The sequence below is a fragment of the Serratia sp. BNK-12 genome (genome assembly GCF_047456085.1).
Lineage (GTDB): Bacteria > Pseudomonadota > Gammaproteobacteria > Enterobacterales > Enterobacteriaceae > Serratia > Serratia liquefaciens.
The window spans coordinates 3,726,077-3,954,259 of sequence record NZ_CP179896.1 but is presented as its reverse complement, the minus strand read 5'-3'; the positions used below and the strand labels follow the sequence as shown (position 1 = coordinate 3,954,259).

Here is a 228,183-nt window from a genome sequence, read left to right as displayed (position 1 = left end):
ACGTAACGCTGCACCGGCAGGTGATGACGGCTTGGCTGCAAATACTGGCCCAAGGTCAACATGGTGACGCCATGGCGACGCAGATCGCGCATGACCTCAACGATTTCCGCATTGGTTTCCCCCAGGCCGACCATCAGGCCAGACTTGGTTGGGATATGCGGATGCGCTTCCTTGAACCGCTCCAGCAGCTTCAGTGACCACTCGTAGTTAGCGCCCGGACGCACCTGGCGATAAACACGCGGCACGTTTTCCAGATTGTGGTTAAACACATCCGGCGGCGTTTCGGTCAGAATTTCCAGTGCGCGATCCATACGGCCGCGGAAGTCAGGCACCAGGGTTTCAATCTTGATGGTCGGGTTTTTCGCGCGGATGGCAGCGATGCAGTCGGCAAAGTGCTGGGCACCGCCGTCACGCAGGTCGTCGCGGTCAACCGAGGTGATCACCACATAGCGCAGGCCCATATCGGCGATGGTCTGAGCCAGTTTCTCCGGCTCGTTGGCATCCGGGGCTACCGGACGACCGTGGGCTACGTCGCAGAACGGGCAACGACGGGTACAGATTGCGCCCAGGATCATAAAGGTCGCGGTACCGTGGTTGAAACACTCAGACAGGTTCGGGCAGGAAGCTTCTTCGCACACCGAATGCAGACCGTTTTTACGCATTGCGGCTTTAATGCCCTGAATGCGCGTAGAGTCGGCAGGGAGTTTGATTTTCATCCACTCGGGTTTACGCAACAGCTCCTGCCGTTCGGTGACCACCGTTTTAATCGGGATCAACGCCATTTTGTCTGCATCGCGGTATTTGACGCCGCGTTCCATCTGAATTGGTTTACTCATAATCGTGCAGGTTCCAGTTACGAAGCTCGACCTTCGGGTAGCCGAGTAAATGAACAAATTCCTGTACCAGGACGGGGTGTACGTCTTCTATGCCGACGCCGGGCGCCAGCGCGCTGACCTGCGCCATCTGCATGCCGGCGTAACCGCAAGGGTTGATACGCTGGAAAGGGGTGAGATCCATGGCCACATTCAGGGCCAGGCCGTGGAATGAACTGCCTTTGCGGATCCGCAAACCCAACGAACAGATCTTTTGCTCCCCCACGTAAACACCGGGCGCATCCGGACGGGCACGCGATTCAATGTGAAAGTGGGCGAGGGTATTAATAACGGTATCTTCGATAGCCGTGACCAGTTGGCGAACGCCAACCTTGCTGCGTTTCAGATCGACCATCACGTACATCACCTGTTGCCCCGGCCCGTGGTAGGTTACCTGGCCACCGCGATCGCTCTGGATCACCGGAATGTCACCCGGCATTAACAGATGCTCCGCTTTACCGGCCTGGCCCTGAGTAAATACGGGCTGATGCTGAACCAACCACAGCTCATCGGGTGTGGCTTCGGTTCGGCGATCGGTGAAGTTGTGCATGGCTTGGGATACAGGCTCGTAGGGCTGCAACCCCAGCTGACGCAAAATGATCTTGTCTGGTTGCAAAAGAGTCATCGTCAGGTTACAGAAGTGGTAAAGCCATTATACCGGGCGCTCTGGCCCGCGACCAGCATTTATACCCTTCATGCTTGAAGCTGTCTCTGTGTTGGCCACGCTTTCTCACCCGAATCACTTACTTAAGTAAGCTCAGCGGGATTCGGCCGCTTGCCGCCTTGATGCATCTCCAATCCTTTTGGGATAGCTGACTCAAAATGCGCAACCCGGGCAGAGGATGCTCTGGCCCGGGTTGAAAAGCAGAGGATTGTGCTGGAATTACAGCACCATGCGGACAATTTCAAGGTTGCCCAACTCATCATATAAGGTTTCCACCTGGTCAATATGGGTGGCATTGATGGTGATGGACACGGAGTGGTAATTGCCTTTGCTGCTAGGTTTAACCTGCGGGTTATAGTCCCCAGGAGCGTGGCGCTGCACCACTTCAACCACCTGGTCTACCAGCTCGGGTTGTGCCAGGCCCATTACCTTGTAGGTAAATGAGCAAGGGAATTCGAGCAGTTCGTTCAGTTTAGTTTTCATGTGCGCTCCAGAGTGCGGCTATCGATATAGCGAGTCTATAAATTATAACTCCCGCCGGAGCGGGAGTTAATGTTAATCAGTATATGGGGGCAATTTTGCCCATTTCAACTGTTAACCGAACCAGTGGTGGAACATCAGTTTGATGTAATCGACGATACGGCTGAAGAAACCGCCTTCTTTCACTTCGTTCATCACTACCAGCGGACGCTGGTCGATGGTTTTACCGTCCAATTGGAAGTTGATGCTGCCGACAACCTGGTTTTTAGCCAGTGGCGCATGAATTTCCGGGGTGTTCAGCACGTAGCTGGCTTTAAGATCTTTCATGCGGCCGCGTGGGATGGTCAGGTAAACGTCTTTGTCTACGCCCAACTCAACGCGATCTGCATCGCCGAACCAGACTGGCTCAGACGCAAACTCTTTGCCTACTTTCAGTGGCGCAACGGTTTCGAAGAAGCGGAAGCCCCAGGTCAGCAGTTTCTTGCTCTCGGTTTCGCGGCCCTTGTAAGTACGACCGCCCAGCACTGCGGAGATCAGACGCATCTGGCCTTCGGTCGCAGAAGCCACCAGGTTATAGCCCGCGGCGTCGGTATGGCCGGTTTTGATGCCGTCCACGTTCAGGCTGGTATCCCACAGCAGACCGTTACGGTTCATCTGGCGGATATTGTTGAAGGTGAACTCTTTTTCTTTATAAATCGCGTATTCGTCCGGCACGTCGCGGATCAGCGCCTGGCCGATCAACGCCATATCGCGTGCGGAGCTGTACTGACCCTGTGCGTCCAGGCCGTGTACCGTTTGGAAGTGGGTGTTCTGCAGGCCCAGCTTGCTGACGTAGGTGTTCATCAGGTTAACGAATGCGTCCTGGCTGCCGGCCACGTAGTCGGCCATGGCCACGCAGGCGTCGTTACCTGACTGCAGGTTGATGCCGCGGGTCAGCTTGGAGACCGGTACGCGGTCGCCAGGCTTGAGGAACATCAGGGAAGACCCTTTGAATACCGGGTTGCCGGTTGCCCAGGCGTCTTGACCTACGGTCACCAGATCTTCCTGGCCGATTTTTCCTGCTTTCAGCGCTTGACCGATGACGTAGCTGGTCATCATTTTTGTCAGGCTGGCAGGGTCACGGCGCGCATCGGCGTTCATTTCCGCCAAAACTTTACCGGAATTGTAATCAATCAGGACGTAGGATTCCGCATCGATCTGCGGCACGCCTGGGATCATGGTCTTGATATTAACGTCATCGGCATGCGCAACGGTGGTTGCACTCATCGCGATAACGGTGCCGAGCGCTATGCTCTTGATTAAGCGAAAAGAAGTTACTTGTTTCATGATCGAGACTACAACATCCATGAGGGTAAAGTTAAAAAACGAGCCACACTATAACAGATGAGATCCTGGCAGGCATTAGTCAATCCTCTGACTTATCACGCTTTACAAGCTTTTGCTGAAAGAAAATGTTTCAGCTAAAAATCAGCTTATCGGTCGCGATTGCCCGCCGGTCTATGTTTAGGGTGCGGCAGTGACAAAAGATTGTTGCTGCGCTTCAGTGGCCAGGCGCTGCTGCAGCTGAGCCGCTTGCTGACGGTCGCTGAACGGGCCGAGCTGTACGCGGTAGACGCTGCCGTTGGCGGCAACCTTACCCGGTACGCCGAATTTTTGGCTCAGGCTTTGCTGCCAGCTTTGCGCGCGCTCGGCACTGCTCAGCGCGCCGACCTGCACCACATAGCCGCCTGTTGAAGAGGCGCTGCTTGCTGCAACGGCGGCGGTCGCGGCGACCGGTGCGGCAATGGCGACGGGTTCAGGCTCTGAGCCTTCCAACACGCCGGCCGGTACGGCGCTTGGCGCGCCGAGGAAGCCGCTGCGGCTATTGCCGGCGCTGCTTGCCGGAGCCGCGTCGCCGGTGTTCAGGCTGCTGTTGTCAATCGGGCGCACGGCGGCACCGCTGGCTACTGGGACGTCCTGTTGAATGGGAGTTCCCATGCTGCTGGAGCCCAGATCCGGGCGAGCGGGCAGGGCATAGCTTTGTTTGGCGACGGTAGTGCCGATGGTGCCAGGGCCACTGAGGGTGCCATCCGGGGCAACGTTGATGAAATCAACCTTGACCTTGGTGTTGTTGGACAGGTTCAGACGATCGGCGACGGCTCGCGACAAATCGATGATGCGACCTTTGGTGTAAGGCCCGCGATCGTTAACGCGCACTACCAGCTGGCGACCGTTGGCCAGGTTGGTCACGCGTACGTAGCTTGGGATCGGCAGCGTCGGGTGTGCGGCGGTCAGGCCGTTAGGATCAAACTGTTCCCCCAGCGCGGTGGTATTCCCCCTGGCTTCTTCGCCATAGGAACTGGCCAGACCGGTCTGCGAGAAGTTCTGAGGATCTTTTACAATGCGGTAAGTGTCGCCATTAACCTTATAATCCTGCAGGTTATTAGGGTTATAGGGTTCATATTGAGGCTCAACGCCACCGATTTCCACCACCGGTCCGTTATACGGCTGCTGCGGCGGCGCTTGCTGTTCCGTGGTCGGGGCGGTACAGGCGGAAAGCAATACCGCGACTACGCCGACCCAAAGCCATTCCTTACGCATTACTCACCTCTTATAAACTTTTAGACATCATTTTCCGATGCGTGTGGATCGACATGATAATGCCGAACCCAGCCATAAGCACAATCAGCGCCGAACCCCCGTAACTGACCAGAGGCAAAGGTACGCCAACTACCGGTAAAATACCACTGACCATACCAATGTTAACAAACACATAAACGAACAAAATCAGCATCAGCCCGCCGACCATCACTCGGCCGAAGGTGGTTTGCGCCTTGGCGGCGATCATCAAACCGCGGATTATCACCAGCAGGTATAGCGCCAGCAGCACCAGTACCCCGACCAGCCCCAGCTCCTCGGCCAGCACCGCAAAGATAAAGTCGGTGTGGCGTTCCGGCAGAAATTCCAGCTGTGACTGAGTACCATGCAGCCAGCCTTTACCGGACAGACCGCCTGAGCCGATGGCAATTTTCGACTGAATAATGTGGTAGCCGGCGCCAAGGGGGTCGGTTTCCGGATCGAGCAGCATCATAACGCGGTCGCGCTGATAGCCGTGCATCAGGAAGAACCACAGCACCGGGATAAAGGCCGCCAGCAGCACGGCGGCTACGGCGATCAGCTTCCAGCTCATGCCGGACAGGAATAGCACGAACAGGCCGGAGGCGGCGATCAGAATCGAGGTACCCAAATCCGGCTGTGCGGCAACCAGCAGCGTAGGCAGGAAAATCAGTACCAGCGCAATCGCCGTATTCTTCAGCGAAGGGGGGCAGACGTCGCGGTTCATAAAGCGCGCTACCATCAGCGGTACCGCGATTTTGGCGATCTCTGACGGCTGGAAGCGCACGAAGCCGAGATCCAGCCAGCGTTGGGCGCCTTTACTGATCTGGCCGAAAGCGTCCACCAAAATCAGCAGTATCACGCAGAAAATATACAGATACGGTGCCCAGCTTTCATAGACCCGCGGCGGGATTTGCGCCATGACGGCCATGACGATCAACCCCATGACAATCTGGCCGATCTTGCGCTCCATCATGCCGATGTCCTGGCCGCTGGCGCTCCACATCACGAAAGCGCTGTAGACCAGCAGGGCCAGAATTAACAGCAGGAATGTGGGGTCGATATGGATTTTTGTCCAGATCGACGCTTTTTGTTGGCTTTCAGTCATGTTCTACCTTAATCACCTTCTACACCAGGCGGCAGCGGAGCCGCGTCCGGTAATTGCGTATTGTTGTCGCCCAGCAAGATATGGTCGAGGATCTGACGAGTGATCGTCCCGACCGCTGGACCGGCACCGCCGTTTTCCAGAATGATGGCGACCGAAACCGTCGGATTATCGAAGGGAGCGAAGGCCGTCATCAGTTTGTGGTCACGCAGGTGCTCTGCGAGTTTGTGGGCGTTATAGGTTTCGTAACCGAATACCTGCGCGGTCCCCGATTTCGCCGCGGCTTTGTATGGCGTACCTGCAAAGTACTTGCGTGCCGTCCCATTTGGGCGGTTGGCCACGCCATACATGCCGTCTTTGGCAATTTCCCAGAAGCCGGAATGAATATCGCCGATCTGCGTGCTCTCTTCCTGCTGGAAAGGCACCAACACGCCATTGATACGGGTGCTCTGCAGCAGGTGCGGCGTTTTGACGTTGCCGTCGTTAATCAGGGTGGTCAGCGCCTTGGCCATCTGGATCGGCGTCGCCGTCCAATAACCCTGGCCGATACCTACCGGAATGGTGTCCCCCTGATACCAGGGTTTTTTATAGCGTTTGAATTTCCAGTCACGAGTCGGCATCAGGCCGGAACGCTCTTCTGACAGATCGATGCCGGTATATTCGCCGTAGCCGAACTTGGTCAGCCAGGTTGAAAGGCGATCGATGCCCATGTCGTAAGCGACCTGATAGAAGAAGGTATCCGCGGACTCTTCCAACGCCTTGGTGACGTTCAGGCGGCCGTGGCCCCATTTTTTCCAGTCGCGGAAGCGTTTTTCCGAGCCGGGCAATTGCCACCAGCCGGGATCGAAGACGATGGTGTTCTTGGTGATCACCCCGGCGCTGAGCGCCGAAACGGAAATATACGGCTTCACCGTGGAGGCGGGTGGGTAGAGCCCTTGCGTGGCACGGTTGATCAGCGGCCGGTTCGGATCGTTGAGCAGCCCCTGGTAATCCTTGCTGGAGATGCCGTCGACGAACAGGTTCGGGTCATAGCTGGGGTTGGACACCATAGCCAGAATGCCGCCGGTGCGCGGATCGCTCACCACCACTGCCGCACGGCTGCCCACCAGCAACTGCTCGATATAGCGCTGCAGGTTGAGATCCAGCGTCAGATAGACGTCTTTGCCGGCGGAAGGCGGTTGCTCATGCAATTGGCGGATCACCCGACCACGGTTGTTGACTTCAACCTCTTCGTAGCCGGTTTTGCCATGCAGGGTTTCTTCGTAATAGCGTTCGATGCCCAGCTTGCCGATGTCGTGCGTTGCAGCGTAGTTGGCCAGCTTGCCGTCTTTATCCAGGCGTTCGACGTCACGGTCGTTGATCTTCGACACGTAGCCGATCACATGGGTCAGGGCGGAACCATAAGGGTAATAGCGACGCTGGTAGCCTTTGACCTCTACGCCGGGGAAGCGGAACTGGTTAACCGCAAAACGCGCCACCTGCACTTCACTCAGGGCGGTTTTCACCGGGATAGAGACGAAACGGCGCGAGCGCTTGCGCTCTTTTTCGAAGTTGGTGATGTCATCATCGGTCAAATCGACCACTGAACGCAGCGCCTGTAGCGTGGCTTTCAGGTCATCGACCTTTTCCGGCATCAACTCCAGTTGGTAGATGGTGCGGTTGAGCGCCAGCGGAGTGCCGTTGCGATCGTAAATAATGCCGCGGCTGGGCGCGATCGGCACCAGTTTGATGCGGTTTTCGTTGGAGCGGGTGCGGTAATCCTCAAAGCGGACGATTTGCAGGTTATACAGATTGGCGATGAGGGTGCCGGTCAGCACCAGGATGACCAAGAACGCCACCAGGGCGCGGCGTACAAACAGGGCGGATTCGGCCGTATAGTCGCGAAAAGGGTTACGTTCTATTTTCATCCCGCTGCTTTATTTCACTCTGTCACTATTACCACCGGTTATTCCCGGTGGTAAGGATGATTTGTTGTAATGCTCCAGGCGCGATAGAGGCTTTCAGCCACCAGCACGCGCACTAAAGGATGCGGTAATGTCAACGGTGAGAGCGACCAACTCTGTTCGGCGGCGGCCTTACACGCCGGGGCCAGCCCTTCCGGGCCACCAATCAGCAGGCTGACGTTGCGGCCGTCCTGCTTCCAGCGTTCGAGTTGTTGCGCCAACTGCGGCGTTTCCCACGGCGTACCGGGAATATCCAGCGTGACAATGCGATTGCCTTTGCCTACCGCAGCCAGCATCTGCTCGCCTTCCTTTTCCAGAATGCGTTTGATATCGGCATTCTTGCCGCGCTTGCCCGCCGGGATTTCGGTCAGCTCAAACGGCATGTCTTTCGGAAAGCGGTGCAGATAATCCATAAAGCCGGTCTGCACCCAGTCTGGCATTTTAGTGCCGACGGCTACCAGTTGCAGTTTCACCGCTTAGCTCCAGAGTTTTTCCAGCTCGTACAACTGACGGCTCTCTTCCTGCATCACGTGAACGATCACGTCACCCAGGTCGACAACGATCCAGTCGGAGGCTTCCTGGCCTTTCATGCCGAACAGTTCCATACCGGCGGCGCGGGCTTCCTGCACCAGGTGGTTGGCGATCGACATCACGTGACGGGTAGAGGTCCCGGTGCAGATGATCATGCAATCGGTGATGCTGGATTTGTCTTGTACATCCAGAGCGATAATGTCTTGGCCTTTCAGGTCATCAATTTTATCGATGACGAAATCTTGGAGTGCTTTACCTTGCAAAGGTTCCCCCTCGGGTGTGTTCTGTTCATTCGACTGCGGCGGGCAACTTGCCCGTTTTGCGGCCTGAATCAATGATAAGTCGGCAGGATGCCGCTGAAAGCCAGCTGGTGACTGCCCGGCCAGCTAAGGATTCCGGGGTTTTCAGCGAATACCTGAAAAATAGCGGCGCAGTATATCACGCGGCTGTTGCTAGCGATATAAACCCTGTAACTCGATATAGCGCTGTACTGAACGTGGCAACAGGTCGTCACAGTTGAGTCCCTGATGGCGGCGCTGACGAATTTCCGTGGCCGAAATCTCCAGCTGTGGCGTATCGGCCAGATAAATAAATCCGTGAGGATGCCGGCTGAGCTGGGCGGGATCGCTCACCTGATGTTGCTCCAGCCACTGCTGTAACTCAGGTGTATCCATGCGATCGTTGTAACCAGGGCGAGCGAGCACCAGCAGATGACAGGTATCCAGCAGCGACTGCCAGCGGTGCCATTTGTGCAGCGTCAACAGCGAGTCCTGGCCAATGATAAACGCCAGAGGCAAGGCGGCGCCACGTTCTTTACGAATGGCTTCCAGCGTCTCGATGGTATAGGAAGGGGTGGTGCGATGCAGTTCACGATCGTCAACCGCAAACAGCGGGTTACCGGCAATGGCCAATTCCACCATTTTCAACCGTTGCTGAGCGTTCGCTTCGGGCTGAGGGCGGTGCGGCGGAACATGGTTCGGCAGCAGCGTGACCCGGTTCAGACCAACCTCTGCGGCCAGCGCTTCCACCGGCCGCAGATGGCCGTAATGGATAGGGTCGAAGGTGCCGCCAAACAGGGCGTGCAGAACGGGAGTGCCTTGCGGATTAGTGGACATCTGAAAAACTCGTGGCCAGAGGTTTGCCGCACAGCAGCATCGACAGGGTTTCCAATTCAGACCAGACCGACTGGCCGTAATCCTGCTTAAGGGTGATTTCTATCTGCGCGAGCAGATGAACCGCTTGCCGCAGCTGGGTGCCGGACAGCCGTTGCAGTGCCTGGGTTACCAGGTTACGGCGGTTTTGCCAAACCTTGTATTGATCGAACAGCGTACGCAAAGGCACTGTCGCCATGCGGCGTTGCAGGTTGAGCAACTGCAGCAGTTCCCGTTGCAGGGTTCGCAGCAGGATCACTGGCTCGACATCTTCCTGCTGCATCTGCTGCAGGATATGCCAGGCGCGTTTGCTTTTTCCGGCCAACAGGGCGTCCAGCCAGTGGAATGGCGTGAAGTGGGCTGCATCATTTACCGCCAGTTCAACGCGCGGCAGCGTGAGTTTGCCATCCGGGTGCAGCAACGACAGCCGCTCCAGCGCCTGCGACAGCGCCAGCAGGTTGCCTTCGTAGCAGTAACACAGCAGTTGGTTTGCCGCGTCGTCCAGTTCCAGCTTCAGGGTTTTGGCACGTTGGGCGACCCAGCGGGGGAGCTGCGCCTGTTCCGGCGTCTGGCAACTGACGTAAGCGCCGTGCGGGCTGAGCGCCTTGAACCAGGCACTGTTTTCTTGCGCTTTGGTCAGGCGTGGCCCACGCAGCATCAGCAAAATGTCGTCATGCAGCAGTGCGGCCAGTTTGATCAACTGTTCGCCGATCGGTGCCGTCGGCCCGTTCTCAGGGAAGATCAGCAGCAGCGTCTGACGGCTGGCGAACAGGCTCATGGCCTGGCAGATGCTGAAGATGGCATCCCAATCGGTATGGGCGTCGAGCGAAATGCTGTAATGCTCGGTGAACTGCTGCTCTTGGGCCGCGTGGCGGATCAGATCCTGGCTTTCCTGCAGTAACAGCGGCTCGTTGCCGGTCAATAAATAACAAGCGCGCAGCCCCTCTCGGAGCTGCGCGGCAAGTTGTTCAGGGTAAATACGAATCATTGATCTACGCGACTTGCCGCTTTTTCACCGGCGGCAGCGGCTTTCTGTTGGGTTTCTTCTTCCGCAGCGTGCACCGTCAGCAGCTTACGTACCAGCTGTTGGGCGGCCTGCTCGCGCATTTCCTGGCGAATAATGTCCTGTTCGGAATCTTTTGCCAATGCGGTCAACGGGTTATCGAAGAACGAACGGAAAACTTTAACGTTTAGCGGATACAGATCGTGACCCGGGATCAGCACCTGTGCCTGAACGGTCAGTACCATTTGGTACTCAGCGGTTTTACCGTCCTGGAAGATAGAGGCGGTATCCTGGCTCTCCGTGGCGCCAATGATGCGCAGGGAAGGGAGATCCTTACGCTTGGCATCCTTGACGATGGTCACGTCGCTGAGACGTAACTGCTCACGCACCGCGCGGGTCAGCGGACCATAAGGGTCCGAGCTGTCCAGCAGCAGCGTCTTCATTTCCGAAGGGACCTGCGTGGTACCACGCAGGTGAAAACCGCAGCCGGCGGTGACCAGCACCGCCAACCCCAGCAACAACGTCAGAATACGATGTCGCACAACGCCTCCTTGTGTTAACCCACAACCAGGTTAAGCAATTTGCCCGGAACATAGATCACTTTACGAACCGTGACCCCGTCCAGATATTTAGCGACCAGATGCTCCTCAGCGGCACGCGCACGTACCTGCTCTTCGGTTGCATCGGCAGCCACGGTGATTTTAGCGCGAACCTTACCGTTGACCTGCACCACCACCAGCTTGGAGTCTTCGACCATAGCCTGCTCGTCGGCTTGCGGCCAGGCTGCGGTATCCACATCGCCTTCACCGCCCAGCGCCTGCCACAGTGAGAAGCACACGTGCGGAGTGAACGGATACAGCATGCGAACGACTGCCAACAGCGCTTCCTGCAGCAGGGCGCGATCTTGCTCGCTCTCTTGCGGTGCACGGGCCAGCTTGTTCATCAGTTCCATCACGGCGGCAATCGCGGTGTTGAAGGTCTGACGACGGCCGATATCGTCGGTCACTTTGGCAATGGTTTTGTGCAGATCGCGGCGCAGCGCTTTCTGATCTTCGCTCAGCGTTGCCACGTTCAGCGGCTGAACGGCGCCTTTTTCCAGGTGTTCGTAGGCCAGTTTCCACACGCGTTTCAGGAAGCGGTTTGCCCCTTCTACGCCGGATTCCTGCCATTCCAGCGTCATTTCTGCCGGTGAAGCAAACATCATGAATAGACGGACGGTATCTGCGCCGTATTTCTCAACCATCACCTGCGGGTCGATGCCGTTGTTTTTCGACTTCGACATTTTGCTCATGCCAGCATAGACCAGTTCACGACCTTGTGGATCGGTGGCTTTGATAATGCGGCCTTTGTCATCACGTTCAACGTTGGCGTCGACCGGGGAAACCCAGACGCGTTCGCCGCTGTTGCCGGTGTAATAGAAGGCGTCTGCTAGCACCATGCCCTGGCACAGCAGGCGTTTTGCCGGCTCGTCGGAGTCGACCAGGCCAGCGTCACGCAGCAGCTTGTGGAAGAAGCGGAAATACATCAGGTGCATGATGGCGTGTTCGATGCCGCCGACATACTGATCGACCGGCAGCCAGTAGTTGGCAGCGGCTGGATCCAGCATCCCCTGGTCGTACTGCGGGCAGGTATAGCGCGCGTAGTACCAGGACGACTCCATAAAGGTGTCGAAGGTGTCGGTTTCGCGCAGCGCCGGTTGGCCGTTAACGGTGGTTTTCGCCCACTCAGGATCGGCTTTGATCGGGCTGGTAATGCCGTCCATCACCACATCTTCCGGCAGGATCACCGGCAGTTGGTCTTCTGGCGTTGGCATCACGGTACCGTCTTCCAGCGTGACCATCGGGATTGGTGCGCCCCAATAACGTTGGCGGGAAACGCCCCAGTCGCGCAGACGGTAGTTAACCTTGCGCTGACCAACGCCTTTGGCGACCAGTTTGTCGGCAATGGCGTTGAAACCGTCTTGGTGATCCAGACCGTCAAACTCGCCGGAGTTGAACAGCGTGCCTTTCTCGGTCATCGCTTCGGCTTGTACATCCGGTTGGCTGCCGTCGAGGGCCAGAACGACCGGTTTGATTGGCAGGCCGTATTTGGTGGCGAATTCCCAGTCGCGCTGATCGTGAGCCGGAACCGCCATCACCGCGCCGGTGCCGTATTCCATCAGCACAAAGTTGGCGACCCAAATTGGCACTTGCTCGCCGGACAGCGGATGGATGGCGAACAGGCCGGTCGGCATGCCCTTTTTCTCCATCGTCGCCATTTCGGCTTCGGCCACTTTGGTGTTACGGCACTCTTCGATAAATTCAGCCAGCGCCGGGTTGTTCACCGCGCCTTGCTGCGCCAATGGGTGACCTGCGGCTACGGCCACGTAGGTCGCGCCCATAAAGGTGTCAGGACGGGTGGTGTAAACCGTCAGCTTTTCGTCGCTGCCCGCTACGTCAAAGGTGATATCCACCCCTTCGGAACGGCCAATCCAGTTGCGCTGCATGGTTTTCACCTGTTCTGGCCAGCTTTCCAGCGTGTCCAGATCGTTGAGCAGCTGATCGGCGTAGTCGGTGATTTTGATAAACCACTGTGGGATCTCTTTACGCTCAACCTTGGTGTCGCAGCGCCAGCAGCAGCCGTCGATCACCTGTTCGTTGGCCAGCACGGTCAGATCGTGCGGGCACCAGTTCACCGCGGAAGTCTTCTTGTAGACCAGGCCTTTTTCGTACAGCTTGGTGAAGAACCACTGTTCCCAACGGTAGTAGTCCGGATCGCAGGTGGCGATCTCGCGATCCCAGTCATAGCCGAAGCCCAGCAGTTTCAGCTGGTTCTTCATGTATTCGATATTGTCGTAGGTCCACGGAGCCGGTGCGGTGTTGTTTTTAACCGCAGCGCCTTCCGCCGGCAGGCCGAACGCATCCCAGCCAATAGGCTGTAGCACGTTTTTACCTAGCATGCGCTGGTAGCGCGAGATCACGTCGCCGATAGTGTAGTTACGAACGTGCCCCATGTGCAGACGGCCTGATGGGTACGGCAGCATGGATAGGCAGTAATACTTTTCCTTGCTCGCATCTTCGGTAACTTTGAAAGTTTGCTTCTCTTCCCAGTGAAGCTGTACGTTCGATTCTATGTCTTCTGGACGGTATTGCTCTTGCATGGCGGCTGGTGGTCCTGTAGGTGTAAAACAGCTCCCCCTTCATCTTTCAAGCCACAGCGTTGTTGGCTGCGTACACTCAACCCAGTCACTTACCTTTGTAAGCTCTTGGGTTTCACGTACTGGCCGCCTGGCCGTGACTCGAAACCTATCGGGGGGATTTCTGTAGCATTCTGTTGAGTACTTATAGATCCGCATAGCATAGCTGATAAGACCTCCCGGCAACAACACCAAGCGCCCGACTCGACGTATTTAAAAAATACCGGCCATGATAAGACTCACATCTTGAGGAAACCATGTCTTGCCAAGTGACATCAGCAATTTACGGCTAAAATGATAAGGGATAGTTTAGGAGGTAGGCCCAGTCACGTAAGTTCATCGAGGAGAGATTATGAACAAGGTTGCTCAGTACTACCGCGAATTGGTGGCATCTCTGACAGAACGCCTGAAAAATGGCGAGCGTGATATTGACTCGCTGGTCGCGAGCGCAGAAAAACGGCTAAGCGAAGCGGGTGAACTGACGCGCGACGAAGTTGAGCAGGTTACACAGGCGGTACGGCGCGATCTGGAAGAGTTCGCTCGCAGTTATCAGGAGAGCCGGGACGAGTTTACCGACAGCGTTTTCATGCGGGTCATCAAGGAGAGCCTGTGGCAGGAGCTGGCGGATATTACCGACAAAACTCAGTTGGAATGGCGCGAGGTGTTCAAGGACGTCAGCCACCATGGCGTTTACCACAGCGGTGAGGTTGTCGGGCTGGGTAATCTGGTGTGCGAAAAATGCCACCATCATTTGGCGTTTTACACGCCGGAAGTGCTGCCGCTGTGCCCGAAATGCGGTCATGACCAGTTCCAGCGTCGGCCTTTCGAACCTTAAGCTTGCTGCGCGCCCTGGCCTCTCCGCTGGAAAAGGTCAGGGCAGGCGCTGCTCTTAGCCAAACAGTTTTTTCATCAGGTTGCCAAGAAAGCTTCCGCCAGCCGAGGCCGTAGCCACTTCAGCCTGCGGGGCGGTGTCGATTTTGGCCGGCACTTTCTGTGCCACCGCAACCCGGCTTTCCTGAGCGGCTTTTTCTGCTGCTTCAGGGCCGTAAGCAAAGCCTTCCGCCAGCACGAACTCGACGTCGGTAATGCCGATAAACGCCAGGAACAGCTTCAGGTACGGCGTGATCAGATCGGTTGGCGTATCCGCGTGGATACCGCCGCGGCTGGAGATCACAATCGCTTTCTTGCCGGTGACCAGACCTTCAGAGCCTTCAGAGGTGTAGCGGAAGGTTTGGCCGGCGCGCGCCACCAGATCGAAATAGATTTTCAACTGCGTCGGGATGTTGAAGTTGTACATCGGCGCGCTGATGATAATGGTGTCGTGCGATTTCAGCTCGGCGATCAGCTCATCGGAAAGTGCCAGCGTCTTTTGCTGATGCGGTGTTAAAGGTTTGTCACCGGCGCTAAACCCGCCAATCACTTCACCATCCAGCTCCGGCAGTGTCGGGTTGGCTAAGTCGCGAACCGTAAAGCTGTCATTGGGGTGTGCTTCACGCCACTGTTGAACAAAAAAATCGACTAATTTTCCAGACTGGGAGTAATCACCCAGGATACTTGATTTCAGGACCAGTATACGACTCATTGGGCTATCTCCAGGCTTGGTCTAAGGTGTCAGCGATGCTGTGTGTTTAACAGCATCTTAGAGGCAAGCCTGGGCCAGTGATAGCGTAAAAATTCGCTGAGTTAAATCAAAAATATTGAATATCAGGGCGGTTTCCCGCCCGGTGGTCAATAGCGGGCTACGCGCTCGGCCAACAGATCGATAAAGCCTTCGCGATCGATATCGGTCAGCACTTCAACGTTGGCCGGCTTGCCGTTCTGGCCGAAGGTATCCACCACGGTCATGCCGAGGGTATATTCCCCTTTGGTTTCCACGCCGACCCAGCGTTCGATACTGTCAAACAGCTGTGGTGCCAGCAGCCAGGCGATGGTGCAGGGGTCGTGCATCGCGGCACCGGGCAGCCCACGGGGATGGCTAAGGTACAGCGGCAGGTAGAAGTCGAGCATTTCGGCCACCGCCTGCGCCACCGGGTTGTTTATCTGACGGATGCGTTCGATATCCTGTGGCAGCACCAGCGCCTGGTGAGTCACGTTCAACCCGGCCATGGTCAGCGGCACGCCGGATTTCAACACCATTTCGGCGGCTTCGGGATCGACATAGATGTTGAACTCTGCCACCGGGGTGGTGTTGCCGGCATTCATACCTCCCCCCATAAACACGATGCGTTCAATGTTACCTTTCAGCTCTGGGTGTTGGGCCAGCAGCAGCGCGATATTGGTCATGGGGCCGGTGACCACCAGCGTGATCGGCTGCGGACTGCTGCGTAGCAGGCTGGCGATCAGCTCTACGGCAGTTTGCGCCACCGGCTGGATGGCGGGCGTTGGCAGATGGGTATTGCCCATGCCGGTTTTGCCGTGTACGTAGTCGGCAATCACCAGGTCTCGCATCAACGGCGCGGCAGCACCGGCAGCGACGGGAATGTCTTCACGCTTCATCAACGTCAACAGACCCAGCGCATTGTGCAGGGTTTTTTCCGGCGTCTGGTTACCGGCGGAGGTGGTAATGGCCTTTACGTCCAATTCTGGTGAACTCAGCGCCATGGCAAGGGCGATGGCATCGTCCAGACCGGGGTCGCAATCGATAATGATAGGGCGGGGCATGTTTATCTCCTTATTTGTTATCCAGTGAGCATCGGATCAAAATCGGAGAGAAACAAGTGCTTTTAGTGCCGGAAAGAGGGAATGAAACTGCGCCCCGGGCGGGGCGCAGGCGAGGCATCAGTGCAGGATTTTCGCCAGGAAGTCCTTCGCCCGTTCGGACTCCGGATTGTTGAAGAAGTCGTCTTTATTACGGTCTTCGACGATTTTGCCTTCATCCATAAAGATCACCCGGTTCGCCACTTTACGGGCAAAGCCCATCTCGTGGGTTACCACCATCATGGTCATGCCTTCATTGGCCAGTTCGACCATAACGTCCAGCACTTCGTTGATCATTTCCGGATCGAGCGCCGAAGTGGGCTCATCGAACAGCATGGCGATAGGATCCATGCACAGCGCTCGGGCGATAGCCACGCGTTGCTGCTGGCCGCCGGAAAGCTGGCCGGGGAACTTGTTGGCGTGTGCGGTCAGGCCGACGCGCTCCAGCAGTTTCAGGCCTTTCTCGCGCGAGGCGTCTTTGTCGCGTTTGAGCACTTTCACCTGCGCCAGCGTCAGGTTATCGATGATCGACAGGTGCGGGAAAAGCTCGAAGTGCTGGAATACCATACCGACCTTGGAACGCAGCTGCGCCAGATTGGTTTTCTTGTCGTTGACCGGAGTACCGTTCACCAGGATATTGCCCTGCTGGATCGGCTCCAGACCGTTGACGGTTTTGATCAGGGTAGACTTGCCCGAGCCTGAAGGACCGCAGACCACCACCACCTCGCCTTTTTTTACTTCGGTGGTGCAATCGGTCAGAACCTGAAAGTGACCGTACCACTTAGAAACATTTTTCAGGGATATCATCAAACAGTCCTTTTCTTCAAATAGCTTACCAGCGCCGAGGCGGCGAGACTGATAACAAAGTAGACAAAGCCGGCAAACAGGATCATTTCAACCTGGGTGCCGTCGCGCTCGCCAATGGTCGAGGCGGTACGGAAGAAGTCAGCCAGGCTCAGTACGTACACCAGGGAGGTATCCTGGAACAGTACGATGCCCTGGGTCAGCAGCAGCGGCACCATGGCGCGGAACGCCTGCGGCAGGATCACCAGCTTCATTGACTGCCATTGGGTCATGCCCAGTGCCAGCGCGGCGGAGGACTGGCCGCGTGAGATGCTGATGATACCGGCGCGGATAATTTCCGAGTAATAAGCCGCTTCAAACAGGGAAAAGGCTACCATAGCCGAGATCAGGCGAATATCGGTTTTCGGCGACAGCCCTAGAACCTGTTGTAATAAGCTTGGAACCACCAGATAGAACCACAGCAGCACCATCACCAGCGGGACGGAGCGGAACAGGTTGACGTAAACGGCAGCGAACCAGCTGATCGGTTTGATGGGCGACAAGCGCATTACCGCCAGAACGGTTCCCCACAGAATACCGACGACGATGGCGGTCACGGTGATCTTCAGCGTGATCAACAGGCCCTGCAGCAGATAAGGGAAACTTGGGACAATCGATGCCCAGTCAAATTCGTACATTATTTACTCCCCAAGTTGCCGGGCAACTGCACTTTTCTCTCTACCAACCGCATAAACAGCATGATCACGGCGTTGATGGCGATATAGGCCAGCGTAATCGCGGTAAAGGATTCATAGGCATGCGCAGAGTAGTCCAGCAGTTTGCCGGCCTGGGCAGCCATGTCGACCAACCCGATAGTGGAAGCGATGGCAGAGTTTTTGACCAGGTTGAGCATTTCCGAGGTCATCGGCGGCACAATCACCCGGTAGGCATTCGGCAACAGCACGTAGCGGTAGGTTTGCGGCAGCGTCAGACCCATCGCCAACCCGGCCGCTCTTTGACCGCGCGGCAGTGACTGAATGGCAGCACGTACCTGCTCGCAGACGCGAGCGGCAGTAAACAGCCCGAGGCACAGCATCGAGGAAACAAAGAATTGCACGTTAGGATCGAGTTCGGTTTTGAACCACATGCCGATATTCGCCGGCAGCAGTTCCGGGATCACCAGATACCAGGTAAAGAATTGGACGATCAGCGGCACATTACGGAACAGTTCGACGTAACAGGTACCGAGAGTGGAAAGAAAGCGGTTGGGCACGGTACGCAAAATACCGAATAGCGAACCGACAAAGAAAGCGATAATCCATGCACAGACGGAGAGGGCTACCGTGACCTGAAAGCCGGACCAAATCCAGCCGAGGTAGGTGGTATTCCCAAACGGGGCCTGCTGCAGGAAGATACCCCAGTTCCAATCTATTGACATAACAAACTCCGTTAAGCGGGCGCAGAGCGCCTAAAGATTGATGACTATTCAACGCCGAGGGCGCCGCGGCCAGTCGGGCTGACTTATGTGTGCGGGCATCGGTAATGCGTTATGGGAAAAATACGGGAGGGGAACGGCCTCCCGTATTCCTGTCTGTCCCAGCCATCAACAGGGCTGGTTTGGCCTGGCGGCCGCCCCAGCTCTTGTTCTATTAGTTCAATGCTTTATCGTTAGGCTCTTTGAACAGTTGCTTCATGTCGTCGGACAGTTCGAAGTTCATGTTGAGGTTCTTCGGTGGAATAGGCTGTTTGAACCACTTATCAAACCATTTTGTTGCTTCGCCTGAAGTTTGAGCCTGAGCGATGGTGTCATCGACCAGTTTCTTGAACTCAGGATCGTCTTTACGCAGCATACAGCCGTAGGCTTCTTTCGACTGCGGTGTGCCCAGAATTTCCCATTGGTCCGGCTTCTTCGCTTTCGCGCGTTCACCCGCCAGCAGGGCGTCATCCATCATAAAGGCTACTGCACGACCGCTTTCCAGGGTACGGAAGGAGTCGCCGTGGTCTTTGGCGCTGATGATGCGCATGTTCATCTTGCCGCTGTCGTTCAGTTTATTGAGCAGCACTTCAGAGGTGGTGCCTGAGGTCACCACGACAGGTTTGCCCGCCAGATCCTTGAAGTCTTTGACGTCAGAGCCTTTTTTCACCAGCAGACGGGTACCGACCACGAAGATGGTATCAGAGAAGGCCGCCTGTTTTTGGCGTTCGAGGTTGTTGGTGGTCGAGCCGCATTCGAAGTCAAAGGTGCCGTTTTGCAGCAGCGGGATACGGTTCTGTGAGGTGATCGGCAGCATTTTGACCTGCAGATCAGGAGCGTTCAGTTTTTTCTTAACCGCTTCAACGATTTGGTTGGAGTAGTCCTGGGAGTAACCCACAACTTTTTGCTGGTTGTCGTAGTAGGAGAACGGCACTGACGATTCGCGGTGGCCGACAACGATCACGCCGTTGTCTTTGATTTTCTTCAGCGTACCGGTCAGTTCTTCCGCATGGGCTACGTTACCTGCCATACCGATCAGCAGTAACGATAACGCCAATTTACGCATTTGCATGGTCCAACTCCTTTGCTGTTGTGGTGGCTCAAATTCAAAGAGCATCAGATTCTAAATGGAGATTTATTGCTCAAGTATAAAGATAGTCTTAGAACACATAACCGTTAGAAAATAGCCGATTGTGAATGGATTGAAACTAAAATGTTTCTTTTTTTGAGACGCCACGCGCACCAAATTAATGCAACAAAACCCCAATGCACCTTTGTGGTGCCGGTCATGCTCTTGAGTTGTGCACAGGTGCGACAAAACGTCAGTAAAAGTAAATCGGCTCTCTATAACAGAGTAATTAAAGCAAGGAGTGTGCCAGAAGCATTGATTTGGCGACGCTTTATGCTAGTCGCGTGGGAGAGTGCGGCGTGGAAAGCTGCAAGGTGGATGAGGGAAACGGGGCGCTGACGGGCAGCGCCCCGGGGGGTTATTTACGGCGCAGGCCGAGGATCAACGCCAGGCCGCCAAGCAGCAGGGTGATTATCCACAATGGCGTGGCGCCAAAACGTGCATAAGGCGTTATGCCGGTGGTTGGTGTGACTTTCACCTCAAGTACCTTGCGGGTGAACTGAGGGATCTCTGCGATCACCTCACCGTTGGCGTCTACCGCGGCGGTGACGCCGTTATTGGTGCTGCGCAACAGAGGGCGACCCAGCTCCAGAGCACGCATGCGCGCCATCTGGAAGTGCTGCCATGGGCCGATGGAATGGCCGAACCAGGCGTCGTTGGAGATGGTCAGCAGGAAGTTGGTGTCCGGCCGGAAGTTGTCGCGTACCTGCTGGCCGAGAACAATCTCATAACAGATTGCCGCCGTCAGGTTATAGCCTTTCACGCTGAGTTGTGGCTGGACGTAGTCGCCACGACTGAATGAAGACATCGGTAAATCGAAGAACGGTGCCAGCGGGCGCAGCAGCGTTTCCAGCGGCACAAACTCGCCAAACGGCACCAGATGGTGCTTGTTATAGCGGTCCTTGGCCGGATAAACGTACGGCGTCGGCTCGCCCAGCACGATGGCGCTGTTGTAGATTTGCTGGCCCTGCGGCGTAGCACGCACATCAACAATACCGGTGATCAGGCTGCTGTTTTTGGCGCGCATCAGGTCATCCATCATGGTCAGGAAGCCGTTCTGGCTGGCTTCGTAATCCGGAATGGCAGACTCCGGCCAGATGATGATCGGCGCTTTGCCCATATAAGGACGCGTTTCGTCCAAATAGGTTTGCAAGGTGCTGACCAACGCTTTCGGATCCCACTTCATCGACTGAGCGATATTGCCCTGCACCATCGCGACGTTGACCGCCTTGTCCGGTTGCGGGGTAAACCAGTGCAGCTGGCGCAACGGCCACGGCAGCAACAGCAGTGCGACGGCAACTCCTGCCGCGGCGATCCGGCGTTGATTGACGGCGTACACCAACAGCCCGGCGATCGCCATCAGCATAAAGGTGATGGTATCTACCCCGAGCAACGGCGCCACGCCTTTCAGCGGGCCGTTAATCTGGCTGTAGCCAAATTGAAGCCAGGGGAAACCGGTCAGCACCCAGCCACGTAAAAACTCGGTGACTTGCCACAACACGGGGGCGGCAATCGCTAAACGGTACCAACTGGTGGTCGGCCACAGACGTGCCAGCAACCCGGCGAACAGCCCGGTATACAGCGACAGGTAAGCCGCCAGCAGCACGACCAGGAAAATGTTGATGGAGAAAGGCATGCCGCCGAAGTCGGCAATGCTGACGTAAACCCAGTTGATTCCCGTCCCGAACAGACCGAAACCCCAGCAAAAACCGAGCAAGGCAGACTGTTTGGTGGTGCGGTTCAGGGTTACGGCCAACAGGCCGAACAGAGAGACAAGGGCCGCCGGCCAGATATCGTAAGGGGAAAACGCCAGCGTGCCGCTGGCGCCGGTCAACAGCGCCAGCAGGGCGCGAACCCACTGGCGTTCAAGGAAAGAGGCTTTAGCCATGTTTGATTTATTCTTCCAGTTTCGGTTGCGGAGAATCGTCCGGAATTTTTACATGAACCTGGATGATACGTCGACTGTCCGCCATCGCAACTTTAAATAGGTAACCTTCGATTTCAATGGTTTCCCCGCGTGCAGGCAGGTGACCGAAGGCTTGCATCACCAGGCCGCCGATGGTGTCGACCTCGTCGTCGCTGAAGTGGGTGCCGAAGGCTTCGTTGAAGTCTTCAATCGGCGCCAGCGCTCGCACGGTATACATATGGCGGCTGAGCTGGCGGATATCCAGATCGTCTTCGTCGTCATATTCGTCTTCGATTTCGCCGACAATCAGTTCCAGAATATCTTCGATGGTGACCAGGCCGGACACGCCGCCGAACTCGTCAATGACAATCGCCATGTGATAACGCTGGGAGCGGAACTCCTTCAGCATCCGGTCTACTCGCTTGCTTTCAGGCACCACCACGGCGGTGCGCAGCACCTTGTCGATGCTGAATTCCTCGGATTCCGCGCGCATAAACGGCAGCAGATCCTTGGCCATCAGAATGCCTTCGATGTGATCTTTATCTTCGCTGATCACCGGGAAGCGCGAGTGGGCGGATTCAATGATCACGTCCAGGCACTCTTCCAGCGTTTGGTTACGCTTGAGCGTCACCATCTGGGAGCGCGGGATCATGATATCGCGCACGCGCTGCTCGGCGATATCCATCACGCCTTCCAGCATGTCTCGGGTATCGGGATCGATCAGGTCGTTTTGCTCGGAATCACGGATCAGCTCTACCAGATCGCCACGGTTTTTGGGTTCGCCGTGGAACAGCTGGTTAAGGATAAGAGTAAAGAACCCCTTCTTGGGACTGGGGCTGTCATTGCTTTGTGAATGGTCGTCGCTCATGGCGTTTTAGTTAATATCACTCATGTCAGAGTTAGGGGAGTCAGCGGCAGCCCCATACGGAGGCTGCGGGGAAATCAGCTGACGTCAGAGGGGGTCTTTTTCCGCCAGGTACGGGTCCGGGTAACCCAGTCCGTGCATGATTTCGGTTTCCAAAGACTCCATTTCTTCGGCTTCATCGTCTTCGATGTGGTCATACCCTAGCAGATGAAGGCTGCCATGGACAACCATATGCGCCCAGTGGGCCTCCAGCGCCTTCTCTTGCTCGATGGCTTCCTGTTCAACCACCTGACGGCAGATGATCAGATCGCCCAGCAGCGGCAGCTCGATACCCGGGGGAGCTTCGAACGGGAAAGACAGCACGTTGGTCGGTTTGTCTTTGCCGCGATAGGTCAGGTTCAACTCGTTACTTTCCGCTTCATCCACCAGGCGAATGGTGACCTCGGCCTCCTCCTGAAACTGCGGCAGCACGCCTTCCAGCCAGCGCTGGAAGGTGGCTTCATCCGGCAGGCCGTTGCTGTCTGCACAGGCAATCTGCAGATCCAAAATCACCTGACTCATGGTGTCTCCTGCTCGGAGGCGATGGTTGCCTCGCGTTTACGTTGTTCGGCAATCGCATCTTTGCGTTTTTGTTCGGCGGCTTCCCAGGCTTCATAAGCGATGACCACGCGGGCCACCACCGGATGGCGTACCACGTCTTCGCTATGGAAGAAATTGAAGCTCAGTTCTTCGACGTCAGAAAGCACTTCCACCGCGTGGCGCAGGCCGGATTTTTGGTTGCGCGGCAGGTCTATCTGCGTCACGTCACCGGTGATGACCGCCTTGGAGTTGAAGCCAATACGCGTCAGGAACATCTTCATCTGTTCGATGGTGGTGTTCTGGCTCTCGTCGAGGATGATAAACGCGTCGTTCAACGTACGGCCGCGCATATAGGCCAGCGGAGCGACTTCTATCACGTTACGTTCGATCAGCTTCTCCACGCGCTCAAAGCCCAGCATTTCGAACAGGGCGTCATACAGCGGGCGCAGGTAAGGATCGACCTTCTGGCTCAGATCCCCCGGCAGGAAGCCCAGTTTTTCACCGGCTTCAACCGCTGGACGGGTCAGCAGAATGCGGCGGATCTCCTGGCGTTCCAATGCGTCCACCGCAGCGGCAACCGCCAGATAGGTCTTGCCGGTACCGGCCGGGCCGATGCCGAAGGTGATGTCGTGATCGAGAATATTGGCAATGTATTGCGCCTGATTCGGCGTGCGCGGTTTCACCATGCCGCGTTTGGTTTTGATGGTCACCGCCTTGCCGTAATCCGGCACGCTGTCGGCAACCTGTTCCAGCACCCGGCTTTCTTTGATCGCTAAATGGATCTGCTCCGGGTCGATATCCGGGATCACGCCGCGAATGGGGGCGGTGTCCACATACAGATGGCGCAAGATATCGGCGGCGGCAACCACGCACGGGTTCTTGCCGACCAGCTTGAAACGGTTGTCACGGCGGTTGATCTCAATGCCCAACCGGCGTTCGAGTTGTTTGATATTGTCATCAAACGGGCCGCACAGGCTGAGCAATCGCTTATTGTCTGCCGGCTCTAACAAAATTTCTTGTGTTGCGACGTTCAAACTATTCCTCAAGGCTCATATCGGGCCTGGTTGGTTTTCGGTACGCGCGTCCAGGGCCAAGCCTGAACTCTCTACCTTGAATTATTCATGGTGCGCCGCACTGGCGCAAGTTTACCCATGATCTATCTGTGCGTCGGCGGCAAAATTCAAGGGTCGAAGGAGGAAAAACGCGGCCAAAACAGCCGCGTAATGCTTGGGAGATTCAGGGCTGGCGATCAGTTCTTTTTCACGAATTCGGATTTCAGCTTCATCGGGCCAAAGCCATCGATCTTGCAGTCGATGTTGTGGTCACCTTCCACCAGGCGGATGTTCTTCACTTTAGTGCCGATTTTCAGCATGGAAGAGCTGCCTTTGACCTTGAGGTCTTTCACTACGGTCACGGCGTCGCCGTCGGCCAGCAGGTTGCCGTTGGCGTCTTTGACAATCAGCGTATCGCTGTCGTCCGTCGGCGCGCTGTCGCTCCACTCGTGGGCGCACTCAGGGCAGATAAACAGGTTGTTATCCTGGTAGGTGTATTCGGAGTTGCATTTCGGGCAGTGTGGGAGTTGCATGTTATGTCGCCTCTTAATCAAAAAAATAAAAAAAAGAAAATGGCCGGGCATCGAGACCCGGCTGATAAGTCATAAGGATAATCGCTGACGTGGCGTCGGGCGCCACGGCTTACTGCACTGCGGAGAGGGCGTCAGGGCTGATAAATGCCGACGCCCAGCGCGTTCTCTTTTCGGGTTCTGGCGATGACTGACTGCGGGGATTCATGCACGCGCAGGTCCATCTGCTGTTCGGTACGCACCACTGCGCCACGCAGTGTGTTGGTCAAAACCTCGGTGATTTCCACATCAACGAACTGACCGATCATATCCGGCGTGCCTTCAAAGTTCACCACGCGGTTGCAGGCTGTCCGGCCCGCCAGTTCCATCACGCTTTTGCGGGAAGTGCCTTCCACCAAAATACGCTGTACGGTTCCGAGCATTCGGCGGCTGAACTGCAGCACCTGCTGGTTGATGCGATCCTGCAGGATGTACAGACGCTGTTTCTTTTCCTCTTCGATGACGTCATCGACCATATCGGCCGCCGGTGTGCCAGGGCGGGACGAGTAGATAAAGCTGAAGCTGGTATCAAAGTTGATCTCGGCAATCAGATTCATGGTCTGTTCGAAATCGGCCTGGGTTTCACCCGGGAAGCCGATAATAAAATCGGAGCTGAGCTGGATGTCCGGCCGCGCCTTGCGCAGCTTGCGAATGATCGCTTTGTATTCCAACGCGGTATGCGCGCGCTTCATCATGGTCAGTATACGGTCTGAGCCGCTTTGTACCGGCAGATGCAGGAAGCTCACCAGCTCCGGCGTGTCTTCATAAACCGCGATGATATCGTCGGTGAATTCGATCGGATGGCTGGTGGTGAAACGGATGCGGTCGATACCGTCGATGGCCGCCACCAGGCGCAGCAGTTCGGCAAACGAGCAAATTTCGCCGTCGTAAGTCGCGCCGCGATAGGCGTTGACGTTCTGGCCGAGCAGGTTGACTTCGCGTACGCCCTGCGCCGCCAGTTGGGCGACTTCAAACAGGACGTCATCGCTTGGGCGGCTGACTTCTTCACCGCGGGTATAAGGCACCACGCAGAAGGTACAGTACTTGTTGCAGCCTTCCATGATGGAGACGAAGGCGGTAGGGCCTTCGGCACGCGGTTCCGGCAGGCGATCGAATTTTTCGATTTCCGGAAAGCTGATGTCGACGATGGGGCTGCGGGTGCCCTGCACGTGGTTGAGCATTTCCGGCAGGCGGTGCAGGGTCTGCGGCCCGAACACGACGTCGACGCAGGGCGCGCGGCTGCGAATGTGTTCGCCTTCCTGTGAGGCCACGCAGCCACCGACGCCGATGATCAGCGCCGGGTTCTTTTCTTTCAGCAGTTTCCAACGCCCTAACATGGCGAAAACTTTTTCCTGCGCTTTCTCGCGGATCGAGCAGGTATTCAGCAGCAGCACGTCCGCTTCTTCAGCGTTGTCGGTCCATTGGTAACCGTGTGTGCTTCCCAGTAAGTCCGCCATTTTCGATGAATCATATTCATTCATCTGGCAGCCCCAGGTTTTGATATGTAGTTTTTTGGTCATTGACTTGCCATTACTCAGTGCGGACGAAAGTTGCGATACGCGACATGCAGGGCGCTTATTGTAAACATTTGACGCCGTTGTGACCAGCGCGGGGAAAACACCATGCGACCTGAAGCCAAATTAAAAATCCGTTACACTGGAGCCAAACGCCATGCCGGTGGGAATGGCGATAATTCACTAAGAAAACATAGCCAATATGAACGTATCTCAAAAACGGTATGACGCCGTGGTGGTAGGCGGCGGAATGGTCGGCGCGGCCGCCGCATTGGGGCTGGCGCAGGCCGGTTGGTCGGTGGCCTTGCTGGAACATCAGGCGCCGCAGGCGTTCGATGCGCAAAGCCCGCCGGATCTGCGTATTTCCGCCATCGGCTGCACCTCGGTGGGGTTGCTGAAACAACTCGGCGCCTGGCCGGCGGTGCAAGCGATGCGCTCGGCGCCTTACCGCCGATTGGAAACCTGGGAGTGGGCCTCTTCACGGGTAGCGTTTGACGCCGCCTCGCTCGGCCTGCCGGAGCTGGGTTTTATGGTAGAAAACCGTATTTTGCAACTGGCGCTCTGGCAACAGCTGGAGCAGTGCGAAAATCTGACGCTCTATTGCCCCGCCAGGCTGCGTTCGCTGCAGCGGAATGACGACCACTGGCAAGTGACGCTGGACTCTTCACAGACGCTACAAGCACGTTTGGTAGTGGGGGCCGATGGAGCCAACTCGCAGGTGCGCAATTTGGCCGCTATCGGTACCAGCGGCTGGCAGTACCGCCAGTCCTGCATGCTGATCACCGTCGATACCGGCGAGCCGCAGCAAGATACGACCTGGCAGCAGTTTTTCCCTTCCGGTCCCCGGGCTTTCCTGCCGTTGTATGATCAATGGGCCTCGCTGGTGTGGTACGACAGCCCGCAGCGCATCCGCCAGCTGCAGGCGATGCCGCCAGCGCAGCTTGAGAAAGAGATCGCCGAAGCCTTTCCTGCCCGCTTAGGGGAAGTGAAGGTGCATGCGGCCGGATCTTTCCCGTTAGCGCGCCGCCATGCGCAACGCTACGTGTTGCCGGGGTTGGTGTTGCTCGGTGACGCGGCACATACCATCAACCCGTTAGCCGGGCAGGGAGTAAACCTGGGGTATCGTGACGTAGAAGCCTTGCTGGCGGTTTTGTGTGATGCACGCGAGTTGGGTGAAGACTGGAGCAGCGAAGCGGTGCTGATGCGTTATCAGCGTCGCCGTCGCACCGATAACTTGCTGATGCAAAGTGGTATGGATCTGTTTTATACCGCTTTCAGCAATAATTTGTCGCCGCTTTGCGTGGCGCGCAATATTGCGTTGATGGCGGCCCAGCGGGCGGGCAAGTTGAAGGAACATGCGCTGAAATACGCGCTGGGGCTGTAGGCAGCCCTTCCTACAAGGGCGCAGTTCAATGTCGCGCCCTTATTCATTCTGTCTCGCCAAATTCCAGATAGCAAAAAGCCCGCCGAAGCGGGCTTTTCTAAATGTGGCTGGGGTGCCAGGATTCGAACCTGGGTATGCTGGTATCAGAAACCAGAGCCTTACCGCTTGGCGACACCCCAATGGTGTAACAGTAAAATATGGTGGCTACGACGGGATTTGAACCTGTGACCCCATCATTATGAGTGATGTGCTCTAACCAGCTGAGCTACGTAGCCATTTTTCGATATTTTACTTTAAAAGTCAACAGCATTGGTATGGCTGGGGTACCTGGATTCGAACCAGGGAATGCTGGTATCAAAAACCAGTGCCTTACCGCTTGGCGATACCCCATCAACACGTTTAACTTTTTTTGCAACATCCCCATCCTAAAAAAGATGGCTGGGGTACCTGGATTCGAACCAGGGAATGCCGGTATCAAAAACCGGTGCCTTACCGCTTGGCGATACCCCACCTGTTGCCTGCAACTCGATGAAAAGAAATGGTGCGGGAGGCGAGACTTGAACTCGCACACCTTGCGGCGCTAGAACCTAAATCTAGTGCGTCTACCAATTTCGCCACTCCCGCAAAAAAGATGGTGGCTACGACGGGATTTGAACCTGTGACCCCATCATTATGAGTGATGTGCTCTAACCAGCTGAGCTACGTAGCCATCTTTTTTCGCGCAACCTTCATCGGCGTTGCGGGGCGCATTATGCGTATATGGCCGTTTTGCGTCAACAAGTTTTTTCCCGAAAAAGCGGCTGGATGTGTCGTTTGTCTGGGTTGTGAACAGTATGGCGATAAAAGCATCAATTCAGGCAATTAATGGTTGAAAACATCAGCAAAAAGGCGGACCCGGAGGTCCGCCTTGAGACTGCTGACAAACATATAATGTTTGGCGGCAGGCGATAAAGGATTTGAAAATAAACCAGGAAAATCAATTTATTGATTTTCGGCTAAGAACACAAAGGGGGAAAAACCACGCTTTTATCCCCCTTTGTCAATAATCTGAAGGCGGGCCCGGAGGCCCGCCTTGGGGAGAAAACCCGGCGTGATTATTTGTAGGCGGACTGGTGAACGCCGACTGCACGACCAGAAGGATCGTCCATTTTCTTGAATGACTCGTCCCATTCGATGGCTTTGGCTGAGGAACAGGCCACTGACGGGCCGCCAGGCACGCATTCTGCCGCGCTTGGCAGCGGGAACAGCTCTTCGAAAATTTCGCGATACAGGTAGCCTTCTTTGGAGCTCGGCGTGTTGTACGGGAAACGGAAACGTGCGGTTTCGAGCTGTTGATCGCTGATCTGCTTGGCAGCGACCTCTTTCAGCGTGTCAATCCAGCTGTAACCCACGCCGTCGGAGAACTGCTCTTTCTGGCGCCAGGCGACGCTGGCCGGCAGATAGGACTCAAAACATTCGCGCAGGATATGTTTTTCCATTTTGCCATTGCCGCACATTTTGTCCTTAGGGTTGATGCGCATAGCCACGTCGAGGAATTTTTTATCCAGGAAGGGCACACGGGCTTCCACACCCCAGGCGGACATCGCCTTGTTGGCGCGCGCGCAGTCAAACATATGCAGTGCTAACAGTTTACGTACGGTTTCGTCGTGGAACTCACGGGCATCCGGCGCTTTATGGAAGTACAGGTAGCCGCCGAACACTTCGTCCGCGCCTTCGCCAGACAGCACCATCTTGATGCCCATCGCCTTGATCTTGCGTGACATCAGATACATCGGAGTGGAAGCGCGAATGGTGGTAACGTCATAGGTTTCGATGTGATAAATCACGTCGCGAATGGCGTCCAGACCTTCCTGTACGGTGAAGTGGATCTCATGGTGCACGGTGCCCAGGTGGTTTGCCACTTCCTGCGCGGCGCGCAGATCCGGTGAACCTTCCAGACCCACGGCGAAGGAGTGCAACTGTGGCCACCAGGCTTCGCTGCGCTCTTGATCTTCGACACGGCGTGCCGCGTACTTTTTGGTAATGGCGGAGATCACCGAAGAATCCAGGCCGCCGGACAGCAGGACGCCATAGGGTACGTCGGACATCAGGTGGCTTTTCACCGAGTCTTCCAGCGCGTTGCGCAGGGCATTGGCGTCGGTCACGTTGTCTTTAACGTTGTCGTAATCGAACCAGTCACGTTGATAATATTCGCGGATCTCGCCGTCCTGGCTCCACAGGTAGCTGCCCGCCGGGAATTCTTTAATGGTGCGGCAAACCGGCACCAACGCTTTCATTTCAGAGGCGACATACAGGTTGCCGAATTCGTCATGGCCCATGTACAGCGGGATAATGCCCAGATGGTCGCGGCCAATCAGGTAAGCGTCTTTCTCTGAATCGTACAGCGCGAAGGCGAACATCCCTTGCAGTTCGTCGAGGAAGTCAGGGCCTTTCTCCTGGTACAGCGCCAGAATCACTTCACAGTCGGAGCCGGTCTGGAATTGGTAGCGATCGCTAAACTGCTGGCGCAGCGCCTGATGGTTGTAGATCTCGCCGTTAACGGCCAGAACGTGGGTGTGCGCAGCGTTGTACAGCGGTTGGGCGCCATTGTTGACGTCGACAATCGACAGGCGCTCATGCACCAGGATGGCTTTATCGCTGGCGTAAACACCGGACCAATCCGGGCCGCGGTGGCGCATCAGACGGGACAGCTCCAGCGCTTTCTTACGCAATTCAACGGGATCGGACTTCAGATCGAGCACACCGAAAATAGAACACATATACCGACTCTCCTAACGACTTTTTTATACCTGTCATACTTCAAGTGGCTTGGGTGTTGGCTGCCTTCACTCACCCCTTGAGTAAGCTCCTGGGGCTTCGCTCAGTTGCCGCCGACAAGCAACTCGAATTATTTTGGGCATAGACTGTGATGTTGTATTTGCTGTTATAGGCAGCATGGCCGCTGCATCAACGATGGCGCGGTTTTGCTGCGTTGTGTTTATGAAAATGCGTCAAAACCGGCAGGGGATGCAAGCGTTTTAGCGCTGCGCCGAAAAATAGTTGTTTGGGGGAGGGTAAAAATTAGCGGATGTTCAGTTAAATGATATAAAAATTGATGAATATTCATTTTTTATATCAATGGATGAGTTGCCGGGTAATTTTACCGGCAACTCATTGCCGACTATCAGGCGATCAACTGCCACAGGGTGAAGGCCGCATCCGGCGTCCATCCCGCATTGGAGGTGTGCGCCTGCAGGCAGGTGTATTTCTTGCCTTTATACGTCACCACGTCACCGGCCTTATAGCTGTGGTTGTTCTGCCACTCGGCCACGCCCGGATCGGGAGGCGTACCGCCGTTCGAGGTTTTAACTGCCAGCGCACTGCTTGGCAGCGACGTATTGCCTTGGTTGTCGGTGGCGGTGACAAAATAGCTGTACTGAGTGGCTGCCGTCAGGCCGCTGTCCTGCAGCGACAGGCCACCGGTTTGGCCAATGGCGCTGCCGTTACGGTAAACCGTATAATGGCTAATCGGTTTGACGCTGCTTGCCGCAGCCCAGTTCAACGTCAGCGACGTTGCGGTAATCGCGCTGGCGTTCAGCGCGGTAGGCGCTTCAGGCTTTCCCGGCGGCGGGGTGACTCCTCCCTGGATCAGCGCGGCATAACGAGTTTTGAATTCCCAGTTATAGGCCACGCCAGCCTTACTCTTGCCATTGTCCCAGTTCACCGACCAGGTCATCAGGCCCTTGATCGACAAGCTTTTGGCGTCAAGGCGCGCGAAAGCGTTATAGACCGCCTGTTTGTCGACCACATAACCGGTGGCGGCGGCATCATTGTTGGTAGGTAAACCGATCACAAATTTGGATGCCGGGATTTTGGTGTAGCCGCGGGTGCCGGTAACCAGGCTTTCAGTCAGGTAATACAGAAAGTCTTCTTTCATCGCGTCGTTATTCTGGGTGATCCAGGCGCCTTTGCCGCCATTGGCTTCATCGACCCAAATACCGTCACCGCCCTGGTTATAATATTGCGGTGCAATAAAGTCATAAAACCCTTCGAGAGCGGTAATATAATCCAGGTAAGTCCCGTTAGTCCGCAAATAAGGGAATTCTGGCGCCATGCTGACAATAAAGTTTTTACCTTCGGCGGCATAATGCGCTTTTACTTTTTTCAGTGCGGCAGGCAAAACGGTTTTATTATTGGCTGCACCGATAGCCGCCTGTTCCAGATCGATATCCAGACCGTCAAAACCGTAGGTTTCCACCAGACGGATAATTTCATTGCTCAGTTTGTCTTCATCGCCGGTTTTCAATTCGATATGCGCGTCGGCGCCGCCCAGAGAAATCAGTACCGCGCGGCCCTGGCTGTTCAATACGCCGACCTGGCGACGGAACTCGGCATCGGACAGGTTGTAAGGCTTGAAGGTTGGGATACCCACGCCCTTCATAAAGGCTACGGCCACTACGTTATATTCGGCCGGGATGTCGGTCAGGTTCATATTGGCGAATTGGCCCTGCTGATAACCGTCACTGGCGCCGGCGGCCCAGTTGTGCCAAAAACCCATCATGATTTTTTTATTGGACATATCCGGCATGGCGGCTGCGTCATCTGCAGCTTGTGCATTGATAATGTTATCGGAGCTCATAGTAACCTCGTTATTTTAGGTAAGATTAATTCCACACGCCGTCAATAGGGATTATTGGCGGGGCGTAAATACATAGTGCGGATTTTTAACGAGGGCGGGGTGAAACCTTTTCGCGACAATAATAAATTAAATTCAAATTGGCGCGAAAATAAGGTGGCCGTGATGGCCACCTGAGACTGCTGACAAACATATAATGTTTGTCAGCAGTCGCTAAAAGTTTTTAAAATAAATCAGGACAATCAATTTATTGATTTTCGGCTGAATGACACAAAGGGGGAAAAACCACGCTTTTATCCCCCTTTGTCAACCATCTGGGGTGGCCGCGATGGCCACCTCAGCGATTAGAAAATATTGATATCGGCAACGGAAGGGAAGATGTAGCTCGGGCGGAACGGCATGGTTTCCACGTCGTTCAACGTCGAGACGCCGGACAACACCAGCACGGTTTCCAGACCGGCCTGGAAGCCCGCCAGGATATCGGTACGCAGGTTGTCGCCGACGATCACCGTTTCTTCCGAATGCGCCTGCATTTTGTTGAGCGCGGCGCGGATGATCCACGGGCTGGGTTTGCCGACGTAAAACGGCTTGCGGCCGGTGATTTTCTCGATCGGGGCGCACAGCGCGCCGCAGGCAGGCACAAAGCCATGGCCGTGAGTATCCGGGTTGGTCGCGATAAAGCGCGCACCGTTATTCACGAAGTAGGCGGCCTTATGCATCATGTCCCAGTTGTAGGAGCGGGTTTCCCCGACAATCACGAAGTCCGGGTTGATGTCGGTAATGGTGAAACCGGCTTTATACAATTCATGGATCAGCGCGCCTTCGCCCACCACGTAGGCCTTTTTGCCTTCCTGACGGCGCAGGAAATCGGCGGTGGCCATGGCGGAGGTATAAAACGCGCTTTCCGGGACTTCAAGCCCGGCGGCGGAGAAGCGGTTCGCCAGATCCTGCGCAGTCTGCGATGGGTAGTTGGTCAGCACCACCAGCGGCATGCCCTGTTCCTGAATCCGCGCCAGGAAAAGATCGGCGCCGGGAACTGGCGTGTTGTCATGCAGCAGCACGCCGTCGATATCACATATAACGTTTTTGATTGTCATTGTTGCTGTTTCTCATGATTGGCGGCAGGCAAAACGCGAAGATAACACACCTGCCTTAGGCGGCGGATCAGCTTTCCAGCAATCGCTGCAATAGCACGCCGTTGAGCATTGCTCGCTTGGCCAGGGCGAAAGCCCCGATCGCCGAGCGATGATTGAGTTCGGAGGTGACCACCGGCAGGTTCTTGCGGAAGTCCTTCAGCACCTGAGTATTGATGCAGCTTTGGATCGCCGGCAGCAGCACTTTTTCCGCCTCGGTAATTTCACCGGCGATCACCACTTTCTGCGGATTAAACAGGTTAATGGCAATGGCCACGGCTTTGCCGAGGTAGCGGCCGACGTGTTCGATCACTTCGCTGGCCAGCAGATCCCCGCGGTTGGCGGCCTTGCAGATGGCGGAGATGCTGCAGTCGTCGAGTGTCAGCTTGCTCGGGTAGCCCTGAGTCAGTAACTGGCGCACGCGGTGTTCAATCGCGGCGTTAGCGGCGACGGTTTCCAGACAGCCGAAGTTGCCGCAGTGGCAGCGTTCGCCCAGCGGGTCGATCTGAATATGGCCGATTTCGCCGACGTTGCCGTTATTACCCAGGAAAATCTGACCGTTGACGATAATGCCGGCACCGGTGCCGCGGTGCAGACGCACCAGAATGGAGTCTTCGCAGTCGCGGGTGGCGCCAAAATAGTGCTCGGCCAAAGCCAGGCTGCGGATGTCATGGCCGACAAAGCTGGTGACGTTAAAACGTTGCTGCAGGTTGTCTACCAGCGGCCAGTTGCTGACGCTGATGTGCGGCATATAGCGCACCACACCGAGCGCCGGGTCAACCAGACCTGGCAGGATCACCGCGATGGCGATCAGTTCGCGCAGCTTGCGCTGGTAGTCTTCGATAAATTGCGCAATGGCGGTGAACAACGCATTTTCCAGTGTTTCCTGGGTCCTTTCCGGCAGCGGATAGTGCTCTTCACCGAGCGATTTTCCGCTCATGTCGTACAGGGTGATGGTGGCATCATGACGCCCGAGGCGAACGGCCACGGTGTGGAAATGCCGGGTTTCGGAGACAATGGAAATGGCGCGGCGGCCGCCGGTGGAGGCTTGCTGATCGACTTCTTTGATCAGCCCGCGCTCCAACAGCTGGCGAGTAATTTTAGTGACGCTGGCGGGCGCTAGCTGGCTCAGTTCGGCTATTTGAATGCGCGAGATCGGACCCTGTTGGTCGATCAGGCGGTAAACTGCCGCGCCGTTGAGTTGTTTGACTAAGTCAACGTTCCCTATCTGTGCCTGTCCGCCAGTACTCATCAATAATTTTACTCGCTGTCTACCCTTCATACTTCAAGTCGCAGGGGTGTTGGCCGCCTTTACTCACTCAAATCACATACCAGTGTATGCTCATTGAGGTTCGTTCAGTTGCCGCCTACCTGCGACTCGAATTATTTTGGGTATATATGTTAGTTAAACCTCGTTACCGTTAACGAGCGTTTTGGTGATGCTAAAGTCGCGGGTAAACGCGGTCAGGTTTGCCACCTTACCGGCTTCGATCGTGCCTAAACGATCGTCCACGCCGATAGCACGCGCCGGATAGAGTGTCGCCATACGCAGCGCTTCATCCAACGCGATGCCAACGTGTTCAACGCTGTTTTTCAACGCGTCAATCATGGTCAGCGCAGAGCCGCTCAGGGTGCCGTTCTCGTCCACGCACAGCCCATCGCGATAGTATATTGTTTTACCGGCAAAAATAAATTGGTCAATATCGGCACCCGCCGGGGCGGTGGCGTCGGTGACCAGCACCAATTTATCACCTTTCATGCGTTTGGCGTTACGGATACTCGCCCAGGCCACGTGATGGCCGTCGGCGATAATGCCGGTGTAGACTTCAGGCGTGTCGAAAATTGCCCCCATCAGCCCCGGTTCGCGCCCGGTGATATACGGCATGGCGTTATACAGGTGCGTGGCGAAAGTGATGCCGGCAGCAAAACCGGTGCGGGCCTGTTCGTAAGTCGCATTCGAGTGACCGGCGGACACCACGATGCCGGCGTCGGTCAGTTGCTTGATAAAGTGTGGCTCTACCATTTCCGGCGCCAGCGTCACCTTGGTGATCACATCGGCATTCGCGCACAGGTAGTCGATCATCTCGCTGGTTGGCTTGCGGATAAACGCCGGGTTATGGGTGCCTTTTTTCAACGGGCTAAGGTACGGCCCTTCAAGGTGCAGACCCAACGCCTGATTCTGGTGTTTTTTCAGATAAGCGCGCATCACTTCGATGCTGTGCTTCATAAATTCGTCGCTGCTGGTGATCAGCGTCGGCAGATAGCTGGTGCAGCCGGATTTTTCGTTGGCACGCTGCATAATTTCCAGCGTCTCTTCCGAAATGGCGTCCAGCGAATCGTTAAATTGCACGCCGCCGCAGCCGTTAAGCTGCACGTCGATCAAACCGGGGGCCAGGATAGCGCCACCCAGATCGCGCGTTTCAATGCCGGCCGGCAGTTCAGCCAGCGGGCAAACTCGTTCAATCAGCCCATCAGCGATTACCACTGCATGGTCGTCAAGTACGTCGTGGCCGGTAAAAATACGGCCGTGGGTTAAAGCGAACATCGTAGCCCCCTGCAGGAATTAAAGACTCTTCACGCTTTCCGCTTCTAATTCGCGGAAATACTTAACGGTTTTGACTTTCAGCTCCATGGTGGATGGCTCATCGCACACCACAACGGCTTTGGCATGCAACTGCAGGCAACTGATGGTCCACATGTGGTTGATGTTGCCTTCCACAGCGGCTTCCAGCGCCTGAGCCTTGGCGTGGCCGGTCACCAGAATCATCACTTCCTCAGCGTCGAGCAGCGTGCCCACGCCTACGGTCAGTGCAAACTTCGGTACCAGGCTAACGTCGCCGCCAAAGAAGCGGGAGTTGGCGATGCGGGTATCTTCGGTCAGGGTTTTGATGCGAGTGCGCGAGGCCAGAGATGAAGCCGGCTCGTTAAACGCGATATGACCGTCGATGCCAACGCCACCCATGAACAGGTTGATCTTGCCGTAGGATTTGATTTTCGCTTCGTACTGGCGACACTCGGCATCAACGTCCGGTGCATTACCATTCAGCAGGTTGATATTTTCGCGTGGGATATCAACGTGATCAAAGAAATTACGGTACATGAAGGTATGATAGCTTTCCGGGTGTTCCTGCGGCAGGCCAACGTATTCATCCATGTTGAAAGTCACCACATGCTTAAAGCTTACTTCACCTGCTTTGTGCATCGCAATCAGATGTTTGTACGCTTCCAGCGGAGTGCCGCCGGTTGGCAGGCCGAGCACAAACGGACGCTCCGCAGTAGGCTTGAATGCGTTGATGCGCTGGACGATATGGCGTGCGGCCCATTTGCCGACTTGTGCAGTATCTTTCAGTGGGATAAGTCTCATCTAACACCTCTTGGGGTAAGTAAACTAAAGCTATACTGGTTCGTGCCTGAACGAGAGTCTTAAGCCTAACCCAGGTTTATGATTCTCACGTGATGCGTCAGGTTCGATGATTTTTTTAATGATAAAATAAGTTTTGTGTGATGGCTAGCAATGTGGCAGCTTAAGACTGCTTTTTGGTGATATAAATCACAAAAAAGGAGGTTTTAATTTGCGATACGAAATAATTTTTTTACACTCCACTTTGTTGTCGTTCGTCCAGAGTTAATCGCAGTGTGTGATGGCGCTAGCGTAAAATATGATAAAGCCCATAAAAGGGCATTAGGGGGAATATTAAGGTGAACATACTCGGCTTTTTCCAAAGATTGGGCAGGTCGTTGCAACTGCCAATCGCAGTACTGCCCGTGGCGGCGCTTTTGCTCCGCTTCGGCCAGCCCGACTTACTCAATATTTCGTTCATCGCACAGGCCGGTGGATCAATCTTTGATAATTTGGCGTTGATCTTCGCTATCGGTGTGGCAGCAACCTGGTCGAAAGACAATGCTGGTTCAGCGGCACTGGCGGGTGCGGTAGGTTACTTCATCCTGACTAAAGCGATGGTCACCATCAACCCGGCGATCAATATGGGCGTGCTGGCCGGTATTATTACCGGTCTGGTGGGCGGGGCGGTTTATAACCGCTGGTCCGGCATCAAACTGCCTGAGTTCCTTTCCTTCTTCGGCGGTAAACGCTTCGTTCCTATCGCAACCGGCTTTTTCTGTTTAATCCTTGCGGCGATCTTTGGTTATATCTGGCCACCGGTTCAGAATGCCATCCACGCCGGCGGTGAATGGATTGTGTCCATGGGCGCTGTGGGTTCCGGCATCTTCGGTTTCGTTAACCGTCTGCTGATCCCAACCGGCTTGCATCAGGTATTGAACACCATCGCCTGGTTCCAGATTGGTGAATTCACCAATGCCGCAGGCACCATCTTCCACGGTGACATCAACCGCTTCTACGCGGGCGACGGCACTGCCGGGATGTTCATGTCCGGCTTCTTCCCAATCATGATGTTCGGTTTGCCGGGTGCGGCACTGGCCATGTATTTCGCTGCGCCGAAAGAGCGTCGCCCAATGGTTGGCGGTATGTTGCTGTCTGTGGCACTGACCGCGTTCCTGACCGGTGTGACCGAGCCGCTTGAATTCCTGTTCATGTTCCTGGCTCCGCTGCTGTATCTGGTCCATGCCATTTTGACCGGTATCAGCCTGTTTGTAGCCACCCTGCTGGGCATTCACGCCGGCTTCTCCTTCTCTGCAGGCGCCATCGACTATGTGTTGATGTACAACCTGCCGGCCGCCAGTAAAAACGTCTGGATGCTGGTCGTGATGGGTCTGGTCGCCTTCGCGGTGTACTTCGTACTGTTCTCCATCATTATCCGTGCATTCAACTTGAAAACTCCGGGTCGTGAAGATGCGTCTGACGATATCGTTGCACCGGAAGCCAACAGCAACACCGACGAAGGCTTGCGCGCGCTGTCTCGCAGCTATATCGGTGCCATCGGCGGTTCAGACAACCTGACCGGCATTGATGCTTGCATCACCCGTCTGCGTCTGAGCGTGAAAGATTCTTCGAAAGTGCTTGATGCAAGCTGCAAACGTCTGGGTGCCTCCGGCGTGGTGAAACTGAACAAGCAAACCGTTCAGGTCATCGTGGGTTCTAAAGCGGAAGCCATTGCCGACGGTATGCGTGCGGTTATTGCAGCCGGTCCGGTTCCTGCGGCAGAAGTGGCACCGGCAGCCGGTGTGACCGCAGTAAAAGCACAGGCGGTGCCTAATGCGGTGAAAGTGGCCTTCGAGTCGCTGGTGGCTCCGGTTACCGGTGAAGTAGTGGCGCTGGATCAGGTTCCTGATGAAGCCTTTGCCAGCAAAGCGGTAGGTGACGGTCTGGCGATTCGCCCAACGGATAAAACCGTCGTGGCGCCAGCTGACGGCACCATCGTGAAAATCTTCAACACCAACCACGCCTTCTGCCTGGAAACCGACAAGGGTGCGGAGATTGTGGTGCACATGGGTATCGACACCGTGGCATTGAACGGTCAGGGCTTCAAGCGTCTGGTTGAAGAGGGCGCTGAGGTGAAAGCCGGCCAGCCAATCCTTGAACTGGATCTGGACTTCCTGAACGCCAACGCACGCTCGATGATAAGCCCGGTAGTGGTCAGCAACGCTGACGATTACGCCGGCCTGTCGGCGCTGGCGACCGGTTCTGTGGTCGCAGGCCAGACCAAACTGTTCGAGATCCAAAAGTAAACCGATTTACCTGAGTAGTACCCGGGGTGTTTAACGAGTCATGACGGAACGCACCCTACCTTTGGCGGGAAGAGAGCAATCTCTTCCCGCTTTTTTATTGGCGATAGGTGACGAAAGCTGCCCCGTTGTGGTGCGGCGATCTGTCGTGGTGCAACGCCCCGCATTTTTCGTGAAACAAACGGTTGTTTCCGGGCGTGGCTTGTTGGATCATAGGCGGTTATGTGTAGCGCTTTGCATTGAGGAATAGTGAAATGAGTGAGGCTGAAGCCCGCCCAACCAATTTTATCCGTCAGATCGTCGATGAAGATCTGGCTTCAGGGAAACATACGTCGGTACATACCCGTTTCCCGCCGGAGCCGAATGGTTATCTGCATATCGGCCATGCTAAATCCATTTGCCTGAACTTTGGCATCGCCAAAGATTACCAGGGCCAGTGCAACCTGCGTTTCGATGACACCAACCCGGTAAAAGAAGATATCGAGTTCGTTGAGTCGATCAAACACGACGTGGAGTGGCTGGGCTTTGAGTGGAGCGGCAACGTCCGTTACTCCTCAGATTACTTCGATCAGTTGCACCAGTATGCGGTAGAGCTGATTAACAAAGGGCTGGCCTACGTCGACGAGCTGTCGCCTGAGCAAATCCGCGAATATCGCGGCAGCCTGACCTCGCCGGGCAAAGACAGCCCGTACCGCGGTCGCAGCGTGGAAGAAAACCTGGCGCTGTTCGAAAAAATGCGCAACGGCGAATTTGCCGAAGGTAGCGCCTGCCTGCGTGCCAAGATCGACATGGCGTCACCGTTTATCGTGATGCGCGATCCTGTGCTGTACCGCATCAAGTTCGCGGAACACCACCAGACCGGCAACAAATGGTGCATCTACCCGATGTACGATTTCACCCACTGCATTTCCGATGCGCTGGAAGGGATCACCCATTCGCTGTGTACGCTGGAATTCCAGGACAACCGTCGCCTGTATGACTGGGTGTTGGACAACATCACCATCCCTTGTCATCCGCGTCAGTACGAATTCTCACGCCTTAATCTCGAATACGCCATCATGTCTAAGCGCAAGCTGAACCAGTTGGTGACCGAGAAAATCGTTGAAGGCTGGGATGACCCGCGTATGCCGACCGTTTCCGGCCTGCGTCGTCGTGGCTATACCGCCGCATCCATCCGCGAATTCTGCCAGCGTATCGGCGTGACCAAGCAGGATAACAACGTTGAAATGGTGGCGCTCGAAGCTTGCATTCGTGAAGAGCTGAACGACAACGCACCGCGTGCGATGGCGGTGCTGGATCCGGTTAAGATTGTCATTGAAAATATGACTTCCGGCGTGGAAATGGTGACGATGCCTAATCACCCGAACAAGCCGGAAATGGGCAGCCGTGAAGTGCCGTTCAGCCGCGAGGTTTATATCGACCGTGCTGACTTCCGCGAAGAAGCCAACAAGCAATACAAGCGTCTGGTGCTGGGGAAAGAAGTGCGTTTGCGTAATGCCTACGTGATCAAAGCGGAACGCGTGGAGAAAGACGCTGAAGGCGAGATCACCACTATCTTCTGCAGCTACGATCCGGATACCTTGAGCAAGGATCCTGCCGATGGCCGTAAGGTGAAAGGCGTGATCCACTGGGTGTCTGCCGAGCACGCGTTGCCGGCGGAAATTCGCGTGTACGATCGTCTGTTCAACGTGCCAAATCCGGCAGCGGCAGAGGACTTCCTTGCCACCATTAACCCTGAGTCGCTGGTAATCAAGCACGGCTTTGTGGAGCCAAGCCTGGCAACTGCACAGCCGGAAAAAGCCTATCAGTTCGAGCGTGAGGGCTATTTCTGCGCCGATAATCGTTACTCCTCGGCAGAGCATCTGGTGTTTAACCGCACCGTTGGTTTGCGCGACACCTGGGCTAAAATCGGTGCCTGAGTGATAAGTGGTTAACGCAATAAGAGCGCAACTTCGGTTGCGCTTTTTTTATGTCTGTCGCCGTTATTTACCTTTCCTGTTGCGATGTAGTTCGCTCAATCCATGTTTAAATTTTTCTCTGGCCGTTGTATCCGTAATTTCTTGATATAAATCATCACTCATATAACATTGTCTTATATATTCGTGATGCGAATTAATGTCATTTAGAGAGCGCTCTCATATTTTTTCCTCTGGCTGACTTTTTTGATTCGGCTGAAACCATTAATCGTCTTATATTGACCTCATATCATTATTTATTCTGATTTTATTGAATTTTTTATTCGACACTCTCCTTGCATAGCCGCGTAACAAAATCTCATCGATATGTGCTCTTTGTCATACTTTGACAAATCTCTCTGATATTTCATTTGATAATTCGCGTCGCGAAAAATAGTCTGTCTGTAGCAATAAGTGCTGTGGGGTTTTAGCCCTGTCAGCAATATTTTTTACCCGATTGGGTTTTTATTGGCAGTCGTGCAGGGCAGTGGTGAACACGGGCGGCTGCAACTTTTAAAGTTAAGTCAAAGAGGAATTTCATTATGGGTACGCACGGTGCTCAGCGTAAAACGCTGGCGCTCGCAGTCGCGGGTGCGCTGTTGGGAACAGGGTTTGCCATGGCCCCTGAGGCGAAAGCCGCAGGATTTATCGATGATTCCACGATGACCGGCGGCGTATATTACTGGCAACGTGAGCGTGACCGTAAAGATCTCAATCCGACCAGTGACGATTACAATAAATACACCACCAACTTGTCGCATTCGACGGCCAACCTGAGCCTGGATTTTTCCTCGGGCTATGCCTGGGACATGTTCGGCCTGGACGTCGGCGCCTTTACCGCCATCGAGCTGGCTGAATCCAGCGCCAGCGGCCACCCGAATGAAATCGCGTTCTCTTCCAAAAACCGTACCTACGATGAAGACTACTCCGGCGACAAAGGCGGCATCAGCCTGTATAAAGCCGCCGGTAAATTCAAATATGGCCCCGTCTGGGCACGTGGCGGTTATATCCAGCCAAGCGGCCAAACTCTGTTGGCGCCGCATTGGAGCTTTATGCCCGGCACCTATCAGGGTGCAGAGGCCGGTGCCAAGTTTGACTACGGCGATGCCGGTGAGTTGAGCTTCTCTTATATGTGGACCAATAAATATAAAGCGCCATGGCATATCGAGATGGACGACTTCCGCCAGAACGATAAAAAAACCGGTGTCTCCTATCTGCACTCGCTGGGTGCCAAATACGACTTCAAAAACGATTTGGTGCTGGAGGCGGCATTCGGCCAAGCCCAGGGCTATGTGAATCAGTACTTCACCAAGGCGTCTTATAAATTCGATCTGGTAGGCAACCCGCTGACCACCAGTTACCAATTCTATGGCACCGAAGACCGCATTAACGACAAGAACGACCCGAACAGTATTTACGACGGCCTGGCCTGGCTGCAGGCGCTGACCTTTGGTTACACCACTGGCCAGTTCAACTGGCGCCTGGAAGGGACCATGGTCAAGGCCGAAGGCAACCAGGGCTACTTCCTGCAGCGTATGACGCCAACCTATGCTTCTTCCAACGGCCGCCTCGACGTGTGGTGGGATAACCGTTCCGACTTTAACGCCAACGGCGAAAAAGCGGTTTATGCCGGGGTGATGTACGACCTGAGCAACTGGAACCTGCCGGGCATGGCGGTGGGCGGTTCTTACGTTTACGCCTGGGACGCTAAACCGAGCACCAACCCTATGTACGATCAGAGCCAGCGTCTGAAAGAGAGCGCCTGGAGCCTGGACGCCATGTATACCATTCAGGAAGGCCGCGCCAAAGGCACGCTGCTGAAACTGCATTACACCCAATACGACAACCACACCAATATCCCAAGCTGGGGCGGGGGCTACGGCAACATCTTCCAGGACGAGAAAGACGTCAAATTCATGGTTATCGCGCCATTCACCATTTTCTAAACATACCCAGAGCTTGCGAGTTGCAGCTGGTGCAGATAACAACGCTGCGGCTTGAAAGATCGCGGGTATATTCCCCGGCGGCAGCGCCGGGGTCATTTAACGGGAATAACACGATGAAAAAAATCATGATGATGTTGGCTGCGGTAGCCACGTTGAGCGCCTGCGTACAGCCTGCGGCGCCGCCGGAAGATGCCAAATTGAAACAGGCCTACAGCGCCTGTATCAACACCGCGGAGGGCTCACCGGAAAAATTGCAGTCATGCCAGGCAGTGCTGAACGTACTGAAACAAGAGAAACAGCATCAACAGTTCGCCGAGAAAGAAACGGTGCGGGTGATGGATTATCAAAACTGCATTCAGGCAGTTCATAGCGGTAACGGCCAGGCTTATGACGCCAAATGTGGCCAGATTTGGAAAGAGATCCGCGATAACAACAATTAAGGACGATGATAAAAATGAATAAATTCAAATTGAGCGCGCTTGCCGCACTGACGGCAACCATTGGGTTATTTGGCAGCGTGGGGAACGCGATGGCCAATCAGCCGCTGGTGGATCAACTGAGCCAGCTGAAACTGAATTTGAAAATGGTCGATAACCGGGCAGCCGAAAACGGTCTGGATTGCGGCAAGTTGGGTGCTGACTGGGCGGCTTGCAACAAGGTACTGATCGGCCTGACCAACGACAATCAGGAGATCAACGGTCAGGACTGGGCGATTTACTTTCACAGCGCTCGTCAGACCCTGCGGGTGGATAACGACCAGTTCAAGATATCTCACCTGACCGGTGATCTGTACAAGCTGGAACCTACCGACAAATTTACCGGCTTCCCTGCGGGGAAAACGGTAGAGATCCCGATTATCACTGAATATTGGCAACTGTTTAAAACCGACTTCGTGCCACGTTGGTACGCCACCTCGGGCGATGCCAAGCCTAAAATTCTGGTCAATACCGATACCGAAGATCTGAACCAGTTCGTTGCGCCCTTTACCGGCGACCAGTGGAAGCGTACCAAAGACGACAATAACATCCTGATGACGCCGGCCTCACGCTTTACGAAAAACGCCGAGCTAAAAACCTTACCCACCACGTCGTTACGCGGTCAGATAGTGCCAACGCCGTTGCAGGTTAAAGTGCATGCGCAGGATGTTGATCTGAGCAAAGGCGTTGCATTGGAGCTGAGCGCATTGTCCAAACCGGCGGCGGACGCCGTTGCCCAGCGTTTCGCGCTGTTGGGAATAACCAGTAACGCAGCCGGTTATCCGATCAAAACCGATATCCAACCGGGAATATTCAAAGGCGAACTGGCGGTACCGGGCGCTTATGAATTGATCATCGGCAAGCAGGAAGCGCGAGTCATTGGTTTCGATCAGACCGGGGTGTTCTATGGCCTGCAGTCCATCTTGTCATTAGTGCCTACCGAAGGCAGCGTAAAAATCGCTACGCTGGAGGCCAAAGATGCGCCGCGCTTCCAGTATCGTGGCATCTTCCTGGATGTCGCACGTAACTTCCACCAGAAGGATGCGGTGTTGCGCTTGCTGGACCAAATGGCGGCGTACAAGCTCAATAAATTCCACTTCCATCTGAGTGATGACGAAGGTTGGCGCATCGCCATTCCGGGCTTGCCGGAACTGACCGAAGTCGGTGGGCAGCGTTGCCACGACTTGAGCGAAACCACCTGCCTGTTGCCGCAGTATGGCCAGGGGCCGGAGGTTTATGGCGGCTTCTTCTCTCGCCAGGATTACATCGACATTATCAAGTACGCCAAGGCGCGTCAGATTGAAGTGATCCCGGAAATCGATATGCCGGCGCATGCCCGTGCGGCGGTGGTCTCAATGGAAGCGCGCTATAAGAAACTGCATGCCGCCGGTAAAGAACAAGAGGCCAACGAGTTCCGTTTAGTGGATCCAACCGATACCTCTAACACCACCTCGGTGCAGTACTTCAACCGCCAAAGCTATCTCAACCCTTGCCTGGATTCATCCAAACGTTTTGTCGACAAGGTGATCGGCGAGATTGCCCAGATGCATAAAGAGGCCGGGCAGCCGCTGAGTACCTGGCACTTTGGCGGTGACGAGGCGAAAAACATCCGGTTAGGTGCTGGTTATACCGATGTGAACAAGCCGGAAGCCGGCAAAGGCATCATCGATCAGAGCAAAGAAGACAAGCCATGGGCAAAATCTCAGGTCTGCCAGGCGATGATCAAAGATGGCAAGGTCGCCGATATGGAGCACCTGCCAAGCTACTTCGGAGTAGAAGTCAGCCAATTGGTGAAAGCGCATGGGATCGACAGAATGCAAGCCTGGCAGGATGGCCTGAAAGATGCCAAAAACGCCAAGGCCTTTGCTACCCAGCGTGTCGGGGTTAACTTCTGGGATACGCTGTATTGGGGCGGGTTCGACAGTGCCAACGACTGGGCGAACAAGGGCTACGAACTGATCCTTTCAAACCCGGATTATGTCTACATGGACTTCCCGTATGAGGTGAACCCGGACGAGCGCGGTTACTACTGGGGAACGCGTTTCAGCGACGAACAGAAAATGTTCAGCTTTGCGCCAAACAACCTGCCGCAAAACGCCGAAACCTCGGTTGATCGCGATGGTAATCACTTTACCGCCAAGAGCGACAAGCCCTGGCCGGGGGCTTACGGTATTTCCGCGCAGATGTGGAGCGAAACCCAGCGAACCGACGAACAAATGGAGTACATGATCTTCCCTCGTTCGCTGTCGGTGGCTGAGCGCGCATGGCACCGGGCAGAGTGGGAGCAGGATTACCGGGCGGGCCGGGAGTATAAAGGCGGCGAAACCCACTTCATCGATACCAAGAAGCTGGACCGCGATTGGTTGCGCTTTGCCAACCTGCTCGGTCAGCGTGAGCTGGCAAAACTGGACAAAGGTGGCGTGAACTACCGGTTGCCGGTGCCAGGCGCCCGAGTTGTGGGGGGCAAGCTGGAAGCCAATATTTCGCTGCCGGGTCTGGGCATTGAATATTCCACCGACGGTGGCAAGCAATGGCAACGTTACGATGCCAAGGCCAAGCCTGGGGTTAGCGGTGAAGTACAAATCCGCGCTGTGAGCCCGGACGGCAAGCGTTACAGTCGCGCCGAGAAAGTGTAACTCCTGAACCACGGCCCGTCTGTTCGCAGGCGGGCCGTTATTGATGGTTAACAGCAGCGACCGGCGGTAATCAGCGATGAATTCGATACGGCTGACCTTTATGGTCGTTGCTTTTTTTTCTGGCATTGCCGGGGCACTGCAAATACCGACCCTGAGCCTGTTCCTCACCACCGAGGTTCGGGTGACTTCATTATGGGTCGGTTTTTTTTATGCGGTTAATGCCGGGGTCGGCATTATTGTCAGTTTTTTGCTGGCGAAAAAATCAGATCGTCAGCGTGACCGGCGCCATTTGATTTTAATCTGTTATTTATTGGCGGCGGGAAACTGTCTGCTATTTGCTTTTAATCGCAATTATCTGACGTTAATTACCGCAGGCGTGCTGTTAACCGCCATCGCCAATACTGCGATACCACAGTTATTCGCCCTGGCGCGTGAATACGGGGAACGGTCATCGCAAAACGTGGCGATGTTCAGCGCCATCATGCGCGCCCAACTCTCTCTGGCCTGGGTTTTTGGCCCGCCATTGGCTTTTATGCTGGTGGTGAATTATGGCTTTACGGCGATGTTTATGTTTGCTGCCGGCATATTCCTGCTGGTCACGCTGCTGGCCTGGTGGATATTACCCGAGGTGGCTCGCCCGCCTGTGGGCAATGAAATCGGCATACCGCAAAAAACGTTCTTCGATAAAGATATTAGCCGGTTGTTTTTCGCCTCGGTATTGATGTGGACCTGCAGCGCCATGTATCTGATTGATGTGCCGCTGTATATCACGGCCGAGTTGGGTTTGCCGCAAAGTCTGACCGGTTGGATGATGGGCATCGCGGCCGCGATAGAAATCCCCATCATGATCCTGGTAGGCCGATATGTAAATCGGGTGGGCAAGCGCCTGATGATGGCGGGGGCGATGGTGGCCGGCATACTGTTTTATGCCGGGATGCTGTGGTTTACCTCGGCCGCTGGGTTGCTGGTCTGGCAGCTGTTTAACGCGATATTTATCGGCATTCTCGCCACCGTCGGCATGCTGTATTTCCAGGACTTGATGCCGGAGCGGGCGGGCATGGCCACCACGTTGTTCACCAACAGCATTTCCACCGGTGTGATCCTGGCCGGAATATTACAAGGGATCCTGACCGAGTACGGGCCGCATTCCTCCGTTTATCTGTTAGCCATATTACTGCTTTGTATTGCTTTACCTGTCGGTTTTAAAACCCGGGAAGTCTAGGTGGTTTCTGAGTGAGTCGTTTATTTTTAAACACAAACAAGGATATATGATGGCTATATTGGTGACGGGCGGCGCCGGTTATATCGGCTCGCATACGGTATTGGCACTGTTAGAAAGGGGGAGGAAGTTGTCGTACTGGACAACCTGTCCAACAGTTCGCCAGAGTCTTTGTTTCGGGTGGAGCGATTAACCGGTAAAAAAGTAATTTTTTATCAGGGAGATATCCAGCAACATCATTTGCTGGATCATATCTTTCGCCAGCATGATGTTCATGCGGTTATTCATCTTGCGGGTTTGAAGTCGGTCAGAGAATCTACCGAAGAGCCACTGAAATATTATCAAAATAATATTTCCGGCTCATTGATCGTACTGGACAGAATGCGCCATGCTGGCGTTAAGCAATTTATTTTCAGCTCTTCAGCCACCGTCTATGGGCCGGCAGAATATACCCCACTGACGGAAAGCTGTCGTGTTGGGCAGACCACCAATCCTTACGGAACCTCAAAGCTGATTGTCGAGCAGATCCTGGCGGAGTTCGCTTCAACGGCACCGCAGATGGCAATCACCGCGCTGCGTTACTTTAATCCGGCCGGGGCGCACGAGTCCGGCTTGATTGGTGAGGATCCCGCCGGCATTCCCAATAATCTTCTGGCTTATCTGGCGCAGGTGGCTATTGGCAAACTCGCGGTGTTGCCGGTGTATGGCAACGACTACCCTACCAGCGATGGTACCGGGGTACGTGATTACATTCACGTTATGGATTTGGCCGAAGGGCATTTAAAAGCGCTGGATAACCTGCAGCCAGGATTTAACGTCTATAACCTGGGCACCGGTAAAGGCTACTCGGTGCTGGAGATTATTCGGGCGTTTGAACGCGCCTGTGGCTTCAAAATCGCCTACCAATTTAATCCCCGGCGTGCGGGAGATATTGCCGAGTGTTGGTCCGACCCGTCTCTGGCGGCAGAGAAGCTGGGCTGGCAAGCCAAACGCAGTCTGGAAAAAATGGTGCGCGATGCCTGGTCATGGCAGAGCAAAAATCCGCAGGGTTATGGCTCTTCGGTGCCGCTGTCATCGATAAGGATGCTGGCCGATGAAGCTTAACGACGGGCATTTGGGGGTTATGCAGGATGATCTGTTCCGGGCTGAATATGAGGCGCGGATCAACGATCTAAAGTTTGAGTTTGTGAAATATCAACGTGAGGCTTCGTTGCTGCTGCTGGAGCGTTATCAGCGCGGTGTCGCGCAACTGCGTGAGTGGCGGGCTGCACATGGACATTTATTCGATGCCGCCCGCTGTTCTTCACTATTTTGTGTGCCTACTCGCCCGCTGGCTGCGAGTGAAAAACGGCTGCACCGGATCTGGCTGGGGGGCGCGATACCTGACGACGCCAGAGAGGTTATCTCCCAGTGGGGGGCCGCGCAGCAGGCGGTGGCTAGCACCGAGACGAATGACTGGGTCGGCATGTTATGGGTTTGGGACGCACAGCAGCTGGCAAGGGATGCGTATTTCATCCCCGTACCGGTGATAAAAGGCGGCTACCTGGGGGAGTATGATGCGGGCAACCATCGCCTGCAGGTGCATTCGCTGAGCGAACTGGCGCAAAAAAGGGTCGGCGACAACCTGGGCTTTATCCATCAACTGCACGATAAGCGCTATTACGCCACGCTTTCCGACTACTTCCGTTTTCTGATTTTGATCGAGATGGGGGGGCTGTATATGGATATCGATACCATACCCCACCGGTCGGCGACGCTGTTTTTGATCAAACCAGAGGTGCCTGATTATCTTCAGTTCCTAGCTGAGGGCGAGGTCAGCCACGTTAGCTGGTTGAATCTGTTTCTCGATGAAACCGGCATGATAGTCAGCCGCAAGGGCGATATCTCACTGTGCCGAATGCTGGCGGGGTTGGATCAGATCTATGCGGCGGAAAGCGGCGAAGTCCCGGACAAGAATTCGGATTATGAACGCAAACTGTTTGATCCCTTTTATCAGCTGTGGAGTCGCCACATAGGCCGCTCTTTCCTCAGTCACGATCGCTTCTGCCAGGATTATGGCGTCCATTATGATGCGCACCCACAGGCCGTCACCTGCGGTATTCGCGGAATGCGTCTGCTGGAGGATGTGATCACCAATGAACGACTACCGCTGTCGCAGGAAGAGCAACACAGCTACCGGCAATGCGTCAGCCGGCTGGAGCAGGTGGACTGGCAGCTTGAGCAGCCGCTGGATCTGGCACGTTATGCGGAAATATTTACCGTTGATGAAGTGCCGCGTATGGCCTATCCAGCGCAGATCCGTTCCGATATTGACCATTACCACTATTATTCCGTACTTTCCCATGACCGCACGCTTGATCGGGTAAACCAGCTATTTGGCGAGTACCTGATCGCCGATAACCGGCGGCAGATTACGGCGGGTAATTACTGGTGTCCGACCGCTGGGGTAGGGGGGGCGGTTTTGCCGGAGCCGGGTGGGGCATTGCATTTTCTGCCTGGACACCAGGCGAGTGAAACAGATAAAACCCGTATGGCGAAGCTGATTTTCAGTACCAGCTACCTTGAGTACTGTTCTGTTGGCAATCGAGCCGGGCTGGATCTGGTGTCATTACAGCAGGCGCAAAATATTGAGCCTTATCTGGGGCTGATCACGGTAGCTTACGATCGGCGTGGAGAGTTTGTCGGTTTTTTTAATGCGGCCACCATTAGCGAGCTGTATGGCATAGAAGCGGATTATCATTATCGCGATGAAATAAGGCCGCTTGATGAGGCTTATGACAGCTTTGTCCAAAGCCAGTGCACTGAGGATGACTATTTCATCTGCAGTCTGGCGATTGAGAGCCAATTCCGCGGGCTAGGGCATTTTAACCAGCTGTTTGCGCAGATAAGGCAGCGAGCACAACAGCACCAGGCGAAAAATATCGTGCTGTGCGTATGGCAACGCAGTGATGCCAGCCAAATCTATCTGAACAAGGGGTTCCGTGTTCGAGGTGTATTCGATCACGCCTGGTCGCTGTTTTTTGATCGGTTGCTGTTTCTTGAGTATGAGCTGTGAAGAGGTTTGCCCATCCGCGTGTCGGCGGGTGAGTGAGTGCTGAGAGTGTAAGTGGGAAGCGAGAGAAGTGCTGTAGAGAAGTGCCGCTGCAATTGTTGTATTTAACGCTGTAAACTTTCCCCGGCCTGTCCGGGGATTTTTTATCCTATTATCGCAGGCACAAAAAAACCGCCGTTAAGGCGGTTCTCAATGCCGGTTAGGACATTATTTTTTGTCGTGCAGGGTGTCGTCTTCGCGGCAGTCACCGGTCTCACAGTGGCCGTACAGGTACAGGCTGTGGTTGGTGAGTTTGATGCCGTGTTGTTTGGCGATATCACGCTGACGCACTTCGATAGACTCATCGCTGAATTCGATCACTTTGCCGCAATCCAGGCAAATCAGGTGATCGTGGTGATGTTGCTGGGTCAATTCGAACACGGACTTGCCGCCTTCGAAGTTGTGACGGGTCACAATGCCGGCATCATCAAATTGGTTCAGTACGCGGTAAACCGTAGCCAGGCCAATTTCTTCGCCCATATCTATCAGTTTTTTGTACAGATCTTCCGCACTGACGTGATGGCATTCCGGATTTTGCAGTACTTCCAGGATTTTGAGTCGCGGAAGCGTGACTTTTAAGCCGGCCTTCTTCAATGCGGTGTTGTTGTCAGTCATGCGGATTCAGTCCTGTTACTATGCTAATCAAGTTGAGGCGTTCTCGCCTTTGGCATCGGTCGGCACAAAGAGTTAATTGCGTCTCATTATAGAACCGGTTGCTCTAAATGGAAACCGCCGGTTGTTAACAAAGCTATAATTGCACAATTGCATGTTATACATGCAACGTCTTGATGAATGGGATAAACCGAAAACTCAGTCTACCTTGAGGGTGTGGGAAGTTACAAATCTGTAGCTTCTATTGCAGTAATTTGTACTGCCAATGATGGCCCTGCCGGCACACTATGCACTTTGCAGGGCTTTTGTTCAACCTTTGGCGTTACCCGACGATTTCGGCCAGGCTTAGCTCTTCGACGATTTGTTTTACCCAGCCTTCAACACGTTCGTTGGTCAGCTCAGGTTGGCGATCTTCGTCAATGGCCAGGCCGATGAAATGGCTGTCGTTGGCCAAGCCTTTGGACGCTTCAAAGTGGTAACCCTTGGTCGGCCAGTGGCCTACGATCGCGGCGCCACGCGGTTCAATGATGTCGCGAATGGTACCCATCGCATCACAGAAATACTCTGCGTAGTCTTCCTGATCGCCACAGCCGAACAGCGCAACCAGCTTGCCGTTGAAGTCAATTTCTTCCAGCGTTGGGAAGAAATCGTCCCAGTCGCACTGCGCTTCGCCGTAGTACCAGGTTGGGATACCGAGCAGCAGGATATCGAAAGCTTCCAGATCTTCTTTGCTGCTTTTGGCGATGTCATGAATTTCAGCCACCTCTTTACCAAACTGCTGCTGAAGAATTTTCTGGATCATCTTGGCAATGTTTTCGGTATTGCCAGTGTCGCTGCCAAAGAAAATGCCTACATTAGCCATATCGCGTATAACCTTTAAATTCAATAAATTGCATTCACGATGTTAGCGTAGACTACGATAACACCGATTAAAATGATGCCATGGCAAGAGATTATCTCTTACCGGTAAGTGCGTATCATGCCAGAAATTTACCCCGGGTATTTATCACTTTAATGCGATGCCGGGTGGAATAAAGCGGTGTTGATCGGGCGTCATCCTTAACGCCGCGCCGCATGTGCGGCTGCAATGATCAATGTTCTGGCTGCTCGTCCGCCAGTTGTGCCAGCAGCATTTGCTCAATAAGCTCGCTGCGGCTGATATTACGCTGTTCCGCCAGTTTGTTCAGGGCGTCCACCGCATCCGCGTTGATCTTCAGTTCCACACGCCGTAAGCCACGGACTTTATCGCGTCGAAGCTGATTACGCTTATTGATTCTAAGCTGTTCATCTCGGGATAGCGGGTTGGTTTTCGGGCGCCCCGGACGGCGTTCATCTGCGAACAGATCCAGCGTCGTGCGATCCGTTTGTTCTTTTGCCATAGGTAGCGGTACTGCAAGGGAGTTTGCATCAAAAAGCGCTTACACGCTTCCGGACGGTTCGGTTAACACACTTCGGGCCAATAAACCCTAACCCAAATTCACCCCAGCCTGACGTTAGCGAACACGCTCGGCACGGCGGCAAAATTATAGCGCGCCATATTACCCCAGCAGGTAGAGCGACGACAATGCTTAACTGAGCCGAAAACGCGCTAAGCCGTTATCTTTAGCGCGTTTTTTCATCAGATGGTGACTTTGGGAGAGAAACGACCCATTTGTCGGGCCTGGCGCGACTCAGGCTTCGCCGAGAAAGCGGTGAATGGCGCGCAACACCGCCTCCGGTTTTTCCGCATGAACCCAATGTCCGGTACCGGCAACGACGTGAGCGCGAGCCTGCGGAAATTGACGGGCAATATCTTCGCGATAGCTGTCCTGCACGTAAGGCGACAGGCCGCCGCGGATAAACAGCGTCGGATGAGGCCAGGCCGGCACTTCCTGCCAGCCGGTGATGTTCTCGTACTCTTCGATCAGCACCGGCAGATTGAAACGCCATTCGCCTTGGTGGAAGGATTTCAGCAGGAACTGGATCACGCCTTCCTCTTTCAGGTAGCCGCGCATCAATTCCGCCGCCTGCTGGCGTTGGGTAATGCCAGCGGCGCTTACCGCCTGCAACGCGACAAAAATTTCGTCGTGGCGGCGCGTTTGATAGTCCACCGGCGCAACGTCAATGATGATCAGCTTCTCCACGCGCTGCGGGGCGATTGCCGTCAGCGCCATGGCCGCTTTGCCGCCCATCGAGTGGCCAATGACAATGACCTTCTCCAACTGCAAATCGTCCAGCAACGTCAGCAGGTCCTGCGCCATTTCTGGGTAGGTCATGACCTCAGAACGCGGTGACAGGCCGTGGTTGCGCAGATCGACTTTAACTACGCTGTGCTGCTGGTTCAGGTCGCGCGCCAGTACGCCCAGGTTGTCCAAATTGCCAAACAGCCCGTGGATCAGGATCACCGGCAATGCATCGGACTCGGTGGCCAGCAGTTGATAATGTAATTTCATGGCGAAGTTCATACTGAGAGAGATTCAGATTAGGTTATCATGATTAAAACACTCGATGAATAAACCCGTCGCCTTTCAAGCGGCAGGGTTGTTCGCTGTACTTGCTGCAACTTAAAATCCATAGGATAAAACGTGGATTTTTCATGGTAAGGTGCAGGTTTGGCAGCGCCGGTGTCCGGCGGGCTATAGGTATTAGTCTGCTTTTGCCGTATTGGGGCACATTGTTATGTTCGCCTCTGCGCTTTTAACCTTATAATCCCATGGCTTGAATGCCGGATCTGGCTTCAGGTTCTAAGTAGAAAAAAACAGTACTGGATAAAGATGAAAACTATTGAAGTCGACGAAGAGCTCTACCGCTATATTGCCAGCCACACGCAACATATTGGTGAGAGCGCGTCCGATATTTTGCGCCGTATGTTGAAATTTACCGCAGGCCAGCCGTTACGTGCAGCGCCGGCCGCCAGCGCACAGAGCGCAGAACAGGAAAAAATCGTTGCCGCATCGCGCCCGCGCGATCGCGTACGTGCCGTGCGTGAACTGTTGTTGTCGGACGAGTACGCCGAACAGAGCAAAGCGGTGAACCGTTTTATGCTGGTACTTTCCACCCTGTATACCCTCGATGCGGCCGGCTTTGCCAGCGCCACCGATGCGTTACATGGCCGTACCCGTACCTATTTTGCCGGCGATCAGCAAACCCTGTTGGCGAACGGAACGCACACCAAGCCAAAGCACGTTCCGGGCACGCCTTACTGGGTGATCACCAATACCAATACCGGTCGCAAACGCAGCATGGTTGAACACATCATGCAGGCTATGCAGTTCCCGACGGAACTGACTGAAAAAGTTTGCGGCACTATCTAATTTAGCGAACAGCCCGTCATGGTGGCCGTGAGCGACATATTGCCAGGCCGCAGGACAGGGATTAGGGAGATATGTCGATGGCGAATAACCCACGTGCCGGGCAGCCGGCTCAGCAAAGCGATTTGATCAACGTAGCCCAGCTGACGTCGCAGTACTATGTACTGCAACCTGAAGCGGGCAACGCCGCACACGCGGTCAAGTTCGGGACTTCAGGCCATCGCGGCAGTGCGCTGCGCCACAGCTTTAACGAAGCCCACATTCTCGCGATCGCGCAGGCGATTGCCGAAGTGCGTCATCAGCAGGGTGTGACCGGTCCATGCTACGTGGGTAAAGACACCCATGCGCTGTCGGAGCCTGCCTTCATTTCAGTGCTGGAAGTGCTGAGCGCCAACGGCGTTGATGTGATCGTGCAGGAAAATAATGGTTTCACGCCAACGCCTGCGGTCTCCCATGCCATCCTGTGCCACAACCGTAACGGTGGGGCATTGGCCGACGGCATCGTGATCACCCCGTCCCACAATCCGCCTGAAGATGGCGGCATCAAATATAACCCGACCAACGGCGGCCCGGCGGATACCAATCTGACCTCGGTGATTGAAAAGCGCGCCAATGAACTGCTGTCTCTGCAGTTGAAAGGCGTTCAGCGTCAATCGCTGGATAAGGCCTGGGCCAGCGGCCGTGTGCATGCACAGGACCTGGTGCAGCCATATGTTGAAGGGCTGGTGGACGTGGTTGATATGCCTGCGATTCAGCGTGCCGGCCTGAAGCTGGGCGTCGATCCGCTCGGCGGGTCCGGCATCGCCTACTGGCAGCGTATCGCCGAGCATTACAAGCTGGATCTGACGCTGGTGAACGATGCTATCGATCAGACCTTCCGCTTTATGCACCTGGACCACGACGGTGTGATCCGTATGGACTGCTCTTCAGAACCGGCGATGGGTGGCCTGCTGGCGCTGCGCGACAAGTTCGACCTGGCGTTTGCCAACGATCCGGATTACGACCGCCACGGCATAGTTACGCCTGCGGGGCTGATGAACCCGAACCATTATCTGGCGGTTGCCATCAACTATCTGTTCCAGCATCGTCCACAGTGGAGTGCTAACGTAGCGGTAGGCAAGACGCTGGTTTCCAGCGCGATGATTGACCGCGTGGTAGCTGATTTGGGCCGCAAGCTGGTGGAAGTGCCGGTGGGCTTCAAATGGTTCGTTGATGGCCTGCATGACGGTAGCCTGGGCTTTGGCGGCGAAGAGAGCGCAGGGGCTTCGTTCCTGCGTTTCAATGCTACCCCGTGGTCTACTGATAAAGACGGTATCATCATGTGCCTGTTGGCGGCGGAAATCACCGCAGTGACCGGCGAAAATCCGCAGCATCACTACGAAGACCTGGCCAAGCGTTTTGGTGCCCCGAGCTACAACCGCATTCAGGCACCGGCAACTTCTGCGCAGAAAGCGGCGTTGTCCAAGCTGTCACCGGAAATGGTCAAAGCCGATACTCTGGCGGGTGATCCTATTACCGCACGTTTGACGGCGGCACCGGGCAACGGCGCATCGATTGGTGGCCTGAAAGTGATGACCGACAACGGTTGGTTCGCAGCACGTCCTTCTGGTACCGAAGAAGCCTACAAGATTTACTGTGAGAGCTTCCTCGGTGCTGAGCACCGTGAAAAGATCGAGCACGAAGCGGTAGAAATCGTCAGCGAAGTGCTGGCTTCTGCCAAGTAAGGCTTCTCTCCCTTGAAAAAAGGCGCTGTTTTAACAGCGCTTTTTTTATGCCTGCAATTTAGATATATCTTTTTCATTCTTCACCTCTTGCGCATTTAGATATATCGATCTAGATTAGATATATCGAAGTGACTTAGATATATCTAAATCACCTCGTAAGCTGATTATCCAATGCGAGGTACAGACTATGTTTCACCGTTTAGATTTACACCGTCGTCACGGCTGTCGCCATGACAGCGAAGAAGGGCACGAACATCACCATCGTCGTCGTGGCGGTCGCCATCATTTTGGCGGCGACCATGGTGAAGAGCATGGCCGGGGAGGGCGCGGCGGTCGTGGCGGCCGTCACCGCATGTTTGAACACGGCGATCTGCGGCTGGTGCTGCTGGCGCTGGTGGCGCGTAAACCGAGCCACGGTTACGAACTGATCAAGGCGATCGACGAGGCGTCTTCCGGTCTCTATGTGCCAAGCCCAGGGGTGATTTATCCGACACTGACGCTGCTGGAAGAGCAGGATTTCCTCGAGCCGATCACCAGCGGCAACGGCCGTAAAAGCTATCAGATCACCGAGCTGGGCCAGAGTGAATTACAAAAACACCAGGCCGTCGTCGATGTGATCCTGGCTCGTTTGGCCGGTGCCGGTCGCGGCCACCATCATCATGGCAATCTGGCGGAAGGCATCTCCGACGCCATGAACCGCCTGCGCAGTTTGTTGCGTGGCAATGTGATGCGCGCCGATCTTTCGCCACAGCAGGTCGAACGCATCAATGCGGCGCTGCTCACCGCGGTGGCGGCAATTGAAAGTGAAATGAACATTGCTCCAACAGATACAGATAAGGAAAACAACTGATGCCTGGCCACCGTTTCCGCATTACCGTTGAAGCCCTGAGCGATCGCCAAGGCGAGCCCGTTGAGAAAACGCCACTGAGTTTTGAGGTGGAAAACCACGACGATATTCTTGGCATCGTTGAGCGCATCAAAGCGCGCGAAGATCTGAACTTTGGCGAAAATAACAGCGCGGCCTTCGCCGTCGGCTTGAAGCTGTTCTCTGAAGTGATGATCGAAAACCGCAAGCACCCGGTGTTTGCCCCGCTGCGCGAGGCGTTCAAAGAATTTATGGTGGGGCTGAAGAAAGGCCAAAACGTGTAGGGGTGCCGCATGCTGCACCCGTTTAATCGAATATTGCATCAGCTTAACCGCATGCTGCACCCTTTCACCTCATGGCATAAAGCGGTAACCGACGCCGGTTTCGGTCAGCAAGTGTTTTGGCCGGGCCGGATCGGCCTCCAGTTTTTGCCGCAGATGCCCCATATAAATTCGCAGATAGTGGCTGTGTTCGACGTAGTTCGGTCCCCAGACGTGGCTTAATAGCTGACGCTGGGTGATGACCTTGCCGGAGTTGGCCAGCAGTTCGGCCAGCAGGCGAAACTCTATCGGTGTCAGATGCAGATCTTCACCCTGGCGCAGTACCCGGCGGTTGATCAGATCGACGGTGATTTCGGAAAAGCTGACCAACGGACTCTCCTGCTGGCTGCCTGAATGGCGGCGCAAGGCGACTCGCACGCGGGCCAGCAGTTCGCCGATGCCAAACGGTTTGCTGAGATAGTCATCCGCCCCGGCGTCCAGCGCGGCAATTTTGTCTTCTTCGGCATTACGCGCCGACAGCACAATCACCGGAATGGCGCTCCACTGGCGTAGATCGCGGATATAGTTAAGCCCGTCACCGTCCGGCAACCCTAAATCGAGAATAATCAGATCCGGCTTGCGCGTGCCAGCTTCAATCAGCCCGCGCTGCAGCGTTTCGCTTTCAAACACCCGTAGCCCCTCACTTTCGAGCGCGGTACGGACGAAGCGCCGGATCTCTTTCTCATCTTCGACAATCAGAATATTGGTTGGCGTGCTGCTCACAAGGCTCCCTGGAGTTGGTTAGAGATCAAAGGCTTCGCTGTCTATTTCCGGCGGTTTTTCCAGCGGCAGCACAAAGCGGAAGCTGGCACCGCCGTTAGCGCCGTTTTCCGCCCAAATGCGGCCGCCGTGCACTTCAATAATGGCACGGCAAATCGCTAACCCCAAACCTACGCCGGGAATGGCCGACTCTTTATTGCCGCGGGAAAACTTATCGAAGATAAGCTGTTTTTTCCCTTCAGGAATGCCTGGGCCATCGTCCCAGACTTCGACTTCCAGCCAGTCGGGCAGCGTATGGGCGCGAATGCCGATAGTAGCATCGATACCGGCATATTTATTGGCATTTTCCAACAGGTTAGTGAAAACCCGCTCCAGCAGGCTGCCGTCGCAATTAACCAATATCAGCTCCGGCGGCAGCTCAACCTTGATCTGGTGTTGGGTCATCAGCGGTTCCAGCATGTGCAGCGAAGCGCCGACGATCTCCTCCAGCGACTGCCACTCTTTTCGCAGATTAAAGCCACCGGATTGAATGCGTGCCATATCCAGCAGGTTGTTCACCAGCCGGGTGGTGCTCAATACCTGCTGGCGGATCTGACTGGCCTGCGGAGCATGGTTGGAGCCTTCCGCGGCCAGATCGAGCGTCAGAATTTCCGCCTGGCCGAACAGCACCGTCAGCGGCGTGCGCAAATCGTGGGACAGCGCCGCCAGCAGCGAGTTGCGCAGCTGCTCCCGCTCGGCGTCCAGTTTTGCTTCCTCGGCGCTGCGCGCCAGATGCAATCGTTCCAGCGCGCTGGCGATCAGCACCGCAAAGGTTTGCAGCAGCCGCTGTTGTTCCGGCACCATCAGTTGGCGCAGGTTACTGGGTTCGATAGCCAGCAGGCCGAAGGTTTGTTTCGACGTGGTGAGCGGGAGCAGTTGGTAAGGCACGCCAGGCAAGGTGTCGGTACCGGCGCCGGCCGGCATGCCCTTGTCGAAACTCCAACGGGCGATAGCCTCATCCACCGACAGCAGCCCGCCCGTTTCGCCAACCATTTGCTGCAGCTTGCCGTCTTCCTGCGGCAGCAGCAGGACGGTTTTGGCCTGGAAGCTGCTGGAAAGGAAGTGGCGGCTGGTTTTGGCGATATCTTCGGTGGTCAGCGCCTGGCTGAGCCCACGTGATATTTCATACAGGTGCCGAGCTCTTTGCTCGCGATAACGGGCCACTCGCGCCTGATAACGCACGCCGGCGGTCAGGTTGCCGATGGTGATGCCGACGATCAGCATGACGCCGAAGGTCAGCAGATACTGCATATCGCTGACGGCAAACGACCATTCAGGCTGGACGAAAAACAGATCAAAGCTGGCGACGTTAATCACCGCCGCCAGTACCGAGGGCCAACGGCCGAAGAACAGCGCGACGATCGCCACCCCGAGCAGATACACCATCACCAGGTTGGCCTGGTCAAAGCCCGGCAACAACCATTGGGAGAGCAGGGTGATCAGGGCGCAGAGTGCAACGGCCACGGCGCAGCCGCGCAATTGCATGCGCCATTTTTCGGTAAAGTTGCGGCCATCATGTTCTTTCCCCTGCGGCGCAGGGGTGTCGTTTTCCAGCGCGACGATCACCAGATCGAGATCGGGTCCCAGGCGACCGAGACGATCGGCAAAGCTGCCGCGCAGTTTCCAGCGTTGTTCGCTGCGGCGGCCGATAATGATTTTGCCCAGGTTATGTTCGCGGGCATAGCGCAACACCGCACGTTCTTCATAAGGTTCAGACAGGGTAGCGGTTTCAGCCCCCAACTCCTGCGCCAGCCGCAGCGCCCGCAGGATCGCCCGGCGTTGATTTTCCGGCAAGCGGTGCAGTTTCGGTGTTTCTACATACACCGCGTGCCAGTGGCAACCCAATCGGGCCGCCAGCCGCGCCGCGATACGCACCAGTTTCTCATTGCCGCTGCTATGCCCCACGCACAGCAAAATGCTGTCGCGAGTGTGCCATACCCGCTCGCGGCCCTGAGTATCGCGAAAGGCGCGCATCTGGTCATCGACCCGGTCGGCGGTGCGGCGCAGCGCCAGTTCGCGCAGCGCGATCAGATTGCCCTTGCGGAAAAAGTGCTCGATGGCGCGCTCGGCCTGGCCGGGAATGTACACCTTGCCTTCATTTAATCGCTGACGCAGATCGTCTGGCGGCAGGTCAACCAGCACCACCTCGGTGGCCTCGTCGAACACGTGATCGGGCACCGTTTCACGTACCCGCACGCCGGTCACGCCGCCGACCACGTCGTTCAGGCTTTCCAGATGTTGGACATTGACGGTGGTCAGCACGTCGATACCGGCGTCCAACAGCTCTTCCACATCCTGCCAGCGCTTCGGATGGCGCGAACCGTAGGCGTTACTGTGCGCCAGCTCATCCATCAGGATCAGTGCCGGGTGGCGTGCCAGCGCGGCATCGAGATCAAATTCCTGCACTAAGCGTCCGCGATGCTGGATGCGTTTTTGCGCCAGCAGATCCAAGCCGTTCAGCAGCGCTGCGGTTTCGCTGCGGCCATGGGTTTCCACCACGCCGACCAGCACGTCCAACCCCTGGCTGCGCAGCCGCTGGGCTTCCTGCAGCATGGCGTAGGTTTTGCCCACCCCGGCACAGGCGCCGAAGAAAACCTTCAACCGGCCGCGGGGCTTTTCATTGGCCAGCGCCAGCAGGCTGTCAGGGTCAGGGCGTTGTTGTTCCTCATCCACCATCGGAGTTCCTTTTGCAGCAATGTACCCGTCATACTGCAAGCTGCTTGGGTGTTGGCTGCCTTCACTCACCCCAGTCGCTTACTTGAGTAAGCTCCTGGGGATTCACTCAGTTTCCGCCTACAAGCAACTCGAATTATTTTGGGTATATATATCGGGTTCGGCACGCCGAACCCGATACTTATCCTTTAACACGCAACGGATTATTTCAATGCGTCGAGCGCCAGGTTCAATTTCAGCACGTTTACCACCGACTCGCCCATAAAGTTGGGGGTGGCCTGATCGGTGCTTTGATCAATCAGCTTGGCGATTTGCTCCGGCGGTAGTTGGCGCGCCGCCGCAACCCGGGCCAGTTGATATTGCGCCGCCGCGAGAGAGATCTGCGGATCCAGTCCGCTACCCGAGGCCGTCAGCAGATCGACCGGGATCGGGCCCTTCATCGCCGGGTTGGCCAGACGCAATTGCGCGGCACGCTCGGCGATGGCTTTATCCAGCGCCGGGTTGGTGGCGGCCAGGTTGCTGCCGGCGGACGCCATCGCATTATAGGCCGAATCGCCGGTGGCAGAAGGGCGGCCCCAGAAATACTCGGGTTTGGTAAAGTTTTGGCCGATTAACGCGGAGCCGACCACCTTATCGCCCTGATACAGCAGCGAACCGTTGGCCGCGCCGGAAAACAGCAGCTGCGAAAGTCCGGTCGTCAGCAACGGGTAGGCGATACCGGTAATCAACGTCAGCAGAATCAACATCACCAACGAAGGGCGTAAATAAGACATTTTCATTTCCTCTCAATGATTAACCGGCGATGTGCAAGGCGACCAGGATCAGGTCGATCAGCTTGATGCCGACAAAAGGCACCAACAGACCGCCCACGCCATAGAGCCACAGGTTGCGTCGTAGCAGTGCAGCTGCGCTCATCGGTTTATAGCTCACCCCTTTCAGCGCCAGCGGGATCAGGAATACGATCACCAGGGCGTTGAAGATCACCGCCGACATAATGGCGGAGGCTGGGGAGTGCAAATGCATCACGTTCAGGGCGTTAAGCTGCGGATAGGTTGCCGCAAACGCCGCCGGGATAATGGCGAAATACTTGGCCACGTCGTTGGCGATGCTGAAGGTGGTCAGTGAACCGCGCGTCATCAGCATTTGTTTGCCGATGTGCACCACTTCAATCAACTTGGTCGGGTTAGAGTCCAGATCGACCATGTTGCCCGCCTCTTTGGCGGCCTGAGTGCCTGAGTTCATCGCCACCGCCACATCAGCCTGAGCCAGCGCTGGGGCGTCGTTGGTGCCGTCACCGGTCATCGCTACCAGACGGCCTTCCGCCTGATATTGGCGAATCAACGCCAGCTTGGCTTCCGGCGTCGCTTCCGAAAGGAAGTCGTCTACCCCGGCTTCGGCGGCGATCGCGGCGGCGGTCAGTGGGTTATCACCGGTGATCATCACCGTTTTGATGCCCATTTTACGCAGCTCGGCGAAACGCTCTTTAATGCCGCCCTTGACGATATCCTTCAGCGCTACCACGCCCAATACGCGCGGGCCTTCTGCTACCACCAGCGGCGTACCGCCAGTGCGCGCCACGCTGGCGACCAGTTCGTCCACCGCCTGCGGGAAGTGGCCCTGATTGGACTCCACGTGACGACGAATGGCGTCCACCGCGCCTTTGCGGATCATCCGGTCCTGCACGTTGACGCCGCTCATGCGCGTTTGGGCGGAGAAGGGCACGAAAGTGGCGTTCAGCGCCTGCAGGTCACGTTCGCGCAGGTTGAAGCGTTGCTTCGCCAGCACCACGATGCTACGGCCTTCCGGCGTTTCGTCCGCCAGGGATGACAGCTGGGCCGCGTCGGCCAGATCTTGCTCCTTCACGCCCGGCGCAGGCAAGAACTCGGAGGCCTGACGGTTACCCAGCGTAATGGTGCCGGTTTTGTCCAGCAGCAACACATCAACGTCACCAGCGGCTTCCACCGCACGCCCGCTGGTGGCGATCACGTTGGCCCCCAGCATTCGGCTCATCCCGGCCACGCCAATGGCCGACAGCAACCCACCGATGGTGGTAGGGATCAGGCAGACCAGCAGCGCCACCAGCACGGTAATGGTGACTACCGAACCGCCGTTGGCGGCGTCCACGCTGTACTGCGAGAACGGAAACAGCGTCGCGGTCGCCAGCACGAACACGATGGTCAGTGCGACCAGCAGAATGGTCAACGCTACTTCGTTCGGGGTTTTACGCCGTTTGGCGCCTTCCACCATGGCGATCATCCTGTCGAGGAAGGTTTCGCCCGGGTTAACGCTGCACTGCACCACCAGCCAGTCGGACAGCACGCGGGTACCGCCGGTCACCGACGAGAAGTCACCGCCGGATTCGCGGATCACCGGTGCGGATTCGCCGGTAATGGCGCTTTCGTCCACGGAGGCGCCACCTTCCAGCACTTCGCCGTCGCAGGGGATGGTATCGCCGGCTTCCACCAGTACGATGTCACCCTTACGCAGGCTTTCGGCTGACACTTTCTCGGTGGCACCATCACGGCGCGGCGCGGACAATTTTTTCGCCCAACTGGTTTTCTTGGTGCCCCTCAGGCTTTCCGCCTGGGCTTTGCTGCGTCCTTCGGCCAGCGCTTCGGCAAAGTTGGCGAACAGCACGGTGAACCACAGCCACAGCGCGATACTGCCGGTGAAAGCCGCGCTGCCGTCGGTCTGTCCGGCGAGGATCGCCAGCCAGATGGCCGTAGTCAGGATGCTGCCTATATACACCACGAACATCACCGGGTTACGCCACTGGGTGCGTGGATCCAGCTTTTTCAGCGCATCGATCAGCGCGGTACGGACCAGTGCCGGTTCAAACAGCGCACGTTGTTTGCGAGTCATCACTTAATCTCTCTCTTTATTTCATTCCCTATGGATTTCGAGTTGCAGCTAGGCACCCAACTCGCTCATCCCCAGGCGCTTACTTGAGTAAGTAACTGGGGTGAGCGAGTGCCAGGTAACAACGCTGCGGCTCGAAAGGCGACGGGAATGCGCCTGTTATTTGGCCAGCCAAAGTTGCAAATGTTCGGCCACCGGTCCCAGCGCCAGCGCCGGTACGAAGGTCAATGCGCCCACCAGCAGCACGGTGCCGATCAGCAGACCGATAAACAGCGGCCCGTAGGTTGGCAGAGTACCGTTGCCCGCAGGCTGACGTTTCTTCGCACACAGCGAACCGGCAATGGCCAGCACCGGCAGGATCACCCCAAAGCGGCCGACGAACATGGCGAAGGCCAGCAGCAGGTTATAGAACGGCGTATTGACGCTCAGGCCGGCAAAGGCGCTACCGTTGTTGTTGGCGGCGGAAGACAGCGCATACAGCACTTCGCTGAAGCCGTGCGCGCCCGGGTTAAGGATGCCTGCACGACCGGCGTCGGTGGCGATGGCCAGCGCCGTGCCCAACAGCACCAGCGTCGGCGTGACCAGGATCGCCAGAGCGGTCATTTTCATGTCGTAGACGTCAATCTTTTTGCCCAGGTATTCCGGTGTGCGCCCGATCATCAGCCCGGCAATAAACACCGTCAGCAGGACGAACAACAGCATGCCGTACAGGCCCGAGCCCACACCGCCAAACACCACTTCGCCAATCTGCATCAGCCACATCGGCACCATGCCGCCCAGCGCGGTAAAGGAGTCATGCATCGCATTGACCGCACCGCAGGACGCCGCGGTGGTCACCACCGAGAACAGGCTGGTGGCGAGAATGCCAAAGCGCGACTCCTTGCCTTCCATATTGATGTTGCTGGCACTGCCCAATTCGCCCAGATGAGGGTTACCCGCCAGTTCGGCGAACATCACCACCACCACGGCAACCACGAAGATCAGCGCCATCGCACAGATCAGCGCGTGGCCCTGGCGGTTTTCACCGGCAACCTGACCGAAAGCAAAACACAACGCGCAGGGGATCAGGAAGATCGCCAGCATTTGCACAAAGTTGGTCAGCACGGTCGGGTTTTCGAACGGGTGAGCCGAGTTGGCGCCGAAGAAACCGCCGCCATTGGTGCCGAGCATCTTGATCGCTTCCTGAGAGGCCACAGGCCCCATCGGCAGCGTCTGCTGCGCGCCTTCCAGCGTGTTGATGTGCAGGTAGGGCAGGAAGTTTTGCAGCGTGCCCTGGCTGACGAAGAACAAAGCGATCAACAGCGAAATCGGCAGCAGCACATACAGCGTCACGCGGAACATATCGATCCAGGCGTTGCCGATAGTGGCGCTGGAACGACGGGTGAAGGCGCGGATCAACGCAAAGGCCACGGCGATACCGGTCGCGGCGGACAGGAAGTTCTGTACTGCCAGACCGGCCATTTGGCTGAGATAGCTGAGAGTGCTTTCACCGCTGTAGGCTTGCCAGTTGGTGTTGGTGACAAAGCTGACCGCGGTATTGAACGCCAGATCCCAGGACAGGCCGGGGAAGCCCTGCGGGTTAAGCGGCAGCGAGCCTTGCGCCATCAGCAACGCGAACAGCAGCACCAGACCGAGCAGGTTAAACCACAGGATCGCCAGTGCGTATTGCCACCAGTTCATTTCGGCGGGGGTTGTGCCACAGCAACGCCAAATGCCGGCTTCCAGCCGACGCAGCGCCGGCAGCGGCTCTCCTTCAATCAGGCGTGCCAGGAAACCGCCCAGCGGTCGCGCCAGCAGCAGAAGCACCAGCAGGAAGCTGGCAATCAATAAAAAGGCTGAAGCTGCCATCAGAAATCCTCCGCATTGAACAGGGCATAAACCAGATAGCCCAACAGCAGCAGAACCAACAGCGCACCACCAATAACGCTGATACTCACGGGACACCTCCAGAGGTGTAGTTTTTGATAGAGCGAGTGTAGGGAGGGCGGTAGAAAGAAGATGAAAAAATAGCGTTGGCCGGTGTAAAAAAAGTATAAAAATGGCTGAAATTACAGCAGAAAATGGCTTTTTAGCCTCGATTTTGGGGGGCGTAGCGCGATTGGACTCCTGTTTGGGGGCGTGAAGATGAAGGTTTGCGTAAACAGGGCGTAAATAACCACAATGTAACCAATGGTTAGTTAATTATTAACCTTGATGTAACAAAATTACGGATTAGGCGAATTATTTGCGATTTTTTGTGCGATTCAGTGGTCGGATGAGTAGTAAACTTTCATCAATTGCGCTAAAATTTTGTCCAGTTACCAAATGGTCTTGTTTCTATTGTTTACGCCAGCGCTGTTTCGCAGCAAATCAACGGCCAGGCGTTTTTGAGGAGGTTCGCATGTCTACTTATCACGCTTATTCATTGCATCGGATTCTCCTGCGCCGCAGCGCAGTGATCCTGGCAGGTGTGTTGGCTTTACCGGTAATGCTGTTCCGCAGCGACCGCGCCCGTTTTTACAGCTATTTGCACCGCGTCTGGTCAAAAACCAGCGATAAGCCGGTCTGGCTGCAACAGGCGGAACTGGCGTCCTGCGATTTCTACTGATCGCAGCTTGCCCCAACGAAAACCCTCGCTTTCCAGCGGGGGTTTTTTTATGGCTGCGGTTCGGGCATGGTGTCGATAGCGTTCGTGTCATAGCGCGAATTCTTCTACACTTTTAGTCACATCCAACGCTGCGGGAGCCTATCAATGAGTGACAAAATTCCGGTCGGTATCAGCGCTTGCCTGCTTGGCGAGACGGTACGTTTTGACGGCGGCCATAAACGGCTGGCCTTTGCGGTGGAACAACTGGCCCCTTTTGTGCGGTTTGAGCCGATTTGCCCGGAAATGGCCATCGGTTTACCGACCCCGCGCCCGGCGCTACGGTTGATCAAAAAACAACATCACGTGGCACTGCGCCACAGCAATGACGATAGCATTGACGTAACCGAGCGGATGCAGCAGTTTTCCGAGCAGCGAATCGCCGCTTTGCAGCACCTGTGCGGTTACATTGTTTGCGCCAACTCGCCAAGCTGCGGCATGGAGCGGGTCCGTCTGTATGATGAGAACGGTAGCGGCGCGCGTAAAAGTGGCGTCGGATTGTTCACCGCCGAGCTACTGCGGCAAATGCCCTGGCTGCCGGTGGAGGAGGACGGGCGGCTGAACGACGCTACACTGCGGGAAAACTTTGTCGAACGCGTTTATGCGCTGTATGAGTTAAACATGCTGTGGCGTAAAGGCCTGAGCCGCGGCGGCCTGATCGCCTTTCACAGTCGCTATAAGCTGTCGCTGTTGGCGCATTCGCAGCAGGAATACCGGGAGCTTGGGCGTTTTGTGGCGGGCATCGATAAATGGGATTCGCTGGAAGCCTTCACCCTCGAATACCGCAGTCGCCTGATGAAACTGCTGGCGCACAAGGCTACCCGTCGTAACCACACCAACGTATTGATGCATGTGCAGGGCTATTTCCGCAATCATCTGAGCTCCGCGCAGCGCCAGGAACTGGCGCAGTTGATCGATCGTTATCGGCAGGGGGTGCAGCCGTTGTTGGCACCGATAACCCTGCTCAAACATTACATGGCCGAATACCCCGATCGTTATCTGGCCGACCAACGCTATTTCGAGCCCTATCCCGAGGCGCTGCGCCTGCGTTATGGCCACTGATTGACAAGGAGTTTTATGACCACGCATCTGGTCTGGTTGCGTAACGATTTGCGTATCACCGACAACAAAGCCCTGCACACCGCCTGTAGCGATCCCGAAGCTCGGGTGTTGGCGGTGTTTATCGCCACGCCGCAACAATGGCAGCAGCACCAAATGGCGCCACGTCAGGCGGCGTTTATCCATGCGGGTTTGCTGCAGGTGCAGCAGGCCCTTGCCGAGCGCGGCATTCCCCTTAGCTATCACCAATGCGACGACTTCTCAGCTGCAGTGGATTGGCTGGTGGCGTACTGCACACAGGAGCGGGTGGATGCGCTGTTTTACAATCGCCAGTACGAAATCAACGAGCGCCAGCGCGACCAACGGCTGGAACAGCGTTTAGCCGGGCAGGTGATTTGCCAGAGTTTCGACGACAGCCTGCTGCTGGCGCCGGGGAGCGTGCAAACCGGCGGCGGTGAAATGTACAAGGTCTATACGCCTTTTCGTAAAGCCTTTATCCAGCGTCTGACCGAATCCGACATCCGCTCTGTTCCCGCCCCCAAACCGCGAGCCGGTGGCGCACTGCCCACCCCTGCGGTACCCGAGGCGTTCGATTATCCACCGGCAGAGCCGACCGGGGATTTTCCAAGCGGGGAAGAGGCGGCTTTGCAGCGATTACGTTCTTTTTGCCGGGAGCAGGTGCAAGACTATCTTAAGCAGCGCGATCTACCGGCCATTGACGGTACCAGCGGCCTGTCGCCCTATTTGGCGATTGGCGTGTTGTCACCGCGCCAATGCTTTAACCGCCTGCGTGCTGAATGCCCACAGGTGCTGGAAAATCCCGACGGCGGCGCTTTTGGCTGGCTGAATGAACTGATCTGGCGCGAGTTTTATCGGCATTTGATGGTGGCCTATCCTGCGTTATGCAAGCACCGTCCCTTTATCGATTGGACGGATAAGGTACGCTGGCGGAACGACCGTGAGCTGCTGCAGGCCTGGCAGCAGGGCGCCACCGGCTATCCGATCGTTGATGCCGCTATGCGCCAATTGAATAAAACCGGCTGGATGCATAACCGGTTACGCATGATCAGCGCCAGTTTTCTGGTGAAAGACTTACTGATCGACTGGCGCGAAGGTGAGCGCTATTTCATGTCGCAACTGCTGGACGGCGATCTGGCGGCCAACAACGGCGGTTGGCAGTGGGCGGCCTCCACCGGTACCGACGCCGCGCCGTATTTCCGCATCTTTAACCCGACCACTCAGGGCGAACGTTTTGATCCGCAAGGCACTTTTATCCGTAAATGGTTGCCCGAGCTGGCGGATGTACCGGACAATGCTATCCATCAACCCCATCGCTGGGCAGAACAACAGCAGCGCGTGCTGGATTATCCGCTGCCGATTGTCGACCACAAGCAGGCGCGGCTGGAAACGCTGGCGGCCTTTGAGGCGGCGAAGCGCGGGGAATATTAAGGCAACAGCAAGGAGCGAAATAATGATGAAAAAGGTGCTGGCCCTGTGCCTGAGCGGCTATTCAGCCCTGGCGCTGGCCGGTTTTGACGTGGTGGCGCTGGGCGTGGATGGCGGCGTTAGCGACGGCAATCTGACCTCTTATCTGATCCGCAGCGACAACCAACCGCAGTATCTGGCGCTGGATGCCGGCTCGTTGTTACCGGGTATCGCCAAAGGGCTGGAGAAGGGGAGTTTCCCGCAGGTGACCCCTGAACTGGCGGCGCCTTATACTCCGCAGGGTTATGTATTCCGCCAACTGATCGGCGCTTACTTTATCAGCCATGGTCATCTGGACCACGTGGCGGGGTTGATAATCGGTTCGCCGGAGGACAGCAAGAAGAATATCTATGCCCAGGCCGATACCATTCTGACCCTGCGCAATCATTACTTTAACTGGAAGGCCTGGCCCAACTTCACCGATTCCGGCAACGGATCGCGGTTGGGGACTTACCGGCTGCAAACCGTGCGCCCGCAGCAGCGTGTGACCCTAGGCATGACCGGTTTGAGCGGCGTAATGTATCCGCTCAGCCACGATCGGTATCCTTCTTCGATGCTGCTGGTCTCCGATCGCAGCGGCTCTTTCGCCTATTTCGGTGATACCGGCCCGGATGCGCTTGAGCAGTCGCGCAATCTGGACGGCGCCTGGCGCGCGTTGGGGCCGCTCATCGAGCAGAAAAAGCTGAAAGGCATGATCATCGAAAGCTCCTATCCCAACGAGGTTGAAGATAAAAATCTCTACGGGCACCTGACGCCGGCATGGTTGTTGAAAGAGTTGAAAAATTTGACCCAGTACAGTGGGGGAGAAGGATCGCTGAAGGATTTCCCGGTGGTCATCAGCCATATCAAACCCAGCCTGAAGCAAGGGCAAGATGTGCGGGCGACCATCAAACAGCAGTTGGAACAGGGCAACGATCTGGGCGTGAAATTTATCCTGATGGAACAGGGCGACCGCCAGACATTTTGAATTGAAGAGAGAATTTTTATGCGTAACCTCGATCTTGAAAAGTTGATCAACACCGAACTGAATACCGGCGCGTTTCAGGATTACGGCCCTAATGGGTTGCAGGTGGAAGGGCGGCCCCATGTGCAGCGTATCGTTACCGGCGTTACCGCCTGTCAGGCGCTGCTGGATGCGGCGGTGGAACACCAGGCCGACGCCGTTGTGGTACATCACGGCTACTTCTGGAAAAACGAGGCGCCCTCGGTACGTGGCATGAAGCGCAATCGGCTGAAAACGCTGTTGAGCAATGATATCAACCTGTACGCTTATCACCTGCCGCTGGACGCGCATCCGGTGTTGGGCAACAACGCGCAGCTGGCGCATCAACTGGGCATTCGGGTGATTGGCGAAGTGGAACCGCTGGTGCCGCACGGGGAATTTGAACAGCCGCTGACCGGCGTTGAACTGCAGCAACGTATTGAGAGCCGCCTCGGGCGGGCCGTACTGCACTGTGGTGATAACGCCCCGGCGCATATCCGCCGTGTGGCCTGGTGCACCGGTGGCGGTCAGGGCTTTATCGACAGCGCCGCGCGATTTGGCGTCGATGCTTTCATTACCGGAGAGGTTTCTGAGCAAACCATTCACAGCGCGCGTGAAATGGGCATTCACTTTTTTGCCGCCGGGCATCATGCCACTGAACGCGGTGGCGTCAAGGCGCTCGGTGAATGGCTGGCTGAGCAGCATGGTTTTGATGTGACCTTTATCGATATCCCGAATCCCGCCTGATTTCCCTCCGAGGATCCAGCCCGGTTTATACCGAGGCTGAATCCTTTTAATAGCCTAATCCCTTATTTTCTCGAAGGTTGTTCTATTGACAGCCGGAGCGCTGTCGCGCATAACTGATGTGTTTTCATCGCGATAATAATAAGGAGAAAAGGGTGCAACGAGCACGATGTTACTTGTTAGGTGAACGCGCGGTAGTGCTTGAACTGTCGCCGCCGGTGACGCTGCCAAGCCAGCAGCGGATTTGGGCGCTGGCCGAAAAGCTGAATCATCATCCCGACGTGCGCGAAGTGGTGCCCGGCATGAACAACCTTACGCTGCTGCTGAAGACGCCGCAGGCCGACGCCGAAATGATGTTAGCGCTGTTGCAACAGGGATGGGACAGCGAGGAGATCCTGGTGCCGGAATCACGTCAGGTGGATATTCCGGTGATCTATGGCGGACAGGACGGGCCCGATCTGGATGAGGTCGCGCGCCACACCGGCATGACTCCGCAGCAGGTGGTGGAGTGCCACTCCTCTGCGGATTACGTAGTCTATTTCCTTGGTTTTCAACCTGGTTTCTCCTACATGGGCGGCATGCCGGACAAGTTGGCAACGCCGCGCCGTGCCGAACCGCGCCTGTCGGTGGCGGCTGGCTCCGTGGGTATCGGTGGCAGTCAGACCGGTATTTATCCGCTGGTGACCCCCGGCGGCTGGCAGTTAATCGGCCGTACACCTCTGGCGTTGTTTAATCCCTATGAAATGCCGCCCACCCTGCTGCGCCCTGGCGACAGCGTGCGGTTTGTGCCACAGAAGGAGGGCGTATGCTGAAGATCCTGCGTGCGGGCATTTACACCACGGTGCAGGATTTGGGCCGTAACGGTTTCCGTCGTCTGGGCGTCAGCCAGGGCGGCGCGCTCGACGAACCCGCGTTGAGGATCGCCAACCTGCTGGTGGGTAACGATACGAATGCCGCCGGTCTGGAAATCACCCTCGGGCAATTTAGCGCCGAATTTACCCGGCCAGGCTGGATCGCGCTGACCGGCGCCGGTTGTGATGCGCAACTGGACGGCAAGCCGCTGTGGACCGGCTGGCGTTATCAGGTCAGTGCGGGCCAACAGCTGATGTTGAAAATGCCAAAACGTGGCATGCGCAGCTATCTGGCGATAGACGGTGGCATCGCGGTGCCGGAAATACTCGGCTCACGCAGCACCGACAACAAAGCCGCTTTTGGCGGGCTGGAAGGACGTAACCTGCGAGATGGCGACTGCCTGCCGTTGGGAGCGGGGCGCGAATTGCAAAAGCAAAGCACCGGCGTGAAACAACTGTTGTTCAACAACCGTATCCGGGCCTTGCCGGGGCCGGAATATGACGAATTCAGCGAAGAGGCGAAAGAGTCTTTCTGGCGTACTGCCTGGCAACTGAGCCCGCAGAGCAACCGTATGGGCTACCGCTTGCACGGCAGCAGCGCGCTGAACCGTACCACTGAACGCGAAATGTTGTCGCATGGCCTGTTGCCGGGCGTGGTGCAGGTGCCGCATAACGGTCAGCCTATCGTGTTGATGGCCGATGCTCAAACTACCGGTGGTTACCCGCGCATTGCCTGCGTGATCGAAGCCGATATCTATCATCTGGCGCAAATCCGTCTGGGCGAAGCTATCCACTTTGTACCCTGTACCCTGGCCCAGGCGCAACGCGCCAAGGCCGAACAGGAGCACTTTATCCAACAGATTGCCTGGGGGTTAGATGAACGTTGATTTGAATGCCGATCTGGGTGAGGGCTGCGCTAACGATCAGGCGCTGCTGCAATTGGTCAGTTCGGCCAATATCGCCTGCGGTTTTCACGCCGGAGATGCGCAAACCATGCGCCAGTCGGTGCGTTGGGCGCTGCAGTACGGCGTGGCGATTGGCGCGCATCCGAGTTTTCCCGATCGCGAGAACTTTGGTCGTACCCGCATGCAGTTGCCGCCGGAAACGGTGTATGCGCAGGTGGTGTATCAACTCGGTGCGCTGGCGGCGATCGCCCGTGCAGAAGGCGGGGTAATGGTGCACGTGAAGCCGCACGGCATGTTGTACAACCAGGCGGCCGTGGAGCCGGCGCTGGCGGAAGCCATTGCCCGCGCGGTTAAAGCAGTCGATCCGGCTTTGCGCCTGGTGGGGCTGGCGGGCAGCGAACTGATCCGCGCCGGTGAAAAGCAAGGTTTGGCGACGCGACAAGAGGTCTTTGCCGATCGCGGTTATCAGGCCGATGGCACGCTGGTACCACGGGGCCAGCCAGGGGCTTTGATTACCAGCGACGAACTGGCGCTGGCGCAAACGCTGGAAATGGTACGCCACCATCGGGTTCACACTCTGGACGGCACCTGGGCCGCTGTTCGGGCCGAAACCGTCTGCCTGCATGGCGACGGTGAACATGCGCTGGAATACGCGCGCACGCTGCGCCAACGTTTTGCCGTGGAAGGCATTAACGTCAGCGCAGAATAAAAATAATTAAACATACACAACACACAACACAATAATACCCAATGGATTTCGAGTCACAGCCAGGCAGCAAGGGGGTAAATCTCCAGGAGCTTACTTGAGTAAGTGACTGGCGTTTGCCCATGCAGCTAACAACGCTGTGGCTTGAAAGACGAGGGGAAAAGGAAGGCGCTATGGAACAGGTTGTTAACTTATGGCCACTGATTGGCATTGCCGCCATCGTGGTCGGGTTTGTTTTACGCTTTAACCCCGTGCTGGTGGTGATTGTCGCCGGCATTATCACCGGACTGGCGGCATTGATGCCGCTGGATGTGATCCTGGAAAAACTCGGTGAGGGCTTCTTGAATACCCGTAACCTGCCGCTGATCCTGCTGCTGCCGTTGGCGGTGATCGGTTTGCTGGAACGCCACGGTTTGAAAGAGCGTGCACAGGCATGGATCGCCAAAATCAAAAGCGCCACCGCTGGACGTTTGTTGATCGTCTATCTGTTTGTGCGTGAAATTACTGCCGCCATGGGGCTGACCAGCCTGGGCGGGCACCCGCAAATGGTGCGTCCGCTGTTAGCACCCATGGCGGAAGGGGCTGCGGAAAACCGTTACGGTGAGCTGCCGGAGCGTACGCGTCACCGCCTGCGTGCCATGTCTGCCGCGACGGATAACGTCGGGTTATTCTTTGGCGAAGACATTTTTGTGGCCTTCGGCGCGATCATCTTCATGCACAACTTTATGCTGGAATCCGGCGGTATCCAGACCGAGCCGCTGCATATCGCCTTGTGGGGAATTCCCACCGCTATCTTCGCCTTCCTGATCCATGCGTTTCGACTTTACCGGATGGATAAGCAGCTCAGCGCTGAATTGTCGCAGCTTAATCAGGCGGCACTGCAGGCCAAAGGAGATGCCCAATGACTTTCCAACAACAATATCTCTATTGGTTGGCCGGCGTGGTACTGCTGATTGTCGCCGTGATGTCGTTCCGCGATCGCGCCAACCCGCGGCGTATTACCACCGGTTTGTTCTGGGCGTTGTACGGTGTTGTGTTCCTGGTTGGCGACTGGACCTATAGCCTGTTGGGCGACGTGCTGGGGGAGGGCAGCAACGAAAAACGCATGCTGCATATTATCGTCGGCGTGGTGGTCGTGGTGATGGCGTTGATCGCCGGCTTTGGCGGTGTGCGTCTGGGTAGCTATCATCAACGTACCCCACAGCAGCGCGAAGAGAGCGCGAAACGTCTGGGTAACCGGCTGTTTATTCCGGCACTGGCCATCCCGGTGGTGACGGTGGTTGGCGTGCTGCTGTTCAACAATATTCCGGCATTGCAAACGGCGGTATTCGGCAGCGGTAACCACGCAACCTTGATTACTCTGTTCTCGATGACCGTCGGTTGTTTGCTGGGGTTGGTCATTGCGGTGAAAATGACCCATGAGAAAGCGCTGCAGCCGATTCAGGAAGCGCGCCGCCTGCTGGACTCCATCGGTTGGGCGTTTATTTTGCCGCAAATCCTCGCCACGCTGGGCCTGCTGTTTACCACCGCAGGCGTCGGTACCGCCATCTCTCATCTGACTCAAGAGTATCTGGCGGTGGATAACCGCTTTATCGCGGTGGCGGTTTATGCCATCGGTATGGCGCTGTTGACTATGGTGATGGGTAACGCCTTTGCCGCTTTTCCTATCGTCACCGCCGGTATCGGTATTCCGATCCTGGTGCTGCAACACGGTGGTAACCCGGCGGTGATGGCGGCCATCGGCATGTTTTCCGGCTATTGCGGCACGCTGATGACGCCAATGGCTGCTAACTTTAATATTGTACCGGCGGCGTTGCTGGAATTGCCGGACAAGAATGCGGTGATCAAGGCGCAGGTACCGACCGGGGTGCTGCTGCTGCTGGTGAACGTGTTCCTGCTTTATTTCCTGATGTTCCTTTAAGGAGAACGCATGCAAAAGGTATTGATCACGGGCTTTGAGCCCTTTGGCGGCGAGCGCGTTAATCCTTCGTGGGAAGTGGTAAAGCAACTCAATGATATGGAGCTTTCCGGCGCGCGTATTATTGCGCGCCAGCTGCCCTGCGTATTCGGCGCGGCGCTGGAAGCGCTCAATGAGGCGATTGATGACGTGCAGCCAGTGATGGTGTTAGCTATCGGCCAGGCCGGTGGACGGACTGACATTACGCTGGAACGCGTGGCAATCAATATCGACGATGCGCGTATTCCGGATAATCAGGGGCAGCAGCCGATAGACGAGCCTATCGTTGAAAAGGGGCCTGCGGCCTATTTCAGCACTTTGCCCGTCAAGGCTATGGTCGAGGCGATGCGTGAAGCGGGCATCCCTGCTTCGGTATCGCAAACGGCCGGCACCTACGTTTGCAACCATGTGATGTACGGCTTGTTGCACCGTTTGAGCAAGCAGCAGGCGATCAAGGGCGGGTTCATTCATATTCCTTATCTGCCGGAGCAGGCTGCTGCACATCCTGGCGCCCCCAGCATGGCGGCAACCACGGTCCTGTTTGCGCTGGAATTGGCCGTTTCCATTGCGCTGCAGGTTGAACACGATTTGAAAGTCGTCGGCGGCGCGACGCATTAATCGCCGTTTTTACCCCGGCGCGGTTTGTCGCGTCGGGGGCTACTCAGGAGTGATTCTATGCCGGAAGGACCGGAGATTCGCCGGGCGGCAGATGCATTGGCGGCGGCGGTGATCGACCAGCCGCTGACCGACGTCGGTTTTGCCTTTCCCCAGCTTAAACACTATCGCGACCGGTTAATCGGTGAGCGGATCATTGCTATCGAACCGCGCGGCAAGGCGTTACTGACCCACTTTTCCAATGGGCTGACGCTTTATAGCCATAACCAATTGTATGGCGTGTGGAAAGTGGTGAACGCGGGGGAAACGCCGGAAACCAAACGGGATCTGCGCGTACGGCTGGAAACGGCGGAGCGGGCAATTCTGTTGTACAGCGCGTCAGATATTACCCTGGGGCCGCGCGAAGAAATTGAACAGCATCCGTTTTTGCAACGGATCGGCCCCGACGTGCTGGATATGACGCTGACGGAAACCGCGGTAGAACAGCGACTGTTGTCGCCGAAGTTTCGTCGCAGGCAACTGGGTGGCATGTTGCTCGATCAGGCGTTTCTCGCCGGGCTGGGCAATTACCTGCGCGCCGAAATTCTCTGGCAGGCCGAACTGGCACCGCAGCATAAGCCGCAGGATCTGTCACCGGAGGCTTTGCAACGGCTGGCAAAGGCCCTGCTGGCGGTACCGAGGCTGTCTTACCAGACTCGCGGGCAGGTGGATGAGAACCGTCATCACGGCGCGTTATTCAGTTTCAAGGTGTTTCACCGCAGCGGAGAACCCTGTGAACGTTGCGGCGCGATGATCGTCCGTACCTCGTTGTCGTCGCGGCCGTTTTATTGGTGTCCAGGTTGTCAGAAATAGCAAAAAAAAGCCGCCCATCGGGCGGCTTGTGCTGCTTTATGTAGGATAAAGCGGCGTTATTTGTTTTTCACCTGGGATTTGAAATCGCGTTCGGCATAGCCGGTGTACAGCTGGCGCGGACGGGCAATCTTGATGCCTTCGTCGTGCATTTCGTTCCAGTGTGCAATCCAGCCGATGGTACGGGCGATGGCGAAGATTACGGTGAACATGGATGAAGGAATACCCATTGCCTTCAGAATGATACCTGAGTAGAAGTCGACGTTCGGGTACAGCTTCTTCTCGATGAAGTACGGGTCGTTCAGCGCGATGTGTTCCAGCTCCATCGCCACTTCCAGCAGGTTGTCGTCCTTCTTGTTCAGTTCTTTCAGCACTTCGTGACAGGTTTCGCGCATCACGGTGGCGCGTGGGTCGTAGTTCTTGTACACGCGGTGGCCAAAGCCCATAAGGCGGAAGGAGTCGTTCTTGTCCTTGGCGCGCTTGATAAACTCAGGGATGTGCTCAACGGTTTTGATCTCTTCCAGCATTTTCAGCGCGGCTTCGTTGGCGCCGCCGTGTGCCGGCCCCCACAGGGAGGCGATACCGGCCGCGATACAGGCAAACGGGTTAGCGCCTGAAGAACCTGCGGTACGTACGGTAGAGGTGGAAGCGTTCTGCTCGTGGTCTGCGTGCAGGATCAGGATGCGATCCATTGCGCGTTCCAGCACAGGGTTCACCACGTATTCTTCACACGGGGTTGCGAACATCATGTGCAGGAAGTTACCGGCGTAGGACAGGTCGTTACGTGGGTAAACGAACGGCTGGCCCAGGGAATATTTATAACACATGGCCGCCACGGTAGGCATTTTGGACAGCAGGCGGAACGCGGTGATCTCGCGGTGACGCTCGTTGTTGACGTCCAGCGCATCGTGGTAGAACGCCGCCAGGGCACCGGTCACGCCGCACAGTACTGCCATTGGGTGCGAGTCGCGGCGGAAACCACGGAACAGATGGGTGATCTGGTCGTGGATCATGGTGTGGCGGGTTACGGTCGTTTTAAAGGTTTCGAACTCTTCTGCGGTTGGGGTCTCGCCGTACAGCAGGATGTAGCACACTTCCAGGTAAGAAGACTCTTTCGCCAGCTGTTCAATCGGGAAACCGCGGTGCAGCAGCACGCCTTTGTCACCGTCGATAAAGGTGATTTTTGATTCGCAGGAAGCGGTAGAGGTAAAGCCGGGATCAAACGTGAAATAACCTTTGGAGCCCAGGGCGCGGACATCGAGGACATCGGGGCCCAGTGTCGGGGATAATACGCCCAGTTCGATTGGAGCTTCACCATCATTAATGGTTAGCGTCGCTTTCTTATCAGTCATTTACTGTCTCCTTAGCGCCTTATTTTAAAAACCTCTAACAACTGAAATACCTTAATTCTCCTCAGGTTGCCCGCAAAAAATGGTGCGGACGCTAACTCTGTGAGCGACTGCGCAAATGCGCGGGTAGGGTACAGAGTGCTAACCAGGCGAACGAGGCGGGTGACCAGTTGTTAACGATTCATCGGAATTCGTTATATTCTGTTAATCTTACCTACGACGTGTTCGGGGGTTGTTGAACCTATCCCAATAAACTGTTTTATATGCCTTATTTTGTTTAATCTGCGGCGAACTGCTGCAAACATGTCCGGCAAAAACCGCCATTGGGATAGGTTCTGCCAAATACACTGTTGCATATCTTGAACACAGGGGGAAGTGTATCTGCTGACCTATAGCGCATCATAGGACCGTTTGTGCCCCTATATGTAATGGAATTGTTGATCTCTTGTCAAATCAGATAATTAATTTTGTGCCAATTGTGAAATTCGTGATCTAAATCACTGTTCGGGGGAAATGTTACCAAAGGGATTGTATGGGAATTGTAATCAGAATGTGATCCTCCTATACTGCCGCCAGGTCTCCGGGATACCCTGAAGTAGGAGCACCCAGCGTTATAACTACGCGCCGTTTAAGCACAGAGGATGTTGTTGTTTGAGCGCGTGACGTGTGAGGGTTTTGGCTCTTAACGCTGTCTGATCCCCGCCCAGGCCGGAGGAAGGAAAATAATAAGAGCTGTGTGGGCAAAAACGTGAAAAAACAAAGACCTGTCAACCTGGATCTGCAAACGATCCGGTTTCCCGTAACTGCGATAGCGTCCATCTTACACCGAGTCTCTGGCGTAATTACCTTCGTTGCCGTGGGTATCCTCCTCTGGCTGCTGGGCCTGTCTCTCTCTTCCCAAGAGGGGTTCATGCAGGCTGCCGCCATCATGAATAGCTTCGTTGTCAAATTCATATTCTGGGGCATCCTCACGGCGCTGGCCTATCACATTTGCGGTGGTATTCGCCACTTGTTAATGGATTTTGGCTATATCGAAGAGAGTTTAGCTGCCGGTACCCGTTCTGCCCAGGTGGCGATCGGTCTGACCGTCGTGCTGTCAGTTCTGGCTGGAGTCCTCGTATGGTAAACAATGTTTCTGCATTAGGACGCAACGGCGTACACGACTGGTTGTTACTGCGTGCTTCCGCTATCGTCATCACCCTGTATGTTCTGTATATCCTGGGCTTCTTCGTTACGGCTCCGGATCTCACCTACGAAATCTGGCGCGGCTTCTTCGCCACCTCTATTACGAAAGTGTTCACTCTGCTGACGCTGCTGTCGATTCTGGTTCACGCCTGGGTCGGTTTGTGGCAGGTATTGACGGATTACGTCAAACCTTTGGCGGTACGCCTGGTGTTGCAACTGGCGATTGTTGTCGTGTTGCTGGTCTATTTACTGTACGGAACAATCGTAGTGTGGGGTGCATAAGATGAAACTGCCGATCAGAGAATTTGATGCTGTAGTTATCGGTGCAGGCGGCGCAGGTATGCGCGCGGCACTGCAAATTTCTCAAGCAGGCTCCAGCTGTGCCCTGCTGTCCAAAGTATTCCCGACCCGTTCCCATACCGTGTCTGCGCAGGGCGGCATCACCGTCGCGCTGGGCAACAACCACGATGATAACTGGGAATGGCATATGTATGACACGGTGAAAGGTTCCGATTATATCGGTGACCAGGACGCCATTGAATATATGTGTAAAACCGGCCCGGAAGCGGTTCTGGAGCTGGAACATATGGGCCTGCCGTTCTCCCGTACGGACGAAGGCCGCATTTATCAGCGTCCGTTCGGCGGCCAGTCACTGAACTTCGGTGGCGCACAGGCGGCACGCACCGCTGCGGCGGCTGACCGTACCGGTCACGCGTTGCTGCACACTCTGTACCAACAGAATTTGAAAAACCACACTACTATCTTCTCCGAGTGGTATGCGCTGGATCTGGTGAAAAACCAGGATGGCGCAGTGGTTGGCACCACGGCTATCTGCATCGAAACCGGTGAAGTGGTTTACTTCAAAGCCAAGGCCACCGTGCTGGCGACCGGCGGTGCGGGCCGTATTTACCAGTCCACCACCAACGCCCATATCAACACCGGCGACGGTGTCGGCATGGCGCTGCGCGCCGGCGTGCCGGTGCAGGACATGGAAATGTGGCAGTTCCACCCGACCGGCATCGCCGGCGCCGGGGTCTTGGTGACCGAAGGTTGCCGTGGTGAAGGCGGTTATCTGCTGAACAAACACGGCGAGCGTTTCATGGAGCGCTATGCGCCGAACGCCAAAGACCTGGCGGGCCGTGACGTCGTAGCCCGTTCTATCATGATTGAAATCCGCGAAGGCCGCGGCTGTGACGGTCCATGGGGCCCACACGTCAAGCTGAAGCTGGATCACCTGGGCAAAGAAGTGCTGGAATCCCGTCTGCCGGGCATTCTGGAACTGTCGCGCACCTTCGCGCACGTCGACCCGGTGAAAGAGCCGATTCCGGTTATCCCAACCTGCCACTACATGATGGGCGGTATTCCGACCAAAGTGACCGGCCAGGCGTTGACCGTGAACGAAAAAGGCGAAGACGTGGTGATCCCGGGTCTGTTCGCCGTGGGCGAAATTGCCTGCGTTTCAGTGCACGGTGCCAACCGTCTGGGCGGCAACTCGTTGCTGGACCTGGTGGTGTTCGGTCGTGCCGCCGGCATGCATTTGCATGAGTCTCTGGCGGAGCAGGGCGAAAGCCGTGATGCCAGCGATTCTGATGTAGAGGCGTCGCTGGATCGTCTGAACCGCTGGAACAACACCCGTTCCGGTGAAGATCCGGTCGAAATCCGTAAGGCGCTTCAAGCCTGCATGCAGCACAACTTCTCGGTATTCCGCGAAGGCGATGCGATGGCGAAAGGCCTGGAAGAGCTGAAAGTGATCCGTGAACGTCTGAAGAACGCACGTCTGGACGATACCTCCAGCGAGTTCAACACCCAGCGCATCGAATGCCTGGAGTTGGATAACCTGATGGAGACCGCGTTTTCCACCGCCGTGTCGGCCAACTTCCGTACCGAAAGCCGTGGCGCACACAGCCGCTTCGACTTCCCGGAACGTGATGACGCCAACTGGCTGTGCCACTCGCTGTATCAGCCGCAATCGGAAAGCATGACGCGTCGTGAAGTGAACATGCAACCGAAGCTGCGCCCGGCATTCCCGCCGAAAGTGCGTTCTTACTAATTGCGGAGATCGATTGATGAAACTCGAATTTTCAATTTATCGCTACAATCCGGATGTTGATGACGCTCCGCACATGCAGGATTACAGCCTGGAAGCAGAAGAAGGTCGCGACATGATGTTGCTGGATGCCTTGATCCTGCTGAAAGAAAAAGATCCTAGCCTGTCGTTCCGTCGTTCCTGCCGCGAAGGCGTGTGTGGTTCCGACGGGATCAACATGAACGGTAAAAACGGCCTGGCGTGCATCACCCCGATCTCGTCGCTGCGTAAAGGCAACAACAAGATTGTGATCCGCCCGCTGCCTGGCTTGCCGGTAGTGCGCGATCTGGTGGTGGATATGGGTCAGTTCTACACCCAGTATGAAAAGATCAAACCCTACCTGCAGAACGACGGCAAGAACCCGCCGGCGCGTGAACACCTGCAATCGCCAGAGCAGCGCGCCAAGCTGGACGGACTTTATGAGTGCATTTTATGTGCTTGTTGTTCGACCTCTTGCCCGTCATTCTGGTGGAACCCGGACAAATTCATTGGCCCGGCTGGCCTGCTGGCGGCATACCGCTTCCTGATTGACAGCCGCGACACGGAAACCGAAGAACGTTTAGACGATCTAGACGACGCTTTCAGTGTTTTCCGCTGCCATAGCATTATGAATTGTGTCAGTGTATGTCCTAAAGGCTTGAACCCGACGCGTGCTATCGGTCATATCAAGTCTATGCTGCTGCAACGCGGCGCATAAGCGGAATGAGATGCTGCGCCGGGCAGTTTCCGGCGCACATCACAAAGGAGGGAGCCTCTAAAAACTGACCCGTGGCTGCGGCACTATGCAGCCAGGTTCGCCCGCCGGTTTTTAGAGGTTCCTTGTAAGGGACCGCAAGGTCCATAGCAGAACGTACCGTAAAAGTACGTCGAGTGAACCGTTTCTACGGCAAACCGTATCCATCACGGTAATTATGTTAACCACGGCGAAAACTAAAGCTTCAAAGCTTAAGGGATCATGATGCAGAACGGCGCAATGAAGGCCTGGCTGGATTCCTCCTATCTGGCGGGCGCGAACCAGTCTTACATAGAACAGCTCTATGAAGACTTCTTAACCGATCCGGGCTCCGTTGAAGATAGCTGGCGTTCCATTTTTCAACAGCTACCAACCGCGGGTGTAAAACCCGATCAGCTTCACTCTCAAACGCGTGACTACTTCCGCCGCCTGGCGAAAGACTCCGCGCGTTACAACACCACCATCAACGACCCAGACACCGATGCCAAACAGGTCAAGGTACTGCAGCTGATTAACGCCTTCCGTTTCCGCGGACATCAGCATGCCAACCTCGATCCGCTCGGTCTGTGGCAGCGTGAGCAAGTTCCTGACCTTGAACCCGCCTATCACAACCTGACCGAAGCCGACTTCCAGGAAACCTTCAACGTGGGTTCTTTCGCTATCGGCAAAGAAACCATGAAGCTGGGCGACCTGTATGCCGCGCTGAAGCAGACTTACTGCGGCTCGATCGGTGCGGAATACATGCACATTACCAACACTGAAGAGAAACGCTGGATCCAGCAGCGTATTGAATCGGTGGTGGGGCACGCCAGCTTTACCGATGATGAGAAACGCCGCTTCCTGAACGAACTGACCGCAGCGGAAGGTCTGGAGCGTTACCTCGGTGCCAAATTCCCAGGGGCGAAACGCTTCTCGCTGGAAGGTGGCGATGCGCTGGTACCGATGCTCAAAGAGATGGTGCGTCACGCTGGCAAGAACGGCACGCGCGAAGTGGTATTGGGCATGGCCCACCGCGGCCGTCTGAACGTGTTGATCAACGTACTGGGCAAAAAACCTGCCGATCTGTTCGACGAGTTTGCCGGCAAGCATAAAGAACACCTCGGCACCGGTGACGTTAAATATCACCAGGGTTTCTCCTCCGACGTAGAAACCGAAGGCGGCATGGTTCACCTGGCGCTGGCGTTTAACCCGTCGCACCTGGAGATCGTCAGCCCGGTGGTCATGGGTTCAGTGCGTGCCCGTCGTGACCGTCTGGACGAAGCGCGTAGCAATATGGTACTGCCAATCACCATCCACGGTGACGCCGCCATTACCGGCCAGGGCGTGGTTCAGGAAACCCTGAACATGTCGCAGGCTCGCGGCTACGAAGTGGGCGGCACGGTGCGTATCGTGATCAACAACCAGGTTGGTTTCACTACCTCCAACCCGTTGGATGCGCGTTCTACCGAATATTGTACTGACATCGCCAAGATGGTGCAGTCGCCGATCTTCCACGTAAATGCTGACGATCCGGAAGCGGTGGCCTTTGTGACCCGCCTGGCGTTGGATTTCCGTAACACCTTCAAACGTGACGTGATGATCGATCTGGTCTGCTACCGTCGCCATGGGCATAACGAGGCCGATGAGCCAAGTGCAACCCAGCCGGTGATGTACCAGAAGATCAAAAAACACCCTACGCCGCGCAAGCTTTATGCTGACGTGCTGACCGAACAAAAAGTCGCCAGCCTGGAAGATGCCACGGAAATGGTCAACCTGTATCGTGATGCACTCGACCGCGGGGATTGCGTGGTTGAAGAGTGGCGTCCGATGAACCTGCATAGCTTTACCTGGTCGCCGTACCTTAACCACGAATGGGATGAAGAGTACCCAAGCAAGGTTGAGATGAAGCGCCTGCAGGAACTGGCCCGTCGCATCAGCACCGTGCCGGAAGCGATCGAAATGCAGTCACGCGTAGCGAAAATCTACGCAGACCGCGCAGAGATGGCGGCAGGCAACAAAGCGTTCGACTGGGGCGCGGCGGAAACGCTGGCCTATGCCACCATGGTCGATGAAGGCATCCCGATTCGCCTTTCCGGCGAAGACGCCGGTCGCGGTACCTTCTTCCACCGCCATGCAGTGGTGCACAACCAGAAAAACGGTTCGGTCTACGTTCCGCTGGCCAATGTTCACAGCGGGCAGGGCGAGTTCAAAGTTTGGGACTCCGTACTGTCGGAAGAAGCCGTACTGGCGTTCGAATATGGTTACGCCACCGCAGAACCGCGCACCCTGACCATTTGGGAAGCGCAGTTCGGTGACTTCGCCAACGGCGCTCAGGTGGTGATCGACCAGTTCATCAGCTCCGGCGAGCAGAAATGGGGCCGTATGTGTGGCCTGGTGATGCTGCTGCCGCACGGTTACGAAGGCCAGGGTCCAGAGCACTCTTCTGCGCGTCTGGAACGTTACCTGCAGCTGTGTGCTGAGCAGAACATGCAGGTGTGCATCCCGTCCACTCCGGCACAGGTCTACCATATGCTGCGTCGTCAGGCGCTGCGCGGTATGCGCCGTCCGTTGGTGGTGATGTCGCCGAAATCTCTGCTGCGTCACCCGCTGGCAACCTCGTCTCTGGAAGAGCTGGCTAACGGCACCTTCCTGCCGGCTATCGGCGAGATCGACGAGTTGGATCCGAAAGCGGTCAAACGCGTGGTCATGTGCTCCGGTAAGGTCTATTACGATCTGCTGGAACAACGCCGCAAGAACGACCAGAAAGACGTGGCTATCATCCGTATCGAGCAGTTGTACCCGTTCCCGCATCAGGCCGTTCAGGCGGTGCTGGAGAAGTATGCTCACGTGCATGATTTCGTCTGGTGTCAGGAAGAGCCGCTGAACCAGGGCGCCTGGTACTGCAGCCAACACAACTTCCGTGAAGTGGTGCCGTTCGGGGCTTCTTTACGTTACGCAGGACGTCCAGCCTCTGCCTCTCCGGCAGTCGGTTACATGTCCGTACACCAGAAGCAGCAGCAGGCTCTGGTTAATGACGCGCTGAATATTGTTAAAGATTAAGGGAAAGCTAAATGAGTAGCGTAGATATTCTGGTACCTGACCTTCCTGAATCGGTTGCGGATGCGACCGTAGCCACCTGGCACAAGAAACCAGGTGACAGCGTCCAGCGTGACGAAGTTCTGGTTGAAATCGAAACTGACAAAGTGGTTCTGGAAGTTCCGGCAAGTGAAGCCGGGATCCTCGATGCGATCGTGGAAGAAGAGGGCGCAACCGTGCTTTCTCGCCAACTGCTAGGCCGCATCCGCCCGGGTGACAGCTCCGGCAAGCCGACCGCCGAGAAGAGCCAGGAGAAAGAAGCCACGCCTGCACAGCGCGCGACTGCCAGCCTGGAAGAAGAGAGCAACGACGCGCTCAGCCCGGCGATCCGCCGTCTGATTGCCGAACACGATCTCGATGCTGCCGCCATCAAAGGCAGCGGCGTGGGTGGCCGTATCACCCGTGAAGACGTGGAAGCGCACCTGGCTAACGGCAAAAAAGCCGATAAACCTGCCGCTGCCGCCGTTGAAGCCGCACCGCAGCCTGCTCTGAGCAGCCGCAGCGAAAAACGCGTGCCGATGACCCGCCTGCGCAAACGCGTGGCCGAGCGCCTGTTGGAAGCGAAGAACAGCACTGCGATGCTGACCACCTTCAACGAAATCAACATGCAGCCGATCATGGACCTGCGCAAGCAGTACGGTGAAGCCTTCGAAAAACGTCACGGTGTACGTCTGGGCTTCATGTCCTTCTACATCAAGGCGGTGGTTGAAGCCCTGAAACGCTTCCCGGAAGTGAACGCTTCCATCGACGGTACCGACGTGGTGTACCACAACTACTTCGATATCAGCATTGCGGTATCTACCCCACGCGGCCTGGTAACCCCGGTACTGCGTGACGTAGACACCATGAGCATGGCGGACATCGAGAAGAAAATCAAAGAGCTGGCAGTTAAAGGCCGTGACGGCAAATTGACTGTGGAAGAGCTGACCGGCGGTAACTTCACCATTACTAACGGCGGCGTATTCGGTTCACTGATGTCTACCCCGATCATCAACCCACCGCAGAGCGCCATCCTGGGCATGCACGCCATTAAAGATCGCCCAATGGCGGTTAAAGGCCAGGTTGTGATCCAGCCAATGATGTATCTGGCACTCTCTTACGATCACCGCCTGATCGACGGTAAAGAATCCGTCGGTTACCTGGTGACGGTAAAAGAGATGCTGGAAGATCCGGCTCGTCTGCTGCTGGACGTATAACCCTGATGGGCGCGTATATCTTAAATCATTGAAGTTGCATCGCGGCGGCAACGGAGCGAATCCCCAGGAGCATAGTCAACTATGTGACTGGGGTGAGAGAAGGCAGCCAACAAAGATGCAGCTTTAAGGATGACAGAGATTGCCGCGCCCACACTCTGTGCTATGTGGCCGACGAAAGTCATGCGGTTTTCCGCCAAAATGACTCGGCTAAAACCTTCAGAACTGAATGGATAGAACATCATGAATTTACACGAATATCAGGCAAAACAGCTGTTTGCTCGGTATGGCATGCCGGCACCAACCGGTTACGCCTGTACCACACCGCGTGAAGCGGAAGAAGCCGCATCCAAAATTGGCTCCGGCCCGTGGGTGGTTAAATGTCAGGTTCATGCTGGCGGCCGCGGTAAAGCTGGCGGCGTTAAAGTTGTAAACAGCAAAGAAGATATCCGCGCTTTCGCTGAAGCCTGGCTGGGCAAGCGTCTGGTGACCTACCAGACTGACGCGCTGGGCCAACCGGTTCACCAGATCCTGGTAGAAGCCGCGACCGACATCGATAAAGAACTGTACCTGGGCGCGGTAGTAGACCGTGCTAGCCGTCGTGTGGTGTTCATGGCATCCACCGAGGGTGGCGTTGAGATTGAGAAAGTTGCGGAAGAAACGCCGGAACTGATCCACAAAATGACCATCGACCCACTGGCAGGCCCACAGCCTTACCAGGGCCGTGAACTGGCCTTCAAACTGGGCCTGACCGGCAAGCAAGTTGGCCAGTTCGCCAAGATCTTCATGGGCCTGGCGACCTTGTTCCTGGAGCGCGACCTGGCGATGGTTGAGATTAACCCGCTGGTGGTGACCAAGCAGGGCGATCTGATCTGTCTGGACGGTAAACTGGGCGCTGACGGTAACGCACTGTTCCGTCAACCTGAGCTGCGTGAAATGCGCGACCTGTCTCAGGAAGACGAGCGTGAATCCCGTGCGGCACAGTGGGAGCTGAACTACGTTGCTCTCGACGGCAACATCGGCTGCATGGTTAACGGCGCAGGCCTGGCGATGGGGACCATGGACATCGTTAAGCTGCACGGCGGTGAGCCAGCCAACTTCCTCGACGTAGGCGGTGGTGCAACCAAAGAGCGCGTGACCGAAGCCTTCAAAATCATCCTGTCCGACGACAAGGTGAAAGCGGTATTGGTTAACATTTTCGGTGGTATCGTGCGTTGCGACCTGATCGCTGACGGTATCATTGGCGCAGTAGCCGAAGTGGGCGTTAACGTCCCGGTGGTGGTGCGTCTGGAAGGGAATAACGCCGAACTGGGCGCCAAGAAACTGGCGGACAGCGGTCTGAATATCATTGCTGCGACCAGCCTGACTGATGCGGCTCAGCAAGTTGTTGCGGCAGTGGAGGGTAAATAATGTCCATTTTAATCGATAAGAACACCAAAGTTATCTGTCAGGGTTTCACCGGTAGCCAGGGGACCTTCCACTCCGAACAAGCTATCGCTTACGGCACCAAAATGGTCGGTGGCGTGACGCCGGGCAAAGGCGGCACTCAGCACCTGGGCCTGCCGGTGTTCAACACCGTGCGTGAAGCGGTAGAAGCGACCGGCGCCACGGCGTCCGTTATCTACGTACCGGCACCATTCTGCAAAGACTCCATTCTGGAAGCTATCGATGCAGGCATCAAACTGATCATCACCATTACCGAAGGCATCCCGACGCTGGATATGCTGACCGTCAAGGTGAAGCTGGATGAAGCCGGCGTGCGTATGATTGGCCCGAACTGCCCAGGCGTTATCACCCCGGGCGAGTGCAAAATCGGCATCATGCCAGGCCACATCCACCTGCCAGGCAAAGTGGGCATCGTTTCCCGCTCCGGCACCCTGACCTACGAAGCGGTGAAGCAAACCACCGATACCGGTCTGGGCCAGTCTACCTGTGTAGGCATCGGCGGTGACCCGATCCCAGGTTCTAACTTCATCGATATCCTGAAGTTGTTCCAGGAAGATCCGCAAACTGAAGCGATCGTCATGATCGGTGAAATCGGCGGCAGCGCAGAAGAAGAAGCAGCGGCGTACATCAAAGAACACGTGACCAAGCCGGTAGTTGGCTACATTGCGGGTGTTACCGCGCCTAAAGGCAAGCGTATGGGCCATGCCGGCGCCATCATTGCCGGCGGCAAAGGCACTGCGGACGAGAAGTTCGCAGCGCTGGAAGCGGCAGGGGTTAAAACCGTGCGCAGCCTGGCTGACATCGGCGAGGCAGTTAAAGCGGTTCTGAACCGCTAATTTAATCTGCGGTAGTCCGTATTCAAGCAGGGTCAGACCAAGTGTCTGGCCCTGTTTTTTTTTGCCTGCGCGAGAGGGAATAGGGCATTGCGGTGGCCGTGGTGAGCGTTAGCGGCATCAATTAAAGGGGGGAGGGACGGGTGGACGTATTTAAGCGCTGCTTTATCGATAATTATTCTTTTTATTGCCTACAATTATCAGAGTAAAAAAATAAGCTAAGCTTGTCCTATTAGTAGGTTAATAAGCGTTAACATCATTCACACTCGAGACTTCATTTAAATACAGATAACCATTAAATATCACATCTATTTAACACAAAAAGTACCTAGATAGACTACGAAACCATTATGTAACATAACCACAAGATAATTATGAGAAATTGTGAGCTGAATCTGGAAATAAAATTCAGATAGGCTTAAATTGTTCCAGATCAAATTAGGGCTGAGTACCTCTTTGGGCTAAAATTTGACCTGTAACCAAAAGTCTAACCCATATCACGTAAAAACCTATTTATTGTGTGGGATTGGGCGAGTATCATCCATGGTGAATATGGATGGTTGATCTTGTTGCATTTGTTACCCGTTGTCGGTTTTCAGTGGTGTGTTTAGAGCACTGGCCAGTACGGCCCGCGTCGAATGCATGGTTGAAAGCGGAGAAGCTGGATCAAATTTTTGTTGTGTTTAAGGGCATTCACTGCGGGGCGTTACCGGTAGCTTCACCCGAAGTCATATCGATAACCGCATGTCGGAGTCTTCCTGCGAGGAGCAAGGAGTCAAGATGTTTGATATTGTCGAACTGTCGCGCTTACAGTTTGCTTTAACGGCGATGTACCACTTCTTATTTGTCCCATTAACGCTAGGCATGGCGTTTTTGCTGGCAATTATGGAAACGGTATATGTACTGTCAGGCAAACAAATCTATAAAGATATGACCAAATTCTGGGGCAAGTTATTTGCAATTAACTTTGCTCTGGGTGTGGCCACCGGTTTGACCATGGAGTTCCAGTTCGGGACCAACTGGTCATATTTCTCACACTACGTCGGTGATATTTTCGGGGCCCCTCTGGCCATCGAAGGTCTGATGGCGTTCTTCCTTGAATCGACGCTGGTCGGCCTGTTCTTCTTCGGCTGGGATCGTCTGGGCAAGGTGCAGCACATGGCCGTAACCTGGCTGGTGGCACTGGGCTCAAACTTCTCTGCGCTGTGGATCCTGGTGGCCAACGGCTGGATGCAGAACCCTATCGCCTCGGACTTTAACTTCGAAACCATGCGCATGGAGATGCTCAGCTTCTCCGAACTGGTGCTCAACCCGGTTGCGCAGGTTAAGTTCGTTCACACCGTAGCTGCCGGCTACACCTGTGGTGCGATGTTCGTACTGGGTATCAGCTCTTACTACCTGTTGAAAGGCCGTGATACTGCCTTTGCCAAACGTTCCTTCGCAATCGCTGCCAGCTTCGGTATGGCTGCCGTACTGTCCGTAATCGTACTGGGTGATGAATCCGGCTACGAAATGGGTGACGTGCAGAAAACCAAACTGGCCGCCATCGAAGCCGAATGGGACACTCAACCGGCTCCGGCTTCCTTTACCCTGTTCGGTATTCCGAATCAGGATAAAATGGAAAACTCCTACGCGATCCAAATTCCTTATGCGCTCGGCCTGATTGCCACCCGCTCAACGGATACTCAGGTCACCGGCCTGAAGGATCTGATGGCGCAGCATGAAGTGCGTATCCGCAACGGGATGAAAGCCTACCAACTGCTGGAAGAGTTGCGCAGTGGCAATACCGATCCGGCGGTTCGCGCCGAGTTCAATAAAGCCAAGCAGGATTTGGGCTACGGTTTACTGCTGAAGCGTTATACCCAGAACGTCACCGACGCGACGGAAACGCAGATCCAGCAGGCGACCAAAGACTCTATCCCACGCGTAGCACCGCTGTACTTCGCCTTCCGTATCATGGTGGCCTGTGGCGTGCTGATGTTGCTGATTATCGGTCTGTCGTTCTGGAGCGTGCTTCGTGGCCGCATTGGCCAGAGAAAGTGGCTACACCGTGCGGCGCTGTATGGCCTGCCGCTGCCGTGGATTGCCATCGAAGCCGGCTGGTTTGTGGCTGAATACGGTCGTCAACCTTGGGCGATTGGTGAGGTGCTGCCGACTGCGGTTGCCAATTCTTCACTGACTGCGGGCGACATTCTGTTCTCGATGGGGCTGATTTGCGGCTTGTACACCCTATTCCTGGTGGCTGAAATGTACCTGATGTTCAAATTTGCACGTCTGGGTCCAAGCAGCCTGAAAACTGGCCGCTACCACTTTGAACAACCGACTGCCGCCGTGCAGGAAGCGCGCTAAACAGGAGTCCACGTATGTTTGATTATGAAGTACTGCGATTTATCTGGTGGGTCCTGATTGGCGTACTGCTGATCGGTTTCGCCGTCACCGACGGTTTCGACATGGGGGTCGGCATCCTGGTGCGCATTATCGGTAAAACCGATACCGAGCGCCGGGTGATGATCAACTCCATCGCGCCGCACTGGGACGGTAACCAGGTGTGGCTGATCACGGCCGGTGGTGCGTTGTTCGCCGCCTGGCCAATGGTCTATGCGGCGGCGTTCTCCGGTTTCTACGTCGCCATGATCCTGGTGCTGTCCGCCTTGTTCTTCCGCCCGGTCGGTTTTGACTACCGCTCGAAGCTGGAAAGCAGCCGCTGGCGCAACATGTGGGACTGGGGCATCTTCATCGGCAGCTTTGTGCCGGCGGTGGTGTTCGGCGTGGCGTTCGGCAACCTGCTGCAGGGCGTGCCGTTCCACATGGACGAATACATGCGTCTGTTCTACACCGGCAACTTCTTCCAACTGCTGAATCCGTTTGGCCTGTTGGCGGGTGTCGTCAGCCTGACCATGCTGGTGACCCAGGGGGCAACCTACCTGCAGATGCGTACTAGCGGTGAGATCCACCTGCGTGCACGTGCTGCGGCGCAGATCTCCACGTTGGTGATGGCGGTGTTCTTCCTGTTGGGTGGTATTTGGCTGGTGAAAGGCATCGATGGTTATGTGATTACCTCGGCGCTGGATACCATGGCGGAGTCTAACCCGATGCGTAAAGAAGTGGCTCATCAGGCCGGTGCCTGGTTGATCAACTTCAACAAGTATCCGCTGCTGTGGGCATTGCCTGCCCTGGGTGTGGTGCTGCCGCTGTTTACGGTGCTGTTCTCCCGCATGTCGAAAGACGCGCTGGCGTTCGTGACTTCGTCACTGACCATTGCCTGCGTGATCCTGACTGCCGGTGTGACCATGTTCCCGTTCGTGATGCCGTCAAGCACCGTGCCTAACATCAGCCTGACCATGTGGGATGCCACCTCCAGTCTGTTGACGTTGGAAGTGATGACCGTTGTCGCGGCGATCTTCGTGCCTATCGTTCTGGGGTACACCAGCTGGTCGTATTACAAAATGTTCGGCCGTCTCGACAAAAACTTCGTCGAGAACAACAAGCATTCGCTGTATTAAGGATAGGGAGCTAAACCATGTGGTATTTTGCCTGGATTCTCGGAACGCTTCTTGCCTGTGCCTTCGGTATCATCACGGCGCTGGCGCTTGAGCACCACGAAGATTCAAAAGCACAGCAAGACGGTAAGTGATGAGTTCGTCATTAACTGACAAGCTGTACGCCATGACTGACAAGGGCCCTGTCCGGGCCCTTTCACTGGTGCTGGCGTTGATTTTGGCGGGCTGTATTTTTTGGGATCCGACCCGCTTTGCGGCGAAGACCAGCTCGCTGGAGATTTGGGAAGGGCTGCTGCTGATTTGGGCAGTTTGCGCCGGGGTGGTTCACGGCGTTGGCTTCAAACCGCTGCGGACGTTATGGCGCGCTTTTTTCGCGCCACTTCCGGCAATTGTGATCCTCGCCGCAGGATTACTTTACGTTTCTTTATAATCTCCGTTATAACCCCGAGTTATGGGCCCTTCCGGCCCATAATTATTTTCGTTCCCCTCTTGTAACCCATTCCCAACCCGATCTGTCTTGCGTATAGTAGCACCGTTAAATTGCATTGCTGGGAAGTAGAGTGAGTAATACGTTGTTTCGATGGCCGGTTCGCGTTTACTACGAGGATACCGATGCCAGTGGTGTGGTCTATCACGCCCGCTATGTCGCCTTTTTTGAAAGAGCGCGCACCGAGATGCTGCGTCATCACAACTTTCATCAACAGCAGCTGCTCAGTGAACATGTCGCTTTCGTGGTTCGGCGCATGACGGTGGATTACCTGGCTCCGGCTCGTCTCGACGAACAGCTGGAAGTGCAGAGTGAAATCACCTCAATGCGCGGGGCCTCTCTCACGTTTGCCCAACGCATTGTCAATTCTGACGGGACTCTCTTGAGTCAGGCCGATGTGTTGATTGCATGCATTGATCCACACCAAATGAAGCCGATAGCGCTTCCTAAGTCTATTGTCGCGGAGTTTAAGCAGTGACTGACATGAACATCCTAGATTTATTCTTGAAGGCGAGCCTGCTGGTTAAGCTTATCATGTTGATTTTGATATGCTTCTCAGTGGCCTCTTGGGCGATCATCATCCAGCGCACCCGCATCCTGAATGCGGCCACGCGTGACGCCGAAGCCTTTGAAGACAAATTCTGGTCCGGTATCGAGCTTTCTCGCCTGTACCAGGAAAGCCAGGCGCGCCGCGATAGCCTGACCGGCTCAGAGCAAATTTTCCACTCTGGTTTCAAAGAGTTCGCTCGTTTACACCGCGCTAACAACCATGCGCCGGAATCGGTGATCGAAGGGGCGTCACGCGCCATGCGTATCTCGATGAACCGCGAGCTGGAAACGCTGGAAAACCACATTCCTTTCCTCGGCACCGTGGGTTCGATCAGTCCGTATATCGGTCTGTTCGGCACCGTGTGGGGGATTATGCACGCCTTTATCGCACTGGGCGCGGTGAAGCAGGCCACGCTGCAAATGGTAGCACCGGGTATCGCTGAAGCACTGATCGCAACCGCCATCGGTTTGTTCGCCGCTATTCCGGCCGTTATGGCCTATAACCGCCTCAACCAGCGCGTCAACAAGCTTGAGCAGAATTACGACAACTTTATGGAAGAGTTCACCGCTATTCTGCATCGTCAGGCCTTCTCCAGCGACAGCAAATAAGTAGGAGGTAGCATGGCGAGAGTTCGTGGACGTAATCGGCGCGAGCTGAAGTCCGAAATAAACATCGTTCCGTTGCTCGACGTGTTGCTGGTGCTGTTGCTGATCTTTATGGCAACGGCGCCGATTATCACGCAGAGCGTTGAGGTTGATCTGCCGGACGCCACCGATTCCAAGACGGTGTCCAGCGATGATAACCCGCCGGTGATCCTTGAGGTTTCAGGCGTGGGTCAATACACCCTGGTGGTGGATCACAACCGCATGGAGCTGCTGCCGCCGGAACAGGTTGCCGCCGAAGCCAAGTCGCGTTTAGCGGCTAACCCGAAAACGGTCTTTTTGATCGGTGGGGCGAAGGAAGTACCGTACGATGAGATTATCAAGGCATTGAATATTCTCCATCAGGCGGGCGTGGCTTCCGTGGGACTAATGACCCAGCCAATCTGACCCTAAGGTCAGTGGCAACCCGGTTCCTGTGCCATTGGCTCAGGAACCCCGTATAAGCAACACCAGTTTTTGGGAATCTATTTTGGTAAAGGCAACTGAGCAAAACGATAAGCTGAACCGCGCCGTTATTGTTTCGGTCGTTCTGCACTTTGTATTGATTGCCCTGCTGATTTGGGGATCGCTGCAAGAAAACGTCGACATGAACAGTGCCGGCGGCGGTGGCGAAGGTTCTGTCGTCGGTGCAGTGATGGTCGATCCCGGGGCAGTGGTGGAGCAGTACAACCGCCAGCAACAGCAGAGTAACGACGCGCAGCGTGCTGAAAAGCAGCGCCAGAAAAAAGCGGAACAACAAGCCGAAGAACTTCAGCAGAAGCAAGCGGCGGAGCAACAGCGCCTGAAAGAGCTGGAGAAAGAGCGTTTGTCTGCGCAGGAAAAAGCGGCGCAGGACGCGAAAGAACAGGCTGAACAGCAGAAGCAGGCCGCAGAGCAGCAAAAACAGGCGGCGGAGCAACAAAAGCAGGCTGCTGAACAGCAAAAAGCGGCCGAGAACGCCGCGGCGAAAGCCAAAGAACAACAGAAAGTAGCGGAAGCGGCCGCCGCCAAGGCCAAGGCCGAGGCAGATAAAGTCGCTAAAGCACAGGCCGACGCGCAGAAGAAAGCGGAGTCTGAAGCCAAGAAAGAAGCGGCTGCTGCCGCTGCCGCCAAGAAACAGGCGGAAGAAGCGAAGAAAGCCGCTGCTGCCGAAGCTGCAGAGAAAAAGGCCGCTGCCGAAGCCGAGAAGAAAGCTGCAGCAGAAGCCGAGAAAAAAGCCGCAGCTGATGCCGAGAAGAAAGCGGCTGCAGAAGCTGAGAAAAAAGCCGCCGCTGCCGAAAAAGCCGCTGCTGAGAAAGCTGCTGCCAAGAAGGCCGCAGACGCCAAGAAGAAAGCGGCTGCCGCAGCGGCAGCTCAGTCTTCGGACGTCAATGATCTGTTTGGCGACCTGGCGGACGGTAAAAACGCGCCGAAAGGCGGCGGGGCTAAAGCGAAGGGTGACGGTAAACCGGCCGGTCAGGGCAATGCCAAGACCGCGGGGGCCAGTGGTGCCGAGATTAACGGCTATCTGGGGCAGATCACCTCGGCTATTCAAAGCAAGTTTTACGACGCGGACTTATATAAAGGGCGTAAGTGTGACCTGCGGATCAAATTGGCACCGGACGGTTTGCTGATTGATGTTAAATCGGAGGGGGGCGATCCGGCATTGTGTCAGGCAGCAATAGCCGCCGCTAAGCAGGCAAGAATACCGAAACCGCCAAGCCAGGCAGTTTACGAGGTGTTTAAGAATGCTCCCCTTACATTTAGACCAGAATAATGGTTGTTTTGGCTGAGTCATATCGCAGGGATGTACTAAGGTAACCAACAGGGATTATGTAGTTTTGTTTGCGTTGGTTTGTTAAAATTCTGCTAATTTATCGCAGGCATCCCGCCTGGATAAGGGAGATGAGATGAAGCAGGCATTTCGAGTAGCGTTAGGTTTTTTAATACTGTGGGCCTCCGTTCTTCACGCGGAAGTTCGCATTGAAATCACCCAAGGGGTCGACTCCGCTCGCCCGATTGGTGTGGTGCCGTTTAAATGGGCTGGCCCAGGCACGCCTCCGGAAGATATTGGCAAGATTGTCGGCGCAGACCTGCGCAACAGCGGCAAATTCAACCCAATTGACGTAGCGCGCATGCCGCAGCAACCGACCACCGCGTCTGAAGTGACGCCGGCGGCCTGGACTGCATTGGGCATTGACGCAGTCGTGGTCGGTCAGGTTCAACCTGGTGCGGACGGCGGCTACCTGATCTCTTATCAACTGGTGGACACTTCAGGTTCTCCAGGCACCGTATTGGCGCAGAACCAGTATAAAGTGACCAAACAGTGGTTGCGTTATTCTGCTCACACCGCCAGTGACGAAGTGTTTGAAAAGCTGACCGGTATCAAGGGCGCATTCCGTACCCGTATCGCTTACGTTGTGCAGACCAACGGCGGGAAATTCCCGTACGAGCTGCGCGTAGCGGATTACGACGGCTACAACCAGTTTGTGGTACACCGTTCACCGGAACCACTGATGTCCCCGGCCTGGTCGCCGGACGGCAGCAAACTGGCGTACGTGACCTTTGAAAGCGGCCGCTCTGCGCTGGTGGTTCAGACCCTGGCTAACGGTGCTATCCGTCAGATCGCCTCGTTCCCGCGCCACAACGGTGCACCGGCGTTCTCACCGGACGGCAGCCGTCTGGCCTTCGCACTGTCTAAAAGCGGCAGCCTGAACCTGTACGTGATGAATCTGGGCTCTGGCCAGATTACTCAAATCACCGACGGGCGCAGCAACAATACCGAACCGACCTGGTTCCCGGATGGCCAGTCTCTGGCGTATACCTCCGATCAGGGTGGCCGGCCACAGATTTATAAAGTCAGTGCCAGTGGCGGTGCGTCACAGCGTCTGACATGGGAAGGCTCTCAGAATCAGGATTCTGAAGTCAGCTCTGATGGTAAATTCCTGGTGATGGTGAGCTCAAACAATGGTGCTCAGCATATCGCCAAACAAGATCTCGGATCGGGTGCAGTTCAAGTTTTGACCGGCACCTTCCTGGACGAAACGCCTAGTATTGCGCCAAACGGCACCATGGTGATCTATAGCTCCACGCAAGGTATGGGCTCCGTGTTGCAACTGGTATCGACTGATGGGCGTTTTAAAGCGCGTCTTCCGGCAACTGATGGACAGGTCAAATTCCCTGCCTGGTCGCCGTATCTGTGATGCATGTGTAAATATGTATGGCAAACTATAAAAGGATTAAAGAAATGCAACTGAACAAAGTGCTGAAAGGGCTTCTGCTGGCACTGCCAGTCCTGGCTGTAGCAGCTTGTAGTTCTAACAAAAGCGCAAACAACGACCAATCTGGTCTGGGCGCTGGCGCTGGCACTGGTACAGAAAACGGCAGCAGCAACCTGTCTTCTGAAGAACAAGCTCGTCTGCAGATGCAAGAACTGCAGAAGAACAACATTGTTTACTTCGGTCTGGACAAGTATGACGTGAGCTCTGAGTTCGCTCAGATGCTGGACGCGCACGCTGCATTCCTGCGTAACAACCCGTCTTACAAAGTGACCGTAGAAGGCCACGCGGATGAGCGCGGTACGCCGGAATACAACATTGCCCTGGGTGAGCGTCGTGCTAACTCCGTGAAAATGTACCTGCAAGGTAAAGGCGTTTCAGCTGACCAAATCTCTATCGTTTCTTACGGTAAAGAAAAACCAGCAGTACTGGGCCACGACGAAGCGGCTTATGCTAAAAACCGTCGTGCAGTTCTGGTTTACTAAGAGAATCGCATGAACAGTAACTTCAGACGTCACTTGTTGAGTCTGTCGTTACTGGTTGGCGTAGCGGTCCCATGGGCCGCTACTGCCCAAGCGCCAATCAGTAATGTCGGCTCCGGCTCGGTCGAAGACCGTGTCACCTCGCTTGAGCGCATCAGCAATGCTCAAGGCCAGCTTTTAAACCAACTCCAGCAACAACTCTCTGACAATCAGCGCGATATTGACTCGCTCCGCGGGCAAATCCAGGAAAGCCAATATCAACTGAATCAGGTCGTTGAACGCCAAAAGCAAATCTATCAGCAGATGGATAGCATCAGCCAGGGCGGCGCTCAGAGCTCTGCTGCCGCAGCGGGTGCCGCGGGTGGAGCAGCAGCGGCTGCGTCCTCCGAAGGCGCTGACAGTGCGTCTGCGGGCGCTACAGCAGCAGCGCCGGCCAGCAAGGGTGATGAAAACAGCGACTACAATGCCGCTGTTTCATTAGCGCTGGAAAAAAAACAGTATGACCAGGCAATTTCTGCTTTTCAGACCTTCGTAAAACAGTACCCAAAGTCTACTTACCAGCCTAATGCCAACTATTGGCTGGGCCAGTTGTATTACAACAAGGGTAAGAAAGACGATGCGGCTTACTATTATGCGGTCGTGGTGAAGAATTACTCAAAGTCACCTAAGGCGCCGGACGCCATGTACAAGGTAGGTATCATCATGCAGGAGAAAGGGCAGGCCGATAAAGCCAAAGCCGTGTTCCAGCAGGTGATTAAACAATACCCAACCAGTGCGGCGGCCAAACAGGCGAAAAGTCGCGTAGCCGGTTAGTCAGAAAAAATAATGAGCCCAGAAGTTAGTCGATTTGACCGCTTTCTGGGCTCATTCGCGTGAAGAACAAGCAGTTGAACCCCTTGTTCAAAAATTTAGGTTGCGCTGCCAAGATAAATTAGTAATATATGCCGCCGTTGCCAAGACATCTTGCAAGATGTTAAAGCAGCAAGGAAATTGGGTCGTTAGCTCAGTTGGTAGAGCAGTTGACTTTTAATCAATTGGTCGCAGGTTCGAATCCTGCACGACCCACCAATTTCTGAAGTAGTAGCAGTAACCACGTCAGTGGGTGATTAGCTCAGTTGGTAGAGCATCTCCTTTACACGGAGGGGGTCGGCGGTTCGAGCCCGTCATCACCCACCACTGCTGTGGGTCGTTAGCTCAGTTGGTAGAGCAGTTGACTTTTAATCAATTGGTCGCAGGTTCGAATCCTGCACGACCCACCATTTCAGAATTGTTTTTCCTCAATCCAGGCTTCGGTTTGTATTGGCTGTTCAGCAGTAAACCACACCAGTGGGTCGTTAGCTCAGTTGGTAGAGCAGTTGACTTTTAATCAATTGGTCGCAGGTTCGAATCCTGCACGACCCACCATTCTTGCAGCGAGTTCCTCTCCTGCTTACGCGGTTCAGCAGTAAACCACACCAGTGGGTCGTTAGCTCAGTTGGTAGAGCAGTTGACTTTTAATCAATTGGTCGCAGGTTCGAATCCTGCACGACCCACCATCTTTCATAGTCCCTCAGTACTTCCCCAGAATTAAAAATCATACAGCACGAGTCGCGTAAGCCAGAAGCTGCGTTCAGATTCGTGAAAATCTCCGGTACGTTCCACCCTCCGCCATTTTTGTTGGCATGCGCACTCCATTCTCTCTATCACGAAAGCACTTTCCCCCTGCAGATCTCTCTCTTTGATCAAAAATTCAATCCATTAAACTTCATCGGCGTGATATTGAAAATATCAGCGGACTTTTCGCTCAATTTTAGGTATTTTGTTTAGTATATAAAACGAAGGGGGTTGCGATGGGTAATACCCGGGCAGCAGACACCCAGCCTAGCACAGAGATTGCAGCGATGAGTGAAATGTTTGATGTTAATGCGGCGGTGTACCCGTTCCCGCCCAAACCCGTGCCGTTAGACGTCGCGCAGAAGGCGTTTTATCGTGAGAAGATTAAAACCCTGCTCAAGCAGCGCAATGCGGTGATGGTGGCCCATTACTATACCGATCCTGAGATCCAGGCGCTGGCGGAGGAAACCGGCGGCTGTGTGGCGGACTCGCTGGAAATGGCGCGCTTTGGCAGTAATCACCCGGCTTCGACCTTATTGGTCGCCGGCGTGCGCTTTATGGGCGAAACCGCCAAAATCCTCAGCCCGGAAAAACAGGTGCTGATGCCGACGCTGCACGCAGAGTGCTCGCTGGATCTTGGCTGTCCGGAAGAAGAATTCCATGCATTTTGCGACAGCCACCCCGATCGCACCGTGGTGGTCTACGCTAATACCTCGGCGGCGGTAAAAGCCCGTGCGGACTGGGTAGTTACCTCCAGTATCGCCGTTGAACTGATTGAGCACCTCGACAGCCTGGGCGAGAAAATCATCTGGGCCCCGGACCGTCACCTGGGCAACTATGTGCAAAAGCAGACAGGGGCCGACGTATTGTGCTGGCAGGGGGCCTGTATCGTCCATGACGAGTTTAAAACCCAGGCCCTGATGCGCATGAAGGCCTTATACCCTGACGCGGCGATACTGGTGCACCCTGAGTCGCCACAGGCGGTGGTTGACCTGGCCGATGCGGTAGGCTCAACCAGCCAATTGATACAGGCGGCGAAAACTTTGCCTAATCCGCAGCTGATTGTCGCCACCGATCGCGGTATTTTTTATAAGATGCAACAGGCCTGCCCGGACAAGGAGCTTTTTGAAGCGCCGACCGCCGGTGAAGGCGCCACCTGTCGCAGCTGTGCGCACTGCCCATGGATGGCGATGAACGGCCTGAAGGCGATTGCCGACGGGCTGGAGCAGGGCGGTGCACTGCATGAGATCCACGTGGATGCGGCGTTACGTCAAAAGGCGTTAATCCCGCTGAACCGGATGTTGGATTTTGCTGCCCAATTAAAAATGCAGGTAAAAGGGAACGCTTAACCGTTTAATAAGGATAATAAAATGAGCTTTTTCAGTACCAGCAATATCTTGGTGCATATCCCGCTGGGCGCAGGGGGTTATGATCTGTCATGGATTGAGGCGATCGGCACCCTGTTCGGTTTGTTGTGTATCTGGTATGCCAGCAAAGAGAAAATCATCAATTACCTGTTCGGCCTGATTAACGTCACGCTGTTCGCGGTGATTTTCTTCCAAATCCAGCTTTACGCCAGCCTGCTGCTGCAGCTGTTCTTCTTTGTTGCCAATATCTACGGCTGGTACGCCTGGAGTCGCCAGACGCAGGATAATCAGGCCGAGCTGAAGATTCGTTGGTTACCGCTGCCGAAGGCATTGGGCTGGGCGGCGGTATGTGTGATCGGCATTGCACTGATGACCTTTAATATCGACCGTGTTTTCGCCTGGTTGACTCAGGTTGCGGTGACGGTAATGCAGGGCTTGGGCCTCAGCGTGCAAATGCCTGAGCTGCAACCGGACGCCTTCCCGTTCTGGGATTCGGCGATGATGGTGCTGTCGATCGTCGCGATGATTCTGATGACGCGCAAGTACGTGGAAAACTGGTTGCTGTGGGTGGTGATTGACGTGATTAGCGTGGCGATTTTTGCCTATCAGGGCGTTTACGCCATGGCGCTGGAATACGTGATCCTGACGCTGATTGCGCTGAACGGTTCCTGGCTGTGGATCAAAAGCGCCGGCAACAACCACTCGCGGCCTTTGTCTTCCGCACCTTAAAATATCGCCGGGGCGCCCTACAAGGCGCCCCGTTTGTTTTAATGATGATGCCCCAGATGGGAATGCGAGCCGGAATGTGAGTGGTCACTCGGCTCGGGAGCCCGATTAATTCCGCAGTCGGGCGTATCACAATGCTGGTATTCCATTTGAATGGTCACGTGGCCAATCCGGTAGTGTTCCAACAGATAGCCCTGAATGCGGCGCAGCAAGCCATCATGGTCATTCGGCGGTATCACCTGCGCATGCAGCGTCATCAGCTTCTGTTCACCAATCTGCCAGACGTGGACGTGGTGGATATTGCGTACTTCCGGAATATTCAGGCACAGGTCTTTTTGCAGTTTGGCGATATCCACTTCCTGTGGCGTACCTTCCAGCAGCTCGTGGAAGCTCTCCTTCAGCAGCCGCCAGGCACTGCGTATCACCAGGCAGGATACCAGTACCGACAATATCGGGTCGATCGGCGTCCAGCCGGTGGTCAGGATCACAATCGCCGCGGCAATGGCACCCACCGACCCCAGTAAATCCCCCAATACGTGCAATGCCGCGGCCCGCACGTTGATGTTCTTCTCTTCGCTGCCGCGGTGCAACAGCCAGAAGGCGAACAGGTTAGCCAGCAACCCCGCTATGGCGATAATCAGCATTGGGGTACCCATCACCGGCTGTGGTTCGAAGAAACGCCGTATCGCCTCCCACAGTATGAATACCACGATCACCAACAGCGCGGCGGCGTTGAGGAAAGCCGCAAGCGTCGTCAAGCGCAGATAACCGAAGGTATGGCGTGCATTGGGCTTACGCTGCGAGAAGTGCACCGCCATCAATGCCACCAGCAGCGCCGCCGCATCGGTGAGCATATGGCCGGCATCGGCCAGCAGCGCCAGGGACCCTGAAATTAACCCACCGATCACTTCGGCGATCATGAATACCGCAGTGACTAAAAAAGCGGTCAGTAGGCGTTTACTATTACTGTCTTTCGGTAGGTGTACGTGCGGGCTATCCGACATTATTCATCCTTATGATGCATAGCAATATACGACTCGTTAGCGCTGACCAGATCATCCAGTTCTATCAGTATCTGTTCCACTAACGTACTTAGTTCAGTATAGGCGTCCTGAAGCAATGTTCCTTCACGACCGCTTTCCACCAATTGTTGGCACAGGCTGGCCGCTGCCGGCAGTTGCAACATCAACAGGCTACCCTTAATGCGATGCGCGGCTTGCCCAAGCTGTAGCCAGTCCTCGCTTTGTGCCGCTAGCGCGAGCCGCTGTCGGTCTTGCTGCAGGGTTGTCAGCAGCGTTGTCGCCAAACGCTGGATCATCGGTCGGTCATTATCGGCCATATCGGCCAGGGACTGCTGAAGGTCAGTAAGGACTAACTGCTGCTCCAGCGCCTGGGGTTGCTGTGGCAACGCTTGAGCGAGTGCGTCCAGCGAGATGGGCTTGGTTAAAAAGCGATCTATAGCCACCAGCTCCGGCGGGATACGGGTAAATTCCTGCACGTCCGCCGAGCAGAGGATAATTTGGCAAGCCGGGAGATGATGCCGCTGCTCGTCGCGGCGTATCAGTCTTGCTAGCGTCAGGCCATCCGGGCGCGGCATATTGTAATCAATGAACAGCAGATCAAACGGCTGCCGACGATGGGCTTTCAGCAGCGGATAACCCTGCTCGAACAGCGTCGGCTGCAGACCGAAGTGGCGCAACTGTCGTTCCATCAGCAGGAGATTGGTGGGGTGATCGTCAATCAGCGCCACGCGCAAACTCGGCGGCGGCAGGTTGAGCGGCTTATCGGTTTGCTGTGTCGCCGAGTCAAGAGCAACCTCGGTGACCGGTACCGACAGGGAAACCTCAGTGCCGACGCCGAGACGCGAGTGCAACTCAATCCGTCCGCCCATTTGTTCGATAATTTCCTTGCAAATAGACAGCCCTAATCCGGTTCCCTGCACGGATACTCGCTGCGCACCGCGCGCGCGGTAAAACGGCTGGAACAGTTTGCCAATCTCATCGGCGGCGATGCCACACCCGCTGTCGGTCACCGTCAGCGACAGTTCTCCCTGCTGTGCAGACTGCTCACGCCAGCCGATGCTGACCTGAATACTGCCGCGCGGTGTGAACTTAATCGCATTATTTATCAGATTGTTAGCGACCTGAAGTAAACGCTCACCATCAATAAGAACGGCTGCGGGCAGGTTGTCGGCCGCACTCACGTTTAACGTGACTGGGCGTTCGCCAATCAGCGGTCGGTACAGGGCGCTAATGTGGGCCACCCAAGGGTGCAGGGCTACGGCCTTGGGCGCTAAGGTTAACGAGCCGGTGGCCAGTCGGGCATGATCTTGCAAGTCATTGAGCAGGTTGAGCAACGATGATGCCGAGCTGTAGATCACCGGCAGCCCCTCGGGCGTTGGCTGACGTTTCAGCTCTAGCTCCAACAAACCAAGAATGGCGTGCATCGGAGTACGCAATTCATGGCTGACGGTAGCCAGGAATTTACTCTTCATTCGGTTTTCGGCTTCCGCATGCCGACGAGCCTGTTCAAGCACTTCCCGTTCGCGCTTATCCCGTCTCTGCAGGATAAACCGGCGCAGGGTCAGCCCCAACAGCAACAGGATCGCCGCAGCCAGCAGCGCCAGCAGCCAGGTGGTTTGTGGCTGCATACGGTTTTCATTCACGGCGTCAATCAGGTTGCTACGATCGACAATCCACTCATCGCGCAGTGATTGCAGCGTTTCCGACGGGATCTGCATCAGGTTTTTATCGAGGATAGCCAACAGTAATGGCTGATCCTGCCGCACGCCGAACGCTACCGGGTAGGCAATATTATTGGCGGCGAACGCCAACTTTATCGCCCCGGAGTAACGAGACAAAGCGACAAAGTTTGCCGAAATCACGTTATCCACCAGCGCATCCAACTGGCCGTTAGCCAGAGCGTCATACATGGCCTTACTGTCGGCAAAACGGATCTGTTCTTCGTTGGCAGGCACCAGGCCTTGTGCCAGATCGCCCTGCAGTACGCCAATGCGTTTACCGGCCAGATCGCTCCAGGTGGAAATCCCGTTGTCGTGTTGGCCAACATACACCCCCCACAGCGAACGGTGGATGGGCATACTTGCGCTGTAGCGCGCTTTAACCCCACGCGCCAATGGTAACGCGGTGCGAAAGCTGGCCTGGCCGGATTGCACCAGTTGATCGGCCTGTTCGGCATTGCGCGCCCACAGCGGAACAAAGCGCAACCCGGTGTTTTGCGCAATGATATTCAAAATGTCGATGGCATAACCGCGCGCTTGCCCACCGGAACCGCGGTAAGCGAAGGGGAAATTATTCTCGATGGCGGCGTAATAGACGGTGGGGTGAGTCTTCACCCAGCTTTTCTCCATCTGCGTCAGATCGGCATTGCCGGTATCGAGATAGCTGGGGATCTTTTTACTCCAGCGGCTTTGGATGGCATTCATCAACTCCATCGGGGTGTCGGCGATGGCCACGTTGAGGGTCTCGATCAGCGCCGGGTTGGCGGCGGCAAATACGAACGACAGGTTGCCGAGGTTGAGGGTACTTTCGATCTGATAAAGCTGGCCGAGCTGCAGCTGGTCGATAATAAAGCTGGCGCTGGCTTCATCGGCAATAAAGTAGTCGCTGCTGCCATTGAGCAGGGCATACACCGCCTGAAGGTTGTTGTTATAGCGTTGTACGTGGGACGACACCGTCTTTAGCGCATTGCCGGCCTGCATATCGGTCAGGGTGCTGATCGCCACCCGGGCATTGGCGGAGTTGAGCATCACTTTGCGATCGTTGCTGCGATCGCGCAGTACGCGCAGGTTACTGACGTAATAAGGCTGAGAAATTTTCAGGCCGTGTAGCGCTTCGTTTTGCGGAATGCCGTACACCAGATCGACAGTCCCGTCATGCAACGCTTGCTCAAGTTTCGCCAGATCGGAGAAGCCGTAGATCTGAAAGTGGATGCCGGTGACCTGTTGAACATAGCCCAGGTAGTCGGCATTCAGACCGTACAGGTCGTCATCCACAATAATATTATAAGGGCTGGTATTTTCACTGATGATACCGATGCGCAGCGTCGCGTCGCGCCAGGGATTTTTCTCGCTGGCGATCAGCAGGTCGGGCGGGATATTCAGGTTGCTGACCAATTGATAACGTACCGGCTGCGCCGCGTGCGCCAGACTGCCGACGCACAGCAACATCGTTATCAGCAGCAAAAGCGCACGCATCATGGCGCCAGCTCTTTAAACACCGCCACCAGCTCCAACAGATTACTGGCGCCGGTCTTACGCAGAATATTCTTCTTGTGGGTACTGACGGTTTTGTTGCTGATGTTCAGCATCTCGGCGATTTGCAGATTGGACAAGCCTTTGCTGAGCAGCCCGAGCACCTGCAGTTCTTTTGGCGTCAGCAGTGTACCTTCTGCCGGTAGCGCCTCCTCGGTCATGGCGGTGGCGGGAAAGCTCAAGCTTCCATCCAGTACGGTTTCAATCGCCAGCACCAGCTCTTCGAGACGGCTGCCCTTGTGCACAAATCCGTTGGCGCCGGCCGAATAGGCCATACGGGCGTAGATATCTTCTTCCTGTGCGGTATAGATCATGATCGGTTGCTGCGGATAGTGGCGGCGGATTTTTTTCAATAATTGCAAACCGTCCACCTGCGGCAGACCGATATCGAGGATCACCAGCGCAAAGTCGGCCGTGGCCAATTGGGCCATTGCCTGAACATCGTCTTGCACCGCCTGCAGGTGATAGAGGCGGGATGACTTGATTAGCGCCGCTTCCAGTGCGACATGAACCACCGGGTGGTCATCAACTAATAACAAAGAGGGCATGGCTTGGCTCGAGTAACAGTATCCTGGCCGTTAGCATAACGAAAAAGGAGCCACTGCGCTCCCCTGATGAAACAGCACAATCCACTGTTAATTTAGAGGTTCATTCGGCAGGTGGCAAAGGTGATTTACAGCGTTATCCGCACAGGCTAAATTGGTTGGATCTATGCTCTGCGAAATACCGCCTCTCGATACCGAATGGAAAAGTTATGAATTACCAAAACGACGATTTACGCATTAAAGAAATTAAGGAACTCCTGCCACCGGTGGCCCTGTTAGAGAAGTTTCCGGCTACTGAACGTGCAGCAGAGACGGTGTCAAAGGCACGCAGTGCCATTCATCAGATCCTTCGCGGCAGTGACGATCGCCTGCTGGTGGTGATTGGCCCTTGTTCAATCCACGATACCAAAGCGGCGAAAGAGTATGCCGGTCGCCTGCTGTCGCTGCGTCAGGAACTGAGCGGCGAGCTGGAAGTGGTGATGCGGGTTTATTTTGAAAAGCCGCGTACCACCGTGGGCTGGAAAGGATTGATCAACGATCCGCAAATGGATAACAGCTTCCAGATCAACGACGGTCTGCGTCTGGCCCGTAAGCTGCTGCTGGATATTAACGATACCGGTTTGCCGGCGGCGGGCGAATTCCTCGACATGATCACCCCGCAGTACCTGGCAGATCTGATGAGCTGGGGCGCGATCGGCGCTCGTACCACTGAATCTCAGGTGCATCGCGAGCTCTCTTCCGGCCTGTCTTGCCCGGTTGGCTTCAAGAACGGTACCGACGGCACCATCAAGGTTGCTATTGACGCCATCAATGCTGCCAGCGCACCGCACTGTTTCCTGTCGGTGACCAAATGGGGCCATTCAGCCATTGTGAACACCAGCGGTAACGGCGATTGCCACATTATTCTGCGCGGCGGCAAAGAGCCGAACTACAGCGCGGCGCATGTGAAAGAAGTCAAAGAAGGCCTGGTCAAAGCGGGTCTGCCGGCGCAGGTGATGATCGATTTCAGCCATGCCAACAGCAGCAAGCAATTCAAAAAGCAGCTGGAAGTGAATGCTGACGTTTGCAAGCAGATTGCCGGCGGCGAAAAGGCGATTATGGGCGTGATGATTGAAAGCCATCTGGTGGAGGGCAACCAAAACCTGGAAAGCGGCGATCCGCTGGTTTATGGCAAGAGCGTCACCGATGCCTGCATCGGTTGGGAAGACACCGAAACCGTGCTGCGCGAGTTGGCAACAGCGGTGAAAGCGCGCCGCGGCTGATAAACCTGCCTGGTTCCAATAAAAAAGCCCCCGGCCAAAACCGGGGGCTTTTTAGATCATGCGGCGAAAATTACTTCGCTTTACCCTGGTTTGCCACGGCGGCCGCTTTAGCAGCGATCTCGTCGGCATTACCCAGGTAGTAACGTTTGATTGGCTTGAAGTTCTCGTCAAATTCATACACCAACGGCACGCCGGTTGGGATGTTCAGCTCGAGGATCTCGTCTTCGCTCAGGTTATCCAGGTATTTCACCAGCGCACGCAGGGAGTTGCCGTGTGCAGCAACGATAACGCGCTCGCCGCTTTTGATGCGTGGCAGAATTTCTTCGTCCCAGTAAGGGATCACGCGATCGATGGTCAGCGCCAGACTCTCGGTCAGCGGCAGCTCTTTCTCGGTCAGCGCGGAATAACGCGGATCGTGGCCCGGGTAACGTTCGTCATCTTTGGTCAGCTCTGGTGGAGTAACGGCGAAGCCGCGACGCCATTGCTTAACCTGCTCGTCACCGTATTTTTCTGCGGTTTCAGCCTTGTTCAGACCCTGCAGCGCGCCGTAGTGGCGTTCGTTCAGTTTCCAGGATTTCTCAGTCGGCAGCCAGGCCTGATCCAGTTCGTCCAGAATGTTCCACAGGGTGTGGATAGCGCGCTTCAGTACGGAGGTGTAAGCAAAGTCAAAAGAGAAACCTTCGTCTTTCAACAGTTTGCCTGCTGCTTTCGCTTCGGTGCGGCCTTTGTCGGACAAATCAACATCATACCAACCGGTGAAGCGGTTTTCGTTGTTCCACTGGCTTTCGCCGTGACGCACCAGAACCAGCTTAGTTACAGCCATAGCTTAACTCCTTAATAATCTGACATTTCAATGATAACGAAAATCATTATATTGCCGCGGCCGGGGGCTCGGCAATCGATAGTGTTTAACCATAGCCAATTTCTTGCCGCAAAGTAAGTGCTGTTCTGAGGAAAAGCTGAATCGATCAGGCTGGTGCAGACAGGGAGTGCGGCACGGCGAAGGGAGATTCGGCCGTGCCGTGGGGAAGGGCAATCAGGCTGCTTTTTTCAGGCAATTGCTCATAAAGGTTTTACGCTCGTCACCCTTCAGGCTTTTGGTCTTGGCGTCGGCGTTACAGGTTTTCATTTTCTGCTGCTGCGGAGTCAGCGTTTTGGTCGCAGCGGTGCCTTCGGATTTCAGGCAGGTGCTCATGAAGGTAGAGCGATCCGCGCCTTTCAGCGTTTTGCTGGTGGCCTGTTGATTACAATCGGTCATGCGTTTCTGCTGCGCGGCCTGTGCCGGTGATGGCGTTTTTGCTGCGGTCTCGGCAGCCATCAGATTGGTGCTCAGCAGTAAACCCGCCAGTAATGGAAGTGCAGTAATCAGACGCATAGGTGTTCCTTCAGCTATTGGCCGGCCGGGGTGGCCGAAAATTGTGACGTTGCACAAGGTGTTGTGCTTATCACCGTAGCCTGATTCTAGTGCGCGCTTTGGAATAAGGAAAGGCAGCCCTCGGCGCGGCAGCGGGGTAAAAAGGTAAGCATTTATAACAAACGGCCCCTCGCCGCGTGGCAAGGGGCGTAGCGGGTCAGATAGGATAAAACTGATAATGGGTGGCGCTCAGGTATTGTTGCCCCGGCTGCAGCCAACAGTCGGGCTGCGGCCATTCCGGGTGGTTCGGACTGTCCGGCAAAAACTCGCTTTCCAGCGCCACGCCGGCGTAATTGGCATAGCTGCCGCCTTCGCGTGCCGGGGTTCCGCCCAGATAGTTGCCGCTGTAGAGCTGCAACGCCGGCGCACTGGTGAAGACGCTCATTTGTACCTGGCCATCAGCCGACCAAAGATGGGCCGCCGGGCAGTCCAATGCGCCACAGGTACGATGCAGCAAAAAGGCATGATCGTAGCCTTTTACCCGCTGTTGGCAGCGATCGCTCAAAAAATCCTGCAGCAGCGTTTTTGGTTGGCGGAAGTCCATGCCGCTGTCTGCCACCGGGGTTAGATCGGCACAGGGGATGCCTTCGCTGTCGACCGGCAGATAGCGGTCGGCAAACAGCTGTAGCCGCTGATGGCGGGCGTCGGTTCCGGCCCCGTCGAGGTTGAAGTAGGCGTGGTTGGTTAAATTGACCGGGCAGGCGCTGTCGGTCCGCGCTTGATAGCTGATTTCCAGTCGATTGTCGGCAGTGAGTCGATAGTTGACCTGAATGTCGAGATTGCCGGGAAAACCCTGGTCACCGTCTGGCGAATGCAAGGCGTAGCTCACCTGCTGCTGATCCTGTTGGGTAATGCGCCAGCGGCGGGCATTAAATCCCTCTGGCCCACCGTGCAGCTGGTGTTCTCCCTGATTGGCGACCAGCGGATGCGGTTTGCCATCAATCTGCAGGCTGGCGTGCGCGATACGGTTGGCGTAGCGCCCGACGGTAGCGCCCAGGTAGGCCGCTTGATTCAGGTAGTCCGCTGGGGTACGACACCCCAGCAGCAACTCGCGCGTTTTGCCCGATTTCAGCTGCAATACTGCGGAGAGCCAAGTGGCGCCCCAATCCATCAGCGTTACCGTCATTCCGCCAGCGTTTTTCAACTGGGTCAATTGGTAGGGCTGGCCGTCAGGGGCCAACGTTTGACTGTCGCTCAGCATCTGCCGGCCCCCTCTGACGCCTTACAGACGTAAAAGGTTTCTTTCAGCCCATGGGTCTGCAGCGGGTATTCGCGTGCTACTGCCTCGCGGACCGGCTCGACCAGCGCCTGTGGCATCAGCGCCACGATACAGCCGCCAAAACCACCGCCGGTCATGCGCACGCCGCCGCGGTCGCCGATAACGGCTTTGACGATCTCCACCAGCCGGTCGATCGGCGGCACGGTAATTTCAAAATCATCGCGCATCGAGGCGTGCGACTCCGCCATCAGTTTGCCCATCAGCTTCATATCACCAGCGGCCAGCGCATCGGCAGCAGCCAGTGTACGATCGTTTTCGCTGATCACATGACGCGCTCGTTTGGCGACGATCGGATCCAGCTCATGCTGGATCGGGAAAAACAGATCCGGGCTGACATCGCGCAGCGCTTTGACACCGAAGAAGCGCGCGGCTTCCTCACACTGCTTGCGGCGGGTGTTGTATTCGCTGTCTACCAGACCGCGTTTCACATTGGAATTGATGATCACCACCGCGATATCTTCCGGCACCGATACTGCGCGGGTTTCCAGCGTTCGGCAGTCGATCAGCAAAGCATGATCCCGTTCGCCGAGCGCGGAAATCAGTTGATCCATAATCCCGCAGTTACAGCCGACAAACTGATTCTCTGCTTCTTGCCCATTGAGGGCCAGCGCTACGCCATCCAGCGGCAGGGCATACAGTGCCTGCATGGCCTGACCAACGGCGACTTCCAAAGAGGCGGAAGAACTGAGGCCGGCACCTTGCGGCACATTACCGGAAATCACCAGGTCCGCACCGCCAAAATCGCTGTTGCGTTGCTGCAGGTGTTTGATCACGCCGCGTACATAATCGGACCAGCGTTGGGTTGGATGGCTGACGATCGGTTCGTCGAGCGAAAACAGATCCTGCTCGGCGTCGTAATCGGCGGCGATCACCCGGATCTGACGGTCGTCGCGTTTGGCGCAGGCGATCACCGTCTGGTAATCGATGGCGCACGGCAGCACAAAACCGTCGTTATAGTCGGTATGCTCGCCGATCAAGTTCACCCGGCCCGGGGCCTGGATAGTCAGCGCGGGCGCGTAGCCAAAACGTTCGGTAAAAAGGGTGTGGGTAAGGTTCTTTAAACTCATTGTTGGGCTCCGGCTTCACGGTAATGAACATCGCTAACGGCACGCAGACGTTCTGCGGCCTGTTCTGCAGTCAAATCGCGCTGGGTTTCTGCCAGCATCTCGTAACCCACCATAAATTTACGCACCGTGGCGGAACGCAGCAGCGGCGGATAGAAGTGGGCGTGTAGTTGCCAATGGCGGTTATCTGCGTCGTTAAACGGGGCGCCGTGCCAGCCCATGGAGTAGGGGAAGGAGCACTGGAACAGGTTGTCGTAACGGCTGGTCAGTTTTTTCAGCGCCACGGCCAGGTCACGGCTCTGTTCGGCGCTGAGATCGGTAATGCGCTGCACTGAACTCTTCGGCAACAGCAGCGTTTCAAACGGCCAGGCCGCCCAGTAGGGCACCACGGCCAGCCAGTGTTCGGTTTCCACCACCGTACGGCTGCCGTCAGCCTGTTCGCGCTGGACGTAATCCGTCAACATCGCGGAGTGGTGCCGTTGGAAATACTCGCGTTGCAGCCGATCCTCATGCTCGACTTCGTTCGGCAAGAAGCTGTTGGCCCAAACCTGTCCATGCGGATGCGGATTAGAGCAGCCCATCGCGGCGCCTTTGTTTTCAAAAACCTGCACCCACGGATAGCTGCGTCCCAGATCGGCGGTCTGTTCCTGCCAGGTGGCAATCACTCGTTCCAGCGCTTGCAGCGGCAATTCCGGCAGGGTCTTGCTGTGATCGGGCGAGAAACAAATCACCCGGCTGGTGCCACGGGCGCTCTGGCAGCGCATCAGGGGATCCTGACTTTCCGGTGCCAGCGGGGTATCCGTCATCAGCGCGGCAAAGTCGTTGGTGAATACGTAGGTGTCCTGATAGTTCGGGTTTTTATCGCCGGTAACACGGGTGTTGCCCGGGCAGAGGAAACAGTCGGGATCGTGCTGCGGCAACGTTTCCTGCTGTGTGGACTCCTGTTGGCCTTGCCACGGCCGTTTGGCACGGTGTGGCGAGACCAATACCCATTGGCCGGTCAGCGGGTTGTAGCGGCGATGGGGATGATCTACGGGGTTAAAATCCGTCATGGTGGTTCCTTTTTCTCGGGCGATGCGGCGCGGTGTAATCGCTTTCATCTGCCGCTAACCTACCCTTGACTCATACAAATGGATAACTATGAGCAAAAAGATAGCACGTCCCACGGGGAAAAAGGTGATCCAGAGCGAAAAATGGAATCGTTTACACTGCGTGATGCAAGTGAGAAAACCGCTGGCAGTGTAGGAGGGGGAAAGCTGAAAAAGTTGGCATCAGGCTGGAAGTGATAGCGTTTTCACACTGGTAACCGGCAGGCGTTCACCTGCCGGTTATGGCGATCAGGAATGCTGGTACAGCGGGTAAGTGAACAGCAGCAGATGGGTCAGATTAAGTCCGAAGTGGAATAAAATCGGCACCCACAAGCGGCCACTCCACATCCATGCCAGGCCGTAAATCAACCCGGCAAGCGTGGCGAAAATGACCATCAGCATGCCACCGGCCAGATGCGCGGCGCCAAAAATCAGCGCGGCAATAATCAATGCCGGCCAAGCCCCCAACCATTGGCTCAGCCGTTGCTGCAGATAACCGCGGAACAGCGCTTCTTCAGCCATGCAGACAAAGAACAGGTTGGCCATGATAAACGGCAGGATCCAGGTTGGGGTATGCAGCTCAATCTTCAGGCCGCCAAGCGCCACCGCCAGCAACAGCAAGGCTGGAACGCTGATAATCAGCGCCGTCCAGGCCGATGTACCTACGCTTTTTTCAGGTTTATCGCGTTTAAACAACGTTGGCAGACAGGCGAACAACAGGAAGGGCACTATCGCCTTGTCAAAGTTGTAATACATGGTGAAGGGTGCGCTTAACGGGCCTGCTTTATCGCCGTCGATCATCAATTGGTTATTGATCCCCGGCACCAGGTGCAGGAATAGCGCTACACAGCTTAAAACCACTAACACTTCAAGTGGGACAGCCAGATTACGCCGTGTCCGAAAATGGTGTCGCAGCCCTGCGAGGGCGGCAATGCCTAATAAGCAAGTCAGGCTGAGCGGGGTGAGTACCGCGTGGTACATGCCCATCCCCGCCGATGCGGCCAGAATCAACCAGGCAATAAGCCGGTTAAATGGCAAAAAGAATAACGAAGAAGCCAGTACGCCCCACATAACTATGTCCCTTTAAAATATGCACACGGTACCCATTACCGAAGGCAATCATTGCTTTATCGGTGTGCGAATGATCGGTGAGTTGGGCACTATGCCGGATAGTAGCACAGCGAAATGACGATAAAGGTCGGTGCAGTGGGTGAAATAGTGCTGTTAACCCTTCATCCAGGCTTGCGAACGGGTGATTTCCGCCAGGTTCTGCAGGATATCCAGACTCTGTTGGTGGATTTCCTGCGTCGGTGCGGCGCATAAGTCCTGCAAGACCGTCACCAGAAAACCGGCGTCGTGCGCCTGTCTAGCTGTGCTTTCGATCGCCAGTGGGGTACTGACCCCGCCTAGCAGCAAATGATGGCAGCGGTGCTGCTGCAGCCAGGCTAACAAATTGTTACCGGCAAAGGCGCTAACGCCGTGCTTTTCGAACTGAATATCCGTTGGCAGCACCTGCAAATCCTTATCCCATTGGCAGCCGGGGCTGCTCAGACGCAGTGCGCCAATCTGTTTCAGGTGGCTGAACAGCGGAGAGTGAGCGGGAATGTCGTGATAATCGTCGGCAAAACCGACGCGCACCCAAATCACAGGAATTTTACGTACCCGGGCGTAAGCCGCGGCGGCGTTGGTGTTGGCAATCAGGTTTAGTGCCAACATCTGCTCACGGCAATGATTCGCACGCCCTTTGGGGCCAATCAGATCGTCGATAAGATCGATAATAATCAGTGCGGCGGACATGGTGTCTCCAGAAGCGGATCCTTTACTCCTTATGATAAAAGGCCAAATGTGATGTGTTGCAGAGGAAGTGTTGCCGGATATGTCATCGGATGAGTAGCGGGGCTACCCATCCGCGCGGATTATCGAGGATTTCAGATCAGCGTATCCAACTGATAACGGTAGCCGTCTCCATCAGGGACAAAGCTCAGGCGGTGGGTAATACTTTGCGGCGCGTCTTCCGCATGGTGGGAGACAAACAGCAGTTGGGTCGATCCCTGGCCGATCAACACGTCGACAAAGCGACGGACCAACTGGCGATTGAGCGGATCCAGCCCCTGCAGCGGTTCGTCGAGGATCAACAGCGCCGGGTGTTTGACCAGTGCGCGGGCGATCAGCGCTAACCGTTGCTGGCCCCAGGAAAGGCTGTGGAAGGGGGCCTCGCCGTTTGCACCGCCCAGCCCCAGCAACGCCAGCCATTGGTCAGCCAATTGCCGTTGGCGATCGGATACCGCCTGGTAAATGCCGATCGAATCGAAAAAACCGGACAGGATCACGTTGCGCACGCTGGCGCTGACGCGGTAATCCAGATGCAGACTGCTGCTGACGTAGCCGATATGGCGTTTGATATCCCAGATGGTTTCCCCGCTGCCGCGCCGCCGGCCGAACAGGGTAAGATCGTTACTGTACCCCTGAGGGTGATCGCCGGTGATCAGGCTGAGCAGCGTCGATTTACCGGCACCGTTCGGGCCGACGATCTGCCAGTGTTCGCCGGGATTAACCTGCCAGTCGAGGTGATTGAGAATAGGTCGATCGTTGTAGCTGACCCTCCCGTCGCGCAGGATAATTAACGGTTGATCCGCCGGCAGCGTGGTTTTCTGCGCCGGATCTTCGGTTTCCGGCAGCGCCAGGCCATCCAGATTCTCGCTGTGCGCCAGTTGCGCTACCAGCGCTTCCGCCATCACCTGCCGGCGCGTCCCCTGGCTTGCCAGGGTGCAATCGGCCAGCACGCCCACGTTACGGATAAAGTCCGGCACTTCGTCAAAGCGATTGAGCACCAGCACCAGGGTATAGCCATGCCCGGAGAGATCATTCAACAGCGTAGCCAACTGAGCGCGTGAATTCACGTCCAGCCCGTCGAAGGGTTCATCCAGGATCAGTAAATCGGGTTGTGGCATTAGCGCCCGGCACAGCAGGGTTTTGCGCGTTTCGCCGGTAGAAAGGTATTTAAAGCGACGTGACAACAGCGGGGTAATGCCGAACTGCTCCGCCAGCTGCGCGCAGCGCGTGGGGTCTTTGACCTCTTCCTGAATGATTTCCGCTGCGGTGCGTCCGGTATCTTCCTCGCCTGGGCTGAGCAGGTCGGTATTGTTACGTTGCCATTCGTCGCTGACCAGCTTTTGCAACTGTTCGAAGGAGATGCGTACCGCATGCTTGAAATCGCTGCGGCGCTCGCCGTTGAGCAACACCAGTTCATCGGCCAGCGCGCGTGCCAGGGCGGATTTGCCGCTGCCGTTGGCGCCGACAAAGGCCCAGCTGTCGCCGGCCTGAATCTCCAGCGCTTCCAGCGTCAGGGTACGGGTATCGCTTAAGCGAAATGAACCTTGCGAAATGTGCAACGACGACATCACCTGTTCCTTTTTATGCAATTATTTTGTTTAGAAATAGGCGCATTGCGGAGCGATGTCAATCGGCAAAAATGCAACGTTACGTTGCGTTTAGCACAACGTGGCGACAATCACCCGATCGGCGTTAAACAAGGCGTGAACCTGGCTGCCGGTGCGCAGTTTAAGCTGCTGTAGCTCTGGGTTGGCCACGGTGGCGCACAGGGTTTCACCGCCCGTCAGCGTGACCAGCACCTCGCTGTGATCGGCACCCGGTTGAATGCTGGCGACCACGCCCGCCAATGCGTTGTCCGCTGCCCCGACCAGAGCCGGATCGGTATTCAGTTTCACCCAGGGGGCTTTAATCAGCGCCAGCACTTCCTTGCCGGGGGAGAGCTGCAGCCGATCGGCGCTCTGTTGGGTGATGGCCGCGCTGAGACGGGTTTTGCCGTCGTTAAGCAGAATATCCAGATGCTGCTGCACCTGCTGGTGATCGCGTTCGATCACGGTGCCAAAGAACTGGTTGCGGGCGCTGGTTTGCAGCGAGAAACGCGAGATTGCCGCTAACAGGCTATCGAGCGGCAACTCGTCCTGTTGCAGCACGTCGAAGGCTTTTTGTTGGATCTGCCCCAGCAGATCGTAAAGCTGGATCAACCGCTCACCGTAGCGAGTCACCTGCGCACCGCCACCGCCTTTGCCGCCGGTGGCACGTTCCACCACCGTCTGTTCCGCCAACTGGTTCATTTCGTTAATCGCGTCCCAGGCACTTTTGTAGCTGATGCCCGCCAGTTTGGCGCCCTGGCTGATGGAGCCGGTGTGCCGGACCTGTTTCAGCAGCGCGATGCGGCGCGGGTCGGCGAACAGCTTCTGCTGAAGTTTTAGGGTAAGAAGAATTTCGGCCTGCATAACGCGTCCTGTCGGCTGCAAAAGCCTTATTGTCGCCGATTTAGCCGCAAAGCGCCAAAGGATGCGTCGGCAACAGCCAGGGCTCGGTAACAATAAAAACTGGCCTTCAATTATTGAAATGTTATAACATAACAAAAAATATAATAATTGATGCCGACCACGGCGGGTTTTTATTTCACCAAAGGGATGCTGTAAATGAGTGCTGCACGTCTGGGTTTCGTCACGCCCAAAAAACCACCTTATTACCTGATTACCGCTTTGCTGTTAAGCCTGCCGAACGCCGCGCTGGCCGTCGGCGCTTGCGACAAAATCGAAAAGTCATCACGTTGCGAAGACAGCTTAACCGTGCAGGCATCCAGCCAGCCCCAGAGCACCTATGGCTCGTTGGAGGTCGTCACCCAGTCGGCTTCGCGCCTGGGGCTGACCAATCTGGAAACCCCACGCAGTATTGATGTTATCAGCGCACAGGCTATCCAGCAGCGGGGTGATAAATCGCTCGCCGCCGTTGTCGAGCGTGCTCCCGGCATGTCCGGCGTGGCTTCCCCCACGCTCAGCAATAACTTTTCACTTCGCGGTTTCAGGCCGGTGTCCTGGCTGTATAACGGCGTCGAAACGCCGGGCAGCACCCTTCAGCTAGCGGATCCTTCCCATTACGGCAGTGTAGAAGTGTTGCGCGGCCCCGGATCGGTGCTCAATGGCCTGAGCGCCGCCGGCGGCAGCGTCAATCTGCTTTCGCGCCAGCCGACCTTCAGCCGCCAGCCCATCGAGTTCGACTATGGCCTGTCGAGTTATAACAGCCAGCGCCTGCACCTGGGAGCGGGAGGGACGTTAGTCGACGACGTGGCAGCCTATCGTCTGGACGTCAGCGGCAGCGACAGCGGCACCAATGTGCAATATGAGCGTGACAAACAGAAACGGGTATCCGGCGCGCTGCTGTTTAAACTGTCTGATAATGCCCTGCTGACGTTAAGCCTGGATCGCATGCTCAATCGCACCAACAACCCTTACTACGGCACGCCGCTGGTGGAAGGGAACATCGCCCGCGAACTGCGCGATATCAACTACAACAACCTGACCGACAGTCGTATCCAGAGCAACGCCACGTCGTTTCAGGCCAGCCTGGATTGGTTCACCACGCCTGAAATTGAGCTGCATAACCAGTTCTACTATTACAGCGGCTTTCGCGAATGGCGCAATGTGGAACGCTTTCGCATCTCGGCGGCCACCCAGCCCGGCTATGTCAATCGCGATTCGTTCGGGGCGCTGGCCCACGATGACGACCTGATCGGCAACCGCAGTTCACTGGTGTTCGACCGGCCGTTGGGCGGCTTCGATAACCGGTTTATTGTCGGCCTTGATCTGAGTAAACGTCGCTTTCAGTACTACTCCAACGGCTTCCCCGGTTCCGAAGAGGTTCCGCTGCAGGCACCGATCAGAGAAAGTTTTTCACAGGGCACCGCTAGCCAACGTTCTCCGGTTCGCCACGTTACGCAAAACCAGTACGCCGCTTTTATGGAAGACCGCTTCAGCCTGACTGAACGTTTAACCCTGCTGGGGCAGTTGCGCTACAACCATATGGATATGGATTGGCATTTTCAGGGCCCGCAAGAAGAGCGCTCCGCGCAAACCTACGCCTTCAGCGTCTGGAGCCTGGGCCCCAGCTATGCGTTGACCGATAACATCAATATTTACGCCAACTACACCACCGGCAAGGAGCCGGGCAACGACCTGTTCTTTTTAAGTCCGGCGCAAACCGGTCTGCCGCTTACCCGGGTACGCCAATGGGAAGTCGGCGCCAAGGGGCAGTTTTGGGATAACAAGGGAGAGGCCACGCTGGCGTTGTACGAACTGCGCAAGGACAACCTGTTTGTGCCCAATGCGCAGCAGCCGGATACGCTAAATGCCGTTGGCCGGCAGACCTCGCGCGGCGTGGAATTAAGCCTGATGTTGCGCCCCAGCGATCGCTGGGAGCTGGCCGCCAATGCGGCCTACACCCACGCCCGTTATGATGAGTACCGCGGCGGCAGCCCGTTACGTAGCTATAACGGTAATCGTCCGGCCTACATCCCTGACTGGACCGCCAACCTTACGGCACGTTATATGCCGACGGAACAGTGGGGGCTCACCTCATCGCTGCGCTACGTGGGCAGCAGTTATAACGACGACGCCAACCAGCGTAAAATGCCGTCCTACACCACGCTCGATCTGGCCACGGACTATCAGATCACCCAGACCGTGGGTGTGGGCGTGCGTATCAGAAACGTCACTAACCAGTTGTATGCCTATCAACGTACTTACCCGGATCAGGTGCTGATTGCGCCATCACGCACCTATGAAAGCTTTATTTCGGTGAGGTTCTGATCCCGCTATGCAGCCGATAATCTGCCTGCTGGTGGCGCTGGGCCTGTCGTTTCACGCGCTGGCGCAGGCCGGTGCTGTCACCCTCAATAACTGTGACCAGGCGTACCGCTACCCGGCGGCGCCTGAGCGGGTGCTGGTTTACGCCAACCCCGCGTTGGAAAACCTGCTGGCGCTGGGACTGGCGCAGCGCATCGTCGGCATTATCGGTTATGACTATGCACGGGATACGGCTCCGTCTCCGACGACGCGGGGCAAAGCCCTGAGCCAGCTGTCGGCCGCCGCACCGCCGTCGGCGGAACCTTTGCTGTTGCTCAATCCGGATTTGGTCTATTCGGCCAGTTACTACTGGTTTAACAGCCCGGAAACGCCCAGCCGCGATCGGCTGACGGAGTGGGGAATCGCTACCTATCTCTCGCCTGACGTCTGCAGTGGCCAACAAAGTACCGTAAGCCGCTCGGCGAGCTTCGAGGGTATTTTTGCCGAACTGCGTGAAATTGCCCGAATTTTTCACGTCACCGGCGTAGCTGAGCGCTTAATTAAAAAGCAGCAGTCACAACTGCGGGAACTGGAGCGACAGGCGGCGTCCTTGCCCCAACAGCGGCTACTTTGGTGGTATGCCGGTACGCAAACCCCTTATGTGGCGGGATGCTGCGGCGCACCTGCACTGTTGACCCGTCAGATTGGCAGTCAAAATCTGTTTGGGGATCTGCCCGAGCTTTGGCCCACCGTATCCTGGGAAACCATTGCCGCCCGCGATCCCGACGTGATTGTGCTGGGCGATTTACCCCGTGGCGGCCTCGGCGACAGTGCCAAAGATAAGATCCATTTTCTGGAGCATCACCCCCTGACCTCAACCCTGCGCGCCGTGCGCCAAAAACGCTATGTCATTTTGCCCGGCTACGACCTGGATCCCTCGGTGCGTACCCTGGCAGCCTTGCAACGTTTAATTCAGGGCCTGCAGCAACAGGCCCTAGGATCATCCATTCTCAAAAAGGAACCCTGATATGTCCTCTCTTTCATTCTCCTCACTGTTGACCTCGTGGGATCAGCAACAAGGGGCTTACATCGCCGAGCGAGAAGCGCGTTTTAATGCCCAACTCGAGGTGTTAGCGCTTTCGGTCGGCGAGGATTTTCACGTACTAGATCTGGCTTGTGGGCCGGGATCGCTAAGCCTGCGCATCCTTCAGCGTTTCCCGCAGGCCAAAGTGACGGCGATGGATCTCGATCCGTTATTGTTGGCTATCGCCCGCGGTGCCCTGGCGGAATATGGCGACAGGATCCGCATTCTTCAGGCCGATCTCGCCGATCCTGAGTGTTTCTCATCGCTCGAGGGGGCAACGCCTGATGCGGTGGTTTCCAGCACGGCGCTGCACTGGTTAATGCCGGAACAGCTGACGGTGCTGTATCGCAACATCGCCGAACGGCTGCCCAAGGGGGGCGTATTTTTGAATGCTGACCACCAGCGTTATGACCATCGGCAGCCACGCGTTAAAACGTTGGCTGAACTGCACGATAACCAGACGCAGCAACAGGCCTGGCGCAACGGTGTCGAAGACTGGGAGCAGTGGTTTGACAAGGTGCAGCAGTTGCCGGAGCTGGCGCAATATCGGCAACAGCGGGAAAAGCTGTTCGCCGGGCGTCCTGTCCCTCCGGCGACGGCATTAGATTTCCAACTGGCCAGCCTGACGCAGGCGGGGTTTACCGAAGTAGAGCCGGTCTGGCAGTTGTTGGATGACTACGTGATTGCAGGCTGGAAATAGTATGGACGGATCGGTACGCCGGGGGGCCAGGCGTTCAGGCGGTTGGTTGTGCATGCTGGCGCTGGCGTTGCCGCTATTTTTGCTCGCTGCCTCGTTGTACGGACCGGCGCCAATATCGCTGCATGACGCGTGGCGTATTTTGTCTGCCCCTGGCGCCGCTAACGCCGAGGACGGTAGCGAGATTTATCAACGGATAATCTGGTCATTGAGAATGCCGAGGGCGCTGTTGGCCGCGGTGGCAGGGGCCGGTCTGGCCTTGGCCGGCACCGTCCTGCAATCGCTGACGCGCAACCCGTTGGCCGATCCCTGGGTGCTGGGGATCTCTTCCGGGGCGGGCGTGGGCGCTGTTCTGGTGCTGGTGTTGGGGCTCGGCGGCGGCCTGTTGTCGGTGTCTGGCGGAGCATTTATCGGTGCGGCCGGGGCCTTTGCTCTGGTTTTACTGCTCGCCGGGCGTTCCTTGAACGCCGAGTCATCGCTGTTTATTTTGGCGGGGGTCGCGGTCACGCAACTGCTTTCGGCACTGACCTCGCTGATTACCCTATGGCAAGCGGACGCCAATGCCACGCGTGGCGTGATGTTCTGGCTATTGGGATCCTTCAGTGACGCCCGCTGGTCGCAGGTGGGGCTTTGCGCTCTGCTGCTGGCGGCGGCACTGGCGGTTTGCTGGATGAAAGCGGGCGAGCTGGACGCACTGGCATTCGGCGGCCTGACCGCGGCGTCGTTGGGAGTGGCGGTGGCGCCGCTGAAGCTGCTGCTGTACGGCATTACCATGGCGCTGACGGCCGTTATCGTCGCATTCAGCGGCGCGGTGGGGTTTATTGGGCTGACGGTGCCGCACGTCGCCAGACTGCTGGTCGGGCCGCGTCACCGGTTGCTGTTGCCGGCCAGCGCGCTGTGCGGCGCGTTGTTTGCCGTCGCGGCGGACACCCTGGCCAGAACCTTGTTTGAACCGCGCGAACTGCCGGTGGGCGTCTTGACCGCGTTGTTGGGTGTCCCGGTATTTCTCGCCTTGCTGTATCGGAAAATAAATGCATGAACATTGAAAGCCGGTTATCGGGGCTGCGTGCCGAAGGGTTGGGGTGGTCAACGGCAGAAAGAGTGGTGCTGAATAACCTCAGTTTTCACGCCCGGCCCGGTGAAATTACCGGCGTGCTCGGCGTCAACGGCAGCGGAAAATCTACGCTGCTCAAGTTACTGGCGGGATTGATTTCCCCCAGCCGTGGCCGGGTGTATTTGCAGCAAACCGATATTGCCTCAATGAAAGGGCGCGAGCGAGCCAAATCCATGACTTTCCTCGAACAGTCCGGGCCCGGCGCCTTTGCCATTGCGGTGAAAGACGTGGTGTTGCTCGGGCGTCTGGTTTACGCCAGCCGCTGGGCAGGATTCAGCGCGGTAGATTATCGCATTGCCGGGCAGGCGATGGAGCAGGTCGGCATTTCGCACCTGGCCGAGCGTGAATGGCATCAGCTGTCCGGCGGGGAACAGCAACGCGTTCATCTGGCACGCGCGCTGGCGCAACAAACGCCATGGCTGTTATTGGATGAACCTGCCAACCATCTTGATATTGCCCATCAGCAGCAGTTTATGGCGTTATTGCGGCGGCTGGGCATCAGCGTAGTGGTTTCGCTGCACGACCTGAATTTGGCGGCCTGCTACTGTGACCGGCTGATGTTGTTAAAGCAGGGCGGTTTACACGCGTTCGGCCCCCCGCAGCAGGTGCTGACATCGGAGACGATAGACAGGGTTTATGGGGTAGAGGCCAGGCTGGCGGCGGTTAGCGATTATGCCGCGCCGCTGATCTATTATCCTGTTCAATAGCGTTCGCCGCAGGCCGATAGACGCCACCGGAGCACAAATGGCACGTTTGGCCGGTTACAAATTCCGCCAAGTCTTTAAAATAACCCCGTTTTAGTCGGTTTTTTGGTTTAAACTAGAATTTACGTGGCGGTGTTCATTACCGCTCAATGGGCAGTTAAGTGAGGCTACCATGTTGGATTTATTGAAAAGTTTGCTGTTCGCTGTGGTCATGGTTCCGGTTGTGATGGCCATCATCCTCGGCCTGATCTACGGTTTGGCGGAAGTGTTCAACATTTTCTCCAAAGTGGGCCGTTCGAAAGAAAATCGTACCCAGCACTGATCGTTACCCATCCCCATTTCAAAGCCTGCCGGCGTCGTTCGGCAGGTAGATATATGCCCTAAATAATTCGAGTGGCTTGTAGGCGGCAACGCAGTGAATCCCCGGGAGCTTACTCTGGTAAGTGACCGGGGTGAACGAGGAGAGCCAACACCCAAGCAGCTTGAAGTATGACGGGTATATCAAGATATCTCACACCCTGCCGATAAACCGCATGACAAGCTTCTGCGCGACGTTATATTATTTTTTATATAACGAAGAGTGATAATGCACGTTAACTTGCGGAGAAAACAATGAAACAGCAATGGACTAAGTGGGTCGGCGGTATCGTATTGGCATCCGGTATGGTTATGCAGGCATCGGCAGCGGATAAAATTACCGTTTTTGCGGCCGCCTCGCTGACTAACGCACTGCAGGATATCGCGACCCAATACCAGAAAGGCAAGGATGTGCAGGTGGTTTCCTCATTCGCCTCTTCTTCCACGCTGGCGCGCCAGATTGAGCAGGGCGCGCCGGCCGATCTGTTTATCTCTGCCGATCAGCAGTGGATGGATTACGCCATCGACAAACAGCAAATGGTCAAAGACACCCGTTACACCCTGTTGGGCAACGAACTGGTGTTGATCGCGGCAAAAGACGCCAAACCGGCTAAAATCACGCTCGACAAGCAAACCGACTGGGCAAAACTGCTCAATGGCGGCCGCCTGTCGGTGGGTGATCCGGATCACGTGCCTGCCGGCATTTATGCCAAGGAAGCGCTGCAGAATCTCGGAGCCTGGACCGCGCTGGAACCTAAGTTGGCCCGGGCCAACAACGTACGCAGCGCCATGGCATTGGTAGAACGTGGCGAAGCGCCGTTGGGCATTGTTTATGGTTCAGACGCGGTAGCCAGTGATAAAGTCAGCGTGGTGGCCATCTTCCCGGAAGACAGCCACAAACCGGTGGAATACCCGATGGCGATAGTGAAAGGTCATCAAACCCCGGCCGTCAGCGCGTTCTACAGCTACCTGAAGAGCCCGGAAGCGGCTGCTATTTTCAAACATTATGGATTCTCCCCGCGTAAATGATCCTGAGTGATTACGAGTGGCAGGCCGTTGAACTGAGCCTGAAAGTGTCCGCCCTGGCGGTGGTGTGCAGTTTACCCTTTGGCATTCTGATGGCCTGGGTACTGGTACGCTGCCGCTTCCCGGGTAAATCGCTGCTGGACAGTATTATTCACCTGCCGCTGGTACTGCCACCGGTGGTGGTCGGCTATTTATTGCTGATCGCCATGGGGCGGCGCGGCGTGATTGGTGAATGGCTGTATGACTGGTTTGGCTTCAGTTTCAGCTTTAGCTGGCGCGGTGCGGCGCTGGCTTCTGCCGTGGTGGCGTTCCCGCTGATGGTGCGCGCCATCCGGTTGGCGCTGGAGGCGGTGGATACCCGGCTGGAGCAGGCTGCCCGCACCCTGGGGGCCAACCCGTGGCGGGTGTTTTTCACCATCACGCTGCCGCTGTCGCTGCCCGGCGTGATTGTCGGTGTGGTATTGGCCTTTGCCCGTTCTCTGGGCGAGTTCGGCGCCACCATTACCTTTGTTTCCAACATTCCCGGCGAGACGCGTACCATACCGCTGGCGATGTATACCCTGATTGAAACGCCGGGGGCTGAAGCCGCCGCCGCGCGCCTGTGCGTGATTGCCATAGTGCTGTCACTGCTTTCACTGATGGTTTCCGAGTGGCTGGCCCGCTGGGGTCGTAAACGGATGGGCGTGTAAATGCTGGAGCTGGATTTCTCCCAACGCCTTGGGGATTTAAACCTTAACGTGCGCGCCGATCTGCCCGCGCAGGGCATCACCGCGATTTTTGGCCTGTCGGGTGCGGGTAAAACTTCCTTAATCAATGCCATTGGCGGCCTGACGCGCCTGCAGCAAGGCCGCATTGTGCTCAATGGCCGTACGCTGGTGGATACCGCCAGCGGCCTGTGCCTGCCACCGGAGAAGCGGCGGATTGGCTACGTGTTCCAGGACGCGCGCCTGTTCCCGCATTATCGGGTACGTGGCAACTTGCAATACGGTATGGCGACCAGTATGCGTGCTCAGTTCGACAACATTGTTGAATTGCTGGGTATCGGACCCTTGCTCAACCGCCTGCCGTTGACGCTGTCAGGCGGTGAAAAACAGCGGGTGGCGATTGGTCGTGCTTTATTGACCGCGCCGGAGTTGCTGCTGATGGATGAACCTCTGGCGTCGCTGGACCTGCCGCGCAAGCGCGAACTGCTGCCGTATCTGGAGCGGTTGGCGCAGGACGTCAATACGCCGATCCTTTACGTCAGCCACAGCATGGATGAAATTCTGCGTTTGGCCGAGCAGGTGATGGTGCTGGATAACGGTCAGGTAAGGGCATTCGGCGGGCTGGAAGAAGTGTGGGCCAGCAGCGCACTGCGGCCATGGTTGCAGCGTGAAGATCAAAGCAGCGTGCTGCGCGTCAGCGTAATTGAACATCATGCGCGCTACGCCATGACGGCCCTGGCGTTGGGCGACCAACGCCTGTGGGTCAGCGGAGTCGATGCCGCGTTGGGCGCTCAACTGCGCATCCGAATCAACGCCGCCGACGTTTCATTGGTGCTGCAGCCGCCGGTCAACAGCAGTATCCGCAACGTACTGCCGGCCAAGGTGACCGAGTGCCTGGACGTGGATGGGCAGGTGGAGGTGAAACTGGCGGTGGGAGAGAGCGTGCTGTGGGCGCGTATTACGCCGTGGGCGCGTGATGAGTTGGCGATCCGACCGGGTCAATGGTTGTATGCGCAGGTGAAAAGCGTGTCGATCAGCCGCGAGGCGCGTTAAATAGCGCCCTCCCCGCGGGGAGGGCAATCACGAATTACTGACCCAGCACGAGCGTGCGGATCACCTCGGCGATGCCGGGCTGCAGGTGATCGGCGATCACCAAATCGGCGCGTTGCTTGATAGCGTCATCGGCATTGCCCATCGCCACGCCCAGGCCTACCGCTTCCAGCATGCTGAGGTCATTGTAGTTATCCCCGAACGCCACCACCTGATCCATGCTCAGGCCCTGCGACTCGACCCACTGCTGCAGGCGTTTCCCTTTGCTGTTGCCGCCTTTGGCGATATCGACCTGATCGTGCCACGACCATTCGCAGGCCAGTCCCAGCTCTTTTTCCACCGTTTCGGCAAACTGGCGCAGAGCGGGAATATCGGCGTGCGAAGTGGCGAATTTCCAGATGGATTGTGCTTCATCGGCCGCCTGTACCAGGCTGTTGACCTGCAACAGCGTTGGGCGCTGCGCCGGCGGCAGGGTTTCCGCCCAGGCAAGTGAACGGGTGACGTGGCCGCTGGGTTCCTGATACAGCATGGCGTCGTCCACGTACATCAGGCCGTGAATGCCACTTTGTTTCAGCATTTGCAGCACCAGTTTGGCCTGATCTTTGGCCAGCGGATCGGCGGCCAGCACTTTTTGCTGCTGGAAGTCATACAGATAGGTGCCGTTGCAGCAGATTGCCGGGGTGTCTATCTCCAGCGCCTGATAAAACGGGTGGATCGCCACGTGATGGCGGCCGGTGACGACAATCACTTTGATACCGGCAGCGCGCGCTTGCGCCAGGGCTGCCAGCGACTGCGGTAAAATGCGTTTTTGGTTGTCCAGCAGGGTGCCATCCAGATCGAGGGCAATGACGCGGTAGCTCATAGGGATCTCATTATCGTTAGCAACAAAATTAAACCGATGGTACACCGGATAAGCGATGGATAAAACAGCACAGATTTCCTCAGCAACACAGGGTTGTTATGTCACGGATGTGAGGTAAGCTAGGGGAAACCGAAAAACCTGAAACCGGTTTCTCTCTTACCCTATTCAAGGAGAACACATGAAGCAAATCGTTTATGTCGCCAGCCCGGAAAGCCAACAAATTCACGTCTGGCAGTTAGGCGATGCAGGGGCCCTGGCGCTGCTGCAAACCGTCGAAGTCCCGGGTCAGGTGCAACCGATGGCGATCCACCCGGACCGAACGCACCTGTACGTCGGCGTGCGCCCGGCGTTCGGCATTGTCAGCTACCGCATCGAGGCGGACGGCACGCTGCAACAGGCGGGCATGGCACCGCTGCCGGGCAGCCCGACCCACATCTCCACCGATTTACAGGGGCGTTATCTGTTCTCCGCCTCCTACAGCGGCAACTGCGCCAGCGTCAGTCCGATCGGCCATGACGGCGTAGTGGGCGCACCTCTTCAGCAGATTGACGGGTTAACTGCGCCGCACTCGGCCAATATCGATCCGACCAATCAGCTGCTGCTGGTGCCTTGCCTGAAAGAAGATCGCATTCGTTTGTTCAATTTGGATCAACAGGGTGAACTGACGCCGTATGCTCAGCAAGCGGTTGCAACCGCCGCCGGTGCTGGCCCGCGCCACATGGCATTCCACCCTAACGACAAATTTGCCTACTGCGTCAACGAGCTGGACGGCACGGTAGACGTGCTGGCCATCAGTGAAAACGGCGCTAAATACACCCTGGCGCAAACGCTGGATATCATGCCTGCCGATTTCAACGGCACACGTTGGGCGGCGGATATTCACCTCACGCCGAATGGCCGCTTCCTCTACACCAGCGACCGCACCGCCAGCATTTTGACCATTTTCAGCGTCTCCGAAGATGGCAGCACCCTGTCGGTCGTTGGCTACCACCCGACTGAAGAGCAGCCACGCGGCTTCAACATCGACCACAGCGGCCACTTTGTGATCTCGTCCGGCCAGAAGTCCGATCATATCGGGGTATATGAAATCGATCAGGCCAGCGGCAAGCTGACCACTCTGGCACGTTACCCGGTGGGTAAAGGCCCGATGTGGGTAAGCGTATTAGCGAAGTAAATGATACCCGGTTGCCGTAAGGGTGAATGAATAATGAGGGCGCAGCTTGCTGCGCCCCTACAGTCTCTCGGGTTGGGGTTGTTTTTCCCGAAAATCAGCTGTATTTCACCGTCAGCGTGGCGCTGCCAAGGCTATGGAAGTGCACGTTGAAACCGACCAGCGCGCCGCTGGAACCTTCATCCACCTCAATACTTTCTACGTCCAGTGCGTGGACGGTGAAGTGATAGCGGTGGCTTTCTCCCTGCGGTGGCGCCGCGCCGCCATAGCCGGCGGAACCAAAATCGGTGCGAGTCTGCACGGCGCCGGCCGGTAAGCCGCCCTTGCCGGAACCTGCGCCCTGCGGCAGTTCACGCGTGGCAGCCGGGATATTGGCTACCACCCAGTGCCACCAGCCGGAGCCGGTCGGGGCATCGGGATCGTATACCGAAATCACGAAACTCTTGGTGCCTTCCGGCACGCCGTCCCAGGCCAGATGCGGCGACAGATTATCGCCATGATAACCCATGCCGTTGAATACCTGGCGCTCCGGCATTTTCGCGCCGTCCTGCAAATCGTTGCTGTACAAACGAAAGCTCATAATGACTCCATTGGTCGGTAAAAGCTGAATGCCTAAGCTAGACCTTTTTGACGTAATAACACAAGCCTCATTGCGCCTCGCCAGCGGCCTGCTCTATGAGTTATCCTCGTTAACGCCGAAGCTACATACGCGACATCAATAATTCACAGATCGATACAAGCAATCATGATTTCATTAAAAAAACGCACGCCGTGGTTTGGTTGGCTGCGCCGCTGGGCCAAGGGCATCAAGCGCGATATTTATGCTCTTTGGCTGGCCGCCCGTGACCGGCGCACGCCCTGGTATGCCAAATTGATCGCCCTGCTGGTGGCGGGTTATGCGGTATCGCCTATCGATCTGATCCCGGACTTTATTCCGGTGCTGGGCTATCTGGACGACGTGATTATTGTGCCGCTGGGCATAATGTTGGCGGTGCGGTTGATCCCCAAGCCGCTGATGGTGGAGTTCCGCGAGAAGGCGCAAAGGCGTATCGACAATCCTACCGGGCGGATGGCGGCGGTAATGATCATTTTGCTGTGGGTGTTGTGTCTGGTATTGCTGGCCCGTTATCTGGACCAGCATTGGTAATCTGTTATTGGACCGCGGCGGTGACTGCGGCGGTCAATTTGCTGAGCTGTTCAGGCTCGATGATGTAAGGCGGCATTAAATAAATCAGTTTGCCGAACGGGCGGATCCACACGCCGCGCTCGACGAATCCGCGCTGTAGCTGCGCCATATCCACCGGCTCGCGCATTTCCACTACGCCAATCGCCCCCAATACCCGCACGTCCGCTACTTTTGGCTGCATTTTCAGCGGCAATAGCTGCTGTTTCAACTGGGTCTCGATGGCGGCCACCTGCTGCTGCCAGCGATTTTCCGCCAGCAGCGATAGGCTGGCATTCGCCACCGCGCAGGCCAAAGGATTGCCCATAAAGGTAGGACCGTGCATAAAGCAGCCCGCAGCGCCGTTGCTGATGGTTTCCGCCACGTGGCGGGTGGTCAGGGTGGCGGAAAGCGTCATATAGCCGCCGGTCAACGCCTTGCCCAGACACAGAATATCCGGTACTACCTCGGCATGTTCACAGGCGAACAGCTTGCCGGTGCGCCCGAAACCGGTAGCGATCTCGTCGGCAATCAGCAGCACCTGATAGCGGTCACAGAGTTCGCGTACCCGTTTAAGGTAAGTCGGGTGATAGATGCGCATGCCGCCCGCCCCCTGGACTACCGGTTCCAGGATCACCGCCGCCACTTCACCGGCGTGTTGTTCCAACAGCGCGGCGAACGGGGCGATATCATTTTCATCCCAGGCCTGATCGAAACCGCACTGCGGCGCGGTAGCGAACAGGTGCGGCGCGAGATAGCCCTGATACAGGCTGTGCATCGAGTTGTCCGGATCGCATACCGACATCGCGCCGAAGGTATCGCCGTGATAGCCGTGACGCAGGGTCAGAATGCGCTGCCGCCGTTCCCCGCGCGCTTGCCAGTATTGCAACGCCATCTTCAGCGACACTTCCACCGCCACCGACCCGGAATCCGCCAGGAACACGCATTGCAGCGCTTCCGGCGTCATAGCGACCAACTTGCGACACAGTTCAATCGCGGCGGAGTGGGTAATGCCGCCGAACATCACGTGCGACATCTTTTCCAACTGCTGCGTGGCGGCCAGGTTCAACTGCGGGTGGTTATATCCGTGAATGGCCGCCCACCAGGACGACATACCGTCAATCAGGCGTCGGCCATCGGCCAACTGCAGTTCAACGCCGCTGGCGGCCTCTACCGGATAACAGGGCAGTGGGTGGCTCATCGAGGTGTAAGGGTGCCAGATATGGCGCTGATCGAATTCCAGGTCGGAGTCAGTGACAGACATACTTGTAAACCAAATCATGTGTGTAATGGTTGACAGTATATCCACAATATCTAAACTGACGACACTTTTTTCATTTTTGGAGACGCCGTGATGGCCGATCGCATTCACTGGACAGTGGGTCTCGCCCAGACCCTGTTTGATAAACCCCTGCTTGAGTTATTGTTTGAAGCCCAGACGGTTCACCGCCAGCATTTTGATCCGCGTCAGGTGCAGGTGAGCACGCTGTTATCAATCAAAACCGGCGCCTGTCCGGAAGACTGCAAGTACTGTCCGCAGAGCTCCCGCTACAAAACCGGCCTGGAGTCGGAGCGGTTGATGCAGGTGGAACAGGTGCTGGAATCGGCGCGCAAGGCCAAGGCAAACGGATCGACCCGCTTCTGTATGGGCGCGGCGTGGAAAAACCCGCACGAGCGCGATATGCCTTACCTGCAGCAGATGGTGCAAGGCGTGAAGGCCATGGGGATGGAAACCTGCATGACCCTGGGCACGCTGGATGGCTCACAGGCGGAACGCTTGGCCGAAGCCGGACTGGATTATTACAACCACAACCTGGATACCTCGCCGGAATTCTACGGCAATATCATCACCACCCGTAGCTATCAGGAACGCCTGGATACGTTGGGCAAGGTGCGTGGTGCGGGTATCAAAGTCTGCTCCGGCGGCATCGTTGGGCTGGGAGAAACGGTGCGTGACCGCGCAGGGCTGCTGGTACAGTTGGCCAATCTGCCCACGCCGCCGGAGAGCGTGCCGATCAACATGCTGGTGAAGGTTAAGGGGACGCCGCTGGCGGACAACGACGACGTCGATCCTTTTGATTTCATTCGCACTATCGCAGTGGCACGCATCATGATGCCGTCTTCTTACGTGCGTCTTTCAGCCGGTCGCGAGCAGATGAACGAACAAACCCAGGCGATGTGCTTTATGGCCGGTGCCAACTCCATCTTCTACGGCTGCAAGCTGCTGACCACGCCAAACCCGGAAGAGGACAAGGATCTGCAATTGTTCCGCAAGCTGGGCCTCAACCCGCAGCAGACCGAAACCGAGCACGGCGACAACCAGCAACAAGAAGTGCTGGCTGCGCGCCTGATGCAGGCCGATACCGCTGAGTTTTACAACGCGGCGCTGTAATGAGCTGGCAACAACGTATTGAACAGGCGCTGGAGGAGCGGCAACAGAGTGCCGCTTACCGCCACCGTTTGGTGAATCAGGGCGGCAATGGCCGCCATCTTCAGCTTAACGACCAACGCTACCTGAATTTTTCCGGCAATGACTATCTGGGCCTGAGCCAGAATGCGCAGGTGATCGCTGCCTGGCAGCAGGGCGCGCAGCAATATGGCGTGGGGTCCGGCGGTTCCGGCCACGTCACCGGTTTTTGTACTGCGCATCAGGCGCTGGAACAACAATTGGCGCAGTGGTTGGGTTATCCGCGCGCGCTGCTGTTTATCTCTGGCTATGCCGCCAATCAGGCGCTGCTGGCGGCGCTGATGCAGGAAGAGGATCGCATCCTGGCCGATCGGCTTAGCCACGCCTCGCTGCTGGAGGCGGCAGCTCACTCACCGGCCCAACTCCGACGCTTTCGCCATAACCAACCGCAGGCGTTGGCCGATTTGCTGGCAAAACCCTGCGGCGGCCAGACGTTGGCGGTCACCGAAGGGGTATTCAGCATGGACGGCGACAGTGCCCCTTTGGCAGAGCTGCACCGTTTGACCCGCGAGGCAGGCGCCTGGCTGATGGTTGACGACGCACATGGCATTGGCATTCAGGGTGAACAGGGGCGCGGCAGTTGCTGGCAGCAGGGCGTACGGCCCGAGTTGTTGGTGGTCACTTTCGGCAAAGCCTTTGGCCTCAGTGGCGCTGCAGTCCTGTGCGATGAATCTACGGCTGAATACCTGTTGCAGTTTGCCCGCCATCTGATTTACAGCACGGCGATGCCGCCGGCACAGGCCTGTGCGCTGCAGGCAGCGTTGCATTGTATCCAGCAGGGTGACGAATTACGCACGCGGTTGAACACGAATATTCAGCGATTTCGCCAGGGGGCGGCCCAGTTGTCGCTGACGCTGACGGAGTCTCTAACCGCCATTCAGCCGTTGCTGGTGGGGGATAATCAGCGAGCGCTTGATTTGGCGCAGCACCTGCGTGCGCAAGGCCTGTGGGTGAGTGCGATCCGCCCGCCAACGGTACCGCCGGGCGGTGCGCGTTTGCGTATTACCCTGACGGCGGCGCATCAGCCACAGGATATCGATCGTCTGCTGGAGGTATTGCATGACGTCAGCGTTTGAACAGGTTAACAAGCAAGCGGTCGCCTCGGCCTTTAGCCGCGCGGCCGTGAGTTATGACGCGGTGGCGGTATTACAGCGTGATGTGGGTGAGCGCTTACTGGGGATGGCGCAGGATCACCGGGGCGAGCAACTGCTCGATGCCGGCTGTGGCACCGGTTATTTCAGCCGCCGCTGGCGCGAACTGGGCAAGCAGGTGACGGCGCTCGATTTGGCACCGGGTATGCTGGCCTTTGCCCGCCAGCAGCAGGCAGCGGATCATTATCTGCTGGGCGACATCGAAAATGTTCCCTTAGCCGATGCTGCCGTGGATATCAGTTTCAGCAGCCTGGTGGTGCAATGGTGCAGCGATCTGCCGCGGGCGTTGGCAGAGTTGTACCGCGTTACCCGCCCGGGCGGCGTGATTTTATTTTCCACCCTGGCTGAAGGTTCGCTGCATGAATTGGGTGACGCCTGGCAGCAGGTGGACGGTGAGCGCCATGTTAATGATTTTCTGCCGCTGGCGCAGATTGAGGCGGCCTGTGCGGGTTATCGCCATCACCTGCAGGCGGAATGGCAAACCCTGAATTACCCGGACGTAATGGCGTTGATGCGATCCCTCAAGGGGATAGGTGCGACCCATTTGCATCAGGGACGAGAGGCTGGGTTACTGTCCCGACAGCGCCTCGCCGCCTTGCAGGCAGCCTATCCCTGCCGCCGTGGACAATTTCCGCTCAGCTATCATCTGGTTTATGGAGTGATTTATCGTGATTAAGCGTTGGTTTGTCACCGGCACCGATACCGAAGTGGGCAAAACCGTGGCCAGCAGTGCCTTGCTGCAGGCAGCCAATTTGGCGGGTTACCGCACGGCCGGCTACAAACCGGTAGCTTCAGGCAGCGAGATGACCACGGAAGGGCTACGTAACGGCGATGCGTTGGCATTGCAGGCCAATAGTTCGGTGGCGCTAAGCTATGGCGAAGTAAACCCTTATGTGTTTGCAGAACCGACCTCACCGCACATTGTCAGCGCCGACGAAGGGCGGCCGATCGAACTGGCTCAGCTTTCCGCCGGGTTACGTCACCTGGAGCAGCGGGCCGAGTGGCTGTTGGTCGAAGGCGCCGGGGGCTGGTTTACGCCGCTTAGTGAACAACATACCTTTGCCGACTGGGTGCAGCAGGAACAACTGCCGGTCATTTTAGTGGTGGGAATACGGCTGGGCTGCATCAACCATGCCGTGCTGACCGCACAGGCTATCCGGCAGGCGGGATTGCCGCTGGTCGGTTGGATCGCCAATGACGTCTGCGCACCGGGTCGCCGCCATCAGGAATATATGGCCACGCTGCGCCGCATGTTACCGGCCCCGCTGTTGGGGGAGATCCCCCATCTGCCCGAAGCCGAACGACAGGCGCTGGGGCAGTATCTGGATTTGAGCGTTTTATAAAGGGACTGGGGGAAATTTCTTCCCCCATATCCTGTTCGTCACACCGCCAGATAGGCATTGATCAAGTCCTCATCCAACTGTTCCAGCGTACCATCCGCCACGCTGCGGCCCTTATCCATCAGGCAAAAGCGATCTGCCACGCGGCGGACAAAGGGCAGTTTGTGCTCCACCAGCAGGATAGTCATGCCCAGTTCCCGGTTAAGTTTGCGGATCACGTTGCCGATATCGGCGGCGATGGACGGTTGAACACCGCTGGTGGGTTCGTCGAGGATCAGCAGCTCTGGTTCCAGTACCAGTGCGCGGCCAATCGCCAGCTGCTGCTGTTCACCGTCGCCCAAATCGCCGGCCCGACGTCCGCGCATCTCCCTCAGGTTGGGAAACAGGTTATAAATCAACGGCGGGATGCGGCGGGATTTATCGCGTCCGGCCATCAGCGCCACCTGCAGGTTTTCCTCAACGCTGAGTTGTGAAAATATCTGTCGCCCCTGGGGAACGTAGCTGATCCCCAGCTCCGTTCGGGTTTCTACCGGCTGCTGCAGCAGATTTTGCGGGGGTTCGTCTGCCAACTGCCAGGTCATGCTGCCGCTGACCACCGGCAAATGACCCATAATGCAGTTGACCAGCGTGGTTTTGCCTACGCCGTTACGGCCGATAAGCACCGTACATTGGCCACGCGGCAGTTCCAGATTGATATCCCACAGGGTATGGTTTTGCCCATAAAACTGATTCACTGACCTTAAACTCAACATCCGGCATTCTCCTCAAAGACCTGTCTTCCACTCGTGGTTGTACGCCCATAGCGGGCGTCGGCGTAACGCGGCGTTAACAGGCCGCGCCGATTTCACCCGCCGGAACCGCAGGCGGCCGGTGCAGGGAAGGGGGACGAACCCCTTCTTCCTCGCTTAATCCACTCCCTACTGCGATTTCCGCCTTAGCGGTTTCTTTCCCGAGTGTTTCAATGTCTGGAACAAAATGCTGATCTGCTACCTTCAACGAGGTAGTTAAGTTTTGACTTAAGCAAGCAATACATAGGTGAAAATGGCACCTAAAGGCCATTCGTTAGCGCTCTCTCATGTTTATGTCGCCAATGTCAGTTGATTCGTATTGGCGTGACGCTAAACCCCGAACAGCTCATTCTGCCGTTTCGGGGCGTAGATTTCCCCGAGCCCACTTTCGCCGTCAAAGGGTAATGCAACCCTTGGGCCAACTTTTTGAACGCTGTAAATCAGAGATTGTTATTGCCTTGTTAACGGCCTGGCGCGCCAGACGCGGGCTGGGTGGAATAGCGGAAAATAGCGGGAAAGTTAACACGGACGATTTTTGCACTCTTCCGGTGCTGAGCAGAAGAGTTATGGTGCAAGCTATTTCATCGCTCGCCGCAAGATGCAGCAAAGGAAGGTAACAATGGGACAAATCTGTTTTTGGCAATGGGTCTTTTTAGCATTAATCGGCATAAACAAAGCGATATTTTTGTGAAAAAATAACTAAAAAAGCCATCTTGGCGAGAAGAAACGCCAAAAAGCGTTCTTTCTGCAACTCCCGCCGGGGGCGGGGCGGTGAGAGTTATCCACTATTCCTGTGGATAACCTTGTGCATTAGATTTAGAAAACCGGTTTAAAGCGAGAGCGGACGCGGGTTCTGTTCGCTTTGTCCGCAATCTCGTCTTTTTTATAAAATCATTATTAATCAATAAATTAACTAAAATCAAGCGGCCTCTGTATTGATGAAGTGCCTATGTATGATTTTTCGCCACAGTGCTATCAATAAGTTAATTCGTGGCGGATTTTGGGGATAAAACTGTTATTGACAATAAAAATGTCACGCCGCTGTAACTCTGGCGGTGCATTCAGCCCAGATTGACGCAAGCCAAAGCAACGAACCGCTTGAAGCTGGTTTTATATCCAGTATCATAGGCACTGGCGAAAATCGCCGGGGCTTTCCATAATTAGAGGCCATTCACCGAGCAGCAGCTCCATGGCCGCCTGAGCGCGCGCATCTCCACAGGGTAGCCGAGTCAATGAGTAAAACGTTCAAACTGCATTCCGAATTCAAGCCGGCCGGCGACCAGCCGGAAGCCATCCGTAAGCTGGAAGAGGGCCTGGAAGACGGCCTGGCTCACCAAACGCTACTGGGCGTAACCGGCTCGGGCAAGACATTCACCGTCGCTAATGTGATCGCCGATCTCAACCGGCCCACCATGGTGCTGGCGCCCAATAAAACTTTGGCGGCGCAGCTGTATGGTGAGATGAAAGAGTTCTTTCCCGAGAATGCGGTCGAGTATTTCGTTTCTTACTACGACTACTATCAGCCGGAGGCCTACGTCCCCAGCTCCGACACCTTTATCGAAAAAGATGCCTCGGTGAACGAACACATCGAGCAGATGCGCCTTTCTGCGACGAAAGCGCTGTTGGAACGCCGCGATGTGATCGTGGTGGCGTCGGTATCGGCGATTTACGGCCTGGGCGATCCGGATTTGTACCTGAAGATGATGTTGCATCTGACCAAAGGCATGATCATCGATCAGCGGGCGATCCTGCGTCGTTTGGCGGAGCTGCAATATAGCCGCAACGATCAGGCTTTCCAGCGCGCGACGTTCCGCGTGCGGGGTGAAGTGATTGACGTCTTCCCGGCGGAATCGGATGAATTGGCGCTGCGCATCGAGCTGTTTGACGAAGAGGTCGAACGGCTTTCGCTGTTTGATCCCCTGACCGGCCAGATCGAACAAGAGGTGCAGCGCTTTACCATTTACCCCAAATCGCACTATGTGACGCCGCGCGAGCGGATCCTGCAGGCGATGGAAGAGATCAAGGTGGATCTGGCCGAGCGGCGCAAGGTGCTGCTGGCCAATAACAAGCTGCTGGAAGAACAGCGTCTGACGCAGCGCACCCAGTTTGATCTGGAGATGATGAACGAACTGGGCTACTGCTCCGGCATTGAAAACTATTCGCGCTACCTGTCCGGGCGCGGCGAGGGTGAGCCACCGCCAACGCTGTTTGACTATTTGCCGGCGGATGGCCTGCTGGTGGTTGACGAGTCCCACGTGACCATTCCGCAAATCGGCGGTATGTACAAAGGCGACCGTTCACGCAAGGAAACGCTGGTGGAATACGGTTTCCGCCTGCCGTCGGCGCTGGACAACCGCCCGCTGCGCTTTGAAGAGTTCGAAGCGCTGGCGCCACAGACTATCTATGTGTCTGCAACGCCGGGCAAATACGAGCTGGAAAAATCCGGTGGTGACATTATCGATCAGGTGGTGCGCCCAACCGGGCTGCTGGATCCGCAAATCGAAGTGCGGCCGGTGACCACCCAGGTGGACGATCTGCTTTCCGAAATCCGCAAGCGGGTGGCGATCAACGAGCGTGTGCTGGTTACCACGCTGACCAAACGCATGGCGGAAGATCTGACCGAATACCTGGAAGAGCATGGCGAGCGGGTGCGCTACCTGCACTCGGACATCGATACCGTGGAACGGGTCGAAATCATTCGTGACCTGCGTCTGGGCGAGTTTGACGTGCTGGTGGGTATCAACCTGCTGCGTGAAGGGCTGGACATGCCAGAGGTGTCGCTGGTGGCGATTTTGGATGCCGATAAAGAGGGCTTCCTGCGCTCCGAACGTTCATTGATCCAGACCATTGGCCGTGCGGCGCGTAACCTCAACGGTAAAGCTATCCTCTACGGTGACAAAATTACCGACTCGATGGCCAGAGCGATCGGCGAGACCGAGCGTCGCCGTGCCAAACAGCAGGCGTTCAACGAAGAAAACGGCATTGTACCGCAGGGCTTGAACAAGAAAATTTCCGATATTTTGCAGTTGGGTAAACCCAGTACCCGCAGCAAGGGCAAAGGGAAGGGCAAAGCTGCGGAAAACGCCGCCCAGTACCAAAATCTTACGCCAAAAGCGCTGGATCAGAAGATTCGCGAGTTGGAAGCGCAGATGTATACCCACGCGCAAAACCTGGAGTTCGAGCAGGCGGCGGGCTTGCGTGACGAAATCCACCAGCTGCGCGAGCAGTTTATTGCCATTTCATAACCCATTGGCGCGCTGCAGACCGCGGCGCCGCCAAAACATAAAATCCTTGTCGCCTCCGCCAAAGCTGATTATGGTGTGCGGCCATTTGACTACTGCGAGCCACCGACCATGACCCAACACCAGTCCAAAGACCCGATGCACGGCATCACTCTGGAACAGCTTCTGAATAAACTGGTGGAAAACTACGGTTGGTCAGGGCTGGCTGAACGCATTCGCATCAACTGCTTCAGCAGCGATCCCAGCATCAAGTCCAGCCTGAAATTTCTGCGTCGCACGCCCTGGGCGCGCAAACAGGTGGAAGATCTTTATCTCGACATGGTTGAGCAGGCCGCCAGCGATAACCCGTGGCTACGTGGCGGCAAATAAACGCTTAGGCGCGGGCACCTAACTCGATCAACGCCTGATCCAGCGCCTGGCGCAGCAACTGACGATCGTGGCGGTAAGGAATATCCTGCGCTTCCAGCGGCTGTTTGATCACCACCCGATCTTGCACTTCACGGGTATCCGCCGTTGGCCCGACAATGACGGCATCAATCATCTGGCGGCCAATTTTCGCCTCCATCAATTCCAGCTTGTTCTTCAGCGTCAAGGCTGCCGCCGCGACGCTTAATTCGCGTCCGAGGTTGTCGATATAAATCATATTGGCGCTGCTGCGACGCAGAGCCTGCGTAAGGTCATCGAGCAACAGCAGAGGCATCAGGCTGGTCAGAAAACTGCCCGGTCCTATCAGGATCACGTCGGCCTGCGCGATAGCATCCAGCGCTTCGCGCGTTGCGTTGACGTGAGGTGACAGCATCAGCTCCTGTGGCATGTCGGTCAGTTGATCGACATTCACCTCGCCGTAAACGTGGTTGCCTTCATGATCGTGCGCCATCAGGTCCACCGGCTGTTCGGACATCGGGATCAGCGCCGCGTCCACCTTCAGCAGGCTGCGCACCAGGTTGATCGCTTCCAATGGGCGTACGCTCAGGTGATCCAGGGCTTTCAACATCAGATTGCCGAGGTTGTGCCCAGACAGTTCGCCATTGCCGCTGAAGCGGTATTCGAACATCGCGGAAGCCACGCTCGGTTCGGTGATCAACTGATTCAGGCAGTTACGGGTATCGCCCCAGGCAATGCCCCCTTCCGAACGGCGAATACGGCCGGTAGAACCGCCGTTATCGGTGGTGGTGACAATACCGGTTAAACGGGAGCCTAAAGACGACAGGGAAGACATCACGCGACCAAGACCATGACCGCCGCCTAATGCCACTACCCGATCGAGATCGGCCAGGGTTCGATTACGCATAAATTTCCTTACAAGGGGGCTTAACTGCCCGCATAAAGTAGCGGATTTGGCGTAAAAACGCGAAAAAGAGTGTGGTTTGCGTGATTCCGGTCAATTCGTCTCCCTAAAGGCTGTTTATCATGGTTTACCAGATTAGGAATCGCCTAAAATCGCTGTATACACAATTATATAGCGAAATTGCGCGTTGGCTATCGCGTTTGTTTAGCGCTAGAATTCCGATGAAAACCACGGTTTCGTTCCGGCTACTCCGACTGCGGGAACTGAGACCAAAACTCCTAGCCTCTGGGCCTACGTTGTTCCTGCGAACAATATGGCGCTTGGGCCGTGGCGAAGTCAGCCACCAGGGTGCAGAGCGGAAACGTTCGCATCTCCCGACTTTGGAAGGTGTTATGGTGCCGCAACTCATTGATGCTTATGAGCGCAAGTTCTATTACTTGCGCCTGTCGATCACCGACGTGTGCAACTTTCGTTGCACCTACTGCTTGCCGGACGGCTACCGCCCGAACGGCAGCCCGAAAACATTCTTGTCGCTTGATGAGATCCGACGCGTCAGTCGCGCATTCGCCGAACTGGGCACCGAAAAAGTGCGCCTGACCGGCGGAGAGCCTTCTCTGCGCCGCGATTTCACCGAGATCATCGCTGCCGTGCGTGAAAACCCGGCCATCCGCCAGCTCGCCGTGACCACCAACGGTTACCGTATGGCGCGCGACGTCGCCGGCTGGCGTGATGCCGGCCTGACGGCGGTCAACGTCAGCGTCGACAGCCTGGATCCCCGCCAATTTCATGCCATTACCGGGCAGGACAAGTTCCGCCAGGTGATGGACGGCATCGACGCCGCCTTTACCGCCGGTTTCAGCAAGGTGAAGGTCAACGCGGTGCTGATGCGTGACGTTAACCACCAACAGCTGGGCGCCTTCCTTAACTGGATCAAAGACCGCCCGATTCAACTGCGCTTTATCGAACTGATGGAAACCGGCGAGGGGGGCGATCTGTTTCGTAAGCACCACGTTTCCGGTGAAGTGATCCGTTTGCAGCTGGAACAGCAGGGCTGGCAGCGTCAGCCGCGCGGCCGCAGCGACGGCCCGGCGCAGGTGTTCAGCCATCCGGATTATCAGGGTGAAGTGGGCTTGATCATGCCGTATGAAAAAGATTTCTGCGCCAGCTGCAACCGGCTGCGTGTTTCCGCTATCGGCAATTTACACCTGTGTCTGTTCGGCGAGCAGGGCATTGGTCTGCGCGATCTGCTGACGAATGATCAGCAGCTTGATGAACTGAAGGACCGCATCCAGGGCGGGCTGCTGAGTAAGAAACAGACTCACTTCCTGCATCAGGGTAACAGTGGCATAACGCAGAACCTGTCGTTTATCGGCGGCTGATCCCCGGCATCTTTCAAGCCGCAGCGTTGTTGGCTGCGGGCGCTCACCCCAGTCACTTACCTGAGTAAGCTCCTGGGGATTTACGGCCTTGCCGCCTAGCTGCAACTTGAAATCTATTGGGTATCCTATGAATAGGAGCAAAGTGAACAATGAGTCATGCCAACAGTGAATTCATTCCGGTACATATCGCTATTTTGACCGTTTCGGACAGCCGTGGCGAAGCGGAAGACACCTCGGGCCAGTACCTGCAAGAAGCGGCGCTTGAAGCCGGACACCGGGTAGTGGATCGCGCCATCGTCAAAGACGACAAATACCTGATCCGCGCACGCGTTTCCACGTGGATTGCAGACGAAACGGTACAGGCCGTGCTGATCACCGGGGGCACCGGCTTTACCGCCAGAGACTACACCCCGGAAGCGCTGCTGCCGCTGTTCGATCGCGAAGTGGAAGGGTTCGGCGAACTGTTCCGCATGGTGTCTTACGAAGAGATTGGCACCGCCACGGTCCAGTCGCGCGCGCTGGCCGGTATGGCCAACCAGACGGTCATTTTTGCCATGCCGGGGTCAACCCGCGCCTGTCGCACCGCCTGGGAACGCATTATTGAAGAGCAGTTGGACGCGCGTCATCGCCCGTGCAACTTTCTGCCACATCTGAAGAAATAAAAATTATGACGCAGCTAACCCACATTAACGCCGCGGGCGAAGCCCATATGGTTGACGTTTCAGCCAAAGCAGAAACGGTGCGCGAAGCGCGCGCCGAAGCTTTCGTCGAGATGTTGCCGACCACGCTGGCGAGGATTATCGAGGGCAGCCACCACAAGGGCGACGTGTTCGCCACGGCGCGCATCGCCGGTATTCAGGCGGCGAAACGCACCTGGGAGCTGATCCCGCTGTGCCATCCGCTGATGCTGAGCAAGGTCGAAGTGCAGTTGGAGGCCCAACCGGAACACAGCCGGGTGCGGATTGAAACCTGCTGCCGACTGACCGGTAAGACCGGTGTTGAAATGGAAGCGTTAACCGCGGCTTCAGTGGCCGCATTGACCATTTACGACATGTGTAAAGCGGTACAGAAAGACATGGTGATCGGCCCGGTGCGGCTGCTGGCGAAAAGCGGCGGCAAATCCGGTGATTTTAAGGTGGAACTATGATTAATATTCTTTTTTTTGCTCAGGTACGCGAACTGGTTGGCACCGGCGATTTATCGATGCCGGCAGATTACCCGACGGTTGAAGCGCTGCGTAAGGCGCTGTGCGAACGTGGCGACCGTTGGGCATTGGCGCTGGAGTCCGGCAAGCTGTTGACCGCGGTGAACCAGTCGCTGGTGGCGGCCGAACATCCGCTGCGCGCCGGCGATGAAGTCGCTTTCTTTCCACCGGTAACCGGAGGTTAAGAGTGGAAAATACCCGTATCCGCGTGGGTGAAGCGCCGTTCAGCGTCGGCGACGAATACCAGTGGTTGGTGCAGTGCGACGATGATGGCGCCGTGGTCACCTTTACCGGCAAGGTACGCAATCATAATCTGGGCGATGACGTCAGTGCGCTGACGCTCGAGCACTACCCTGGCATGACCGAAAAAGCGCTGGTCGAGATCCTGGACGAAGCCCGTAGCCGTTGGCCCTTGCAGCGCGCGACGGTGATCCATCGCGTGGGCGAGCTGTTTCCCGGTGATGAGATTGTCTTCGTTGGCGTGACCAGTGCGCACCGCAGCATGGCATTCGAGGCTGCCGAGTTCATTATGGATTACCTGAAAACCCGGGCGCCCTTCTGGAAACGCGAAGCCGTCGGGCAGGGAGACCGTTGGGTCGATGCGCGCGACAGCGATCGCCAGGCGGCGGAACGCTGGCATAACACGCGTCATACTTGAAGAAATGCCGATCAGTTAAGGTGCTTTTTGGCAAGTTCGAGGTTATTTTCGGTCGATAAACGAGCAAAGCACCCTGAGGGTCTTAGGCTCCGACCGAGCAAGGGGCCGAGGCGCGGCCCCTTGCAACCCGCGCCTTTGCCCTATCAGACGGTTGGCTGCGCCAACGGCTCTCACTTCATCACGCCGCATCACGGCCGGCTACGACAGGCGTCCCTGCCTGTCTCGCCTGAAACTGCCGTCTCTGGCGGTTTCGCCTATGCGTCGCTCCTGCGTTCGACGTCTTCAAGGGCGCCCAACACCCTGCTCATCTCATCATTTTCACTGTCTTTCATCACGTAGCGTCAAACTGAGGGCATAAGCAGCCCGGTGGCTGCCAGTGCGGGTGTTGACCTTGGTGCGCATCACCGGCTGCCGAGCAAGACGGCGTTGTCAGGGGCAACCGGCCAGGGAAGGCCGGTTGAGGCGAGACTAACAGGGACGTTTTGTGGTAGCCGACCCGCCCGACAACGCAGGTGCAGCGAGGGTATCCGCGGAGCGGACAGAGGGTGTTAAGCGAAGGCGCGGGTGGAGGGGCCGCGCCTTCGGCCCCTCCAATTGCCGTTCATTGTGGCGGCAGAGAAATGCCGGATATTGACGGCAATTCTACCTACACTGAACCTACAGGGACCGAATAAAAAAATGCCAGTCAGGCTTAACCGATCAGTATTCCGTCATACTTGAAGCTGCGTCTGTGTTGCCCGCCTTTGCTCACCCCAGCCACTTAGTTATCTAAGCTCCTGGGGATTCGCTCAGTTGCCGCCTTGATGCAACTCCAATTATTCAGCGCATAACGCGTAACAGCGGAAACAAATCAATACCTTTGCCGCTTTGCCATCGGGTTTTATGTGGTACGCTTATAGCAGGCCGAGCCCCATAAATGGGGGTCGAAATCTTGTTTCATACGCAAAAGGTAACCGTCATGGACCGATATCCACGCTCTAATGGTTCAATCGTCGAACGTGCCAACAGCGGTATTCAGGCTTATATGGCGCAGGTTTATGGCTGGATGACCTGCGGTATGCTGTTGACGGCGTTTGTTTCCTGGTACGCGGCCAACACGCCTGCGATCCTTAACTTTATCTTCTCCAGCCAGATCACCTTCTTTGGCCTGATCATCGCGCAGTTGGGGCTGGTGTTCGTTATTTCCGGCATGGTCAATCGTCTTAGTGGCACGGTCGCCACCTCGCTGTTTATGCTCTATTCGGCGCTGACCGGGCTAACGCTTTCCAGCATTTTCATCGCTTACACCTACAGCTCGATCGCCAGCACCTTCGTGGTGACCGCCGGCATGTTCGGTGCGATGAGCCTGTACGGCTACACCACCAAGCGCGACCTGAGCGGTTTCGGCAGCATGCTGTTTATGGCGCTGATCGGGATTGTGCTGGCTTCGCTGGTCAATATCTGGCTGAAAAGCACGGCGTTGATGTGGGCAATTACCTATATCGGCGTGGTGGTGTTTGTTGGCCTGACGGCGTACGACACCCAGAAACTGAAGGCCATGGGCGAGCAACTGAATGCCGATGATAAAGACAGCTTCCGCAAATACGCCATTGTTGGCGCGTTGACGCTGTATCTCGATTTCATCAACCTGTTCCTGATGTTGCTGCGCATTTTCGGCAACCGCCGCTAAATCCGTCGTCTTTCAAGCTGCAGCGTTGTTGACTGCGCTCGCCTACCCCAGTTACTTACTTAAGTAAGCTCCTGGGGATACAAGAGCTGGTCGCCTAGCCGCAGCATGAAATCCATAGGATTTACAGCGAAGAGAAAGACTCTGCGATCTCGATCGCAGAGTCTTTTTTTTATGCAATTTTACGGCGGAACATGGCATAGGCGGCGCTGCCGGTGGTGGCGGTAATGGCCAACAGCGGCCACAGGCTGTGCCAGATGATGCTGAAACTGGCGTCTTTCAAATAGATCTGTTTGGTGATGTCGGTGAAGTGGCGGATGGGGTTTACCCAGGTGAGGTTTTGCAGCCACACCGGCATATTCTCCACCGGTGAAACATAACCGGAGAGCAGGATGGCCGGCATCATAAACACGAACACGCCGATAAACGCCTGTTGCTGGGTGGCGCACAGCGACGAAATCAGCAGGCCGAACCCCACCAGCGACAGCCCGTAAATCAACATGGTGCCGTAGAACAACAGCAGCGACCCGGCGAACGGGATCTGATAGATAAAGATGCCGATCAGCAACACTATGCTGGCCTGGAAGGTGGCGACGATCAGCGCCGGCACCGCTTTGCCGATAAAAATCTGCCAGGTGGTCAACGGCGACACCAGCAGTTGCTCCAGCGTGCCCTGTTCACGTTCGCGCGCCACCGACAGCGAAGTCACTATCAGCACGCCGATGGTGGTGATCATGGCGATCAGCGACGGCACCACAAACCACTTGTAGTCCAAATTCGGGTTATACCAGTTGCGCACCACCAGTTCGCTGTTGTTAGGCTTGGCACGGTTGCCGATCAGCTCATTTTGGTAGTCCTGCACAATCTGCTGCACATAGTTGGCGGCGATCTGTGCGCTGTTGGAGTTGCGCCCATCGAGCAACAACTGCAGCGGGGCCGTATTGCCGCTGGCGATATCCCGTGAAAATTGTGCCGGGAAACGGATCAGCAGCAGCGCTTTTTGGTTATCGATAACGCTTTGTATCTCTTGCGGGCTGCGCAACAGCAGCACGTGGGAGAAGGCCTTGGCCTTGGCAAAGCGCTGGGTCAGCTCGACCGAGGCATGGCCGCTGTCTTCGCTGTACACCGCAATGGTGGCATTGGTCACTTCCAGGGTGGCGGCGAAGGGAAACAGCAGCACCTGCAGAATAACCGGCAAAATCAGAATGGCGCGGGTCTGCGGGTCGCGCAGCAGCGATTGCATTTCCTTAATGATTAACGTCCAGAGACGGTGAAACATCTTCTTTCCCCTTAATCCAGCCGCCGCTGGGTTTTCCAGGCCGTCAGGCCGATAAATACCACCGCAGAAGCGATCAGGAACAGCAGGTTAATCATCAACACCGTGCCGACGTTGCCCGCCAGGAACAGCGTTTGCAGCGTGCTGACGAAGTAACGCGCCGGAATGATGTAAGTGACGGCGCGTACGATGGCCGGCATGCTGTCGATCTGGAAGATAAAGCCGGACAGCATAATCGACGGCAGAAAGGCGGCATTCAGCGCCACCATCGCCGCGTTGAACTGGTTGCGGGTAATGGTGGAAATCAGCAGCCCCATGCCGAGGGTACTGGCGAGGAACAGGCTGCTGATGACGAACAGAATCAGCAGCGAACCGCGATAGGGCACCCCGAGCACCCACACCGAAACTACCATGCACAGCACCATGGCGATCATGCCGAGGAAGTAGTAAGGCACCAGCTTCGACAGCAGCAGTTCGGTTCGCGTCACCTGAGTGGAAAGCAGCGCTTCCATGGTGCCGCGCTCCCATTCGCGGGCGATCACCAACGAGGTGAGGATAGCGCCGATGACCGTCATGATAATGGTGATGGCGCCGGGAATGATGTAATGCCGGCTGATGGCCGCCGGGTTAAACCAGTAGCGCATCTGCACGTCGATCAGCGGTTTTTCTTCGCGCCCGCTGTCGGTGGCGCGCTGCTGTTGCCAGATTTGCCACACTCCCTGGGTATAGCCCTGAACGAAGTTGGCGGTATTGGGTTCACTGCCGTCGGTAATGATTTGCAAGGGGGCGCTGTCGTGCGGCCGCGCCATGCGTTGGGCAAAATCATTGGGGATCACCACCAGCCCGCGGATGCGCCCGGCTTGCATCAGCTGGATCAGCTGCTGGCGATTGTCGCTGATGGTGGGTTCGATATAGGGCGAACCGGTAAAAGCGTTAGCCAGATCGCGTGCCTCTTCGCTTTGTTGTTCCATCAAAATCCCCAGCCGCAGCTTGCTGGAATCCAGGTTGATGCCGTAGCCAAAAATAAACAGCAGCATCAGCGGAATGACGAAGGCGATCAGCCCGCTGCTCGGATCGCGCATAATTTGCCGCGTCTCTTTCAGGCACAGCGCGCGCAGCCGCCGCCAGGAGAAACCGCTGTCGTCGGTGCTGGCCGTTTCGCTATTCATGCTTTTTCCTCCTGATCATAACCCTGCACCAGTTCGATAAATGCCTGCTCCATCGAAGGGTTGGGGTTCTCGCTGCTGGCCACCTGATGCTTGAGATCGTCCGGGGTCCCGGCGGCGATGATTTTGCCGCGATACACCAGCCCGATGCGGTCGCAATATTCCGCCTCGTCCATAAAGTGGGTGGTGACCATGACGGTGACGCCCTTGTCTACCATACCGTTGATATGCAGCCAGAATTCACGCCGGGTGAGGGGATCGACACCGGAGGTGGGTTCGTCGAGAAACAGAATATCCGGTTCGTGCATCAGCGCGCAGGCCAACGCCAGCCGTTGTTTGAAGCCAAGCGGCAGGGAATCTGGCGTCTGGTTAATGATGGGGTCGAAGTTGAAGGCGCGGGACATCTCACTGATTTTTTCGCGCTGCGCCTTGCCGCTCAGGCCATACACGCCGGAGAAAAATTTCAGGTTTTGCGCCACCGTCAGGTTGCCGTACAGCGAGAATTTTTGCGCCATGTAGCCCAAATGCTGGCGCGCCTTGCCCGAGCTGGTTTTCAGGTCCATTCCCAGCACCAACGCCTTGCCTTCGGTTGGCACCAGCAGCCCGCACATCATTTTGAAAGTGGTGGACTTACCGGCCCCGTTGGGGCCCAGCAGGCCAAAAATCTCGCCGCGCTGCACTTTAAAATCCACGTGGTCGGTGGCGGCAAAGTCACCGAATTTCTTCGTCAGTCCCTGCGCTTCGATCACGGTTTCGGTGCTTTCCCCTTCGACGGTTGGCATGATTTCCGCCAGCGCCGACTTGCTGTTCGGCCCGCCGCCGAGCAAATCGATAAATGCATCCTCAAAGCGCGGTTCCGCTTCGCTCAGCTCGGCGTCCGGCAGATCCAACGCCTGCAACACCTGGCGGTGATCTTCGCCTTCTTTCAGGATCAGGCGCAGGTATTTGCCCTGGATCACGCCGTCGGTGACCGCAGGCAGGCAGATCGCCCGTTGCAGCAAGGCACGGTGGCTGCCGGCTGGTGGTGCTATCAACACCGTGCGCCCGGCCATGCGCTGGGTGAGATCTTTAGGTGCGCCGCTGAACAACAGTTCCCCTTCATTGAGCAGCAGCACTTCACGGCATTGTTCCGCTTCGTCCAGATAGGAAGTGCTCCACAGGATCAGCATGCCGTCGTTGGCCAGCTCATGCACCATGCGCCACAGCTCGCGGCGCGAGATCGGATCGACGCCGACGCCGGGCTCATCGAGCAACAGCACCTGCGGTTGCCCGACCAGCGTACAAGCCAGCCCAAGCTTCTGCTTCATGCCCCCCGACAGTTTGCCCGCCAGCCGGGTGGTGAAGCGGGTGAGATCGGTAAATGTCAGCAGCCGATCAAAAGTCTGTTTACGCAGATCGCCCGTGACGCCGCGCAGATCGGCATACAGCGTCAGGTTCTCCATCACCGTCAGATCTTCGTACAGGCCAAACTTTTGCGGCATATAACCGAGGATCGCATGCAACTGGCGATCCTGAGCGATCGGATCCAGCCCGGCGACGCGTAACGTTCCGCTGCTGGGTTTGAGCAAACCGGCCAGCATGCGCAGCAGGGTGGTTTTTCCGGCACCGTCCGGGCCAACCAGCCCGGTAACCGCGCCGCTGGTCAGCCGGGTGGTCAGGCTGGCGACCGCCGGTTTTTGCAGCGACGGAAAACGTTTTTCCAGCGCTTCCAGCTCAATCACCTGTTCCATCACCGTCCCCTCAAGGTTTGGCAAAGTGAACGGTAACCGGCATCCCCTGGCGCAGCGCGTCATCGGCATCGGTGACGATCACCCGCAAGCGGTACACCAGATCGGTTCGCAGGTCCGGGGTTTCGACGCTTTTCGGCGTGAATTCAGCGGTCGGTGAGACAAAACCGATTTTGCCGTGATAGGGCTTGTCCGGTCGGCTGTCGGTATAAATTTCCAGTTCGGTGCCCGGCGTTGCTTTACCCAGGTTGGCTTCATTCACGTAGGCACGTACCCAGACCGGACGGGTCAGCGACAGAGTAAACACCGTGCCGCCGGCATTGAGCATGGTGCCTGGCTCAACGGCCCGAGTTAGTACGGTGCCGGCCGACGGGGAAACCAGAGTGGTGTCGTGTAAATTAAGCTGTGCCTGAGCCAGTGCGGCTTCGCTCTGCGCCAGATTGGCTTTGGCTTCTTCAATCTCCTGCGGCCGGTTGCCTTTCAGGTATTGCGCCAGCTTGTCCTTTGACGCCTGCAGGTTGGCCTGCGCCTGATTGCGTGCGGTACGGGCATCTTCCAGCGCATCGGCAGAAGTGGCGTTTTTCGCCCACAGCCCTTGCTGACGCTTCAGATAGCTGTCGGCGTAGCTGAACGCGGACAGGCGCTGCGCCATTTCCGAACGCACCTGGGCGATTTCCTCGGTGCGGTAACCGGCCAGCAGCAGCGCCAGTTTGGCTTTGGCACTGCCGACGTTAGCCTGCGCCTGCTGCAGGGCGTTGATGTAAGGCGCGTCGTCCAGTTTCCCGAGCAATTGCCCCGGCTGAAGGGCATCGCCTTCATCCACCGTCAGCGACGCCAGCCGCCCATCGACGCGGAAGCCCAAATTCACCGTGCGGATATCCACGTTGCCATACAGCGTCAGCGGTTTGTCCTGCTGCTGCTGGTAATACCAAACCCCGTAAACGGCCGCGGCGATCAGCACAATAGCCGCCACAATGAGGGCACTGCGTTTCTTGTTCATAACACTCCCTGCCTGAATTTACGCGCCATAGCGTTGGCGCAGCCCATTAACCAGAATCTCGATATGTTCAGCCAGCACCTCGCTGATTTGTTCCGCCTCGGCCGCGCCGATCTGCTGCCAGCCGGCCTGACGCCGAACGGTTTCCCGCGCCACGCGAAACGACAGCACTTCGCCGATCAGCGCGTGGGTATGCAGCACGATTTTGGTCGAATTCCCATCCAGGCCGGTGTAGGCCGCCAGCAGGCGACAAAGTTTGTCATGCAGCGGTGCGACCACCTGCTGGTGGATCAGCGGGTAGGCATCGGTGGGGGAAAGCTGCTCGCGCGACATGATTTTGCTCAGGTTCAGCGTCTGCGGTTGCGTCATCAGATCGCTGAACGCCAGCAGGCCGCGCTTCAGGTGGTCGAGGTAGTGCTCCGGCAGGCGTTCAGTGGCCGGCAACTGCCAGAAGCGATCAATCTCGTCGGCCAGGGGGCGAAACGCCTGCTGGATAAAATCGGCAATCCACTGTGCAACGGCCAGATACAGGCCTTCTTTGGAATTGAAGTAGTAGGTGATGGCGGCGATGTTATGCCCGGCGCGCTGGGCGATATCGCGGGTGGTCGCACCCTGAATGCCATATTCGCCGAACATCTCGATGGCGGCGGCGATCAGCTGCTGTCGCGCCTGCTCACCCCGTGCCCGGCTGGCGGTCTGATTATTTGGCATTGATGGCACTCGCTAAAGTTAATCAATCATATGATTAACTTTATGCCAGCTTGGGTAAAATGCAACCAGTAGGCATCGTTTATTTAAGGTTATTTTTTCGGACTAGGCTGAATTCCCGGCATATTGTGCTTTGAGCCAGTAAAATTGCGTTTTCTTGTTCGAGTTCTGCTACAATCGCCCGCTTGGTGCACTGCAGTTTGTGCCAATCCCTCGTGGTCATGCTTAATGTCCCGTCTGATAATCCTCCCAGGAAACTGCACCGAACACTGTTAGGTTAGGGGGGATCTGGAGTTTTTCTCTTTATGTCATTTGAAACCCTCGGCTTAAGTGCTGAAATTCTGCGCGCTGTTGAAGAACAGGGCTATCGCGAACCTACGCCAATTCAACGCCAGGCGATTCCTGTCGTATTGGAAGGTCGTGACCTGATGGCCAGCGCCCAGACCGGTACCGGTAAAACCGCTGGCTTTACCCTGCCGCTGTTGCAGCTGCTGAGTAAGCATGACCATCCGGTCAAAGGCCGCCGCCCGGTACGCGCGTTGATCCTGACGCCAACCCGTGAGCTGGCAGCGCAGATCGGCGAAAACGTCGAAGCCTACAGCAAATACCTGCGCCTGCGTTCGCTGGTGGTATTTGGTGGTGTGAGCATCAACCCGCAGATGATGAAACTGCGCGGCGGCGTCGACATTCTGGTGGCAACACCGGGTCGCCTGCTGGATCTGGAACATCAACGCGCTGTTGACCTGTCCAAAGTTGAAATTCTGGTGCTGGACGAAGCCGATCGCATGCTGGATATGGGCTTTATCCATGATATCCGCCGCGTGCTGGCCAAGTTGCCCGCCAAGCGTCAGAACCTGTTGTTCTCTGCGACCTTCTCCGACGATATCAAAGGGCTGGCCAACAAGCTGTTGCACAACCCGGCATCGGTTGAAGTGGCGCGCCGCAATACCGCGTCTGAGCAGATCGAACAAAGCGTGCACTTCGTAGACAAGAAGCGTAAGCGGGAATTGCTGTCCCAGATGATCGGTGAAGGTGACTGGAAGCAGGTGCTGGTGTTCAACCGCACCAAGCACGGTGCTAACCACCTGGCCGAACAGTTGAATAAAGACGGCATCACGGCCGCTGCGATCCACGGCAATAAAAGCCAGGGCGCTCGTACCCGTGCGTTGGCCGATTTTAAAGACGGTAAAATTCGCGTATTGGTTGCTACCGACATCGCGGCGCGTGGTCTGGACATCGACCAGTTGCCACACGTGGTGAACTACGAACTGCCTAACGTACCGGAAGACTACGTACACCGTATCGGTCGTACCGGTCGTGCAGAACGTACCGGCGAGGCTATCTCACTGGTGTGCGTGGATGAACACAAGCTGCTGCGCGATATCGAACGCCTGCTCAAGCGTGAAATCCCACGTATCGCATTGCCTGGCTACGAGCCGGATCCAAGCATCAAGGCGGAGCCGATCATTAACGGCCGTCAGGGTGGTGGACGTGGTGCGCCGCGCGGCAACGGCGGTGGTCAACGCGCCGGTAACGGTGGCGGCCAGCGCAGTGGCAACGGCGGCCAGCGTGAAAACCGCGGTGGCGGCAGCGCCCGCCCACAGGGTGATGGCAAACCGCGTTCAGGCGCACCTTCGCGTCGTCCGCGCAGCCGTCCGGCCGAGTAAGCTGATACCCTGATGATAAAAAAGCCACCGTTTACGGTGGCTTTTTTTTACGTGAAACCCAGATGATCGCGTCAAAGCGAGGGGCAAAAACTCTCAGCGCATTTCGAGTTCCGGCACCACCGACATACCGACCCGCAACCGTGCCAGGTCAGCCTGGTTCGGCTCCAGCAGAATTTTCACCGGCAGGCGTTGCACCACTTTGGTGTAGTTGCCGGTGGCATTATCGGCGCTGATGGCGGCAAAGGTGGCGCCGGTGGCTGGCGCTATGCTGTCGACATGACCGCGCAGCGTTACGCCGGGCAGCGCATCTACGCGGATCGATACCGGTTGGCCGGCGGAGACATTGGCCAACTGGGTTTCCAGGAAGTTGGCGACGACATAGCTCTGCTGCAGTGGCACTACCGCCAGTAACCTCGTCCCGGCAGAGACCCAGGCCCCTTCGCGTACCGCTCGCTGGCCCACGGTGCCGGCAATGGGTGCGATGATTTGTGTATAAGAAAGATTGAGGCGTGCCTGGTCAACGCTGGCCTGTGAGGCGGCAATGTCAGCTTCGGCCTGTTTCCTGCTGGCCTGCAATACCCCGACCTCTTTGCGTGCAGAGACCACGCCAGCCTGGTTTTGCTTCAGCTGTGCCGCGGCGGTTTGCATCGCTGAGGTGGACTTTTGCTGCTCATCCGCGGTTGCGGTGCCGGTTTTTAGCAGCCGGCGATAGCGGTCGGCATTCTGCCCTGCATAATTGAGCGTGGCCTGGCTGGCGCTGACGCCGGCTTCCTGTTGGGCAATATTGGCCTGTTGTTGATCCAGCTGCGCTTGAATACTGGCCAGCTTGGCCTGGCTAATTTGCAGATTGGCCTCTGCCGTTTCCAGCGCCACGCGATAGTCGCGGTCGTCGATAGTGGCCAACACTTCGCCGGGTTTAACCTGCTGGTTATCGGTCACGTTGACACTGCGGATATAGCCGGAAACTTTGGGAGCCACCAGTGTGTAATCGGCCGTCACCACCGCATCGTCGGTACGAAAATGGTGGCGGGTAAGCGATGAATAGACAAAGAAAGCGATGGCCAACAGGATGACCAGCAGCAGCGCCAGAGTTAAGGTTCGTTTTGCAGGAGTGAAGCTCATGGTTATGATCCTGATGTTTTTGGAACTAAAGGTAAAAGGGTTTGCGGTGGGTAGACGCGGGGCGGTAGCCAGGCGGTCAACAGCACCAACAGCAGTGCGCAGCAGATAATCAGCAGATAGGCATCACTGATGCTGAGGATCTCCGCCTGGTGCCTGATCAGCGTCGAAAAATGACTGAGGTTTTCTGTCGAACTGACGGTACCGTCGGGCAGCAAGGGTACGCTATTGCTGACGCTATCCGGGGTACCTGCGGTCATTAGCCATGGGCGATTGCCCAGTTGGTCCACCAGGACATGGGAGTGGAACTTCTCCCGGTGGCTAACAAAATTCTCGACAAGACATCCCGCCGCCACGGTTGAGAAACCGCGAACGGTGTTAAACATCGCCGAGGCGAAGGGCCCCTCCGGCGGCATGACTACGCTGGTGGCTCCCAGCAAAACCGGCAAAATCATCATCGGCTGCCCAAATATCTGCAGGCTCTGAATAAACCAGAAGTTTTGCCGTGCCCAGTCGTCAGTCAGTTGCGTGCCAAGCAGGCAAGAACTGATCATCAGCGCGGCACCGGTGATTAGCACCCAGCGGCTGTCAATCCAGCGCAAGTTCAACACTGCCGCGATCAACGGTGCCACCACCAACTGCGGCAGGCCGATAGTCAGTGCCAGCGGCGCGAATTGTGCGGTGCGAAACCCCTCTATCTGCGAGAAGTAAAGCGAGGGCAGCATTGACCCTGATTGCATCAACATCAGCACCCCGGCTAGCGTCAGAAGACCGTGAGTGAAATTCTTTCGCCTCAGCATTTGCAGCTTGAACAACGGCAACGGATGAAACCATTCGTTAATTAAAAACGTCACCAGCAACGCGATGGAGATCGGTAGCATTAGGCTAATCAGCGGCGAATTAAACCAGTCGAGTCGTTCTCCCTGTGTTAGCGACAGGATCAACAGTGCAATGCCACTGCAGCCGGTCAGCATTCCGAACAGATCGATCTGCCTGAAGCGCTCCAGGCGCAATGGATCCTGCGGCAGTCCCCAACTAATCAGTAAAAATGCGCTTAGGCACAGCGGGATCGACTGCCAAAAAACAAACTGCCAACCCAGATTATCGGTCCAGAGAGCTGCCAATGGGGCCGCTACATTGGGCCCAAAGGTAGCGGTGAGCGCATAGGCTGACAACCCGTAGAGCTTAATGCCCGGCGGCAGAAAGCGCAGTGCTGCCGTCATCAACAATGGCGGCAGCGCGCCACCAAACAGGCCCTGCATCACCCGCAGCGTAATAAACAATGACGGATCAGAGGTTAAGGGCTGGATAATGCCTACGACGGCAAATCCGCTGACCATCATCAGAGCAAAACGTCGCAATGAGAACGTTACGGCAAACCAAGGGGCTATCATCATGGCCGCCACCTCCGCCGCTTGATAAGCCGAGGCGATCCAACTGCCCCCGTCGTAACCGATACCTATAGCGGCGCGAATATCTACCAGCGCCAGATCGCTGACACGATCGTTCAGCCCAGAAGTCAAGGCAGCGATCAGCACACCCACCAAGCCCAATGCTAGGCGCAAAGTGAAAGGATGCGGCGTGGGGGCTGCCGCAGGCTGACCATTCATAATATAACTCCAGATGTAAAATTGCGATGCACTGTATCGTATTGCGGTACAGTGATGCGCATACTACATTGTGAGTCACTGTATTGCAATGTGGTGCACTGTCCCGTTCGGAAGAAAAAGTGATACAGTGCGGATTAAAAGCAAGGAAAGGGAAACTCTATGTCTGAACCCTCAATGAGTTGTGATGATGAAAAGGCCGGCGGGATTCAGGTTATTACCCGAGCGGCGAAAATTCTCGATGCCTTGGGTGAAAAGCCGAATGGTATGAGTTTAGGTGAAATAGCTCAGGCGGTAGATTTGCCGCGTTCTACCGTACAGCGCATTGTCAACGCGCTGGATTCTGTTCAACTGGTGCGCGGTGGTGTCGGTGGTGTGCGCTTAGGACCCTCATTGTTAAGACTGATCGCTCGAGTGCATACAGAGGTGGTAGCTATTGCTGAACCCTGGTTGCAGGCGTTGAGTGATGCCACTGGCGAAACGGTATCGCTGGCGCGCGCCAGTGGTCTGCAGTTGGCGATAGTGCATTACATTGTGGCGGATCGTGAGCTGCGGGTAGTGCCGCGTATTGGTATGAACCTGCCCCTATACAGTACATCGGGCGGGCGGGCGTTGTTGGCATTAGACAGCGATGACGCTGCCCGAGAATTGTTGGGCGAAGCCTATAAGGCGGTTACTGATCTGACCATCCGTGACTTCCCGGCATTGTTGGAACACCTAACGGAAATACGCCGTACCGGGTTGGCCTACGATCGGGAGGAAACTTTGGAAGGCATTTCCATGATGGCAGTGGCTATCGATACCATTCTGGGGCGTTTTTCCATCAGCCTGTTAGTGCCAAGCACCCGTTTTACAAAGAATGAAGCGGATTATCGCGAGGAGATCCTTAAGTGCAAAGAGGCACTGCTTGATGAGATTGGTAAGGTTATTACACGAGATTAAGGGGATAACACGATGAAAACGCTGTTGGTCGCAGTTGATAATTCCGCCACTGCTCGTAAAGTTATTTCACTGGCTGCTGAACAGGGGTTGGCCCAACGGGCAACGGTAGTGGTGCTATGCTGTGTGGACCTCAGCTATTCCACGACGGGCCCCTATGAGATTGCCGTCGGTGAAGATCCGGCGGATTTTGGCTACGCACAGGATGAACAAGGCGCAGCGGCAGCCGTAGTGCGTCAGGCGCTGAGTGAATTGAAAGATGCCGGTGTCAGCGCGCGTGGCAAGGTAGTGCCCAGTGAACCGGCGGAAACCATAGTGGCTCAGGCTAAAGAGCTGAATGCCAGCATGATTATTATGGGCCGCAGGCATCTTTCACCCTTTAACCGTTTGTTGAGAGGCTCGCACAGCGCTTTGGTAATAGAAAACGCCGACTGCCCGGTGTTGATCGACGTACGCGCTGATTGACTGTCTCTGCTTCCCGGAGCCGAAGATGAAATTGAAGTGTGCAATTCTTGATGATTATCAGCAGGTGGCGCTTGGCATGGCGGACTGGTCGGCTATTGCCGATCGGGTAGAAGTATTCGCCATGAGCCAGCATTTTACCGACGAAGCGGAGTTGGCCGTGCACCTGCAGGATTGCGACATTCTGGTGATCATGCGCGAGCGCACGCCAATCACGGCCTCGCTGTTGGTGCGTTTGCCTAAGTTGAAGCTGGTGATCACCTCGGGTATGCGCAATGCGTCTGTTGATCTGGCCGCGGCGGCGCAACGTGGCGTTGTGGTCTGCGGTACCGCCAGCGGTTCGGCCGCGCCGATGGAGCTGACCTGGGCGCTGTTGCTTGGGCTGGCGAAGCATATCGTGCCGGAAAACGCCGGGCTGCGTAATAACGGCCCCTGGCAGCAGGCGCTGGGCGTGACGCTGCAAGGGAAAACGTTGGGGCTGTTGGGCCTGGGCAAGATTGGCAGTCAGATGGCGGTGGTCGCGCAGGCCTTTGGCATGCGTGTGGTGGCCTGGAGCCAAAATCTGACGGCGGAAAAAGCCGCGCAGCAGGGGGTTCACCTGGTGGAATCTAAACAGGCGCTGTTTGAACAAAGCGATTTTGTTTCCGTCCATCTGGTGCTGAGTGAACGCACTCGCGGGCTGGTGGGCCAGCAGGAGCTGCAGGCAATGAAAAAAACCGCTTACCTGATCAACACCTCACGTGCGGCCATTGTCGACCGCGCTGCGTTGATTGACGCCTTGCAGAACCAGCGGATAGCCGGGGCCGGGCTGGATGTGTTCGAAGTCGAGCCTCTGCCGCTCGACGATATCTTCCGCCGTCTGCCCAATGTGTTGGCGACGCCGCATCTGGGCTACGTGGCGGATGATAACTATGGCATTTATTTCCGCGAAGCGATCGAAGACATCGTGGCGTTTCTCGCCAATGAACCGATACGCCGTTTGAGCTAGCCGGCTTTTATTCCCCTGGATGCTTGTCTGATGCGGGTATTCGCCCGTATCATTGCGCGTCTTTTTTAGCAGGGGTAATCATGCGCGTATTATTGGCTCCGATGGAGGGTGTTCTCGATTCTTTGGTGCGTGAGTTACTCACCGAAGTGAACGACTACGACCTGTGCATCACCGAATTCCTGCGCGTGGTCGATCAGCTGTTACCCGCCAAATCTTTCTATCGCCTGTGCCCCGAACTGCATCATGCCAGCCGCACGCCGTCCGGCACCCTGGTGCGCATCCAACTGCTGGGCCAATATCCGCAGTGGCTGGCGGAAAACGCCGCCCGTGCGGTTGAACTCGGGTCCTATGGCGTCGATCTCAACTGCGGCTGCCCGTCCAAGCTGGTCAACGGCAGCGGCGGTGGCGCGACGCTGCTGAAAGATCCGGAGCTGATTTATCAGGGGGCCAAAGCGATGCGTGCGGCGGTGCCGGATCATTTGCCGGTCACGGTAAAAGTCCGGTTAGGTTGGGACAGCGTCAGCCGCAGTTTCGAAATTGCCGACGCGGTCCAGCAGGCGGGTGCCACCGAGCTGGCGGTGCATGGCCGCACCAAAGAGGACGGCTACAAGGCCGAGCGCATTAACTGGGCGGCGATTGGCGAGATCCGCAAGCGGCTGACCATTCCGGTGATCGCCAACGGCGAAATCTGGGACTGGCAAAGTGCGCAAGATTGCCTGCAAACCACCGGCTGTGATGCGGTGATGCTGGGGCGCGGCGCGCTTAACGTGCCGAACCTGAGCCGGGTAGTGAAGTATAATGAACCGCGCATGCCCTGGCCGCAGGTGGTGCAGCTGCTGCAAAAATATGTTCATCTGGAAAAGCAGGGCGATACCGGCCTTTATCACGTGGCACGCATCAAGCAGTGGCTGGGTTATTTACGTAAGGAATATGACGAGGCGACCGAGCTGTTCGGCGAAGTGCGCACCTTGAATAATTCAAAAGATATCGCCCGGGTAATTTGCCGCTCGGAATAATAAAAACCCGCCTAAGGCGGGTTAGCGTAAATTCGTATTATCAAGACTCACTGTCGAGGCGATTTATTTCTATCTCGATATCCTGAATGGTTTTTTCCAACCCTTCAAGGCAGGCACCCTGTTTATTCAGCAGGTCGCCAATCGCCCCAGCGAATTCCTTATGTTTATATTCGCCTTGGTCGAAAGCCAGCCATTGCGCAGACAGCGTCTCGGTATTGGATTGTGCATAGTGTCTCATTTCCTTCAGCTGAGAAACCACATCATGTAAATTATCAATCTGCGTTTTGCTGTTTTCATTGTCACTCATGCATAGCTCCTTGGGGTACGTCGTTTAAATAATTTCGACTGCCAGATAAAGACTACCCTATCTGGAAAAATATATCAGTGCTATGAGCTGCCATGACTGATTATCGCGGGATATATATCGTTAAAATTGCTTTATAAACAAAATAATATGCCAATTGTAAAATTTTATAAATTATCATTATTAAATCGTTTTTATAGGTGTTAATTAAATTGTCAATAGTCTGTGTCTTATATTTTGAAGGCGGAAGGAAAGCGTAAATATTTAATTTTTGTAGCGCTATAAAATAGAAGGAATATTCCCCTATTGAAAGGGGCGTTATTTCCCTGCGGGCGGCTTAGCCCTTTTTATACTGCGCCACCGGGCCATGCCATAGCTAATTCAGAGCGTCAGTTGTCCAGATCGATACCAAAATAGCGCATCAGCGCTTCACGGCGCTCCTGTTCCGAATGCAACGTCGACTCCCGACGGTGGTGATCTTCGGTGATAATTAGCTTGTTCTCACTGATCGTCACGCGGCCATTTTCTGTGGCGTGGGAACACACCAGTTTTTGGGTGAAGTGCGACTGCGGTGAAGTGCTGTGGTATTCACACATGTCGGCAAACTCGTTGAGCTCGCGTTTTTGCAGGGTAAAGCGGTACAGGGTTTTGGCATGCGAGCGGTTGTCGCCATTGCGGCGTTCCAGATAGTAGATTTCGCCTTCCTGTTCCAGATGGAAAGTGCCGCTGGTTTGCGGCTGTTGTTCGGTGGTGGTTATCTTTAAGGGCGTCAGGAAGGAATCACCAAACCCCACGTCCACCAGATACGGCTGATCCAGCTCTACCATCAGCGCCATATGATCGAAGGGCGCGCCGAAGCTGCCGTCGCGGGCGCGGATCTCGCCGGAAATAAAATTCACCTTGAAACCTATGTCTTTCAGCAGCAGGGCGAACAGCCGGTTCAACTCATAGCAAAAACCGCCGCGGTTGCGTTCGACAATTTTATTGAACAGCGCCTGTTCTTCCAGATCAATGCCCTGATGATAAATAATGCTCAGGTTCTCAAAGGGAACCCGCAGCATATGGCCACGGTGTAATTGCTGCAGCGTCAGAAGGTCTGGTTGGGGGATGCCTGCGAATCCAATATGTTGCAGGTAGCGTTGTCTATCCACGGTTTGTCTCGCAGCAAAAAATTTGATTATATCTTTCATACTTCAAGCTGCCTCTTTGTTGACTTCCTGCGCTTACCCAGTCACGTACTGTTTGTACGCTCCCGGGGATGCGCTTAGTTGTCGCCGCGATGCAACTCGAATTATTTTGGATATATAAAATAGATGGATTTTTCGCACCTGTGGGAGCAATAAGTGCTGCGTCAGAACGCCGGGGGCTTGCCTGCCGCCTGCAGCAGCAAATTCACCCAGCGGCGGGTGGTGGTGCTAACGAATGCGCTGTCCGCCCAGCACAGGCGATATTGATAGGCTGCGGGCAGTTGTTGGTTTTCGCCAAACACCCGAACCAGCGTGCCGGCAGCCAGGGCGTCCTGAGCGACCGCCAGGCTACCGAGTACCACGCCGTTGCCGTCGATGGCTTCTTGAAGCGCATGCCCGACGCTGTTAAAGGTGATTATACCGCGTGGCGCGGTGGTGCCTTCGCCAAAGGCGGCAAACCAGTCCTGCCAACCGGCAACGCCGAGCTTATGCCCGTCTTTCCACGGCGAATGGATCAGCTGCAACGATGCCAAGTCAGCGGCGGCGATCGGCGCTGAATGGGCGGCGAGAAAGCTTGGGCTTGCCAGCGGGGCGAAGGCATCGGCGAGGAGTTCGTGCGAGTGTGGCGGCGGGTTGTCCGTGGGGCTATAGCGGATAGCAATGTCGGCTTCACCACTGGCCAGATCGCGTAAGCTTTCGTTGGCATCCAACACCAGCGAAACATCGGGGTCGGCACGACGTAACGCCGGCAAACGTGCCGCCAACCAATGGCTGGCGATCCCCAGGGTACAGGTCAGTTTCAGCGTTTGCTGCTGCTCCGGTCGGGCGCGGTCACTGGCTTTTTGCAGCAGCGTCAGCGCGCGGGTGACATCAATCGCCAGCCTTTTTCCGGTATCGTTAAGCGCTACCGCATTGCCCTTGCGGTGAAACAGTTCCACCCCCAGCTCGTTCTCCAGATGACGTATCTGGCGGCTGACCGCACCCAGCGTCACGTTCAACTCTTCCGCCGCTTCGGTAAAACTGGCGCAGCGGGAAGCAACCTCGAAGGTATGCAAGGCTTTCAGCGACGGCAGGCGAGGTTGAGCGTTCAGCTTGAGTTTCATTCAACCATATTGCCAATCTATCGATGTTCCACAAGCGATTTTTTGCTTACTTTTGGGGCAACAATCGGACGGGAGTATCGCGTGGACATAATGATGGGGCTGGCCGCCGCGCTGTGCTGGGGCAGCACGGATTTTTTGATTGGCATTAACGCCCGAGCGGTGGGGGTGCGCAGGGCGGTATTTTTCTCGCAGGCGATCGGCTTTGTGATTTTTAGCGCGTGGTTATGGGCCACTTCGGCCCCTTGGTTAGAAGCTTCAGCTTCCATTTGGGGGCTGGCGTTGCTGGCCGCTTGCCTGACAGTGGGGGGAACGCTTGCGCTGTCGCAGGCCTTTGCCATTGGCAAGGCGGCGATGGTGGCGCCGCTGGTCACCAGCTACGGGGCGGTCACTACGCTGTTATCGTGGATCAGCGGTGAACGGCTGGGAGCTTTGACCCTGGCAGGGCTGGCGGTGTGTCTGCTGGGCGTCATGTTGACTGCCGTGAGCCCGGGTCGTCAGCCGGGCAGATCGCGCTCGACTTTGCCCGCAGCGACCTTTGCGTTGATCGCCGCCTTTTGTTATGGCACCGGTTTCTGGTTACAAGGGAAATACACGCTGCCGGTGCTGGGGCCGAGCCTTAGCCTGTGGCTTGGTTATACGGTGGGGCTGACGGCTGTGCTAGCGCTGAATACTGACCGACGCGCTTTGGTAAGCCGACCTAACTGGCGACAAGGAGGACTGCTGCTGCTGGCCAGCCTGCTGAGTCTGGCGGGCTTTAGCGCATTTGCCATGGGGGCCGGTAGCGGATCGCTGGCGATTGTGACGGTGCTGAGCACCCTGTCTGGCGGCATTGCCGCACTGCTCGGCGCGCTGTTACTGCGCGAGCGGCTATCTGCCTTGCAGTGGGCAGGCGGGCTGACGGTACTGGCTGGCGCCCTGGTGCTGCATATGAAGTGACCTAACCCATAACCAGCAGCGTCTTAATTTGGGCCGTTGTTTGCATTGATGATCTGAGCGGGCGATATTCATTCCAACCCTGAATTTCGCCCGGTTTTACTGCGTGGCCTGCTATTTTTCGCAAAAACGCGTGGGTCGATAACGCTCGGGGATTTCCCGGTTTTTACCGTCGATCAGTTCTTCACTGACCCACCTTCCAACCGTGGCGGCGCAGGTTACCGCCGGATGCATCACGGCCACATAAAGCCCAGTAACCTCACCGATAAACCCCATGACGGGGCATTTGTCCTCGGGTACGGGCCGTTGTCCCACCGATTGGCTGAGCAGGCGTGCGGATCCTGTCCCTTTCAACCTTTTGGCTATTGCCGCCAAGGTGTCGGAAGCCATCTCATCAGCACCACCAACGGCCGGATAATCTTCAGCGGCTAGGATATCGCCGTTGCGGGCATGGCGAACTTCTATATCATCCCCTGAAATGAGGGTATTGATGACGTGGTCCTGCGTGCTGTAGCGCAGCAAAATTGCCGGCGAAGCTTTAATCGGAAGTGAGATGCCAATGGCGTTTAGCAAAGGGGAAATACCCGTTCCGCAGGCCAGCACGACACAATCTGCGTTGAACGTTCCCTGCAGGGTGTCAACGCCGGTAATGGCATCGCCTTCCCTGACGAGTCCGATGACCGGCGTCTGGGTTTTTAATACAGCGCCGAGGCTGCAAGCCCTATCCAGCAAGGCGTGGGTGGCGTCGATAGGGTCAACGGCGCCATCCTGTTTTGCATAATAAGCCTGTGGAGGCGGATTATTCATCGCGGGTTCAAGCTGGGAGATCACGGATTGCTCAAGCATTTTTTCATGGGCCTGAGCCGCCAATGAATCGCTGTCGTAACTCAGTGCGCCGGCCCAATGCAGCCAAAGCTCCGGCACTTCTTTCTCCAGCCGATGCCAGTCGGCCACGGACGCGCGGCGAAGCAGGACATCGGGCGCATCATCACTCACCGTGCTGTGGATCCAGCCGAAAGAGCTGCCGGTGGCACCTGATGCCGGGTGGTGTTGGTCAATGACGGTGACCTTCACACCACGGCGAGCCAAATGATAAGCGATGGTCGCGCCGATAATGCCTGCGCCCACAATAAGAATATGCCTGTCAGAGAGATCCATACCCACGTTCTACCTCGCATGTACCGGGCACAAACTATCCCATAAATTAACGGTTTCATGCAGATAAATGTGCTTTGCTCCCCGAAGCCTACCAACCTCAACCGGCGTGCTGAGTGCGTCTGATATAGGTCCAGGGGTTCAGCGAACGCAGATGCATTTGCAATACCGCGCCACGGCGGAAGAAGTAGTTAAGCAGGGTCAGTGACAACAGCTCTGTCAGCAGGGTGCTATAAGCGGCGCCCATCATGCCGTACTGGCGGATCAGAAAGTACGACAGCGGAATGTTGATGATAAACACCAGAAACATCTTCTTCGACAGGAAGCCATAGCCGGAGAAGAGCACAATGTATTTGTAGGCTACGGTGCCCAACGCGGAAAGCAGCGTTGAAATCGCCAAGACGCCCATCGCCGGATAGGCTGCCAAATATTGCTCCCCGTACAGCAACACGATGACCGGTTTGCCAAGCAAAACGATACCGGCCACGATGGCGGCGGCGATGGCCAGCACCAGCCCATTCAGTTTGGCGGCGGTGCGCATTGCGTCATCGCGGTGATAGGCGAAGATTTTGGCGAAAAACGAGGTGATCACCGCATCGGTAACAAACATCCAGGCGGTTGCCAGGGTGATGGCAACCGAGTAAATGCCCAGCGCTTGTGCCGAGACGAACCACATCAGGAACAGCTGCGCCAGCCGGGTATAAATGGCAATGGAGACATTGGAAACCGCCAGTGGCAAGCCGCTGGCGAGCAAATAGCGCACATATTTGCGCCGTACGCGTTTTGGCGCGACAAAGCGCGGGTAACGGCGGTGGTAGATATGGTGGCGAATCAGGTAGGGGATCAGGTAAACCATCACGATCGGGATTGCCAGGAAATACAGGTGCAGATCAAGATAAACAATCAGATAACGCACCAGCAGTGCGCTGCCCAACCCAGCTACGTTAGCCAGCGTATTGAAGCGTGATTCCAGCCGGGCGTCGTGATAAATGGTGAACACGTCTCTGAGCGAGAAGAAGCTGGCGACAAAGGTGGCGGCGCAAAAATAGAAGGTAATGAAATCTTCACGCAGCCCGGTGTAAATCAATATTGCCGCAGAGAGCAGCACAAAGCAGCCCTGTCGCAGCCGGTTGGTGGAGAACATCAGGGCGGTTCCGGAACCTGGGTTGCGGCTAATCCGCTTGAACAGCACGGTATCGGAGCCCAGCAGCGCCAGCGTTTGGGTAATGGCGAAAATAGCGGTAGCGAAGGTGATCTTGCCGAAGCTTTCCGGGCCGATGTATTTCGCCATATAGGCGGTAATGAAAATGACCCCCAGAATAGAGACCATTTTTTCGGATATCATCCAAAACGCATTTCTCACAATATTGATATCTATGAATTTTAATTTCATTGGTACTTTCCCTGTCGCCTCTAATAATAGGAATCGTCCGATTATTCCCTTACCCACTGTAAGGGATGCCCCGCAGGGTTTTATAATTGAGATGCAATAATCGGAATGTGAGAAGCATTCCTGCGTATGCTATGTTCATGGAAGAAAGAGAAGAATGAGAAAACTCGCAAAACGACTCTATCGGGCGGCACCCGATTTTATCTATTACCAAGTCAGCCATTATCTTGCCCACGGCTCTTGGATTAGCTTCAAAAACCCGAAAACATTTTCAGAGAAGATTTATCATCGCATGCGCTACCCGCATAATGATTTCAGTATGTTAGCGGATAAGGTGGCGGTAAGAGAGTATATTTCTCAGCGGGTTTCAGATAAATACCTAACGCCTATTATCATGATCGTAGATAATTTTAGCGAACGGGACTACCTGGCCTTGCCACAATCATTTGTTATCAAAACCAATAATGCCTCTCAGCAGGTCAAGATAGTTAAAGATAAAAGCAAGGTCACCTATCAGGATATTACGAAAATTCTTAGTGAATGGTCTGGAATAACCTATTGGAAAAGATTCCGAGAAAAACACTACGCCAATATTCCGCAGAAAATTATTGTTGAGGAGCTGCTGGATATTGAATGTGACGGTGAGCTGATAGATTACAAAGTGCACGTGTTTAATGGCAAATACTCTTATTTATTCGTTGAGTTATTACGTGGCGGGCCTGAGCCGACTTCGCTGGAGTTTTTGGACGAATATGCCCACCATTGTTTTTTCACCCAGGGTGACATTCCGCAGATCAATACGCTGAACCAGAAACCGGCGTTTTGGGATGAAATGATCCAGGTGGCGAAAGCGGTCTCGGCGGATCTGGATTATTGCCGCGTCGATTTTTATCTCACTCGCGACCAGATCTACATTGGCGAATTGACGCTCACGCCTGGCGCAGGCAACGAAGTTTATCTGCCGCGCGCGACGAATCTGCTGCTGGGCGAGATGATGTCTAAAGACGGGTAAACATTGCGACGCCGCTTACCGCGCGCCGTCCGCCGGTGCGATGCTTTGCAGCCACGCCAGAAATTCGGCGGCTTTGGGTTTGTCCAGCGTGCGTTGCGGGTAGACCACATAGTAAGGCTTGCTCAGCGGTAGCGTCGGTTCTGCCAGCGGCACCAGGGTTCCCTGAGCCAGTTCACGCTGGATCAGCTGCTGCTGGCCGAGCAAAACGCCGTGGCCCTCAACCGCGGCGTCAATCGCCAGCGAGGTCAGATTATAAGTCAGGCCGCGCCGCTGCGGCGGTGGTAACCCGGCGGCGCTGAACCACTCATGCCAGCCCGGCAGAAACTGGCTTTCCTTTCCCCAATCCACCTGAATCAGCGGCTGTTGAGTCCAGTCGCCGATCCTTTGTAACTGCGGGCTACATACCGGCTGCACGCAGTCCTGAAACAGCCGCACTTTTTCCATCAATGGATAGCCCTGATCGCCAAAGCTCAGGGCAAAATCCGCCGTTGAAGCGGCAAAATCGACCTCGGCGTGGGTGGCGTGCAGGCGAATATCCATCTGCGGATGCTGGTTCAGCCACTTGCCGATGGCCGGGTTCAGCCATTTTGACGCCAGGGCCGGCAAGGCAAAAATCGTCAATGCCTCTTGGCCCCGTTGGCGATCGACATGCTGCTGCGCCACGCGCAGCGTTTCAAACGCCTGCTGCACGTAGGCCAGATAATCCGCCCCTTGTTCAGTCAGCGTCACGCCGCTTTTGGCACGGATAAACAGTGTGATGCCCAGATGCTGCTCGAGCTGGCGGATCTGCTGGCTGACGGCGGCGGCGGTCAGCGCCAGGCTGTCTGCCGCTCTGGCCAGGCTGCCGGTACGGGCGGCGGTTTCAAACGCCAGAATGGCGCTCAGTTTGGGCAGGCGGCTGCGGGAAGGTGCGTTCATGGTGGCTATCGCTAAGAATTGGTTAGCTCATCCTTAACGCATTTTTGTTATTACGGCAATCCGACATTCGCTACAGTGAGGTTATCCGGCCCTTATGCCCTCAGGAGTTAAGCATGCAGCAACTTGCTCATATCATTGATTTATCCGCCAACCCGATTGGCGATGCTGCCTTTCAAGCCCGTTGCAGGGCGACGCTGGATGCGGCAGGGGCGCTGGTGCTGCCCGGCTTTTTGACCGCTGCGGCGCTGGCGACGGTGCGTTTGGAGGGGGCAGAGCACAGCCCTGCGGCGTTTTATGCCGCCAGCAAGCACAATGTCTACCTGAAACCGCAGGACGACGCCTTGCCGGCCGATCACCCACGCAACCGGCTGGTGGTTTCTTCCAAGGGGTGCATTACCGACGAGGATATCCCGGCGCAGTCGCCGCTGCGTACGCTGTACGATGCGCAATCCTTCCGCGATTTCCTCTGTGCGGTACTGCAAGAACAACAGCTGTACCCTTACGCCGATCGGCTGTCTTCAATCAATCTGCATTATGCCCATCGCGGGCAGGAGCTGGGCTGGCATTTTGACAATTCGTCGTTTGCCATCACGCTGCTGATCCAGAAACCGCAGGCCGGTGGGCAATTCGAGTACGTGGAAAACCTGCGGGATGCCGATCGTGGGGAGATGAATTACGCTGGCGTGTCGCAGGTATTGGACGGCGAACGGGCGGTTAAGACCTTGGCGATCGAAGAGGGGGATTTGGTGCTGTTCCGGGGACGCAATGCCATGCACCGCGTCACGCCAACCGAAGGCGATACCACCCGCATGCTGGTGGTGCTGGCCTACAATGCCCAGCCGGATATCGCGCTGTCGGAGAGCGCCAGAATGACCTTTTACGGCCGACTTTAAGAATAAAAAATTCAGAGGGCTGACAAGCCCGCATAAGGGTTAACCGATAGGGGTCGAACATGTTCGACCCGATTTAACCGATTGATTATGCGGTAGGGCGCGGCATGCAGCGCCCCTACTACGAATAACTGCCCCGAAAGGGGCAGTTAAGAGACTCAGTGGTGGGCTTCTTCGTGAGCCTGCTGTTCCAGCTTCACTTCCTGAGCCCGCTTGCGCAGGCCGAACCAGCCCAGCGTCAGCAGCACCGCCAGCACCGGAATGGTGGCGATAGTCCAGGTGCCGTTCGGGTAGTCGAACGCCATCATGATGACGACCGCTAGCAGGAATGCCAGCGTTAGCCAAGAGGTGAAGGGCGCGCCGGGCATTCTGAAGGATACCGGCTGGGCGCGACCTTCGCGTACGGCTTTGCGCAAACGCATCTGACACACGATGATAAACGCCCATGAGGCGATAATGCCCAGCGAAGCGATGTTCAGCACGATTTCAAACACCCGCGAAGGCACCAGATAGTTCAGCAAAACGCCAATCACATAGATGCCGCAGGTCACCAGAATACCGGCGTAGGGCACTTGCTGGCTGCTCATTCTAGCCATGAATTTCGGCGCTGACCCGCCCATCGACAACGAGCGCAGGATACGGCCGGTGGAGTACAGGCCGGAGTTGAGGCTGGAGAGTGCTGCGGTCAGCACCACGATATTCATGATGGTGCCGATATAAGGCACGCCCAGCTTGCTGAAGAAGGTAACGAACGGGCTTTGGCCCGCCTGGTAGGCGTTCCACGGCAGCAGCAGCACCAACAGTACCACCGAACCGACGTAGAACAGGCCAATGCGCCAGATCACGCTGTTGATCGCTTTTGGCATCATTTTGGCCGGATCCTTACACTCACCGGCGGCGGTGCCGATCAGCTCAATCCCGGCGAAGGCGAAGATAACACCCTGCACTAACACCAGCGCTGGCAGCAGCCCGTGCGGGAACATGCCGCCGTTTTCAGTAATCAGGTGCAGGCCGGTGGTATTGCCGGCCACCGGGGTACCGGTGCCGAGGAACACTACCCCCACCACCAGGAACAATGCGATGGCGACGACTTTGATCAGGGCGAACCAGAACTCCATTTCGGCGAACCACTTCACGCCGATCATGTTCATGGTGGCAACCACGCCGAGTGCGCAGAGCGCGAACAGCCATTGTGGGACGTCGGCGAAGGTGCCCCAGTAGTGCATGTACAGCGCCACCGCGGTGATATCGACGATGCCGGTCATTGCCCAGTTGAGGAAATACATCCACCCGGCGACGTAAGAGGCTTTTTCGCCGAGAAACTCACGGGCATAAGACACGAAGCTGCCGCTGGACGGGCGGTGCAGAACCAATTCGCCCAATGCGCGCAGAATGAAGAAAGAGAATATACCGCACACCAGATAGACCAGCGCCAGTGCCGGGCCGGCCAATTCCAGACGGCCACCGGTACCGAGGAACAAGCCGGTACCGATTGAACCGCCGATAGCGATCATCTGTATTTGTCGATTGCCCATGCTTTTGTGATAACCGGATTCATGGGAGTCTAACCATCGTCTTCTGGCTGCGTGCTTGTCATGCGCAGACTTTTTATTTGATTGCATTATCCGTCCTGTTTACCTGTCTATGGAATTACCCTGCTCTGGCTTCAGAGCAAACGATTGCTATGGACAATCGTTATGAGAATGAGGTCATGGCATCATTCTGCTGTTTATTGTGTATACAAGCCGCCACGAAATAACGGCGAAGCATGCTACCTTTTCTCAGTAAATGTGGCAAAAAATCCTGCGTATAAATCGTGAACAAGTGTGTTTATTTTTTGTTCTATATATAAAAGAATATATTATTCAATAAGATGGTTGATTTTATCAAGACGGAAATATCGAGGAATAAAAAGTGATTAAAATCACATAATAATAATTACCGTGCAAACTACAGGGAATTTTTCTTATTAATGGGTGAGGTGAAAGGAGGGGGATAATAAGACCTCCCAACCTGTGGTGATATTGTCCGCAGGCGGGAGATAATAAAGGGAGAGATTTGGCCGATTTTTAGGCGGATTCACCGGCCGGCAGAGCCGAAGTCGGCAGGCCGAATACCTTGTCGAACACCCAGTTAAACACAAAGGTGTAGCACGGGATAATCACTATCAGGGCCATATCCAGCAGCAGCGCCTGCCACAGCGTAATCCCCATCCACCAGGCAATCAGCGGGATCAGGTAAACCACTAACGTTAATTGAAAGCCTACGGCGTGCAGAATACGGCGTTTAAGCGTACGGCCGCGTGAGGCCTGGCGACTTTCCCACAGCTCAAACAGCGAGTTGTAGATGAAGTTCCAGGTGACGGCGATAGTGGTAATGATCACCGCCAGCGGCCCGGTGCTGCTGGGGGCGCTGCCGGAAAGCAGCGCCAGCCCGAGCGCTGAGATCGCCATGCCGATAATTTCATAGGCGGTGACATACACCAGTTTGCGTTTAACGCCTTGCATTACTCATCTCCTGACTGATTTCTTGGCTTTGTGGTCGAGTGACCTTTTGCCGTCTGGCGGGTAAGATAACGTCAACTACATTGATAGAAAAAGTCAGGAGCTGTCAGTTTTACTGACAGGAAGGCGCAATGAATTTTTCCAGCGACAATATTGAGCTATTTCTGGCGGTACTGGATCGCGGTTCGTTTTCCGCCGCGGCCCGATCGCTGCGCCGCGTACCTTCGGCGGTGAGTATGGGGATCGCCAATATGGAGGCGGAACTGGGGTTTCAACTGTTTGATCGTTCGCACCGCGAGCCGGTGCCGACCGCGTTGGCATTGGCCCTGGCGCCCCATGCGCGACTGATAGCCGAACAGCTTAAGCAGTTGCAGAACCACGCTATCGAACTGTCGCAAGGGCTGGAGAGCACCTTGTCGATTGGCGTTGCCTCGGACATCAACAGCAGCGGCCTGCTGACGGCGATCAACACGCTGGCAGAGCGCTATCCGCTGCTGAATATTGAAGTGCTGACCGCTCCGCAGGATGACGTGGTGCATATGCTGCATCAAGAGCGAGTCGACGTTTGCCTGGCATTTGGCGGACTAAACATCAACAGCCAGGAACAGTTTCACTTCGTCGGCGCGGAATCGCTGGTTGCCATGCTTTCGCCACGGCACCCGGCGTTGCAGGAGGCGCCGGATGAGCTGTTCCTCGAGGATTTGGTCAACGTGCGGCAGATAATGGTGGCCAGCCGTGATTTGCCGATCGCCGATCTGCGGCCGCGGGTGGCGGAATCTTACTGGCGCACCGACAGCCTGCCGATGGCGCTGAACATGGTCGAGGCGGGTTTGGGGTGGGGCAATTTCCCGCTATCGCTGACCGCACCATTGTTAGCTCAGGGGCGGTTGATCAGGCTGAAATTTAAAAACACCAAAAATGAGCTGCGATTGCCGATACACCTTGTCTGGCTGAAAAGCCGACCGTTGGATAAGGCCGCCCGCGAACTGGTGGCCCTGATGCGCGACGCGTCGCAGGCGGAATAATCCCGGCGGCCGTATTGCTTTTGTTTTCATCGCTGAGCTACTTTGAACCGTGGCATTTACGAAGGAGCAAAAAGCATGATCAGCGAGACGGCATTATCGGTATTGAGCATTACTGGCGCCATTGCGCTGGGGGCAATGAGTCCGGGACAAAGCTTTATTCTGGTGGCGCGTACGGCCGTGGCATCGTCGCGCCGCGACGGTATGGCAGTGGCGCTGGGTATGGGCGTCGGCTGCTTTATTTTTGCACTGGTGGCTCTGTTGGGGCTTCAGTCATTGCTGTTGGCATTGCCATGGCTGTACTCCACGCTGAAAGTGCTGGGGGGCGCTTACCTGGTCTACCTGGCGTTCAAAATGCTGCGTGGGGCGAGTCAACCGTTGAACGTGGAGGCCGTCGGCGCGCAGTCTCTGGGCCTTCGCAAGGCCTTTACCACGGGGCTATTGACCCAGTTGAGCAACCCGAACACCGCCATCGTGTTCGGCAGCGTGTTTGCCGCCTTGCTCAGCCATAAAATCTCGCCGCTGATGTACATTATTCTGCCGGTGATCGCCCTGACGGTTGACGTCCTCTGGTATGCCTTCGTGGCCTTTGTGTTGTCATCACCACGTCCGCGTCGCGCCTACCTGCGTTTTAAAGCCTGGTTCGATCGGGTAGGCGGCGGAGTGTTGGCCTTGCTCGGTGTGAAACTGATGCTGAACCGATAAGCTTAATCGGCATGCCGACGGCGCCACCAAAACCGTACTAGCAGAATGGCGGCGATCACCAGCGCGCAGAACAGCACGCTGGTGAGTCTTTTGTCGAAGCCCGAGATAAAGCGGCCGATCGCCTCGCCACCAAAATAGCCCAGCAGCACAAAGATTGTCGCCCACAGGATGGCGCCCAGAATGTTCAGTGGTACAAAGCGCGACGGCGGCAGCTTGCTGGCGCCGATCAGAACCGGGCCGATAATGCGGAAGCCATACATAAAACGTACGCCAATCACGAACAGCATTGGGTGGCGTGCGATCAGCTTTCTGGCGCGTTCGATGCGTTTTTCCTGGCTTTTCATGCGTGAAATGACCCGTCCGCCGAAGCGACGGCCCAGGAAAAACAGCAGTTGATCCCCAAGCGTGCCGCCCAACGCCACCACCGCAATAACCCAGGGCAGATGTAACAGTCCCTGATGTGCCGCAATGCCGCCCAGCAGCGTGATGGTTTCGCCTTCGGCCAGACAGCCGATAAACAGCGCCCAATAACCGTAGTCCGTAATGTAGTGGGCTAAATCCGCCATTCTGATCCCCTATGTCTTTAACACATAAGGTTAAGTATACGCCCTGTGCGCTAGCCGCGGGCGGCAATCTGCGCCACCAACGCCCGACGTTGCCGCAAACTGTCGGCCATTTGCGCCTGAACCCGAGCCAGAACATGCGCCGGCGCCAGTTCCGGCGTCCCTCCCTGGAAAGGCGGTGCCGGCGCATATTCCAGATACAGTTGGATCATTTGCGCGGTTTCCTCATCGTGCAATTCGGCGATTAATGCCAGCGCGAAATCGATGCCGGCAGTCACGCCGCCGCCGCTGATGACGTTACCGTCACGCTCTACCCGGGCATGACTGGGGAGGGCACCGAACAGCGCCAGGCTTTCGCGCATGCTCCAGTGACAGGCGGCGCGTTTGCCTTGCAGCAAACCGGCAGCGGCCAGGATCAGCGAACCGGTACACACGGAGGTCAGATAGCGGGCATCAAGTCCCAGACGGCGGATCTGGCTCATGAAGGCGTCGTTTTCCAGCGCCTGGGTGCAGCCGGCGCCGCCCGGTACGCACAGCACGTCGCAGCGCGTGACTTCTTCCAGCTTCTGCAACTGGGTAAAGTGCAATCCTTCGGCGCTGATATCTGCGCCACCGACGGAGGCCACGACAATTTCGGCCCCCGGCATGTGTCGCAAGAACTGCAGTGGCCCGGTAAAGTCCAACTGGGTGACGCCCTGATAGATCGGAAAAACAATCACTAATGGTTCAGACATGATATTCGCCTCAGTTTTGTCATTTGCTTTGGGTCATAATAGCGGCCCTGTTTTTGGCTGATATGACGGATAACCCTCAAAAAGCGCCATGATGAAAAATATCGGCTTTGTGGTCTTCCCCGGCTTTAACCTGCTCGACTTCGCCGGGCCACTGGCGGCCTTTGATAATGCCAACCAGTTTACGGCGACCCAGTCCTACCGGTGTCTGCCGCTCTCGGAGCGGGGCGGCAGCGTGGTGAGCTCTTCGGGTGTGGAAGTGCTCACTCAGCCGTTTGGCGAACATCGCCTTGATACGCTATTGATTGCCGGAGGCAGCGGCAACGTCGTCGCCACCCAGTCGGCGGGGCTATTGGCGTTTCTGCACCGGCAAAGCCGGCAGGCACGGCGCATGGCCAGCGTGTGCACCGGCGCATTTATACTGGCGGCTGCCGGGTTGCTGGACGGCAAGCGCGCGACTACTCATTGGTACCATGCCGCACGGCTGCAACAGAGTTATCCGCGTATCCGCGTCGACAGCAATCGTATTTATATCCGCGACGGTGCGATCTGGACTTCGGCGGGCATCACTGCCGGTATCGATTTGGCGCTGGCGATGGTCGAGGAAGATCTCGGCAGCGCATTGGCGGCCAGCGTGGCGCGGCAACTGGTGGTGTATCACCGGCGTCCGGGCGGGCAGTCGCAGTATTCCTTGCTGCTGGAACTCAACCCGTCTTCAGATCGCATTCGCAACGCGCTCTCTTATGCTCGCGAACACCTCCATCATCCGCTGACGGTGGGCGATCTGGCGGACGCGGCCTGTCTGAGCGAGCGGCAGTTTGGCCGCTTGTTCCGCGCCGAAACCGGCCAGACGCCGGCCAAGGTGATTGAACAATTGCGAGTCGAGGCCGCCAGGGTCAGGATTGAAGAAGGTCACGAAGCGCTGGAGAGCATCGCCCGCGCCGTCGGGTTCAGTGACCCGGAGCGTATGCGGCGGGCCTTCATCCGTCTGTTTGGCCTGTCGCCACAGGCGATAAAGCGCCTGAGCCGCAGCGGTTAAATCATTCTGCCGTGCCCCGGTGGCGCGGCGCAGTAGAGGAGCGACAGATGTATCAGGATTTTGAAAGTGAGCTGAACTGGGCGATGCGCCACATGCCGCGTACCCGGGCGGCCGTTGCTGCACTGCCGGATTTAAGCGGCGTGCGTCTGGCGTGCAATATGCACCTGGATCTGAAAATGGCCCCGCTGGTGGCGGGTCTGTTGGATAAGGGCGCTGCCATCTATCTGACCACCTGCAACCCGACCACGGTGCAGGATGACGTGGTCGCCTGGCTGGAACGCCGTGGGGCACAGGCTCACGCCTGGCGCGACATGAGCGACGCCGATTGGTCGGCATCGTTTGACCGCGCTCTGGCCTGGGGGCCTACCCACCTGTGCGAAATGGGGGCGGATCTGACTACCCGCCTGCACCAGTCTGCCGACGGCCCGCAGATTATCGCCGGGCTGGAAGCGACAGGTTCCGGCATCAGTCGACTGAACGGTATGGCACCGCGCTATCCTATTTTTAACTGGGACGATTTGCCGGTAAAAGAAGGGCTGCATAACCGTCACATGGTCGGCTTGACCGCCTGGCACACCTTCTTCCAAACCACCCATTTGACGCTGCATGAGAAATGCGTGCTGGTGATTGGCTATGGTTTGGTTGGGCAGGGCGTTGCGGCCGCGGCGAAAGCTTACGGCGGCCAGGTGATCGTGGCGGAAATCGATCCGGCGCGTGCGCTGCAGGCGCGTTATGACGGCTGGGCGGTCGTTGATTTGGCCAGTGCGGTCGGCCAGGCCGATGTAATTGCCACGGCAACCGGGGCAAAAAACGTGCTGTCAGCGCAGCATCTGCAGCAGGCGAAAGACGGGGTGTTCATCCTCAACGTCGGCCATGTAACGGCGGAAATTGACGTCGGTTTCCTGCAGAACCTGCCGCACAGCGAGCCTATGCCGTTTGTGAATGCCTACCAACTTGGCGACAAGCAGTTGTACTTGTTGGCCAACGGTTCAATGTTCAACCTGACGGCGGGCTACGGCGACAGTCTTAACGCCTTCGATGTGACGCTGGCGGTGATGGCGGCAGGCATTGGCCATATCGTCGGGGACGGCGCACGCCAGGCCCCTGGGTTGTACCTGTTGCCGCAGTCGGCTTGGCAACCGGCACTGTAACTTTTTCAACGCGGGCGTTCATCCCAGAGCGCTCGCGGTTTGCGCAATTATCTCTCCGACAGAATTTGTCACAAATCGGCTGACATAATCCCAGTGCCAACGGAAGATCCCTCACATATAATTCGGCCAAATAAGACCTTCATCTTCTTCAGTGACAGAGTAATGCATGTGAAAAAACGTGTTTTGGTACTAGCCCTGCTCGCTTTGCAGGCAGGGGCAGGCTTCGCGCCGCGCGCGCTGGCCAGCGAAAATAACGCCGTCACCCGGGCCGCCCAGCCTGAGCTGGCTTCCGGCAGCGCCATGGTGGTGGATATGCAGACCCACAAGGTGATGTATGCCCGCAACCCGGATGAAGTGGTGCCGATCGCCTCCATCACCAAGCTGATGACGGCAATGGTGACGCTGGACGCCCATCTGCCGCTGGATGAAATGCTGTCGGTAGATATTCACCAGACGCCGGAGATGAAAGGGGTCTATTCGCGCGTACGGCTGAACAGTGAGATCAGCCGTAAAGATATGCTGCTGTTGGCGCTGATGTCGTCGGAAAACCGCGCTGCCGCCAGTCTGGCGCATCATTATCCAGGTGGGTACGGTGCATTTATCAAAGCGATGAACGCCAAAGCCAGGGCGCTGGGCATGACCAACACGCGTTATGTGGAACCGACCGGGCTGTCGATCAAAAACGTCTCTACCGCACGCGACCTGACCAAACTGTTGATCGCCACCAAGCAATATCCGCTGATTGGCCAGCTCAGCACCACCACCGAACGCATGGCGAGCTTCAAGGATCCGAACTATACGCTGCCGTTCCGCAATACCAATCATCTGGTATACAACCCGAAATGGAACATCCAGTTGACCAAAACCGGCTTCACTAACGAAGCGGGACACTGCCTGGCGATGCGCACCATGATCGGCAGTCATTCCGTGTCGCTGGTGGTGCTGGACGCCTTTGGCAAGTATACCCACTTCGCCGATGCCAACCGCCTGCGCAGTTGGATCGAAACCGGTAAGGTGACGCCAATCCCTGCCGCTGCCCGTGACTACCGTCGTCAGAAAGACGCCCGTCTGGCGAAGAACGAAACCGAATAATCGATGCTGTGGCCTGCGGAGCTGTTCGCAGGCCGTTACCGTCCCTCAGGACGCCGGATCACAAAACCCCGCTCCCGATCGCCGTCGAACCCGGCGCGCAGATACAGCTGATGTGCCCCGGTGCGCTGTTGACCGGAGAGCAGCATCACTTTGTAGCAACCTTTCCGCCATGCCAGTTGCAATGCGTATTCAAGCATCGCTAAAGCAATACCTTGTCCGCGATACGCCTGAGCAGTGACCACGTGCTCAATGATGCCGAAGGGTTGCCCCTGATGCACCAGCCCCGGCACCATCGCCAGCATGCAGGTCGCCACCGGTTGGTCATCGACCACGCTGACCACCAGACGAATCGCCGGGTTGTCCAGCAGGCGTTGCAAAGTACGCTGGGCATTATCCGGGCGCAGCGGCTGATCCTGCGGGCGTAACTCTCTGTACAGCGCCTGCAGGCCGGCAAGATCGCTCAATTGGGCCTGACGGTGGATGACGGTCATATTTCCTCCTTTCAATCGCCGTGAAGGCGTACCCATCCGCTATCATCAATTAATACCATATTGCACGCGAGGGCAGCATCCCATGAGCCACGTTTCTACCTTTGTCATGTTTCAGGGCCAGGCCCAACAGGCGATAGATCTTTATAGCGAACTGTTTGCCGGTTTCCAGGTTCAGCAACTGCTGCATTTTGATGAGCGCGATGGCGGGCCGCGACGGATCAAGCAGGCTACCATCGATTTTGATCGGCATAATCTGGTGTTTATTGACAGCCCGGTCAGCCATGACTTCAGCTTTACCCCGGCGGTCTCGCTTCATGTGAACTTAGCCACCGAGGCGGAGCTTGAAAGGATTTTCGCCCGCTTGGCAGAGGGCGGCGAGGTGCTTATGCCGATTGATGATTATGGTTTCAGCGCGCGCTTCGGGTGGTTGAACGACCGCTTTGGCCTGTCCTGGCAACTGAACGTGCCTGCCGGTGATGCCGGCTGAGATACCCGCACCCGCTCTTTTATGGTATTTAAGCGTTCAGAAAATTTGCGCAGGGATGGATGGGTATGTTCAAGATAATGGGCTGGTTAGCGTTGGCTCTGCTCTCCAGCGGCGGGCTGACAGCCTATTTTTTGCAGCAGCAGTACGAAGAGAAAAGCGCTGATTTTCGTATACTTTATCGCGACGTGACGGTGAAGCTTTCACAGCACGACGCCATCATTCCGCTATTGCCGGCCAGCCAATACAGCCGGGAAGTGCAGAGGATCTTTCCGCAAATCATCCATTGGCGTTCTCATCCTGGTATTGAACCGCGACGGCTCATCGTCGTGGAACAAAATGGGCGCTACTGGCTCAATGCCGGTAACCAGTCGTTGTTGATCGATCTGAACCAATTGATGAACGAATTGGTGGGAGAAAACGGCTTCCGGCACCTGGTGGTGCGTTGGAACGGTCAGACCTTATTTGAGCGCGGGGCGGCGCAGGCTTCCTACTATTGGCAATGGGAAAAGGTGATAGCCAGCCATTCGCAGCCTTTTGTGCTGGCCGCCGGTGACGATCCGAACTGGGCTACGCTGCCCTGGCCCCTGATCCTGTCCCCTGCATTGTTCTGGGGACTGGTGCTTTACTTGATTAACCAATATCGAACCAACCGTCGGCGGCGAGATATCGCCGATCTGCGTGCCCATTACGCCGAGATCACACGGCTCAATACCCTGGGCGAACTGACCGCCGGTATCGTGCATGAACTTAACCAGCCCCTCACCGCGATTTTGAGTTACAACCAAACGGCCTTGCGTCTGGTTCGGCAACAGCACACCGAACAACTGCCGCAGTTGCTTGAGGCCGCCGTGGTTCAGATCAAGCGCACCGACGCATTGCTGCAGCAATTTCGTCAGAAGCTGACCAGTGAGCGAGTCGATTATCAACCCGTCGCGCTGGGCGCACTCTGGGCCCGGGTGAGGACGCTGTTGGACAATGAAATTCGGGGCAATAAAGTCAAAATTAACAGCAGCGTTCCTGACAATTTGCCCAGGCTGTTTGCTCCGCCGCTGTGGATAGAGCAAATTCTGCACAACATCGCCAGCAATGCGATTCAGGCGCAAGAAAATAATGCTGTCGGGACGGCCTGGATCAACCTGGCAGCCACGGCCACCGACGAGGGGATTGCTTTAACCCTGACTGACGGTGGCCCAGGGCTATCGGAACAGGCTCTACAGCATGTCTTTATGCCGTTTTTCACCACGCGCGCCCAGGGCATAGGATTGGGAATGGCCTTGACGGATACGCTGATCCAACGTCTTAACGGCACCATCGAAGCGACGAATATTGTCGGGCAAGGGGCCTGCTTCCGACTCTGGTTACCGATACACCCTGAGGAGAGATGATGAACCAAACCATTTACCTTATTGACGACGAACCGGCCATTCTCTCCTCGCTTAGCGCCTTGCTGGGTACCGTCGGTTGGCAAACCCGTACTTACAGCAGTGCGCTGGCGTTTCAGCAAGGCGTCGGTGAGCTGCATGGTTTAACCGGCTGTCTGCTGCTGGATATCAGGATGCCGGGCAAAACCGGGCTGACGCTGTTGGAGGAATGGCAACGGCAAGGGTTGGCGATCCCGGTGATCATCATGACCGGGCACGCGAACATTGATTTATGCCGCCGGGCCTTCAAAAACGGCGCCTTCGAATTCCTGACCAAACCGATCGACGCCGATTTACTGTTCGAAGTGGTCGGCAGCGCATTGGAACAGCAGCAGAACTTGCAGGAGCGGCAACAAAAAATACGCCTGATGCAACACCGGCTGGCTACGTTGACTGCCCGCGAACAGGATATTTTTGAGCACATTATGCAGGGGAATTCGAGCAAGGAGATCGCTCGCGTTTTTGCACTGTCGCCGCGCACCGTGGAGGCCCACCGAGCCAATATCTTCGCCAAGCTGGACGTCAACTCTTTGCCCAAACTGATGAACGAATATGGCGAGCTGGCGCTGCTGAAAAAAATGTAACAACGCTTTGTTATTGATGAAAATGGGGCGCAAGTCCCGTCCCAAGGGCATTCTAGGTAAAATTACTTAATCGCGTAGGTAATCACGCCAATAGTGTGCTGCGGCTGCACCTTTTACTATCCCTGATATCCACAAGGGACAAGCAAGGAGCAAGCCAGTATGAAAATCATCATTTCAAGCATCATTTTACTCAGCAGCGTGACGTCGTTCGCCAGCATGGCCGGTGGCGTTCTCAGTGAAAAAAACCTTTCCCTCGACCTGGCCGATAAACTGGCTCAGAGCGCTATTCAGGCCTGCAGTGCGAAAAACTATAACGTCGCCGTCACGTTGGTCGATCGCGCCGGTACCCCGCTTGTCATCAAGAAAATGGATAACGCCGGTCCGCATACGATCGAAGCCAGCCGCATGAAGGCGTTTACCGCCCTCAGCACCAAAAACCCGACGGAAAACGTGATGAAGAATGCTCAGGCTAATCCAGGGGCGGCAAACCTGCGCGATATCCCGGGCTTCCTGTTGCTGGCAGGTGGCGTACCGGTGAAATCTGGGGACCTGGTCATCGGTGCCATTGGCATTGGTGGGGCACCGGGCGGGGATCTTGACCAGCAGTGCGCGCTGGAGGCCTTGAAAAATAACCAGAGCAGCCTGAATGCGGGGTGATCTTTTTTAACGGTTACCGCCGCTTCTTAGGGGGCGTTAACCTGATGACCGGCACGGCTATACGCTTTCACCCACTGGATGATTTGCTGCAACCACCTGGGCAATCATCCAGCAATACTTCCTGTTTATCCCCCGCCTCTCCTCCCAATCGTTATTTCTCCACTAAAATATTCATTAGCAAATCGACAATCATTAATGTTGTAGTATGAATCTCGACGAAGAGATCGTGACTCGTGAATATGAAAAGGATGAACCACTTTGGCTGGAAGTAGCTTACTGACTTTAATCGACGATATTGCCTCACTGCTGGACGACGTCTCGCTGATGACCAAGATGGCGGCGAAAAAAACCGCCGGGGTATTGGGAGACGATCTGGCACTTAACGCACAGCAGGTCACCGGCGTAAAGGCCGATCGCGAGCTGCCGGTGGTGTGGAGCGTGGCCAAGGGCTCGTTTATCAACAAGGCGATTCTGGTGCCGTTGGCGTTGCTGATCAGCGCATTTGCCCCTTGGGCGATCACGCCGCTGCTGATGGTGGGTGGGGCTTACCTGTGTTACGAAGGGTTCGAGAAGGTGTTCCACAGCCTGACCCACAAAAAACAGGATGGGGAAGAGAATAAAGAGGCGCTGAACGCCAATGAAGACGTGGCGGCCTATGAACAACGCAAGGTGAAAGGGGCTATCCGCACCGATTTTGTGCTGTCGGCCGAAATTATTGCCATTACTCTGGGCACCGTGGCCGGGGCGACCTTCAGCCAGCAGGTGATTGTGCTGTGCGGTATCGCGATTGTGATGACGGTGGGGGTTTACGGCATCGTGGCCGGTATCGTCAAACTCGACGACCTGGGGTTGTATCTGAGCCGTAAAAGCAGTGCGTTGGCCCGCTCAATCGGCAGCGGTATTGTCAGTGCGGCACCTTATCTGATGAAGACCCTGTCGGTAGTCGGCACCATCGCCATGTTTATGGTCGGGGGCGGTATCCTGACCCATGGCTTGCCGCCGGTGCATCATTTGTTTGAGGACTGGGCGTCGTACGCCACCGTGGTGCCTACCTTCGGTCAGATCCTGCAGGGCGTGATTCCCGCCTTGCTCAACGTGGTGTTTGGTCTGGTTGCCGGCGGCGTAGTCCTACTGGTGGTTTCGGCTCTGGGGGCGATCCGGGGACGTTTAAAGGCCTAAGCTAATCCCGCGCCTCTCGGCGCGGGGTCATTTAAAAGATCAGCTTGAACACGCCGGTGATGGTGAGCAGGCCAACGATAAAGATAATAGCGACAATCCACAGAATGATTTTCATTCGTCTCTCCCAATTGATTTGAATGACGGCGCGAGTTTTCGCTAACCTGATGAAATCATTATTTACTGTAGTCGATAATTCGCAAATTGCTCGCTGCAAGCCCATCAGGGGGGATTGTCGCCACCTGCGCCTAACGCACGCTGCATGATATGGGTGTCGCGCCACTTACCCAATTTAAACCCTACCGCCTTTAGCGTCCCCACGCTGCCAAACCCCAATTTTTGATGCAAGGCCAGCGAGCCATGGTTTTCCCCGGCATTGCCGACGACAGCCAACATTTGGCGCCACGGCCCCCGTTCGCAGCGGGCAATCAGCTCGATCAGTAACGCTTTGCCGATGCCCTGACCCTGTTGCCCTTCGGCGATATATACCGATTCTTCCACGGTGAATCGATAGGCTGGACGCGGTCGATAAGGCGTGGCGTAACAGTAGCCCACGACGAGATGATCCCGCTTGGCCACCAGCCAGGGCAGCCCTGCCTCTTGCACTTTGCCCAGCCGCTGCCGCATTTCTTCCTGCGTGGGGGGCGTTTCTTCAAACGAAGCGGCGCCGAATAACACGTGATGGGCGTAAATCTGTTGGATGGCGGCTATGTCGTCCGGCGTAGCGTCGGTGAGGATCAGCGGAGCGGTGTGGGGCATAGTGATTCATGTTTACCTTGGAAATCAGAAGATAAGCGCATTATGCGCCGCGCCTGGCGACAAGGAAAATTGGGCTTTCTTATGCTGAAGATAAAAAAAAGTTATACCCATCCGCGAAACGAAAAAATGGCGCATGACGATCTTCGCCATGCGCCGGGAGCCGCTGCGAGCAGCATTCGGACGGGGAAAAAACCGGGCTAGCCGCGCATGAAGTGCGCCACCGCCTGCTGCAGGTAGCGTAATAGCGGCGGGGTCAGCCAGGTGCCTTCCGTCAGCGTCGGTTCCTGCTCCATGGCCTGGCGGATTTTCATCTGGGTGGCCGGGTGGGGACCGGCGTAGGACTGGAACAGTTCAAGCCATTGGGCTGCCAGCTGTTTTGCCCGCGCTGACTCTGGCGGTATGCCCTCATTCAGCGCCTGATGGAACTGGGCGATCAGTGCCGGCCATTCCTGCAGGCGGGTAAAGTAGTGCTGGCGCACATGGGCGTATTCTTCCGCCGACAGGTATTTTTGGTAGATTGACAGCTTGGTTTCGGCGAATGCACGGGTCACATAGTCGGTCATAGCCGGGGTAATGCCGGTTTGTTCGCGTATCGCGGGCTCATCGGCATGCATGGCGTTGAGTCGGGTGAGAAACGCCGGATTACGCGCCGTATCGCGTTCCAGCATCAGCATCCAACGACGCGCCAACGCCTGGGCCTGCAACGCTTGAGGTTCAACGCCGCCATCGATCAACTGGCGCATGCTGCTGACCAACTCAGCCCACTCCTGATTGCGGCTCGGGTCGGCCTGATAGAAAGGCAATTGGGCCAGTTCGTCTGCGGTAAAATATTTATCGTACATGGTCATTAACTCCAACGTAGTCAGCCAGTCGTTCAGTTCCGGTTCGTCTCCGGCGGTGAGCTGAGCATGCATATGCTGCAGACGATCGCGCAGCGCGGCGGTCTGTTCCAACTGCCGCTCCAGCATGACGATTTGCTGTTCTATCACCGAAGTGAGCGCCATCCCCGAACGCGCCAAAATTGCCCCGACCTCTGCCAACGAGACGCCCATTCGGCGTAATGCCTGAATGTGGTGCAAGCGAGTGATGTCAGCCCGGTTGTATAAGCGATACCCGGCGTCGGAACGCGCAGAAGGAACCAGCAAGCCAATGCTGTCGTAATAATGCAGCGTCCGGACGGTAATGCCGGAACGGCGGGCCAGTTCGCCCACTTTCAATAACATCGGTGTGCTCCTCCCTTGTGCGTTCCGGGATACTAAAACCTGACGTAGCGTGAGGGTCAATAGCGGAGTTAAGGATATTTTTGGCAACGGAGGAGGGCGTTTGCCTTAGGGAATACTGGCGAAGTGCTCTGTTGTTTCGTAGTAGGGGCACTGCATGCTGCGCCCTATTACATAATCAACAGATTAAATCGGGTGAACATGTTCGCCCCTTACCGACTTAACCCATATGCAGGGGTGTCAGCCGTATGAGCCCAGCCAGGGGGCTGGGCTTTGTGGATCTATGTGCTGCTACCTTTCGCTGACGAGCAGCTCAAACAGCGTGTCGATTTCCTGCAGGGTGTTGTAATGCATCATTCCAATGCGCAATACGCCGCCGCTGTCTTGCAGGTTCAGCCGTTGGATTAAGCCTTGCGCATAGAAGTGCCCGCTGCCGACGCAGATATTGTGCCGGCCTAATCGGCGCGCAACCTGTTCGGGGGCATGTCGCTTAAAGGTCAGTGCAAAGGTGGGCGTGCGGCGTTGGCAATCCGCCTGAGGGGAACCGTACAGTTGCACATCGTCTATTTGCTGTAAGCGCTGCAAAAAATAGCGGCACAGGTTCTCTTCATGGCGATGGTAGTCGGCAAAACTTTCCTGCAACCGCTGCCTTAAGGACGCACCGGGCGTTCCCCATTGCGCCAGGTAGTCAACGGCTGCCGTGACTCCTGTCAGCCCTTCAAAACTCTGAGTACCCGTCTCAAAACGTCCTGGCCCCACGTCGGTAGCCGGTTCGACTTTATAGGGTTGCAGCCGCTGTAACCACTGCGGCGCGATATAGGCCATGCCGATGTGCGGACCAAAGAATTTATAGGCGGAGCACACTAAAAAATCACAGCCCAATGCCTGCACATCGATCAGATTGTGTGGGGCATAGTGCACGGCATCGACATAAACCTGAGCGCCGACCCGGTGAGCGGCTTCGGTGATGGTTTTAATATCGACGATGCTGCCGGTCACGTTGGACGCGTAGGTCACTGCCACCAGACGGGTTTTAGCGGTGATCTGTTCGCACAGTCGGGCAACATCCAAAGAACAGTCTGCTTGTTGCAGGGGGATTTGATGCACGGTGACTTGTTTATCGTTTGCCGCCTGTTGCCAACTGGAGACATTGGCGTAGTGATCCAGTTCGGTGACGATAATCTCATCGCCGGCCTGCCAGTGACGGCTAATGATTCGGCTGAGATGGAATGTCAGCGAGGTCATATTCATGCCAAAAATGATGTTATCGGGCGTCGGCGCGTTTAATAAGGCGCGCACCGACTCCCTGGCATTATTCATCACTTCGCCGGTCACGTGGCTGGAAAAATAGTGCCCGCCCAGATTGGCGTTATATTTCCCCAGGTAGTCAGTCATTTTTTCCAGTACGCCTCGTGAAACCTGAGACCCACCAGGGCCATCGAAGAAGATCACCGGTTGATCGTTATAATGCTGGGTCAGCGCGCTAAACTGGGCTCTGGCGAGTTCGGGCGTAAAGGTCATGCTTTTTCTCCGCGGGCAGTCAGGACAAAGATATCCAGGTGTCCTTCTTCTTCCGGGACAATGGCGCTGATCGGCGTGGCGTTATGCCATAACTTGCTGTCCGCCAGTAAAACGGCTTCGCCGTCCGCCAGCGCTTTTTTAAAGAAGGGAGGCTGGTGATTATCGGCGTATAACATGATTTCGCCGCCGACAATATTCTGCCGATGAATAGCAATCATCGCGATATGATCAAAACCATCCTGATGGATCCCTTCCGGCGCGACCTGCGTTTCATTATGAATGGCGACCACGCGCATCTGGTGAATTTCTATCTCCGCGCCTTCGGGTAAATCATTACTTTCCGCGAATAGATTACACATTTCATCCATGCCGGCGCTTTGCAACACGTCGCTATCAATGGGTTCAAAATGGCGTACCACGTTGCCCTGGAAGTGATTGATCTCATCGGACTGCACGAAATTGCGTTGGCCAACCTCTACCACATGGCCATTGAGATGTTTGACTACCGAATAGCGCCGTAAGCGGTATTTTCCGTCAGCGTGTTGTGTATGGGGCAATGCAGAAAACGACGGCGTTAATTGTTGGGTGGCCTGACGGCTAAGCGTAGTCATACTTATTACGTTTTCGTGTTTCTGTAACATAATCACCTCTAATATTATTGAATGATGACTTTGTAGGGAGGTATTTCGATTGAATTGTAGTCGACACTTTTGCCAAAGCAATTTTTGGCCGTCGCCCCGCAAATGTGGCTGTAAACGGGGATGAACGCAGTGAATGTTGGGTGTTGCGCGGCCGATGGTTTACCCGATGCGGTGAGGCTGGCGTTCGGGGCTGTAATGAGCTGCGGAATGGTTTTGACTGGCTGCCGGACCGAGCGCGGCGATGGTCGGGGACTGAACCTGGGGAGAGATTAAAAGTGCGAGCACCTGCACAGGTGCTCGCCAGTGGAGCGCTGTTTTACCAGCCTTTGACCGCTCCGCCGTTAAAGATCTTTTCGGCGGCTTTGGCCACTTCATCCGACTCGTAGGCTTTGATGAAGTTTTGTACGTTCGGCGCGTCCTTGTTGTCTTCACGCGTCACGATGATGTTGGTGTACGGCGAATCCTTGTCTTCGATGAAAATGCCGTCTTTGGTTGGCGTCAGGCCAGTTTGATTAATGTAGGTGGTGCTGATGATTGCCACGGTGACTTTCGGATCATCCAGCAGCTGTGGCAGCTGTGCGCCTTCCAGCTCCATAATCTTGTAGTTATGCGGGTTGGCGCTGATATCCAGTGAGGTCGGCAATAGCCCCTTGCCCGGTTTCAGCTTAATCAGGCCAGTTTTTTCCAGCAGCAGCAGCGCACGGCCGAGGTTGGTGGGATCCAGCGGAATAGCGATAACCGCGCCGTCCTGCAGCTCTTTCAGCGATTTGATTTTTTTCGAATAGCCGGCCATCGGGAACACAAAGGTATTGCCTACCGCCACCAGTTTGTAGCCGTGATCTTTATTCTGTTGTTCGAGGAATGGCCGGTGTTGGAAAACGTTGGCATCCAGTTCACCTTTGTCGGTGGCGTCATTGGGCAGCAATGAACCGCTGAAACCGACCAGTTCAACATCCAGGCCGTACTTCTCTTTCGCCACCTGCTTGGCGACTTCTGCCACGTCCTGTTCCGCGCCGTTGATGACCCCTACCTTGATGTGATCCCGATCGGTTTTCTGTTCACAGCCCTGCAGTGCCAGCACCGCGGCAAACGCCGCCAGCAGAGGGGTATAACGCCAGCTTTTGGTCATCGAGTGCTCCCTGAAAAAAACAATGAAATCAGTTGGTTTTGTGCTGCTAGCTAAGCCTGAACCTGCGGGGAAGTCAAACGCTTGCTCAGCACAAACGCTTATAGCTCATAACGGGAAGTTTTAAATCCCCCTCTTGCAAAACGCTACGCCGTTAGCGGCAAGCGCAAAGCCTGAAGGGGGAGGGGAATGTTATTTGGCGCGCAGCACCACGATGCCTGGCGTAGCCTGGACGTACTCCATAAACGGCGAGTCCACCACCTGCATATTCTCTTTACGCGACGAGGCATTACGCAATACTGGGCCGTTTTCGGTCATGATATAGATACCGGTATGGGTGACGTCCAGACCGGCCAGGTTGGTATAAATACCGATGTAATCACCGGTGTGCAACCGGGCCAGAACCTTGTCGTCAATCGCCTCGCTGGGCAGGTAGGTAATGCTGCGTCGAACGTTTTTCAGCCCTGGCAGATAGCTGCTGCCGTCTGATTTTTGATTGAGGTTTTTCACCAGCGTCACGGTATGCGGGCTGAGCGTGGCTGTAATGTCCGTTACGTTGGTTTTGGCCTGATGCGACCAGTCGGTGAAGAAGTGTTTACGCTTCAGGAAGCTGATATCGCCATTGGCATAGCGGATTTGAATCAGCCGCTGTACAAAGTCAGCCTGGCTGTTGGCCTGGCGCAGCGCATCGACATAATCGATGTAGGTGAAGCAATCCAGACCGCGGAAGTCGATCACCAGTTCTTCCGGCGTAGTCTGCGAGCCAATCAGCCGGTTGGCGACGTAGGGCGTACCGAGGAAAGGTCGCGACAGCAGGTCGATCATGCGGCCGTTATCCTGCCGTTGCTCGGGCGTTGCCTTGGCGCGCAGGGCGAGAAGCTCATTGAGTTTGTTTAACGTGTCGTTGTCCATGCTGGCCTTGAGATCTGCAGGTGGGGTAGTGATGGGTTCAGGTGTTTGCCCGACCGGAATTTTATCTGCACAACCGCTAAGCGCAATAGCCAATATCATTGAAACTACCTTGTACATTTTACCCTCCAATGGTTCGGCTTGTGATCGTAGAAATGATAACAGTTCTCACCATGGCCAGGATGGTTAATGTTTAAACATAGCCTCAACGTTCGGCGATCGCTTAATACCCGATTTCGCTGTTAAACGGCAAATACCAGAACAGGGCAATTTCGTGATCGGGAATATCAGGTTGAGCACGATACAGCAGATGATCGATGCCGCCGAGGATAAACCCAAAGCGCTGGTAGCAGCGGCAGGCAGGCAAATTGGTGTTTTGCGTTTCCAGCATCAGCCCGGCGGTTTCGTGACGATGCGCCCAGAGTCGTGCGCTCTCCAGCAGCGCCGTGGCGACGCCGAGTCGGCGCACATGAGCACTGACGACAATCTCCTCGATGAGCGCATAGCCATTCCAGTTATTGCTCAACGTGATATGGCCGACCGCCTCCCCGCGATGACGTGCCAGAAAGGTTTCGCTTTCATCATTGACGAACGGTGCCAGTGGGTAGTGCTTGCGAAACGGCGTCACCGGCAGCAGCGGCCAGCTGTCAATCGGCGCGTTGAAAATAGGTTGGGCGTAGTGGGCAATCTGAAAGCTGAAGTCGCAGCCGGTCAAGTATCCGTCGGGCAACTGGGTCACCGGGGTAATTTGAATCGCTTCGCTCATGGGGTCAGTTCTCTTAGCAGGCGGGCTGGATTGCCGGCGTAAATCCCCTTGCGGGTGATGTTTTTGGTGACCACCGCACCGGCGCCGATCACCACTCCGCTGCAGATTTCCACCGCCAGTACCGTGGCGCCGGACCCGATGGAGACGCCGTCGCCAATCCGCGTGCGGCCCCAGCTTGCCGGATCGGCATTGGGGGCGCCATCTTTGAACAGATCGTTGGCGAAGGTCACGTTGTGGCCGATAAAACAGTCCTCGCCGATGGTGACATATTCGCAGATAAAGCTATGAGACTGGATTTTACTGCGGGCGCCAATGCTGACGTTTTTTTGGATTTCGACAAAGGGGCCGACGAACACTCCGTCACCGAGTCGGCAGCCGTACAGATTACAGGGCTCTACGACGGTGACATTTTGCCCGGCGTCGACATCGACGATGCCGACCTGGCGAATCTTGATGGCGGATGACATGGCATTCCTCACGGCGGATAAGCAGGCGGGAATTATAAAACAAACTGCCGCCGCGTCTGCGCTTTCTGAACGTTTTTTCAGCGAAAGACTATAATTAGTACAGGGGAGAGAGCCCCGTGGCCGCAATCCTCGCACGGTTAGCAATCCGTCAGAGGGGTAAATTCGTTCGCCGATCGCGACCTACGGCGATGGAGGAGGTGTCTCATGGTTAATCATGTTTGGGGACTTCTGGCGCATCCAAGCACCGAGTTCGAACACATTAAAAGCGAGAACGAAAGCGTCTCGCACCTTTACACCCACCACGTGCTGTTGCTGGCGTTGATCCCGGTGATCTGCGCGTTTATCGGTACCACCCAACTGGGCTGGCTTTCCGGCGAAGGGCACGCCATCCGGCTCGATATGTTTACGGCTTCCTATACGGCGGTCGCGTTTTACCTGCTGATGCTGGCAGGCGTAGCTATCATGGGGAAAGTGATCCACTGGATGGCGCGCCGTTATGAGGTTCGTCCCAGCTTGCATCGTTGCATGGTGTTCGCCGGTTATGTCGCCACCCCGATGTTCCTCAGCGGCATCGTGGCGTTATATCCCGTGGTGTGGTTGTGTCTGTTTGTCGGCGTGATTGGCCTGTGTTATTCAGGCTATCTGCTGAACCTGGGCATACCTCACTTCCTGAATATCGACAGTAAAGAAGGTTTTATTTTCTCCAGCTCTACCTTTGCCATCGGCATCCTGCTGCTTGAGTTACTGCTTGGGGTTACGGTGCTGCTGTGGGGGTATGGTTCCTGGTTGTTCTGAAGTGATTGAGTGTTAGCCCCTCACGCCGGCCTGGCGTGAGGGGCTTTTGCTATTTAAGGTTGGCGAAACACCAGCATCACCCCGAGCAGAATGGCCGCCATGCCCAGCATGCTGATGGCCGCCAGCGCATGGCCGAGAAGCAGATAGTCCAGCAGGGCGGTTACCGCCGGGATCAGATAAAACAGGCTGGTAACCTGCACCAGATTGCCGCGCTGAATCAGCCGGTACAGCAGGAAGGTGGCCAACACCGAAATCACCACCGCCATCCACAGCAGCGGCAGAACAAATGCCAGGCTCCAATCGACCCGCAGCGGTTCAAACGGCAGCACCAGCGAACACATCAGCAGCCCAACCGCATACTGCAGCGGTAATACCGCCAGCGGCGGTTGGCTCAGCCCTTTTTGCAGCAAAGTCCCGGCGGTCATGCAGCCCAGCGCGATAAAGGCGCACAGCATACCGACCAGTGAGAAGTGGGCAATCATCAGGCTTTGATACACCACCAGCGTCAGTCCGGCCATCGCCAGCAGCAGGCCTAAGCCGCGCAACCCTGAGCAGCGGCGTTCGGTAATGAACTGGGTGAGTATCGGCTGAACGCCGAGCAGCGTCGCCAATACGCCGGGGGTAATGCCCTGTTCCAGCGCCAGCAAATAACAAATCTGATAGCTGCCGATCATCAGCAGACCGATCAGCGCCACCCGAAGACGGGTGCCGGGAGCCGGCAAGCACTGCCGTTGCCACAGGCCGATAGCCAACAGCAGCGCCAGTGCGATGGCGCAACGAAAGAAGAGAAAAGCGAAGGCGGAAGCATGCTCCAACCCCCAGCGCGAGAAAATTGCGCCGCTGCTCCAGAGCAGAACGAATAGCGTAGCCAGGCCGGCGTTGGCCCAGTGAGAAATCAATCGCATTTTGTTTTCACCTGTCGTGAAAATAACAAGCTCCAGCACGCGCGGCGTTCTACGCCTGAGCGCAAAGCAAGGAAAGCTGGAGGTGAGAAATTCGGTTTGGCTTAACGCACAACCACGGCGTGTGGTGGGTAAGCGGCTACCGCGGTAACGACAGAGAAAACGGCGGGTGGGGCTGAGGATGCGCACAGCAGAACGACGGCCGCAAGCGGCGTGTTCGCAGGATCGGTATCGTGCGCAAACTCTGTCATGGATATTCCTGAATACAGGGAGTGATTAACCTCTTCAAGATAGTCAAGTTTGGCGGAGGGCGCAACCTAAAAACGGCGCACTCCGCAACCGTTCTCAGTACAGCTCCAGATGCAGACGCCCTTGTTGCGTCAGCCTTTGCCACAGGCTGTCCGTCGCGGTTTCGTCCCCTGGAGCACAAGCCTTTTCCAGCGCCTGCGCGACGGCGGTTTCAAGATACTGTCGGTTGCCGCACAGGTAGAGGTGTGCCCCCTTAAGCAACAGCTCCCTCACGTAATCGGCATGTTCTTCGATCGCGTGCTGCACGTAGTATTTGGCGGCACCATCGCGGGAAAACGCGGTAATGAGCCGATTCAGTACGCCATTCTTGCACAGTGACTCAAGCTCTTCGCGGTATAGGAAGTCTTCGTCGCGGCGTTTTTCGCCGAAGATTAAGGCGGTTTCTCGCTGTCCGCCGTCGATCGCCATTTCACGCAGCAAGCCTATCAACGGGGCGATACCGGTACCGGTGCCGATGAACAGCACGGGAGTTTGCGGATCGTGTGGCAGGTAGAAGTTGGGATTGGCGCGGCAGAAGACACGGAAGGGGCCTGGGTTATCGAGCAACCAGCCGGTGGCCGTGCCGTTTCGGGTGCGCCCATTACGCTCGTAGCGAACCTCGCGAACGCACAAATCCAGGCTGTCTTCTCGCGAAGCCGAAGCGATCGAATAGGCGCGCGGTAAGCAGGCAGGGAGCAGCGTTAGCAGATCATCCAAAGTGACCGACTGCGGCGTGCAAAACTCTTGCAGCACGTCCAGCAGATCGGCGCCGTACAGGTAGGCTTCCAGCGCTTTGCGCTGGCGGATTTTCAGCATCCCCTTAAGGTCTTCGCTGCCGGCAAGCTGCGCCAGTTCGCGCAATATCGCTTTGCTTATTTGGCGCAGTTCCCGGCGGCGCAGCGCCTCTGCGGCCTCCGGCCGGTCGAGCCAGGCTGACAGACGAAGCCGTAAATCCTCGTCGTTTTCCGGCAACAGGTAGAGCGTATCGCCTGCCCGGTAGGCGATGCCGCTGCCGCTGATATCCAGACGAAGATGCCAGGCATGCGGCGCGCGAGCACTGAGCGAACGGCGCTCCAGCAGGCCGGCGGCAAAAGCATTGTCCTCGCCATAGGCGGTGACGCGCAGATGCAGATCGCGACCGGCCTGCCAATCCCCCGCAATCACCTGTTCCACTACGGCTGACCAGGTAGTGAAAAAGCTCTCGAAGTTTATGTCGGCATCAACGCGGTTGACGATGGCCTGCGCGCCGCGTTCGGACAACCCGGCGTCAAGCCATTGCGTGAAACCGCAAAAATGCGGGTACGCCGTGTCGCCCAAGCCGAAAATGGCGTAGCGCAGGTGCGTGAGGTTTGGCGTGTGTGCCAGAGCGTCGAAAAAAAGCTCGGCGTTGGCGGGCGGCTCCCCGTCACCAAACGAACTGGATACGATAAGCAATAGGTCGCCTTTCCCCAGGTTTGCCGGTGAAATTTCGTTGAGGGTCAATAGGGTGGGGGCGTAAGGGTGCAGAAAAGGTAACTCGCCCAAACGCGTAGCCAGCGCCTGGGCTTTGCCCGATTCCGAACCGTAGCCAATCAGGATACGTTCGATGATATCGGCCATGTTTCTTACTTATCGTAGTGGTTGTCGAACTGTTCTTTGGAGAATTCGACGGAGTCGAAATCGGTCATCAGATCGTTGATCACACGGCGGATACTGATGTAGGCCTCGATTTTGCCCTGAGCGTCATAGAGTGGTTGCACGGTGGTGTCGACCACATACAGCACGCCACCCTTGCCAACGTTGGGAATGATGCCGGTCCAGATATTTCCGGCTTTAATGGTATCCCACATCTCTTTATAGATGGCCTTGGGGACGGAAGGGTGACGCACGATGTTGTGGGGTTGCCCCACCAGTTCTTCCCGGGTAAAGCCGGTGAGCTGGCAAAACAGGTCGTTGACATAGGTGATGGTGCCTTGCAGGTCGGTGGTGGAGATCACCATCACTTTGTCTAGTGCAGACAGCAGTTGGGCGGAATCGAGGGTCTGGCTCATGGTAGGTTCCTTCTCATTAATTTTGCGGTGAACGTCACGGCAGATGTCACGTATCCGTCATGACAAATTTGTTATTGATTCTTATTTACACCGCATAATAATCAGCAGACTTTAAAGTTGCAATAAAAATGCATCTTTTAGATTGCAAAAGAGGGAAGCATCTTGAAGGAGGGCTCGCCCGTACAGCGGCGAGCCGGAGGGAAGAAGGTTATTGACCGTTACCGGCCCAGTGCTTCCGCTTGCTGGTTTTGCCCAAACCGGGGTTAAAGCTGTTGGTGGGATCGGCGCTGCGGTAGAACGCCTGCAGATCCGGCTTGGCGGTGTACAGATGGCCGACGTTATGTTCCGCCGGGTACTCCGCGCCGCGTTGGTTGAGGATCTCCAACATCTTTTCCTTGAGCACATGGCTGTCGACGCCTTTTTTCACCACATAATCCTGATGGAAGACGTGACACATAAAGTGGCCGTAATACAGCTTGTGCACCAGTTGGCTGTCGATTTCCGGCGGCAGGGTTTCGAACCAGTCGGTGTCGTTGCGGCGCAGCGCGATATCCAGCGCCAAAATATCCTCGACCTTGTCGGCGTGCACCGCATGGTAACGCACCGCGGCTCCGGCGGCGGCAAAGCGGTGCAGGAAAGCTTTCTTGCCTTCATCCGGGGTGCAGACGAAGAACGCCCCGTTGGCCTGAGCAAAGTATTGGCTCAGGTACTGCTGCGCCTCTTCAACGCCCGGCCCGGCCATTTTCAGCAGCAGGTGGTGTTCAAAGCGCTCGCGATACTCTTTCATGCGTTTAGGCAGGTGGCTGGGCGCCAGATGGCTCAGGCCCTGCATCAGGCGGTCGGTCAGGTTATGCGGCAGCAACGGCAGCTTGTTGAGGCTGGCGTCCATGCGGCCTTTCAGAGTGAAGAAGGTCGGCATCTGATCGGTGCCGAGCTTATCGATCATCATAAAGGTGTCTTTGCCGTACACTTCGGCGATATCAAAAATATCCCGGTGCATGTATTCGCCGGCAACCGGCAGGTTGTCAAACTTGCTCAGCATGTGGCGGCGCAGTTCGGTCAATACGGCAGTGTCGTTGGTCCCGATGTAAAACACCTGCTCTTTGCCTTCTTTCTCGAAGGTGTCCAGCCGCACGGCAAATACCGCCAGCTTGCCTGCGCAGCCGGAGGCTTCGTACAGGCGGCGCTTGTCGGCGTTAAAACGGGAGGGCGTATCGGCATCAACGTCGCGTACGCGGCTGGCGTATTCATTGTCGGAGGCACGCAGTTCGCCGTGCTCGACATCTTCCGGCCGGTAGTCGCCTTTCTCCAGGCGGGTAAGGATCTCTTCCGGCGTGTCCCCGAGGTTAATGCCCAGATGGTTAACCAGACGCAACTGACCGTCTTCACCCAGTTGGGCGTACAGCGCCATCTCGGTATAGGCAGGGCCGCGTTTGACCAGTGAACCGCCGGAGTTGTTGCACACGCCGCCGATCACCGAAGCACCGATGCAGGACGAGCCAATTACCGAATGCGGTTCGCGGCCATAAGGCTTGAGCAATTTTTCCAACTGGTTGAGCGTACTGCCGGGGAAGCCGACCACCTGTTTGCCATTGTCCAGCACCTGCACATGGTTGAGCCGCAGGGTGCTGATAATGACGATATCACGGTCATAGTCGTTGCCGCTGGGCGTTGAACCTTCGGTCAGACCGGTGTTCGCCGCCTGCATGATGACGATTTTATCGGCGGAGACGCAGGCCTCAAGCAACTGCCACAACTGCAGCAGGCGTGTCGGGAACACCACCGCCAGCGCCTGGCCCTCGCCGGAGCGGAAGCCCTTGCGGTAACGTTCGGTGCTGCGTTCACCGGTCAGCAGCTGCGGGCCACCGACGATGCTTTTGAGTTTACTGAGAAACGCCTGGTTGGTGGCGCTGGTGGACTGCGTCATGCCGATCTCCCTGTCGTCCCCATCGTTTTCCACCGGGCAGCCTTGTCGATTGCCCGGTGAAATCCATGAGGTGATTAATTTAGTAAGTCATTAACTTGGTAGCTTAATGGCTTAATAACTTAGTATCGTTCTTTGTAACCAGCCTGGCGCTCTTCGTCGCGCAGCGTCAGGATTTCCACGCCGTCGGCGGTGACCGCCACGGTGTGCTCCCACTGGGCAGACAGCTTTTTGTCGCGCGTAACCACTGTCCAACCGTCTTTCTTTTGCTTGATGCGGTGGTCGCCCTGATTGATCATCGGCTCGATGGTAAACACCATGCCTTCCTGCAGTACCATTCCGGTACCCGGTTTGCCAAAGTGCATTACCGCCGGCTCTTCGTGCATCTCGCGGCCGATACCGTGGCCGCAGTACTCCCGCACGATGCTGTATCCGGCCTGTTCTGCATGCTGTTGAATTGCATGGCCGATATCCCCCAGCGTCGCGCCCGGTTTCACCACGCGGATGCCTTGCCACATCGACTCATACACGTTATTCACCAGCCGTTTGGCCAGCGGCGTGATCTGCCCAATGCAGTACATTTTACTGGAGTCGGCAATATAACCGTCGTGTTCCAGCGTAATGTCGACGTTAACGATCATGCCGGAGCGCAGTATTTTGCTGACCGACGGAACGCCGTGACAGATCACTTCGTCAATCGAGGTATTGAGCACATAGGGAAAACCGTACTGTCCTTTTGTAGACGGGCGTGATTTCAGCTCATCAACGATAAAGGCTTCGGCGCGGTCGTTAATCTCCATCGTGGAGATACCTTCGACTATCACCTCATCGAGCATAGCAAACACCTTTGCCAGCAGCGCGCCAGAGTGACGCATTTTGACAATCTCTTCCGGTGTTTTGATCACAATCTGTTTCACCCGACAATCTCCTTTAACGTCATCGCGTTATCTTTCATCATTTTTTTTACCAGTTGGGGATAGGTCAGTTCCGGATGGAACTCCGCCAGCATGCCGATCTTGATCCAGTATTCCGCCTGCGCGTTGATCGAACGCGTCATCGTCAGGCTGGCGAGGCGCAGATCGTCATGCAGCGCGTCTGAAATTTTCACAATGCCCATAGGCTGCTCCTCAGTGAGTAATATACGAAGTGTATACGTTTTGGATGGTCGCAATTTGGCATTCCGTGGGGTGGTCATTTTCAGGGTTGCAACGATTGCTGCCACGGGGCAATGCGTTTATTGTGATAAACGACTTTTTTGCCATGATTTTTCAGAAGGATTAGGGCGTGACCAAATTACGTGTTGGGGTGATCTTCGGCGGTAAATCGGCGGAGCATGAGGTTTCACTGCAGTCGGCAAAAAACATTGTGGATGCCATAGACAAAGAGAAGTTTGACGTCACATTGCTGGGGATAGACAAGCAGGGGCATTGGCACATCAACGATGCGTCCAACTACCTGCTGAATGCGGAAAACCCGGCGCTGATTGCGTTGAACCGCTCAAATAAAAATGTAGCGCTGATCCCCGGTCAGGAAAAACAGCAGTTGATCGAGTCAGGCAGCGCCGGTGCGCTGGGCCAGCTCGACGTGGTGTTCCCGATAGTGCACGGCACGCTGGGGGAAGACGGTTCATTGCAGGGGCTACTGCGGATGGCGAATTTGCCGTTCGTCGGCGCTGGCGTGCTGGGGTCTGCGGTCAGCATGGACAAAGACGTCACCAAACGCCTGCTGCGTGATGCCGGGCTGGCGGTCGCGCCCTTTGTAACCCTGACGCGCAGCAACCGCGCCAAATTCACGTTTGAACAGCTCAGCGAACGCCTGGGGCTGCCGCTGTTTGTTAAACCGGCTAACCAGGGTTCTTCGGTGGGCGTCAGCAAGGTGCAGGATCGCGCCGGCTATGAGGCCGCAGTGGCGCTGGCGTTCAGTTTCGATCACAAGGTGCTGGTGGAGTCGGCGATTGTCGGCCGCGAAATCGAGTGTGCGGTGCTGGGCAATGATGATCCGCAGGCCAGCCTGTGTGGCGAAATCGTGCTGAGCGACGCCTTCTATTCGTACGACACCAAATACATCAACGAGCAGGGTGCTCAGGTCGTGGTACCGGCGGCGATTACGCCGGAGGTGAGCGACAAAATCCGTGAGGTGGCGCTGAAAGCCTTCCGGGCGCTGGAATGTTTCGGTTTGGCGCGCGTGGACGTGTTCCTGACGCCAGACAACAACGTGGTGATCAACGAGATCAACACGCTGCCGGGCTTCACCAATATCAGCATGTATCCCAAACTGTGGGCCGCCAGCGGCATCAGCTATAGCCAACTGATTACCCGTCTGATTGAGCTGGCGCTGGAGCGCCATCAGCAGGATCGTGCGTTGAACAGTTCGGTATTCGATCGCTAAAACAGTCAGGGGCGAAGCGATTTTCGCCCCTGATTTTTACTTCACCGTTACGTCAATATCGCCAAAATATTTCTTCGCCAGCTCGCTCACCGTGCCTTGCTGCTTCACTTTGACGATCGCCTCATTCAGTTTTTTCTTCAGCGCCTCATCGCCTTTACGCAGGCCGAAAGCAATGCCCTCGCCAAGGATTTTGTCGTCGCTGACCGCATCGCCGACGAAGGCAAAGCCCTTACCGTCCGGGTGCGCCAGGAAGCCGCTTTGTCCCGACGGGGCCATCACCAGCGTGGCGTCGAGACGCCCGGCGGTCAGGTCCAGATAGGCCTGGTTCTGATCCTGATAAGACACCACGTCCACGCCCTGCGGCGCCCAGTGAGCCTTGGCATAAGTCTCCTGAATCGAGCCTTGCAGCACGCCGACGTGTTTGCCTGCCAGCGAGGTGGCGTTCGGCAACAGGCCGCTGTCGGCCTTGGCGATCAGGCGGTTCGGTACCTGATAGATTGAATCGGTGAAGTCGATGGCCTGGCGACGCTGATCGGTGACGTTCATCGCCGAGTTGATGGCGTCAAACTTGCGCGCCTTCAGCGCCGGGATCAGGCTGTCGAAAGAGGTTTCAACCCAGCTGCATTTCAACTGGGCGGCGGCGCAAACGGCATTGCCCAGATCGATATCAAAACCGACGAGCTGACCGCTGGCAGATTTGGATTCAAACGGTGGGTACAGCGCTTCCAGGCCAAAACGCAAGGTGTTTTCCGCCGCCAGCGTGGAACCGGCGGCCAGCAGACAGCCTGCGGCGATCAACGTTTTCAGTGATTTCATATTCAGAGCCCTTTTCCCATGGTCAAAGCAAAAGTGAATGCATTACACCTGACACAGACGGCGTGCGCCCTCCAGCAGGGTCTGGTTATCTTTTGAAAAACTCAGTCGAATAATGCCGGTATTGGTGCCGTCGCTGTAGAACGCCGACAGCGGGATAGTGGCGACTTTGGCTTCGCGGATCAGACGCACCGCAAAATCGTTGTCGCTTTCGCTGCTGAAACCGCTAAAGCGGGCCAGCATAAAGAAACTGCCACGGCTGGGCAGTAATTCAAAGCGCGAATCTTGCAGGGCGTTCGCCAGCAGGTCGCGTTTTTGCTGGTAGAAAGCCGCCAGCCCTAAATAACTTTGCGGGTTAGCCAAGGCTTCGGCGAAGGCGTACTGCATCGGGGTATCGGCGGAAAACACCATAAACTGGTGTACCTTGCGGATCTCGTCCATCAGCGCCGCCGGTGCCATGCAGTAACCGACGCGCCAGCCGGTGACGTGATAGGTTTTACCAAACGACGAAACGATCACGCTGCGTTCGGCCAGCTGCGGGTGGCGTGCCATGCTGTGATGAATATCGCCGTCGAACACCACGTGTTCGTAAACTTCGTCGGACAGAATGACGATGTCGGTATTGCGAGTCAGGGCGGTCAGCCGTTCGATATCATGTTCACCGAATACGCTGCCCGTTGGGTTGTGCGGGCTGTTGACGATGATCATCCGCGTTTTGCTGTTGATGGCCGCAGCGACCTCATCCCAGTCAATATGCAGATCTTCCAGCGACAGTTTAATCGCCACCGGAGTGGCGCCCTGCAGACGCACGATCGGCGCATAGCTGTCGAACGCCGGTTCAAAATAGATCACCTCATCGCCAGGGTGCACCAGTGCGCTGATGGCGGAATACAACCCTTCGCTGGCGCTGGCAATGACCGTGATTTCTTCGTCGGCGTCATAGCGTGTGCCATATAAACGTTCAACTTTATCCGCCAGCGCGATACGCAATGCTGCCACGCCGCTCATCGGTGCGTACTGGTTATGTCCTGCACGCATGGCTTGCGACACTGCCTCTACCAATTGCGGTTCGCAGGCGAAGTTTGGCGCGCCCTGCGACAGATTCAGGGCCTGATGTTCGGCGCTAAGCTGGCCGATAACGGTAAAAATAGTGGTGCCGACGTCCGGCAACTTCGAGCGTAGTGCGCATGCGCTCTGCATGAGTGGCTCCAGGGGATAGGGGGATATCGCTTGATTAAGCATCAATGACGGTAGGCCAACAAGGGAAAGTTTGTCATACTTGCCATGCACTCAGATCATGACTGATTCCCCTTCATTCTTGAAACGATCTCGGCGTTGGCTGCGCTCACTTACCCGAATCACTGACTCATGTCAGCTCATCGGGTTGCGTTCACTGGCCGCCTTGATGTCGTTCCAATTATTTGGGGGAATCCTTGGAATTTCAGGGGATATCAAGGAACTCGCCATGTCGTCATCACTGCCGTCGCTCGACGTATTGAAAACCTTTTTGGTGGTGGCCCAGCGCCTTAATTTCACCCACGCCGCTCAGAGCCTGCACCTGACGCAGGGCGCGGTCAGCCGGCAAATACTGGGGCTGGAACAGCATCTGGGTTATCCGTTGTTTAGCCGTCGCGCGCGTGGCCTGACGTTGACACCGCAGGGAGCCATGCTGTTGGCCCCGGTGCAGCAAGCCCTGGGACAGTTGGATGAGGCGCTGAGCAGAATCGGGGCGCAGCCGGGGACCTTGCGGATCAAGTGCCCGACCTGTGCCATGCGCTGGGTGTTGCCGCGTATTATCCGGCTTCAAAACGAGCGACCGGAAATGCATATTGAGCTGACCGCTTCGGTATCGCACGGGCTGGATTTCGCTGCGGAACACTTCGATACCGCGGTGGTGTTCGGCCAGCCGCAGGGCAAAAAACTGACGGTGCATCATCTGTTCGATGAAATTCTCACGCCGGTCTGCACGCCGACTTACCTGCCCGATTTATCTCGCCCGCCGACGCCGGCCGATCTGGCGGAGAAAACGCTGTTACATCCCACGCGCGATCGCCGCGATTGGCTGCTGTGGCTAAAGGCGGCGGGGCAGGAAGCGCTGCCTTCCGGTAAGGCGCAGCATTTCGATACGCTCGATCTGGCGATGAGTGCGGCACTGCAGGGTTTTGGCATCGCCATCGGTGATTTATGTTTGCTGGAGGAAGACATTCAGGCGCAGCGTATCGTTACGCCGTTCCCACTCAGCGTGCTCAGCGGTGCGGCTTACTATCTGGTCTATCCTGAACGAGCAGTGCAATCGCCGGCATTAACTACGCTGGTGGATTTCCTGGGCGATGAGGCGGCGCAAAGCCGCACCCGGCTGAAAAACTATCGCCCGGCCCGCGCTAATAGCTTGTAACCTTTAACATTACAAAGTATTTCTGCGGTGAAAAGGAGTATGGCACACTGCCTTTTCACATCGATTAATCATCTCCGCCGCGCTCTGCGACGGGAGCATGCCTGAGATAAAAAATATGAAATGGCTTTGTGTGGTGAGTATGTTGTCCGGTCTGGCCATCAGCCCGGTTTTTGCACAGGAAAACGCCGTAACGCAAGGCGTTAATGCCCAGCAGCGCGATGCCTTTGTTTCCAACCTGATGAAGCAGATGACGCTGGAAGAAAAAATCGGCCAGCTGCGGTTAATCAGCGTCGGCCCGGATAACCCGAAAGAGGCGATCCGCGACGGCATCAGCAAGGGGCAGATTGGCGCCATCTTCAACACCGTCACCCGGCCGGATATCCGCGTTATGCAGGATCAGGCGATGCAGCTCAGCCGCCTGAAAATCCCGCTGTTCTTTGCCTATGACGTGGTGCACGGCCAACGTACCGTGTTCCCAATCAGCCTCGGGTTGGCGGCCAGCTTTGATCTGGAAGCTATCGCACTCAGCGGTCGAGTGTCGGCGCAGGAAGCCAGCGATGACGGCCTGAACATGACCTTCTCGCCGATGGTTGACATCACCCGCGATCCGCGTTGGGGCCGGGTCTCTGAAGGCTTCGGTGAAGACACCTGGCTGGTATCCAAAATCGCCAAGGTGATGGTGGACGCCTACCAAAACGGTGACCCGTCCAAGCCCGGCTCAATCATGGCCAGCGTGAAGCACTTCGCGCTGTACGGCGCTACTGAAGGCGGCCGCGACTACAACACCGTCGATATGAGCCCATTGCGGATGTATCAGGACTATCTGCCGCCCTATAAAGCGTCGGTGGAAGCCGGCAGCGGTGGCGTCATGGTGTCGCTCAATTCGGTGAACGGCATTCCGGCCACTGCTAACCCATGGCTGCTGAAGGACCTGCTGCGCGATCAGTGGGGCTTCAAGGGCATCACCATCAGCGACCACGGTGCGATCAAAGAGCTGATAAAACACGGTGTGGCAGCGGACGCGCGTGATGCAGTACGACTGGCGATCACCTCTGGCGTCGACATGAGCATGAGCGACGAATATTACGACCAATACCTGCCGGGGCTGGTGAAAGACGGGCTGGTGTCGGAAAGCGACATTGACCGTGCCTGTCGCGACGTGTTGAACACCAAATATGATATGGGCCTGTTTAAAGACCCTTACACCCATCTTGGCCCGGCAGGTTCCGACCCGCAGGACACCAATGCCGAAAGCCGCCTGCACCGTGCCGAAGCGCGCGTGATCGCGCGTAAGACTATGGTGCTGTTGAAGAACGACCGGCAGACATTGCCGTTAAGCAAACAGGCGACCATTGCGCTGGTCGGGCCGATGGCCGACAGCCAGCGTGACGTGATGGGCAGCTGGTCAGCGGCTGGGGTAATCAAACAGTCGGTGACCCTCCGCGAAGGGCTGGAACGTGCGGTGGGCGACAAGGCGAAAATCCTCTATGCCAAGGGGGCCAACGTCACTCAGGACAAGAGCATTATCGACTACCTGAACGAGTATGAGCCAGCGGTGGCGTTTGACACCCGTCCACCGCAGCAGATGATTGACGAAGCGGTACAGGCGGCGAAGAAAGCCGACGTGGTGGTAGCGGTGGTCGGGGAATCGCAGGGCATGGCGCATGAAGCGTCCAGCCGCGCCGATATTACTATCCCGCAAAGCCAGCGCGACCTGATCGCAGCGCTGAAAGCCACCGGCAAGCCTTTGGTATTGGTGCTGATGAACGGCCGGCCGCTGGCGCTGAGTTGGGAAAGCCAGCAGGCGGATGCGATGCTGGAAACCTGGTACAGCGGTACCGAAGGCGGTAATGCGGTTGCCGACGTGCTGTTTGGCGATTACAACCCGTCGGGCAAGTTACCGATGACCTTCCCGCGTTCGGTCGGTCAGATCCCGATGTATTACAACCACCTGAACACCGGCCGTCCGTTCGGCAAGGAAAACCCGGGCAAATACACCTCGCGCTACTTTGACTCGCCAAACGGTCCGCTGTATCCCTTCGGTTATGGCCTGAGCTACACCAGCTTCAGCCTGTCGGACCTGAAACTTTCCAGCCCGACAATGGCGCGCAACGGCAAGATCACCGCCAGCGTCACGCTGAAGAATACCGGCAAATATGATGGTGCCACCGTTGTGCAGCTGTACCTGCAGGACGTGACCGCCTCGGTCAGCCGCCCGGTGAAAGAGCTGCGCAACTTTAAGAAAGTGATGCTGAAAGCGGGCCAGGCGCAGACGGTAGAATTGCCTGTCACCGAAGACGATCTCAAGTTCTATAACGCCAGCCTGAAATGGGGCGCGGAACCGGGCAAGTTTAACGTGTTTGTCGGCCTGGACTCTGACAACGTACAGGCACAGAGCTTTACGTTGAAGTAATCCCCCTCTCTGACCCTCTCTCATCGCGGTGGGAGAGGGTTTGCGTTGCTTTTGAGATCCCAAGCCCTTCAACGCATAACCGTTCTGCTTTCGCACGGAAAATCCCGTTGTTTTGATCCCGCTGATTGTTTCGCCACAGCTATCGCTATATGATTTTATATATAACGATAGCTCACCGGAAACCCCCATGTTCAAACGCTTGTTGCTGATTTTTATTCTTTTCTCTTCCGCCGCACAGGCGGATCGCCAGGTCACCGACCAACTCAACAGACAGGTCACATTGCCCGATACCATCACCCGCGCGGTGGTGCTGCAACACCAGACGCTGAACCTGCTGGTGCAGCTCGACGCGCTGCCGCAGGTGGTGGGTGTGCTCAGTAGCTGGAAGAAACAGCTGGGGCCGAATTATCTGCGGCTGGCACCTGGGTTGGCAAAAATGCCGATGCCGGGCGATCTCACCTCGGTGAACATCGAAAGCCTGCTCAGCCTGCACCCGCAGGTAGTGTTTGTCGCCAACTATGCACCACCGGAAATGATTGCCCAGATTGAACGGGCCGGTATTCCGGTGGTGGCTATTTCGTTGCGCCGTGAGGCGGCGGATCAGGCCGGGAAAATGAACCCGGTACTCAATGATGAAGATCAGGCCTATAACCTTGGCCTGCAGGACGGTATCCGCCTGATCGGCACGGTAATGGGGCACCAGCCGCAGGCAGAAGCGATGATCCAGGACGTTTTTCAGCAGAGAACGCTGGTGGCCGACCGGCTGCGAGACCTGCCTGCGGACCAACGGGTTCGGGTGTATATGGCCAATCCGGATTTAACCACTTATGGATCGGGCAAATACACCGGACTGATGATGCAGCACGCCGGTGCGCTAAACGTGGCGGCGAAGGATATTCAGGGTTTTAAGCAGGTATCGATTGAAGACGTGCTGAAGTGGAACCCGGCGGTGATTTTCGTTCAGGAGCGTTATCCCGAGGTGGTGCAGCAAATCCTCAGTTCGCCGCAGTGGCAGGGGATTGACGCGGTAAAAAATAAACGTGTCTATCTGATGCCGGAATACGCCAAGGCCTGGGGCTACCCGATGCCGGAAGCGCTGGCGCTGGGTGAACTCTGGATGGCGAAAAAGCTGTATCCGCAGCGTTTTAGCGACGTCAATTTGCAGCAGCGGGTGGATGCCTATTACCGGCAGTATTATCGCAGCAGCTGTTGCCAGAGCGAGCAATGAGGCTTGGCTGGCTGCTCCTGCTGACGTTGCTTTGCGCGCTGCTGTCGTTGGGGATTGGCCGTTACCCGGTATCGGCAGCTCACAGTCTGATGATCCTGCTCGAGCCGTTGACCGGCCCGAACGGTGCTATCGATGCGGTTCAACGTCAGGTGATTCTGGGGGTTCGCGTACCCAGAGTGTTATTGGCGATGGGGGCCGGCGCCTCTCTGGCCCTGTGTGGCGCCGCGCTGCAGGGGGTATTTCGTAATCCGCTGGTGGATCCGCATATCATCGGTGTCTCTTCCGGTGCAGCCTTTGGCGGCACGCTGGCAATTTTACTTAGCCTGCCGATGGCCGCGCTGTTGCTGTCTGCATTTGTATTCGGCATGGCGGCGTTGCTGCTGATTTTTGCCATTACCAGCGCCATCGCCCGGCGCAATATTTTGTCGCTGGTGCTGGCTGGGGTGATCCTCAGCGGCTTTTTCTCCGCCTGCGTCAGCCTGTTGCAATACCTGGCCGATACCGAAGAGAAACTGCCGAGCATCGTGTTCTGGCTGCTGGGCAGCTTCGCCACCGCCGACGACAATAAACTGTTGATGCTTTTCCTGCCGTTGTTGTTGGCCGGCGGGCTGTTATTGGCATTGCGCTGGAGAATCAATTTGCTGTCGATGGGGGATGAGGATGCCGCTGCACTGGGCATTAACGTCGAGCGCACCCGCTGGTTGATCCTGACGCTGTGCGCCGCGATTGTCGCCGCACAGGTGGCGGTCAGCGGCAGCATTGGCTGGGTCGGGTTGGTTATTCCGCACGTTGCCCGGCTGCTGGTTGGCCCCGATCATCGTCGTCTGTTACCGGCTTCTCTGTGTTTGGGGGCGTTGTATATGGTGTTGATCGACGATTTGGCACGCACGCTGAGCAGCAGTGAAATTCCGCTGGGCATTTTAACGGCATTGATTGGCGCACCGTTGTTTGCGTTGCTGTTGCGCCGTGCGCAACTGAGAGGTTGGCATGGCTGAGACATTACTGACGGTTAAAGATCTCAGTTTTGGTTGGCCCGGCCAAGCGCCTTTGTTTAACGCGCTGAGCCTGCAATTGTCGCGTGGCGAAGTCTTGGCGGTACTGGGCCCCAACGGGCGCGGTAAAAGTACCCTGATGCAGCTGTTGCTCGGCACCCTGCCGCTGCAACAGGGGGCGGTTGAATGTGCCGGCGGCATCGGTTTTGTGCCGCAGCATTTCACGGCGCCTTTTGCCTATCGGGTGCTGGATATCGTGCTGATGGGGCGAGCGCGTTATGTGGGGTTGTTCCGCTCTCCTTCGGCGCAGGATCATCGGCTGGCGAAAGAAGCCCTGCAGTCGCTGGATATGTTGGGCTTTGCCGACCGCGAATTTGGCAGTTTATCGGGCGGACAGCGGCAACTGGTGCTGATTGCCCGCGCACTGGCGATGAGCTGCGAGGTACTGATACTGGATGAACCCACTTCGGCATTGGATCTTCATCACCAGGATCGGGTGCTGAGCCTGATCTCGTCACTGGCGCGGGAACGACAGATGGCGGTGATGTTTTCGACCCATCAACCCAACCATGCTCATGCGGTGGCCGATCGTGCCTTGCTGCTGGGGGCCGAGGGACAGCATCAAATCGGGCCCTGTGCCAGGGTGCTGACGGCCGAGTGCTTGTCGCCACTGTTTGATTTGGCGATTGAGCGGGTGGCTTTGCAGATTGAGGGGCGGCAGTTTGAAACGCTGGTGCCTTTATATCGCAGTCAAAGGGAGCGTCATCATGAGTAATCTTCTGCTGTTTGCCGCCGGTAGCCTGCGTGTGGCATTTGGGCCGCTGCTGGCCGCGTTTCAGGCACAAACCGGCGAGGTTGTAGATGCGGTATTTGGTCCCGCAGGCCTGCTGCGTCAGCGCATTGAAGCCGGTGAACGGCCGCATGTTTTCGCTTCGGCCAATCTGGCGCATCCGCAGCGATTGGTCGATCTGCATTTATCGCCACGGGTACAAACTTTTGCCCGTAACCGGTTATGCGCGACGGTACGTAATATTGCCGGACTAACAGAACGCCCGTTGTTGGCGGTACTGCTGGACTCGCGTTGGCGGGTGGCGACCTCCACGCCGGGTGCCGATCCTTCCGGTGACTATGCGCTGCAATTATTTGAACGTATTGAATCCCTGGCGCCGGGGCAGGGGACAGCCCTGCGGCAACGGGCTTTGGCTCTGGTGGGTGGCCCAGATTCGGCGCCGTTGCCGATGGACCGGCCGGCGGCTGAGTATCTGCTCAACAGCGGGCAGGCGGATATCTTCCTCGGTTACGCCAGCTATGGTGCGGCGTTGGCAAGGTTTCCCGAGCTGGTGGTGCGGCAGTTACCGCCTTCGCTGACGATTGAGGCCGACTACGGTCTGTGTCTGTTGGATGGACGGGCACAGCCCTTGGCCGAGTTTATTCTGGCGGAACAGGGGCAGGCGATACTGCGTGAACAGGGGTTTTTACCTGCCAACCTGGTGAGCTAATGGCTTATTAAGTTGGCAGGTTAAGAGGCTATTACAGCTTTTTCAGTAGTTGCATCAGATGTTCTTCGCTCTTCTCCGCCAGGCCGTCAATCGCCAGCTTGATGATATCGGAGCGGGTAATGCGCACCACGCCGTTACGCGCCGCCTGCACAATGATTTCATCGATGGCGTCGACGTGATTATCGGTCAGGCTGACTGAAATGGCTTTGTAAGTGCGTTTGCGACCCTGCGGCTTGGCTTCGGGGGCGGGAACCAGCAAAGTGTGCGACGTGGCGCTATTGATAAATTCGTCTTCCGACATGCGGTGGGTTGGGGTGCGTTTTTTCACAGGATCACCTCCTTCACCAGGCTTTCGATTTCCGCCTGCGCTTTTTCGTTATGCGCCTCATGCACGGTAATCGCCTCGCCCCAAGCGTCGCGGTAAATCTTGCGGTCGCACAGGCGGTTACTGACCAGCGTCAGTTCCGGGTATTCGCTTAATACCTGCGCCGCTTCGTTGGCTTCATTAATGAAGATGTTGGTCGGGCACATGTTCAGCACGATGTAGCCTTTCACCTTCTCGTTATATTCTTGCGCCGTGGCGAACATTTCAGACAGATACCCGACGGTATCCAGATCCATCTGCGACGGGCGCAGCGGAGAAAGGAACAGATCGGCGGCCAACAGGCCCGAGCGCAGTTCGGCGCTGTCGCGGCCGGCGGTGTCGACAATCACATAGTCGTAATGGCGATCCAGCTCCAGCAGCGTCTCTTTGATTTTACCCGAGGCGGCAACCACCGGAATATGCGGCAGACCTTCAACATTTTGGCGATCGTTATACCAGGTCATGATTGATTTCTGATCGTCGGCATCGACGATGATGGCCGTTTTTCCCTGCTTGAGGATCAGATATCCGGCGATATTGACCGCCTTGGTCGATTTCCCTACGCCACCCTTTTGCGAGCCAATCAAAACAATCATGCTGCCATCTCTCAAGTTATTAAGCTGGTAACTTATTAAGTTAATATGCTTATTAGGTTGATAACTAAACAGGTTAACTACAACAGAGCCTGAACAATATGCACCAATGTCGGCGGCTTGCCAAGCCAGTATGCGGTTAACTTTACAGCCTATTTTGCTGGTAACGTAGTCAGCGGGTAAGTAGGAATGTTCTGGGAAGGGGGGACAAGCGGAAGGATTTTTTTAATTTAGCAGCTTAATAAGTTATTAAGCTGCTAATGATGAGGCTGCCAGAACGCTACTTTTTCAACATCGACTTCAGGTTGGCGAACGGGTTATGGGTCGCGAGACCGACGTCTTTTTGCGCATCTTCACCGGCAACAACCGTTGAGCCATACTGATCGGCTTCGGTGTATTTTGAATGCTCATGGTCGTGACAATACAGGCACAGCATTTCCCAGTTGCTGCCGTCTTCCGGGTTGTTGCTGTGGTCGTGATCGATATGGTGAACCGTCAGTTCGCGCAGGTTGGAGTACACAAACTCACGCGAGCAGCGTCCGCAGACCCAGGGAAAGATTTTCAGCGCTTTTTCGCGGTAGCCAGTCTCCAGCCTCGCGTAGTTTTTTGGGATATATGCCATGGTGTATGCCCGTCGGGTGATAATAATAATACGTAAAATAATACCACAAAGCGCCGGCTTACAGCGTGCGGCACATCACCGTGACGGTTTCGCCACAAACTTCACGTTGCTCAACAGGTTGCCAGCCCAGTTTCTGATAAAGCGGTTGTTGGTCGGGCGTGTAGAGATACAGCGCGGTGATCTGTTCCCGTCGGCAGTGGGCAATGCACTGGGCGATCAGTTCGCTAGCCACGCCCTGGCCGCGGTGTTGTGGATGGGTAAAGACTTCCCCCAGCCAGAACTTGCGCTCTGGCTTATCTGCCAGTTCGTAAACGATCATGCTGGCGGTTCCGAGGATCTGTTGTTGCGGCGACAGAGCCAACAGCGCCAGCCCGGGGTGCTGTGGTTCACAGCGCTGTTCCAGGCGCTGGCTGATTTTCTCTCGGCAGCTCCACGGGGGGAAGTCCTGCCACTCCTGATGCAGTAAAGCGGCCAGTTCACCAATGCGCTGGCGATGCGCAGAAAGTCGTTCGATACGCATGATTCGGTTCATTTTTTGCCCAAGGGCAGACAACTATAGCGACGATTTTCGCCTATTTGAAGGTCTCGATCGCCCAATCGATAAATACCCGCATTTTGGCGCTTAGATGGCGGTTGGAAGGGTACACCACATACATCTGCTCAGCCGGTGGTTGCCAGTCGTGCAGCAGGCTGACCAACTCACCGCTGTCCAGATGCGGTTGTGCCATAAAACGGAAGGTTTGGATGATACCCAATCCGGCCAGCGCCGCCGCCAGCAGCGCATTGCTTTCGTTGACGCTGACGTGATAGCGGTGCTGGATATCGATTTCTTTGCCCCGATCGACAAAGTGCAGCGGCAGGATGCGATCGTTCAACGCATGACGATAGTGTGCCAGCGGATACCCCAGTTCCAGATCGCAGGGATGCTGCGGCGTACCGTAATGAGCCAGATAGGCCGGGGTTGCGCAGGTTACCCATTCAAGCTCGAACAACCGGCGGGCAATCAGGCTGGAGTCGGCCAGCGGACCGCTGCGGATCACGCAGTCAGCGCTGTCGTTGATCAGGTCGATGAGTCGATCCCCCACGCCCAGATCAATCTGTATTTGCGGATAGCGGGCAATAAAGTCCGGCAGCGCCGGCAACAGCAGCTGGCGAGCGGTGGCACCGCCAACGTCGATGCGCAGCACGCCCTGCGGCGCACTCTGCGACTCGGTCATGCTGCCTTCCATTTGCTCCAGCTCTGCCAGCCATTTAACCGTTCGTTGGTAGTAGCATTCGCCTTCGGGCGTTACCGACACGCTGCGGGTGGTGCGCTTGAACAGCTTGGTTTGCAGGTGATCTTCCAGGCTCTGGATCAGCTTGGTGACGGTGGCTTTGGGCATCCGCAACGAGTCCGCGGCACGGGTGAAGCCGCCGGTTTCCACCACGCGGTTAAACACCCGGATAGCGAGTAAATGATGATCCATAGCGCTCTCAGTGCAAACCCCGGCGGCAAGCCGGGGAGTGTTTCTGCCAGTAAATAATGATTATGACTGTTTAGCGCTAATCATGCCGGAGCGCAAGGTCAGGCCGAATACCAGCGCGGCGGACAGGGTCAGTGCGCCACCGAACAACATGGCGCTGCTGACGCCCTGCCAGTCAACCACTTCTCCACCCAGCAGCGCGCCGGAGGCCAGGGCAATCTGGATCACGCAGACCAACAGTGCCTGGCCGGCCTCCGGGGCCTGCGGTACCGCAGCGAACATCCAGTTGGTAGCGCACACCGGCACGGCGCCGAACGCCAACCCCCATACCATCACCATCAGCGTAGCCCCGGCGATGCCGCTGAGGAACGGCGACACAATCAGGATGGCGGCCAACATGGCGGCAATCAGGATAAAGGTGGCGCGCAGGCTGCGTTCGGCCAGCCTCTCGCCCAAAAAGGTTCCGAGCAGGCCAATGGCACCATAGGCTAACAATTGCAGCGAAATCGCCGACGGGCTGAGGACGAATACCTGCTGCAGCAGCGGTTTCAGGTAGGTGTAGGCGGCAAAATGGCCGATAAACAGCAGCACGATGGCAATAAGCCCGGTACGCGCCATCGGCAGACGCAGCGGCAACAGCAGATCGCGTGGCGTAACCGGCCGGGTGGGGGGTACCGATGTCAGCAGGCGCAGCTGTGCCAATAACACCCCGACCGCCAGCACCGCGCTGCCAAAGAAAGCGGCGCGCCAGCCGAACAGGTCTCCAATCAACGCACCGGCAGGGACGCCGCAAACGGCACCGACCGAAATGCCGCTCAGGATAAGCGCAGTGGCCCGGCCCTGGCTGGCTTCCGGCACCAGATGGCGGCCGTAGTTGGCGGCAAAGGCCCAAAAACCGCCGACGCAAATGCCCAGCAGCACGCGGCCCAGCAACATCATGGGGAAGTTTACCGCCAGTGCGGAGACCAGGTTGGAAACCGTCAATAGCACGCTCAATGCCAGCATCAGCAGACGACGATCGAGCCGACCGGCCGCCAGACTGAGGGCAGGGGCGGCGATTGCCGCGACGATACCGGGCACGGTCACCATCAGTCCGGCTTTGCCGGTGCTGACGTCCAGCGATGGGGCGATATTGGTCAGCAGGCCAATCGGTAGAAATTCGGTGGTAACCATCACAAAGCAGGCGACGGTCAGCGAGAAGATCGCCAGCCAGGGTGATGGTGCAGGTTTCTCATTATTATTCAGCATAGTACCGCTCGTCCCAGGTGGATGCGTAAACCGCGCGGTAGGCGCGGAGTGACAGAGATCACAATTTACGCAGGCCTCTGCGGCGGATAAATCCGTTTGCGGTGGTTACACTGTTTCTGAGGGGGAATAATCGCGCGCGGCCAGTCTGGCATGGGCTATCGGCCATCAGGCTGGCTAAATGTTTAATTGGTATAAGCTTATGCGATGGGTGCAGCAGGCTGCACCCGGTCGTGTATTACAAGCCCGGCGCTTTCCACATCGAGGTGGTCAGGCCGTGATCGACCAGGGTGAGCTGATCGGCATACACCTGACGCCAGGTTTCTTTTTGCTGTCGGTACAGCTCATGGTTGGCCATATCCGGCTGATATTCTCGCTCCCAACGCACCAGCTTTTCCCCGGTTTGCGCCAACGATTCATACAGTCCCGCCCCCACCCCAGCGGCAATTGCGCAACCCAGCGCGGTGGCTTCTTTCACCACCGGTACACGCACCGTCAGGCCGGTAACGTCGCTAAGGATTTGGCTCCACAGCTTGCCCTTCGAGCCGCCGCCGGCGAACACCAGCGAACGGGCCTGCACGCCGGAGAAGCTGGCGATTTGTTCCAGATTGCAGGCCGACACAATGGCGGCATTTTCTTCCAGCGCACGGAACAGGGTCTGCTTATTGCAGCGTTCCGGGTCGAGCGACAGGTTAATAAACGACGGCGCGGCGTGGTACCAGGTCTTGAAATGCATGGCGTCGGAAAATATCGGCATCACGCCGTAGGCCCCAGGCGGCACGCGCGCCGCCATCTCTTCCAGCAGGCTGTAGGCATCGACCCCCAGCCGTTCCGCCAGCAGTTTCTCTTCGGCACAGAAAGCGTCGCGGAACCAGCGCATGGTCAACCCGGTGAAGAAACTTATCGACTCCGCTTGTGCCATGCCGGGGATCACGTGTGGGTTGATGCGAATGTTCATCTCCGGATCGGTGGCCGGTTCCGGCAGATTGACGATCTGTTGCCAGAAGGTGCCGCCCAGCACGGCTGTCTGCCCGGCATGCACCACCCCCAGCCCCAGGCTGCCCAGTTGCACATCGCCGCCGCCCATCACGACCGGTGTGCCGCGCAGTAAGCCGCTTTGCTGTGCCGCCTGTTCGGTGATGTGTCCCAGCACACAGCCGGTCTCTTTCACCGGCGACAGCATATCGGCACGCAGTCCTGCCATATCGAGCAGCGCCGGACGCCAGTCGCGGTTGACCAAGTCGAGCATGCCGGTGGTACCGGCGTTGGAGGGATCCACCGCCAGTTCACCGCTGAGCATATTTGCCAGCCAGTCGCTGATCATGGTCAGCGTTGCCGCCTGACGGTAAATGTCCGGCCGGTGATGCGCCAGCCACAGCAGGCGCGGCATGGCGCTCAACGCCAGCGTTTGGCCTGAATACTGGTAAACCTCGCGCTCAAAATTATGGTTATGCAGCTCTTTCAGTTCGCTGACTTCCTGGCTGGCACGGGCATCAACGTTGGCGCAGGCCCAGATCGGCACGCCGTCGCGATCGTAGAGTACGATGCCTTCACGCATGGAGCAGCAGGCCACGGAACGGATGGCCTGGCCAGAGAGACCGGCGTTTTGCAGCGCCTGGCGGATACATTGGCAGGTCAGTTGCCAGTTGTGGCTGAGGTCAAACTCCATGGAACCGGGCACGCCCGGCACGGCCAAATGCCGCCATTCCGCCTGGCCCTGAGCGATCTGGTTACCCGCCAGATCGAAGATTACCGCGCGAACGCTGCCGGTGCCTGCATCCAGCGCCATCAAATAGTTATCCATAGCTCACACTCTCTGGGGAGGAACCTTAACTATAGATGCCGTACTGTTCGCCCCGGTGGGGGAAGCGACAGGCCTGGCGGGATTTGTGAGCCAGGCAGCAAAATTACCCTTGCGGAGGGGCAATCTGTGGGATTAAACCTATGGTTGGAAAGAACATTGACCTTCGAGGTTTAACAAGGAGTCGCCATGCACGTCACACTGGTAGAAATTAACGTTAAACAGGACAAAATCGACGAGTTTATTGAGGTCTTCCGCGCCAATCATCTGGGGGCGATAGAAGAGCCGGGCAACCTGCGTTTTGACGTATTGCAAGATGAATCCATCCCGACGCGGTTTTATATTTATGAAGCCTATCGGGACGAGCAGGCGGTCGCCGCTCATAAAAAGACTCCGCACTATCTGCAATGCGTGGAGAAACTGGAAGCGCTGATGACCGGCCCACGCAAGAAAACCAGCTTTATCGGCCTGATGCCGGGTTAGCGCCGGCGTAGGGTAATTCTGTTCAATACAGTGACAAGCCAAGCCGTCAGTCTGGCATCTGTGAACTCTTTCTCAGGTGCCTTTAATGAATATCTATCTTTCCATGGCCGCGTTTGCGCTGGCCTCTTCCATCACCCCCGGTCCGGTCAATATCGTTGCCCTGAGCACGGGGGCGCAATTCGGTTTCAACGCCACTCTGCGCCATGTTTCGGGTGCCACGCTGGGGTTTACTCTGCTGTTGATCCTGCTAGGTCTGGGGCTGAACACGCTGTTGGTGCTGTGGCCGGTGCTGACGCAGGTTATTCAGTGGGCGGGCATCGCGTTTTTGTTGTTTATGGCGTATCAACTGGCGTTTGATGACGGCCGCTTGGGGCAGGGTAGTCAACCGCAAACCCCTTCTTTCTGGTATGGCGCGCTGTTGCAGTGGCTGAACCCCAAGGCCTGGCTGGCATCGGTGGCCAGTCTGGGAGCGTTTGTTGCCGATGGCGATCGCCTGCTGCTGTGGCAGTTCGCGGTAATTTACTTTGTGATCTGTTATGCCTCGGTGGCCTGCTGGGCTTACACCGGCGCGATGTTGACCGGCCTGCTGCAGCAGGCACGCAACGTACGGCGTTTTAATCGCTTGATGGCGCTGCTTTTGGCAGCCAGCGCCTGCTATCTGTTGGCCGACGGCATTTAGCGTGGGTTTTGGTACTGGCCGGGGGTGGCGGCCAGCAACAGTTTGAAGGTGCGCTGAAAGTGCGCCTGATCGGCAAAGCCGCTTTCGCTGGCCGCTGCGGCGATCGGATAACCGCGTTTCAGCAACCGGTGACCGAATTGAATGCGTTGGTTAACCAGATAAGCATGCGGCGTCATGCCGTAACGCTGTTTAAAGGCGCGTATCAGGTAAGAGGGCGAAAGCGCTGCCGCCTGGCAGATGGCTTCCAGCGTGAGCGGTTGGGTGCAATGCGCGTTGATAAAGGCTGCCGCCGCCGCCAATCTTGGGTGCTCGTAGGGGGTAACTGGCGTATTCCCCAAAGAGGTCTGCAAATCGCTGAAGTATTCCACCAGAGCGATCTGTTTTTCCAAATGGCAGCGCAGTGGGTCGATCAGTAGCTCATACAGCCGGTTCAGGCCACCAAACAGTTCGGGGTCACGGCTAAGCACCTGAGTGAAGGGGATAAAACGGCCGTCGCCGCCGACGATTTCTTGCTGCAATTTACCCAGCCAGGCGGCATCAATATAAAACATGATGTATGACCAGCGCTGGTCGCCGATGGGGTTACAGGCGTGGGCCTGCTGCGGATTGATGATCACCACATCGCCGGTGCTCACCTGCAACGCTTGGCTGCCGTTAATATAAATACTGGTGCCGTCGGTGATGGCGCCGATGGAAAAGATTTCATGGCTGTGCAGGGCGTAACAAACCTTGCGGCCATCTTCAATGGCGCGGGCTTCCACGAAGGGGAGCTGCGGATCACGCCAGAACTGCGGCGCATTAGCGGTCATTGTCTTTCCTTTTCGATGCGGCGGGGCTAGCTTGTGTTATAGCCTAAAACGCGCCGGGGAGGGAATGCGGGTGATGATTTTTAATGTGTTCGGCCGCCTGCTGGGGGTCAAACGGGCAGGGGGGCAGTGGCAGCTGTTTCGCGTGACGTTGCCGGAGCGCAAGTATGCGCGCAGTTACGACATCGTGTTGCCGGATGAATTGACCGAAAGCGAGATAGCCGGCTATCTGGGGGACATTTACCACGAGGCTGCGACGGAACGCCATCCTGACGTCGTCAGGATCGAGTAAACCCCGGCCCGATAAAAAGGGCCGGAGGATTAATCTTCTTCGTTGCGGGCCATCAGTTGGCGTTGGTGCTCTTCACTGGCCGCCTGGATCTCTTCCAGGACGGAACCGACATCGGCGCGTTTGTTGCTCTCGACAAACTTGCCGGTCAGCACGCTCGCCGGGGTCAGATTACCTTCCTGGTACAGCGCCCAAATCTCTTTGGCATATTTGCTGCCGAGCAGTTCCGGCGCGTACTGACCGTAAAACTGCGACATGTTGTTGATATCACGTTCGAACATGCTTTTGGCGTGGTTGTTGGCGGCGGCATCCACCACCTGCGGCAGATCGATAATCACCGGCCCGTTTTTGTCCATCAGCACGTTGAATTCCGACAGGTCGCCATGCACCAGCCCGGCACACAGCATGCGTACCGCATAGTTCATCATCAATGCGTGATCGGCCCGTGCCTGTTCCGGCGTCAGGGTAACATCGCTCAAGCGCGGCGCTACCAGGCCTTCTTCGTCGGTGATCAGTTCCATCAGCAGTACGCCATCCAGACAGATATCCGGCTGCGGCACGCGAACGCCCGCTTTGGCGAGCAGGTTCAGCGCATCGACCTCGGTGTTCTGCCAGGCTTCTTCCTGCTGCTGGCGGCCGAATTTAGAGCCTTTGCTCATGGCGCGCGCATCACGGCTGTTGCGCACTTTGCGCCCTTCCTGATAGTTCACGGCCTGCTTGAAGTTACGTTTTTCTGCTTCTTTGTAGACTTTGGCGCAGCGGATCTCTTCGCCGCAGCGCACGATAAAGACGTCGGCTTCTTTGCCACTTTTCAAACGGCGGATGACGTCGTCAATTAAACCATCATCTACCAATGGCTGGAGTCGTTTTGGAATTTTCATGCAGCCTTGTACCCTATTTAGGCTCCGGTGTGAATGGTTTGCTAAGGTGTTACCCCAATTTAGACCTGAAAGGCAAAAAATAGTTTGCCGCCGTTGCGACCGAACGCCGCAACGGCGCACCCGCTACAGGGTTTCCGCCAACACCCAAACGCTGACGCTGCCGCCGTTAACCGGGAAAGTTGCCTGCCCCAGTTCGTCGGTGATGACCTCATCCTGACGGTTGCCGAGCAGATCACGCCAGCTTTTATGTGCCAGAGCATCGCCCAGCGAAACCGCTTTGCCGCTTTCAGCTCCGTTGGTGAGCACCACCACGCAGCCAGGGGCATCGGCGGTGCCGCTGCGGGTGAAAGCGACGCAGTTTTTATCATCAAAATAATCGGTTTGCACGCCGTTGGCAAAGCGTTGACGCGCCTGGATCAACTTTTCCAATTCCGGGATCACCGGCATATCAATTTGGTATTCCTGGCCGTCACTGCCTTTATCCTTATAGCTGGCACCGTACAGATCGGGATAGAACACGCAGGGTACGCCTTGTTCGCGCAGCAGGATCAGAGCATAGGCCAGCGGTTTGAACCAGGGTTCGACCGGAGCTTCCAGCGATTGCAGCGGCTGGGTGTCGTGGTTGGCGACCAGCGTGACCGAATGGGCCGGATCGGCGGCGGTCAGGGTGTCGGTGAAAATCTGCGCCATATCGAACCCGTCCCCCTGCTTGGATGCCTGATGAAACTTCAGGTGCAAGGCTACGTCGAACAGCATCACTTTGCCCTCGACCAGGTCAATATACTGTTGTAACGCTGCCAGATCGTGCGACCAATATTCGGCGACGATAAACAGATCGCGCTGCGCGCTGTCACGCACATGATCAGCCCACTCTTTAAAGAACCAGGCCGGGATGTGTTTGGCGGCGTCCAGCCGGAAACCGTCGCAGGGCAGAGTCTCCATCAGCCAGCGAGCCCAGTATTTCAGTTCCTCCGTCACGGCGGGGTTGCGAAACTCAACGTCGGCGCCCATCAGGTAATCGTAGTTGCCTTTCTCGTCGCCGACCTGATCGTTCCAGCCGTCGTCGCCGTAATCATTGGCGATTTTGAAAACGCCTTTTTCATCGGGCTGTTCTACGTAATCCACTCCGCCGAAGCATTTGTAGTCCCAAATGAATTTGGAATAGGTACCTTGCCGCCCTGGAAAGGTGAAGCGGGTATAGGCCAGGGCGTCAAAACCCTGATCGTTGATGTCATTGCGGTTGTTGGCATCCGCTTTGTATACGTGCACCTGCTCTTTTTCGTCGGCCCCGAGCTTATGGTTAAACACCACGTCGTAAATGACCCTTACGCCGTTGTCCCGCAGCCGGTTGGCGGCGTGGGTCAACGCCTCTTTATCGCCGTACTTGGTGGCGCGACTGCCTTTTTGATCGAACTCCCCGAGGTCGAACAGATCATAGCTGTCGTAACCTACCGAATAGCCGCCGGAAGCGCCTTTATAGGCAGGGGGAAGCCACAGGTCGGTGATGCCGATCCCGGCAATTTGCTCTGCGCGTTCGGCGGCTTCCTGCCATAACTTACCGCCATCGGGGTAATACCAATGGAAAAACTGCAGCAACGTGGTTTTTTTCGTCATGAGCAAGCCGTCCTGTTTGCCAAAAGGAGGTGCAAGATGAGCGGTAGCTCACCCCATCACTGTTACAGCATGGGCTACTTTTGGCAAAAGGGAAACCAGGTTTGGGCGGCCGGATCTGCCGCCCTTGGAGGTTAGCGTTGGCTGGCGTAATGCGGCGAGCGCGGGCCATACAAAATGGCGCCGTTCTGGCCGTTTGCTGACAACAAGCGGGTATTGGCGATAGCACCAACATCGAACCCCTTGTCACTGATGGTATCGGCAATTTGCGCGATGGCGGCGCTGATTACCATACCCAGCAGACCGCCGCTGGAGTTGTTGTTATTTTCGTTGCTGGAGGCGGTAGCGCTGCCGGCCCAAAGTTGCTTGCCGTTACGCAAATCGACCAACCTGGCTTTCACGGTAACGCGCGTTTCGCTGTTAATAACGATATAGCTGGTGCCGTATTGTGTGACATCCAGGTACAACACAGCGTCGGCACCGAAGATCTTATGCAGCTTTTGGATACTGACCGCACGGATATCGTTGGCGTTGGTCAGGCCGTTTTGCTGAAAAGTCTCTTCGACCACGGCGACCGGCAGCACATAGTAACCGGCTTCCGCCAACGGCAGCGTGGTGCTTGCAAGGACGCTATGGCTGGCTTTGACATCCGGCGACTGATTGACAGGAGGGAGCACCAGGATGGATTTCGGCTTGCTCTCGTGGAAGGCTGCATAATCGTAAGCTGCTTGTTTGGCGCAGCCGCTCAACAGCAGGGTAACGGCGACGCTGAAGAAACCTAATGCACGTTTCATTTAAAGCTCCCCTTATCCTTAGCCATCAGGAAATTCATAAACGGCGCTGATTCCGGGAACAGCGTTTTCTCTGTATTGAACTCGGTCATGGCCTGGCCGGTATTGCCGGTTTTGCTGTACAGCAACCCCAGTTGCGCATGCAGGCCCGGCGGCACGGCTTTATTCTTGGCGCGAGATTTTTCGGCAATTTCTTTTAGCGTCAAAATCTGTTGTTCAGGGCTTTGGCCATCCTGTTGGTAATATTGGTAAATCGAAGTTTGATAGCCATCCCAGTTGTAGAGCGTTTTTGGCGCGGCGCAGCCGGCCAGCAGGGTCGCTGCGAACAGCGCCCCACCCATTTTTTTAGTTATCATATTGCTGCTTCTATTCCGTTAGTTAGCAGGGCGCCATGCGCCACTTTCGATACCGGCAACCAGGTTATTGACCGCTTCGCGTACGGCCAGATCCAACACTTTGCCGTTGAGGGTGGAATCGTAGCTGGCGGTGCCGCCGAAGCCGATGATTTCACGGTTGGATAGTTGGTACTCGCCGGCACCCTGGGTGGAGTAAACCACTTCTGAGGTCTGTACGTTGACCACATTCAAATTGACCTTGGCATAGGCCACCTGCGTTTTACCGCGTCCCAGAATGCCCCACAGCTGGTGATCGCCCACTTCTTTACGGCCGAATTCGGTCACGTCACCGGTGATCACGTAGTTGGCGCCTTTCAGCGTCTGGGTTTGGCCTTTAATGCCGGCTTCAGTTTTCAACTCATCCATATTGGCGCGATCAAGCACGTTGAAGCGGCCGGTTTGCTGCAGATGGGTGATCAGGATGGTTTTTGACTGGTTGCCCAGACGATCGACGCCATCGGAGAAGATGCCGTTCATATAGCTGGAGCGGTTATCGAACTTGCCGACGGAGATAGGGCTGCGCTGCCCCTGGTAGCTGGTGTTGTAGGACGCCACTTTAGGCACTTCCAGAGAGCGCGAGGATTCAGTAGCACAGCCTGCCAGCAGGCTGACGGAAAGGGCGACTGAGCAGACAACGAGTGATTTTTTCATCGGAATACAATCTCTCCATGATTATAAAAGCGCGCAAGACAGACCGTTTTGCGCCAGGAATTTAAACGGCAGGGGAAATAACAGGTGCTATTTAAACGGGGCAATCCTGCCATGGATATGTAACAAAATACAACTGAATATCGACATAATTGGCGCTATTGGGGATTAAATAACTCATTCAAATACAATGGATTGTGTAAGGATATCATTCGTATTTTATCTGGTTTGCTGAATTATCCGGTTTTTGATGGGTTTATTATTTGTAAAATATATATTTTGTGGCTTTTTATTTTGTAAATTTAATTCAGTAAAGAATGTAATTCTGTGTGAGGCGACAGATTGCTGCAGGTGTCTCGTCAGGTTGAGATTTCACGCCGTTTAAAAATCCGTTATGGTAATGAATATTAGGTAACACTATCAACTAAGTGAAGTGTTTTAGCGCTGGTACCAACGGGGACATTGATTGTGAACATCAGAGATTTCAGGGCATTGTCGCGCAACCTGGTCAGAGAACTGGGCATGCTGAATAAACAGAGTAACGGCAGCCGTTTTTCACCATTACAGATCCATATTCTGATTGAGATCAGCACGCTACCCCTGGGCGTGACCGAACTGGCCACCCGGTTGTGTATCGATAAGGCCAGTGCCAGCCGGGCGGTGCGTAGCCTGGTTGCCGCAGGCATGATTGAAGCGGTGGATTATCCGCACGATAAACGCCACAACCTGAATCAACTGACCCGTTTGGGCCGTAAAACGCTGGCGGCGATAGACACCAATGCCGATGGTTTTATGCAGGATGCATTGGCGCAGTTGGACGATGATGAGTTGGCTGCCACTACGGCCGCGATGAAAAAGATGACCTCGGCATTACGTAACGCACGTAAGCAGCGTGACGCCGCTTTGCGGGTTCGTCCGATAACCCAGGATGATGATGCCGCGATGGCGGGGATTATTTGCAACGTATTCCGCGAGTATGGCATGGATAAAATGGAAGGCGTTAGTCTGCACGATCCCGATTTGGATCGCCTGACCGGCGTTTACCAGGATAACGGCGGAAAATATTGGGTGCTGGAACAGGAAGGCCAGGTAGTGGGGGGCGTCGGCATTGCCCCTTTGGCGGGCGGTGACGTCGGTTACTGCGAGCTGCAAAAACTGTTTTTCAAACCCAGCGTACGCGGGTTAGGCATGGCGCGTTACATGGTGGTGCAGGCGCTGAAAGCGGCGCGGGCAGCGGGGTACCGCTACTGTTATCTGGAAACCACCGAGCAGTTGAAAGAGGCGCTGGGATTGTATTATGCGCTGGGTTTTACGCTGCTGACGGAAAGACGCGGCAATACCGGCCACCACGGCTGCAATATCTACCTGCTCAAGAATCTGCAAAGCGACTGAGCACCATCCATAAAACAAAAGGCGGCCCAAGGCCGCCTCTTTGCGCAATAGCTGATTCAGCCATTAATTGTAGATGATCGCAGTACCGTGCAGCTTGTTGTCGCCGGTAGTTGAGATGATCTGGAATGATTTAGCGCCTGCTTCATCCGCTTTGGCCGCCAGTTTGTTTTCCAGGCTGGTCAGGTCGGATGCACCGCTGACGGTGACTACGCCGGCTTTTTGCAGATCTGCCGGTTGAGCGTTAACCAAATCGGCGGCAAAGCTGCCGAATGAAGCGGTGGCCAGTGCGATGGCTGCGATGGTGATTTTCAGGTTTTTCATAGTCTTATTCCTATCTTTATATTCTGTATACGGTTTTGTCTGTTGGGTCGTTAAATTAATTAACGATCGATAATTTAATGTTAGACGCCTGTTCGACGCTTTGCAACTATTTTTTTAGTGTTCGTTAATTAATTTTTTCTGACAGCTTTTTGCTGGAAGGCCAAAAGCCGTAGCCACTCCAGCATTATTTAATCAACTTATTGTTATTTATAAATTAATGCGGTGCCGTGCAGTTGGTTGTTGCCGCCTGCGCCAACGATCTGGAACGATTTTGCCCCGGCTGCGTCAGCCTTGGCCGCCAAACCGGCTTCCAGAGCGGTGAGGTCTGAAGCTCCGCTGACGGTGATCACCCCAGCTTTCTGCTGATCTGCTGGTTGGCTGTTAACCAGATCGGCGGCGAAGCTGCCGAATGAAACAGAGGCCAGCGCAAGGGCTGCAAGCGTCATTTTTAAGTTTTTCATGATGTTAATTCCTGTTTTATCAACGTAAATGGGCGTATTTGAATTGGTTGTCGCTAATTACTTAACGATCGATAACTAAATGGTAATCTCTTCTCGACGAGAGCGCAATATTTTTTTATAATGACCGTTAATTTAATTAGCAAGCCCTGCTGCAGAGCGGGATAAGAGAGGGTCTATGAGCATCAATGAAGAAGTCTGCGCCAAAAAAACGCGTGGCAGACCGAAGCAGTTTGATCGCGACCGTGCGCTGGAAAGCGCACTCGATCTGTTCTGGCTGCATGGTTATGAATCCACCTCGATGGCCGATCTGGTCGAGGTGACCGGTGCCAAAGCGCCCACGCTGTATGCGGAGTTTGGCAATAAAGAAGGGTTGTTCCGCGCAGCGGTAGAGCGCTACCTGGAAAAATACACCACGTGCATCAACCAACGGCTGGAGCAGGATTTGCCGGTGGCGGACCTCGTCGAGGATTATGTGCGTTCTCTGGCGCAGCTGTTCACCGATCCGGAAAAACCGTCCGGCTGCCTGATGGTTTGTGCGTCCGCGGCGTTGTCGTCCTCTTCCGGTGATGTGGCCGAGATGCTGCGCAAAAAGCATCATATGCAGGAGGCCAGCCTGAAGGCTTGCTTCGACCGCAAGGTAGAACAGGGCGAACTGTTGGTGAAAACCGATACCGCGCTGCTGGCCAAATTTATCATTTGTACCATTGAGGGCATGTCGACTCAGGCACGCGAAGGCGCCAGCCGTGAAGATTTGTTGCGTTTGGTTGATGCGTTGATGCTGGTCTGGCCGCGCCTGAGTCAGGTGGGCAATAAGGTCTAAGCAGGGCACACGACAGGAATAAAGGCCGCATCGCTGCGGCCTTGGTCGATACTATTGGTTAACCGGGATCACCGCACCCTGGTATTTTTCGCGGATGAAATCCTGAATCGCCTTGGAGTGCAGCACCTTCACCAGCGCAACAATTTCCGGCTTGTTCACGTCGGCCTTGTGCACGGTGATGATGTTGGCATAAGGGTTGTTTTCGCCGCTTTCCACCGCAATCGGGTCTTTGGTCGGGTTCAACCCGGCGTCGATGGCGTAGTTGGCGTTAATCACCACCGCATCGCCCTCGTCGTTGTTGTACATCTGCGGCAGCAGTGCACCTTCCACATTGGCCTGGAACTTCAGGTGTTTCGGGTTTTCCGCCACGTCAGAAATGCGCGCATCCACCTTGCTCACGCCCGGCTTCAGTTTAATCACGCCCTCTTTTTCAAAGATCGACAAAATACGACCTTCTTCCGCCACCGCGTCACGCATGATGATTTTGCCGTTGTCCGGTAAATCCTTCAGGCTTTTGTACTTCTTGGAGTAAATACCGATAGGTTCGATATGGATAGCGCCGGCGCTGACAAAGTCGTAGCTCTTGTCGTCGGCATGATCCTTAAGCACCGAATTCAGGTAAGGCACGTGTTGGAAATAGTTGGCGTCAATATCGTGGCTGGCCAGCGCGGTGTTCGGCAGGATGTAGTCCTGGAAAGGTTTGATCACCAGATCTATGCCTTCCTTCGCCAGAATCGGTTTGGCCTGCTCGAGGATTTCCGCGTGCGGCACGTTAGATGCGCCGACCACCAGCTTGGTTTCCGCCGAGGCACCCAAAGAGGCCAAGGCGGTCAGTGAGGCGAAAGCCAGCATCATAATTTGTTTTTTCATCATCATTATTCCCTGGTTATTTATCGTTTATCGAGCGTGGTTGTAAGGGTGTCGCCAATGAACTGGATAACGAAAACGATCAATAAAATCGTCAGCGTTGCGGCCAGCGTCACGTCACCGTGGTTGCGTTGAAAACCTTCCAGATAGGCCAGATTGCCCAGCCCGCCTGCGCCAATCACCCCGGCCATTGCGGTGTAGCTCACCAGCGCGATCAGGGTAACGGTAATGCCTGAAACCAGTGCCGGTGAGGATTCCGGCAGCAGCACGCGGAAGATAATGGTGCTGGTTTTGGCGCCCATCGATCGCGCCGCCTCAATCACTCCTTTGTCGACTTCGCGCAGGCCAATCTCGACCAATCGGGCGTAGAACGGTGCCGCGCCGACGATTAGCGCCGGCAATGCCGCATCGGCGCCCAGAATGGTGCCGATCAACGTCTTGGTGAACGGGATCAACAACACGATCAGAATGATGAAAGGAATGGAGCGGAACACGTTGACCAGCACTGAAATCAGCGAATAGACGGCCCGGTTTTGCAGCAGCTGACCGCGGGAGGTCAGGAACAGCAACACCCCGAGGACGATGCCGAGTACCAGCGTCGCCAAACCGGCGATCCCGGTCATATACAGGGTTTCCCAGGTGGCGTTCAACAACGAATCAAGACGCAGGTGAGGGAACAGTGACTCAAGCATGTTTAATGACCTCAACGGCGATCTGTTGCTCTTTCAACAGCTTCAGCATGCTGTCGATTTGCAGGTCGTTGCCTTCGACGTGAATGTAAAGTTCGCCAAAGGAACCATTCAGGGTTTGACTGATTTTGCCGTGCAGAATGTTGATACTTACCTTGTAACGCAGGATAACGTCGGAAATTACCGCCTGATGGGTCTGCACGCCGACAAACGTCAGCTTGAAAATCGCGCCCGACAGATGTTGGCTCAACAGCGGATTGAAGCTTTCCTCGGTTTCCTGATATTGCGAAACCTGTTTGACGAACTGTTGGGTGATCGGCTGTTGCGGCCGGGTGAACACGTCAATCACCGGGCCTTCCTCAACGATGCGACCGTTTTCCATCACTGCCACCCGGTGGCAAATTTTGCGCACGACGTGCATTTCATGGGTGATCAGCACAATGGTCAGGTTCAGCTTGCGATTGATGTCCAGCAGCAAATCGAGAATCGAGTCTGTGGTTTGAGGGTCGAGCGCCGAAGTGGCCTCATCGCACAGCAGAACCCCCGGATTATTGGCCAGCGCGCGGGCGATGCCGACGCGCTGTTTTTGTCCGCCGCTCAACTGCGACGGATAAGCATCTTCGCGGCCCTGCAGCCCAACCAGTGCGACCAGCTCCGCCACTCGCGGTTTAATCTGTGCTTTGGGCACGCCGGCGATTTGCATGGAAAAAGCAATGTTCTGACTGACGGTGCGTGACCACAGCAGGTTGAAGTGTTGAAACACCATGCTGATTTTCAACCGCGCCTGGCGCAAGGCGTTGCCTTCGGCTCCGGCGATATCGAAACCTTCAACCTGAATGCTGCCGCTGCTGGGCGTTTCCAGCCCGTTCAGCAGGCGGATCAGCGTGCTTTTACCGGCGCCGCTGTAGCCGATGATGCCGTAGATTTGCCCGGCCTCGACCGTCAGGTTGACGTCATCCACTGCGACAACGCGGCCCTGTGCGCTGTCAAAAGTTTTGCAAACGTTCGAAAGAACGATCATAGAGAAGCGAATCCTTATTTAATACATCACAGAATTCCGTCCGGAGCGCGTCACGCCGGAAAGGGATCGGCTTCTTGGGATAAGGGCAGACGGAACCTCTGTTGCTGGGTGAATACGGGCCAATCCTACCGGGGGTTTATAGTGACAGGAAGAATGTAAATTCTATTAGTTATTCTGATTTGGTATATCAAGTGATGAGCGGAAGTGATGGTAAAACGACGGCCAAGGCAGACCATGGCCGAGGGGTTGGCGTTAGCGTTTGGCGAGCTTCATGTGCAGCAGCGGGAAAGGGTTGCCCTGGCCGTCGAGCGCGGAACGCCCGGTGATTTCAAACCCGTAGTGGCGGTAAAAACCACTGGCCTGCGGGTTCTGTTCATTGACGTCCAGCTGCAACTCGTTATGCAAGGTTTCCGCATGCTCCAGCAGTGCTTTGCCGACGCCCTTACCGCGCTGATCCTGATCGATAAACAGCATTTCCACTTTGTTGCCGCTCAGTCCGATAAAACCGCAGGGCTGGCCGGTGCCGTCCACGGCAACCCAAACGTTGACCGCAGGCAGGTAATCGTTCAGCACCAACGGATAGAGTTTGGCGATGTCTTCTTCGGTAAGAAAATGGTGGGTAGCGCGTACCGAACGCTGCCAAATCTCCACCAGTTGCGCATTGTCTTCTGCCGCGCGAGCTCGGATAGTGAACATGGTAACTCCCGTATTTGGACTCATTTATTTTAAACCCGGCCCCACAGTCTGGCTACGGTCAGGGCGATAAAGGCTTCCAGCTTGGCGGATTGCCGCCTTTCGGGCAGATAGACCAGGTGCATCGGGCGCGGCAGTGGTGAATACTCCGGCAGTACCCGGATCAATCTGCCGGCGGCGATATCTTCATCCAGCAACAGAGTGGCATGCAGCGCGATGCCAAAATCCGCCAATGCCGCCCGGCGTACCCCTTCACCGGAGTCCATTCTCAATCGAGGCCTGACCGGTACGCTGATCTCTCCCGGCGGCCCCAACAGCCGCCAAAAGTGGTTGCCATTCCACTGGCTGAAACCAAAGCAGCAGTGTGCGCTGAGCTGCTCCGGCCGTGTGGGTTCACCGTGCTGTGCCAGATAATCCGGCGAGGCAGCCAGCGTCATGCGGTAATCGGGCAGGGCGCGCGCCACCAGGCCGTCGTCCGCCACCGGCCCGATGCGAAACGCGGCCTCGTAGCCTTCTTCGATCAAATCCACCTTGCGATCCGACAGCACCACTTCCGCTTCCACCTCCGGGTGCCGTTGCAGGAACTCGGTCAGTATCGGTGTCAGAACGCGGTTGCCGAAGGTGACCGGCGCGCTGATGCGCAACAGCCCGCTCGGGGAGCTTAACAGCGCCCGCGCACTGGCTTCGGCCGCGTCGGCATCGGCCAGCAGTCGGCGGCAGCGTTCGTAAAACACCCGACCGGCCTCGGTCAGCCCCTGGCGGCGGGTAGTACGATTAAGCAGCGGCGCATTCAACCGTTGTTCCAGAGCGCGAATGTGTTTGCCAACCATGGTCGGTGAAATAGCCATCTCTTCGGCGGCGGCGACGAAGCTGCCTTTTTCCACCACCCGCACAAACACCGCCATGCTGGTTAATCGATCCATTATAAACCCCTGGTGTTTTCTGAATGCTTTTTAGGCCACTGTTGCCGAGTATAGCGCTTTGCGATAATCAATCTATCGACCGTCAGTGTGTTATTGGCGGAAATTTTCCGGAGTGGCGACATGCAGGCATTAGCGTTTGAACAATTTGGCGGGCCGGACGTGCTCGAATACCTTGAGCTGCCGACGCCGGCTGTACCTGCGGGTGCGGTACAGGTACGCATGGGGGCCGCCGGGCTGAATTTTGCCGATATCTATCGCCGTAAGGGCAATTACGTGCTGCACGGCAATCCCCCTCATATTGGCGGTTACGAAGGGGTTGGGACCATCATTGCCTTGGGTGAGGGCGTTCAGGGGTGGCAACTCGGAGAGCGGATTGGTTTCGCTGACGTACCTTTTTGTCATGCCACTCGCATCAATGTGCCGGTGGAGCACGCGCTGCGTCTGCCGCAGGCATTGAGCGACGTTGAAGCCGCCTCTATTTTGCTGCAGGGGCTGACGGCGCAGTACCTGATCAATGACAGCGTTCAGGTCAAGGCGGGCGATCGCGCCCTGGTGCATGCCGCCGCCGGCGGTGTCGGACAGATCCTTACCCGGATGCTGGTGGCGCGTGGCGCGCAGGTTTACGCCGTTGTCTCTTCGGCGCATAAACAGCAGATTGCGTTAAACAACGGTGCGGTGGCGGCCTTCACTTATCAGCAGGATTGGGTCACGCAGATTGCCGCTCTGACCGACGGCGGCGTTGAGTACGGTTTTGACTCCGTGGGCATCACCCTGCAACAAAGCATCGACGCGCTGCGCCCCGGCGGTCGGGTGGTCACCTTCGGCATGGCCGGGGGCGAGGCACCGGCGATCTCTGCCTATCAGCTGATGATGGATTCCAAAGGCGTAGTGGGGGGCGATCTCTGGACTTACCTCAATAACGCAGAGGCGCGACGTACGCGGGCCGAGCGTCTGTTCAGCAGTTGGCAGAATGGCGAGTTTGCTATTCCGTACATCGAAACCTTCCCGCTCAAAGAGGGGGCGGCGGCGCACCGTCGCCTGGAAGATCGCAGCTTTGCCGGTAAAATTGTGCTGCTCAACGATAGCGACCCGCGGAGTTAAAAGCCGTATTTCGCTTCATGTTACACTGGCCGCCAGAAGCTAAACGGGGCCAGTCAGGATGGAAGTGATACGCGCAGCGATAGAAAAACAGGTCATCAGCCTGACCGGGCTGGCGCTCGGCGGCATTGATTTTGAAAATCCGCCGGGGGATCCGGGCCTGTTCGGCCCGCAGTCGGTTATCTGGCAGGTGCACAACGATTTTACCTCGATGCTGTGCGGGGGCGTCAGCGCCTTGCTGATGCAAATGCTGCACCCGCTGGCGTTGGCGGGAGTGTGGGATCATTCCAACTTTCGTGAAGATATGCTCGGCCGCCTGCGCCGTACCAGCCAGTTTGTCTCCGTCACCACTTTTGGCCCCACCGCCGAAGCCGAACGCCTGATTGCCAAAGTCAAAGCTATTCACCTGCAGGTCAACGGCGTCAGCAGCGACGGCAGGCCTTACGCCGCCAGCGATCCTGAGTTGCTTACCTGGGTGCACGTGGTGGAAAGCAGTCGTTTTTTGGCCAGCCATTTACGCTACCGCAACCCGTCTCTTCCCCGTGAAAAGCAGGACCAATATTACCGTGAGGCTGCACGCGTAGCCGCAGCCTTGGGGGCGGAAGAAATCCCAACCTCCTGCACGGCGGTAGAGGAGTATCTGCAACGGATGCGTCCGCAATTGGTGTGCGATGAGCGCACGCGGGAAGTCGCGCGTATTCTGCTGGCCGCGCCGGCTCCCAGCGCATTGGCCCGGCCTTTTGGCGCTTTAGTGATGCACGCGGGTATCGACCTGCTGCCTGACTGGGCGCAACAACAGTTTGATTTTCATCCCGGAAACTTACGCCGCCGCCTGGTGCGCACCGGTGCAGGGGGCGTCGGTAAAGTGCTGCGCGCCTCAATGCGTAATGGTTCATATCAGCGTGCGCTGCGCCGAATTAACCGACAGGCCTGAATCGGCGCAGACTATAATTCTTACCAATAACCCGATGTTTCGGGGCACTTTTGAGACTTTTACGGGTGATCCGAGCGGTAATGCGCTTTACACTGGATAAAAGCCAATTTCCATTTTATTTAGCGTGCAGCATTATTCTGCGCCTTGAGCCTATTTGAGGTTATATGAACGAGTCACACGTACTTGCTGAAGTCAGTAATGAGAACCAGACGCTGGTCGCGGTGGTTCAGCAAGATCACCGGGCTGCTTATTTTTATATTTACCCTACAGAAGAAAATAGCGAGCGTTTTCAGGTGCGCGCTTGCTGGCTGCGTAACCTGGCCGCTGCGCCGCAGCAGGAAGACAGCGCGGCACTGGCGCTGGGGCAGCCACCGATGCTGGCGGCCGAGTTTTGCCGCAATCTGGAAGGGGAAGCGCCGCTGAACCCGGAAGGGCTGACGGTGGTTTGGACCGAGAGCGACGACGGCGCGGCACTGTGGTATTACGGTCAATTGCTGGCGGTGATCCCCGGCTGGAGCCTGTATATCGACCATTCGGTATGTTATTCCGCCAGCTGCATTAAAGAGAGCCCGCTGGCTTATCCGCTCGGTTCCGCTTCCACCAATACCCAGTATGCACTGGCGGAAAGTACCCGTCAGTTCTGGCGCAGTTGGCAGCGGGAGGAAGGGAATCCCTGGCCCAAGATGCAGAGCGATTATCAGGCGCATTACGAGCAGCATTTTGGCCCCTCGGTGAAATACTACGCCATCGATCAGGGCAAGTGGCCGCCGATGGCGATCACTCAGCATGAACGCGACGGCATCTACTATTTCCTTACCCTGGGTGTCAGCATCCGGCCGATGCCGTGGGTAGAGATCCTGTTTAACGACGACGCCTCCCGCTATCGCCGTATGGAAATGGGTATCGCCATCGACGGTCAATACATGACCGAGGAAAATGCGATACAGATGGCCAGCGCGTTGGCCGGTTTCGCCCACGTGCCTTGGTCAAAAATCACCTGGTTTGGCGAAGGGCATACCCTGGAGTCCGAAGTGGCGCCTCAGGGCTATGAGGGCTACGTGCTGTCTTCCTCGTTTTATCCGTATCACGAGCATCTGAGCTTGCCGAAACAGTATGGCGATCCGGTCAATATTTTCTGGGCCAGCCCGGTATTTGAAGCCGAGCGTCTGCTGGCGCATGCGACGCCGAATGGGGGTCACGAGTTGGTTAACAAACTGCGTGAGCAGGGCGTTGACCATATCTTCCGCCCGCGTCAGCCGGTATGCTGAGACGGAATTTATTCTCTGGAGCCAATCATGAAGTCAGCGCTGTTGGTTATTGATGTGCAGAAAGGGTTGTTTACACCGCCGCCGGCGGATGCCGAAGCGACGATCGATCGCATTAACACCCTGAGCGCCGCTGCCCGTCAGGCCGGCGTGCCGGTGATTTTCATTCAGCATCAAACGCAGCATGATGAGTTGGCGCACGGCAGTGACGCCTGGCAACTTGATCCCGGTTTGCAGGTAAAGGCCGGCGATCATCGGGTAGAGAAAACCACGCCGGACTCATTCCTGCGTACCGGATTGGGGCCGCTGTTGATTGCGAACGGTATCTCGCATCTGGTGGTTTGCGGCTATTCCACCGAATTTTGCGTGGATACCACCACTCGCCGCGCCGCCGCTCTGGGTTACCCGGTGACGCTGGCGGCCGATGCGCATACCAGCCACGACAAAGCGCATGCCTCCGGCCTGCAGATCCGCGCCCATCACAACGCTACACTGTCGAATATCGAAAGCTTTGGTGTCCTGATCGACGCACTGCCAACG

Annotated in this window: 218 protein-coding genes, 11 tRNA genes, 1 pseudogene and 1 riboswitch (2 of these 231 only partly in view); of the genes and pseudogenes, 111 read left to right on the top strand and 119 right to left on the bottom strand. The window is 56.2% G+C overall.

The window, feature by feature from the left end:
* From lipA to leuS, 13 genes are all read right to left on the bottom strand, one after another.
* A protein-coding gene (lipA, locus tag ACMGG1_RS18450) for a lipoyl synthase (RefSeq protein WP_020825611.1) crosses the window boundary here: on the bottom strand, positions 1-836 show its 5' portion. It extends 130 nt beyond the left edge of the window; 836 of the gene's 966 nt are visible here — the first part of the coding sequence; its start codon is at positions 834-836; its stop codon lies off the left edge, out of view.
* Complete coding sequence (gene lipB, locus ACMGG1_RS18445) at positions 829-1,497, bottom strand: lipoyl(octanoyl) transferase LipB (RefSeq protein ID WP_020825612.1); 669 nt, start codon at positions 1,495-1,497, stop codon at positions 829-831. Before lipB ends, lipA begins: the two co-directional genes overlap by 8 nt.
* Before the next feature lie 258 nt (positions 1,498-1,755).
* Positions 1,756-2,019 carry a DUF493 family protein YbeD gene (gene ybeD, locus ACMGG1_RS18440; RefSeq protein WP_020825613.1) on the bottom strand — a complete coding sequence of 88 codons (264 nt, stop codon included), beginning with the start codon at positions 2,017-2,019 and terminating at the stop codon, positions 1,756-1,758.
* Positions 2,020-2,130: 111 nt separating this feature from the next.
* On the bottom strand, positions 2,131-3,342 hold the full coding sequence (dacA, locus tag ACMGG1_RS18435) for a D-alanyl-D-alanine carboxypeptidase DacA (protein ID WP_020825614.1): 1,212 nt from the start codon (positions 3,340-3,342) through the stop codon (positions 2,131-2,133).
* A 177-nt stretch (positions 3,343-3,519) separates the two neighbouring features.
* On the bottom strand, positions 3,520-4,596 hold the full coding sequence (rlpA, locus tag ACMGG1_RS18430) for an endolytic peptidoglycan transglycosylase RlpA (RefSeq protein ID WP_130015899.1): 1,077 nt from the start codon (positions 4,594-4,596) through the stop codon (positions 3,520-3,522).
* A gap of 10 nt (positions 4,597-4,606) precedes the next feature.
* Positions 4,607-5,719, bottom strand: a complete 1,113-nt coding sequence (gene mrdB / locus ACMGG1_RS18425; RefSeq protein ID WP_020825616.1) for a peptidoglycan glycosyltransferase MrdB — start codon at positions 5,717-5,719, stop codon at positions 4,607-4,609.
* Between the two features lie 8 nt (positions 5,720-5,727).
* Positions 5,728-7,623, bottom strand: a complete 1,896-nt coding sequence (gene mrdA / locus ACMGG1_RS18420) for a peptidoglycan DD-transpeptidase MrdA (protein ID WP_020825617.1) — start codon at positions 7,621-7,623, stop codon at positions 5,728-5,730.
* A gap of 38 nt (positions 7,624-7,661) precedes the next feature.
* Complete coding sequence (gene rlmH / locus ACMGG1_RS18415) at positions 7,662-8,132, bottom strand: 23S rRNA (pseudouridine(1915)-N(3))-methyltransferase RlmH (RefSeq protein WP_004949595.1); 471 nt, start codon at positions 8,130-8,132, stop codon at positions 7,662-7,664.
* Positions 8,133-8,135: 3 nt separating this feature from the next.
* The gene (rsfS, locus tag ACMGG1_RS18410) at positions 8,136-8,453 is read right to left on the bottom strand and encodes a ribosome silencing factor (protein WP_201895648.1); all 318 of its coding nucleotides are present in this window, start codon (positions 8,451-8,453) and stop codon (positions 8,136-8,138) included.
* A 189-nt stretch (positions 8,454-8,642) separates the two neighbouring features.
* Positions 8,643-9,305 carry a nicotinate-nucleotide adenylyltransferase gene (nadD, locus tag ACMGG1_RS18405; RefSeq protein ID WP_048759491.1) on the bottom strand — a complete coding sequence of 221 codons (663 nt, stop codon included), beginning with the start codon at positions 9,303-9,305 and terminating at the stop codon, positions 8,643-8,645.
* Complete coding sequence (gene holA, locus ACMGG1_RS18400; RefSeq protein ID WP_020825620.1) at positions 9,295-10,329, bottom strand: DNA polymerase III subunit delta; 1,035 nt, start codon at positions 10,327-10,329, stop codon at positions 9,295-9,297. The genes nadD and holA overlap by 11 nt, the downstream gene beginning before the upstream one ends.
* On the bottom strand, positions 10,326-10,886 hold the full coding sequence (gene lptE / locus ACMGG1_RS18395; protein WP_020825621.1) for an LPS assembly lipoprotein LptE: 561 nt from the start codon (positions 10,884-10,886) through the stop codon (positions 10,326-10,328). Before lptE ends, holA begins: the two co-directional genes overlap by 4 nt.
* 14 nt (positions 10,887-10,900) lie before the next feature.
* Positions 10,901-13,483: a leucine--tRNA ligase gene (gene leuS / locus ACMGG1_RS18390; protein ID WP_048759487.1), complete on the bottom strand. Its 2,583-nt coding sequence runs from the start codon at positions 13,481-13,483 to the stop codon at positions 10,901-10,903.
* A gap of 388 nt (positions 13,484-13,871) precedes the next feature.
* Between leuS and ACMGG1_RS18385 the strand changes: the two genes are divergently transcribed.
* The gene (locus ACMGG1_RS18385; RefSeq protein ID WP_046374288.1) at positions 13,872-14,354 is read left to right on the top strand and encodes a zinc ribbon-containing protein; all 483 of its coding nucleotides are present in this window, start codon (positions 13,872-13,874) and stop codon (positions 14,352-14,354) included.
* Positions 14,355-14,408: 54 nt separating this feature from the next.
* On the opposite strand, the gene ACMGG1_RS18380 is transcribed toward ACMGG1_RS18385, so the two are convergent.
* The 12 genes from ACMGG1_RS18380 to miaB all read right to left on the bottom strand — a co-directional run bounded on the left by ACMGG1_RS18380 (position 14,409) and on the right by miaB (position 26,093).
* On the bottom strand, positions 14,409-15,101 hold the full coding sequence (locus tag ACMGG1_RS18380) for an FMN-dependent NADH-azoreductase (RefSeq protein WP_129940047.1): 693 nt from the start codon (positions 15,099-15,101) through the stop codon (positions 14,409-14,411).
* 146 nt (positions 15,102-15,247) lie between these two features.
* On the bottom strand, positions 15,248-16,180 hold the full coding sequence (gene rihA, locus ACMGG1_RS18375) for a pyrimidine-specific ribonucleoside hydrolase RihA (RefSeq protein ID WP_020825625.1): 933 nt from the start codon (positions 16,178-16,180) through the stop codon (positions 15,248-15,250).
* 117 nt (positions 16,181-16,297) lie between these two features.
* The gene (locus ACMGG1_RS18370) at positions 16,298-17,023 is read right to left on the bottom strand and encodes an amino acid ABC transporter ATP-binding protein (RefSeq protein ID WP_020825626.1); all 726 of its coding nucleotides are present in this window, start codon (positions 17,021-17,023) and stop codon (positions 16,298-16,300) included.
* Complete coding sequence (gene gltK / locus ACMGG1_RS18365; RefSeq protein ID WP_020825627.1) at positions 17,023-17,697, bottom strand: glutamate/aspartate ABC transporter permease GltK; 675 nt, start codon at positions 17,695-17,697, stop codon at positions 17,023-17,025. Before gltK ends, ACMGG1_RS18370 begins: the two co-directional genes overlap by 1 nt.
* On the bottom strand, positions 17,697-18,437 hold the full coding sequence (locus ACMGG1_RS18360; RefSeq protein ID WP_017891917.1) for an amino acid ABC transporter permease: 741 nt from the start codon (positions 18,435-18,437) through the stop codon (positions 17,697-17,699). Before ACMGG1_RS18360 ends, gltK begins: the two co-directional genes overlap by 1 nt.
* A gap of 211 nt (positions 18,438-18,648) precedes the next feature.
* Positions 18,649-19,545 carry an amino acid ABC transporter substrate-binding protein gene (locus ACMGG1_RS18355; protein WP_020825628.1) on the bottom strand — a complete coding sequence of 299 codons (897 nt, stop codon included), beginning with the start codon at positions 19,543-19,545 and terminating at the stop codon, positions 18,649-18,651.
* Positions 19,546-19,960: 415 nt separating this feature from the next.
* The gene (gene lnt, locus ACMGG1_RS18350) at positions 19,961-21,490 is read right to left on the bottom strand and encodes an apolipoprotein N-acyltransferase (protein ID WP_046374286.1); all 1,530 of its coding nucleotides are present in this window, start codon (positions 21,488-21,490) and stop codon (positions 19,961-19,963) included.
* A 7-nt stretch (positions 21,491-21,497) separates the two neighbouring features.
* On the bottom strand, positions 21,498-22,376 hold the full coding sequence (corC, locus tag ACMGG1_RS18345) for a CNNM family magnesium/cobalt transport protein CorC (RefSeq protein WP_012005653.1): 879 nt from the start codon (positions 22,374-22,376) through the stop codon (positions 21,498-21,500).
* Between the two features lie 84 nt (positions 22,377-22,460).
* Positions 22,461-22,934, bottom strand: a complete 474-nt coding sequence (gene ybeY, locus ACMGG1_RS18340; protein WP_115059640.1) for an rRNA maturation RNase YbeY — start codon at positions 22,932-22,934, stop codon at positions 22,461-22,463.
* Complete coding sequence (locus ACMGG1_RS18335; RefSeq protein ID WP_020825631.1) at positions 22,931-23,986, bottom strand: PhoH family protein; 1,056 nt, start codon at positions 23,984-23,986, stop codon at positions 22,931-22,933. The genes ybeY and ACMGG1_RS18335 overlap by 4 nt, the downstream gene beginning before the upstream one ends.
* Positions 23,987-24,201: 215 nt before the next feature.
* Positions 24,202-24,537, bottom strand: a complete 336-nt coding sequence (locus ACMGG1_RS18330; RefSeq protein WP_414160918.1) for a zinc ribbon domain-containing protein YjdM — start codon at positions 24,535-24,537, stop codon at positions 24,202-24,204.
* A 131-nt stretch (positions 24,538-24,668) separates the two neighbouring features.
* A complete protein-coding gene (gene miaB, locus ACMGG1_RS18325) occupies positions 24,669-26,093 on the bottom strand; it encodes a tRNA (N6-isopentenyl adenosine(37)-C2)-methylthiotransferase MiaB (protein ID WP_414160917.1) in 1,425 nt (474 codons plus the stop codon).
* Positions 26,094-26,289: 196 nt separating this feature from the next.
* On the opposite strand from miaB, the gene ubiF reads away from it, so the two are divergent.
* On the top strand, positions 26,290-27,471 hold the full coding sequence (ubiF, locus tag ACMGG1_RS18320) for a 3-demethoxyubiquinol 3-hydroxylase (protein WP_046374283.1): 1,182 nt from the start codon (positions 26,290-26,292) through the stop codon (positions 27,469-27,471).
* A 104-nt stretch (positions 27,472-27,575) separates the two neighbouring features.
* On the opposite strand, the gene ACMGG1_RS18315 is transcribed toward ubiF, so the two are convergent.
* The 12 genes from ACMGG1_RS18315 to nagB form a co-directional block, all read right to left on the bottom strand.
* Positions 27,576-27,650: transfer RNA gene (locus ACMGG1_RS18315), tRNA-Gln, on the bottom strand.
* A 19-nt stretch (positions 27,651-27,669) separates the two neighbouring features.
* Positions 27,670-27,746, bottom strand: a tRNA-Met gene (locus ACMGG1_RS18310).
* Between the two features lie 40 nt (positions 27,747-27,786).
* A tRNA-Gln gene (locus tag ACMGG1_RS18305) sits at positions 27,787-27,861 on the bottom strand.
* 45 nt (positions 27,862-27,906) lie between these two features.
* Positions 27,907-27,981: transfer RNA gene (locus ACMGG1_RS18300), tRNA-Gln, on the bottom strand.
* Between the two features lie 29 nt (positions 27,982-28,010).
* A tRNA-Leu gene (locus ACMGG1_RS18295) sits at positions 28,011-28,095 on the bottom strand.
* Positions 28,096-28,103: 8 nt separating this feature from the next.
* Positions 28,104-28,180, bottom strand: a tRNA-Met gene (locus ACMGG1_RS18290).
* Positions 28,181-28,565: 385 nt separating this feature from the next.
* On the bottom strand, positions 28,566-30,230 hold the full coding sequence (asnB, locus tag ACMGG1_RS18285; RefSeq protein ID WP_020825635.1) for an asparagine synthase B: 1,665 nt from the start codon (positions 30,228-30,230) through the stop codon (positions 28,566-28,568).
* A 404-nt stretch (positions 30,231-30,634) separates the two neighbouring features.
* Positions 30,635-32,089 carry a carbohydrate-binding protein gene (locus ACMGG1_RS18280; RefSeq protein ID WP_414160916.1) on the bottom strand — a complete coding sequence of 485 codons (1,455 nt, stop codon included), beginning with the start codon at positions 32,087-32,089 and terminating at the stop codon, positions 30,635-30,637.
* Positions 32,090-32,430: 341 nt separating this feature from the next.
* A complete protein-coding gene (locus ACMGG1_RS18275) occupies positions 32,431-33,183 on the bottom strand; it encodes an HAD-IIA family hydrolase (RefSeq protein WP_020825637.1) in 753 nt (250 codons plus the stop codon).
* Between the two features lie 67 nt (positions 33,184-33,250).
* Positions 33,251-34,471, bottom strand: coding sequence for a DNA-binding transcriptional regulator NagC (nagC, locus tag ACMGG1_RS18270; protein ID WP_020825638.1), 1,221 nt, complete (start codon positions 34,469-34,471; stop codon positions 33,251-33,253).
* A gap of 153 nt (positions 34,472-34,624) precedes the next feature.
* Complete coding sequence (gene nagA, locus ACMGG1_RS18265) at positions 34,625-35,764, bottom strand: N-acetylglucosamine-6-phosphate deacetylase (RefSeq protein ID WP_020825639.1); 1,140 nt, start codon at positions 35,762-35,764, stop codon at positions 34,625-34,627.
* A gap of 18 nt (positions 35,765-35,782) precedes the next feature.
* Entirely contained in the window at positions 35,783-36,583 is an 801-nt protein-coding gene (nagB, locus tag ACMGG1_RS18260; protein WP_020825640.1) for a glucosamine-6-phosphate deaminase, read from the bottom strand.
* A 335-nt stretch (positions 36,584-36,918) separates the two neighbouring features.
* Between nagB and nagE the strand changes: the two genes are divergently transcribed.
* The 8 genes and pseudogenes from nagE to ACMGG1_RS18220 all read left to right on the top strand — a co-directional run bounded on the left by nagE (position 36,919) and on the right by ACMGG1_RS18220 (position 50,149).
* Entirely contained in the window at positions 36,919-38,865 is a 1,947-nt protein-coding gene (gene nagE, locus ACMGG1_RS18255) for a PTS N-acetyl glucosamine transporter subunit IIABC (RefSeq protein WP_041414298.1), read from the top strand.
* A 251-nt stretch (positions 38,866-39,116) separates the two neighbouring features.
* Positions 39,117-40,781: a glutamine--tRNA ligase gene (glnS, locus tag ACMGG1_RS18250; RefSeq protein WP_020825642.1), complete on the top strand. Its 1,665-nt coding sequence runs from the start codon at positions 39,117-39,119 to the stop codon at positions 40,779-40,781.
* A gap of 578 nt (positions 40,782-41,359) precedes the next feature.
* On the top strand, positions 41,360-42,763 hold the full coding sequence (gene chiP, locus ACMGG1_RS18245; protein ID WP_414160915.1) for a chitoporin ChiP: 1,404 nt from the start codon (positions 41,360-41,362) through the stop codon (positions 42,761-42,763).
* Positions 42,764-42,876: 113 nt separating this feature from the next.
* Entirely contained in the window at positions 42,877-43,203 is a 327-nt protein-coding gene (gene chiQ / locus ACMGG1_RS18240) for a ChiQ/YbfN family lipoprotein (RefSeq protein WP_020825644.1), read from the top strand.
* A 14-nt stretch (positions 43,204-43,217) separates the two neighbouring features.
* Positions 43,218-45,875, top strand: coding sequence for a beta-N-acetylhexosaminidase (locus ACMGG1_RS18235; RefSeq protein WP_414160914.1), 2,658 nt, complete (start codon positions 43,218-43,220; stop codon positions 45,873-45,875).
* A gap of 76 nt (positions 45,876-45,951) precedes the next feature.
* Positions 45,952-47,097, top strand: coding sequence for an MFS transporter (locus ACMGG1_RS18230; protein ID WP_128864467.1), 1,146 nt, complete (start codon positions 45,952-45,954; stop codon positions 47,095-47,097).
* A 46-nt stretch (positions 47,098-47,143) separates the two neighbouring features.
* Positions 47,144-48,198, top strand: a pseudogene (gene galE, locus ACMGG1_RS18225) (UDP-glucose 4-epimerase GalE).
* Positions 48,188-50,149 carry a glycosyltransferase gene (locus tag ACMGG1_RS18220; RefSeq protein WP_414160913.1) on the top strand — a complete coding sequence of 654 codons (1,962 nt, stop codon included), beginning with the start codon at positions 48,188-48,190 and terminating at the stop codon, positions 50,147-50,149. Before galE ends, ACMGG1_RS18220 begins: the two are co-directional and overlap by 11 nt.
* Before the next feature lie 204 nt (positions 50,150-50,353).
* Here ACMGG1_RS18220 and fur read toward each other — a convergent pair whose 3' ends face one another.
* The 4 genes from fur to ybfF all read right to left on the bottom strand — a co-directional run bounded on the left by fur (position 50,354) and on the right by ybfF (position 53,241).
* Positions 50,354-50,800, bottom strand: a complete 447-nt coding sequence (gene fur / locus ACMGG1_RS18215; protein WP_020825646.1) for a ferric iron uptake transcriptional regulator — start codon at positions 50,798-50,800, stop codon at positions 50,354-50,356.
* Between the two features lie 319 nt (positions 50,801-51,119).
* A complete protein-coding gene (gene fldA / locus ACMGG1_RS18210; protein ID WP_048759474.1) occupies positions 51,120-51,659 on the bottom strand; it encodes a flavodoxin FldA in 540 nt (179 codons plus the stop codon).
* 229 nt (positions 51,660-51,888) lie between these two features.
* Complete coding sequence (gene ybfE, locus ACMGG1_RS18205) at positions 51,889-52,176, bottom strand: LexA regulated protein (RefSeq protein WP_004949692.1); 288 nt, start codon at positions 52,174-52,176, stop codon at positions 51,889-51,891.
* Between the two features lie 291 nt (positions 52,177-52,467).
* Complete coding sequence (gene ybfF, locus ACMGG1_RS18200) at positions 52,468-53,241, bottom strand: esterase (RefSeq protein WP_020825648.1); 774 nt, start codon at positions 53,239-53,241, stop codon at positions 52,468-52,470.
* Positions 53,242-53,550: 309 nt separating this feature from the next.
* Here ybfF and seqA point away from each other — a divergent pair, with 309 nt between their 5' ends.
* The 4 genes from seqA to ACMGG1_RS18180 all read left to right on the top strand — a co-directional run bounded on the left by seqA (position 53,551) and on the right by ACMGG1_RS18180 (position 56,960).
* Positions 53,551-54,090, top strand: a complete 540-nt coding sequence (gene seqA, locus ACMGG1_RS18195; RefSeq protein ID WP_116691007.1) for a replication initiation negative regulator SeqA — start codon at positions 53,551-53,553, stop codon at positions 54,088-54,090.
* A gap of 77 nt (positions 54,091-54,167) precedes the next feature.
* Positions 54,168-55,811, top strand: a complete 1,644-nt coding sequence (pgm, locus tag ACMGG1_RS18190; protein ID WP_046375073.1) for a phosphoglucomutase (alpha-D-glucose-1,6-bisphosphate-dependent) — start codon at positions 54,168-54,170, stop codon at positions 55,809-55,811.
* 187 nt (positions 55,812-55,998) lie between these two features.
* The gene (locus tag ACMGG1_RS18185; protein WP_048759473.1) at positions 55,999-56,661 is read left to right on the top strand and encodes a PadR family transcriptional regulator; all 663 of its coding nucleotides are present in this window, start codon (positions 55,999-56,001) and stop codon (positions 56,659-56,661) included.
* Entirely contained in the window at positions 56,661-56,960 is a 300-nt protein-coding gene (locus ACMGG1_RS18180; RefSeq protein WP_020825652.1) for a DUF3861 domain-containing protein, read from the top strand. The genes ACMGG1_RS18185 and ACMGG1_RS18180 overlap by 1 nt, the downstream gene beginning before the upstream one ends.
* 69 nt (positions 56,961-57,029) lie before the next feature.
* Here the strand turns inward: ACMGG1_RS18180 and kdpE are convergent, their stop codons facing one another.
* The 6 genes from kdpE to ACMGG1_RS18150 form a co-directional block, all read right to left on the bottom strand.
* Positions 57,030-57,719: a two-component system response regulator KdpE gene (kdpE, locus tag ACMGG1_RS18175; RefSeq protein WP_046374274.1), complete on the bottom strand. Its 690-nt coding sequence runs from the start codon at positions 57,717-57,719 to the stop codon at positions 57,030-57,032.
* An 18-nt stretch (positions 57,720-57,737) separates the two neighbouring features.
* On the bottom strand, positions 57,738-60,431 hold the full coding sequence (kdpD, locus tag ACMGG1_RS18170) for a two-component system sensor histidine kinase KdpD (protein WP_020825654.1): 2,694 nt from the start codon (positions 60,429-60,431) through the stop codon (positions 57,738-57,740).
* Positions 60,432-60,631: 200 nt separating this feature from the next.
* Positions 60,632-61,201: a potassium-transporting ATPase subunit KdpC gene (kdpC, locus tag ACMGG1_RS18165; protein ID WP_048759470.1), complete on the bottom strand. Its 570-nt coding sequence runs from the start codon at positions 61,199-61,201 to the stop codon at positions 60,632-60,634.
* A 19-nt stretch (positions 61,202-61,220) separates the two neighbouring features.
* Positions 61,221-63,290, bottom strand: coding sequence for a potassium-transporting ATPase subunit KdpB (kdpB, locus tag ACMGG1_RS18160; protein WP_142815736.1), 2,070 nt, complete (start codon positions 63,288-63,290; stop codon positions 61,221-61,223).
* Positions 63,291-63,446: 156 nt separating this feature from the next.
* Entirely contained in the window at positions 63,447-65,135 is a 1,689-nt protein-coding gene (gene kdpA, locus ACMGG1_RS18155) for a potassium-transporting ATPase subunit KdpA (protein WP_414160912.1), read from the bottom strand.
* Complete coding sequence (locus tag ACMGG1_RS18150) at positions 65,135-65,224, bottom strand: K(+)-transporting ATPase subunit F (RefSeq protein WP_004949718.1); 90 nt, start codon at positions 65,222-65,224, stop codon at positions 65,135-65,137. The genes kdpA and ACMGG1_RS18150 overlap by 1 nt, the downstream gene beginning before the upstream one ends.
* A gap of 443 nt (positions 65,225-65,667) precedes the next feature.
* Between ACMGG1_RS18150 and ACMGG1_RS18145 the strand changes: the two genes are divergently transcribed.
* From ACMGG1_RS18145 to nei, 12 genes are all read left to right on the top strand, one after another.
* On the top strand, positions 65,668-65,874 hold the full coding sequence (locus ACMGG1_RS18145; protein ID WP_020825658.1) for a YbfA family protein: 207 nt from the start codon (positions 65,668-65,670) through the stop codon (positions 65,872-65,874).
* Between the two features lie 144 nt (positions 65,875-66,018).
* On the top strand, positions 66,019-66,972 hold the full coding sequence (locus tag ACMGG1_RS18140; RefSeq protein ID WP_020825659.1) for a YbgA family protein: 954 nt from the start codon (positions 66,019-66,021) through the stop codon (positions 66,970-66,972).
* Positions 66,973-66,987: 15 nt separating this feature from the next.
* Entirely contained in the window at positions 66,988-68,418 is a 1,431-nt protein-coding gene (gene phrB, locus ACMGG1_RS18135; RefSeq protein ID WP_414160911.1) for a deoxyribodipyrimidine photo-lyase, read from the top strand.
* Positions 68,419-68,440: 22 nt separating this feature from the next.
* Positions 68,441-69,421, top strand: coding sequence for an MBL fold metallo-hydrolase (locus ACMGG1_RS18130; protein ID WP_142815734.1), 981 nt, complete (start codon positions 68,441-68,443; stop codon positions 69,419-69,421).
* 18 nt (positions 69,422-69,439) lie between these two features.
* Positions 69,440-70,183 carry a type 2 GTP cyclohydrolase I gene (locus tag ACMGG1_RS18125; protein ID WP_128863919.1) on the top strand — a complete coding sequence of 248 codons (744 nt, stop codon included), beginning with the start codon at positions 69,440-69,442 and terminating at the stop codon, positions 70,181-70,183.
* A gap of 152 nt (positions 70,184-70,335) precedes the next feature.
* Positions 70,336-70,992 (top strand): 5-oxoprolinase subunit PxpB, encoded by a 657-nt coding sequence (gene pxpB / locus ACMGG1_RS18120; RefSeq protein WP_020825663.1) that lies wholly within the window; start codon positions 70,336-70,338, stop codon positions 70,990-70,992.
* Positions 70,986-71,918, top strand: a complete 933-nt coding sequence (pxpC, locus tag ACMGG1_RS18115; protein ID WP_262255098.1) for a 5-oxoprolinase subunit PxpC — start codon at positions 70,986-70,988, stop codon at positions 71,916-71,918. The genes pxpB and pxpC overlap by 7 nt, the downstream gene beginning before the upstream one ends.
* Positions 71,908-72,645 (top strand): 5-oxoprolinase subunit PxpA, encoded by a 738-nt coding sequence (pxpA, locus tag ACMGG1_RS18110; RefSeq protein ID WP_198639730.1) that lies wholly within the window; start codon positions 71,908-71,910, stop codon positions 72,643-72,645. Before pxpC ends, pxpA begins: the two co-directional genes overlap by 11 nt.
* A gap of 170 nt (positions 72,646-72,815) precedes the next feature.
* On the top strand, positions 72,816-73,547 hold the full coding sequence (locus tag ACMGG1_RS18105) for a DUF969 domain-containing protein (RefSeq protein ID WP_020825666.1): 732 nt from the start codon (positions 72,816-72,818) through the stop codon (positions 73,545-73,547).
* Positions 73,544-74,563: a DUF979 domain-containing protein gene (locus ACMGG1_RS18100; RefSeq protein WP_048759462.1), complete on the top strand. Its 1,020-nt coding sequence runs from the start codon at positions 73,544-73,546 to the stop codon at positions 74,561-74,563. Before ACMGG1_RS18105 ends, ACMGG1_RS18100 begins: the two co-directional genes overlap by 4 nt.
* Before the next feature lie 9 nt (positions 74,564-74,572).
* Positions 74,573-75,217: a pyroglutamyl-peptidase I gene (gene pcp / locus ACMGG1_RS18095; RefSeq protein WP_020825668.1), complete on the top strand. Its 645-nt coding sequence runs from the start codon at positions 74,573-74,575 to the stop codon at positions 75,215-75,217.
* A 57-nt stretch (positions 75,218-75,274) separates the two neighbouring features.
* Complete coding sequence (gene nei, locus ACMGG1_RS18090) at positions 75,275-76,066, top strand: endonuclease VIII (protein WP_046374263.1); 792 nt, start codon at positions 75,275-75,277, stop codon at positions 76,064-76,066.
* Positions 76,067-76,122: 56 nt separating this feature from the next.
* On the opposite strand, the gene ACMGG1_RS18085 is transcribed toward nei, so the two are convergent.
* The gene (locus ACMGG1_RS18085) at positions 76,123-77,415 is read right to left on the bottom strand and encodes a citrate synthase (RefSeq protein WP_020825670.1); all 1,293 of its coding nucleotides are present in this window, start codon (positions 77,413-77,415) and stop codon (positions 76,123-76,125) included.
* A 733-nt stretch (positions 77,416-78,148) separates the two neighbouring features.
* Here ACMGG1_RS18085 and sdhC point away from each other — a divergent pair.
* The 26 genes from sdhC to pnuC all read left to right on the top strand — a co-directional run bounded on the left by sdhC (position 78,149) and on the right by pnuC (position 100,569).
* Positions 78,149-78,538, top strand: coding sequence for a succinate dehydrogenase cytochrome b556 subunit (sdhC, locus tag ACMGG1_RS18080; RefSeq protein ID WP_020825671.1), 390 nt, complete (start codon positions 78,149-78,151; stop codon positions 78,536-78,538).
* Positions 78,532-78,879, top strand: a complete 348-nt coding sequence (gene sdhD / locus ACMGG1_RS18075; RefSeq protein ID WP_020825672.1) for a succinate dehydrogenase membrane anchor subunit — start codon at positions 78,532-78,534, stop codon at positions 78,877-78,879. The genes sdhC and sdhD overlap by 7 nt, the downstream gene beginning before the upstream one ends.
* Before the next feature lies 1 nt (position 78,880).
* On the top strand, positions 78,881-80,647 hold the full coding sequence (gene sdhA / locus ACMGG1_RS18070) for a succinate dehydrogenase flavoprotein subunit (RefSeq protein ID WP_020825673.1): 1,767 nt from the start codon (positions 78,881-78,883) through the stop codon (positions 80,645-80,647).
* Positions 80,648-80,663: 16 nt separating this feature from the next.
* Complete coding sequence (locus ACMGG1_RS18065) at positions 80,664-81,380, top strand: succinate dehydrogenase iron-sulfur subunit (protein WP_020825674.1); 717 nt, start codon at positions 80,664-80,666, stop codon at positions 81,378-81,380.
* A 261-nt stretch (positions 81,381-81,641) separates the two neighbouring features.
* Positions 81,642-84,455 (top strand): 2-oxoglutarate dehydrogenase E1 component, encoded by a 2,814-nt coding sequence (sucA, locus tag ACMGG1_RS18060; protein WP_020825675.1) that lies wholly within the window; start codon positions 81,642-81,644, stop codon positions 84,453-84,455.
* Between the two features lie 11 nt (positions 84,456-84,466).
* Positions 84,467-85,687 (top strand): 2-oxoglutarate dehydrogenase complex dihydrolipoyllysine-residue succinyltransferase, encoded by a 1,221-nt coding sequence (gene odhB / locus ACMGG1_RS18055; protein ID WP_020825676.1) that lies wholly within the window; start codon positions 84,467-84,469, stop codon positions 85,685-85,687.
* A 240-nt stretch (positions 85,688-85,927) separates the two neighbouring features.
* On the top strand, positions 85,928-87,094 hold the full coding sequence (sucC, locus tag ACMGG1_RS18050) for an ADP-forming succinate--CoA ligase subunit beta (RefSeq protein ID WP_020825677.1): 1,167 nt from the start codon (positions 85,928-85,930) through the stop codon (positions 87,092-87,094).
* Complete coding sequence (gene sucD / locus ACMGG1_RS18045; protein WP_020825678.1) at positions 87,094-87,966, top strand: succinate--CoA ligase subunit alpha; 873 nt, start codon at positions 87,094-87,096, stop codon at positions 87,964-87,966. Before sucC ends, sucD begins: the two co-directional genes overlap by 1 nt.
* A gap of 777 nt (positions 87,967-88,743) precedes the next feature.
* Positions 88,744-90,312, top strand: coding sequence for a cytochrome ubiquinol oxidase subunit I (gene cydA / locus ACMGG1_RS18040; protein WP_020825679.1), 1,569 nt, complete (start codon positions 88,744-88,746; stop codon positions 90,310-90,312).
* A gap of 14 nt (positions 90,313-90,326) precedes the next feature.
* Complete coding sequence (gene cydB, locus ACMGG1_RS18035) at positions 90,327-91,466, top strand: cytochrome d ubiquinol oxidase subunit II (protein WP_020825680.1); 1,140 nt, start codon at positions 90,327-90,329, stop codon at positions 91,464-91,466.
* Positions 91,467-91,483: 17 nt separating this feature from the next.
* Positions 91,484-91,597, top strand: coding sequence for a cytochrome bd-I oxidase subunit CydX (gene cydX / locus ACMGG1_RS18030; protein ID WP_004949761.1), 114 nt, complete (start codon positions 91,484-91,486; stop codon positions 91,595-91,597).
* Positions 91,597-91,893: a cyd operon protein YbgE gene (gene ybgE / locus ACMGG1_RS18025; protein ID WP_400825086.1), complete on the top strand. Its 297-nt coding sequence runs from the start codon at positions 91,597-91,599 to the stop codon at positions 91,891-91,893. The genes cydX and ybgE overlap by 1 nt, the downstream gene beginning before the upstream one ends.
* 130 nt (positions 91,894-92,023) lie before the next feature.
* Positions 92,024-92,428 carry a tol-pal system-associated acyl-CoA thioesterase gene (ybgC, locus tag ACMGG1_RS18020; RefSeq protein ID WP_020825682.1) on the top strand — a complete coding sequence of 135 codons (405 nt, stop codon included), beginning with the start codon at positions 92,024-92,026 and terminating at the stop codon, positions 92,426-92,428.
* Positions 92,425-93,108 (top strand): Tol-Pal system protein TolQ, encoded by a 684-nt coding sequence (tolQ, locus tag ACMGG1_RS18015; RefSeq protein WP_039992358.1) that lies wholly within the window; start codon positions 92,425-92,427, stop codon positions 93,106-93,108. Before ybgC ends, tolQ begins: the two co-directional genes overlap by 4 nt.
* A 12-nt stretch (positions 93,109-93,120) precedes the next feature.
* Positions 93,121-93,549 (top strand): colicin uptake protein TolR, encoded by a 429-nt coding sequence (tolR, locus tag ACMGG1_RS18010; RefSeq protein ID WP_020825683.1) that lies wholly within the window; start codon positions 93,121-93,123, stop codon positions 93,547-93,549.
* Between the two features lie 82 nt (positions 93,550-93,631).
* Entirely contained in the window at positions 93,632-94,897 is a 1,266-nt protein-coding gene (gene tolA / locus ACMGG1_RS18005) for a cell envelope integrity protein TolA (protein WP_262255101.1), read from the top strand.
* Positions 94,898-95,030: 133 nt separating this feature from the next.
* Positions 95,031-96,323 (top strand): Tol-Pal system beta propeller repeat protein TolB, encoded by a 1,293-nt coding sequence (gene tolB / locus ACMGG1_RS18000; RefSeq protein ID WP_020825685.1) that lies wholly within the window; start codon positions 95,031-95,033, stop codon positions 96,321-96,323.
* Positions 96,324-96,367: 44 nt separating this feature from the next.
* The gene (gene pal, locus ACMGG1_RS17995) at positions 96,368-96,883 is read left to right on the top strand and encodes a peptidoglycan-associated lipoprotein Pal (protein ID WP_020825686.1); all 516 of its coding nucleotides are present in this window, start codon (positions 96,368-96,370) and stop codon (positions 96,881-96,883) included.
* A 9-nt stretch (positions 96,884-96,892) separates the two neighbouring features.
* Positions 96,893-97,693 (top strand): cell division protein CpoB, encoded by an 801-nt coding sequence (gene cpoB, locus ACMGG1_RS17990; RefSeq protein ID WP_217330920.1) that lies wholly within the window; start codon positions 96,893-96,895, stop codon positions 97,691-97,693.
* A gap of 179 nt (positions 97,694-97,872) precedes the next feature.
* A tRNA-Lys gene (locus ACMGG1_RS17985) sits at positions 97,873-97,948 on the top strand.
* Between the two features lie 32 nt (positions 97,949-97,980).
* Positions 97,981-98,056 (top strand) — tRNA-Val (locus ACMGG1_RS17980).
* 7 nt (positions 98,057-98,063) lie between these two features.
* A tRNA-Lys gene (locus ACMGG1_RS17975) sits at positions 98,064-98,139 on the top strand.
* A 69-nt stretch (positions 98,140-98,208) separates the two neighbouring features.
* Positions 98,209-98,284, top strand: a tRNA-Lys gene (locus tag ACMGG1_RS17970).
* A gap of 55 nt (positions 98,285-98,339) precedes the next feature.
* Positions 98,340-98,415, top strand: a tRNA-Lys gene (locus ACMGG1_RS17965).
* A gap of 345 nt (positions 98,416-98,760) precedes the next feature.
* Positions 98,761-99,822 (top strand): quinolinate synthase NadA, encoded by a 1,062-nt coding sequence (nadA, locus tag ACMGG1_RS17960; protein ID WP_041415250.1) that lies wholly within the window; start codon positions 98,761-98,763, stop codon positions 99,820-99,822.
* Between the two features lie 21 nt (positions 99,823-99,843).
* Positions 99,844-100,569 carry a nicotinamide riboside transporter PnuC gene (gene pnuC / locus ACMGG1_RS17955; RefSeq protein WP_046374260.1) on the top strand — a complete coding sequence of 242 codons (726 nt, stop codon included), beginning with the start codon at positions 99,844-99,846 and terminating at the stop codon, positions 100,567-100,569.
* 38 nt (positions 100,570-100,607) lie between these two features.
* Here pnuC and zitB read toward each other — a convergent pair whose 3' ends face one another.
* From zitB to ACMGG1_RS17940, 3 genes are read right to left on the bottom strand one after another with little or no spacing between them, the layout of a single operon-like run.
* Positions 100,608-101,570, bottom strand: a complete 963-nt coding sequence (gene zitB / locus ACMGG1_RS17950; protein WP_046374259.1) for a CDF family zinc transporter ZitB — start codon at positions 101,568-101,570, stop codon at positions 100,608-100,610.
* A complete protein-coding gene (locus tag ACMGG1_RS17945; RefSeq protein WP_414160910.1) occupies positions 101,570-104,785 on the bottom strand; it encodes an ATP-binding protein in 3,216 nt (1,071 codons plus the stop codon). The genes zitB and ACMGG1_RS17945 overlap by 1 nt, the downstream gene beginning before the upstream one ends.
* Positions 104,782-105,387 (bottom strand): response regulator, encoded by a 606-nt coding sequence (locus ACMGG1_RS17940; protein WP_400825093.1) that lies wholly within the window; start codon positions 105,385-105,387, stop codon positions 104,782-104,784. Before ACMGG1_RS17940 ends, ACMGG1_RS17945 begins: the two co-directional genes overlap by 4 nt.
* 206 nt (positions 105,388-105,593) lie before the next feature.
* On the opposite strand from ACMGG1_RS17940, the gene aroG reads away from it, so the two are divergent.
* On the top strand, positions 105,594-106,646 hold the full coding sequence (gene aroG / locus ACMGG1_RS17935) for a 3-deoxy-7-phosphoheptulonate synthase AroG (RefSeq protein WP_020825692.1): 1,053 nt from the start codon (positions 105,594-105,596) through the stop codon (positions 106,644-106,646).
* Between the two features lie 70 nt (positions 106,647-106,716).
* Here aroG and gpmA read toward each other — a convergent pair whose 3' ends face one another.
* The 9 genes from gpmA to modE all read right to left on the bottom strand — a co-directional run bounded on the left by gpmA (position 106,717) and on the right by modE (position 115,774).
* On the bottom strand, positions 106,717-107,469 hold the full coding sequence (gene gpmA / locus ACMGG1_RS17930; protein ID WP_004941818.1) for a 2,3-diphosphoglycerate-dependent phosphoglycerate mutase: 753 nt from the start codon (positions 107,467-107,469) through the stop codon (positions 106,717-106,719).
* 213 nt (positions 107,470-107,682) lie between these two features.
* On the bottom strand, positions 107,683-108,021 hold the full coding sequence (locus ACMGG1_RS17925; RefSeq protein ID WP_020825694.1) for a PsiF family protein: 339 nt from the start codon (positions 108,019-108,021) through the stop codon (positions 107,683-107,685).
* Positions 108,022-108,217: 196 nt separating this feature from the next.
* Positions 108,218-109,261: a galactose-1-epimerase gene (gene galM / locus ACMGG1_RS17920; protein ID WP_414160909.1), complete on the bottom strand. Its 1,044-nt coding sequence runs from the start codon at positions 109,259-109,261 to the stop codon at positions 108,218-108,220.
* Positions 109,255-110,406, bottom strand: coding sequence for a galactokinase (gene galK, locus ACMGG1_RS17915; RefSeq protein WP_046374255.1), 1,152 nt, complete (start codon positions 110,404-110,406; stop codon positions 109,255-109,257). The genes galM and galK overlap by 7 nt, the downstream gene beginning before the upstream one ends.
* Positions 110,403-111,455 carry a galactose-1-phosphate uridylyltransferase gene (galT, locus tag ACMGG1_RS17910; RefSeq protein WP_020825697.1) on the bottom strand — a complete coding sequence of 351 codons (1,053 nt, stop codon included), beginning with the start codon at positions 111,453-111,455 and terminating at the stop codon, positions 110,403-110,405. The genes galK and galT overlap by 4 nt, the downstream gene beginning before the upstream one ends.
* Before the next feature lie 285 nt (positions 111,456-111,740).
* Positions 111,741-112,562, bottom strand: a complete 822-nt coding sequence (locus ACMGG1_RS17905; RefSeq protein WP_217330923.1) for a CPBP family intramembrane glutamic endopeptidase — start codon at positions 112,560-112,562, stop codon at positions 111,741-111,743.
* A 153-nt stretch (positions 112,563-112,715) separates the two neighbouring features.
* Positions 112,716-113,288 (bottom strand): cysteine hydrolase family protein, encoded by a 573-nt coding sequence (locus tag ACMGG1_RS17900; RefSeq protein WP_414160908.1) that lies wholly within the window; start codon positions 113,286-113,288, stop codon positions 112,716-112,718.
* Positions 113,289-113,419: 131 nt separating this feature from the next.
* A complete protein-coding gene (gene modF / locus ACMGG1_RS17895; protein WP_174573881.1) occupies positions 113,420-114,892 on the bottom strand; it encodes a molybdate ABC transporter ATP-binding protein ModF in 1,473 nt (490 codons plus the stop codon).
* 90 nt (positions 114,893-114,982) lie between these two features.
* A complete protein-coding gene (modE, locus tag ACMGG1_RS17890; protein WP_046374251.1) occupies positions 114,983-115,774 on the bottom strand; it encodes a molybdenum-dependent transcriptional regulator in 792 nt (263 codons plus the stop codon).
* Positions 115,775-115,969: 195 nt separating this feature from the next.
* Between modE and ACMGG1_RS17885 the strand changes: the two genes are divergently transcribed.
* From ACMGG1_RS17885 to modC, 9 genes are all read left to right on the top strand, one after another.
* Complete coding sequence (locus ACMGG1_RS17885) at positions 115,970-118,135, top strand: TonB-dependent receptor (RefSeq protein WP_130015922.1); 2,166 nt, start codon at positions 115,970-115,972, stop codon at positions 118,133-118,135.
* Positions 118,136-118,142: 7 nt separating this feature from the next.
* A complete protein-coding gene (locus ACMGG1_RS17880; protein WP_262244529.1) occupies positions 118,143-119,138 on the top strand; it encodes an ABC transporter substrate-binding protein in 996 nt (331 codons plus the stop codon).
* 1 nt (position 119,139) lies between these two features.
* Positions 119,140-119,895, top strand: coding sequence for a class I SAM-dependent methyltransferase (locus ACMGG1_RS17875; RefSeq protein ID WP_414160907.1), 756 nt, complete (start codon positions 119,140-119,142; stop codon positions 119,893-119,895).
* 1 nt (position 119,896) lies between these two features.
* The gene (locus ACMGG1_RS17870) at positions 119,897-120,931 is read left to right on the top strand and encodes a FecCD family ABC transporter permease (RefSeq protein WP_128863932.1); all 1,035 of its coding nucleotides are present in this window, start codon (positions 119,897-119,899) and stop codon (positions 120,929-120,931) included.
* Positions 120,928-121,713: an ABC transporter ATP-binding protein gene (locus tag ACMGG1_RS17865; protein WP_122077635.1), complete on the top strand. Its 786-nt coding sequence runs from the start codon at positions 120,928-120,930 to the stop codon at positions 121,711-121,713. Before ACMGG1_RS17870 ends, ACMGG1_RS17865 begins: the two co-directional genes overlap by 4 nt.
* A 169-nt stretch (positions 121,714-121,882) precedes the next feature.
* Complete coding sequence (locus tag ACMGG1_RS17860; protein ID WP_020825707.1) at positions 121,883-122,032, top strand: AcrZ family multidrug efflux pump-associated protein; 150 nt, start codon at positions 121,883-121,885, stop codon at positions 122,030-122,032.
* Positions 122,033-122,322: 290 nt separating this feature from the next.
* Positions 122,323-123,096 (top strand): molybdate ABC transporter substrate-binding protein, encoded by a 774-nt coding sequence (gene modA / locus ACMGG1_RS17855; RefSeq protein WP_020825708.1) that lies wholly within the window; start codon positions 122,323-122,325, stop codon positions 123,094-123,096.
* Complete coding sequence (modB, locus tag ACMGG1_RS17850; RefSeq protein WP_259216588.1) at positions 123,093-123,782, top strand: molybdate ABC transporter permease subunit; 690 nt, start codon at positions 123,093-123,095, stop codon at positions 123,780-123,782. Before modA ends, modB begins: the two co-directional genes overlap by 4 nt.
* Entirely contained in the window at positions 123,783-124,850 is a 1,068-nt protein-coding gene (gene modC / locus ACMGG1_RS17845) for a molybdenum ABC transporter ATP-binding protein ModC (protein WP_020825710.1), read from the top strand.
* Between the two features lie 34 nt (positions 124,851-124,884).
* Here modC and ACMGG1_RS17840 read toward each other — a convergent pair whose 3' ends face one another.
* On the bottom strand, positions 124,885-125,709 hold the full coding sequence (locus ACMGG1_RS17840) for a pyridoxal phosphatase (RefSeq protein ID WP_262244528.1): 825 nt from the start codon (positions 125,707-125,709) through the stop codon (positions 124,885-124,887).
* Positions 125,710-125,887: 178 nt separating this feature from the next.
* Between ACMGG1_RS17840 and pgl the strand changes: the two genes are divergently transcribed.
* On the top strand, positions 125,888-126,883 hold the full coding sequence (pgl, locus tag ACMGG1_RS17835; protein ID WP_262244527.1) for a 6-phosphogluconolactonase: 996 nt from the start codon (positions 125,888-125,890) through the stop codon (positions 126,881-126,883).
* 94 nt (positions 126,884-126,977) lie between these two features.
* Here the strand turns inward: pgl and ACMGG1_RS17830 are convergent, their stop codons facing one another.
* Complete coding sequence (locus ACMGG1_RS17830; protein ID WP_020825713.1) at positions 126,978-127,460, bottom strand: kinase inhibitor; 483 nt, start codon at positions 127,458-127,460, stop codon at positions 126,978-126,980.
* 165 nt (positions 127,461-127,625) lie between these two features.
* Between ACMGG1_RS17830 and ACMGG1_RS17825 the strand changes: the two genes are divergently transcribed.
* Complete coding sequence (locus ACMGG1_RS17825) at positions 127,626-128,027, top strand: YkvA family protein (RefSeq protein WP_048761208.1); 402 nt, start codon at positions 127,626-127,628, stop codon at positions 128,025-128,027.
* A gap of 4 nt (positions 128,028-128,031) precedes the next feature.
* Here ACMGG1_RS17825 and bioA read toward each other — a convergent pair whose 3' ends face one another.
* Positions 128,032-129,306, bottom strand: a complete 1,275-nt coding sequence (gene bioA, locus ACMGG1_RS17820; protein ID WP_122080586.1) for an adenosylmethionine--8-amino-7-oxononanoate transaminase — start codon at positions 129,304-129,306, stop codon at positions 128,032-128,034.
* Between the two features lie 90 nt (positions 129,307-129,396).
* Between bioA and bioB the strand changes: the two genes are divergently transcribed.
* Genes bioB through bioD form a run of 4 tightly spaced genes read left to right on the top strand, consistent with a single transcriptional unit; the run spans position 129,397 to position 133,003 of the window.
* Positions 129,397-130,434 carry a biotin synthase BioB gene (bioB, locus tag ACMGG1_RS17815; protein WP_020825716.1) on the top strand — a complete coding sequence of 346 codons (1,038 nt, stop codon included), beginning with the start codon at positions 129,397-129,399 and terminating at the stop codon, positions 130,432-130,434.
* Positions 130,434-131,585 carry an 8-amino-7-oxononanoate synthase gene (bioF, locus tag ACMGG1_RS17810; RefSeq protein WP_262244526.1) on the top strand — a complete coding sequence of 384 codons (1,152 nt, stop codon included), beginning with the start codon at positions 130,434-130,436 and terminating at the stop codon, positions 131,583-131,585. Before bioB ends, bioF begins: the two co-directional genes overlap by 1 nt.
* Positions 131,569-132,336, top strand: coding sequence for a malonyl-ACP O-methyltransferase BioC (bioC, locus tag ACMGG1_RS17805; RefSeq protein WP_128863935.1), 768 nt, complete (start codon positions 131,569-131,571; stop codon positions 132,334-132,336). The genes bioF and bioC overlap by 17 nt, the downstream gene beginning before the upstream one ends.
* Positions 132,329-133,003 (top strand): dethiobiotin synthase, encoded by a 675-nt coding sequence (gene bioD, locus ACMGG1_RS17800; protein ID WP_020825719.1) that lies wholly within the window; start codon positions 132,329-132,331, stop codon positions 133,001-133,003. The genes bioC and bioD overlap by 8 nt, the downstream gene beginning before the upstream one ends.
* 38 nt (positions 133,004-133,041) lie before the next feature.
* Here bioD and ACMGG1_RS17795 read toward each other — a convergent pair whose 3' ends face one another.
* Positions 133,042-133,752, bottom strand: coding sequence for an ATP-binding cassette domain-containing protein (locus ACMGG1_RS17795; RefSeq protein WP_041414306.1), 711 nt, complete (start codon positions 133,750-133,752; stop codon positions 133,042-133,044).
* A gap of 1,268 nt (positions 133,753-135,020) precedes the next feature.
* Between ACMGG1_RS17795 and uvrB the strand changes: the two genes are divergently transcribed.
* Both uvrB and ACMGG1_RS17785 read left to right on the top strand, forming a co-directional pair.
* The gene (gene uvrB / locus ACMGG1_RS17790; RefSeq protein WP_020825721.1) at positions 135,021-137,033 is read left to right on the top strand and encodes an excinuclease ABC subunit UvrB; all 2,013 of its coding nucleotides are present in this window, start codon (positions 135,021-135,023) and stop codon (positions 137,031-137,033) included.
* Positions 137,034-137,141: 108 nt separating this feature from the next.
* Positions 137,142-137,399, top strand: coding sequence for a VF530 family DNA-binding protein (locus ACMGG1_RS17785; protein ID WP_020825722.1), 258 nt, complete (start codon positions 137,142-137,144; stop codon positions 137,397-137,399).
* Between the two features lie 4 nt (positions 137,400-137,403).
* Here ACMGG1_RS17785 and ACMGG1_RS17780 read toward each other — a convergent pair whose 3' ends face one another.
* The gene (locus tag ACMGG1_RS17780; RefSeq protein ID WP_020825723.1) at positions 137,404-138,321 is read right to left on the bottom strand and encodes a gluconeogenesis factor YvcK family protein; all 918 of its coding nucleotides are present in this window, start codon (positions 138,319-138,321) and stop codon (positions 137,404-137,406) included.
* A gap of 260 nt (positions 138,322-138,581) precedes the next feature.
* Positions 138,582-138,724, top strand: a riboswitch (molybdenum cofactor riboswitch).
* Here ACMGG1_RS17780 and moaA point away from each other — a divergent pair.
* The 6 genes from moaA to ACMGG1_RS17750 all read left to right on the top strand — a co-directional run bounded on the left by moaA (position 138,711) and on the right by ACMGG1_RS17750 (position 143,228).
* Positions 138,711-139,697, top strand: a complete 987-nt coding sequence (gene moaA, locus ACMGG1_RS17775; protein WP_020825724.1) for a GTP 3',8-cyclase MoaA — start codon at positions 138,711-138,713, stop codon at positions 139,695-139,697. Its footprint overlaps the riboswitch before it by 14 nt.
* Positions 139,698-139,846: 149 nt before the next feature.
* Positions 139,847-140,359, top strand: a complete 513-nt coding sequence (gene moaB / locus ACMGG1_RS17770) for a molybdenum cofactor biosynthesis protein B (RefSeq protein ID WP_020825725.1) — start codon at positions 139,847-139,849, stop codon at positions 140,357-140,359.
* 5 nt (positions 140,360-140,364) lie between these two features.
* Positions 140,365-140,844, top strand: a complete 480-nt coding sequence (gene moaC, locus ACMGG1_RS17765) for a cyclic pyranopterin monophosphate synthase MoaC (RefSeq protein ID WP_262244525.1) — start codon at positions 140,365-140,367, stop codon at positions 140,842-140,844.
* Positions 140,841-141,086 carry a molybdopterin synthase sulfur carrier subunit gene (gene moaD / locus ACMGG1_RS17760; protein WP_012005757.1) on the top strand — a complete coding sequence of 82 codons (246 nt, stop codon included), beginning with the start codon at positions 140,841-140,843 and terminating at the stop codon, positions 141,084-141,086. Before moaC ends, moaD begins: the two co-directional genes overlap by 4 nt.
* A 2-nt stretch (positions 141,087-141,088) precedes the next feature.
* On the top strand, positions 141,089-141,559 hold the full coding sequence (moaE, locus tag ACMGG1_RS17755; protein WP_414160906.1) for a molybdopterin synthase catalytic subunit MoaE: 471 nt from the start codon (positions 141,089-141,091) through the stop codon (positions 141,557-141,559).
* Positions 141,560-142,517: 958 nt separating this feature from the next.
* Positions 142,518-143,228 carry a Bax inhibitor-1 family protein gene (locus tag ACMGG1_RS17750; RefSeq protein WP_020825728.1) on the top strand — a complete coding sequence of 237 codons (711 nt, stop codon included), beginning with the start codon at positions 142,518-142,520 and terminating at the stop codon, positions 143,226-143,228.
* Between the two features lie 169 nt (positions 143,229-143,397).
* Here the strand turns inward: ACMGG1_RS17750 and ACMGG1_RS17745 are convergent, their stop codons facing one another.
* Genes ACMGG1_RS17745 through cecR form a run of 5 tightly spaced genes read right to left on the bottom strand, consistent with a single transcriptional unit; the run spans position 143,398 to position 149,102 of the window.
* On the bottom strand, positions 143,398-144,504 hold the full coding sequence (locus ACMGG1_RS17745; RefSeq protein WP_020825729.1) for an ABC transporter permease: 1,107 nt from the start codon (positions 144,502-144,504) through the stop codon (positions 143,398-143,400).
* Between the two features lie 11 nt (positions 144,505-144,515).
* Complete coding sequence (locus tag ACMGG1_RS17740; protein WP_048761234.1) at positions 144,516-145,670, bottom strand: ABC transporter permease; 1,155 nt, start codon at positions 145,668-145,670, stop codon at positions 144,516-144,518.
* On the bottom strand, positions 145,667-147,397 hold the full coding sequence (locus ACMGG1_RS17735) for an ATP-binding cassette domain-containing protein (protein ID WP_122077653.1): 1,731 nt from the start codon (positions 147,395-147,397) through the stop codon (positions 145,667-145,669). Before ACMGG1_RS17735 ends, ACMGG1_RS17740 begins: the two co-directional genes overlap by 4 nt.
* A gap of 10 nt (positions 147,398-147,407) precedes the next feature.
* Positions 147,408-148,394 (bottom strand): secretion protein HlyD, encoded by a 987-nt coding sequence (gene hlyD, locus ACMGG1_RS17730; protein WP_048761240.1) that lies wholly within the window; start codon positions 148,392-148,394, stop codon positions 147,408-147,410.
* A gap of 18 nt (positions 148,395-148,412) precedes the next feature.
* Positions 148,413-149,102, bottom strand: a complete 690-nt coding sequence (gene cecR / locus ACMGG1_RS17725; RefSeq protein ID WP_020825733.1) for a transcriptional regulator CecR — start codon at positions 149,100-149,102, stop codon at positions 148,413-148,415.
* Between the two features lie 302 nt (positions 149,103-149,404).
* On the opposite strand from cecR, the gene rhlE reads away from it, so the two are divergent.
* On the top strand, positions 149,405-150,766 hold the full coding sequence (gene rhlE, locus ACMGG1_RS17720) for an ATP-dependent RNA helicase RhlE (RefSeq protein ID WP_020825734.1): 1,362 nt from the start codon (positions 149,405-149,407) through the stop codon (positions 150,764-150,766).
* Between the two features lie 93 nt (positions 150,767-150,859).
* On the opposite strand, the gene ACMGG1_RS17715 is transcribed toward rhlE, so the two are convergent.
* Positions 150,860-151,888, bottom strand: a complete 1,029-nt coding sequence (locus tag ACMGG1_RS17715; RefSeq protein WP_414160905.1) for an HlyD family secretion protein — start codon at positions 151,886-151,888, stop codon at positions 150,860-150,862.
* Positions 151,889-151,890: 2 nt separating this feature from the next.
* Positions 151,891-153,495 carry an MFS transporter gene (locus tag ACMGG1_RS17710; protein WP_128863940.1) on the bottom strand — a complete coding sequence of 535 codons (1,605 nt, stop codon included), beginning with the start codon at positions 153,493-153,495 and terminating at the stop codon, positions 151,891-151,893.
* A gap of 159 nt (positions 153,496-153,654) precedes the next feature.
* Here ACMGG1_RS17710 and ACMGG1_RS17705 point away from each other — a divergent pair, with 159 nt between their 5' ends.
* The 4 genes from ACMGG1_RS17705 to dusC all read left to right on the top strand — a co-directional run bounded on the left by ACMGG1_RS17705 (position 153,655) and on the right by dusC (position 156,897).
* Positions 153,655-154,434, top strand: a complete 780-nt coding sequence (locus ACMGG1_RS17705; RefSeq protein WP_128863941.1) for an IclR family transcriptional regulator — start codon at positions 153,655-153,657, stop codon at positions 154,432-154,434.
* 12 nt (positions 154,435-154,446) lie between these two features.
* On the top strand, positions 154,447-154,896 hold the full coding sequence (locus tag ACMGG1_RS17700; RefSeq protein ID WP_414160904.1) for a universal stress protein: 450 nt from the start codon (positions 154,447-154,449) through the stop codon (positions 154,894-154,896).
* Between the two features lie 25 nt (positions 154,897-154,921).
* The gene (locus ACMGG1_RS17695) at positions 154,922-155,881 is read left to right on the top strand and encodes a D-2-hydroxyacid dehydrogenase family protein (protein WP_262244522.1); all 960 of its coding nucleotides are present in this window, start codon (positions 154,922-154,924) and stop codon (positions 155,879-155,881) included.
* An 80-nt stretch (positions 155,882-155,961) separates the two neighbouring features.
* Entirely contained in the window at positions 155,962-156,897 is a 936-nt protein-coding gene (gene dusC / locus ACMGG1_RS17690; protein WP_262244521.1) for a tRNA dihydrouridine(16) synthase DusC, read from the top strand.
* A 40-nt stretch (positions 156,898-156,937) separates the two neighbouring features.
* Here dusC and ACMGG1_RS17685 read toward each other — a convergent pair whose 3' ends face one another.
* The 3 genes from ACMGG1_RS17685 to ACMGG1_RS17675 all read right to left on the bottom strand — a co-directional run bounded on the left by ACMGG1_RS17685 (position 156,938) and on the right by ACMGG1_RS17675 (position 159,491).
* On the bottom strand, positions 156,938-157,204 hold the full coding sequence (locus ACMGG1_RS17685) for a hypothetical protein (protein ID WP_262244520.1): 267 nt from the start codon (positions 157,202-157,204) through the stop codon (positions 156,938-156,940).
* Between the two features lie 386 nt (positions 157,205-157,590).
* Entirely contained in the window at positions 157,591-158,352 is a 762-nt protein-coding gene (locus ACMGG1_RS17680; protein ID WP_261278958.1) for an arylamine N-acetyltransferase family protein, read from the bottom strand.
* Positions 158,353-158,552: 200 nt separating this feature from the next.
* Entirely contained in the window at positions 158,553-159,491 is a 939-nt protein-coding gene (locus ACMGG1_RS17675; protein WP_130015929.1) for a LysR substrate-binding domain-containing protein, read from the bottom strand.
* Between the two features lie 90 nt (positions 159,492-159,581).
* Here ACMGG1_RS17675 and ACMGG1_RS17670 point away from each other — a divergent pair, with 90 nt between their 5' ends.
* The gene (locus tag ACMGG1_RS17670; RefSeq protein WP_262244643.1) at positions 159,582-160,427 is read left to right on the top strand and encodes a DMT family transporter; all 846 of its coding nucleotides are present in this window, start codon (positions 159,582-159,584) and stop codon (positions 160,425-160,427) included.
* A 111-nt stretch (positions 160,428-160,538) separates the two neighbouring features.
* On the opposite strand, the gene ACMGG1_RS17665 is transcribed toward ACMGG1_RS17670, so the two are convergent.
* A complete protein-coding gene (locus ACMGG1_RS17665) occupies positions 160,539-161,582 on the bottom strand; it encodes an NAD(P)/FAD-dependent oxidoreductase (RefSeq protein WP_142815715.1) in 1,044 nt (347 codons plus the stop codon).
* Positions 161,583-161,679: 97 nt separating this feature from the next.
* A complete protein-coding gene (locus ACMGG1_RS17660; protein WP_048761265.1) occupies positions 161,680-162,972 on the bottom strand; it encodes an oligosaccharide flippase family protein in 1,293 nt (430 codons plus the stop codon).
* A gap of 154 nt (positions 162,973-163,126) precedes the next feature.
* Between ACMGG1_RS17660 and ACMGG1_RS17655 the strand changes: the two genes are divergently transcribed.
* Positions 163,127-163,981: an ATP-grasp fold amidoligase family protein gene (locus tag ACMGG1_RS17655; protein WP_142815713.1), complete on the top strand. Its 855-nt coding sequence runs from the start codon at positions 163,127-163,129 to the stop codon at positions 163,979-163,981.
* A gap of 15 nt (positions 163,982-163,996) precedes the next feature.
* Here the strand turns inward: ACMGG1_RS17655 and ACMGG1_RS17650 are convergent, their stop codons facing one another.
* Positions 163,997-164,899 carry a LysR substrate-binding domain-containing protein gene (locus ACMGG1_RS17650; RefSeq protein WP_262244518.1) on the bottom strand — a complete coding sequence of 301 codons (903 nt, stop codon included), beginning with the start codon at positions 164,897-164,899 and terminating at the stop codon, positions 163,997-163,999.
* Between the two features lie 113 nt (positions 164,900-165,012).
* On the opposite strand from ACMGG1_RS17650, the gene ACMGG1_RS17645 reads away from it, so the two are divergent.
* Positions 165,013-165,792 carry a 2OG-Fe(II) oxygenase gene (locus tag ACMGG1_RS17645; protein WP_174573894.1) on the top strand — a complete coding sequence of 260 codons (780 nt, stop codon included), beginning with the start codon at positions 165,013-165,015 and terminating at the stop codon, positions 165,790-165,792.
* A 155-nt stretch (positions 165,793-165,947) separates the two neighbouring features.
* Here the strand turns inward: ACMGG1_RS17645 and ansP are convergent, their stop codons facing one another.
* Both ansP and ACMGG1_RS17635 read right to left on the bottom strand, forming a co-directional pair.
* Positions 165,948-167,411 (bottom strand): L-asparagine permease, encoded by a 1,464-nt coding sequence (ansP, locus tag ACMGG1_RS17640; protein WP_041414311.1) that lies wholly within the window; start codon positions 167,409-167,411, stop codon positions 165,948-165,950.
* Between the two features lie 447 nt (positions 167,412-167,858).
* Entirely contained in the window at positions 167,859-168,296 is a 438-nt protein-coding gene (locus ACMGG1_RS17635) for a PACE efflux transporter (protein ID WP_046374221.1), read from the bottom strand.
* A gap of 128 nt (positions 168,297-168,424) precedes the next feature.
* Here ACMGG1_RS17635 and ACMGG1_RS17630 point away from each other — a divergent pair, with 128 nt between their 5' ends.
* Both ACMGG1_RS17630 and ACMGG1_RS17625 read left to right on the top strand, forming a co-directional pair.
* On the top strand, positions 168,425-169,318 hold the full coding sequence (locus ACMGG1_RS17630; protein ID WP_261103526.1) for a LysR family transcriptional regulator: 894 nt from the start codon (positions 168,425-168,427) through the stop codon (positions 169,316-169,318).
* A 75-nt stretch (positions 169,319-169,393) separates the two neighbouring features.
* Positions 169,394-170,020: a LysE family translocator gene (locus ACMGG1_RS17625; RefSeq protein WP_048761285.1), complete on the top strand. Its 627-nt coding sequence runs from the start codon at positions 169,394-169,396 to the stop codon at positions 170,018-170,020.
* 2 nt (positions 170,021-170,022) lie between these two features.
* Here ACMGG1_RS17625 and ACMGG1_RS17620 read toward each other — a convergent pair whose 3' ends face one another.
* Entirely contained in the window at positions 170,023-170,586 is a 564-nt protein-coding gene (locus ACMGG1_RS17620) for a DedA family protein (protein WP_020825754.1), read from the bottom strand.
* 50 nt (positions 170,587-170,636) lie between these two features.
* Positions 170,637-171,317 (bottom strand): DJ-1/PfpI family protein, encoded by a 681-nt coding sequence (locus ACMGG1_RS17615; protein WP_104410909.1) that lies wholly within the window; start codon positions 171,315-171,317, stop codon positions 170,637-170,639.
* 91 nt (positions 171,318-171,408) lie between these two features.
* On the opposite strand from ACMGG1_RS17615, the gene ACMGG1_RS17610 reads away from it, so the two are divergent.
* The 3 genes from ACMGG1_RS17610 to pbpG all read left to right on the top strand — a co-directional run bounded on the left by ACMGG1_RS17610 (position 171,409) and on the right by pbpG (position 174,596).
* A complete protein-coding gene (locus tag ACMGG1_RS17610; protein WP_142816438.1) occupies positions 171,409-172,353 on the top strand; it encodes a GlxA family transcriptional regulator in 945 nt (314 codons plus the stop codon).
* A gap of 47 nt (positions 172,354-172,400) precedes the next feature.
* Positions 172,401-173,504 carry an adenosylhomocysteinase gene (locus ACMGG1_RS17605; RefSeq protein ID WP_046374218.1) on the top strand — a complete coding sequence of 368 codons (1,104 nt, stop codon included), beginning with the start codon at positions 172,401-172,403 and terminating at the stop codon, positions 173,502-173,504.
* A gap of 162 nt (positions 173,505-173,666) precedes the next feature.
* Complete coding sequence (gene pbpG, locus ACMGG1_RS17600) at positions 173,667-174,596, top strand: D-alanyl-D-alanine endopeptidase (RefSeq protein WP_020825758.1); 930 nt, start codon at positions 173,667-173,669, stop codon at positions 174,594-174,596.
* A 35-nt stretch (positions 174,597-174,631) separates the two neighbouring features.
* Here pbpG and ACMGG1_RS17595 read toward each other — a convergent pair whose 3' ends face one another.
* Positions 174,632-175,087, bottom strand: coding sequence for a GNAT family N-acetyltransferase (locus tag ACMGG1_RS17595; RefSeq protein ID WP_046374217.1), 456 nt, complete (start codon positions 175,085-175,087; stop codon positions 174,632-174,634).
* Positions 175,088-175,169: 82 nt separating this feature from the next.
* On the opposite strand from ACMGG1_RS17595, the gene ACMGG1_RS17590 reads away from it, so the two are divergent.
* The 5 genes from ACMGG1_RS17590 (at position 175,170) to ACMGG1_RS17570 (ending at position 179,415) form a co-directional block, all read left to right on the top strand.
* Positions 175,170-175,574, top strand: a complete 405-nt coding sequence (locus ACMGG1_RS17590) for a VOC family protein (protein ID WP_041414313.1) — start codon at positions 175,170-175,172, stop codon at positions 175,572-175,574.
* Between the two features lie 65 nt (positions 175,575-175,639).
* The gene (locus ACMGG1_RS17585; protein WP_414160903.1) at positions 175,640-176,959 is read left to right on the top strand and encodes a sensor histidine kinase; all 1,320 of its coding nucleotides are present in this window, start codon (positions 175,640-175,642) and stop codon (positions 176,957-176,959) included.
* Entirely contained in the window at positions 176,959-177,579 is a 621-nt protein-coding gene (locus tag ACMGG1_RS17580) for a response regulator transcription factor (RefSeq protein WP_020825762.1), read from the top strand. Before ACMGG1_RS17585 ends, ACMGG1_RS17580 begins: the two co-directional genes overlap by 1 nt.
* Positions 177,580-177,738: 159 nt before the next feature.
* Complete coding sequence (locus tag ACMGG1_RS17575) at positions 177,739-178,236, top strand: GlcG/HbpS family heme-binding protein (protein ID WP_128863953.1); 498 nt, start codon at positions 177,739-177,741, stop codon at positions 178,234-178,236.
* A gap of 258 nt (positions 178,237-178,494) precedes the next feature.
* Positions 178,495-179,415 (top strand): DUF808 domain-containing protein, encoded by a 921-nt coding sequence (locus ACMGG1_RS17570; protein ID WP_046374213.1) that lies wholly within the window; start codon positions 178,495-178,497, stop codon positions 179,413-179,415.
* 219 nt (positions 179,416-179,634) lie between these two features.
* On the opposite strand, the gene ACMGG1_RS17565 is transcribed toward ACMGG1_RS17570, so the two are convergent.
* The 8 genes from ACMGG1_RS17565 to ACMGG1_RS17530 form a co-directional block, all read right to left on the bottom strand.
* Positions 179,635-180,171: a GNAT family N-acetyltransferase gene (locus ACMGG1_RS17565; RefSeq protein WP_261103512.1), complete on the bottom strand. Its 537-nt coding sequence runs from the start codon at positions 180,169-180,171 to the stop codon at positions 179,635-179,637.
* Positions 180,172-180,368: 197 nt separating this feature from the next.
* A complete protein-coding gene (locus ACMGG1_RS17560) occupies positions 180,369-181,394 on the bottom strand; it encodes a MerR family transcriptional regulator (RefSeq protein ID WP_020825768.1) in 1,026 nt (341 codons plus the stop codon).
* 288 nt (positions 181,395-181,682) lie between these two features.
* Positions 181,683-182,912 (bottom strand): cysteine desulfurase-like protein, encoded by a 1,230-nt coding sequence (locus ACMGG1_RS17555; protein ID WP_130015940.1) that lies wholly within the window; start codon positions 182,910-182,912, stop codon positions 181,683-181,685.
* On the bottom strand, positions 182,909-183,523 hold the full coding sequence (locus ACMGG1_RS17550; protein WP_104410908.1) for a 2OG-Fe dioxygenase family protein: 615 nt from the start codon (positions 183,521-183,523) through the stop codon (positions 182,909-182,911). Before ACMGG1_RS17550 ends, ACMGG1_RS17555 begins: the two co-directional genes overlap by 4 nt.
* 346 nt (positions 183,524-183,869) lie before the next feature.
* The gene (locus ACMGG1_RS17545; protein WP_116690963.1) at positions 183,870-184,682 is read right to left on the bottom strand and encodes a MetQ/NlpA family lipoprotein; all 813 of its coding nucleotides are present in this window, start codon (positions 184,680-184,682) and stop codon (positions 183,870-183,872) included.
* 189 nt (positions 184,683-184,871) lie between these two features.
* A complete protein-coding gene (locus ACMGG1_RS17540; protein WP_262244515.1) occupies positions 184,872-185,708 on the bottom strand; it encodes a DUF1460 domain-containing protein in 837 nt (278 codons plus the stop codon).
* Between the two features lie 103 nt (positions 185,709-185,811).
* Complete coding sequence (locus ACMGG1_RS17535; protein ID WP_201895613.1) at positions 185,812-186,354, bottom strand: GNAT family N-acetyltransferase; 543 nt, start codon at positions 186,352-186,354, stop codon at positions 185,812-185,814.
* Entirely contained in the window at positions 186,351-186,821 is a 471-nt protein-coding gene (locus ACMGG1_RS17530) for an acyltransferase (protein WP_048761311.1), read from the bottom strand. Before ACMGG1_RS17530 ends, ACMGG1_RS17535 begins: the two co-directional genes overlap by 4 nt.
* 204 nt (positions 186,822-187,025) lie before the next feature.
* On the opposite strand from ACMGG1_RS17530, the gene ACMGG1_RS17525 reads away from it, so the two are divergent.
* Positions 187,026-187,616, top strand: coding sequence for a Yip1 family protein (locus ACMGG1_RS17525; protein WP_020825776.1), 591 nt, complete (start codon positions 187,026-187,028; stop codon positions 187,614-187,616).
* A 53-nt stretch (positions 187,617-187,669) separates the two neighbouring features.
* On the opposite strand, the gene ACMGG1_RS17520 is transcribed toward ACMGG1_RS17525, so the two are convergent.
* The 6 genes from ACMGG1_RS17520 to ACMGG1_RS17495 form a co-directional block, all read right to left on the bottom strand.
* The gene (locus tag ACMGG1_RS17520; RefSeq protein ID WP_128863959.1) at positions 187,670-188,521 is read right to left on the bottom strand and encodes a DMT family transporter; all 852 of its coding nucleotides are present in this window, start codon (positions 188,519-188,521) and stop codon (positions 187,670-187,672) included.
* A gap of 342 nt (positions 188,522-188,863) precedes the next feature.
* On the bottom strand, positions 188,864-190,405 hold the full coding sequence (locus ACMGG1_RS17515; RefSeq protein ID WP_414160902.1) for a flavodoxin domain-containing protein: 1,542 nt from the start codon (positions 190,403-190,405) through the stop codon (positions 188,864-188,866).
* A gap of 5 nt (positions 190,406-190,410) precedes the next feature.
* Positions 190,411-190,836, bottom strand: coding sequence for a PAS domain-containing protein (locus tag ACMGG1_RS17510; protein WP_020825779.1), 426 nt, complete (start codon positions 190,834-190,836; stop codon positions 190,411-190,413).
* A gap of 208 nt (positions 190,837-191,044) precedes the next feature.
* Positions 191,045-192,763, bottom strand: a complete 1,719-nt coding sequence (gene dld, locus ACMGG1_RS17505) for a D-lactate dehydrogenase (protein WP_414160901.1) — start codon at positions 192,761-192,763, stop codon at positions 191,045-191,047.
* A 119-nt stretch (positions 192,764-192,882) separates the two neighbouring features.
* Positions 192,883-193,677 carry a type I methionyl aminopeptidase gene (map, locus tag ACMGG1_RS17500; protein ID WP_046374205.1) on the bottom strand — a complete coding sequence of 265 codons (795 nt, stop codon included), beginning with the start codon at positions 193,675-193,677 and terminating at the stop codon, positions 192,883-192,885.
* Entirely contained in the window at positions 193,674-193,877 is a 204-nt protein-coding gene (locus ACMGG1_RS17495) for a ParD-like family protein (RefSeq protein WP_020825782.1), read from the bottom strand. The genes map and ACMGG1_RS17495 overlap by 4 nt, the downstream gene beginning before the upstream one ends.
* 167 nt (positions 193,878-194,044) lie before the next feature.
* Here ACMGG1_RS17495 and ddlA point away from each other — a divergent pair, with 167 nt between their 5' ends.
* Positions 194,045-195,148 (top strand): D-alanine--D-alanine ligase, encoded by a 1,104-nt coding sequence (gene ddlA / locus ACMGG1_RS17490; RefSeq protein WP_020825783.1) that lies wholly within the window; start codon positions 194,045-194,047, stop codon positions 195,146-195,148.
* A 36-nt stretch (positions 195,149-195,184) separates the two neighbouring features.
* Here ddlA and ACMGG1_RS17485 read toward each other — a convergent pair whose 3' ends face one another.
* Both ACMGG1_RS17485 and ACMGG1_RS17480 read right to left on the bottom strand, forming a co-directional pair.
* Positions 195,185-195,964 carry an ABC transporter substrate-binding protein gene (locus tag ACMGG1_RS17485; RefSeq protein WP_020825784.1) on the bottom strand — a complete coding sequence of 260 codons (780 nt, stop codon included), beginning with the start codon at positions 195,962-195,964 and terminating at the stop codon, positions 195,185-195,187.
* Positions 195,965-196,006: 42 nt separating this feature from the next.
* Positions 196,007-197,161: a pyridoxal phosphate-dependent aminotransferase gene (locus ACMGG1_RS17480; protein WP_414160900.1), complete on the bottom strand. Its 1,155-nt coding sequence runs from the start codon at positions 197,159-197,161 to the stop codon at positions 196,007-196,009.
* Positions 197,162-197,426: 265 nt separating this feature from the next.
* On the opposite strand from ACMGG1_RS17480, the gene ACMGG1_RS17475 reads away from it, so the two are divergent.
* From ACMGG1_RS17475 to ACMGG1_RS17450, 6 genes are all read left to right on the top strand, one after another.
* On the top strand, positions 197,427-198,356 hold the full coding sequence (locus ACMGG1_RS17475) for a LysR substrate-binding domain-containing protein (RefSeq protein ID WP_414160899.1): 930 nt from the start codon (positions 197,427-197,429) through the stop codon (positions 198,354-198,356).
* A 115-nt stretch (positions 198,357-198,471) separates the two neighbouring features.
* Positions 198,472-200,769: a beta-glucosidase BglX gene (bglX, locus tag ACMGG1_RS17470; RefSeq protein WP_414161457.1), complete on the top strand. Its 2,298-nt coding sequence runs from the start codon at positions 198,472-198,474 to the stop codon at positions 200,767-200,769.
* 187 nt (positions 200,770-200,956) lie between these two features.
* On the top strand, positions 200,957-201,997 hold the full coding sequence (locus ACMGG1_RS17465) for an ABC transporter substrate-binding protein (protein ID WP_048761328.1): 1,041 nt from the start codon (positions 200,957-200,959) through the stop codon (positions 201,995-201,997).
* Positions 201,994-202,992, top strand: a complete 999-nt coding sequence (locus ACMGG1_RS17460; RefSeq protein ID WP_048761331.1) for a FecCD family ABC transporter permease — start codon at positions 201,994-201,996, stop codon at positions 202,990-202,992. The genes ACMGG1_RS17465 and ACMGG1_RS17460 overlap by 4 nt, the downstream gene beginning before the upstream one ends.
* Entirely contained in the window at positions 202,985-203,764 is a 780-nt protein-coding gene (locus tag ACMGG1_RS17455; RefSeq protein ID WP_046374199.1) for an ABC transporter ATP-binding protein, read from the top strand. The genes ACMGG1_RS17460 and ACMGG1_RS17455 overlap by 8 nt, the downstream gene beginning before the upstream one ends.
* The gene (locus ACMGG1_RS17450; RefSeq protein WP_129940105.1) at positions 203,757-204,488 is read left to right on the top strand and encodes a substrate-binding domain-containing protein; all 732 of its coding nucleotides are present in this window, start codon (positions 203,757-203,759) and stop codon (positions 204,486-204,488) included. The genes ACMGG1_RS17455 and ACMGG1_RS17450 overlap by 8 nt, the downstream gene beginning before the upstream one ends.
* Before the next feature lie 31 nt (positions 204,489-204,519).
* Here the strand turns inward: ACMGG1_RS17450 and ACMGG1_RS17445 are convergent, their stop codons facing one another.
* From ACMGG1_RS17445 to lsrK, 7 genes are all read right to left on the bottom strand, one after another.
* Positions 204,520-204,816 (bottom strand): hypothetical protein, encoded by a 297-nt coding sequence (locus tag ACMGG1_RS17445; RefSeq protein WP_020825792.1) that lies wholly within the window; start codon positions 204,814-204,816, stop codon positions 204,520-204,522.
* Positions 204,813-205,448, bottom strand: coding sequence for an AAA family ATPase (locus tag ACMGG1_RS17440; RefSeq protein WP_020825793.1), 636 nt, complete (start codon positions 205,446-205,448; stop codon positions 204,813-204,815). Before ACMGG1_RS17440 ends, ACMGG1_RS17445 begins: the two co-directional genes overlap by 4 nt.
* A gap of 277 nt (positions 205,449-205,725) precedes the next feature.
* On the bottom strand, positions 205,726-206,067 hold the full coding sequence (gene yajD / locus ACMGG1_RS17435) for an HNH nuclease YajD (RefSeq protein ID WP_020825794.1): 342 nt from the start codon (positions 206,065-206,067) through the stop codon (positions 205,726-205,728).
* A gap of 58 nt (positions 206,068-206,125) precedes the next feature.
* Positions 206,126-206,587 (bottom strand): GNAT family N-acetyltransferase, encoded by a 462-nt coding sequence (locus tag ACMGG1_RS17430; protein ID WP_414160898.1) that lies wholly within the window; start codon positions 206,585-206,587, stop codon positions 206,126-206,128.
* 52 nt (positions 206,588-206,639) lie between these two features.
* Entirely contained in the window at positions 206,640-207,533 is an 894-nt protein-coding gene (locus tag ACMGG1_RS17425) for a LysR family transcriptional regulator (protein WP_020825796.1), read from the bottom strand.
* A 60-nt stretch (positions 207,534-207,593) separates the two neighbouring features.
* Positions 207,594-208,778 carry an MFS transporter gene (locus ACMGG1_RS17420; protein ID WP_020825797.1) on the bottom strand — a complete coding sequence of 395 codons (1,185 nt, stop codon included), beginning with the start codon at positions 208,776-208,778 and terminating at the stop codon, positions 207,594-207,596.
* A 235-nt stretch (positions 208,779-209,013) separates the two neighbouring features.
* A complete protein-coding gene (gene lsrK / locus ACMGG1_RS17415) occupies positions 209,014-210,579 on the bottom strand; it encodes an autoinducer-2 kinase (protein ID WP_371078379.1) in 1,566 nt (521 codons plus the stop codon).
* Positions 210,580-210,765: 186 nt separating this feature from the next.
* Here lsrK and lsrG point away from each other — a divergent pair, with 186 nt between their 5' ends.
* Positions 210,766-211,059: a (4S)-4-hydroxy-5-phosphonooxypentane-2,3-dione isomerase gene (gene lsrG, locus ACMGG1_RS17410; RefSeq protein ID WP_020825799.1), complete on the top strand. Its 294-nt coding sequence runs from the start codon at positions 210,766-210,768 to the stop codon at positions 211,057-211,059.
* Between the two features lie 85 nt (positions 211,060-211,144).
* The gene (locus ACMGG1_RS17405) at positions 211,145-211,738 is read left to right on the top strand and encodes a LysE family translocator (RefSeq protein ID WP_115059515.1); all 594 of its coding nucleotides are present in this window, start codon (positions 211,145-211,147) and stop codon (positions 211,736-211,738) included.
* On the opposite strand, the gene ACMGG1_RS17400 is transcribed toward ACMGG1_RS17405, so the two are convergent.
* Complete coding sequence (locus ACMGG1_RS17400) at positions 211,735-212,547, bottom strand: AraC family transcriptional regulator (protein WP_046374195.1); 813 nt, start codon at positions 212,545-212,547, stop codon at positions 211,735-211,737. The two genes, ACMGG1_RS17405 and ACMGG1_RS17400, sit on opposite strands and share 4 nt — an antisense overlap.
* Before the next feature lie 70 nt (positions 212,548-212,617).
* Here ACMGG1_RS17400 and ACMGG1_RS17395 point away from each other — a divergent pair, with 70 nt between their 5' ends.
* Positions 212,618-212,836 carry a hypothetical protein gene (locus ACMGG1_RS17395; protein ID WP_041414319.1) on the top strand — a complete coding sequence of 73 codons (219 nt, stop codon included), beginning with the start codon at positions 212,618-212,620 and terminating at the stop codon, positions 212,834-212,836.
* Positions 212,837-212,865: 29 nt separating this feature from the next.
* Here ACMGG1_RS17395 and ACMGG1_RS17390 read toward each other — a convergent pair whose 3' ends face one another.
* From ACMGG1_RS17390 to ACMGG1_RS17370, 5 genes are all read right to left on the bottom strand, one after another.
* On the bottom strand, positions 212,866-213,714 hold the full coding sequence (locus tag ACMGG1_RS17390) for a PA4780 family RIO1-like protein kinase (protein ID WP_020825803.1): 849 nt from the start codon (positions 213,712-213,714) through the stop codon (positions 212,866-212,868).
* Positions 213,715-213,837: 123 nt separating this feature from the next.
* On the bottom strand, positions 213,838-215,328 hold the full coding sequence (amyA, locus tag ACMGG1_RS17385; protein ID WP_259216630.1) for an alpha-amylase: 1,491 nt from the start codon (positions 215,326-215,328) through the stop codon (positions 213,838-213,840).
* 131 nt (positions 215,329-215,459) lie between these two features.
* Complete coding sequence (locus ACMGG1_RS17380; protein WP_259216631.1) at positions 215,460-216,119, bottom strand: DUF799 domain-containing protein; 660 nt, start codon at positions 216,117-216,119, stop codon at positions 215,460-215,462.
* Positions 216,116-216,472 (bottom strand): DUF4810 domain-containing protein, encoded by a 357-nt coding sequence (locus ACMGG1_RS17375; RefSeq protein WP_041414320.1) that lies wholly within the window; start codon positions 216,470-216,472, stop codon positions 216,116-216,118. The genes ACMGG1_RS17380 and ACMGG1_RS17375 overlap by 4 nt, the downstream gene beginning before the upstream one ends.
* 18 nt (positions 216,473-216,490) lie before the next feature.
* Positions 216,491-217,162 carry a CsgG/HfaB family protein gene (locus ACMGG1_RS17370; protein WP_020825807.1) on the bottom strand — a complete coding sequence of 224 codons (672 nt, stop codon included), beginning with the start codon at positions 217,160-217,162 and terminating at the stop codon, positions 216,491-216,493.
* A 465-nt stretch (positions 217,163-217,627) separates the two neighbouring features.
* On the opposite strand from ACMGG1_RS17370, the gene ACMGG1_RS17365 reads away from it, so the two are divergent.
* Positions 217,628-218,551, top strand: coding sequence for a bifunctional helix-turn-helix transcriptional regulator/GNAT family N-acetyltransferase (locus ACMGG1_RS17365; RefSeq protein WP_041414322.1), 924 nt, complete (start codon positions 217,628-217,630; stop codon positions 218,549-218,551).
* Between the two features lie 63 nt (positions 218,552-218,614).
* Here the strand turns inward: ACMGG1_RS17365 and bhsA (ACMGG1_RS17360) are convergent, their stop codons facing one another.
* On the bottom strand, positions 218,615-218,872 hold the full coding sequence (gene bhsA / locus ACMGG1_RS17360; RefSeq protein WP_020825809.1) for a multiple stress resistance protein BhsA: 258 nt from the start codon (positions 218,870-218,872) through the stop codon (positions 218,615-218,617).
* Between the two features lie 203 nt (positions 218,873-219,075).
* Complete coding sequence (gene bhsA / locus ACMGG1_RS17355) at positions 219,076-219,333, bottom strand: multiple stress resistance protein BhsA (protein WP_020825810.1); 258 nt, start codon at positions 219,331-219,333, stop codon at positions 219,076-219,078.
* A gap of 175 nt (positions 219,334-219,508) precedes the next feature.
* Here bhsA (ACMGG1_RS17355) and ACMGG1_RS17350 point away from each other — a divergent pair, with 175 nt between their 5' ends.
* On the top strand, positions 219,509-220,153 hold the full coding sequence (locus tag ACMGG1_RS17350) for a TetR/AcrR family transcriptional regulator (RefSeq protein ID WP_128863966.1): 645 nt from the start codon (positions 219,509-219,511) through the stop codon (positions 220,151-220,153).
* A 51-nt stretch (positions 220,154-220,204) separates the two neighbouring features.
* Here the strand turns inward: ACMGG1_RS17350 and ACMGG1_RS17345 are convergent, their stop codons facing one another.
* From ACMGG1_RS17345 to ACMGG1_RS17325, 5 genes are all read right to left on the bottom strand, one after another.
* A complete protein-coding gene (locus ACMGG1_RS17345) occupies positions 220,205-221,026 on the bottom strand; it encodes a MetQ/NlpA family ABC transporter substrate-binding protein (protein WP_414160897.1) in 822 nt (273 codons plus the stop codon).
* A gap of 17 nt (positions 221,027-221,043) precedes the next feature.
* Positions 221,044-221,712, bottom strand: a complete 669-nt coding sequence (locus ACMGG1_RS17340; RefSeq protein ID WP_020825813.1) for a methionine ABC transporter permease — start codon at positions 221,710-221,712, stop codon at positions 221,044-221,046.
* Positions 221,705-222,730, bottom strand: a complete 1,026-nt coding sequence (locus ACMGG1_RS17335; protein WP_020825814.1) for a methionine ABC transporter ATP-binding protein — start codon at positions 222,728-222,730, stop codon at positions 221,705-221,707. The genes ACMGG1_RS17340 and ACMGG1_RS17335 overlap by 8 nt, the downstream gene beginning before the upstream one ends.
* A gap of 252 nt (positions 222,731-222,982) precedes the next feature.
* Positions 222,983-223,426, bottom strand: coding sequence for an acetyltransferase (locus ACMGG1_RS17330; protein ID WP_020825815.1), 444 nt, complete (start codon positions 223,424-223,426; stop codon positions 222,983-222,985).
* Between the two features lie 29 nt (positions 223,427-223,455).
* Positions 223,456-224,346, bottom strand: coding sequence for a LysR family transcriptional regulator (locus ACMGG1_RS17325; protein ID WP_414160896.1), 891 nt, complete (start codon positions 224,344-224,346; stop codon positions 223,456-223,458).
* Between the two features lie 120 nt (positions 224,347-224,466).
* Here ACMGG1_RS17325 and ACMGG1_RS17320 point away from each other — a divergent pair, with 120 nt between their 5' ends.
* From ACMGG1_RS17320 to ACMGG1_RS17305, 4 genes are all read left to right on the top strand, one after another.
* The gene (locus ACMGG1_RS17320) at positions 224,467-225,447 is read left to right on the top strand and encodes a quinone oxidoreductase family protein (protein ID WP_262215393.1); all 981 of its coding nucleotides are present in this window, start codon (positions 224,467-224,469) and stop codon (positions 225,445-225,447) included.
* A gap of 58 nt (positions 225,448-225,505) precedes the next feature.
* Positions 225,506-226,378 (top strand): oxygenase MpaB family protein, encoded by an 873-nt coding sequence (locus tag ACMGG1_RS17315; protein WP_130015955.1) that lies wholly within the window; start codon positions 225,506-225,508, stop codon positions 226,376-226,378.
* 164 nt (positions 226,379-226,542) lie between these two features.
* Positions 226,543-227,646 (top strand): suppressor of fused domain protein, encoded by a 1,104-nt coding sequence (locus ACMGG1_RS17310; protein WP_129940112.1) that lies wholly within the window; start codon positions 226,543-226,545, stop codon positions 227,644-227,646.
* A gap of 27 nt (positions 227,647-227,673) precedes the next feature.
* Positions 227,674-228,183: the 5' portion of a cysteine hydrolase family protein gene (locus ACMGG1_RS17305; RefSeq protein ID WP_020825820.1), read on the top strand. It continues 18 nt past the right edge of the window; only the first 510 of its 528 coding nucleotides appear in the window; its start codon is at positions 227,674-227,676; the stop codon falls past the right edge of the window.

Excerpts from the sequence above, each read along its gene's own strand:
- lipB (WP_020825612.1), bottom strand. The coding sequence starts at position 1,497 with ATGACTCTTTTGCAACCAGACAAGATCATTTTGCGTCAGCTGGGGTTG.
- ybeD (WP_020825613.1), bottom strand. The coding sequence starts at position 2,019 with ATGAAAACTAAACTGAACGAACTGCTCGAATTCCCTTGCTCATTTACC.
- dacA (WP_020825614.1), bottom strand. The coding sequence starts at position 3,342 with ATGAAACAAGTAACTTCTTTTCGCTTAATCAAGAGCATAGCGCTCGGC.
- rlpA (WP_130015899.1), bottom strand. The coding sequence starts at position 4,596 with ATGCGTAAGGAATGGCTTTGGGTCGGCGTAGTCGCGGTATTGCTTTCC.
- mrdB (WP_020825616.1), bottom strand. The coding sequence starts at position 5,719 with ATGACTGAAAGCCAACAAAAAGCGTCGATCTGGACAAAAATCCATATC.
- mrdA (WP_020825617.1), bottom strand. The coding sequence starts at position 7,623 with ATGAAAATAGAACGTAACCCTTTTCGCGACTATACGGCCGAATCCGCC.
- nadD (WP_048759491.1), bottom strand. The coding sequence starts at position 9,305 with ATGTCCACTAATCCGCAAGGCACTCCCGTTCTGCACGCCCTGTTTGGC.
- holA (WP_020825620.1), bottom strand. The coding sequence starts at position 10,329 with ATGATTCGTATTTACCCTGAACAACTTGCCGCGCAGCTCCGAGAGGGG.
- leuS (WP_048759487.1), bottom strand. The coding sequence starts at position 13,483 with ATGCAAGAGCAATACCGTCCAGAAGACATAGAATCGAACGTACAGCTT.
- ACMGG1_RS18385 (WP_046374288.1), top strand. The coding sequence starts at position 13,872 with ATGAACAAGGTTGCTCAGTACTACCGCGAATTGGTGGCATCTCTGACA.
- ACMGG1_RS18380 (WP_129940047.1), bottom strand. The coding sequence starts at position 15,101 with ATGAGTCGTATACTGGTCCTGAAATCAAGTATCCTGGGTGATTACTCC.
- rihA (WP_020825625.1), bottom strand. The coding sequence starts at position 16,180 with ATGCCCCGCCCTATCATTATCGATTGCGACCCCGGTCTGGACGATGCC.
- ACMGG1_RS18370 (WP_020825626.1), bottom strand. The coding sequence starts at position 17,023 with ATGATATCCCTGAAAAATGTTTCTAAGTGGTACGGTCACTTTCAGGTT.
- gltK (WP_020825627.1), bottom strand. The coding sequence starts at position 17,697 with ATGTACGAATTTGACTGGGCATCGATTGTCCCAAGTTTCCCTTATCTG.
- ACMGG1_RS18360 (WP_017891917.1), bottom strand. The coding sequence starts at position 18,437 with ATGTCAATAGATTGGAACTGGGGTATCTTCCTGCAGCAGGCCCCGTTT.
- ACMGG1_RS18355 (WP_020825628.1), bottom strand. The coding sequence starts at position 19,545 with ATGCAAATGCGTAAATTGGCGTTATCGTTACTGCTGATCGGTATGGCA.
- lnt (WP_046374286.1), bottom strand. The coding sequence starts at position 21,490 with ATGGCTAAAGCCTCTTTCCTTGAACGCCAGTGGGTTCGCGCCCTGCTG.
- corC (WP_012005653.1), bottom strand. The coding sequence starts at position 22,376 with ATGAGCGACGACCATTCACAAAGCAATGACAGCCCCAGTCCCAAGAAG.
- ybeY (WP_115059640.1), bottom strand. The coding sequence starts at position 22,934 with ATGAGTCAGGTGATTTTGGATCTGCAGATTGCCTGTGCAGACAGCAAC.
- ACMGG1_RS18330 (WP_414160918.1), bottom strand. The coding sequence starts at position 24,537 with ATGCAACTCCCACACTGCCCGAAATGCAACTCCGAATACACCTACCAG.
- miaB (WP_414160917.1), bottom strand. The coding sequence starts at position 26,093 with ATGACCAAAAAACTACATATCAAAACCTGGGGCTGCCAGATGAATGAA.
- ubiF (WP_046374283.1), top strand. The coding sequence starts at position 26,290 with ATGAACGTATCTCAAAAACGGTATGACGCCGTGGTGGTAGGCGGCGGA.
- asnB (WP_020825635.1), bottom strand. The coding sequence starts at position 30,230 with ATGTGTTCTATTTTCGGTGTGCTCGATCTGAAGTCCGATCCCGTTGAA.
- ACMGG1_RS18280 (WP_414160916.1), bottom strand. The coding sequence starts at position 32,089 with ATGAGCTCCGATAACATTATCAATGCACAAGCTGCAGATGACGCAGCC.
- ACMGG1_RS18275 (WP_020825637.1), bottom strand. The coding sequence starts at position 33,183 with ATGACAATCAAAAACGTTATATGTGATATCGACGGCGTGCTGCTGCAT.
- nagC (WP_020825638.1), bottom strand. The coding sequence starts at position 34,471 with ATGAGTACTGGCGGACAGGCACAGATAGGGAACGTTGACTTAGTCAAA.
- nagA (WP_020825639.1), bottom strand. The coding sequence starts at position 35,764 with ATGTTCGCTTTAACCCACGGCCGTATTTTTACCGGCCACGACGTACTT.
- nagB (WP_020825640.1), bottom strand. The coding sequence starts at position 36,583 with ATGAGACTTATCCCACTGAAAGATACTGCACAAGTCGGCAAATGGGCC.
- glnS (WP_020825642.1), top strand. The coding sequence starts at position 39,117 with ATGAGTGAGGCTGAAGCCCGCCCAACCAATTTTATCCGTCAGATCGTC.
- chiP (WP_414160915.1), top strand. The coding sequence starts at position 41,360 with ATGGGTACGCACGGTGCTCAGCGTAAAACGCTGGCGCTCGCAGTCGCG.
- chiQ (WP_020825644.1), top strand. The coding sequence starts at position 42,877 with ATGAAAAAAATCATGATGATGTTGGCTGCGGTAGCCACGTTGAGCGCC.
- ACMGG1_RS18235 (WP_414160914.1), top strand. The coding sequence starts at position 43,218 with ATGAATAAATTCAAATTGAGCGCGCTTGCCGCACTGACGGCAACCATT.
- ACMGG1_RS18230 (WP_128864467.1), top strand. The coding sequence starts at position 45,952 with ATGAATTCGATACGGCTGACCTTTATGGTCGTTGCTTTTTTTTCTGGC.
- ACMGG1_RS18220 (WP_414160913.1), top strand. The coding sequence starts at position 48,188 with ATGAAGCTTAACGACGGGCATTTGGGGGTTATGCAGGATGATCTGTTC.
- fur (WP_020825646.1), bottom strand. The coding sequence starts at position 50,800 with ATGACTGACAACAACACCGCATTGAAGAAGGCCGGCTTAAAAGTCACG.
- fldA (WP_048759474.1), bottom strand. The coding sequence starts at position 51,659 with ATGGCTAATGTAGGCATTTTCTTTGGCAGCGACACTGGCAATACCGAA.
- ybfE (WP_004949692.1), bottom strand. The coding sequence starts at position 52,176 with ATGGCAAAAGAACAAACGGATCGCACGACGCTGGATCTGTTCGCAGAT.
- ybfF (WP_020825648.1), bottom strand. The coding sequence starts at position 53,241 with ATGAACTTCGCCATGAAATTACATTATCAACTGCTGGCCACCGAGTCC.
- seqA (WP_116691007.1), top strand. The coding sequence starts at position 53,551 with ATGAAAACTATTGAAGTCGACGAAGAGCTCTACCGCTATATTGCCAGC.
- pgm (WP_046375073.1), top strand. The coding sequence starts at position 54,168 with ATGGCGAATAACCCACGTGCCGGGCAGCCGGCTCAGCAAAGCGATTTG.
- ACMGG1_RS18185 (WP_048759473.1), top strand. The coding sequence starts at position 55,999 with ATGTTTCACCGTTTAGATTTACACCGTCGTCACGGCTGTCGCCATGAC.
- ACMGG1_RS18180 (WP_020825652.1), top strand. The coding sequence starts at position 56,661 with ATGCCTGGCCACCGTTTCCGCATTACCGTTGAAGCCCTGAGCGATCGC.
- kdpD (WP_020825654.1), bottom strand. The coding sequence starts at position 60,431 with ATGGTGGATGAGGAACAACAACGCCCTGACCCTGACAGCCTGCTGGCG.
- kdpC (WP_048759470.1), bottom strand. The coding sequence starts at position 61,201 with ATGTCTTATTTACGCCCTTCGTTGGTGATGTTGATTCTGCTGACGTTG.
- kdpB (WP_142815736.1), bottom strand. The coding sequence starts at position 63,290 with ATGACTCGCAAACAACGTGCGCTGTTTGAACCGGCACTGGTCCGTACC.
- kdpA (WP_414160912.1), bottom strand. The coding sequence starts at position 65,135 with ATGGCAGCTTCAGCCTTTTTATTGATTGCCAGCTTCCTGCTGGTGCTT.
- ACMGG1_RS18145 (WP_020825658.1), top strand. The coding sequence starts at position 65,668 with ATGTCTACTTATCACGCTTATTCATTGCATCGGATTCTCCTGCGCCGC.
- ACMGG1_RS18140 (WP_020825659.1), top strand. The coding sequence starts at position 66,019 with ATGAGTGACAAAATTCCGGTCGGTATCAGCGCTTGCCTGCTTGGCGAG.
- phrB (WP_414160911.1), top strand. The coding sequence starts at position 66,988 with ATGACCACGCATCTGGTCTGGTTGCGTAACGATTTGCGTATCACCGAC.
- ACMGG1_RS18130 (WP_142815734.1), top strand. The coding sequence starts at position 68,441 with ATGATGAAAAAGGTGCTGGCCCTGTGCCTGAGCGGCTATTCAGCCCTG.
- ACMGG1_RS18125 (WP_128863919.1), top strand. The coding sequence starts at position 69,440 with ATGCGTAACCTCGATCTTGAAAAGTTGATCAACACCGAACTGAATACC.
- pxpC (WP_262255098.1), top strand. The coding sequence starts at position 70,986 with ATGCTGAAGATCCTGCGTGCGGGCATTTACACCACGGTGCAGGATTTG.
- pxpA (WP_198639730.1), top strand. The coding sequence starts at position 71,908 with ATGAACGTTGATTTGAATGCCGATCTGGGTGAGGGCTGCGCTAACGAT.
- ACMGG1_RS18105 (WP_020825666.1), top strand. The coding sequence starts at position 72,816 with ATGGAACAGGTTGTTAACTTATGGCCACTGATTGGCATTGCCGCCATC.
- ACMGG1_RS18100 (WP_048759462.1), top strand. The coding sequence starts at position 73,544 with ATGACTTTCCAACAACAATATCTCTATTGGTTGGCCGGCGTGGTACTG.
- pcp (WP_020825668.1), top strand. The coding sequence starts at position 74,573 with ATGCAAAAGGTATTGATCACGGGCTTTGAGCCCTTTGGCGGCGAGCGC.
- nei (WP_046374263.1), top strand. The coding sequence starts at position 75,275 with ATGCCGGAAGGACCGGAGATTCGCCGGGCGGCAGATGCATTGGCGGCG.
- ACMGG1_RS18085 (WP_020825670.1), bottom strand. The coding sequence starts at position 77,415 with ATGACTGATAAGAAAGCGACGCTAACCATTAATGATGGTGAAGCTCCA.
- sdhD (WP_020825672.1), top strand. The coding sequence starts at position 78,532 with ATGGTAAACAATGTTTCTGCATTAGGACGCAACGGCGTACACGACTGG.
- sdhA (WP_020825673.1), top strand. The coding sequence starts at position 78,881 with ATGAAACTGCCGATCAGAGAATTTGATGCTGTAGTTATCGGTGCAGGC.
- ACMGG1_RS18065 (WP_020825674.1), top strand. The coding sequence starts at position 80,664 with ATGAAACTCGAATTTTCAATTTATCGCTACAATCCGGATGTTGATGAC.
- sucA (WP_020825675.1), top strand. The coding sequence starts at position 81,642 with ATGCAGAACGGCGCAATGAAGGCCTGGCTGGATTCCTCCTATCTGGCG.
- odhB (WP_020825676.1), top strand. The coding sequence starts at position 84,467 with ATGAGTAGCGTAGATATTCTGGTACCTGACCTTCCTGAATCGGTTGCG.
- sucC (WP_020825677.1), top strand. The coding sequence starts at position 85,928 with ATGAATTTACACGAATATCAGGCAAAACAGCTGTTTGCTCGGTATGGC.
- sucD (WP_020825678.1), top strand. The coding sequence starts at position 87,094 with ATGTCCATTTTAATCGATAAGAACACCAAAGTTATCTGTCAGGGTTTC.
- cydA (WP_020825679.1), top strand. The coding sequence starts at position 88,744 with ATGTTTGATATTGTCGAACTGTCGCGCTTACAGTTTGCTTTAACGGCG.
- cydB (WP_020825680.1), top strand. The coding sequence starts at position 90,327 with ATGTTTGATTATGAAGTACTGCGATTTATCTGGTGGGTCCTGATTGGC.
- cydX (WP_004949761.1), top strand. The coding sequence starts at position 91,484 with ATGTGGTATTTTGCCTGGATTCTCGGAACGCTTCTTGCCTGTGCCTTC.
- ybgE (WP_400825086.1), top strand. The coding sequence starts at position 91,597 with ATGAGTTCGTCATTAACTGACAAGCTGTACGCCATGACTGACAAGGGC.
- tolR (WP_020825683.1), top strand. The coding sequence starts at position 93,121 with ATGGCGAGAGTTCGTGGACGTAATCGGCGCGAGCTGAAGTCCGAAATA.
- tolB (WP_020825685.1), top strand. The coding sequence starts at position 95,031 with ATGAAGCAGGCATTTCGAGTAGCGTTAGGTTTTTTAATACTGTGGGCC.
- pal (WP_020825686.1), top strand. The coding sequence starts at position 96,368 with ATGCAACTGAACAAAGTGCTGAAAGGGCTTCTGCTGGCACTGCCAGTC.
- cpoB (WP_217330920.1), top strand. The coding sequence starts at position 96,893 with ATGAACAGTAACTTCAGACGTCACTTGTTGAGTCTGTCGTTACTGGTT.
- nadA (WP_041415250.1), top strand. The coding sequence starts at position 98,761 with ATGAGTGAAATGTTTGATGTTAATGCGGCGGTGTACCCGTTCCCGCCC.
- pnuC (WP_046374260.1), top strand. The coding sequence starts at position 99,844 with ATGAGCTTTTTCAGTACCAGCAATATCTTGGTGCATATCCCGCTGGGC.
- zitB (WP_046374259.1), bottom strand. The coding sequence starts at position 101,570 with ATGTCGGATAGCCCGCACGTACACCTACCGAAAGACAGTAATAGTAAA.
- ACMGG1_RS17945 (WP_414160910.1), bottom strand. The coding sequence starts at position 104,785 with ATGATGCGTGCGCTTTTGCTGCTGATAACGATGTTGCTGTGCGTCGGC.
- ACMGG1_RS17940 (WP_400825093.1), bottom strand. The coding sequence starts at position 105,387 with ATGCCCTCTTTGTTATTAGTTGATGACCACCCGGTGGTTCATGTCGCA.
- aroG (WP_020825692.1), top strand. The coding sequence starts at position 105,594 with ATGAATTACCAAAACGACGATTTACGCATTAAAGAAATTAAGGAACTC.
- gpmA (WP_004941818.1), bottom strand. The coding sequence starts at position 107,469 with ATGGCTGTAACTAAGCTGGTTCTGGTGCGTCACGGCGAAAGCCAGTGG.
- ACMGG1_RS17925 (WP_020825694.1), bottom strand. The coding sequence starts at position 108,021 with ATGCGTCTGATTACTGCACTTCCATTACTGGCGGGTTTACTGCTGAGC.
- galM (WP_414160909.1), bottom strand. The coding sequence starts at position 109,261 with ATGCTGAGCGACAGTCAAACGTTGGCCCCTGACGGCCAGCCCTACCAA.
- galK (WP_046374255.1), bottom strand. The coding sequence starts at position 110,406 with ATGAGTTTAAAGAACCTTACCCACACCCTTTTTACCGAACGTTTTGGC.
- galT (WP_020825697.1), bottom strand. The coding sequence starts at position 111,455 with ATGACGGATTTTAACCCCGTAGATCATCCCCATCGCCGCTACAACCCG.
- ACMGG1_RS17905 (WP_217330923.1), bottom strand. The coding sequence starts at position 112,562 with ATGTGGGGCGTACTGGCTTCTTCGTTATTCTTTTTGCCATTTAACCGG.
- ACMGG1_RS17900 (WP_414160908.1), bottom strand. The coding sequence starts at position 113,288 with ATGTCCGCCGCACTGATTATTATCGATCTTATCGACGATCTGATTGGC.
- modF (WP_174573881.1), bottom strand. The coding sequence starts at position 114,892 with ATGTCGTCGTTGCACATTTCGCAAGGTTCATTTCGCTTAAGCGATACC.
- modE (WP_046374251.1), bottom strand. The coding sequence starts at position 115,774 with ATGCAGGCCGAAATTCTTCTTACCCTAAAACTTCAGCAGAAGCTGTTC.
- ACMGG1_RS17885 (WP_130015922.1), top strand. The coding sequence starts at position 115,970 with ATGAGTGCTGCACGTCTGGGTTTCGTCACGCCCAAAAAACCACCTTAT.
- ACMGG1_RS17880 (WP_262244529.1), top strand. The coding sequence starts at position 118,143 with ATGCAGCCGATAATCTGCCTGCTGGTGGCGCTGGGCCTGTCGTTTCAC.
- ACMGG1_RS17875 (WP_414160907.1), top strand. The coding sequence starts at position 119,140 with ATGTCCTCTCTTTCATTCTCCTCACTGTTGACCTCGTGGGATCAGCAA.
- ACMGG1_RS17870 (WP_128863932.1), top strand. The coding sequence starts at position 119,897 with ATGGACGGATCGGTACGCCGGGGGGCCAGGCGTTCAGGCGGTTGGTTG.
- ACMGG1_RS17865 (WP_122077635.1), top strand. The coding sequence starts at position 120,928 with ATGAACATTGAAAGCCGGTTATCGGGGCTGCGTGCCGAAGGGTTGGGG.
- ACMGG1_RS17860 (WP_020825707.1), top strand. The coding sequence starts at position 121,883 with ATGTTGGATTTATTGAAAAGTTTGCTGTTCGCTGTGGTCATGGTTCCG.
- modA (WP_020825708.1), top strand. The coding sequence starts at position 122,323 with ATGAAACAGCAATGGACTAAGTGGGTCGGCGGTATCGTATTGGCATCC.
- modB (WP_259216588.1), top strand. The coding sequence starts at position 123,093 with ATGATCCTGAGTGATTACGAGTGGCAGGCCGTTGAACTGAGCCTGAAA.
- modC (WP_020825710.1), top strand. The coding sequence starts at position 123,783 with ATGCTGGAGCTGGATTTCTCCCAACGCCTTGGGGATTTAAACCTTAAC.
- ACMGG1_RS17840 (WP_262244528.1), bottom strand. The coding sequence starts at position 125,709 with ATGAGCTACCGCGTCATTGCCCTCGATCTGGATGGCACCCTGCTGGAC.
- pgl (WP_262244527.1), top strand. The coding sequence starts at position 125,888 with ATGAAGCAAATCGTTTATGTCGCCAGCCCGGAAAGCCAACAAATTCAC.
- ACMGG1_RS17830 (WP_020825713.1), bottom strand. The coding sequence starts at position 127,460 with ATGAGCTTTCGTTTGTACAGCAACGATTTGCAGGACGGCGCGAAAATG.
- ACMGG1_RS17825 (WP_048761208.1), top strand. The coding sequence starts at position 127,626 with ATGATTTCATTAAAAAAACGCACGCCGTGGTTTGGTTGGCTGCGCCGC.
- bioA (WP_122080586.1), bottom strand. The coding sequence starts at position 129,306 with ATGTCTGTCACTGACTCCGACCTGGAATTCGATCAGCGCCATATCTGG.
- bioB (WP_020825716.1), top strand. The coding sequence starts at position 129,397 with ATGGCCGATCGCATTCACTGGACAGTGGGTCTCGCCCAGACCCTGTTT.
- bioF (WP_262244526.1), top strand. The coding sequence starts at position 130,434 with ATGAGCTGGCAACAACGTATTGAACAGGCGCTGGAGGAGCGGCAACAG.
- bioC (WP_128863935.1), top strand. The coding sequence starts at position 131,569 with ATGACGTCAGCGTTTGAACAGGTTAACAAGCAAGCGGTCGCCTCGGCC.
- ACMGG1_RS17795 (WP_041414306.1), bottom strand. The coding sequence starts at position 133,752 with ATGTTGAGTTTAAGGTCAGTGAATCAGTTTTATGGGCAAAACCATACC.
- uvrB (WP_020825721.1), top strand. The coding sequence starts at position 135,021 with ATGAGTAAAACGTTCAAACTGCATTCCGAATTCAAGCCGGCCGGCGAC.
- ACMGG1_RS17785 (WP_020825722.1), top strand. The coding sequence starts at position 137,142 with ATGACCCAACACCAGTCCAAAGACCCGATGCACGGCATCACTCTGGAA.
- ACMGG1_RS17780 (WP_020825723.1), bottom strand. The coding sequence starts at position 138,321 with ATGCGTAATCGAACCCTGGCCGATCTCGATCGGGTAGTGGCATTAGGC.
- moaA (WP_020825724.1), top strand. The coding sequence starts at position 138,711 with ATGGTGCCGCAACTCATTGATGCTTATGAGCGCAAGTTCTATTACTTG.
- moaB (WP_020825725.1), top strand. The coding sequence starts at position 139,847 with ATGAGTCATGCCAACAGTGAATTCATTCCGGTACATATCGCTATTTTG.
- moaC (WP_262244525.1), top strand. The coding sequence starts at position 140,365 with ATGACGCAGCTAACCCACATTAACGCCGCGGGCGAAGCCCATATGGTT.
- moaD (WP_012005757.1), top strand. The coding sequence starts at position 140,841 with ATGATTAATATTCTTTTTTTTGCTCAGGTACGCGAACTGGTTGGCACC.
- ACMGG1_RS17750 (WP_020825728.1), top strand. The coding sequence starts at position 142,518 with ATGGACCGATATCCACGCTCTAATGGTTCAATCGTCGAACGTGCCAAC.
- ACMGG1_RS17745 (WP_020825729.1), bottom strand. The coding sequence starts at position 144,504 with ATGTTTCACCGTCTCTGGACGTTAATCATTAAGGAAATGCAATCGCTG.
- ACMGG1_RS17740 (WP_048761234.1), bottom strand. The coding sequence starts at position 145,670 with ATGAATAGCGAAACGGCCAGCACCGACGACAGCGGTTTCTCCTGGCGG.
- ACMGG1_RS17735 (WP_122077653.1), bottom strand. The coding sequence starts at position 147,397 with ATGGAACAGGTGATTGAGCTGGAAGCGCTGGAAAAACGTTTTCCGTCG.
- hlyD (WP_048761240.1), bottom strand. The coding sequence starts at position 148,394 with ATGAACAAGAAACGCAGTGCCCTCATTGTGGCGGCTATTGTGCTGATC.
- cecR (WP_020825733.1), bottom strand. The coding sequence starts at position 149,102 with ATGCCAAATAATCAGACCGCCAGCCGGGCACGGGGTGAGCAGGCGCGA.
- rhlE (WP_020825734.1), top strand. The coding sequence starts at position 149,405 with ATGTCATTTGAAACCCTCGGCTTAAGTGCTGAAATTCTGCGCGCTGTT.
- ACMGG1_RS17715 (WP_414160905.1), bottom strand. The coding sequence starts at position 151,888 with ATGAGCTTCACTCCTGCAAAACGAACCTTAACTCTGGCGCTGCTGCTG.
- ACMGG1_RS17710 (WP_128863940.1), bottom strand. The coding sequence starts at position 153,495 with ATGAATGGTCAGCCTGCGGCAGCCCCCACGCCGCATCCTTTCACTTTG.
- ACMGG1_RS17705 (WP_128863941.1), top strand. The coding sequence starts at position 153,655 with ATGTCTGAACCCTCAATGAGTTGTGATGATGAAAAGGCCGGCGGGATT.
- ACMGG1_RS17700 (WP_414160904.1), top strand. The coding sequence starts at position 154,447 with ATGAAAACGCTGTTGGTCGCAGTTGATAATTCCGCCACTGCTCGTAAA.
- ACMGG1_RS17695 (WP_262244522.1), top strand. The coding sequence starts at position 154,922 with ATGAAATTGAAGTGTGCAATTCTTGATGATTATCAGCAGGTGGCGCTT.
- dusC (WP_262244521.1), top strand. The coding sequence starts at position 155,962 with ATGCGCGTATTATTGGCTCCGATGGAGGGTGTTCTCGATTCTTTGGTG.
- ACMGG1_RS17685 (WP_262244520.1), bottom strand. The coding sequence starts at position 157,204 with ATGAGTGACAATGAAAACAGCAAAACGCAGATTGATAATTTACATGAT.
- ACMGG1_RS17675 (WP_130015929.1), bottom strand. The coding sequence starts at position 159,491 with ATGAAACTCAAGCTGAACGCTCAACCTCGCCTGCCGTCGCTGAAAGCC.
- ACMGG1_RS17670 (WP_262244643.1), top strand. The coding sequence starts at position 159,582 with ATGATGGGGCTGGCCGCCGCGCTGTGCTGGGGCAGCACGGATTTTTTG.
- ACMGG1_RS17665 (WP_142815715.1), bottom strand. The coding sequence starts at position 161,582 with ATGGATCTCTCTGACAGGCATATTCTTATTGTGGGCGCAGGCATTATC.
- ACMGG1_RS17660 (WP_048761265.1), bottom strand. The coding sequence starts at position 162,972 with ATGAAATTAAAATTCATAGATATCAATATTGTGAGAAATGCGTTTTGG.
- ACMGG1_RS17655 (WP_142815713.1), top strand. The coding sequence starts at position 163,127 with ATGAGAAAACTCGCAAAACGACTCTATCGGGCGGCACCCGATTTTATC.
- ACMGG1_RS17650 (WP_262244518.1), bottom strand. The coding sequence starts at position 164,899 with ATGAACGCACCTTCCCGCAGCCGCCTGCCCAAACTGAGCGCCATTCTG.
- ACMGG1_RS17645 (WP_174573894.1), top strand. The coding sequence starts at position 165,013 with ATGCAGCAACTTGCTCATATCATTGATTTATCCGCCAACCCGATTGGC.
- ansP (WP_041414311.1), bottom strand. The coding sequence starts at position 167,411 with ATGCAATCAAATAAAAAGTCTGCGCATGACAAGCACGCAGCCAGAAGA.
- ACMGG1_RS17635 (WP_046374221.1), bottom strand. The coding sequence starts at position 168,296 with ATGCAAGGCGTTAAACGCAAACTGGTGTATGTCACCGCCTATGAAATT.
- ACMGG1_RS17630 (WP_261103526.1), top strand. The coding sequence starts at position 168,425 with ATGAATTTTTCCAGCGACAATATTGAGCTATTTCTGGCGGTACTGGAT.
- ACMGG1_RS17625 (WP_048761285.1), top strand. The coding sequence starts at position 169,394 with ATGATCAGCGAGACGGCATTATCGGTATTGAGCATTACTGGCGCCATT.
- ACMGG1_RS17620 (WP_020825754.1), bottom strand. The coding sequence starts at position 170,586 with ATGGCGGATTTAGCCCACTACATTACGGACTACGGTTATTGGGCGCTG.
- ACMGG1_RS17615 (WP_104410909.1), bottom strand. The coding sequence starts at position 171,317 with ATGTCTGAACCATTAGTGATTGTTTTTCCGATCTATCAGGGCGTCACC.
- ACMGG1_RS17610 (WP_142816438.1), top strand. The coding sequence starts at position 171,409 with ATGAAAAATATCGGCTTTGTGGTCTTCCCCGGCTTTAACCTGCTCGAC.
- ACMGG1_RS17605 (WP_046374218.1), top strand. The coding sequence starts at position 172,401 with ATGTATCAGGATTTTGAAAGTGAGCTGAACTGGGCGATGCGCCACATG.
- pbpG (WP_020825758.1), top strand. The coding sequence starts at position 173,667 with ATGCATGTGAAAAAACGTGTTTTGGTACTAGCCCTGCTCGCTTTGCAG.
- ACMGG1_RS17595 (WP_046374217.1), bottom strand. The coding sequence starts at position 175,087 with ATGACCGTCATCCACCGTCAGGCCCAATTGAGCGATCTTGCCGGCCTG.
- ACMGG1_RS17590 (WP_041414313.1), top strand. The coding sequence starts at position 175,170 with ATGAGCCACGTTTCTACCTTTGTCATGTTTCAGGGCCAGGCCCAACAG.
- ACMGG1_RS17585 (WP_414160903.1), top strand. The coding sequence starts at position 175,640 with ATGTTCAAGATAATGGGCTGGTTAGCGTTGGCTCTGCTCTCCAGCGGC.
- ACMGG1_RS17580 (WP_020825762.1), top strand. The coding sequence starts at position 176,959 with ATGAACCAAACCATTTACCTTATTGACGACGAACCGGCCATTCTCTCC.
- ACMGG1_RS17575 (WP_128863953.1), top strand. The coding sequence starts at position 177,739 with ATGAAAATCATCATTTCAAGCATCATTTTACTCAGCAGCGTGACGTCG.
- ACMGG1_RS17565 (WP_261103512.1), bottom strand. The coding sequence starts at position 180,171 with ATGCCCCACACCGCTCCGCTGATCCTCACCGACGCTACGCCGGACGAC.
- ACMGG1_RS17560 (WP_020825768.1), bottom strand. The coding sequence starts at position 181,394 with ATGTTATTGAAAGTGGGCGAACTGGCCCGCCGTTCCGGCATTACCGTC.
- ACMGG1_RS17555 (WP_130015940.1), bottom strand. The coding sequence starts at position 182,912 with ATGACCTTTACGCCCGAACTCGCCAGAGCCCAGTTTAGCGCGCTGACC.
- ACMGG1_RS17550 (WP_104410908.1), bottom strand. The coding sequence starts at position 183,523 with ATGACTACGCTTAGCCGTCAGGCCACCCAACAATTAACGCCGTCGTTT.
- ACMGG1_RS17545 (WP_116690963.1), bottom strand. The coding sequence starts at position 184,682 with ATGACCAAAAGCTGGCGTTATACCCCTCTGCTGGCGGCGTTTGCCGCG.
- ACMGG1_RS17540 (WP_262244515.1), bottom strand. The coding sequence starts at position 185,708 with ATGTACAAGGTAGTTTCAATGATATTGGCTATTGCGCTTAGCGGTTGT.
- ACMGG1_RS17535 (WP_201895613.1), bottom strand. The coding sequence starts at position 186,354 with ATGAGCGAAGCGATTCAAATTACCCCGGTGACCCAGTTGCCCGACGGA.
- ACMGG1_RS17530 (WP_048761311.1), bottom strand. The coding sequence starts at position 186,821 with ATGTCATCCGCCATCAAGATTCGCCAGGTCGGCATCGTCGATGTCGAC.
- ACMGG1_RS17525 (WP_020825776.1), top strand. The coding sequence starts at position 187,026 with ATGGTTAATCATGTTTGGGGACTTCTGGCGCATCCAAGCACCGAGTTC.
- ACMGG1_RS17520 (WP_128863959.1), bottom strand. The coding sequence starts at position 188,521 with ATGCGATTGATTTCTCACTGGGCCAACGCCGGCCTGGCTACGCTATTC.
- ACMGG1_RS17515 (WP_414160902.1), bottom strand. The coding sequence starts at position 190,405 with ATGGCCGATATCATCGAACGTATCCTGATTGGCTACGGTTCGGAATCG.
- ACMGG1_RS17510 (WP_020825779.1), bottom strand. The coding sequence starts at position 190,836 with ATGAGCCAGACCCTCGATTCCGCCCAACTGCTGTCTGCACTAGACAAA.
- dld (WP_414160901.1), bottom strand. The coding sequence starts at position 192,763 with ATGACGCAGTCCACCAGCGCCACCAACCAGGCGTTTCTCAGTAAACTC.
- ACMGG1_RS17495 (WP_020825782.1), bottom strand. The coding sequence starts at position 193,877 with ATGGGCATTGTGAAAATTTCAGACGCGCTGCATGACGATCTGCGCCTC.
- ACMGG1_RS17485 (WP_020825784.1), bottom strand. The coding sequence starts at position 195,964 with ATGAAATCACTGAAAACGTTGATCGCCGCAGGCTGTCTGCTGGCCGCC.
- ACMGG1_RS17480 (WP_414160900.1), bottom strand. The coding sequence starts at position 197,161 with ATGCAGAGCGCATGCGCACTACGCTCGAAGTTGCCGGACGTCGGCACC.
- ACMGG1_RS17475 (WP_414160899.1), top strand. The coding sequence starts at position 197,427 with ATGTCGTCATCACTGCCGTCGCTCGACGTATTGAAAACCTTTTTGGTG.
- bglX (WP_414161457.1), top strand. The coding sequence starts at position 198,472 with ATGAAATGGCTTTGTGTGGTGAGTATGTTGTCCGGTCTGGCCATCAGC.
- ACMGG1_RS17465 (WP_048761328.1), top strand. The coding sequence starts at position 200,957 with ATGTTCAAACGCTTGTTGCTGATTTTTATTCTTTTCTCTTCCGCCGCA.
- ACMGG1_RS17460 (WP_048761331.1), top strand. The coding sequence starts at position 201,994 with ATGAGGCTTGGCTGGCTGCTCCTGCTGACGTTGCTTTGCGCGCTGCTG.
- ACMGG1_RS17455 (WP_046374199.1), top strand. The coding sequence starts at position 202,985 with ATGGCTGAGACATTACTGACGGTTAAAGATCTCAGTTTTGGTTGGCCC.
- ACMGG1_RS17450 (WP_129940105.1), top strand. The coding sequence starts at position 203,757 with ATGAGTAATCTTCTGCTGTTTGCCGCCGGTAGCCTGCGTGTGGCATTT.
- ACMGG1_RS17440 (WP_020825793.1), bottom strand. The coding sequence starts at position 205,448 with ATGATTGTTTTGATTGGCTCGCAAAAGGGTGGCGTAGGGAAATCGACC.
- yajD (WP_020825794.1), bottom strand. The coding sequence starts at position 206,067 with ATGGCATATATCCCAAAAAACTACGCGAGGCTGGAGACTGGCTACCGC.
- ACMGG1_RS17430 (WP_414160898.1), bottom strand. The coding sequence starts at position 206,587 with ATGCGTATCGAACGACTTTCTGCGCATCGCCAGCGCATTGGTGAACTG.
- ACMGG1_RS17425 (WP_020825796.1), bottom strand. The coding sequence starts at position 207,533 with ATGGATCATCATTTACTCGCTATCCGGGTGTTTAACCGCGTGGTGGAA.
- ACMGG1_RS17420 (WP_020825797.1), bottom strand. The coding sequence starts at position 208,778 with ATGCTGAATAATAATGAGAAACCTGCACCATCACCCTGGCTGGCGATC.
- lsrK (WP_371078379.1), bottom strand. The coding sequence starts at position 210,579 with ATGGATAACTATTTGATGGCGCTGGATGCAGGCACCGGCAGCGTTCGC.
- lsrG (WP_020825799.1), top strand. The coding sequence starts at position 210,766 with ATGCACGTCACACTGGTAGAAATTAACGTTAAACAGGACAAAATCGAC.
- ACMGG1_RS17405 (WP_115059515.1), top strand. The coding sequence starts at position 211,145 with ATGAATATCTATCTTTCCATGGCCGCGTTTGCGCTGGCCTCTTCCATC.
- ACMGG1_RS17400 (WP_046374195.1), bottom strand. The coding sequence starts at position 212,547 with ATGACCGCTAATGCGCCGCAGTTCTGGCGTGATCCGCAGCTCCCCTTC.
- ACMGG1_RS17390 (WP_020825803.1), bottom strand. The coding sequence starts at position 213,714 with ATGAAAATTCCAAAACGACTCCAGCCATTGGTAGATGATGGTTTAATT.
- amyA (WP_259216630.1), bottom strand. The coding sequence starts at position 215,328 with ATGACGAAAAAAACCACGTTGCTGCAGTTTTTCCATTGGTATTACCCC.
- ACMGG1_RS17380 (WP_259216631.1), bottom strand. The coding sequence starts at position 216,119 with ATGAAACGTGCATTAGGTTTCTTCAGCGTCGCCGTTACCCTGCTGTTG.
- ACMGG1_RS17375 (WP_041414320.1), bottom strand. The coding sequence starts at position 216,472 with ATGATAACTAAAAAAATGGGTGGGGCGCTGTTCGCAGCGACCCTGCTG.
- ACMGG1_RS17370 (WP_020825807.1), bottom strand. The coding sequence starts at position 217,162 with ATGAAAAAATCACTCGTTGTCTGCTCAGTCGCCCTTTCCGTCAGCCTG.
- bhsA (WP_020825809.1), bottom strand. The coding sequence starts at position 218,872 with ATGAAAAACCTGAAAATCACCATCGCAGCCATCGCACTGGCCACCGCT.
- bhsA (WP_020825810.1), bottom strand. The coding sequence starts at position 219,333 with ATGAAAAACTTAAAAATGACGCTTGCAGCCCTTGCGCTGGCCTCTGTT.
- ACMGG1_RS17350 (WP_128863966.1), top strand. The coding sequence starts at position 219,509 with ATGAGCATCAATGAAGAAGTCTGCGCCAAAAAAACGCGTGGCAGACCG.
- ACMGG1_RS17345 (WP_414160897.1), bottom strand. The coding sequence starts at position 221,026 with ATGATGAAAAAACAAATTATGATGCTGGCTTTCGCCTCACTGACCGCC.
- ACMGG1_RS17340 (WP_020825813.1), bottom strand. The coding sequence starts at position 221,712 with ATGCTTGAGTCACTGTTCCCTCACCTGCGTCTTGATTCGTTGTTGAAC.
- ACMGG1_RS17335 (WP_020825814.1), bottom strand. The coding sequence starts at position 222,730 with ATGATCGTTCTTTCGAACGTTTGCAAAACTTTTGACAGCGCACAGGGC.
- ACMGG1_RS17330 (WP_020825815.1), bottom strand. The coding sequence starts at position 223,426 with ATGTTCACTATCCGAGCTCGCGCGGCAGAAGACAATGCGCAACTGGTG.
- ACMGG1_RS17325 (WP_414160896.1), bottom strand. The coding sequence starts at position 224,346 with ATGGATCGATTAACCAGCATGGCGGTGTTTGTGCGGGTGGTGGAAAAA.
- ACMGG1_RS17320 (WP_262215393.1), top strand. The coding sequence starts at position 224,467 with ATGCAGGCATTAGCGTTTGAACAATTTGGCGGGCCGGACGTGCTCGAA.
- ACMGG1_RS17315 (WP_130015955.1), top strand. The coding sequence starts at position 225,506 with ATGGAAGTGATACGCGCAGCGATAGAAAAACAGGTCATCAGCCTGACC.
- ACMGG1_RS17310 (WP_129940112.1), top strand. The coding sequence starts at position 226,543 with ATGAACGAGTCACACGTACTTGCTGAAGTCAGTAATGAGAACCAGACG.